Genomic DNA, 197,429 nt, shown 5'->3' on the forward strand with positions numbered 1-197,429 from the left:
GCGAGGCTCGATCGGTGACTGGTTCAGGGTGGGTCGATATCGCGGTGGTTGCCATCGCACTGCTGGCGGCGACGTCGGGATGGCGGCAGGGGGCGGTGGCGTCGGCGCTGGCGTTTCTCGGTGTTGTGCTCGGTGCCGTCGCCGGCATTCTGGTGGCACCGCACGTGCTCGAACACGTCGACGGTTCGCGGATGCGGGTGTTCGTCGGCATCGCGTTGATCGTGGTGCTGGTGATCGTCGGTGAGGTTGCCGGCATGGTCCTCGGGCGGGCGCTACGTAGCGGAATCCATTCCCGCGCAGCACGTTCGGTCGACAGCACCATCGGTGCCGGGCTACAGGCCGTCGCGGTGCTCGCTGCCGCGTGGCTGCTCGCCATCCCGCTGACGTCGTCCTCGCAGCCCGAGGTCGCCAGTGCGGTCCGTGGATCGACGGTCCTCGGCAAGGTCGACGAAGTGGCACCGGACTGGCTGCGTCAGGTACCCAAGGAATTCTCGGCGTTGCTCGACACCTCCGGACTACCGGATGTCATCGGCCCGTTCGGTCGCACCCCGGTCGCCGAGGTCGCCGCTCCCGATTCCGGTATCGCAGCGGGACCGATTCCGGTGCAACTGCAATCGAGCGTCATCAAGATCAACGGCATCGCACCGAGCTGCCAGAAGGCGCTCGAGGGTTCGGGATTCGTCGTCGGATCGGATCTGGTGATGACCAACGCACACGTCGTCGCAGGCACGTCCGAGGTGACGGTCGATTCGCCGAACGGACCGCTCGACGCCGACGTCGTACTGTTCGATCCGGAAGAAGACATTGCGGTGCTTCGTGTTTCGCAGCTGCAGGCACCGGTGCTGGCGTTTGCGCCGACGCCGGCCGAATCCGGGACCGACGCCATCGTGCTCGGCTACCCCGGCGGTGGACCGTACACGGCGAGCCCGGCGCGCATCCGCGAGATCATCAACCTCAGCGGACCGGACATCTACCGCACCGGAACCGTCCAACGTGAGGTGTACACGGTTCGCGGATCGGTGCGGCAAGGCAACTCCGGTGGACCGCTGGTCAACTCGTCCGGTGAGGTACTGGGCGTCGTGTTCGGTGCGGCCGTCGACGACCCCGACACCGGATTCGTGCTGACCGCGTCGGAGATCGCGGACGAACTCGCGCAGAGCTTCGATGCCCCGGTGCCGGTGGGCACGGGCGACTGCATCGTCTAGCTCTCGCGCACGACCCGCAGGATCTCCTCGGACACCACGTCGGGAGCTTCCTGGTGCACGTAGTGGCCCACGTCCCGCACTGTTCGACGCGTCAGCCCGGGGGCCCAGTGCCGGTCTCTGTCGAGGGTGGTGGGCAGTACGTACGGGTCGAGGTCGCCGCTGATCTGCGCGACTGGAATCGAGGTTCGTACGTCGACGGCGTCCATGAAGCGGCGGCCCTCGGCGCGGAACTGGCTGCGGAACGCCCATCGCTGATATTCGAGTGCGCAGTGTGCAGCACCGGGAATTCTGATGGCCGAGCTCATCTTGGCCGTGGTGTCCGCGTAGTCCTCGGTGGTCTTCCACTCGGGCCCGGCGCGGTTGCTCATCAACTCGGTGACCGCGGCACCGCCTCGGCGCGTCAGCAGTCTCTCGGGGCGCAGCGGAACCTGGTAGCGAACGAAGTGCGGGAGCAGCGCGGCGCGCTGTGCCGAGTCCTTCAACACGGCCCGCCGCAGAGAGATGGGGTGCGGGGCGTTGATCAGCACCATCGAACGCACCGAGCGGGGGTGGAGCGCAACGCTGGCCCAGCAGACGAGACCGCCGTCGGCGTGGCCGACGAACGTGGCGCTCGGATAGCCCAGAGCGCGAACGAGTCCGACGATGTCGCCGGCCAGAGTCCACCCGTCGTATCCGCGTGGAGGCTTGTCGGAATCACCGTAGCCGCGCAGGTCGACGGCGATGGCACGAACACCCGATCGCGCGAGCGCCTCGAGTTGGTGTCGCCACGAGTACCAGAAGTCGGCGAAGCCGTGCAGCAGAACCACCAGCGGTGCGTCCGGTGCGTGTTCGCCGACCTCCACGATGTGGAACCGAATTCCGTTGGCGTGGATGTCGCGATGGATCCACTGTCCCGGATACCGGACCGTGGACGGATCGGGCTGATTCATACTGCTCGATTCGCCGGGCTACTACTTCTTGTAGCCGGGAACTCCGGGGATGGAATCGTGCTGGTTCGGCAGCACCGTCGACGCCTGCTTGAGCGAGTCGATGGTCTTCTCGGGCTTGCGCAGCTTCTTGACCCGGCGGTAGCCGAGGAAACCGAACAGCGCCGCGGCCAACACCATGACGGCGAACACGATGAGGAATGCGGCCCAGCGGTAGAGCCACACATCGAGCAGTTCAGCGGCGAAGAAGAAGAAGAAGAACGAGCTGAACAGCAACACCGTCAACGCGATAATGAAGAAGACGCTGCCCTGCAGACCCTTCTTGACCTCGCCGGTGACCTCGGCCTTGGCGAGGGCGACTTCGGCGCGCACGAGCGTCGAGACCTGAGTGGTGGCGTCCTTGACGAGATTTCCGATGCTGGCGCTACCAGGGGTGCGGGCATCGACATCGGTCAGAGGTATCGACGAAATCGTGTTCGGGACGCCGTTGCCGTATCCCTTGTCATTGCTGACGCTCAACTCTCGACCCCTTGTAATTGCTCTGCTCGGTGTTGTGCGGAAGATCGTATCGACAGTAGTACCTCGGTAGCAGGTTAACTGTTCCGCGGAGGGCGGGCGACGCTCGCCCTTGTTTGGACGCGTACCTCGGTACCACCTGCCGCAAACTCGAGGAACTTACGCGATCGGGCAACGGACACGCCCGGGTCGTGAAATTCTCAGGTGTTCATCAGGTAATTTGCAGGGAACTTCCCCCTTCAGGAGCATTCGTGAGTTCAGCACACACCGTCGCCGCCGACGGTGCAATTCCCGCACCTCAGGTGCCGCGATCGCGCATCGTGATCGCCTCGATGGTCGGCACGTCCATCGAGTTCTTCGACTTCTACATCTATGCCACCGCCGCAGTGCTCGTCTTCCCGCGTCTGTTCTTCCCCGCGGGCAACGACACCACCGCACTGCTGGCGTCGTTCGCTACCTTCGGCCTCGCCTTCGTCGCGCGACCCATCGGGTCGATTCTGTTCGGCCACTTCGGCGACCGCATCGGACGCAAGGCGACCCTCGTCGGGTCCCTGCTCACGATGGGTGTCGCGACGTTCGCGATCGGACTGTTGCCCACGTACGCCGCGGTGGGGCTGTGGGCTCCGGCTCTGCTGGCGATCATGCGCTTCACCCAGGGCGTCGGTCTCGGCGGCGAGTGGAGCGGTGCAGCGTTGCTGGCCACCGAAACCGCCAAGCCGGGCAAGCGAGCCTGGGCGGCGATGTACCCGCAGCTGGGCGCACCCATCGGGTTCTTCTTCGCCAACGGCATCTTCCTGCTCATCGTCATCGCGACGGGCTACGACTCGGTCAACTCGGGCACCGACCACGCGTTCCTGACGTGGGGCTGGCGAATCCCGTTCCTGCTCAGCGCCGTCATGGTCATCATCGGCCTGTACGTCCGGCTCAAGCTCGAGGAAACGCCGGTGTTCAAGCTCGCCGTCGAGCGCGGTCAGAAGGTCAAGACTCCGCTCGCTCAGGTATTCAAGACCAGTTGGCGTCAGCTGATCATCGGAACGTTCGTCATGCTCGCCACCTACACGCTGTTCTACATCATGACCACGTGGGTGGTCAGCTACGGAACGGGCAAGGTGTCCGACGTCAAGGGTCCGAAGCTGGCGATCTCCTACACCGACTTCCTGGAGCTGCAGCTCATCGCCGTGCTGTTCTTCGCGGCGCTGATTCCGGTGGCCGGGCTGCTGGCCGACAAGTACGGCCGTCGTCCCACGCTGATCGTCATCACGTCGGCGATCGTGCTGTTCGGGCTCTCGTTCCACTGGTTCGCGAACCCCGAGACCGCGTCCGCCTCGCGGATGCTGGTGTTCATGTGCGTCGGCCTCGGCCTCATGGGCCTGACCTTCGGACCGATGAGTGCCGTTCTGCCGGAACTGTTTCCGACCAACGTGCGCTACACCGGATCGGGAATCTCGTACAACACCGCGTCGATCCTCGGTGCCGCAGTGGCGCCGTTCATCGCGACCTGGCTGGTGAGCAGCTACGGCGTCGGCTGGGTTGGCGTGTACCTCGCCATCGCTGCAACGTTGACGCTGATCGCTCTGCTGATCATGAAGGAAACACGAGACCAGTCGCTCGACAGCGTCTGAGCGGCGGCGCCGCACGTGAGCGTGGAGCCTGCGGTCGTTCCGCAGGCTCCACTCCGAGCTTCGTAGCAGGGGTCGAGTTTCCGCTCACCTTGGTGGTCTCGAAGTCGTTGCAGTGCAGACAATTCGGGCATACTTCGAATGACTGTGCCGGTTTGACGGTCGATTGTCAGGAAGTTGATCGCACATCCTCAGGATCGAGGGCAACAGTGATCGACTGTGACCGTCCTCGAACACGACATCGCCCGCCCACGCTGGGCAATGCCCACTCTGGCCGCCCTTCTCGCCGGAACAGCCGGGGCCTACGCCCTGGACCTGAATCGGGAGCACTGGGGTAACTCCTTCTACGCAGCAGCCGTTCAGGCCGGCTCGATCAGTTGGAAGGCCTTCCTGTTCGGCTCGTCCGACGCCGCGAACTCGATCACGGTGGACAAGCCGCCTGCGTCGCTGTGGGTCATGGAGCTCTCGGTACGAATCTTCGGCCTCAACTCGTGGTCGCTGTTGTTGCCGCAGGTGCTGATGGCCGTGCTGAGCGTGGGAATCATGTACGCGATCGTCGCCAGTCGATTCGGCTACGGGGCAGCGCTGATTGCAGGCGCGGTCTTGGCGACCACGCCGACCTTCGCGCTGATGTTCCGCTACGACAATCCCGACGCCTTGCTCACCCTCACCCTGTTGGGAGCCGCGTGGGCGATGCTTCGCGCGCTCGAGGACGGGCGAACTCGGTGGCTGGTGGTCACCGGAGCTGTTGTCGGCCTCGGGTTTCTGACGAAGCAACTGCAGGCGTTCCTCGTCGTACCAGCTCTCGCCGTGGCGTACGCGGCGTTCGGTCCACCGAGGTTCGGAACCCGAATGCTGCAGTTGCCGGCGGCCGGTGCCGCGGTGCTCGTGACGGCCGGGTGGTGGGTGGCGATCGTGCAGTTGGTTCCGGCTGCCGACCGGCCGTGGGTCGGCGGGTCGAAGACCGACAGCATCCTGGACCTGACATTCGGCTACAACGGTCTGGGTCGACTGACGGGCAACGAACACGGAAGCAGTGCGGCATCCCATGCCGGAGATGCGGTGCAGACGGGCATCACCCGGATGTTCGCTGCCGCGCAGGGTGGTCAGATCTCGTGGCTGATACCGGCTGCGCTCGTGCTCGTGGTGGCGGGAATCGTGTTGCGCGGCAAAGCGCCTCGACAGGACTTCCGACGCGCCTGGTATGTGATGTGGGGAATGTGGCTCATCGGGTGCTCGCTGGTGTTCAGCTTCATGTCGGGCACCTTTCACTCGTACTACACGATCGTGATCGCACCGGCGATCGCCGCCATCGTCGGAGCTGCCCTGCGCGAACTGTGGGTGCGACGCGAGAACGTCTGGTGCCGTTCGATTCTCGCGCTTGCTTCGGCTGTCACCACGGCCACGTCGTTCGTCTTTCTCGCTCGTACACCCGAGTTCGTGCCGTGGCTCCGATGGGTGGTGCTGGGAGTCGGGATCGTTGTGGCTCTCGCCCTCGTGGTCCGGATGTCTCGAGCGGTCTCGATTACGCTGGGAGCGGCGGCAATTGCGGTCGCTCTGGCCGGCCCCGTCGCTTACGTCGCCGATACCGTGGTCACCCCGCACAGTGGAGGAGGTCCGTCGGCCGGGCCCGCTGTTGCGTCCGAGACCGCAGCCTACGGAACCGGATCGCATGAGGAAATTGTCGGCCGCTCAGCGCAATTCGGCTCCGCAGCCGCACCGGACGCAGAGCTGACCGGCCTACTCGAATCCGACGCCCAGAACTACACCTGGGTGGCGGCGACCGTCGGATCCAACGCCGCCGCGGGCATACAGCTCGCGACCGACGACCCGGTGATGCCGGTGGGTGGATTCTCCGGAACCGACCCGTCGCCCACGCTCGACCGATTCGAGGCCGACGTGGCCGCGGGAAAGATCCATTACTTCATCGAGGGAACGGGCAAGACCAGGCCGTCGGCGGTCGGTGACTGGGTAGCTGCGACCTTCACACCCAGGACCGTCGGCGACTACACGGTGTTCGATCTGAGTGCCTGAGGCAGTGGTGCGGTTGAGTGCCCCCTGAGGCACTCAACCGCACCACTGGCCGCTAGCGGCCCTTCTTGATCGCCTCGAACACCTTCGGGTCGACGAGGGTGGACACGTCGCCGAGTTCGCGGCCCTCGGCCACGTCGCGCAGCAGTCGACGCATGATCTTGCCGGATCGCGTCTTCGGCAGCTCCGGCACGATGGAGATCTCCCGAGGCCTGGCGATCGGCGAAATCTCCTTGGAGACCTGCGCCTTGAGTTCGGCGATCAGCGCGTCGCCGGTGTTCTCCTCGCCTGCCCGCAGGATGACGAACGCGACGATGCCCTGACCGGTGGTGTCGTCGGCGGCACCGACCACCGCGGCCTCGGCGACACTGTGATGGGTGACCAGTGCCGACTCCACCTCGGACGTCGAGATGCGGTGGCCCGAGACGTTCATGACGTCGTCGACGCGGCCGAGGACCCACAGTGCGCCGTCGTCGTCGTACTTGGCACCGTCACCGGCGAAGTACCAGCCCTCCTCGGCGTACCGCGACCAGTACGTTTCCTTGTAGCGGTCCATGTCGCCCCAGATGCCGCGCAGCATCGACGGCCACGGCTCGTCGAGGACGAGGTAACCGTTGCCGCCGTTGCCCAGTGGCTTGGCGTCGTCGTCGACGATCTTGGCGGAGATGCCGGGCAACGGGGCCATCGCGGAGCCGGGCTTGGTGGCGGTGACGCCGGGCAGCGGGGAGATCATGATCGCGCCGGTCTCGGTCTGCCACCAGGTGTCGACGATCGGTGCGGTGCCGCCGCCGACGACGTCGCGGAACCAGCGCCACGCCTCGGGGTTGATCGGTTCGCCGACGGAGCCGAGCAGACGGATCGAGCTCAGATCGTGTGCCCCGGGGATTTCCTTGCCCCACTTCATGAACGTACGAACGAGGGTGGGGGAGGTGTAGTAGATCGAGACCTTGTACTTCTCGATGACGTTCCAATGCCGGTGCTCGTCGGGCGAATTGGGCGTGCCCTCGTAGACGACCTGCGTCGCGCGGTTCGAGAGCGGCCCGTAGACGATGTAGGAGTGCCCGGTGACCCAGCCGATGTCGGCGGTGCACCAGTAGACGTCGGTTCCGGCCTTGTGGTCGAAGACGTTGTGGTGGGTGTACGAGGTCTGCGTCAGGTAGCCGCCGGAGGTGTGGATGATGCCCTTGGGCTTACCCGTCGTGCCCGAGGTGTAGAGGATGAAGAGTGGGTGCTCGGCCGGGAACGGCTGCGCCTCATGCTCTTTCGACGCCTTGGCGACGGTCTCGTGCCACCACAGGTCGCGTCCCTCGGTCCAGGAGACCTCGGAGTCGGTGCGTTTGACGACCAGCACGTGTTCGATCGATGCCGCCCCGTCGACTGCTTCGTCGACGGTGTCCTTGATGGGCGCGGGCTTGCCGCGTCGCCACTGACCGTCGGTGGTGATGACGAGCTTGGCCTCGGCGTCGTCGACGCGCGAGCGGAGTGCGGTGGCGGAGAAGCCGGCGAAGACGACCGAGTGGGTCAGGCCGAGGCGTGCGCACGCGAGGATCGAGACGATGGCCTCGGGGATCATGGGCATGTAGATGGCGACTCGGTCGCCGGAGACGAGGCCGAGTTCGGTCAGGGTGTTGGCGGCCTGGCTGACGTCGGCGAGCAGATCGGAGTAGGTGATGTCGCGGCTGTCGCCGGGTTCGCCTTCCCAGTGGATGGCCACCTGGTCGCCGTGTCCGTCGATCACGTGGCGGTCGACGCAGTTGTAGGCGACGTTGAGCTCGCCGTCGGCGAACCACTTGGCGACGGGGGCGTCGGACCAGTCGAGAACTTCGGTGAACGGGGTGTGCCAGTGGAGTCGGCGAGCCTGTTCGGCCCAGAAGCCGAGTCGATCCTCCTCGGCGGCGGCGTAGAGCTCGGTTCCGGCGTTCGCCTGAGCCGAGAACTCGGCCGAGGGTGCGTAGGAGGCAACCGCGGTCTCGTCGGTTCCGGAGGTACTGGTCGTCATCTCGAATAGCTCACTTTCGTCCGGTGCATTTCGCTCATGAAACTGCACTTCCGTGCCGGTCTCGAGCCCCTTGTGAGGGTAGTCACATGTGATGGCAATCGCACCGTTGCAATCGCCTGCAACCCCCTGATCTGCGGTGATCGGTAGTTTCTGCACGGTGGGCGGTAATCGGGGTTCTCGCCGAGCCGCCTCGACGACGCGGAAGTCCGAAGTGTGAGAAATCGACTTGCCGAAACGTTTCGATCATGTTTCCGGCTTACTCACGGGTCAGCAAAATCTGGGGGAGTTCACATGTTCGTTTCAGGATGTGTCTAAAGTCCATCCCATCAGATCGTTGGAACGGCTCACATGCCGTGCCATGCGGTCGCCCACGAATCCCCGGGCGTCGCGCCCGAGGAACTGAGCACGGATGACCCCGTGTTCACATCTGGATGGAGGATTTTCCTTGCGTATCAAACGTGCCGCGGTCGTCACCACGGCTGTGCTGATGAGTGCGAGCCTGCTCGCCGCCTGTGGCGGCGGTGGCTCGAGCTCCGGTGGCAGCGCCGACGGGATCTACAGCATCTACATCGGCGAGCCGGAGAACCCGTTGGTTCCCGGAAACACCACCGAGAGCGAAGGCAGCCAGGTCCTCAAGGCGCTCTTCACTCCACTGGTCACGTTCAACGACGAAGACAACAGCGTCGAGTACAACGGCGTTGCCGAGTCCGTCGAGTCCGAGGACAACATCACCTGGACCGTCAAGCTCAAGGACGGCTGGACGTTCCACGACGGCACCCCGGTCACCTCGGAGTCCTTCACCAAGGCGTGGAGCTACAATGCGTTGAGCACCAACGCATTCGGTGCCTCGTACTTCTTCGAGAACATCGAAGGCTACGCAGACCTGCAGGGCAGCGACACCGCCGAGCCCACTGCGACCGAACTGAGCGGATTGAGCGTCGTCGACGACACGACCTTCACCGTCAAGCTCAACGGACCGTTCGCAATCTTCCCGCTGACGCTCGGCTACACCGCGTTCGATCCGCTGCCGGAGGCGTTCTACGCCGACCCGACGGCATTCGGTGCCCGCCCGATCGGTAACGGCCCGTTCAAGGCCGACTCGGACTTCGTTCCGGGACAGGGCTTCACCGTCACCAAGTACGACGACTACGCAGGCGACAACGCCGCCAAGTCCGCGGGCGTCAACTTCAAGGTCTACACCGAGCTGAACACCGGCTACAACGATATCCAGGGCGGTGGACTCGACATCATGCTCGATCTGCCCGAGGACGCCTGGGCCACTGCGCGAGATCAGTTCGGTGATCGTTACGCCGATCGCGCCCGTCCCGACATCACCTCGCTCGGCTTCCCGACGTACGACCCGCGGTTCCAGGACCCGAACGTACGCAAGGCGTTCTCGATGGCCATCGATCGCCAGGCCATCGCAACGGCGATCTTCACCGACACCCGTACCCCCGCCGATTCCTTCGCCTCTCCCGTGGTCGAGGGCTACCGCGAGGATGCGTGTGGCGCCACCTGCGAGCTCAACGCCGACGAGGCCAACCGTCTGCTCGACGAGGCCGGCTTCGATCGCAGCCAGCCGGTGGACCTGTGGTTCAACGCCGGTGCCGGACACGACTCGTGGATGACGGCGGTGGGCAACCAGATTCGCGAGAACCTGGGTGTCGACTACGCACTGCGCGGCGATCTGCAGTTCGCTCAGTACCTGCCGCTGCAGGACGCCAAGGGTATGACCGGCCCGTTCCGCTCGAGCTGGATCATGGACTACCCGTCGATCTACAACTTCCTGTCCCCGCTGTACTCGTCCGCGGCACTGCCGCCGGCCGGTAGCAACGCCACGTTCTTCAGCGACCCGGCCTTCGACGCCGCATTGGCAGAGGGCAACAACGCCGAAAACATCGAGGCCGCGACGGCGGACTACCAGAAGGCAGAGGACATCCTGTTCCAGCAGATGCCCGCTACCCCGCTGTTCTACGGCCTGAACCAGGCAGTGTGGTCCGATCGCGTCTCCGACGTGAAGATCGACAACACCGGCGACATCGTCCTCGAGGACGTCGTAGTCAGCTAACAACGGACACCGGTGGGTGGCAACGGATGTGACTCCGTTGCCACCCATCGGTTCGTTTCGGCGGTGGGCTCGACGCCCACCGAAGACCTGCGTCAGCGAGACCCGATTCGCAGGATCGCCGCATCCAAGGAGAAACCACAGTGGGTCGCTACATATCCCGCCGATTACTGCTGACGATTCCCGTCCTGATCGGCTCCTCTTTTCTCATCTTCGCCATGGTCTACGCACTGCCCGGTGATCCCATCCGCGCCCTGGCCGGAGATCGCCCGCTCGCCCCTGCCGTCGTCGCGCAGTTGCGCGACGACTTCAACCTCGACGACAACCTGGTCGTCCAGTACCTCAAGTACATCGGTGGATTCTTCCAAGGCAACTTCGGCACCGACTTCTCCGGCCGCCCCGTGCTCGACACCATCGAGCGGGCCCTGCCCGTCACCATCAAGCTGACGATCGTCGCCGTGGTCTTCGAGACCATCATGGGTATCGCAGCGGGTGTGCTCTCGGCCCTGAAGAAGGGGTCGTTCTTCGACAACCTCGTGCTCATTTCGACGACGTTGCTGGTGTCGGTTCCGGTCTTCGTCCTCGGTTTCATCGCGCAGTTCACGCTGGGTGTGAAACTGGGTGTCTTCCCGATCTCCGGTATCAACAACGGGTGGTCGAGCTACCTGCTCCCGGGCCTGGTGCTCGCGTCGCTGTCGATGGCCTACGTCGCCCGATTGACTCGTACGTCCGTGGCTGAGTCGATGGCAGCTGATTACATCCGCACCGCGAAGTCGAAGGGAATCAGCAACCGGCGCATCATCGTTCGCCATGCTCTGCGAAATTCCCTGATTCCCGTCGTCACCTTCATCGGTGCCGACGTCGGCGGTCTGCTGGGCGGTGCGATCGTAACCGAAACGGTGTTCAACCTGCCGGGTCTCGGACGCGCGATCTACGACGCACTGGCGCGTCAGGAAGGTGCCGTCGTCGTCGGCATCGTGACGCTCTTCGTGTTCTTCTACATCTTCTTCAACCTCGTGGTGGATGTTCTCTACGCGGTTCTCGATCCAAGGATTCGCTATGAATAAGGACGACACGAACGCAGCTCAGCATGCGGCGGACGAGGGTCAGCCGGGCAACGTCATCACCGGCGAGGCCGTCGATCTGGTCGGCCAGGCCAGCCTGTGGGGCAATGCGTGGAAGTTCTTGCGCAAGAGCCCCTTCTTCATCATCGGGTCGTTCCTGCTCGCCGTGCTCCTGGTGATGGCGGTGTTCCCGCAACTGTTTGCCCGCGGGATCGATCCGCGGGTGTGCTCGCTGTCGAACTCGCGCCAGACCCCGAGTGCCGAGCATTGGTTCGGCACCGACATCCAGGGGTGCGACTACTACGCCAACGTCATCTACGGTGCACGGATCTCGCTGTCGATCGGTGTGCTGTCGGTCATCGGTGTGCTCATCATCGGTGTGCTGATCGGTGCTCTCGCAGGCTATTTCGGCGGTTTCATCGACAGCATCCTGGCTCGCTTCACCGATGTGTTCTTCGGAATTCCGCTGCTGCTCGGTGCCCTCATTCTGTTGACGGTGACCGCACAGCGCACGATCTTCACCGTCTCGCTCGCGCTGATCGTGTTCGGCTGGATGACGGCGATGCGACTGGTCCGATCGAGTGTCATCGCGATCAAGAACAGCGAGTACGTCCAGGCCGCTCAGGCGCTCGGTGCGTCCACGTACCGAATTCTGGTGCGGCACATTCTGCCCAATGCTCTTGCGCCGGTGATCATCTACGCCACCATCTCGGTGGGTACGTTCATCGCGGCCGAGGCGACGCTGACGTTCCTCGGAATCGGACTGCAAGCTCCCGAGATCTCGTGGGGCCTGCAGATCAACCTCGGTCAGAACGTGTTCCTGACGGCACCGTATCTGGTGCTGTTCCCGGCCGCGTTCCTCTCCGTCACGGTGCTCGCGTTCATCATGCTCGGCGACGCGCTCCGTGACGCACTCGATCCGAAACGGAACTGACATGAGTATTCAGAAGGACACGGTTCTGACCGTCACCGATCTGACGGTCGAGTTCGAGGTCGAGAAGGTATGGCGCAAGGCCGCCGATTCCGTCTCGTTCACGGTCGCCGCCGGCGAGGTACTCGCCATCGTCGGTGAGTCCGGATCCGGTAAGTCGACCACCGCCATGGCCATTCCCGGTCTGCTGGCCGACAATTCACGGGTGTCGGGCAGCATCAAGCTGGGCGAGAAGGAACTGGTCGGACTGCCCGAGAAGCAGCTCGCACCCATCCGCGGCAAGAACGTTGCGGTGATCTTCCAGGAGCCCATGACGGCGCTCAATCCGGTGTACTCGATCGGCTGGCAGATCACCGAGGCCATCCGGGCACACACCTCGCTGTCGAAGAAGGAAGCGAAGGCGCGGGCCGTCGAGCTGCTGAAGCTCGTCGAGATGCCGGATCCGGAGACCCGGGTGAACTACTACCCGCATCAGCTCTCCGGTGGTCAGCGTCAGCGCGCCATGATCGCCCAGGCGCTGTCCTCGGATCCGGCGCTGCTGATCGCGGACGAGCCGACCACGGCTCTGGACGTGACGGTGCAGGCCGAGATCCTCGACCTGATGCGCGACCTGCGCAACCGCATCGACGCGTCGATCGTGCTGATCACCCACGACATGGGTGTGGTGGCAGACATGGCCGATCGCATCGCGGTGATGAAGGACGGCGTGATCGTCGAAACCGATGTTGCGCAGAAGATTTTCAAGGATGCATCGCATCCGTACACGCAGCAGTTGCTCGCCTCGGTTCCGCACCTGGGCAGCAGCATGGAGTCCGTGGCGGCGGGAACCATCGCTCAGCCGAGCGCCGTCGAGGACACCCGGGCACTGAGCATCGTCGACGGCGTCATCGACTACCCGGGCCGCACCGTGTTCCGGGCCGTCGACGGGGTCAGCCTCGACATCGAGATGGGTGAGGTCGTCGGTCTCGTCGGTGAGTCGGGCTCGGGCAAGTCCACGATCGGCAAGGCCGTGGTGGGGCTGAACAAGCTCACCGGCGGTTCCTTGTCGATCGCGGGGGTCGATATCACCAACCTGTCGAATCGCGATCTGCGGTCGGTGCGAAGCAAGGTCGGCATCGTGTTCCAGGATCCGGGTTCGTCGCTGAACCCGCGCTGGCCGATCGGTCAGTCCATCGCCGAGCCGATGCTGCTGCACACCGAACTCGGTGCTTCCGAGCGGAACAAGAAGGTCGAGGAACTACTCGATCAGGTGCACCTGTCGCGGACAATGCGTAACCGCTACCCCCACCAGCTGTCCGGTGGGCAGCGTCAGCGTGTCGGTATCGCTCGGGCACTGGCCCTGGAGCCGACGTTGCTGGTGGCCGACGAACCGACGTCTGCACTCGACGTGTCGGTGCAGGCCAAGGTGCTCGAGCTGTTCAAGGAACTGCAGCGTGAGTACGGTTTCGCGTGCTTGTTCATCAGTCACGACCTCGCTGTGGTGGAGGTGCTGGCCAAGCGCATCGCGGTGCTGAACAAGGGCAAGTTGGCCGAGTTCGGTACGACGGATCAGATCCTGCGCCGTCCGACCAACGAGTACACCAAGCGGTTGCTCGCAGCCGTCCCGGTGCCCGACCCGGCCGAACAGGCCAAGCGTCGTCAGGCGCGCGCCGAGCTGTTGGCGGCCGGAGCGAAGTAGGCGGTGAGGGGAGGGGGTACCGTCGTCTGTCGTGACGGACCCCCTCGCCCCGCTACTGGAACTGCCCGGAGTTCTCGACTCTGCCGAACGTGCGCGCGACGCTCTGGGCGCGGTGCATCGGCACAAGGCCAACCGTCGTGGCTGGCCGGCCACCGCCGCCGAGGCCGCGGTGCGTGCGGCCCGCTCGTCTTCGACACTCGAGGGTGGTTCGATGGACTTCCCCCGCGAGGGCGAAGACGGCGACCCCATTCTGGCTGGTGCGCTGCGAGTGGCGGCTGCCCTCGACGGTGATGCGCTGCAGAACACGGTCTCTACGTGGAAACGCGCACCGCTGCAGACCCTCGCACGACTGCACCTGTTGGCCGCAGCAGACCTCGTCGACGACGCCTCCGAACTCGGACGTCCCCGCAGCGATGCGGGTGTCGGCGATCGACTCGACCTGCTCGCTCAGTTGGTGACCGGTGGAACCTCCGCACCTGCTCCGGTGATCGCGGCGGTGGTACACGGTGAGTTGTTGACGCTCAAAGCTTTCGGATCGGCCGACGGCATCGTTGCGCGGGCTGCATCGAGACTGGTCGCAGCGTCGTCGGGATTCGACCCCCACAACCTCGGAGTGCCGGAGGTGAGCTGGATGCGTCGGGCAAATGCCTACCGAGACGGCGCGACGGGATTCGCCGAGGGCACCGCGACCGGCGTCGGGAGTTGGGTGATCCTGTGCTGCGGAGCATTCGAAGCCGGTGCGGCAGAAGCGACTTCGATTGCCGAAGCTGCGCAGTAAGCTTGTGCGCACATAAAAGGGCGGCGATGTCGACTTGCGTCGACGTCGCCGCCCGTTAGCACGGAGCGCCTGGTTACCAAGCGTGCTCAGGTGGGCTGTGATGGAAAACCACGTGGCCTCGGCGAGGGTTCGACGGTGATGAGGTCATCCCTGCAACCGGTGCAGGGTTCTTGCTGATCATCGACGAATCTCGCAGGCCCACAGCGCTTCTGCCATTAGGTGGCTGCTCCGCGTGGGTGCCTGGTGTCCGTGCTGGGAATCCCGGTCGGGAGAGCGAATCTTCTCTTCCGATTCGTTCTTGGCCTTCCGTTCTTCCGTACGTCATTTGTACCCCGTGACGCTCCTCACATCAAGGGTTTGGGCGTCATCTTTTTCTTCGGAGCAGTCCGTAGGTGATCGCGCCTGCGGCAAGAGCGCTGAAACCTGCTGCGGCACTTGCTGCTACGGTCTTGCCGGACGGGGTCTGGATCCGTGATCGCAGCGAGACCGGGTTGGAGAAGGTGAGAATCGGCCAGCCGCGGGAGGCGGCTTCCTTGCGCAGTGCGCGATCGGGGTTGACGGCCGTGGGATGCCCGACGGCGCGCAGCATCGGCACGTCGGTGATCGAGTCCGAGTACGCGTAGCTCGACGTCAAGTCGTAATCGTGTTGCGCGGCCAGGGCGTTCATGGCGTCGACCTTGCCCTCTCCGTAGCAGTAGAAGTCGACCTCGCCGATGTACTTGCCCTCCACGGTCACCATCGTGGTGGCCATGCTGTGATCGGCACCCAGTAGTTGTGCGATGGGGTGCACGATCTCGTCGCCGGAGGCCGACACGATCACGACGTCGTGTCCGCGGAGCTTGTGGTCGGCGATGAGATCGGCGGCTTCGGCGAACACGAGGGGGTCGACGATGTCGTGCAGAGTCTCGGCGACGACCGCTCGCACCTGTTCGACGTCCCAGCCTGCGGTCATGCTCGCGATATGGGCGCGCATGCGCTCCATCTGGTCGTGATCGGCTCCGGAGAGCAGGAACAAGAACTGCGCGTAGCTGCTTTTGAGAACGGCGCGCCGGTTGATGAGTCCTTGGTCGAAGAACGGCTTGCTGAATGCCAACGTGCTGGACTTGGCAATGATCGTCTTGTCGAGGTCGAAGAATGCCGCGACGCGCGCTGCGCGTCGGCCGGCCGGGACGTCGTCGTTGCTCGCGCTCTGGGTCACGTTTGTCACCATAGTGGCCGGTGGTGACCGGTGGATGTTGCGCGGTGCCACTGGTGGACTCGGTCCGATGCGGTCGAGAAAAACGGACTGTTGAACTTGCAAACAAGGACGTCCACGGGTGTAGTATTTTCTACGAGCCCGGTTCATCCCGGGCGGTGTTCAGCCCGACCCCCCGGGGCTGAACCAGACGACCCTCGCCTCCTCCCCCCCTGGCGAGGGTCGTCCTCTTTTCTGGGGTAGGTCGAAAACTGGTACAGAAGTACCGGTATTCATCCACAGGCCCGGATCTATCCACATTTCCCCAAGTCGCGCGCATCTCGAGCAGATTCTCACGCAGGCTCGCCGCATGGAAACGGACGTGCGACGGCGAATCACGCACCCGGTAGTGACGATGTCGATCGAACTTCGCGGTCTCCGCGAGGACGTCTATCGAATCGCCGCAGCCGCGGATTGTGTTGTGGAAGAGCAGAACTTACTGGTCGGTATCGGTTCCACACGTTCGATGTGGGACCGCGCCGGAATTCTTTTGGTCGATTTCGTGTCCGCCGAGGCGGCACTGGCGACCGGATTTCCGCGCCGCTCGGGCGTCATTCTGGTCACGGACGCGCCGCCGACACTCGACGATTGGCGAATCGCCACATCGCTCGGTGCCGAGCACGTGGTCTCGCTGCCGTGGGACGAGGACGCACTCGTGCGCATACTCGGCGAACCCGCGTCGGTAGCGTCTGGAGACGGTGGAGTGATCGCGGTGGTCGGCGCCCGCGGTGGCGCGGGTGCATCCACGTTCGCCGCCGCACTCGGACTCTGCAGCGGCCGCTCGGGCCGACGTGCACTCCTCGTCGAGGGTGACCGCTACGGCAGCGGCCTCGACCTGCTACTCGGCTGGGAGAATGCTCCGGGTCTGCGGTGGTCCGGTTTGGTCGTCGAAGGTGGCCGAGTCTCCGGCGACGCGCTGCACGGCGCGCTGCCGTCGCGGGACGGGTTGTCGGTGTTGGCGCTGGGCAGATCCGACGAGCGGAGTGTCGGACTCTCCGCCGTCGCAGTGGCGGCTGTACTCGATGCAGGACGCGCAGCGGGAGATCTGGTGGTGTGCGACGCTCCGCGTCATCCCAGCGACGTCTCCGACGCTCTGTACGCCGCGGCGGACCTCGTCGCGCTGGTACTTCCGGCCGAACTGCGAGCCGTGACGTCGGCCGAGGTGGTGGCAGCGCATGTGGTGGATCGAAATGCCAATGTCGGCCTGGTCGTTCGTGGGCCTGCGCCGGGTGGGCTGAGGGCCGACGATATCGCCGTCGCCCTCGAACTTCCACTGTTGACGTCGATGCGCGCCGAGCCCGCGTTGGCCGAGCGCCTGGAACGTGGAGGTCTGGTGCTGGGCCGACGTTCGCCGCTGGCCGCAGCAGCCAACGCAGTGCTCGATACGTTCGCGCACAAGCCCGGTGGTCAGCGGTGGGCGGCGTGAGCGCAGTCGTCACCGTGGATCTGCTCGACCGCGTCCGCGATCGCCTGGCGGCATCGGCCGACGCTCCTGTTCCCGCCACCGTCGCCGCGGCCATTCGAGCGGAAGCCGGGGGAGTGATCGGCGACACCGATATGCTTGCGGCCCTTCGTGTTCTGCAAACCGAACTGACCGGCGCGGGTCCGTTGGAGCCGCTGCTGTCCGAGCCCGGAGTGACCGATGTACTGGTCACCGCACCGGATCAGGTGTGGATCGATCGTGGTCGCGGACTCGAGCGCACCGGAGTTCGCTTCGTCGACGAGGCTGCCGTTCGGCGGCTGGCGCAACGGCTCGCCCTCTCTTCCGGCCGTCGACTCGACGACGCGCAGCCCTGGGTCGACGGGCGACTGCCGGGCGTCGGGCAGGGGGCGTTCGGCGTCCGCCTGCACGCTGTGCTGGCACCGGTGGCGAGCGGGGGAACGTGTGTCTCGCTTCGGGTTCTGCGACCCGCGACGCAGGGACTCGCCGCGCTCCGTGCATCGGGAGCCGTGACCGAAGACGGGTACGAGCTGCTGCGTCGAATCGTGTTCGGCCGCTTGGCGTTCTTGGTCGTCGGAGGTACCGGCGCCGGAAAAACTACACTCTTGGCCGCACTGCTGGGTGAGGTGGATCCGGCCGAACGCATCGTGTGCGTCGAGGACGCGGCAGAGTTGGCACCGGCCCATCCGCACGTGGTCCGTCTGGTGGCCCGCGCGCCCAATGTCGAAGGGGTGGGGGAGGTGTCGGTGCGCCAACTGGTGCGTCAAGCCCTGCGAATGCGACCCGACCGACTCGTCGTCGGTGAGGTGCGCGGGGCCGAGGTCATCGACCTGATGACGGCTCTCAATACCGGTCACGACGGTGGAGCCGGAACCATCCACGCGAACTCCCCGGCCGAGGTACCCGCCCGACTCGAAGCCCTTGCGGCACTGGGCGGAATGGGGCGAGATGCGCTGCACAGTCAACTCGCCGCTGCGGTCCAAGTGGTCTTGCACGTCCATCGCAGCGCAGACGGTACTCGACGTCTCCGTGAGATCGGAGTGGTCGACGTCGATCCCACCGGGCGAGTGCACATCGCAGCGGCCTGGTCGGTGGATGGCGAACCGACGCCGGGCGAAGGTCGGCTCCTCGAACTGCTCGACCGCCGCTGCGGTGACGCCGGATGACGGCCGCCCTCATGGCCCTCGCTGTGGCAGTCACTCTGTGGCCGAGCAGTTTCCGTCGGTTGCCTCGTGAAGCACGGACGGCGTCGTCCGCGCCCCGATGGATGGTGCCGGCATGCTGCGCTCTGCTTGCGGCAGGGGCGGTGTGGTGGTTCGGCGGAATCTGGGCAGTGAGCGCAGCGGCGGTGGCGGGCAGTACCGGATGGCGGCGTTACCGTCGGCGACTCGAACGCGACCGGCGCGCCGAGGAATTGAACTGGCTCGCAACCGGAGTCGAAGTGGTGATCGGAGAGCTCCGCGTCGGGTCCCATCCGGCCACGGCCAGCGCGGTTGCGGCGGACGAGTGCTGCGGGATCGCGTCGACGGCACTGCGCGGTGCGGCATCGCGCTCCCGATTGGGCGGCAGGGCTGCCGACGGCATCGCTGCGTCCGATTCGCTGTTGGACGCCGAGCTCGGCCGGCTGGCCGCCGCGTGGCGAGTGGCCGACGAGCACGGGCTCGCACTTGCCGAGCTGCTGGACGCCGTCCGCGAGGACATGCTGGGGCGCAGACGGTTTCGCGAACGAACCGACGCATCCCTCGCCGGTGCCCGTGCCACCGCGCTGGTTCTGGCCGGTCTGCCGATCCTCGGAGTCGCGCTGGGCCAGCTGATGGGCGCGGATCCACTGCAGATTCTGCTCGGCGGTGGGCTCGGCGGAATGCTGCTGCTCATCGGCACGGCGCTGGGGTGCGCGGGGCTGCTGTGGACCGATGCGATCACCGGCACGGTGACGACGTGATGTGGGCGACGGTGCTCTGTGTCGCAACGGCGTTGATCACGCTGCCCTCGGTCGCGGGCGGGTTGCACAGGCTCGCACCCGAGGGCCGGGCGGTCGCCGTCGCCGTCGATGCGCCGCCACCCGACCCGCTCGCGGTGGCCACGACATTCGATCTGCTCGCCGCATGTCTGCGGTCGGGTTTGCCGATATCGACTGCCGCTGCGGCGGCGGCACAGTCCGCTCCGACCTCGTTCGGTGTTGCGCTCCGCAATGCGGCCGATCTGCTGGAACTCGGTGCCGACGCCGCGACCGCGTGGGACGCCGTCGCGCAGGATCCGGAGACCGAGGCTCTGGCCAGGATGGCCCGCCGATCAGCCCGGGCCGGGTCGTCCATGGCGTCGGCGATGACGGAACTTGCTGCGACACAACGAACGCGGGCCGAGGATGCGTCGGCTGCCGCGGCCGAGCGTGCGGGTGTGCTGATCAGCGGGCCGTTGGGGCTGTGCTTTCTGCCCGCCTTCATCTGTCTCGGCATCATCCCCGTGGTGATCGGACTGGCGGGCAATGTAATGGGCGGTGGTCTGCTGTGACCGCCGCGCACTCGAGTGTCCGGTGCGGAGATGCCGCATCGGAGAACAGGGAGGGGAATCGAGATGATCGAGAACGCACTGCAGGAGTTGAAGACCCGAATCGTTCTGTTCGGCGTGGAGGACGAGGGCATGTCGACCGCGGAGTACGCGATCGGCACCATCGCGGCCGCGGCGTTCGGGGCGGTGCTGTACACGGTGGTGACCGGCGACAGCATTGTGTCGGCCTTGACGGGGATCATCGATCGAGCGTTGAACACTGCCGTCTGAGCCTGGGCGGTGACGACGGGGCTGTGACGGTGGAGGCGGCGTTCGCGATCGCGTCCATCGTTGCGGTGATCGTGGTGTGTATCGGGGCGATCGTGTCGGTGACGATGCACATCGGCTGCGTCGATGCGGCCAGGGAGGCAGCTCGGTTGGCGGCCAGAGGGGATGCGGACCGGGCTGTGTCTGTGGGGGAGAGGGTTGCGCCGGAGGGGGCTCTGGTCACGGTGACCGAGGATGGGGAGTTCTTCGTCGCGCGGGTGGAGGTGGCGAGCCCGCTGCCGGGATTGACGTTGTCTGCGGAGGCGGTTGCTGCTGCGGAACCGGTTGCAGCGGAATGAGAACGGGCCTGCGCGACGACGAGGGTGGCGCCACGGTGTTGGCGGCGCTGGCGATGTCGGCATTGATCGCGGTCGTCGTGCTGGTGATTCATGTCGGCTCGGCGGTGAGTGCTCGTCATCAGGCGCAGTCGGCGGCCGATCTCGCTGCGTTGGCCGGTGCCGGGGCCCTCGATCGTGGGGTGGCCGATGCGTGCGAGACGGCGCGATCAGTAGCGAGCAGGATGTCGACCGATTTGCGGGAGTGCACGATCGAGGAGTGGGACGTGATCGTGACGGTGGGGCAGCCGGTGTTCCTGGGTCGCTTCGGAATGTCCGACGCCATCGCCTCGGCGCGGGCGGGTCCGGGGTGAGGGGTGAGGGCCCGCCCGTCCGCCCGAATCCGCAAACGCGCGCGCGTTTGCCAGGTGCGCACGAAATCGCCCCGTCTGGCCGGCGATTTCGCGAGCGTTCAGCGAATGCGCGCGCGTTTGTGTCGAAACCCGGCGTCGACAGTCCGGCTGCAGCGGTCAGTGTGGCGTGACTGTGCGTGCCTCGGACTGCAGCGGGGCGAATCGAGTGAGTTGAGTGACGTGCTCCGGGGTCAGTTCCGCAATCGAATTGACCTGCAGCAGTTGCATGGTGCGCACGATTTCTTCGCGCAGTATCTCGATCATGCGGTCGACGCCCTCGCGACCCCCGGCCATCAGGCCGTACAGGTACGCCCGGCCGACGAGGGTGAACGATGCTCCCATCGCGATCGAGGCGACGATGTCGGCACCGTGCATGATGCCGGTGTCGACGGCTACTTCGAAGTCGGAGCCGACTTCGCGGACGACCTGAGGCAGCAGATGGAAGGGAACGGGAGCCCGATCGAGTTGTCGGCCTCCATGATTGGACAGGATGATCCCGTCGACTCCCAGTTCGGCGAGACGGACCGAATCGGCTACCGATTGAACACCTTTGACAACCAGCTTGCCGGGCCAGATTTCCCGGATGACGTCGAGATCCTCGAATGAGATCGACGGATCCATCGCCGAGTTGAGCAGTTCTCCGACCGTGCCGCCGGTCGAAGACAGCGATGCGAACTCGAGCTTGGCCGTCGTGAGGAAATCCCACCACCACCAGGGCCGCGGAATGGCGTTGGCGATCGTCGACGCGGTCAGTTGCGGCGGGATGGAGAACCCGTTGCGCTTGTCGCGCAGGCGAGCTCCGGCGACCGGTGTGTCGACCGTGAACAGGAGGGTGTCGAAGCCTGCCTTCGCGGCGCGTTCGACCAGCCCGAACGAGATGTCGCGGTTGCGCATGACGTAGAGCTGGAACCAGTTTCGCCCATTCGGGTTGGTGGCCTTGACGTCCTCGATCGAGGTGGTGCCCAGAGTCGACAGGCAGAACGGAATTCCCGCAGCTCCGGCTGCGGCAGAACCGGCGTATTCGCCCTCGGTCTGCATCAGTCGAGTGAATCCCGTCGGGGCGATGCCGAACGGGAGCGCGGACGGCCCGCCGAAGACCGAAGTCGAGGTGTCGACGTGGGAGACGTCCCGCAGGATCGAAGGGTGGAATTCGACGTCACGGAAGGCCTGACGAGCCCGCGAGAGCGAGATCTCGGCGTCGGCGGCACCGTCGGTGTAGTCGAATGCCGCGCGCGGGGTGCGTCGACGGGCGATGGTGCGGAGATCGTCGATGGTGAGTGCGGCATTCAGGCGTCGTCGACGCAGATTCAGATCCGGTTTCTTGAACGAGAGGACCTCGCGCAGGTCGGTAGCTTTGGGCATCTGCCGGTTGATGGGCATGTCACGTTCTCGATTCTGTGGGCTGATCCTCTTCCCACCACACCACCCGAGGTGTACGCAGCGACGAGCAGGGTCCACCGACGACACCCGAAAAGACGAAACCCGAAATGAGGACCAAAGTAACTAGTGGCAGCGGCCCGGCCGGCGTCATCGTGGACAGAAGAGACGTCCGCGTCTTCGTGCCCGCCTGACCCGACACTTTCTCGAAAGGTGTGAGAGCGCCATGAACGCTGTGCATGCGAAGTCGACGCAGGGGCCCGTGGTCACCGCATCGCGCCGACTCCACTGGTCGGAATCGCCGTCGTGATCGCCTACATCGTCGTTGTTGCGGGCATGCAGTTCGCCTCGGGGATCGATTACGGCGATTGGTTCGCCACTACCGACAATGTGTACCGAACCGCGGTCATTCCACTGTTGGTGGGATCCATTCTTCTCGTTGCGTTTCTCTACTGGGCGCGATGGGACTCGATATGGCGGGACTCGGTGCGGCTACCCATGTCGATCGTTCTCTGGGTGCCGCCGATTCTGTTCGGTCTTGCCATCGTCCCGCGGCTGATCGCTGTCGACTGGGCGGTGATCGGCGCAGACCTGATCGTGGCCGTGGCTCTGACGGCGGTGCTCGTCGGATTCGCCGAGGAGGTGCTGTTTCGGGGAATCTTCCTGCGCAGCATGCGAAGCGGCGACCGGCCGGAGGCCTGGTGTGCGGTGTGGACAGCGGTCGCGTTCGGTCTGTTCCACATTCCGAACATCTTCATGGGACAGGGACCGTCCGGCATCTTCCAGGTTGTGCTGGCGACGTTCAGTGGCTTCGTTCTCTACCTGTTCCGGCGCGGGTTCGGGCTGATCGTCGTCGCGATGTTCTTCCACGGACTGTGGGACTTCTCGGTGTTCCTCGACGGAGACTTCGGCGAAGGGGTACTACACGATCTGAGCCTGCCTGCGCTTCTGCTCGTCGTCATCGCGACAGCTGTCGCTGCTGTGGTCATCGTCAAACGTGAACGCGCGGTTGTGCGGTGAACCCTGGCTCATGGTTCGCGAGTGATGGCAGCCAGGACAGCGGTCAACACTCGAACAGCACCGTCCTTGTCCAAGGGATCGTTGCCGTTTCCGCATTTGGGCGATTGCACGCAGGACGGGCAACCGGTCTGGCATTCGCAGGAGACGATGGCGTCTTTCGTAGCCGCGAGCCAATCGGCGATGGCCACGTGACCGCGATCCGCGAAGCCTGCTCCGCCGTCGTATCCGTCGTAGACGAAGACGGTCGGTAGGCCCGTATCGGGGTGCAGTGCCGTCGACACTCCGCCGATGTCCCAGCGATCGCACGTCGCCACCAGGGGCAGCAGTCCGATGGCGGCGTGTTCTGCGGCGTGCAGCGATCCGGGGAATCGTTCGTACGGAACTCCGCTGTGCTCGAGCAACTCCGGGGTGATGGTGTACATGACGGCTCGGGTGTCGAGAGTCTGTGCGGGCATGTCGAGTTCGATGGAATCGAGAACCTCGCCCGAGAGGAGGCGTCGGAGATATCCGACTACCTGATGAGTGACGTTCACCTGCACCAGTGCGACTCGTACCTCGCCGTAGTCGACGGATTCGTGCACCGCGGTGATCGAGATGTCGGTGATCTCGCGAGCCGAGGTGTTCCACTCGGGCTGCTCCGCGTGGACCAGTGCGAGACCGGCATCGAGATCGAGTTCGTCGACCACGAACGACTCACCCTGGTGGATGTGGACGGCACCCGGGTGGGCGGTGGCGGGAGCGCGGCCGCCGTCGACGGTGCCCAGCATGCGGCCGGACTCGCCGTCGACGATGGCCACCTGCACCCCGGTGCCGCCGCGAATGTTCACCGCACCGTGCGGTGAGAGCTGCTGGCCCTCGGGCGTGATGAACCACCCGTGTGGACGCTTGCGCACGTAGCCTTTCAGCTCGAGCTCTTCGAGAACCGATTCCGCGTTCAGTTCCTCGGCTTCGACGAGGGTGATCGGCAGTTCGACTGCCGCGCACAGTAACTGCGGAGCCAGGATGTACGGGTTCGTGGGGTCGGTGACGGTGGCCTCGACGGGCTTGTCCAACAGTGCCGCCGGGTGATGCACCAGATAGGTGTCGAGCGGGTCGTCGCGCGCCACGAGCACCAGCAGGGAGCCCTCCCCGCGTCGTCCGGCCCGGCCGCCCTGCTGCCAGAACGACGCGACGGTACCGGGGAAGCCGGCGACGATCACCGCGTCCAAACCGGCGATGTCGACGCCCAATTCGAGCGCATTGGTCGTGGCGACGCCCAACAGGGTGCCGTCGGACAGATCGGATTCGAGTTTGCGCCGATCCTCGGCCAAATACCCTGCGCGATAGGCGGCGACGCGTCGTACCAATTGCGGATCGACGTCGGCGAGAATTCTCTGGGTACCCAGCGCGGTCACCTCGGCTCCGCGCCTGGACCGCACGAATGCCAGAGTGCGCGCGCCCTCCACCAGTAGATCGGCCATGATGCGCGACGCTTCCGCGCCCGCGGACTTCCTTACCGGAGCACCATTTTCGCCGGTGATCTCCTTGAGCAGCGGTGGTTCCCACAGGGCGACGGTGCGGGCTCCGTGTGGGGATCCGTCTTCGGTGACTTCCGCGCACGGCGCTCCTATGAGGCGACTTGCGGCCCGCCCCGGTTCGGAGGTCGTCGCACTGGCGAGAACGAATACCGGCGATGCTCCGTACCGTGCGCACAGGCGTCGCAACCGGCGTAGTACCAACGCGACATTGGATCCGAAAACGCCACGGTAATAGTGGCATTCGTCGACCACCACGTAGCGGAGGTTGCGGAGGAAGCGCGACCACCGCTCGTGCGAGCCGAGGATGCCGAGATGCAGCATGTCGGGATTGGTGAAGATCCATCGTGCGTTGGCACGGGCCCACTGGCGAATCTCGATCGGCGTGTCGCCGTCGTACGCGCTGGGGAATACCTCGGCGAGTTCGTCTGATACCGAACGCAACTCGTCGGTGATCGAGATCGTGGTGCGCAGCTGATCGGCACCGAGTGCCTTGGTGGGAGCCAGATACAACGCCGTGGCCCGAGCATCGGCGGAGAGCGTCGTCAGAATGGGGAGTTGGTACGCCAGCGATTTGCCCGACGCGGTGCTGGTCGAAAGCACAACATGATTGCCCTCGGCGGCGAGTGTTGCCGCACGTGCCTGATGCGTCCACGGTTGTGCGATCCCACGAGAGGTGATCACCTGCACCACTTCCGGGCCGACCCACGACGGCCAGGAGGCGAACTGCGAGGCCCGTGCCTGCAGTTCGGCGACGTGGGTCAACGGGCTCTCGCTCGCGGGCGATCCCGCCAACACTCGATCCAGCAACCGCTGCCCGTAGCTCCCGACATCCGCACCGCCGTGCGGATGGTTCTCGCTCACTGCCGGTCTCCATGCATTCGTTCGATCTACAAGTGCCGTCGGGCTCTTCGCGACCTGGGATCCTCATGCTAGCGCGGACCCTGCTGGGCTCCTTCGTGCCCTGGTGGAAGCGGCTATTCACCTGTCGGAGGTTGTCCGTTTCGACAACACGGACAAAATGTTCGAAAACGGTCGACTTTCGACTGTTGCGAACGCGGAACTCATGGTTCACTTGAGCCGGTCGCAGCTTCTGTGTTCGTTCTACGCTCGCAGGATCTATCGTTGCGGGCGCGGTACTGGAAGAGCTCGTCCGTCAGGGGGAATCCTGAGGGGGATTCAGGAAAGTGCAGCGGTCGGAACCGGCCCGATGGACCGAAAGTGCGCTCCATCGAATCCGGTGTTAGAAAGAGAAGGAAAAGCATGGCTCAGGGAACTGTGAAGTGGTTCAACGCCGAAAAGGGCTTTGGATTCATCGCACCAGAAGACGGCTCGGCTGACGTCTTCGTCCATTACTCCGAGATTCAGGGCAGCGGCTTCCGCACCCTCGAGGAGAACCAGCGCGTCGAGTTCGAGGTCGGCCAGGGCACCAAGGGTCCTCAGGCAACGGGCGTTCGCGCAGTCTGATTCTCTTCTTTTCGGAGTCGAGAACCGTCATCCCCCTTTTCCAACGGTCGTACGAGGCCGATGGAAAAGGGGGATGTTTCGTTTCCGCGAACCACCGGGGAGCGCCGAAAGCCGTGAGCGTGGGCGTCGATGTCCTAATGTCCATGCTGTGAACCAGCTGTCCTTCTTCTCCGCCGAGTCGTTGCCGCCCGCGGTGACCGATCTCAGTGGGCTGCTGGCTGCCACCGGCCATGTCGTCACCTCCGCGGGTGCGGCCCGAATTTCCGTCGTCGTCGACGCTCGATGGCGCGCGGATGCCATCGCCGAACTCATTGAGCAATGCGGTCTGACGCCGGAGCTCGGTCGATCGGAAGAGGACAGGCCACTGGTGCGTACTGCGTCGGTGCCCGAACTGTCCGCGTTGGCGTCTCTGTGGACCAAGGGCGCTGTCAAGGCCGTCCCGCCCGGTTGGGTGCCCGGTTCCCGCGAACTGCGCGCCTGGGTGCTCGCGTCGGGTCGTCCCGAGGCAGAGGGAGAGCGGTACGTGCTCGGTCTCGATCCGCATGCGCCGGAGACTCACGCAGTCCTCGCCCAGTCGCTGATGCGCGCGGGCATCGCGCCGACGCTCATCGGCACTCGTGGGTCCAATCCGGGCCTCCGAATCACCGGTCGACGCCGGCTGCTGCGGCTCACCGAGAACGTCGGCGAGGCTCCACAGAACGTGGACGCACGTACCAATTGGCCCCACGCCGAGTAGGCCGATCTGTGACTGATCTGCGAGTATTTGGCCGACGTATGTCAGTCTGTTAGTAGTGGGACAGGCAAATCTGCCTGTGAAAACGCACTAGGGAAGGTTCGGCAGCAAGGTGGCAGCACGTAACAACGGCACGGGGGACAGCTCCGCCGAGCCACGTCGTCTGGTCATCGTCGAGTCTCCGACCAAGGCAAAGAAGATCGCCCCGTACCTCGGGAGCAACTACGTCGTCGAGGCCTCCGTCGGCCACATTCGCGACCTTCCCCGCGGTGCCGCGGACGTTCCCGCCAAGTACAAGGGCGAGCCCTGGGCGCGTCTCGGCGTGGACGTCGACCACGACTTCGAGGCCCTGTACGTCGTCTCGCCCGAGAAGAAGGGCAAGGTCGCAGAGCTGAAAAGCCTGCTCAAGGACGCCGACGAGCTCTATCTCGCCACTGACCCCGACCGCGAGGGTGAGGCCATCGCCTGGCATCTCCTCGAGACCCTGAACCCCAAGATCCCTGTTCGACGCATGGTGTTCCACGAGATCACCAAGCCGGCCATCCTCGCCGCTGCGGCCGATACCCGCGACCTGGACCAAGACCTCGTCGATGCCCAGGAGACCCGTCGTATCCTCGACCGTCTCTACGGCTACGAGGTCAGCCCGGTGCTGTGGAAGAAGGTCATGCCGAAGCTCTCGGCAGGCCGAGTGCAGTCCGTCGCCACCCGCATCGTCGTCCAGCGTGAGCGCGAGCGGATGGCCTTCCGCAGTGCCGAGTACTGGGACATCTCCGCCACGCTCGACGCCGGAGCCGACGCCACGCCGCGCAGTTTCGGTGCCCGTCTGGTCAATGTCGACGGCAATCGCGTCGCCGCCGGTCGCGACTTCGGGGCCGACGGCAAGCTCAAGTCCGATGCGGTGACCGTCCTCGACGAACCGCGTGCCCGACGCCTCGCCGAGGCTCTCGAAGGCGTAGACCTGACGGTCGCGTCCGCCGAGGACAAGCCCTACACCCGCAAGCCGTACCCGCCGTTCATGACGTCGACGCTGCAGCAGGAAGCCGCCCGCAAGTTGCGCTTCAGCTCCGAGCGCACCATGCGTGTTGCGCAGCGACTGTACGAGAACGGCTACATCACCTACATGCGTACCGACTCGACGACGCTGTCCGCGTCGGCGATCTCGGCGGCGCGCACCCAGGCGACCGAGCTCTACGGACCGGAGTACGTCCACCCGATGCCGCGTCAGTACACCCGCAAGGTCAAGAACGCGCAGGAGGCCCACGAGGCCATTCGCCCGTCCGGTGACGTCTTCCAGACGCCCGGTCAGTTGCACTCGGCCCTGCAGACCGACGAGTTCCGCCTCTACGAGCTGATCTGGCAGCGCACGGTCGCGTCGCAGATGGCCGACGTTCGCGGAACCACGCTGACACTGCGCATCACCGGAACCGCCGGAACCGGCGAGGAGTGCACGTTCTCCGCATCGGGTCGCACCATCACGTTCGCCGGCTTCCTCAAGGCCTACGTGGAGAGCGTCGACGATCAGGCCGGCGGACAGTCCGACGACGCCGAATCCCGTTTGCCCGCACTGGTTCAGGGCCAGGCCGTCACTGCAACCCAGCTCGATCCCGACGGTCACACCACCAACCCGCCTGCACGATTCACCGAGGCGTCGCTCATCAAGACGCTCGAGGAATTGGGCATCGGTCGACCGTCGACGTACTCGTCGATCATCAAGACCATTCTCGACCGCGGTTACGTCTACAAGCGCGGCAGTGCGCTGGTGCCGTCGTGGGTGGCGTTCTCGGTGGTTGCGTTGCTGGAGGCGCACTTCGGGCGTCTGGTGGACTTCGACTTCACCGCAGGCATGGAAGACGACCTCGACGCCATCGCGGGAGGCCGTGAGCGACGCGGCAATTGGCTGCAGAGCTTCTACTTCGGCGGTGAGACCGGTGCCGAGGGTTCGGTGGCTCGCTCGGGTGGCCTGAAGAAGATGGTGGGCCAGAATCTCGAAGAGATCGATGCCCGCACCATCAACTCCATTCGGCTGTTCGACGACGCCGAGGGTCGCGAAATCCATGTGCGCGTAGGCCGTTACGGTCCGTATCTCGAGCGCATGGTGAAGAACGACGACGATCCCGACGGCGATCCGATCAGCCAGCGCGCCAACCTGCCCGACGATCTTCCGCCGGACGAGTTGACGATCGACTTCGCCGAAAAGCTGTTCGCCACACCGCAAGAGGGGCGCAAGCTCGGTGTGGATCCGCTGACCGGTCACGACATCGTCGCCAAGGAAGGCCGTTTCGGGCCCTACGTCACCGAGATCCTGCCCGAGCCGGAACCCGAGCCGACGCCGCCTCAGCCCGACATCGTGCCGATTCCGTCCGGCAACGACGGTGACGGTGGCGGAGGCGTCAAGACCGCGGTGAAGAAGGCGGCGGCCAAGAAAGCTCCGGCCAAGAAGGCGGCTGCCAAGAAGGCGACCGGCCCCAAGCCGCGCACCGGTTCTCTGCTCAAGTCCATGGATCTGGCGACCATCACGCTCGAGGATGCGCTCAAGCTGCTCTCGCTGCCCCGCGTCGTCGGAGTCGATCCGGAGTCCAAGGAAGAGATCCTCGCGCAGAACGGTCGCTACGGCCCGTACCTGAAGAAGGGCACCGACTCTCGCTCGCTCGCCGACGAGGATCAGATGTTCACCGTCACGCTGGAAGAGGCGCTGAAGATCTACGCCGAGCCCAAGCGTCGGGGTCGTCAGGGTGAAGCCAAGCCGCCGTTGCGTGAGATGGGCGTCGACCCGATCAGTGAGAAGCCGATGGTGATCAAGGACGGTCGCTTCGGGCCGTACGTCACCGACGGCGAGACCAACGCCAGCCTGCGCAAGGACGACGACGTCGAGTCCATCACCGACGATCGTGCGTCGGAGTTGTTGGCGGACAGGCGTGCTCGCGGACCGGTGAAGAAGAAGGCACCGGCCAAGAAGGCGGCTGCCAAGAAGGCTCCGGCCAAGAAGGCCGCAGCGAAGAAGGCTCCGGCGAAGAAGGCCGCTGCCAAGAAGACGGCCACCAAGACGACGACGAAGGCTGCTGCGAAGAAGGCACCGGCGAAGAAGACCGAGAGCGAATAGCCCGCGAGCTCGAAGTTATGGATGGGATTTCGGCCGAATGCGTCCATAACTTCGAGTTCGGCGATTCTCGGCCGCGCGAGCCGTACCTGCCCGCGCCGGGGTAGTCGGTCCCAACCGTTAGGGTTGCGTGCATGGCGGGTGTGTTCGATCGATTGGTCGGTCAGGAAGATGTCGAGGCCGATCTGACGGCCGCGGCGGTGGCTGCTCGCACCGGCGTCGACTCGTCGGCGATGACGCATTCCTGGCTGTTCACCGGCCCTCCCGGATCCGGACGTTCCATCGCCGCCCTGTGCTTCGCCGCGGCATTGCAGTGCACCACCGAGGGCGTTCCGGGGTGCGGGCACTGTCAGGCGTGCTCGACGACCATGGCCGGTACCCACGGGGATGTGCGACGCGTCGTGCCCGAGGGATTGAGCATCAGCACCAAGGAGATGCGCGACATCGTCTCCATCGCCTCGCGTCGACCCAGCACCGGGTTGTGGCAGGTGGTGGTGGTCGAGGACGCCGACCGGCTTACCGAAGGTGCCGGAAACGTGTTGCTGAAGGTCGTCGAGGAGCCCCCTGCCAAGACGGTGTTCCTGCTGTGTGCGCCGTCGGTCGACCCGCAGGACATCTCGGTGACGCTGCGTTCGCGGTGCAGGCACGTCTCGCTGGTCACGCCCACGGTGCCGGCGATCGCGCAGGTACTGCAGACCCGCGACAAGCTCGACGCCGAGACTGCGGAGTGGGCCGCGTCGATCAGCGGCGGCCACGTGGGCAGAGCGCGTCGTCTCGCCACCGACGAGGATGCGCGAGCGCGTCGCAAACGTGCACTGGCTCTGGCGTCGGCTGCGGCTCGCCCCAATCAGGCGTACCTCGCGGCCGAGGAGTTGGTGAAGGCCGCCGAGGACGAAGCCAAGGAGATGAGTGCCTCCCGCGACGAGGCCGAGACCGAGGAATTGCGGACGGCTCTGGGTGCGGGCGGTACCGGCAAGGGTGCGGCGGGTGCGCTGCGCGGCTCGGCCGGGGTGCTCAAGGATCTCGAGAAGCGGCAGAAGTCGCGTGCCACCAGGACCGGTCGTGATTCACTCGATCGCGCGCTGATGGATCTGGTGGGCCTGTATCGAGATGCGCTCGCGCGCTCGTACGGATCGACCGCGACCGCCACTCACCCCGACATGGCCGAGCAGGCCGAGCGCATGGCAAAAGCCGTCTCGCCCGAGGCGCTGCTGAAGAGCATCGAGGCGATCCTCGAATGCCGAGAGTCGTTGGCTGTCAACGCAAAACCGAAATTCGCCATCTACGCGTTGGTCGGGACGCTGGGCGACGTGCTGCGCTAGTCCTGCGCTTTCTTCCGAGCCCGCGAAGCTCGAAGATTGGCAACGTTGCCGCAGGTCTTCACGTCGTGCCAGACGCCACTGTTGTTGCGTGAGCGGTCGTAGAAGGCGGATCCGCAGGCCTCGTTCTTGCATCGCTTGAGTCGGCGCCACGTGTCCGCCTGTTGCGCGAGAAGCACTTCGGACCAGATCTGCGACGCGATGTAGGCGGCACCGGTGCCGGTGGGCGAGAGTCGGACGGTGCCGTCGATGCCCGGAACGAGCTCGACTGGAACAGCCGGCCGTGCAGCCATATCGCCTGCAACGGCTGCTTCCACATCGGACCGCAATGTCCGTAGCGCGGCTGCGTCCTCGTTCGAGAGGGCCGTCCCCCAGGTGGAGGACGCTGACTTGCCGTCTGCGATGAGGTCGGGCAGGTCGTACTCGTCGATGGCTCGCGTGTTGAGCAGATTCTGCACCACCTGCAAGCCGTCGGGTGCCGGCGCGAGGCGGAAGCGCTCCGTCGGGGACAGGGACATATGTGAACCCTATTTGACTATGTCGCACTGGTCAACTAGGAATGACAGAATCAAAAACATTTGACCTCTGTCTCGAAAGGTGACGGCCATGGTGTCGATTCAAGGAGCAACAGTGTTGGTGACCGGCGGTCAGCGCGGTCTGGGCAAAGCGACGGTCGACGCGTTGCTCGAACGTGGGGCCGCGAAGGTCTACGCGACGGCGAGGAGCCCGCGCGAGGACTCCGATCCTCGGGTGGTGCCGGTTGCCCTCGATGTCACCGACGCCGATTCCATTGCAGCGCTTGGTGATATCGCGTCCGACGTGTCGATCGTCTTCAACAACGCAGGCGCTCCCGGGACGACACCTCTGCTGACGACCTCGATCGACGACATCCGCGCGGTGTTCGAGACCAACGTGTTCGGCGCGCTGCGAATCGCTCAGGAATTCGCGCCGATCCTGAAGTCCAACGGGGGCGGCGCGCTCGTCGACATCCACTCGGTGCTGTCCTGGCTCGGCGGCGCAGGCGCGTACGGGGCGTCCAAGGCGGCGATCTGGTCGGTCACCAACTCGCTGCGGCTCGAGCTCGCACCGCAGGGAACCCTCGTCGTCGGGGTGCATCTGGGATACACCGACACCGACATGATCGCCGAGCTGAACGTGCCGAAGAACGACCCACGCGATGTGGTGCGCCAGGTCCTCGACGCCGTCGAGGCCGGCGAGACCGAAGTGCTCGCCGACGACCTGACCAGGCACGTCAAGGCGATCCTGAGCGGGCCGGCAGAGGGACTCGGGCTCGCAGGCTGATCGCCGGGGGAGGCGATTTTCGTTTCGACGTGATGCTCCGTTAGACTCACCAACGCCGAAAGGCACGCCGCCTTAGCTCAGTCGGTAGAGCATTTCACTCGTAATGAAAAGGTCAAGAGTTCGATTCTCTTAGGCGGCTCCACCAGCAGGCCCCTGGCATGCACCAGCGTGTTGGGGGCCTTTTTGGTTAGACGACCAGGTGTCCTGTGTGATCACGTTGTGTCAACGTTCGATCCGGCGCAACGTAGGCAGACGTCGCTCGGCAGTTCGAAGTTGTCGACCGATTTGGTCCACCCACACGCCTCGCAGCGCTTCTCCTTCGATGGGCGAGATGGCTTCGACGCTCGTTTGGCCCGACATCGTCTCATCGCCATCTGCGACCTGTCGTGTGAACAATTGCGGTGATGTCCCATGGGCGCTGGCATGGCAGCGATCGTGAGAGCGATCGAAAGACGCTGAGATCGGTCGCCGAGAGCCCTCGCACGTCGACTGTTCGATCGCGCCTTACGTTGCGTATGCGCGTGGCTGACGGGCGGTGTGGTGCTTTATTGGTCGCGGTCACCTTCTGCGAACTTAGCGATGCCCTTAGTGAGGTCGACGACGTTTACTCCTGATACGGCCAGAATCCATGATGTCAGCTCGGGAGTCGCAACGAGGAGCACCCCCAGCGCGATGGATAGCTGCAGGAACACAAGGGTAAGTAGGCTGAGTCGCGCAACTTCAAGAGAAACATCGCGCGTCTTGGCGATCCATGACGTGCCCTCATCCAGCGCTTGGCGTGTCTCTTCGTCACCGGATACGAACTCAGACTCAAACTCGTTCAGCGCATCGGCATCGACCTGATCAGTCGAAACTAGTTGAAGAGTGCCAGGAATTTCTTCCGCAATCGGTATCGGTGTCGTTCGCCTGAGACGACGCGATAGGGTCTGAACCCAAGCTGCGTCGGGCGGGAGAGGAATGGCGGGCAACTGGGCACCGATAGTGCGCGTGAGCTGATCGACCGCCTTCTGAATTGTGTCGAGCTGATCGACCTGCATGGAGCCAAGGGCGGCCTCGTACTGGGAGAATGCTGTCGTGATCTGTCGGTTGTGCCGCCGCAGTTGCTCGGTTACCTCGTGCATCTGCCTTGATGTGGGGATCGCTCCCTGTTGTTGCTTTTCGGCCATCACCCGCTGAACTTCCGCGATTGCCTTCAGAGTCTGTGCGTCGAGGCTGCGAATTGTTGCCAACGTGGAACCTTCCGCTTCAGCGCGAGTGTCCGTCTTCAAGACACAATACGGGCGGAGCAGCCGCTGTGAGCGAATTCCGGGATCGGAACCATGACACCGTTCAGGACGTCCAGTCGAGATGGGCTAGATCGAGCGGGTGGTGTGGATACGCTCGGCGCGGGAGGTTCGATGTGGGAAGTTTTTATCGGTGCGGCCGTCGCGCTCGTAAGCGGATTCGGCGGGGCGTGGTTACAAGCACAAAGCAGCAAACAGCTGTTGGCAACGCAGCTAGCGGATGCAGAGAATGCTCGAGAGGAGGCGTATGCGCGAGAAGACCACACGAGATTTGCAGAGCAGAAGCGGGCTGCGTACGCGTCGCTGATGTCCAACTGGTCCAATCTCGACTACAGGCGTGCCGAGGCCGATGAAGCAGTTGCCGCGGCGGCGGAATTACCAGAACCAGACCCGTTGGACGGTGGGGCACTGTCGCAGGCCCGCGACCTTCACGCCGAAGCGGCCCGATTGTCGGAGGAGGTCCATCGTATGCTGGAGGCGGTGATCGCTGCGATGGAGACGGTCCTTTTGCTGGCTCCCTCTGAAGTACGTGACGCTCTGCCTGAGTCCTCTGCCCCCGAGGCAGCGCGCAGTGCCTTTCTCAAGGCTGCCCGGCTTGATTTGGGAATACCCGACTAGCGACAGAGTTCAGTGTCGTGAGGTTGTTTGGTGGTAGCTGGCCAGCGAGTGAACCTACGACCGTGCACGACGCGGGACGATCGCTGACGCGGCTTCTGCGGCTGCGAGGGCAACGCCGGGGTAGACCGCTGTGTACGTGTTCGCTGTCGTCGCGAGATCCGCGTGACCGAGAGTTTCCTGGACTACCTTCATGTCGACGTTGGCTGCGAGCATGAGCGACGCTGCGCCGTGCGGAGGTTGGTCATGAAACGGAGTCATCGTCCTGAGCGACCGCCGCGATATGCATCCAGCGAGCTATACGACCATTCTCGATATGCAGGTTTACAAGCAGTGGCGCAGAACCGCTATGCGGCAACGGAAATTAACAATCCCCGCGCCCGACCCGGCAAGCAATCCTAGACCGCGTCGAGCACGAACGGCCGCGGGTCAGAACCACCTGGGGTTCGACGATAGCGAGACCTCGGCTTAGTCCGAGTAGGGAGCCAAGGTCGAGTCGCCAGCCACGACAAGTGCATCTACCAACCGTTGCCAGCTTGCTAACGAGGCGGCATCCAAGATTGCCGGCCGGATCTCGACTAGCCAGTTCGAGAGCGAGAAGCTCCGTCGGGTTACCTGCTCTACGTGTTCGAGCGCAAGATCGCTGACCCATGGAAGTCCGACTCGAACCTGGTCGTCTGGTGTCAACACACGGACGAAGCTGATCAGGTGATCGACACACGTTGCGTGTCCTCGAGCCGTTGGGAGCCATGCCTCCACTACTTCGACAAGCGCACGTGGGTCCCACCAGACGATGGGTGTTTCGTCCAACTCGCGGTACAGATACGAGACTTCTCCGGCCGGGTTAGGGATAAGCGACGCTCGGGCATAGTCGCCATGGTGCCGCCCACCGAACGGCTCGTGGTCTTCTGTGTAGCCCAGGACACGATAGACGACTTCGGGCCAGAGTCGGGCAAGCGTCACCGCCCGGCTTGAGGACTCCTCCGCCGCAGATGACAACGCCCGAAGGAAAGAGCCGAGTAGGTCAGAACGATCGGCGAACGCATCCAGGTGCTCGAAGAGCAGCGCTGGGTCTCCGTTCTCGACGATTGTCAGAAGGGCGCGAGCCGCATTCAAGGCATGCGTGCCTCGGTCGTCGGTATTTCGCTCGTGAGCAAGGAGTGCCCGTCGTTGTGCGTTGACGACGTCTCTGAACAGGTTGGCGGCCTCTCCGGAGACGCATGTGTCAGCCACGGCGGTGGGTGCAAGTGCCCGAAGGGCGGCATCGAGTCGGTCGAAGTAGATGGCGTCGTCCGCAAGCGCGCTCAGTGCCTCGCCGATCGGGTCGTCCAGCTGCAGGATGGATCGACGACCGGTCTCTGGATCCCAGACCCCGAAGGCGCAGTCACGCATCGACTCGCTGATCAGCTCTAGTGCCGTGACGTGATGGCACGGCTTCGTGCTCGGGCACGAAGTCTGCCACAGGTGATCGAGACCGCGCGCCAGGTGAACACGGACCTCGTTCGGCAGCGCTTGAGCCAACGCTTTCGCGGCCTGCTCCACTCGCAAATAGGTCGCCGATCCGTCGTCACCATCCACGAGAGCACGGGTGCGCTGCGCGCCCGGCGATAAGAGCAGGGGCAGAATGCGAGCGGCGGCGCGGTCAGCGCCCTGCTCGAAGTACGAGGCTTCGGATTCAAATTGACGCTCTTGTACCGCCGCTCCGGCGATCGAGATGATGGTGTCGACTGCGAACCGAAGGGACTCGTCCGGCAGCGCGACGCCGTCGATCAGATGGGCTTTGAGTGCTGCAGCGATGACCGAGGCGGGGGCGTCCCACTTCCCTCCCGCGCTGAGGCCCGGAGGGTCCGCAATGAGTTCCTTGGCAATCTGCAAATCCGCAGTCAGCGTCTCTGCGGACCGTGCTGCGGCCGTCCCATTCTTGGCGTTGATGTAGTACTCGACGAAGAGTCGCGTCGCTTCCTTACCGCGCTGGATGTCGGCGCTTCCGCTCTCGAGGGCCTTGAGAAGGGGCTCGGGCGGCGTGCTCTGGATCATAAGCTGGCCGTCTTCAGTTTGCTGCGCCGTGTAGGTGTCTCGGTCCATGCCGCTCGCCCATCCGCGCGCGCTCACCAAATATTGCTCAACCTCGGCGTCACTAGCGTCGGGAGCGGCAGCTCGTATCGCCTGCTCTTTTCGTTGAACCAGGAGTTGAGCCAGCTGACGATACTCCTCAGCGCGACCGTCGTCGGCACGGAGCACGAGCTCCATCGCCACCTCGCGCAGTGACCATTCTCGGCGCTCGGCACCCGCCACACCGTCGGACGATGCCTTCAGGCCGCTGGATTCGTTCACGACGCGACCAAACTCGAGATGCCAGATTGATGGCTCCGACAGGTAGGGATCGAGTAGCCCGTTGGTCTTACCAATGTGGCGTACGAGTAGCCCCACGACGAACCCGACCATAGCGAGGTTGTCGCAGCCGTCGAGCAACATGGCAACGATCTTGCCCGGAGCTATACCAATTTCGATCAATTGGTCGCAGACTCGTTCGAGGGCTTGGAGGGCGCTCATACAGGGGTACGGACCCACGCTCGTTCCGCGGTACCAATCGTAGACGTGCGGGTCACCAACGTAGCTGCGTGCGGTGCCCGCGATGTGCAACTCAGTCGCGTACTCGGCCGGGTCTTCGTCGGAGACGGATCCGCTGTAGTAACGATTGCTGGCCAAGCTGCGCAATCGAGCCCGAGCTGCGTGGTTCAACATCCGATTGATTACATGCACGCCGCCTTGGAAGTCCGACTGGAGCAACGGCATAAAGGACCCGTAGTACCAGGCCGCGTGTGGAGCACCGAAGCCGTGGTACTCGTGATCACGAACGCCGTCTTCGTATAAGCCGGACCCGTCTTCGTCCTCGTCCAGGTAGTAGGCGGCAGTCATCTTGGCGAGAAAGCCCTGTGCACGCGACGCAAGAGCGCGGCCTGCAAGCGCGCCCTCGACAGCCGGACCGAGATCTATCGCCGACTCGTCGGCCACTTGGCGAAGCAGTACCTCGCCGTCATCACTGAGGTCAGGGCCAAGAAGCGCCAGCAACTCGACCATCACTTTGTCGGTGACTTCGCGCGGGAGCTCCCGCCTCCGACGCGGGCGACTGCGCGGGTAGCCGATCTCGCGGAACATGTGGCTTTGCGCGGCCATGCGCTTGTCGCGCTCTACCTTGTCAGGAGTCCGCGCTGCGCGCGCAGCTTTCACGGCGGCCTTTTCGGCCCGCTGCCTCTCGTCCGCCGCTGCACAACGAGCAACCAGCTGCGCACAGAGTTCCACGCGCAGGTCACTGCCCGCCGGAGTGTCCGCAGCAATATGCGCCCTCAGCCAGTCTCGAACTAGTTCCTGTAGCTTCTCGTCGCCGAACCACGGGGTTCCATTACGGAGCAGCTGTCTCACTACCGGCTCTACGACAGAGAGCCGGACAATGCCTGATACTAGATGTCGCTGATCCGTTAGGCGACACAAGCGATGCAGACCAGCCTTGTTGTCGGTGGCCAAGTCGTCCCACGCCTCGGCCAAAATCAGTCCAGGGTCGGCAAGCGTAAGCAGTGCCTCACTCGGCACATCAGCCCACCGCTCGCCATGTCCCGCTGCGACGACCGCACCGAACGCATGCTCAAGACGGGCGAAGCGGCCACGAAATGGGTTGTCGGCCGAATCTGGCGCACCTAAGTAGAGCTGCGAAGCGAGCCGCGCAGCTCCTAGCGACCACCGAGGCATTCCGGCGGCAAGGAGTTTGACTGTCGGGTTTTCCGTCGCGAGGAGGAGACGAGCGACGGCGTACCGCCGAACCTCATCGTGGGCGAACTCGGGACCGATCCTGAATGGCTGGTTCGTTGGCGTCTGCAGGAGGCCGTCTCGCCGAAGGCCGGCGAGCGCCGCCGCGTCGAGCGTTGCGAGAACCGGCAACGGGTCCGCGCGCGTGACCGATAGTTCAGCGAGCTGAAGTATGACAAGTTCGCGAGCATCTGGCGTGCCTCGATCCGACTGCTCGTGCCGTCGAACCAGTCCCGCCCAGATCTGCTGCATCGCATCTCCGTCCGTGAGGGGCAAACCAGAGACCCCACCGCGGATCAGCAGGTCAACCACCACGAGTCGCCTAAGCAGCTCTCGTGCCTGAGCGTTGTTGGCCAGTGCAGAAAGTTCTGGGAAGGCGGCGACCAGCTGATCGATTTGGGCGTCTGACAGCGCATCGATCTCGAAGTCGACGACCGTGCCGTCACAGTGCTCCGCGACAGCATCGTGAACGAGCTTTCGAATGTCGTTGGTCGTCAGCGCCACGATGCGCACGTTGCTTTGTCGAGCGGCAGCGACCAAATGCCCGAGCTGCTCCAGTTTGCGTTCGGCTACCGCGTCGGCACCGTCGATGATCAAGAGCCTTTCCGGCGCACTCATTTCGGCCAATACCGCCTTGAGCGGCGCACCTAAGGCCTGCTCAAACTCCAGGGCGGTTGCTGGCAGGTGACGAAGGTTGAGTACGAGGGCCTGGGCTTGGTTGCCCTCTTCGTACGTAGCGGTTGCTGCCTCGATCACGAGGGCACTCTTCCCGACGCCCGACTCGCCGCGAACGATGACCGCCGAGTTTGCCAAGGCGAGCGACCGCAGCTCCCGGACAGTGGCGGTGCGATCAACATGTTCGTGGTGATCGCCATCGGAGGATGTCACTTGACCTCGAACGGCATCGACGGCCCGCTCATGGAGACCGTTCAGAAGTTGCCAGGCCTTCTGATGCCGTCGCGTCGTCGAAGCCAGGACATCGTGCGCATCGCGTCGAAGTAGGTCGAGATCGATGGCACCGGCGATGGGCGCGTACTCAGCAGCGAGGGCACCCAGTCGATCCCGCAACTGGATTGCGCCGGAGAGATCGTTTCCGGTCGCGACTTCGACCAGATCGTTGGTGATGACCGCCCAATCCGATTCGTCTGGGGATTCGAATCGAGGCATCAGGACTTGGAGGCGTGTGAGCAGGAACCAGGTGCGTTCGCTTACCGTCGCAGCCCCGGGAGCAACGCCGTCGGCAGCATCCTGCATCGCCAGGCGAACGAGCGCTCCGATGTGTTCCAGGCGTTGTCGCAGGCTCCGGTCGAACCGGTTCGGCTCCTGGATCAGCGCAAAGAACGCCTCGGGGTCCGACTGTCCGCGAGCGAGCCCGGACAGCTCTGCAAGCTGGGATGCGTGAGGTTGTGGTCCGGCAACCACCAGACCAACCAGGTGATCGACGTCGGTGCCGAGGTCCTTCCTTAAATCACTCAGGAGGGTGCCGATCAGCTTCCGAGCCTTATCGTCGCTCTTGATGAGCGAGGGCTCTCTGCGGATGGCGAGTGCGAGTACCAATGACGGGTTGGATTCGTTTGCCCGGCGGGCGCGGACAACCAAGTCATCCACAGCGTGGTCCGGCGCTTGTTGGAAGGACACGCTCGCGATGGAACGTCCTCCACCCAGTTCGGTGGCTCCCGATCTTGTGAGCATCTTGGCGAGGTAGTTCACCGCGACCTTGCGCTCAAATGTGACACCGCCCCCGCCGGTTGCGTAGGGACTCATCGCCGCACCAGCGCTCGCAACCGCCTCTTCGGAAGTTGACTCAGTCATCTCGGCTTAACGACCTCAACGTCATGACGTTGGCCAAACCAATTGCTGGCCCCGTCTTTGGCGAGCCAGGCTCGATGATCTTCGTAGTTGGGCAGCACTCGGCCAAGCAGCGTCCGGAAGGCCGTCCGTGTCCTGCAGGCACGCAGAGAGCAGGGATGTCACACACATCACTCTAGAAGCAGGTGCCGACCAGAGCGGGCCGGACCCGCCCGCGCGTTGGGCGATTGGTGGCCGGGTCGTGTTCGAAGCGGATCCAACGACCGCCAATACGTAGGCCGCAGTCATAGCTGGTGCCCCTACTTAGGCATCACTGTCGCGCTTCGCCATTGACACGGTTGGCATACCTCTGACCGATTGCGAACCACAGGACTGGGCCGACCGCCGGTAGCACGAACGCGATGACCAACCAGCCAATTTTCACCAGCACGCCGATGTGACGAGCGCGCCCGATCGATACGGCCGCGACAATGAAAAGTGGCGCTATTACGATGCAGGCAAGCTAGATGCGACGAGCGTACCGAGTACCCCTGTCGGCACAGGCAATCCTGTTGGAAGCCACCCGCGATTTACAACGGTGGACCGCCGGTCCCTGCCCTCAGTGGTCGCGCCCCGACGGCCCACCGTTGTCAGGCAAAGCCTGCCGTGACTGACTGCACCAGTACTCTGTAATGATAGTCAGTGCCGATAGTATCTCTTACGACTTACTTGCTGTTCAAAGCTACTAAGGGACCCACCTCAGCCGTTATTTCGTTGTCGAGGTCGCCTGCCTCCCCAGCCGTATGCACGTCTGTGCGACAGTGGCTCCGACGGCGAACGCTCCATTGGAGACTCACTTGGGGCGCAGCCCGCACAGCACAAGAGTGGCCCGTAAGCATCTGTCGGTGGTCAGGTGTATTAGTTACATCTACGAACAGTCGATGGTCACAGGGGCGGAGGACCAATGAGCTCACTCAGGCTAATTAGATCCGCACCCGTAGCGACGGACCGTCGCCTCGATAAGGTCAAGACGAGCCTCTGTCGCCCGCAAGAGGCGTCGTGAAGGCCTCCACGCGCGTCCGGACCACGGCCTACATCGTCATTGGCGCATACTCGGTGGTGTTCCTCGTCTATGGCATCTCGTTGCCGCACGCCGCGGGCAAAGTCCTCGGTTTTCTACCCACCGTGTTGGCGTTGCTTTTCGGGGCGTATGACACCTACGCATGGCACTGGGGCCCGCTGTTACGTTTGGCCCGCCAGCCCTACCTCGTCGGAACATGGCACGGCGAGCTGACGTCTTACCGCAGGGATGACGACGGAGTGCCAATTGACTCCACCCATGAGGTTTTCTTTGTGATCCGCCAAACGCTGACCACGATTTCGATCACCATGATCAGCGCAGAAAGCAAGTCTCGGTCGGCCGCGGCCCAGGTAGTCCAGCATCAGGCACAGGACTTCTCCGTCCAGTACCAGTATCAGAACGAGCCCCGTCTTGAGTTCAGGCAAGCGGGCAGTGCGACGCATACGGGTGGGTCCTCGATCGAGCTGGGCGGCCTGCGTCCCATGACGCTCACCGGTGAGTACTGGACCGCTCGCGAGACCCGCGGCACCTATCAAGCAAGTCGAGTCGGAAAAGATCTTGTCAACACGTTCGACGAGGGGCAGCGGATGGTGCGGGAGACATGGGAAATCTAGTGGACTGGGAAGCATGGCTGCGCAGTGCTGCAAAACGGCCAAGTGACAACGAGGAATCGAAGCGCGATCGCACCGAGCAGCAGATCCGTGCTGCTCTCGACGACTACGGGCCGCTGTCGGGCAAGTACAGAGTTTACGTCAAGGGTTCGTACGCCAACAACACGAACGTCCGGCTGAACTACGATGTCGACGTAGCGGTTGAATACACGGGCTACTTCTATTCAGACCTTTGCTTCGACCTCCAGGGTCACGACGATTCTGAGGTTGGTGTTTACGCCTCATACGACACGTACAGTCGAGAAGACTTCAAGCGAGACATTAAAGCTGCACTTTTCGAAACCTTTGGCTCAGACGCTATCGAGATCGGGAAGATTGCTTATCGCGTGCGGGAAAATAAGACAACCCTGCCGGCTGATGTAGTGCCCTCGTGGGAATATCGCCGCTACGACCGAATTGATGCTTGGGGGGACCCTGTGGTGCATGTGGGCTCACGCGTTTACCCGAGTACTGGTGGATATAAGAACAACTTTCCGAAAATTCAGGTGACCCGCGGCACCGAGAAAAATGATCGAACGCACCGGCGGTACAAGCGGATGGTTCGCTGTCTAAAGAAAATGCAGACTCGTCTAACGGACGCTGGTGTGCTTGAAAACGAACTTCCTTCCTACCTGGTTGAGTGTCTTGTTTACAACGTGCCAGACTCCTTGTTCAACAACTCGACCTACCTGGAAGATTTTCGAAAGGTCGTCGGCGCTATTTGGGGATCGACACAGCCGAACGGCGACTGGGGTGAGTGGGAAGAGGTGCATGGCCTGCACTACCTGTTCAAGGGAAGTTTCGCTGGCATGCGCGCAGACGCGCACACCCTTGCTGACAAAGCCTGGGACGAGGTCGGTATTGAATAACTCTGCGCCAAGCGAAGCTAGCGCCGCCTGAAGCAAGAGCAGTGCGGCGGCCCGCATGCCATCACTCCGGACCCGGCCCGACTAGGGTTTGAAGAGCCGTGGCTCAGCGCCGGACGTGGCGGTCACTGGTGGCGTGGGCGAGCGCCACCGACCGGGATGTGTCGTCCTCGATCTCCGCATTCATCTGGCAGAGGTTCGTATACGAGACTCAGGGCTCGATAGCCCGCTCGATATTCCTCCCGATGCCACGACGGTGACGCATGTCGGTACGAACGACAGGCAGCCGTCGTGAACCGGCCTGGACGGCTTTCGCAGTTCAGACGGTGTTTCGCAACCTCAGGTGAACCCGCGTGTACGTCTTTCGTCGTTCTCGTAATGAAAAGGTCAAGAGTTCGATTCTCTTAGGCGGCTCCACCAGCAGGCCTCTGACACGTACCAGCGTGTCGGGGGCCTTTTTGGTAGCGCGATCCAGCACTGGATCGACCTGTTTGCCGCGTCGGTCCTGCAAAATCAGTTCATGACAACCGACAGTGCCCATGGTGCATCGATGACAGCCATCGTCACCACCGGCACCGGTGGCTACGACACACTCGTCGTGTCCGAGGTACCCACGCCAGTGCCGGGTCCGGGTGAGGTGCTCGTTCGAGTTCTGGCGGCAGGGATGAACAACACCGAAATCAACACGCGCGTGGGCTGGTACTTCGACGGCGGGTGGAACGATGCGACGCCCTTTCCGCTGATTCAGGGAACGGACTGCTGCGGGGTCGTCTGCGCGAGTCCCGGGACCGAAGAATCCATCGTCGGTCGCCGGGTCCTGGTTCGATCGTGCATGCGTGTCGACGGCTTCTCGTCGGGCGAGACGCGCTGGCTGGGTTCGGATATGGACGGCGCATTCGCCCAGTTCGTCGTCGTTCCGGCGAGCGAGATCTTCGTGGTCGATTGTGACTGGACCGACGCCGAGCTGGCGACCATTCCGTGTGCCTACGGCACGGCGGAGAACATGATCGCTCGCGCGGGAGTGCGCCCAGGGTCGACGGTGCTCGTCACCGGTGCCTCGGGCGGAGTCGGTTCTGCTGCAGTGCAACTCGCCGCCAGACGCGGCGCGCGCGTGATCGGCGTCGCGAGCCGCGCCAAGCACGACCAACTCCGCGAACTCGGCGTCGACGACGTCTACGGGCGCGACGCAGATCTGGTGGGCACCCTCGGCACGCGCAGCGTCGATGTGGTGATCGACAACGTTGCCGGCGACGGTTTCGGTCCCCTGCTCGACCTTCTCGTTCGTGGGGGAACGTACGTGTCCTCGGGTGCGATCGCAGGACCCGTCGTCGCCTTGGATCTACGGACGATGTACCTGAACGATCTGACACTCCTCGGCTGCACAGCGTGGGACGAGAACGTGTTTCCGAACCTCGTGTCCTACATCGAAGCGGGTGAGATTCGTCCGCTACTGGCCGAGTCGTTTCCGCTTGAGCAGATCGCGGCGGCGCAGCAGCGCTTCCTGGAGAAGGACCACGTCGGAAAGTTCGTGCTCGTTCCTCCCGTGGTTCTCGATCAGGCGTGATCTCCAGGCACACTGGATGGAGTGTTCGCCTCCCTCGCCCCCGCTCGCCGTCGTCTTGTGTTCGCTGTACTCGCTCTCGTCCTGGTCGGAGTCGTCGCGGCCGTGGCGGCCTTCGTCGCATCGCGCTCCACGAGCGACCCCGTTGCGAGCGTCGACCAGTCCGTGCCCGGCCCGGTGCTGTTGATCCCCGGGTTCGGCGGTTCCACGGACGCGCTGGAGGTGCTCGCGGCCGAATTACGGGATGACGGCCGCGATGCGACGGTCGTGGCTCTGCCCGACGGCGGCGTCGGCGATCTGACCGTGCAGGCGCAGACCCTGCACGACGCCGTCGACGCGGCTCTGACTCGGACGGGGGCGACCTCGGTCGACGTCGTCGGGTATTCCGCCGGCGGGGTGGTGGCCCGGATCTGGGCCACCGATCTTGGCGGCGCAGAGCAGGCTCGACGCATCGTGACCCTCGGCTCCCCACACCACGGCACCCAGGTGGCTGCTCTGGCAGCCCAGTTCGTGCCCGACCAGTGCGCGGCCGCCTGCCAACAGCTCGCCCCGGACAGCTCCGTGCTCACCGCCCTGAACTCCGGCGACGAGACGCCGGAGGGTCCGCAGTGGGTGTCGATCTGGACCGAACTGGATCAGGTGGTGACCCCGCCGAACTCGGCCCAACTCGACGGGGCGATAGACATCCCCGTCCAGAGCGTGTGTGCGGACTCCACCGTCGACCACGGAAATCTGCCCCGTGACCCACTTGTCGCCGCGATGGTCTCCGCCCAGTTGGACGGCAACTCCACCACCCAGCTCGGCGCAGCTGATTGCAGCCGTCTCAGCTCGTGATGTCCTTCGTCGTGAAGTTCGCCCACGCGGCACCCAGAAGCACGACGACGTAGACGCCTTGCAACCCGACACCGCGGACCAGGTCCCGCGTCGGTACCGGGTCGCGGAAGAGGTCGACGAAAGCCAACCAGTACCGCGTCGGCAGGTACGGCGCGATGGCGTCGGCGGCGTCCAGCGTCAGCAGCAGCGAGCTGGCGATGAGGAACGCCAATGCGCCCAGCGTCGCGGCGAGCGGTGAGTCGGTCAGGGTCGAGAGGAACAACCCCATGGCAGCGACTCCGAGCATCGACAGCGTCACGTAGAGCACGGCGATGACGGTGCGCGCGGCGACCTGTTGATCGGTCAGCACCGTGCCGGACACACTGGCGACGCCGGCCAACGACGTGGTGTCGAACAGCGTCGTCCCGACGAAGTACGCAACGGCGGCCACGATGACCACCGCCAGCAGCACGAAGGCAGCCACCGAGATCAGCTTCGCCACCAGCAGCTTCGTCCGTCCCACCGGGCGGGCCAACAGGTAGCGCAGGGTGCCGGCCTGGGCCTCCCCGGCGACGGAATCGCCTGCGATGACCGATACCGCGACGGGCAGGAACAGCGGAAGCACGATGGCGAGAGCGGCGAGCGGAAAGAGCTGACCGTTGTTGATCACCGCAGACAGGAAGGCGGGGCCTTCGCCGGGCCGCGGACCGACATCGGTCAGGGCCAGCAGTCCCGCGACGATGGTCGGCAGCAGATTGAGCAGGAGAATGACGACCCACGTGCGGGGACGGCTCAGCATCGCGCGCATTTCGACGCCGATCATGCGGTCACCCCGGCCGTCATGGAGCGCGCCGGAACGCGGTCGGCACTGTCGCCGGTGACGGCCAGCACGGACTGCTCCAGACTCATCTGTTGCGTCGTCAGCTCGCTCACCGGCACCCCTCCTTCGACGAGCAGTCGATTGAGCAGGGCCGAATCGGGGTGTTCGATCACGAGCTGCTGCCCTTCACGGTGGAGCACGGTGGCGTTCCCGACTCCGGAGAGCACGGTGACGGCCTCGGCCGGGTCGGGGGTGGTCACGAGCACTCGGCCGGTGGGCTGCTGGAACGCCGAGAGCTGATCCTGCAGAACGAGGCGACCCCGATCCAGCACTCCCACTCGGTCGCACAGCTGCTCCACCTCGGCCAGCAGGTGGCTGGAAAGGAACACCGTGGTGCCCTTTGCATGCAGGCCCAGGAGCAACTCTCGAATCTCCAAGATTCCCTGTGGGTCGAGACCGTTGGTCGGCTCGTCGAGGATCAGCAGCTCGGGCGTGCGCATGAGCGCCGCGGCCAAGCCGAGGCGCTGCCGCATGCCGAGCGAGTACTGCTTGACCGGTCTGCGTCCCACCCCGGCGAGGCCCACCTGCTCGAGGGCCTCGTCGACGCGGGCGGTCCTGGTACGCCGGGAACCACCCGGCCCGGCCGCGTCGAGCAGCGTGAGGTTCCGGCGTCCGGAAAGGTTGGGGTAGGCGGCGGGGTTCTCGATCAACGCCCCCACTCGCGGCAGCACGCTCCTGCGTCGCCGGGGCATCTCCTCGTCGAGCACCTGCATCTGCCCGGAGGTGGCCAGGACCAGCCCGAGCAGCATGCGCACGGTCGTCGTCTTGCCGGAGCCGTTGGCACCGACGAAGCCGTAGATGTCGCCGGCGCGCACGTCGAGGTCGACGCCGTCGACTGCTCGCACCGATCCGTAGCTCTTGGTCAGGCCGGTCGTGCGGATCATGTGGCTGCTCCTTCGAGCTGCAGGGCGGCGGTGGCCAGGGTCTCTGCGGTGACGGTGCCGGAGAGCAGGTAGCGACGCCGATCGGCGGTGGGCTCGGTGATCAGGACGTTGAGCGGCCCGATCGACAGCGCGACGCTGCCGCCGGTGAGGACTGCGCCCGGGGCTGCCCGCAGCTGGTCGACGAGCCCGCGCGCGGCGCGGCGTGGCAGGGGAGCGGCGATCAACTCCGTCACTCCGCGGCCGTAGATTCCCACCGCACCCTGGCCGCCGCGGTCTCTCAGGTCGAGTCCGGACAGAGTCGAGGGAAGCCGGGCGGAGTCGATCCCGTCGGCGAACGAGGCGATGTCGAGCCCGTCCTGCTGCTGCACATCGGTTCCCGGCGGCGGGACGAAACGGACGGTGTCGGCGTCGGGAGTCGCGGAGGAGAAGTCGAGGAATCCGGTGCTGACGATAGGGCGAGTGGCCCCGTCGCCCAGCACGTCGACCTGGAGCGGCAACCCGCTGTCGGGGTCCACCCACACGTCGACCTCGGTGACGGTGCTCTGCGGCTCGCTGGGAATCAGCCGCAGGCCGGGGGCGTCCAGGCCGGCGATCCTGCGAGCCGGAAGCCGGGTGACCTCATCGGCGCTCGCTTCGCTGAGCAACCGCTGCCCGAGCTCCGGGGGCAACAGGTCGGCTTGGCGAGGAAGGCGCAGGCTCGGCTCGGGGACCGGTGTCACGACGGCCGTGTTCTGTTCGTAGTCCCAACTCCACAGCCGAGCCGGGCTCCGGTAGAGACCACGCTCACCGGCGAGGCGCACGGTGTCGACGCGCCAGCTGTCCGGGCCGCGATACCAGGCGCGCAGGGTCGTGGTGTCGCCCAACAGATCCGGAAGGCCGCCGAGTCCGTCGGTCACCGGCAGAGTGACACCGCCGACCGCCTGGGCGTAGCCCGAGTACGCCGTCGCGGTGGAGGACTGGACTCGGGCAAGCAGTTCGGCCGCGCCGATGTCCGACGCGCCGACGGGCAGGCGTGCGATCACCGAGGGGGTGGCGACGAGCACGGCGATGCCGAGCACCACCGCCAGCCACCGCCACTTCTCGCGCACCTCTTCGACCGTACGGATGTGCCCGTTGTGCCGCATTCGGGCAGTACAAAGCCGCGGCTAGCCGACGAGCACGAACTCCGCCGAACCGTAACTCGCACCGTTGATCTGGAGCTCGATCGAATGTGGGCCCGGGTAGTACTTGCGTGTGGTCAACGTCCGAAAGGAATGCTGCCGCGCGACGTCGATGCTCTCACCGGGAGCGATCGTTCTTGTCGTCAGCTTGAACGTCTTCCCTGTCATCCGGCCATTCGCCTTGGTGTGGTGGACGATGTAGTCGATCGCGACCTTGGCCGGTTCGGTGCCGACGTTGCGGATCGAGGCCTCGAAGTGGACGCTGTCGCCGATCCGCAGCTGCGGGACGTCGAGGGTGGGGCCGTCCACTTCCAGGTCGGCCGGAGCGAACCCGAGCAACGCGAGTGCGTCGATGTGTCCGTTCTTGATCACGGTCCGAAGCGCATGTCGCACAAGCTGGTCGGTGTTCGCATCCGGGTCGTCGAGCCACCGCGCCGCGGATCGAACGACCAAATCCGGTACGTCTCGGCTGAAGTCGTTGAGGTGGTTGGCCACCGAACGCCGAACGTAGTCACTGTCGTCCCGGTAGAGCTCGTCCAGGATCGGCACCGTGACGCCCGGGCGCGCGAGAATGTCGGGGACTCGGACCGACCACGGAAGGTACGGGCGGGTGCCTTCCGATGCCAGACGACGCACGTGCGCGTCCGATGACTGCGTCCATTCGAGCGCTGTCGCGAGAGCCCGATTCGCATCGGCTCGCAGGAACGTGCGGATGGCGAATTCCGAGCTGAGTCGAACGGTGAGTTCGGCCAGAAGCGACATCCCGTCGTCGAACGCGGCGGATGTCTGCTCGTCCACGGCCTTCATGGCCACGGCACTCGTGACCGGCCAGATCGACCATCCTTGGAAGTCCGGGTCCTCGGCAGCCCGGCGGATGGTGCGAGCGAACTCCGGGTAGTCGCCGGGCAATCCAATGAGAAGGGCATCGCGCAACAGATCGGCGCGGGCTCGAAGCGCGAGCGGACCCAATCGATCGATCGACCCTTCGAGTACGGACAGATCTGCGCTCGGTGCTGCGGTCCGGATGGTCCGCATCAGTGTGCGGGCTGCATCCGGGCCGATGAGTTCGTCGGCGAAAGGCATGAGAGCTTCTTACCCGACGCGCCGCGCACCGAGTCGGTCGATTGCCCGAATTGTGGCGCGTCGACCCTCGGCAGATGCCCGCAGCGGGGTTACGAAAGGTTCGGTTCGGCAAAAACCTTCACATGGGTCGTTTGAATCCGATATACATACTCTCGGTCGCGGGGCTCAATCCCCGCGTCGTGGTATCCCCCTCGGCGTACGGAGAAATTTCATGGACATCTCTTCCTTCATTTCCAGCCTGCTCTCGACCGGCAGCAGCACTGGCAGCACGATCTCCGACATCCCGATCCTGCAGCTTCTTTCGTCCGGTTCCGCTTCCTGAGCGACCCCCGTACCGAGCAGGCCCCGTCGACGCGTCGACGGGGCCTGCTTTCGTTGATCGGCTCGGTGCTTTCTGCTCGTGCTTCCTTCTCGAACGAGCCGTCGATGTCGATCCCGGGTCGGCCCGTAAACAACGGGAAGGATCCAGAACTCGGGTGAGACCTACGCCCGCGCCGAGACGACGATGGCCTTGGTGGTTGCGCCGCCGAGTGTGCTGAAACCTCAACCGATTCCGCCGAGCGCCGACTGACCCGACGCCGGGCAGCAGGCCGCGTGGGACGGTGAGATCACCGGGGCGACACCCTGTTGTCCCACTGCGCCAATGGCCACGGAAGGAATCGGATTGGGATAGCCTTCGCGGATCATCAGTGCGCGGACACGCTGGTCGACTCGGGTTTTCGATGGGGCGAGTATTCACTGCGATCCCGGTCGATCGTGCGACGCACTGGGCTACAACCCTGGGGGGTCGCGTCATGCCCGTCTCGTGTGTCGAGTGGAACCGCAGCGCGTGTTGTCGGTGTCGATCCGGTGAGGCCCCGCTGTGAGCGGCTGGGTGTGGGTGGTGATCCTCAACGGGATCACCGCTGCGGCGTATCTGGGGATCGTGCTGTTCATCGTCCGGGGACTGATGCGGACCGGGCAGCTGCGGAACAACCGCCTGGCGGTGGCAACGGCGGCGATCTTTCTGACCTGCTCTGCGCACCACCTGCTTCATGCGGTGCACCTGGCCGCGGCGGTCGGGGGCCACGCATCGCATCTCGACTCCGGCGCGGGAACGGTCGACGCGATGCGGGAGTCGATGGGCGGCACCGCCGACGTGGTGGTGACGGCGTCGACAGCGCTCGCCGGTGTGATCTATCTGGGGATGCGCCGCTTCTACGGAGCGTTGCTCGGCTCGCCCTCGATGTTCGACGATGCCAGCGAGGCCCGGTACCGGCAATTGGCGGCGAACCTACCGCACACCACCGTGCTCGTCGTGGACTGCGATCTGCGATTTGTGCTCGTCGAGGGTGCCGAACTGGTGGCGGAGGGATACGACCCGCGACGGATGGAGGGTCAGCTGTTGCGAGACACTGTGACACCGGAGGTCTACGCACAGCTCGAGCCGCATTACCGAGCTGCGGTGGCGGGGGACGAGACGTCGTTCGACACCGTCAGCTCCCGAACGGGAGCGATCTTCCAGGTCAAGGCCAGACCGCTGCGTGACAGTTCGGGCACGATCGTCGGAGCCATGGTCCTGTCCGAGGACGTCACGGCCGAGCGTGAGGCTCGGACCGAGCTCGAGCAGGCGCGCGCGTTTCGCGATGCGGTGTTGACCGCGTCGCCGGACATCACCACCGTCACCGATGTGGGCACCGGCCAGGTGACGTGGGCTTCTCGAAGCCTGCGGTCGCTGTTGGACGGGCCGCCCGAGGAGGGGCCACCCGACGGACCTTCACCGAACCTCCGGTTCGGTCGCTCCGACGATCTCGACGATCTCGACGACCTCGACGACCTCGAGGCCCCCGAGGATCGTCTGGACGGTGCGGTGGCAGAGGACATCGGCGTCGTCCGAGCCGCGGACCGGCAAGCGGCGTCGCTGCCCGAGGGGGAGAGCGTCACGATCCGCTACCGGGCGCGAGCAGCCGACGGCTCGCTGCGGTGGCTGTCGCGACGCACCACCCCGTTTCGTCGGGGACCGTCGGGGGAGGTTGCCGAGGTGCTCTCGGTGGTGCGGGAGGTGACCGACGTCGTCGAGGCAGAGCTGGCACTCGAGCGGGCAGCTCTGCAGGATCCGTTGACCGGGCTGCCCAACCGGATGCTGCTGCTGGACCGGATCGGCTCGGCGATCGAGCGCGGTGAGAGCACCGGCGCTGCTGCAGCCGTGTTGTTCTGCGATCTGGACGGATTCAAACGCGTCAACGACACCGGCGGTCATGCTGCAGGCGATGCGGTTCTCGTCGAGGTTGCTCGACGTCTGCGGTCGGTGCTGCGTGCCAACGACTCGATCGCCCGAGTCGGCGGCGACGAGTTCGTTCTCGTCGTCGACGCGCTGCCCGCCGAACGTGGTTCCGGCAAGCTTGCGGGTGCAGGCTTGGCGGAGCGCGTCGCCGAGCGCATCCGGGCGGTTCTCGCAGCTCCGATCGTGTACCAGGGCAGCCAGTACGTGGTGTCGGCCAGCGTGGGCATGGTGCTGGTTCGCAAGGGTGCCAGCGCGCAGGAAGTGCTGCGGGACGCGGACTCCGCCATGTACCGAGCCAAGCAGCTCGGTAAGGACCGGATCGAACTGTTCGACGACGCGCTGCGCGCGAACGCCCTCGAGCGTGCCTACATCGAGCAGACCCTGCGGGGTGCCCTCGATCCCGAACACCGCGGCGCCGCGACGCTGACCGTTGCCTATCAGCCGGTCTACGACCTCGGCAGCAGAGCGCTCACGAGCTTCGAGGCACTCGCGCGCCTGCGTGACGACGACGGCGCAGGGATCACACCGGGCCGATTCATTCCCGTGGCGGAGGACACCGGCCTCATCTCCGAGCTCGGGGAGCGGGTGCTGGACGACGCGCTGGGCACTCTGGTGCGGTGGCGTGCGGCGCACCCGCGCGGTTCGGGGGTCGGCATCCCGGTCACGATGGCCGTCAACCTCAGTGCCCGACAGGCTCAACACATGGATATGGCCGCGGTGGTGGGCGCGGCTCTTGGACGGCACGGAATGGCTCCGGAGGACCTCGTTCTCGAGCTCACCGAGTCGGTGCTGCTCGAGTCGGGGTCCTCGATGCTGCGTCAGCTCGGTGAACTGCGTGAGCTGGGTGTCGGCATCGCCATCGACGACTTCGGCACCGGATTCGCGAGCTTGCGGTACCTGGCCACGCTGCCGGTGAGCGCAGTGAAGATCGATCGATCGTTCACCGCCACGATGACCAGCGATGAGACGAGCAGCAGCATCGTTCGGGCGATCATCAATCTCGCCCGAGATCTGCATCTGGGGTGCGTGGTCGAAGGGATCGAGACCCTCGCCCAGCTCGACGCCTTACCGAGTTCTGTTCAAGGGCAGGGATATCTGTTGGGTAGACCCGCTGAGATTCCGTCGAACACCTGGGTCTCGTAGCACCGGCCGGGAAGGATCCACGACGGACGGGCGTTGGACTCCGGTAATGGACAACGCTTTCTCTGCCCCTACTCGGCTGTGGACGCCGTCGCGCGTCCTGATCACGCGGTCTGCGTCGGAGCTGCCGCACACCGCGGAGATCGTTCGCCGGTGTGAGGAGGCCGGCGTGACCGAGATCGACGTGCTGCCGGGCGACCGTCTGACGGGCCTGCGCGGGGAGACCGAGCGAGAGACCTACGCCCGTGCCAAGACGACGATGGCCGTAGTGGTTGCGCCGCCGAGTGTGCTCAAACCTCAACCGATTCCGCCGAGCGCCGACTGGCGCATCGACCTGGCGAAGGGCTGCCCGGCGCACTGTCAGTACTGCTATCTGGCGGGATCGTTGTCCGGGCCGCCGATCACCCGGGTGTTCGCCAATCTCGACGACGTTCTGGCCGGAATCGGTACGCATGCCGGCAGCGGCACCATCACCTCCGGCACCGAGGAGCGAGGCCACGAAGGGACGACCTTCGAGTTGTCCTGTTACACCGATCCTTTGGGAATCGAGCATGTGACGGGATCCCTCGCCGAGGCCGTGCGCAGAGTCGGTGCGGGCGAGTACGGCGATGGCGTGTCGTTACGCTTCACGACCAAGTTCGACGACGTCACCGAGTTGGTGACGTTGGATCATCGGCGACGCACCCGAGTTCGACTGTCGGTCAATGCCGATGACATCGCGCGCCGTTTCGAAGGGGGAACTGCGCGGATGCCTGCTCGAATCGAGGCGCTACGGCAGCTTGCGCTGGCCGGATATCGAGTGGGATTGACCATCGCGCCGATCATGCCCATTCCGGGGTGGCGCGAGCAGTACGGTCGGCTTCTCTCGACCGTCGCCGACGCGTTGCGCGGCGTTCCCGATCTGGACCTGACCACCGAGATCATCACTCATCGGTTCACGCCGTCGAGCAAGGACGTGCTGTTGAGCTGGTACCCGGGGACGAAGCTCGAGATGGACGAAAGTGCCCGCACGGCAAAGAGGAACAAGTTCGGTGGCGTGAAGTACGTCTACCCGAAGGACACCATGTCGGACATGCGGACGTGGTTCGTGGACGAGCTCGAATCCGTCCTACCCGACGCGCAGCTTCTGTACTGGACCTGACGAAGCCCGACCCCGCCGCGGGCTGGAGGTCGTTCTACGTCGCACTTCTGGCCCGGTACATCGAGCCCGCGCCGTCTCGCTCGAGATATCCGGTATCGACGAGCTCGCGTCGTAGTGTCGCGTAGTCGTCGTCGAAGAACCTGCACAATTCGTTGACCTGGTGCTCCGACGCCCATGTCGTCGAACTCAGTTGCTGTGCAATCGCATTCAGAAACTCGGCACGATCACGGCTGTATCGGGCCATCCGCGTCGGCGGGGGCGTTGTTCGCGGGAGATCGCGAAAACTCTCGAACGTGTTCTCGTCCACGACGAGGCGATCGTCCACCCGGGTCACCACCGACAGGGCGAACAGACGCGCGACTGCCTTGTGTAGGGCACGGTCAGCCAGTGACGTGTGGGACTGCAGCTCGGCCACTGTCGAGACTCCACTGCCGATCGCGAAGAGGACCGCCCGAAGATCGGGGTCCGCCAGGACATGAAGCACACCGGTCGCGTGGTCCAGCAGGGGCGCATCGTCGTGCACGCCGATGGACTCGAACCGCACCGGAACCCCGGTGGCGGAGACCATCTCGTCGGTGAAATCGACCTCGCGAGGGGGCTCCGACCGCCTCCTCAGGACGCCGATTCCTGGAAGCGTCAGGGTCTCGACGTCGTCGGCGCCGAAGCGGACGATCGCGTTCCACAGCGGGTTGTCCCCGGCCGGAAGGTATGAGTTCTCGACGGCGAGAACTCCACCCACCGCAACGTGTGGCCACAGAAGACGGAGGAACCGCGCGTCCTCCACAAGGGATTCACCGTCGATCCAGGCGAGGTCGAACGGGCCGATGTCTCGTAGATTCCGAGGGGACAAGTCGAACAGGGAGTCGGTGACCGACTCGACGAAGTCGAATTTCGGCCGATGTTCCTGAACGAAGTCGTCGACGCTGGAGTCGCTCGGATCGGTGGCGAAGGTCCGGAGTCGGGGCACCGCTGCGGTTGTGGACCGTTCGAGAGCGGACGCCAACGCGATCGCCGTACGTGCAGACCCGACGGTGATTGCACTCTTCGGTTGCATCACCATCGCCAGGCCGGACAGCACGGCTTCGATGCGTGCGGTGGAATGCTGTGAATGGCTCGTCATGGATGTACCTCTTCTCCGAGATCTCAGGACATTCGGGCAGCACACTGCTGCGGTGAGTGGATCAGAGAGCGTCGAATCGATCTCGTGCGGTGTCGATTTCGTCCATGTGCCGAGTTGCCCACGCAAGAAGTACGTCGACGGGATCCCGAAGGGTCTTGCCCAGCGGTGTGATTCGATATTCCACCGCCACCGGGCGGGTGCTCAGAACGATGCGTTCGATGATGCCGTTGCGTTCGAGCTTCCTGAGAGTTGCGGTGAGGGACTTCTGCGTCACTGCCGGAATTGCACGGCGGAGATCGTTGAATCGGCAGGGACACTCGCACAATTCGTTGAGCACCTGGAGCGACCATTTGTCCAGCACCTGATCCAACAGTTCGCGGTGAGGGGCACTGATGGTCAGCTCTGCGTTGCCGTCGGCGGTATCGGTCATGAAACCAGGTTCCCTTGAAGTGTCCTTTGTGTACCAAGTATCAAGGTTATACCTGGTTATGGTCACGACGAAAGGAACTCCATGAGCGTCACTCGATTCACTCCGTCCGGCATGATGCAACCCACCCCGTATCACCACGTAGCGGTGGGGCAGGGATCCCGGCATATCCACGTCAGCGGTCAGATCGCGCGGAACGAGGATGGGTCGACGGTCGCCGAAAACGACCTCGCCGGGCAGGTCGCGTGGGCACTGCGCAATACAGCGATCGGATTGGCCGGTGCCGGTGCGACATTCGACGACGTATTGCGTTTGACGTTCTACGTCACGCAGTGGGCCCCGGAGCGGATCGGCGAGTTCATGGACGGAGTCACCCGCGTCGCCGAGGAGATCGGACTGCCGACTCCGATGCCACCCGCATCGCTGATCGGCGTCGACTACCTCTTCGAGCCCGACGTCCTCGTCGAGGTGGAGGCAACTGCGATCCTGGACTGACTCGCCCATCGGTGAATTCCGGAGGGCGTCGAAGTCCATACTGTCGAATCCACCCGACCCCAGGAGTGACATGGCCATTCTGACCTACAACATGCACGTTTCTCTCGACGGATTCATCGAAGATCCCACCGGCAGTCTCGACTTCTCCATGCCGGACGACGAGACGCACAGCTTCTCCAACCGTCAGACGGAGGCGACCGCCGCTTTCCTGTTCGGGCGTCGACTCTACGACGCGATGGAGGACTACTGGACAGACCCGGCGCGCGCCGACGGTGACGACGTCGAGGCGGAGTTCGCTCGGCTGTACGTGGACACGCCGCGGATCGTCTTCTCCGACACTCTCGACTCGGTGGCCGACGGCTGCCGGTTGGTGCGCAGTGTCGATGCCGTCGCGGAGGTGCAGCGTCTCAAGCGAGAGACCGAGGGCACGTTGGCCGTCGGAGGGGCCGCCCTGGCCGAGTCGCTCGTCGACGAGATCGATCAGTACGAGGTCATCCTCGTCCCGACGATTCTGGGTGGCGGAAAGCCTTACTTCCCCGTCGGACACCATCTCACCCTGGTGCTCGAGGAACAACGTGTGTTCCAGGCCGCGGGTTGGGTCTACCTGCGCTACAGCGTCTCTCGCTGACTCCGACCCAGTGCGTCGAGCGCAGCGCACAATGAACACATGAGCTCCGGACATCGTCGCAGTTGGTGGACCCTTCCCTCTCATCAGTTGTGGCTCGACACCGAATCGTCGAGGCTTCTCGACTTCGGAACCTCACTCGACCACCCCGCAGGTGGCGCGGTGTGGCTGGACGATCGTGGCAACCCGGACCTCGATCACCCGGCGCATACGTACATCACCGCCCGAATGGCGCATGTGCACTTTCTCGCGTCGTTGCTGGGTCGTCCGGGGTCCCGCAGAAAGGCCGATCGGGTGTTCGACGGACTTCTGACGTCGTTGCGAGACAGCGAGAACGGCGGTTGGTTCGAGTCAAGCTCCGACGCGACCTCGCCCGATGCTGTAAAGAACGCGTACACGCATGCGTTCGTGGTGCTGGCCGCCTCGGCTGCCGCCGCCGCGGGGCACCCTGACGGTCGGGGTCTTCTCGACGAAGCCCTCGACATCGTGGCTGCACGATTCTGGGACGAGCAGTACGGAATGTGTGCGGACACCTGGACGGCGGACTGGACCGAACTCGACGACTACCGCGGAATCAACGCCAACATGCACATGGTCGAAGCGCTGTTGGCTGCCGTCGATGCGGGTGCGCCCACGATCTGGCGTGAACGTGCTGTCCGCATCTGCGACAACGTGATCGGCTGGGCGCAGGAGAACGACCACCGAATCCCGGAACACTTCACCGCCCAGTGGATCCCGCAGCTCGAGTTCAATTCGGACGACACCGCCAACCAGTTCAAGCCTTACGGGGCGACGGTCGGCCACGGATTCGAGTGGGCACGACTTCTGGTGCAGGCCAGCATGGTTGCCGCCAGCGCTCAGGGTCACGACTACGTCGAGTCGGCGAAGTCTCTGTATCACCGCGCGGCTCAGGATGGCTGGCAGCCGGGGCCGACACCGGGGTTCGTGTACACCACCGACTGGTCCGGACAGCCCGTGGTGACCGAGCGCCTGCACTGGGTGCTGTGCGAGGCGATCGGCGCGGCCGCGACCCTGGCCCGCCACACCCGAGAAGACCGCTACGAGCAGGACTACCGCACCTGGTGGGATGTCGCCGCCGAGTACTTCGTCGACCACGTCGACGGCTCCTGGCATCACGAAGTCGACAGCAACAATCGTCCGGCCGCGACGGTGTGGAGTGGCAAGCCAGATCTCTACCACGCAGTCCAGGCGACGTGGATCAGCCGATATGCGCCGAGCTCGAGCATGGTGGCGGCACTGCGGGACGACTCGCGCTGACCGGTTCCCTGCCGTCGGTCCGATTCGGCCGTGGGAAGTTCTAGATCGTCTCGGCCACCAGTAGGTTGTCGACGGTTCCGAGCGAGTCGATTTCGACGGACACCTGATCACCCGGCTTCAACAGCAGTTGCGGCTTACGGCGATATCCGACGCCACCGGGGGTGCCGGTGAGGATGACGTCACCCGGCTCGAGGGTGGTGAACGTGGAGATGGTCGCGATCAGATTCGGCACCGTGAACAGCAATTGGGACAGATCCGACTCCTGGACCTTCTCGCCGTTGACGACGGTGCGGATGCCGCAGCTCGCGAGGTCCACCTCGCCGGGACAGACGATGCGGGGGCCGAGGGGAGTGCTTGCGTCCCATGCCTTTCCCTGCATCCACTGGTGCGTCTTGTACTGGAAGTCGCGCATCGTGATGTCGTTGGCGACGGTGTAACCCAGAACGTGATCGAACGCGTTCTCCTCGGTGATGCGTCGGCCGGTGCGTCCGATGATCACCGCCATCTCGCCCTCGTAGTCCACCTCGGAGCTTTCCGGCGGGACGGCGATGTCGTCGTAGGCACCGATGAGGCTGGAGGCGTACTTGGGGAACATCACCGGGTACGTAGGGAACTCGCGTCCGGTTTCGGCGATGTGGTCGCGGTAGTTCAGGCCGACACAGATCACTCGGGCCGGGTCGGTGACTGCGGGCAGGACGCGCACGTCGGCGATCGGCAGGCGCTCCTCGGTCAGTCGATCCGCGCCGGCGAGTGCCTCGAGCGAACTGGAACGCCCGATCGCAGCAATGCCCTGCAGCGGAATCAGCGCATCGCCGTCGACCTCGCCGACTCCACGAATTCCGTTGTGTTCGTAGCTGATGTAGGCCATCTGTCAGATCTCGCTCTCACTCGTCTTGCGCCAGCTGGCCAGTTGTCCGCCCCACAGATTCACCGACGCGGGTACCGGACGCCACTGCCGCGTGACGTACGTGGCTCGGTCGTCGTGGAACTTCTCCATCTCGGCCGAGAGTTCGATGTGGTTGCCGGCGGGATCGTCGAAGAATACGAACAGGTTGTTGCCGGGGCCATGACGTCCCGGGCCCCAGACGACGTCGACGCCGATCTCGGTGAGACGATCGCACCAGGACTTGAAGTCCTCCCACTCGGCGAGGTCGTAGGAGTAGTGGTCGAGATCGCCGGGGTTGCCGTTCTCGACGACGGCCAAAGTGTGGTGATCGCGGTCGCTGCGTAGCCACGCGAACTTGCCGTCCTCGAGCTGATCGGAGATGCGGAACCCGACGGTGTCGACGAAGAACGACACCATCTGCGCCACGTTGTCGGTGCCGAGAGTGGTGTGCTGGAACTTGATCGGGCGTCGTCCCGGATCGGCGGCGTTCTCGCCCTGCCGTGCGACCGGCCCGTGGAGATGCACCGTCGTGCCGTCGGGGTCGGTCACCGAGATGCCCGACGGTGCGCCGACGGCATGGTCGATGACGGACGGATCCAGATTCGTGACGTCGTGGCCTGCGTCCTTCAGCCGCGCGGTGATCCCCGCGATACCGTCGGAGTCACGGACCTCGAAGCCGTAGTGAGACAGCCCCTTCGGTCCCTCGGTCAGGTCGAGAACATGGTGTCCGAGGCCCCAGCCGAGGCGCAGGCCTCCGCCCGCGAGTTCTTCCTGCACCGTCAGACCGACGGTGCGGCCGTAGAAGTCGGCGGTCGCGGCGACGTCGGGAACGGTGAAACCGATGTGCGAGACAGCGGTCTGCCGCAGCGTTCCCACGGCACCACCTTCCTGCAGTCTGTTTCGGGTGGGAGTGGTCATGTCAGTGATCTGCCTTTCGGGGCGTCGATGGGGTGGGGACGGGGGCGTCGGTGTAGACGGTGATCCGAACCTGGTCGCCGCGGTTCGGTGGCAAGAGTCGGCCGAGGAACACGCTGTGGTTCAACCAGTTCCACTCTGGGTCGGCCACTTCGAATCGAGGGTTGGTCGAGCAGTACCAGCGGTCGACGTCGGCACCGCCGCCGGCGAAGATGCGCTCCATGGTGGCGTCGTCCTGGGTACCCCAGCCCTCGTTGGTGACCATGATGGGCACGTTGTCGTCGGTGACGATCGTGTAGCGGGCCCACAGATGGGTGACGCCGTCGGTGCGCACCAGGTTCCAGTCCGCACCGCCGGGCAGGATCGTTCCGGATCCGGCCGGTCCGTGGAATCGGCCGCCGGTGATCGGGATGACCCGACGCATTCCGTGCGGGGTCGACCCGATGACCACCGGGGGAGCCAGCTCGACGTCGAGGGTGAAGACGTGATTCAGAGTGGGCGTGGACATCTCACTCACCCGCCGGCAGCAGTCGCCCGGCCGCAGGTGACGCTGCCGCATCGATCGGGGCCGCATCGAGGCCCTTCGGGGCTCCGCCGGGGATGACGAGGGCGATGAGCGCAGCCAGGACGGTGGCTCCGGCACAGACGTAGATGCCGATGTCCAGGCCGGTTTCGAGAGCCGTCCGGGCAAGCGGTGCAACCAGATCCGAGATCGGGCCGAGATCGGCGTTGGCCACCGCCAACGGCCCGCCCTGCTCGGCGACGCCGGAGGCCACGCCCGCCGCCTCGGGAGGGAGGGAACCGTCGGACAGACTGGAGGTGAGGGTGGCTCCGGCAACTCCGAAGGCCACGGCGCTGACGATCGCGGGGCCGAGGCTCTGGCCGGTCTCGCGAACGAGACTGGTTACTGCGCTTGCCATTCCGGCGTAGTCGATGGCGACGGCTCCGACGGCGACGGCCGTCAGTGCGGTGAACATGGTGATGAAGCCGGTGCCGAGCAGCAGGATCGGGCCGGTCATAGCGAGCAGCGAGGTGGAGTCACCGGGTAGCTGAGCCATCCATATCTGACCGATGGCCAGTGCCGCCAGTCCGGTGACCAGCAGTGTGCGCGCCGCGACGCGCATCAACAGGCGCGGAAGCAACGGAGTGAGGAGCAGCGGTACGGCTTGGATGAGGGCGAACGGCAGAGCGGCCTGCAGCGGGCTGACGTGCAGGATCGCTTCGAGTTTCACACTGAGCGCGTAGGCGGTTCCGATGAAGCCGAACATCGCGAGCAATCCGATCAGGGCGGCCGCGGCAAAGGCAGGCGTCCGGAACAGCGCAAGGTTCAACATCGGGGTGCGGGCTCGCTGCTCGCTGATCACGAACGCGACGAATGCCGCTACGGCAAGAACGAAAGTGCCCACGATGGCGGGGCTCGAGTAGCCGTCCACGGAGCCCTGGATCACCGCGTACAGCAGGGCGAGCAGTGCGACAGCGATGGTGATCTGGCCGGGCCAGTCGAGTCCGCGTCCGGCGGGATGACGCGAGTCGACGATCACCGCAGCGCTGACCGCGGCGGTGACGAGACCCAGCACGGCGGGAATGGCGAACGACCAGCCCCAGCTGAAGTGTTCGGCCGCGAAGCCGCTGATCAGCGGGGCGATCATGGCACCGAACGCCAGGCTGACGGCCCAGAGAGACAGGGCGCGGGCTCGCTCCTGACGTTCGGGGGTTGCCGAGACCAGCATCGCCAGTGACGTGGGAAAGATTGCGGCAGCACCGAGTCCGGCGATGGCCTGCCCGGCGATCAGTTGCGTCAGAGTTCCCGACGTTCCGGCGACGACGTCTCCGACGAAGACGAGCACGCCACCCCAGACGAGTAGCCTCTTGCGGCCGAACATGTCGCCCAGTACGCCGAAGTTGAGCTCGAGTATGGCGGTGGGAAGGATGAACGCGGCCGGGATCCAGGCCAGCGCCGCAGCGCTCGCTCCGAGGTCGCGTTGGATCACACCGAGAATGGGCGCTGCGAGGGAAACGCCCATCTGGGCGACGCCGATCGCGAGGCAGCAGGCGATGAGCGTGCCGCGATCCAGCTTGGGTTGGGTGGGTTTCATGAGTTCCTCGTCCGGAGGCCGTGTCCTGTAAAGCAGGACTACTGTTGTCTAATACAGGACAGTGTTCATGGCCTGGATCACAGCTGTCAAGGGCAAAGATTCATTTGATGACACTGCAGTCCTGACAATCAGAACTAGGATGGAAACATGGCATCGGAGACGAGTGGATACAGAGAACGCAACAGCACGGCCGACCGCGCACTGATAATCCTGGGAATGTTCACCGACGATCGCCTGCAGATCAGCGCGAACGACGTCGCCGAGGCCCTCGGTAGCGCCCGCTCCACGGCGTACCGATATCTGCAGACGTTGGTCGGCGCATCGTTTCTCGAGGAAGCTCCCAACGGCGGCTTTCGGTTGGGTGTCGCGGTGCTCGAACTTGCTCGATTGGCCCGGCGCGGTTACGGATTGACCACCATTGCCCAGCCGGTGATGCGTGAACTCGCCGACGAGGTGGGTGAAACCGTATTGCTGACCAGGCTCGTCGACGACACGGCTGTGTGCATCGAGCGGTGCGAGGGGGCCAAGCAGCTGGTGCGCCTGAGCTACGAGCGGGGGAGTCGGTTGCCCATCAACGCCGGCGCATCGGCATTGACGCTCCTGGCCTGGCTGCCGGAGAAAGAGATCCGCTCGATCCTGGGTCGGCACGAGCTGCAACGCTTCACCGATCGAACGTTGACCGACGTCGATCGCCTCGTCGATCGTCTCGAGCGGATCCGGACCACCGGCTACGGACTGACCGTCGCCGAGGTGGACCCGGACGCGATGGGAATCGCCGCACCGATCTTCGACGAGTCCGGTTCGGTGGCAGCCGCATTGAGCATCGTGGCGATCAGGCGTCGCGTTCCCGAGGACCGAACCGACGTGCTCGTCACCGCGGTGCGGGCGGCGGCCGATGCTCTGTCCGCACGATTGGCCGTCGTCAGCTCGTAGCGTGTCCTATTTTATGGGACAGCATTCCTATTTAACGTGATGCGCGCTACCTTGGTGGTGTGGACAAGAGATTCGACACCCTCTACGACGTAGCGATCTGCGGTGCCGGTCCGGTCGGGATGACCGCGGGCCTGCTGCTCGCTGCACGAGGGCTTCGCGTCGTCGTTCTCGAGCGGCGCTCGACGACGAGCGACGAACCCAAAGCGATCAGCATCGACGACGAGGCACTGCGCACCTACCAGCAGGCAGGCGTCATCGACAAGATCCTGCCGATCGTCGTGCCCGGCACCGGAACCCGCTACTACGGCCTCGACGACGAACCGCTGTTCCACGGCGGCGCGGAGAGTGCCTACCGACTGGGCTACCCCTTCAAGAACCCGTTCGCGCAACCGGATCTCGAGCGTGTACTGGCCGGGGCGCTGCATACGGCGCGCAATGTCACCGTACGGTTCGACACCGAGGTCACGTCGATCGTGCAGGACGCGGACGCCGTGGCCATCGAAGCGGGTGGACGCACGGTGCGGGCTCGTTATCTCCTCGGTAGCGACGGCGGACGATCGACCGTCCGAAACCTGCTCGGAATCGGCATGATCGGGCGCAGCCACCCGGAACTGTGGTTGGTGGTCGACACGCTCGGCGACCCGCACACCGAGCGCTACGGTATGCACCACGCCGATCCGAGCAGGCCGCACGTGGTGGTGCCCGGTCTCGGTGGCCGCTGTCGATACGAATTCCGCCTGTTCGAGGGCGAGGGCACGGCCACCGACGCGCCACCGTTCGAGCTCATCGACAAGCTCGTCTCGCGCTACCGGCCGATCACACCAGCCCAGGTCGAACGAGCCGTCAACTATCGCTTCCACGGCCTCGTGGCCGATCGATGGCAGCTCGGGCGCTGCTTCCTGCTCGGCGACGCCGCACACATGATGCCGCCGTTCGCCGGTCAAGGTCTGAACTCCGGCATTCGCGACGCCGCGAACCTGGCGTGGAAGTTGGCCGGCGTGCTCGAGGGTTGTCTGCACGAAAGTGTGCTGGCCACATACCAATCCGAGCGTGGCCCGCACGCCGCCGCGGTGGTACGCGCATCCGAGCGGTTGGGCCGCGTGGTGATGACGACCAATCCTCGAATCGCGGCCAGGCGCGACGAGTTGGTCCGAGCCGCATTGGCCACCGTGAACGGGCGACGCTGGTTCGAGACCATGGCCTACCGTCCGCCCTACCGATTCTCCGACGGGCTCGTACTCCCCGGCGACGACACCGGGAGCGTGATCGGGCAACCCCGGGCCTTCGACTCGGCCACCCGCACCATCCGCCCGCTCGACAAGATCCTCGGAACCGGTTGGGCGCTGGTGGGAGTCGACGTGCACGACACGGTGGAGTGGGCGCACGCGCGTGCTGTCGCCCGCGGCCTGCATGCGGTCGAGGCCGCCGTGCCCACCGATGGCACGGTACCGAGAATCGACGGCATCAACGTTCTGCTCGACGTCGACGGTCGGTTGGACGACGAGATGCGCACGTATACCGGAAGATTCGTGCTCATCCGGCCCGACCGCTTCGTCGCAGCCGCGTGGCATCCGCACGACGGTGACGGGGTTCGAGCCGCAGTCGGAGCCGCAGTGGCGTCGTGGACCGGATCTTCCCCGAGCCCTTCCGAACTGTCCTACATCGAGACGAAAGGCATCAGCTATGCGTGAAGTACCGACCCCGCTCCCGACGACACTGGTCCGACGCACCGCGCCTGCGACTCCGCGGCACAACGCGGACGTCGACTGGAACACGTCCAACAAGTTCCTGAACGGACCGTTCGCGCCCTGGCACGAGGAGACCGAGGCATTCGACCTCGAGGTGATCGGGAAACTCCCCGACGACCTCGCCGGCGCGCTGTTCCGAATTGCCGACAATCCCCGCTTCGAGCCACTCGACACCGACCGTTACCACTGGTGGGAGGGCGACGGCGGAGTCGCGGGCACCTACATCCGCGACGGTAAGGCGTCGTTCCGGATGAAGTGGGTGCACACCGACACGATGAAGATCGAGGTCGAGGCCGGGGAAGCGCTGTACAGCGGTTTCGTCAACGGTTCGGGCAAGGCCAGGCGGGATCTGCCCGTGGGCGCGCCGCCGTCCAAGAGTGTCGCCAACACCAACGTCGGCCTGTTCGCCGACCATCTGCTGGTGTACTACGAAGGCGGACTTCCGCATTCGATGCACCCCGAAACTCTCGACACGCAGGGCACGTACGACTTCGGTGGCGCACTCGACATCCTGTGCACGGCGCACTACAAGATCGAACCGTCAACGGGCAACATGCTCTTCTACTCTGCCATCGGGCCGAATCTGACCTGGTACGAGGCCGATACCAGCGGCACCGTCGTCGATACCGTCACTTTCGACATGGGTTGTCCGGCAATGGTGCACGATTACATCGTGAGCGAACACCTCGCGATCTTCCTCATCTCGCCCAACCAGTTCCGCCTCGACCGCATCATGGCGGGGCGGCCCGGTGTGCTCTGGGACGAATCGGCTACACCGAACGGCAGCAGGTTCGCCGTTCTCGACCGTCGCACCCATGAGGTGACCTGGTACGACACCGGCCTGATGCTGGCCCCGACGCACTTCTTCAACGCGCACGAAACTGCCACAGGAATCGTGGTGGATCTGCACGTCATCGCGCGTCTGGGCAATCCGGTCGACGACTCGGACGAGCCGATCGACTCGCACTCCTGGTTTCCACCTGCGATGGCCTGGCGGTTCGTGCTCGATACCGCGACCAGGACGACCACCCAGCACATGCACAGCGGAGTGGCGGGTGAATTCCCGAAGATCAACGACGCGTGGCTCGGCAAGGAGAATCGCTTCGGCTACTTCGCCACCACCCGTGATCTGTCGCCGCTGACCCTGACGGATGGGCTTGCGCGCCATGACTTCTCCACCGGCCAGACGATCGTGCTCGAAGGGCCCGACGGGTTGACCAGCCCCAGCGAACCGGTCTTCGTCCAGCGTCGAGGAGCGAGCGCCGAGAACGACGGATATCTGCTGACCCTGTGGTGGAATCCGGCGACCGGACTGTCCGAGCTACTGGTGCACGAGGCCGACGCGTTCACCCGCGAACCTCTCGCACGCGTCAAGCTTCCCGTCCGAGTTCCGTTCGCGTTCCACGGATCCTGGGCCGAGGCCGAGGTGCTCGACGCAGCGATCGCAGCCCAGCGGTAACGAAGAAAGAACATCGAGAAAGAAAGAGCAGGACTGACATGGCGAACACACTGGCGTGGACGGCGAAGATATTCGACGGCGGATGGGTGGACGGCGGTGGTGGAACCCTCGACGTGACCGCGCCGTCCGACGGGTCGGTTGTGGCCACCGTCGGTGCTGCCGACGTCGCCGACCTCGATCGTGCTGTCGCGAAAGCCGCACGTGCGCAGAAAGAATGGGCCGCCAAGCCCTACCCCGAGCGGGCGTCGGTCATGACGAAGGCTGCGGCGCTTGTGGCGGAGAACCCCGAGCGTCTGACGCGGTGGCTGGTTCCCGAATCGGGGTCCGGTCACGGCAAGGCGGGGGCCGAGGTCGGCTTGGTTCTTGCCGAACTGACCGAGGCGGCCGCTCTGGCGTCGCAGCCCTACGGGCAGGTACTGCGGAGCGCGAAGTCCCGCTTCTCGATGGGGCGTTACGTTCCGATGGGCGTCATCGGCGTGATCAGCCCGTTCAACTTCCCAGCGGTACTGTCGATGCGGTCGGTCGCGCCTGCTCTGGCCGTCGGCAATGCCGTCGTTCTCAAACCCGATCCGCGAACACCGATTTCGGGTGGGCTGATCCTCGCCGAGATCTTCGCCGAAGCGGGACTGCCGGACGGTCTGTTGCATGTACTGCCTTCGGGTGCCGATGTGGGAGCCGCTCTCGTCTCGCACCCCGACGTCCCGTGCATCTCCTTCACCGGATCCACGGCCGCCGGCCGCAGAATCGCGGAAGCCGCTGCGCCGCTGCTCAAGAAGGTCCACCTCGAACTCGGCGGAAACAACGCGTTCCTCGTGCTGCCCGATGCAGACATCGAGGCCGCTGCATCGGCGGGCGCGTGGGGATCGTTCCTGCACCAGGGACAGATCTGCATGGCGTCGGGTCGGCACCTCGTTCCCGAGCATCTCGCCGAGCAGTACACAGCGGAGCTCGCGAAGATCGCCGAACGCATCACCGTCGGCGATCCGACCGACCCGTCGAATGCGTTGGGGCCCATCATCGACGAGAACCAGTTGAAGCGAGTCGACAGCATCGTGCAGGCCACGGTGACGGCCGGTGCCGAACTGGCCGCGGGCGGAACGTTCGACGGTCTCCACTACCGGCCGACCGTGCTCGCCAACGTGCCGAAGGACTCACCCGCGTTCACCGAGGAGATCTTCGGTCCGGTCGCGCCGATCACGACGTACCGCACCGTGGACGAGGCCATCGACATCATCAATTCCTCGGAATACGGTCTGTCCGTTGCGATCGTCACCGCCAATCCGTTCGCGGCGTACGAGTTGTCGGACCGAATCCGTTCCGGCGCAGTGCACATCAACGATCAGACGATCGACGACGAGGCCGTGGCCCCGTTCGGTGGAGTCAAGGCCTCGGGATCGGGCGGGCATTTCGGCACCACCGTCAACCTCGACACCTTCTGCGACCTGCAGTGGGTCACGATGCAGTCGGACATCCAGAAGTATCCGTTCTGACCGACCTGGCCGGGCGAACCCGCACGATCGCGCTAGTCGCGGTGCGGGGTTCGCTCTCCGGTACTCGGGTCCACGTCGAACAATTCGTCGGTGTTGTCCGGGGCGTAGACGACGGTGTTCGATTCGAGGGCGCGTCGTCGGGCACCGTCGCGGATGGCAAAGAATCCGCCTGCGAACAACACGATCACGGCAATTCCGGCGATGATCGCCCATCCCTCGAAACCGCCCGCCAATGCGGCGATCAGACCGCCCGCAGCGGCGATCCCGGCGAAGATCAGGATGACGGCCAGCATGTTCTCGACTGCTCTGGCCCAGCTTGTCTTGGTAGGCCTTTTCTCGACCATAGGGGCAATTCCTTTCGATCAGCTCGGACGGCGGATACCCGAAAGCCGATCGATTAAGCCCCCGTGGTGCTACTGAGCCTTGCGGGCCCGGTACGCGGCGACGGCTGCTCGGTTGCCGCAGGTGGTGCTGCAGAATCGGCGGGACCGGTTGCGCGAGAGGTCGAGGACCAGCCCGTTGCAGTCCGGATCGGCGCAGACGTCGAAGCGCGAGAGCTCGTCCGCGCGGATGACGTCGATCATGGCCATCGCGGTCTCGACGACGATGCGGGTTGCGAGCGGACTGTCGTCGGCCACCGCGTGAACGTGCCAGTCGAGGTCTCCGTGGCGCACCAGTCGCGGCAGGGCGGAGGACTCGGCCAGCAATCGGTTGACCTCGACCACCGCGTCGTCTCGACTGCTGGTGAGCAGTGATCGCAAGGTCGGCCGCAGGGCTCTCACCGCCTCGAGCTCCTCCTCGTCGCCGTCGAAGCGGCCGGAATAGCCCTGCTCGGAGATGAACTCGGCCAACTGCTCGCGCGTGGTCAACGTGTCCGGGTCCTCGGCGGAATTGACCAATGCCACGGCGGACAACAACGACAGTTCCGCGTCATGAGCAAAAAGCATGTTGACACCTTACCAAGTCACTGCCTACTGTCACATGTCATGACGGCTTACACTCATGACGCGCAGGTGAATCGTGCGGTCGAACACAACGCTGCGGCACGGTCGCGTCGACTCTCGGGGCTCGGTTTCGCGCTGCTCTCGGCGGCGTCCTTCGGGCTTTCCGGCTCGCTCGCCACGGGATTGCTCGACGCAGGCTGGACCGCCGGGGCCGCGGTGACCGCGCGCATTCTGCTTGCCGCAGCCGTCCTGCTGATTCCGTCGATCCTCGCGTTGCGCGGGCGGTGGAGCCTGCTGGCCAAGAACTGGAAGCTGCTCCTCGCGTACGGAGCCTTCGCGGTGGCAGGGTGCCAGCTCGCCTTCTTCAACGCCGTCGGCCGGATGGAGGTGGGCGTGGCGCTGCTGATCGAGTTCACCTCGCCCGTGGCCGTCATCGGCTGGATGTGGTTCCGGCACCAGCAACGTCCGGGCCGCCTGACCGTGGTGGGCGCGCTGCTCGCCGCAATGGGTCTTGTGCTCGTGCTCGACCTGATCTCCGGTGCCGACGTCGACACCGTCGGCGTGCTGTGGGCGCTGGGCTCGATGGTCGGTGCGGCCGTCTACTGGGTGCTGTCCGCGGACGAGAGCAACGGACTCCCGCCGATCGTGCTCGCCGGGGCAGGACTGCTCACGGGTGGGCTCATCCTGCTGGTCGCCGGACTGATCGGCATCGTCCCGTTCGCTGCCCCGCTCACCGACGTCACCTTCGTCGATGCCGTTGTGCCGTGGTGGGTTCCGATCATCGGCCTCGGTGTCGTGACCGCCGCGCTGGCCTATGTTCTCGGGATCGCGGCTGGCCGACGTCTCGGGTCGCGGTTGGCGTCGTTCATGGGATTGATGGAAGTCGTTGCCGCACTGGTGTTCGCGTGGCTGCTGCTCGGGCAGGCACCGGCACCGATCCAATTGGCCGGTGGCGCACTGGTTCTGCTCGGCGTCGTCGTCGTCAAATCTGGAGAGCGTGCCACTGCGGACGAGCCGGTGGAGCCGCTGCAGAGTAGGCCTTGAGCTGACGCTCAGCCGTCGACGCGTCCGAACACCACCGCGGCCAGGATGGTGTGGGCGCTGGCGATCACCGAGTCCAGCGGTTCGCGTTCGGGGGAGAGCAGCCACTGCTGGGCGATGGTGAGGACCGCACCCACCAGGCCCATGGCCAATGTTCGACGGTTGGGCCCGGCGAGCCCGCGGCTGGAACCGACCCCCTCGGCCACCTGGAGCACCGTCTCGGAGAACGAGGTCGTGGTCTTGCGGTAGAGCGCGTCGACGGTGGACGAGACCCCGAGAATCTCGACGAAGGCGATGCGCGCAGATTTCGGATTCTCGGCGACGAAGGTGAAGAAGCCGGTGAGAGCGGCTCGGAGAACCTGTTCGGTCGAGTCGGCCTCGGCGGCGGCACCGGCCAGGATGTTCTGGCGCATGGCGTCGGTTGCGCGGGCGTAGGTCGCCATCAGCAGGTCCTCGCTGTTGGTGAAGGACTCGTAGAAGTAGCGCTTGGTCAGGCCTGCCTCGCTGCACACCTTCTCCACGGTTGCCGTCCGGTAGCCGGTGGTGCCGAAGACCTCGACGGCTGCGTCGAGCAGGCGAACTCGACGCTCCTGCTGCCGCTGCTGCGGGTCGGCACCTCGGTAGGTGCGGCCGACTTCACTGTGATGCGTGGACACACACAGATCTTGACACCGCTCGGTATCAGATGCAAAGTGTTCGCAGACAGGCATTCCGATGGAGGGGGAGCACATGGCGGCGTCGACGCTACGCAACAAGGTCGTTCTGATCACCGGAGCAGCACGGGGAATCGGTGCCGCAACGGCGCGGGCGCTGGCCGGACGCGGTGCCCGGTTGGTACTCGTCGACGTCGACGAGGCCCCGCTGCGAGAGCTGGCGACGCAGCTGAAGGCCGAGGCGTTCGTGGCAGACGTTCGGAACCTCGACGACATGCAGCGCGCCGTCGACGGCGGAATCGAGGCGTACGGCGGCATCGACTTGGTGCTCGCCAATGCCGGAATCGCCAGCTACGGATCGATCATGCAAGTCGATCCCGCCACGTTCCAACGCGTCATGGACATCAACGTGATGGGCGTGTTCAACACCGTCCGCGCCGCTCTGCCGTCGCTCATCGAACGCAACGGCTACGTCCTCGTCGTCTCCTCGCTCGCCGCGTTCACCCCCTGCCCCGGCCTGGCCGCGTACAACGCCAGTAAGGCTGCAGCAGAACACTTTGCGAATGCGCTCCGGCTCGAGGTCAACTACCGAGGTGTCGACGTCGGCTCCGCACACATGGCGTGGATCGACACACCGATGGTGCAGGACGCCAAATCCGATCTCACCGCCTTCCAGGATCTGCTCGCGGTGCTCCCCGGCCCGCTGGGCAAGACGATGACCGTCGATCAGTGCGTCGACGCATTCGTCGACGGCCTGGCCAAGCGCAAGCGGCGCGTCTACGTGCCGCGGTGGGTGGGCGCGGCGTCGTGGTTCAAAGCCGTCATCACCTCGCGGGTCGGTGATCGCAGCATGCTCGAGCACGTGCCGACGATCCTGCCGAAGATGGACGAAGAAGTAGCCCGCCTCGGCAGGTCCGAGAGCGCTCGCAACAAGACCAGCTGACATCGGACATCGAAGGAATCTTTGACATGACTGCCGTATTGCCCTCTCCCGAGGTCGACGTCCTCATCATCGGTGCCGGCCTGTCCGGGATCGGGGCCGCGCGCCACCTCGGGCACGATCTGCCCGGCAAGACCTACGCCATTCTCGAGAGCCGCGGCGCGATCGGTGGAACGTGGGATCTGTTCCGCTATCCCGGGATTCGCTCCGACTCCGACATGTACACCCTCGGATACAGCTTCAAGCCGTGGATGGGTGAGAAATCCATCGCCGACGGCACCGACATCCGCAACTACATCGTCGAGACCGCGAGAGAAGCGGGCGTCGACAAGCACATTCGGTTCCATCACAAGGTGATTGCCCTCGAATGGTCGAGCGAGCAGCAGTTCTGGACGGTGACGGCGCACCGTAGCGATACAGACGAGACGGTCACGATCACCGCGTCGTTCGTGTTCTCCTGCAGCGGTTACTACAACTACGACAAGGGGTTCACCCCCGAGTTCGCCGGTCAGGAGAACTTCGGCGGCCAGGTGATTCATCCACAGCACTGGCCCGAGGATCTGGATTACTCCGGCAAGAAGATCGTCGTGATCGGCAGCGGCGCAACAGCGATCACTTTGGCCCCCAACCTGGCTCGCGACGCCGAGCACGTCACGCTGCTGCAGCGCTCACCCAGCTACATCCTCTCGCTTCCGTCGCAGGACCCGATTGCGCAGACCCTGCGCAAGCGACTGCCGAAGAAGTTGGCGTACAGCGTGACTCGGCTCAAGAACGTGTCCATGGCGATGCTCATCTACACCCTGAGCCAGAAGTACCCGGAGTTCATGAAGAAGCGGATCCGCACGATGCAGGAGGGGTGGCTGCCGAAGGGATACGACCTCGACACCCACTTCACCCCGTCCTACAACCCGTGGGATCAGCGTCTGTGCCTGGTGCCCGACAACGATCTGTTCCGTTCGATCCGCAAGGACGAGGTCTCGATCGTCACCGATCACATCGAACGCTTCACCGAAACCGGCCTGCAGCTGAAGTCCGGCCAGCACCTCGACGCCGATATCGTGGTCACCGCAACGGGACTCAACCTCTCCGCGCTCGGCGGTGCGCAGTTCCGCATCGACGGCAACGACGTCGACCTGCCCAGCACCATGGCATACAAGGGCATGATGCTCACCGGGATCCCCAACTTCGCCTTCGTCGTCGGCTACACCAATGCGTCGTGGACACTCAAGGCCGACATGGTCTCGAACTACGTGATGCGTCTGCTCGCGCACATGGACGAGAAGGGGTACAGCACGGTCGAACTCGAGCGCGATCCGTCCGTCGACGAAGAACCGTTCCTGGACTTCGCAGCGGGTTACGTGCTTCGAGCCGTCGACAACTTCCCGAGGCAGGGGAGCGAGACCCCATGGAAGCTGCGCATGAACTACTTCCGCGACCTGCCGGTTCTGCGGTACGGCAAGGTCGTGGACAAGGCCATGAAGTTCGGCCGTCCCCGGTCGAAGGTATCCGTCGGATCCTGACGGGAATTGTTTCGGTTCGGGTGCGTTGGTTCTCGATATGAAAATTGGAATCATCGGTAGCGGATTCATCGGCGGCACCCTCGTTCGTCGGTGGGCAGCACTCGGTCACGAGGTTCGATTCTCGAATTCGCGCGACCCGGAGACCTTGGCGGATCTGGCCGAGGAAACCGGAGCGACGGCGGTGTGGGCCGCCGACGCCGCGCAGGACGCCGACCTGGTGCTTCTGAGCATTCCGCAGAAGAACGTTCCCGACTTGGCCCCGGGAATTGTCAGCGCCCGCAAACCGGGAGCCCCGATCATCGAGACCAACAATTACTACCCGCAGCAGCGCGACGGGTCGATCGAGGACATCGAGGGTGGGACGCCCGAAAGTGTGTGGGTGTCTCAGCAACTCGGCGAGCCGGTGATCAAGGCGTTCAACGGAATTTGGTACAAGCACCTGCTCGAGAAGGGCGTGCCGGCCGGGACCAGCGGTCGAATCGCACTGCCGGTCGCCGGGGACGACGACGATTCCAAGAAGATCGTGTTCTCGGTGATCGACGAGCTCGGATTCGACCCCGTCGACGGCGGAACCCTCGCCCAGTCGTGGCGTCAGCAGCCGGGAACGCCTTCGTACGGCAAGGACTTCGGAGTCGACGCCCTCGTCGAGGCGCTGGGTCAGGCGACCGAAGAACGCAGTGCGGAGTGGAAGGCCTGAGGCCCTGGCTACTTGACGCGACCCTCGCGGAGTGTGCGCTCCGCGAGGTCGCGCAGAGGTCCGGTCAGGCTCGAATCGCCCACTCGGCACGAGTGCTCACCCACCGACACACTCCACACGAAGGTGTCACGGGCGTTGGACTCGGCCGGATCGGTGGACTGCTGATCGGCGATGTACGGCTGCGCGGCCTCGACCAACGACTGCCATTCCGGCTCGTCGGTCTCGACGACGCCGCGCTTGGACATCCCGGCGACACCGCCGGTTCGCAGTACCTCGATGCGCAGGCTCATCTGCCCTCGATCACACCCGATCGTCGTTCGGCTTCGGTAGGGACTCGAGCCCTGTTGTCTTCACCCCCACGGTAGACCAACCCGTGGCCACGGCCCTCGCAACGTCGGAACCGGCTCCGAATCGCTCGTTCGCCGCCGCGATCGTGGCGGCGGAGAAGCCTGCGAAATCGACCGTCGGTGACAGTCCGCCGACCGTCATCGTGTCGAACCAGACCTGACCGACGCGGTCCCAGGCCGGACCACCGAGCGTGGTGGCGGCAACGGCGAAGGCGCGGTTCGGGATACCGGAATTGATGTGCACGCCGCCGTCGTCCTCGGTGGTGACGACAAAATCGTCCATACTCGCCGGCTGCGGATCCTTGCCGAGGACGTCGTCGTCGTACGCGGTGCCGGGCTCGAGCAGCGAGCGCAGCGCCTTTCCTTGAACGGCGGGCAGGAACAGACCCTCACCGATCAGCCACGACGCATCCTCGGCGTTCTGCTTCGCGGTGTACTGCTCGACGAGTGCGCCGAACACGTCGGAGATGGACTCGTTCAGCGCGCCGGCCTGGTCCTTGTACTCGAGCGGGGTGGTGTACTGCGTGAAGCCGTGCGCGAGTTCGTGGGCGATGACGCCGAGCGAGACGGTGAACCGAGCGAACACCTCGCCGTCACCGTCGCCGAACACCATCCGAGAGCCGTCCCAGAACGCGTTGTCGTAGTCCTGGCCGTAGTGCACCGTCGCGTCGAGGGGCAGCCCGCTACCGTCGAGACTCGAGTACCCGTAGACCTCGTCGAAGAATGCGTACGTGGCACCGAGGCCGTCGTACGCCTCGTCGGTCGCAGCGTCTCCGGTTGCTTCCTCGCCCTCGGCGCGCACCTGTCGGCCGGGGAGATCGCGAGTGGACTCGGCATCGGAAATCGTGCGCTCGAGCGTGCCGCCGGTGCGCGGAGCGATGGCGGTGCGAGCCTGCGCCACCTCGCGTCCGGCACGCATCTCACGATCGGCGAGCAGCGTGGCGCGAGCACCCGCACCCTGCAACCGCTCGAGCAGAAACGGTGGAACTACAGAATGAAACGTCATACGCGGTGACCCCCTAGGTCCGTGGCATGTCCGGTGGTAGTTCCCAGTGTGCACGACACCACCGACACATCTCGGTGAGCTCGGACGACACAGGTCAGCCGCGCATCGCCGACAGGTCGATTCCCTCCACCTCGCTGGGCGGTCGGATCGCCGTCAACGTCGCCCAGTTGCGGGCCAACAGCGATGCGTCGGAATCGTCGTCCTCGGCTCGGATCTCGTCGAAGCGAACGGTGACGAAATCCTCTCCGCGATCGCCTATTTCGGCCTGTACCGCGCCGTAGCGGGCCAGCGATGCCGGCACGATACCCGCCAACTCCGCGAGTGGAACGTCCGGAATGTTGACGTTGACGACCGCGTCGGACGGGCCGTGGGACATCATCCATGTCACCGCGATACGGGCCACGTGCTCGGCCGTCGCCCAATGGGCAGGCTCCGTGGCGATCGACGACAGTGCCATCGCCGGAACCCGATGCGTCAGCGCCGTCAATGCGGCACCGACGGTGCCCGAATGCAGCACGGCGGCACCGGTGTTCGGTCCGTGATTGATACCGGAGAGCACCAGATCCGGAGAGTCGCCGAACGCCCCGCGGGTGGCCACGAACGCGATGAGAGCGGGTGACGCCTGCACCGCGTAGGCCGGTACATCGGGAAGGCCGGCGATGGCGACGGATTCGATACCGAGATGATCGTCGACGCCCATGCCGGTCAACGACGCGCTGGCCCCGCTGCGCTCCTCGTGCGGCGCGGCCACGACGACGTCGAGACCGGCCTCCACGGCCACCCGCGCGAGCAGGGCGATGCCCTCGCTGTGCACGCCGTCGTCGTTGGTGATCAGGGCTCTCATTTCTTGCCTGCCTTCTTGTACGGACGAACCTCCACCGACTCGGTGAGGCCGAGAACGAGGTCGCGTCGCCCGCTACCCAGGCCGCGCCGCGTGACGTTGGCAGTGCCCGCTCCGCCGCCGAGTCGCAACGCCTCCGGGACCGACAGGCCCTGAGCCAGCCCTGCGGCGATGCCTGCACTCATCGAATCGCCTGCTCCGTGGTGATCGACCATGCGCAGTCCCGGCGTGACTATTTCGAGCACGTCGCCGTCCACCAGTGCCAGGGCCGGATCTCCTGCCCGCGAGATCACGACGACCTCCGCGCCGTCGTCGTGCATCTGCCGCATCGAGTCGATGAGGTGCGCCGGGTCCTCGGACTCGGCCCGGCCGTCGGCGATGAGGTCCTCGTGGCTGACCTTGAGCACCGTGAGGCCGCCGGCGAGCGCAGCGATCATGGTCGGTCCGGACAGGTCGGCCACCACCGTCTTGCCCAGGGCGGTCAGGTCCGCGCACAGCCTCTCGTACACCTCGGGCGGAACGATGTCGTCTTCGTGCGGTCCGCCGAGGATCGAGACGTCGCTGCGGGCACCGGCGGCGAGGGCCGCGCTGAACAGGTCGTCGAGGGCGTGCCTGGCCAGCGGTGGTGGGTCGACCGTGGCCAGGATTTCACGCTCACCGCTGCGGCGATCGTGAACGTACGAGCCGCTCTCCTGGCCGATGTCGACGGAGACGACGGAGATGCCCTCCCGCTCGACGATGTCGCGCAGAATGCCCCCGATCTCGCCGCCGAACACTCCCGTCAGCGTGACGTCGAGGCCGAGCACCGTGGCCATCCGAGCGATCCAGTGGCCCTGGCCGCCGGCGTGCACGTGCAGTTCGGTGTTGCCGTTGGGAGCTTTGTCGAGGGTCACCGTCAACAGCGGGGAGGGGGCGAAGACGAGAGCACTGAGGTCACGAGAGGAGGAGGGCACCGACTGTGCATGCCCGAAATGTCAGGTCCGAAACGACGAGCACGTCAGAAACGACGACGCAGGCGCATTCCGATCGGGCGGCCGTCGGGATCGACGAACAGGCGGTACGCGAAGGCAGCGAGTCGTTGCTGCCACACGGGTGGCACGGAGATCTCGTGTCGGCGAAGCCTGCCGGCAGGGCGCGGGCCCGAGGACGGGTTGCGGTGCCAGTTGTCGAGCGCGGTCGCACTGGCCGAGACCACATCGAAGAACCCTTGGGGATCCACCAGATCGGCGTCGTCACCGTCGGCGCGGCCGAGGTGCTCGCGAATCAGTTCCAGACGTAGGTTGCGGGCGTGAATTCGAGCACCGTCGCCCAGGCCTGCCGGGTCCAGAGGTTCGCGAGTGTCCCGTTCTTCGTCGATGATGGCGGCCGTCAACTCCGAATCATGGGTCCAGGAGCGGCGATTGAAGTTGTCCGAACCCACCGCTGCCCAGATGTCGTCGATGACGCAGACCTTCGAGTGCACGTACACCGGTATGCCGCGGTCGTTTTCGATATCCAGGACCAGTACTCGATCACCGCCGGCAGCGCGGATGACGCCCAGTGCGGCCGAGTGTCCCAGCAGCGCAGACGGAATGGTGAGATTGCTGTCGTCGTCGAGGTGTTTGGGAACCACCACCACCAACCGCAGGTTCGGCTTGCGACGCAGTGCCGCGGCGAACACCCGCGCGACGTCGACCGACCACAGGTACTGATCCTCGATGTAGATCAACTCGGTTGCTCGGTGCAGAGCCTTGGCGTACGCACGTGCCGCGCTGCGCTCGCCCTTGGTGGCGAACGGGTAGGCGGGACGCCGACGCGGGTAGGTGCGCAGCAGCTGAACCGAGCACGTACCCCGCGGATCCGGAGGCGCAGCCGCAGTCGGTAGCTCCGACGGTTCGCGAGTCACACCGCGCAGCATGTCGGGTACGGCGTGCCAGGGGAGGCGGGACAGGGCTGCGGGATCCTCCCAGCGCTCGCGAAAGACATCCTCGACGTCCCGCACTGCGGGGCCCTCGAGCTGGACCTGCACGTCGTGCCAGGCCGGGATCTCGCCGTACTCGGGAGGGAAGGGACGCGAGACCGGATCGCCGAAATGATCGGCGTCGTCGCGTCGGGCACGGGCCAGATCGATGCCACCGACGAATGCGACGTCGGCCACCTCGGGCCGTCGATAGCGGATGACGACGAACTTCTGGTGATGGCTTCCGAGGGTCAGCACGCGCTGATCGAGAATGACTTCGCCGCCGGCCTCCTCGAGCCGCAGAGCGAGCTTGCGATTCTTCGGACCGGTGAAGCCGAGTGTCTCCATGTGCGAGCGCCACACCATGCCCTTCACGAGGCCACCGCGGTGCGCGACGGCCGTGAGCGCGTCCTCGACGGTCACGCCGTCGTCGGTGAGCAGCTGTTCCGGGTCGCCGCGCCAGTCGGTGAAGAGCACCAGATCATCGCGTTCGGTCCGCGCTAGTGCCTGCGCCAGCGCCGCGAAGTACGTCTTGCCGTGCACCAGATTCTCGACGCGGTTGCCCTCGGTCCAGGCTGCGATTCGGGTGTCGTCGTTGCCGCGCTCGACCGCAGTGAGGAACCACGGGTGCGCCGGATCGAAGTGCCGAGTCGGGGCTGTCAGAGCTGCGGTGGACCGGCCGAGATTCTCGGCAACCCCATCGACGACGCGCCGGATGCGCTGCACTATCACGTTGGCATCATTTCATCCGGTTTGAAGCGGCGGGAGGGCGGGCACCCGAGCGATATGACTCAGGTACCCAACGTCACGCTCAGAAACGGCAAGCAGATCCCGCAGCTCGGCTTCGGCGTGTTCCAGATCGATCCCGAGAAGACGGCCCAGGCCGTCGAAACGGCCCTCGAAATCGGCTACCGCCACATCGACACCGCCGAGATGTACGGAAATGAGAAGCAGGTCGGCGAAGGTATCCGCAACTCCGGCCTCGACCGTGAATCGGTCTTCGTCACCAGCAAGCTCAACAACGGCTTCCACAAGCCCGACGATGCGCGGAAGGCGTTCGACGCGACGCTCAGCGATCTCGGAACCGACTACGTGGACCTCTTTCTCATCCACTGGCCGCTCCCGACCCGCTACGACGGCGACTTCGTCTCCACGTGGAAAACGTTGGAGGAGTTCGCAGCCGACGGCCGTGCCCGCAACATCGGTGTCTCCAACTTCCAGCCGGCCCACCTCGACCGGCTGGCAGAAGAGACCGAAACGGTCCCTGCCGTGAACCAGATCGAGGTGCACCCGTACTTCGTGAACAGCGACGTGTGGGCGTACGGCCGTGAGCACGCGATTCCCACCGAGGCGTGGTCTCCGATCGCTCAGGGCAACGTTCTCGACGACCCCGAACTGCAGCGAATCGCCGACGCGACAGGCAAATCCGTCGCGCAGGTTGTGCTCCGCTGGCACATTCAGCGCGGCAACATCATCTTCCCGAAGTCGGTGACGCCGGAGCGGGTGAAGGCCAACTTCGAGATCTTCGACTTCGAGCTCAGCTCTGCCGATGTCGACGCCATCACCGCCCTGGACAAGGGCGAGCAGGGCCGCAACGGCCCGAACCCGGACACCTTCGACATGATTCCGGACTAGTACGTCGAACTGTGGGCTCGAACGTTTCGCACGTTCGAGCCCACAGTTGTTTTACGGGTTCTGTTTCACGGGCTTGCTGTCACGGGATCGTGAGCGCGGATCCCGTTGCGGCGGCGACCTCTTCGGAAGTGACACCGGGTGCGAGGTCGGCGAGTGCGAGGGTTCCGTCGCCGACGACGTCGATGACGGCGAGGTTCGTGATGATGCGATTCACGACGCCTTGGCCGGTCAACGGCAAGGTGCAAGCGTCGAGGATCTTCGGGTTCCCGTCGCGGTCGGTGTGTTCCATGACGACGATGACGCGCCGGGCACCGTGCACGAGGTCCATTGCGCCGCCCATGCCCTTGACCATCTTGCCGGGCACCATCCAGTTTGCGAGGTCACCGGTTCTGGAGACCTGCATGCCGCCGAGCACCGCGGTGTCGATGTGGCCGCCGCGAATCATCCCGAAGCTCAACGACGAATCGAAGTACGCTGCACCGGGATTGACGGTGACGGTCTCCTTGCCGGCATTGATGAGGTTGGCGTCGACCTTGTCCTCCGTGGGGTACGGCCCCGTGCCGAGGATGCCGTTCTCCGAGTGCAGCGTGACCTTGACGTCGTCGGTCAGATATCCCGGGATCAGTGTCGGCAGGCCGATGCCGAGGTTGACGTACTCCCCGTCGACCATCTCTGCTGCGGCGCGTTCGGCCATCTGATCGCGCGTCCATCCTGTGCTCATGCTCGAACTCCTGAACTGACGGTGCGCTTTTCGATGCGCCTGTCCTGTGGCCCGGTGTGCACGACGCGTTGGACGAACACGCCGGGAAGATGTACGTGGGCCGGGTCGATCTCGCCCGGCTCCACGAGGTTCTCGACCTGCGCGATGGTGATCTTGCCTGCCATCGCGGCGAGGGGGTTGAAGTTCATCGCGGTCTTGTCGAACACGAGATTGCCTGCCGTGTCACCTGTTTCGGCGTGCACCAGCGCGAAGTCGGCATTGATCGATTCTTCGAGGACGTACCGCTTGTCGCCGAACACTCGCGTCTCCTTGGGCGGCGATGCGATGGACACGGAACCGTCGGCGTCGTAGCGCCACGGCATTCCGCCGTCGGCGATGGGGCTGCCGACCCCGGCGGGGGTGAAGAATGCGGGGACGCCGTTGCCGCCAGCGCGGAGTCGTTCGGCGAGTGTGCCTTGGGGGGTGAGTTCGACTTCGAGTTCGCCGGCGAGATACTGCCGGGCGAATTCCTTGTTCTCGCCGACGTACGAGGCGGTGACGCGGCGGATGCGTCCGGCGGCCAACAGGATTCCGAGTCCGTAGCCGTCGACGCCACAGTTGTTGGAGAACACTTCGAGCTCGTCGGCATCGGTGTTCGCGATGGCTTCGATGAGGGCGTCGGGGATGCCGCACAATCCGAAGCCACCGACCGCGAGGGTCGCTCCTCGGCCGATGTCCGCGACCGCCTCGGCGGCGGACGCATAGGTCTTTCCAGTCACTTGCAGCTCCTGATGTGTTCGTTGAGCAAACGTTGCACTCAGTGAACCTGAGCTGTGTATCTGGATGAAGTGAATGGTGGATTTTGCTCGTTCGGTGAACGGATGGAGATATGGCGTCCGCTGAGTGGACGTACGATGGCCGGGTGACGTCACCGGATGCCAACGCAAGTGTGATCGGCAAGATCTGCTCGTTGCTGCGCGCAGCGGGAACCGAGGAGCCGTCGGGCGCCTCGACCACCGCGCTCGCTCGGGCGACCGGAATCGCGCGGCCGACCGCACATCGCCTACTGGCGTCTCTGGCCGACCAAGGATTCGTCGACCGCGACGCCGCCACCGGCCACTGGTCACTGGGCCCGGAGATCTATCTGCTCGGATCGATGGCGGCATTGCGGTACGACATCACCGACCAGGCTCGAAAGATAGTGCAGGCGTTGGCCACCGAGAGTGGAGAGAGTGCGTTTCTGTCGGCGCGGCGTGGGGCGGAGACCGTGTGTCTGCTTCGGGTGGAAGGGAGCTTTCCCCTGCGCTCACACGTGTTGTACGAGGGCATTCGGCTGCCGCTCGGGGTGGCGTCCGCAGGCCTGGCCATTCTTGCGCACCTTCCCGACCGGGAAGTCGACGAGTATCTCGGTGGAGTGGACCTGGTGCCCGAGTGGGGAGAAGACCACTCCGACAGCGAGATTCGACGCCGCATCGCACACACCCGCACCACCGGATTCGCCGTCAACCCGGCGTTGCTGGTGGAAGGCAGCTGGGGCCTCGGCGCCGCCGTGTTCGACCGTGCCGGAGGTCCGGCATGGGCATTGAGCCTGACGGGTGTCGAGACACGATTCCGTGATGATCGGCGCCGGGAGTTGGGCAAGCTGCTGCTCGACGCGGCACACCGACTCACCGTGCAACTGGGGGAGCGGCCCGCTTAGCTGTCGAGTTCCTCCAGAATGTCCGCGGCGTCTAGGCTGCCTGCGGCGGCCAACCTCTTCAACTCGGCGCGGTCGCCACGTTCACCGGCGAGCTCGACGAGGATGTCGACGGCATCGCTGCTGCCTGCCTCGGCGAGGGAGCGGAGTTCGTCGAGGTCGTTTCGAGAGCCCGCGAATTCGACCAACTCGTCGATGGCATCCTGATCACCGCGGGCCGCACGCTCGCGCAACTCCACCAGTTCTGACGACGTCGAATCGGGCTCGCTCATGGAGTGGAGTGTAGAACGAATCGGCGGAAAGCGGCAGGTCAGCCGCCCCAATTTCGGCTCCTGCGTTCTTGTCGGTGGCCCGGGTTAGTCTTCTTTCGGTTCGAACGCACGTTCTGAATTGTTGCTCACCGGGGGGTGAAAAAATGGGTGCACTACCGACTGTGTCGCTGGAGGCGTTGACCGCTGCCGCGCGTGAGGAGAATCGGCACGCGGCGCGCAAGATCAGCGCCTGCTACACCGTGCACTGCGACTGGATCACCCGCGACACCGAGCACAAGCACTACAGCCGATACGGACGCACCGAAATGGCTGTCGCGTTGGGCTGCTCGGCGACGGTCGCCGAATCGTATGTGTCCGTCGGAGTCGCCCTGCACACCCGGCTCCCACTGCTACGGGCAGCGTTCGAGACAGGGGAGATCGACCTCCCCCGCGTGCGGACCGTATGCCGGATCCTCGACAACCTCTCCGACGCCATCGTCAGGTCGGTCGAGAAAGAGGTGGTCGAGGCGGCGCGGAGGTCGTCCCCGGGCCCGCTCGAGCAGGCGATCTGGGACATCCTGCTGCGGATTGCTCCGGAGGAAGCAGCGGCGCTGCGGGAGTTCGCGAAGAAGTTCCGCACCGTCACCTACAGTCCCGCCGGCGAACTCGCCCGCATCCGAGCCGAGTTGACCGCACCCGAAGCGGCCGCCGCATGGCAACTCCTCGAGGAAATGGCCGACACCCTCTGCTCGAAGGATCCGCGCGGGAAGAAAGAACGCCTGTGTGATGCGTTCATGGCCCGCATGCACGGCGAACCCCGACTGGCATGCCTGTGCCACCGCGAGGATTGCCCGAAGAACGACGCCGTGTTGCCGGATCGGCGGGTGTCGTTGACGATGATCACCGTCGATATCGCCACCCTCATCGGACTGCTCGCCAACCCCGCCTACCTGGCCGGGCATGGTTCCATCGACCCCGATCTCGCGCAGGAGCTGGCACGCAACAGCCATTGGCAGATCCTGCTCACCGAGGCGGTGACTCTTGCGGAGAAACTCGGACTGGCAGTCCAGAACCCGGAGACCGGGGAATGGGAACGAACACCGACAGACCAGCAGCAGGAGTCGGACTCAGCGTCGGATCCGGTGAACGACACGGACACGAACGCTGCTTCGGCAACAAACGCTCCCGAGACTCGCAGCTGCACCGGTAGCGACTCGGTACGGGCGACTGAATCCGAATCATGCACGACCACTGGCACATCCACTGACACTGATGCCGACACTGATGCCGACACTGATGCCGACACCGATGCCGACACCGATGCCGACACCGATGCCGACACCGATGCCGAATCATCCACGGCACCCGCACCCGCACCCGACCCCGCGCCCTCGCCGACCAGCGCGACGGCAACGGCCACTGCGCCAGTACCGGCGACAGCGGCGGACTCTGTCTCCGGCAAGGAAAAAGATCCCGGCCGTGGCTCCGATGCAGCACCATCGCATGCAGCATCGGCCCGAGGTCCGTTCGACACATCGAGTTCGACACCCGACCCGACCGGCGAATCACCTCGAACACCCGATCCAGCACAAGCACCTGCGCCGCTGCCGGGGACGACAACCTCACCGGCTCCGCTGGCGGGTCAGACCGCGGACACCGCTGCCCATCCAGCGGCAGATCCAGCTCCCCCCGACCCTGGCGGAGACGAAGACGGACCACGACGGACCCAATCGCTGACCTCCGCCGCAGCCCTGTTCTGCACCCACACCCCCGTCGGCCGGGGCACACGGCACAGCTCTGCCCTCGATCTCCCGACACTGAACCGCGCCGCCCTGAACCAGTCGGGCCTCGGTCGTTCGGGCAACCGCACCGGCTGTACAGCCAGTGGCATCTACCTCGGCAACGCATCGCTCGCCGCTGCACTCGAAGCTGCTATCGCCGCCGATCCCACCCTCGGAAAATCAGTACCTCGCGACCCGCTCACCGACCGCGCCCTGATCTACCGACCCGACACCCTCACCACCGCAGCCGTCCGACTCCGCGACAAACACTGCCGCTTCCCCGGCTGCCACCGACCCGCCGCACGCTGCCAACTCGACCACATCACCCCCTTCGACCACACCAACCCCCTCGGCGGAGGCTGGACCACCGTCAACAACCTCCAATGCCTCTGCGAATACCACCACAGTGTCAAAACCGCCGGCTACTGGACCACCACCATGCTCCCCGGCGGAGCCATCCTCTGGAGATCCACATTCAAGACCACACGAATCACCCTGCCCACCAACGGCACAGCTGTCCCCATCCTCGGCAACGACCTCACACCACACATCCCCACCCGACCGACACGATCCGGCATCATCGCCTACCCCGACCCACCCGACAACCGACAGCCCGAGACAAACGACACGGCAGCACCGCCGTTCTAGGCGATGCTGCCGAGGGTCTCTGTGCCCGCTCCGTCAGCTCAGGTGCTGAATGTGGTCGCGGGTGAATTCGATGCGCTCGTCGACGCGTCCGTCTCCGACCTTGTTCACCCAATCCGGGTCGGACAGCAGTGCTCGTCCGACGGCCACCAGATCGAACTCGTTGTCCTCGAACTGGCCGACCAGTGCATCGAGTCCGGTGACACCGGATGCGGCGTCCTCCGACCATGCCGAAGTGAACACGGAGTCGAGGCCAACCGATCCGACAGTGATCGTCGGGACGCCGGTGAGCTTGCGGGTCCACCCGGCCAAGCCCAGCTTTCCGTCGTTGCCGTCCAGCTCAGGGAACGCCGGATCCCAGTGGCGGCGGGTCGAGGCGTGCAGAATGTCCACTCCGGCGTCGACGAGAGGAGTCAGGACACGTCCGAGTTCCTCCGGATTCTGGGCGATCCGGGCGTCGAAGTGATTGCTCTTCCACTGCGAGAAGCGGTACACGATGGCGAAGTCCTCACCTACCGCGGCGCGGATCGCCGCAACGACCTGCGCGGGGAAGCGAGTCCGAGCTTCGAGAGAACCACCGAACTCGTCGTCGCGCACATTGGTTGTGGCCCAGAGGAATTCGTCGAGCAGATACCAGTGCGCGCCGTGCAGTTCGAGGCCGTCGAAGCCGGTGTTCTTCGCGTTGACCGCGGCCTGCACCCACTGCGAGGTGAGTTCGTCGAGGTCGGCGTCGGTGAATGCCCGACCCACCGAAGAACCGTCGAGTGCAATGCCCGACGGACTCACCGTGGTGACGTCCGGGAAGAGGCGAGGCTCGGTGCCGCGCTCGACGCCGAGGTGCCACAGCTGCGGGATGATCGCGCTGCCCTCGGCGTGGACGGCGTCGACGACACCCTTCCAGCCCTCGAGGCTGGCGTCACCGTAGATCCGCGGGACGCGGGTGTGCGGGCCGGCTGCGGGGTCTGGAATGTAGGTGCCTTCGGTGATGATGAGGCCGGTGCCGCCGGCCGCGCGCTTGCGGTAGTACTCGGCGACATCCGGGCCGGGTACTCCGTCGGGAGAAAAGGCGCGCGTCATCGGGGCCATGGCGAAGCGATTGCGCAGCTTCAGCGACTTGACCTCGAACGGCTCGAAGAGCCCGGCGGTGGACAGATGCTGTGTTGTGGATGCAGTTTCGGTCACGCCTGCGCACAACCGGCATGCAACCCGAGCTATTCCCGGCGCAGGGCTGTTAGCGTCGGAGCCTTATGAGCCCCTCGCCGCTGATTTCTGCCGCCGAACTGCACGACCTCTTCGAGATGGGGCGGGCTCCGGTCGTCCTCGATATTCGATTCATGCTGCAGACCGGAAGCGACAGAGCCGGTTACGAGGCCGGCCACATCCCGAACGCGCAGTTCGTGGACCTCGACGCGGAGCTTGCCGCGGTCCCGGGTCCAGGCGGCCGCCACCCGTTGCCCGACACCGAGACGTTCGTCGCAGCGATGCGTGGCGCCGGGGTGAGTGACGACTCCTCGGTCGTGGTCTACGACGGAGGGCCGGCGACCGCGGCCGCGCGCGGCTGGTGGTTGTTGCGCTACTACGGCCATGCCGACGTGCGAGTCCTCGACGGCGGTCTCGCCCAGTGGGTCGCGGCCGGATTCCCGATCGGTACCGAACCGTCGATCGTGGCGGCCGGATCGTTCACTGCGAGGCCGTCCCTTGCGTCCGTTCTCGACGTCGACGACGTACTCGACTTCGCCCGGGACAACGTACTGCTCGACGCCCGGGCACCCGAGCGGTTCCGCGGGGAAGTGGAACCGGTGGATCCCGTGGCCGGTCACATCCCCGGCGCGGTCAATCGGCCGACGACCGAGAACGTCGATGCGGACGGCAAGTTTCTGGACCCCGGGGTACTCGATGGCACATTCGGTGGACTTGTGCCCGAGGGAAAGAAAGTCGCCGTCTACTGCGGTTCCGGGGTGACCGCGGCACATCAGATTCTCGCGCTCGAATTGGCGGGCATCGATGCTGCGTTGTATCCGGGCTCGTGGTCGGGATGGATCACCGATCCGACGCGTCCCCGGGCCTAGAGTGCGCCTCTGAGCAGTATGTTCATGCAACCAGGGTTGAACTTGAATCCAACTTCAACTATACCTGGGGCATGAAGGTTGAAGGCAGAGTTGCCATCGTCACCGGAGGTGGTGGCGGAATCGGCGGAGCCATCGCCGCTCGACTCTCCGAGCACGGCGCACGCGTCGTCGTCTCCGATCTCGACGAAACCACGGCCCGATCCGTGGCCGACGCCATCGAACGCGATCGGCCGGGAACGGCCGTCGCCGCTGCGGCGGACGCGTCGAACACCGAGGACATCCAACGGCTGATCGCGGTGGCCGAGGAATCGTTCGGCCCCGTCGATCTCTACTTCGCCAACGCAGGCATCAGCGGCGCACCCGGGCTCGACGCCGCCGAGCAGGACTGGGACCTGTCGTTCGACGTCAACGTACGCGCGCACATTCGGGCCGCGCAGCTGTTGGTGCCGGGTTGGCTCGAGCGCGGCGAGGGATACTTCGTCAGCACCGCCTCGGCGGCCGGCCTGCTCACCCAGATCGGCTCGGCGACATATGCGACGACCAAGCACGCGGCGGTCGGTTTCGCCGAGTGGATGAACGTCACCTATGGCAACCGCGGAATTCGCGTCAGCTGCCTGTGCCCGATGGGTGTCAACACCAAACTGCTCTACGAGGGACGCGAATCCGGAGATGCGTTGGGAGCGGCGGCAACTGCCGCGGTTCTCAGTGCCGGTGCCGTGCTCGAACCGCTCGATGTCGCCGATGTGGTGCTCGACGCGATGGACCGCGAGCAGTTCCTCATCCTGCCGCACGAGAACGTACTGGACATGTACCGCAACAAGGGTGCCGATTACGACCGGTGGTTGCGCGGCATGCGTCGCTACCAGGACAGCTTGCTCGACAACAACCGATAGGGGCCCACCGTGGCATTTTTCGAGACCTCCGACCGTGCGAAGAAATACGAGTCGGATCTGTTGGAGTTCATGGACTCTCACATCTACCCGGCCGAGGCAGTGTACGAGCAGCAGATGCTCGAGTCGGGTGACCCGCACTTCCAGCCGCCGATCATCGAGGACTTGAAGAAGGAAGCGCGCTCGCGTGGACTGTGGAATCTGTTCCACCCGCATCCCGAGTGGGGCCCCGGCCTGACCAACCTCGAATACGCACCGCTGGCCGAGATCATGGGACGAAGCCTGCTCGCTCCCGAGGCATGCAACTGCAACGCACCGGACACCGGCAACATGGAGGTGTTCACGCTCTTCGGTACCGACGAGCACAAAGAGAAGTACCTGAAGCCGTTGCTGGACGGCACCATTCGCTCTGCCTTTGCGATGACCGAACCCGATGTGGCCAGCTCGGACGCCACCAACATCGCGATGAAGATGGACCGCGACGGTGACGACTTCATCCTCAACGGGCGCAAGTGGTGGACGTCCAATGCGATGCACAAGAACTGCAAGGTGCTCATCGTGATGGGCAAGACCGATCCCGAGGCGGCCACGCACCGTCAGCAGTCGATGCTGGTGGTGCCCATCGACGCACCCGGTGTCACCGTTCTGCGCAACCTGCCGGTGTTCGGCTACATCGACCGCGAAGGTCACGCCGAGGTGCTCTTCGAGGATGTGCGGGTTCCGGCCAAGGACGTGTTGAAGGGGCCGGGGGAGGGCTTCGCCATCAGCCAGGCTCGCCTGGGTCCCGGCCGTATCCACCACGCGATGCGCACCATCGGCGTGGCAGAACGTGCGCTCGAATTGCTCTGTCGCCGTGCGGTATCGCGCGTGACGTTCGGCAAGCCGGTGGCGATGCGCTCGAACATTCAGGACTGGATCGCCGAGGCGCGCATCGAGATCGAGAAGACCAGGTTGCTCACGTTCAAAGCCGCGTACCTGATGGACACCGTCGGGAACAAGGAAGCGCGCACGGAGATCGCAGCGATCAAGGTTGCGGCCCCCGAGATGGCTCTGAAGATCATCGACCGGGCCATCCAGGTCCACGGCGGAGGCGGAGTGTCCAACGACTTCCCGCTGGCCATGATGTACGCACACATACGCACGCTGCGGCTCGCAGACGGTCCCGACGAGGTGCACAAGATGTCGATCGCGAAAATGGAGCTGAAGAAGTATCTCTGAACGGAGGCTATCGGCCCGGCTGCCAGGCCGGGTCGCGGCCGATGAAGGCCATCAGCTGGTCCTGCGGGGACGCGTCGTCGGCAACGGGGACGGCGGGGCCGTACTGCCCGCTGTCCCGAAGCACCTGCTCCATCGGTCGCATGGCCTCGAGCGCTGCGGCGCAGCGTTCCTGGCCCAGATCAGGCTCTCGGCCGAGGGCTTTCGCCAGGTCCCAGGAGTGCATCCAGACGTCGGCGGTGTAGAACATGTCGATCGCCTCGTCCACCGGCATGTCTCCGGTGTGCGGGTTGCTCAGCACCCGGTCGGCGGGGTCGTCGAGAATCGCTTGGATGTCGGCGACGTGCTGCGTCCAGGCTGCGGCCGGGTCGGCTTCGACGTCGAGCGCGGGTAGCGCGATTCCGGCACCCCCAGCGAGGAAGCCGCGAGACCACTCGATCAAATGCTGCACGACATCGCGTGCAGCCCAACCCGATACCGGGCTCGGCCCGGGCCAGTCCTCCGGTGACGCGGACAGAACGAGTGCACTGAACCTTGCCGCGTCCTGTGCGTGCTGCTGGGCCGGACCGGTGTGCTGCTGGAGGAGTTCGTCGAGCTTGTCGTAGCCCTCCTTCACGCCGACGTCCATGCCGCTCGACAGCATGCCGTCGCGACTCGCGAAGTCCGACATCACGCTCAGAACCCTCAGCCGTGTACCGCCATCGCCTCGGCTCTCGAAGGTGAGCGTTTCGAGCGCGACCGAGTCGGGTGCACCCTCCCAGGTGAAGGTCCACACGATTCGCTCGTTGGCACGCACCTCGTGGAAGCTGCCGAAGAACGCGGCGATCTCCTCACCGTCCCGGTCGTTGGCGAAAGCCCAGGCTCCTCCGGTATGCCCCTCCCACTTCAGTATTCGGGTCGTCAACGATCGCGGCCCCACCCATCGGCGATACAGCTCGGGGTCGATGTGAGCGCGAAAGACCTGCTCCGGCGTCGCATCGAACTCTCGGATGATCTCGATCGTGGGGACTTTCTCGTCCGCGACGATCTCGGTTTCGTGTGCAGTCATGACACTTCTTTCGTCTCGGTGGTCTTGTCGTCTGCGATGGTGTTCAGCAGGGCGTCGAGGCGTCGATAACGTTGTTCTGCTTCCTGGCGATAACGCTCGATCCATTTCGTCATCAGGCCGAACACCTCGGCGTCGAGATGCACCGGACGACGTTGGGCATCCTTGCTGCGCGTGACCAACCCGGCTTCCTCGAGCACCTTCACGTGTTTGGAGACAGCTTGCAGGCTCATCTCGTACGGCTCGGCCAGTTCGCTGACGTTCGCGTCACCGCCGGCGAGCCGGGCGACGATGTCACGTCGAGTGGGATCGGCCAGGGCCGCGAACGTCCTGTTGAGCTGCTCTGTTCGATCGTCCATGGGGTTCCTCGCTGTGCGTTGATGCCGAGAGTAAGCCGCTCGCCCGGCGTAGTCAACCATTTGGTTGATCAAGCTGATCGCCTACCCTCGACCCATGAGCGACGGTGACGACATGGTGCGGGACGTGCTCTCCCGGGTACCGGGGCATCCGCTGCGGGTGGCGATCGACGGTGTGACGGCATCTGGGAAAACCACCTGCGCACAATGGCTGGTGGATGCCGTTGCAGCGCAGGGGCGTCCGTCCGTACATGTGACCATGGACGGCTTCCATCACCGGCGTGCCCACCGGTATCGACAGGGGCGGGCGTCGGCTCTCGGCTATTACCGGGACGCGTACGACTTCGACGCGTTTGTCTCACACGTGCTGATCCCGTTGGGGCCGAACGGAAGCGGTGCCATTCGGCGTCGGATCATCGATCTGGCGACGGACGAGCCGGTGGATGATCCGCTCGAACCGGTGCCGGCCGACGCGATCGTCGTGGTGGACGGAACGTTCTTGCATCGGCCGCCGCTGCCCGACTACTGGGACTACACAGTCTTCGTCGATACCCCCATGGACGTCGCACGAGCCCGCGGCATCGCCAGGGATGCGGAGGCGCTCGGTGGCCCGGAGGCGGCAGGTCGGGCCTTCGACCAGCGCTATCACGCGGCATGCCGGATCTATCTGGACGAGGTGGATCCGCGCGCTCGGGCAACGCGAGTGTTGCCGGTCGACTGGATTGCTATCGGATGACCATCGTCCGTGCAGTCGGATGTACGGGCAGCATCACCGACGACGTCCCGCACACGGCGATGCGGTCGAGTGCCATCCAGCGCACTCGACCGCACCACTGCCGCAGCGTGTTTCAGAAATGAATCACCCCGCGCATGTTCTTGCCGTCACGCAGGTCCTGGTAGCCCTCGTTGACCTGTTCGAGGGAGTAGGTCGAGGTGATCAGCTCGTCGAGCTTGAGTTGCCCGGCGTCGTACAGGCGTAGCAAGCGCACGATGTCGTACTGCGGGTTCGCGGACCCGAAGAGCGTGCCCTTGATCGTCTTCTGATTCAACGTCAGATCCGTGCCGGACACGTGCACCGTCAGCTTCTCGGGATCGGCGAGGCCGGTGATGACGACGGTGCCGCCCTTACCGATTGCCGCGGTCGCGGCCTGCACGACCTCCTCGTCGACGGTTCCGACCAGAATCAGAGCCTGGTCCGCTCCCTGGCCCCACGTGAGTTCGGTCAACTTCTCCTGGGCCGACACGGCATCCGCGAACGCGTGAGTCGCACCGAACTTCAGTGCCTGGTTGCGCTTGAACTCGAGCGGATCCACGACGAGCACATGCTTCGCGCCCGAATGCACGGCTCCCTGAACGGCATTGATGCCGAGGCCGCCGATGCCGTAGATGATCACCGAGTCGCCTGCGCGTACACCGCCCGCGTACACGGCGGTGCCCCAGCCGGACGGGACGCCGCAGCCCACGAGAACTGCTGTCTCCAAGGGCAACCAGTCGTCGATCTTGACGACGGAGTGCTGCGAGATGGTGGCGCGCTCGGAGAAGGTACCGAGCATGCACATCGCTCCGAATTCGGTGCCCTTGCTGTCACGGCGACGGAACGTGCCGTCGGGCATGCAGCCCTCGAGGATCGTTGCGCCCATGTCGCACAGGTTCTGTCGGCCCGTGGAGCAATAGCGGCAGGTGCCGCAGTTCGGGATGAAGGAACAGACGACATGATCGCCTGGCTTGACCTTGGTGACGCCGGGACCGACTTCCTCGATGATGCCGGAACCCTCGTGGCCGCCGACGATGGGGAAGCGTGGTGGCAGGTCGCCGTCGAGCAGATGTAGATCCGAATGACACAGTCCTGCTGCGACATACTTGATCAGGACTTCACCGGGGCCGGGGCCGTCCATCTCGAGTTCGATGATCTCGAACGGCTTGTGCGGCTCGAACAGTACTGCTGCTTTGGTCTTCACAGAGATTCTCCTGAGTTCGATTCAGCGGTAGATGGATTTGACGTGTTGGAAATTTCCGATGGCGTCGGGCCCCAGCTCGCGCCCGATTCCGCTGTCCTTGACCCCGCCGAACGGGGACGAGGGATCCACCATGTAGTGGTTGATGCCGATGGTTCCGGTGTGAATTCGCTTGGCCACGTCGAAACCTCGCTCGTCGTCGGCGGTCCAGACGGATCCACCGAGCCCGAAATCCGAGTCGTTGGCAATGCTGATCGCCTCGGCTTCGTCGCCGTACGGGATGATCGACAGGACGGGCCCGAAGATCTCTTCCTGCGCGATGGTGTGGTTGTTGTCGACGTCGGCGAAGATCGTCGGTTGAACGAACCAGCCGCGATCGAGGTCTGCGGGCCTACCGCCGCCGGTGACGAGCCGAGCGCCGTCGCCGCTTCCTTTCGCGATGTAACCCTCGACGCGATCGCGCTGCCGCTCGCTGGCCATCGGCCCGATCTGGGTGGCCGGGTCGAGCGCGTCGCCGACGGCCAATGAGTTCGCGAACGCTTCCATCATGCCGACCACCTCGTCGTAGCGGGAGCGCGGCGCGAGGACTCGGGTGCCGAGGAAGCACGTCTGACCGTTGTTGAGAAACGTTGCACCGAAGAGGTTCTCGCCGATCTCGGCGAGATCGAGATTCGCGTCGTCGAGGATGATCGACGCCGACTTGCCGCCCAGTTCGAGAGTCACCGGGCGCAACAGGCGGCCACATGTTTCGGCGATGGACCGCCCGGCTGCGGTGGAGCCGGTGAACGCGACCTTGTCGATGCCTCGATGCGAGACCAGATGGGCACCGATCTCACGGCCACCGGGAACGATGTTGATGACGCCGGGCGGCAACCCAGCGGCAATGATGGCCTCCGCCAACACAACCGAGTCGAGCACCGTCTCGGGAGACGGCTTGAGCACGACGGTGCAGCCGGCTGCGAGGGCCGGTGCGTACTTGAACGCGGCCAGAGTCTGCGGGAAATTCCACGGTGCGATGGCGCCGACGACGCCGATCGGCTCGCGTCGAACCGTTGTCGTCCCGCCCATCAGGTGGGGGTGAGATTCCTCGAACTGCGCGGTTCGCGCGAGACCCGAGAAGTACCGCATCACGGCGACCGGGAAGCCGCCTTCGAGTTGCTCCGCAATGGAGATCGGCATGCCGTTCTGTGCCGCCACGAGTCGGGCGAGCTGGTCGCCTCGCTTCTCGTACTCGTCGGCGAGTCGATCGATCGCGTCGGCGCGCTTCGAGGGCTCCCACCGACTCCAACCGCTGGGGTCCTCGAATGCGCGGCGGGCAGCGGCCACCGCCGCATCGACGTCGGCTTCCTGTGCCTCGGGTACCGATCCGATGCGTTCTTCGCTACTTGCCGAACGGACTTCGATGCGGGCGGACGAGCTGGGTTCCACCCACTCGCCGCCGATGAAGAGCGACGGTGCGTCGAGCTGCTCTCGTGTTGTCGTGTGTGCATCCATGCATACGAGTGTGACCCCGATCACGGATGTCGAGTGTTCAGAAAGTGGACAACCTCAGCCGAGGATGCCGAACTCGCGCATCCGCTTGTACAGGGTGGTCCGACTGATTCCCAGGCTCTCCGCCGTCGTGCGTTTGTTGCCGCCCTGCCGCGCCAACTCGTGCACGATGGCGTCGCGCATCGCGGTGTCGAGCGTGCTCATCCGAGTCGTCGACGCGTTCTTGCGCGGTCTGACCAGTTCCCGTTCGGTGATGTCTCCGACGGATCTACGCGATGCGGCCTCGGTGACCTCGGCTCGGAGTTCGCCGATGTTGCCCGGCCAGTCGTAGTCGATCAGCGCCGACAACGCTGCGGGCGTGAAGTGCGCGCGGGATTCGAGCTCGGCCATGATGGCGCGGACCAGGTCCGGGATTTCGTGTCGGCGAGAGCGCAAGGGGGCCAGCTCGATGGTGTCGGCGCAAAGCGAAAGGAGTTGGCGGTGTTCGAGTTCGGCCGAGTCGGTGGCCGAGCTCGACAACGCGTACCACCCGCGGGCGGACGACAGAGTCGAATGCAACCGGCTCGCCACCGGACCCGGGAGAAAGTGCACGTTCTTGATCACCACATCGTGTGCAGCCTCGACCTGATGCTCGACGGCTGTCAACCACTCGGCCGGGGTCGTTGTCACCAGATCTGCGGCGTCGAACCAGTGCGGTGACGTCGTTGCTGTCAGTCGGGCGAGGGTGGTCGACTTTCCGGTTCCGGGTTCGCCGATGACACACAACGGCTTTCGGATTCTCGGAGCGGGAACAGGGGTGCGCACGGTGTCGTGAGGATCGATCTCGATGACGATTCCAGCGGCCGATACCGGACGCTCCCAGCGCACGGTTGCGTGCAGTCCGGAATTGAGGATCACATCGTGTACGACGCCACTGCGCCGGATCGAATCGTCGGTGAGCGCGCGCAGTGCGGAATGATCGACTGAATCGATCATTGCTGCAGCGCTGGTGTTTTCGAGCAGAATCTCGTCGGCGATCGCAATGATCGGCGCACCGCGACGCTGCGAGGACGCGTACTGAAATGCCTGGAACAGTCGATGTTCACCGGAGCGGGTCTCTTCGAGGAGCCTGCCCTGAATGTCCTGTGCGGCATGGACGAGCATCGGTTCGAGTAGCGGGTTGTCACCGGAGGCCAGGAAGGTGATGTCGAGAACGCCCTCGATGCGGCGTGTGACAGGGTGTATCAGGGGGTGGCCGTAGCAACTGAAGGTCTTCATCGACTCGATGTAGTGCTCTTCGGCACGCACGGCACAGGGTGCGCGCATCTCGAAGGTCGTCGAGATCGAATTGGTACCCGATGCCTGTTCGGTGAACGACCGGCCGACGACCGCGCCGACCGAGGACACGGCATCTCGTAGCGAATGGGTTCCGAAACGGAGATCGACCAGCCGGGCATCGCGATCCGCGAGCAGAACGCAGTACCCGGAGCCGTCGAGCACACTCTCCATCCGATCGAGGATGGGGTTTGCCGCGGCGAGGAGGCGGCTGCGACGATCGACGTCACGAAGACTCGCCTGCTCCAGGGTGTCCGCCGGTGCGAGACCGCTCTGCGCCGACCGTTGCCAGGACTTGGCGATGGAATCTCGGAGCTTGTCTGCACCGCTGAGCATCGCGCGTACCTCCGTTGGCCGGCGCTTGGTCGTGCTGTGACGGTAGCGCCGACTGCCCGGTTCGACGCGCGTTTCGACAGAACCTGTCCGATCGGGCAGTGATGCATTGACAGTGCACTGTCATGAGCGCAAAATGACAGCACACTGTCAAATTCTGGAGGCTCGACATGACAACGATCGCTCTGTACGCCACCGACACCATGGCGGACTGGGAATACGGATACCTCACCGCAGGTCTGGCCATGGCCCGCGAGCAGGACCAGGACGCCAACCGGCTGATCGTCGCATCGGAGACGGGGGAGGCCGTCACGACGATGGGCGGATTGCGCATCACGCCCGACGTTGCGCTCGCCGGGCTTCCCACTCTCGATGCGTTGATTCTGCCCGGCGCGCCCAGCTGGGACTCCGGTCACGATGCGGTGCTGAGGCTCGCAGTCGAACTCGTTGCGGCGGGCACTCCGGTCGCGGCGATCTGCGGGGCAACATTGGGTGTGGCCCGGGCCGGGCTGCTCGACGACCGGCCGCATACCTCGAATGCCGCCGAGTTCCTCACGCAGGCAACCGAATATCGTGGAGCGGAGCACTACCGCGACGAGAAGGCAGTGTCCGACGGCACCGTGATCACCGCAGGCGGCGTGAGCCCGTTGGAGTTCGCGAAGCTCGTGTTCGAGCGGTTGAACGTGTTTCCCCAACCCGTGGTCGATGCCTGGTACGGCCTTTACACGACAGGGGAACGCAAGTACTACGACCAGCTGGCGGGCGCATGAGCCAGCGCACTCCGGAGGGTGATGCGCTCACAGCCCTGGTGTTGCCCGTCTTCGAGCTCAACGGTGAATTTCTCGCCGCCGCACACGACATCACCGAGCCGACAGGTCTGACTCCGGCGTGGTGGCAGGTCCTGGGAGCCACCCTGGACGAGCCGCTCTCGGTTGCCGACATCGCGCGACGCGTCGGGCTGGGGTTGGCACGCCAGAGTGTGCAGCGGACGGCAAATCTGTTGGTGGACAAAGGTTGGGCCGTGTACGTCGACAACCCGAACCACAAGCGGGCAAAGCTGCTGGAGCCGACCCCCAAGGGGCGCGACACCGTTGCCGAGCTGCGGGATGCGCAACATGCGTGGTCCGATGCAGTGGGATCCGCTGTGGGAGAAAGCGAACTGCAGGCGTTCGCGGCAACCCTGGAGAAGATCCTCGCGGCATCACGGGACTATCGCGGGGGCAGTGCATAATTCGGGCATGGTTGCGCTCGGGGTACTTCTGACCGGATTGCTGGCCGGATTGTCGATGCAGTCCGGCGGGATCGACATCTTCGGCGACACCAGGTTCGGCGGGCTGCTGTTCTCCAGTGGCGGCGTGGGAGTTGCGGTCGCGCTGATTCTTGCGTCGGGTACGGCGATGGTCGTTCGTCGGCGCAGCGTGCTGGCCGGACTGTCCATCGCCGCTGCTGTTGTCATCGGGGGCTCGGTACTGCTGTTCTCGTGCGACTCCGCCGAGGTGGTGGCAGGCGGAGTCCTGTTGGGATGCAGTGCAGTACAGGCGAATCGGAGACGAGTTCATCGGGCGCTACTGATCGGGTCCTTCCTTCTCGGCCTGCTGTCCGCCGGCGCGGTCGAGGCATTGCACTACCCCGCTGTTCCCCGGCGCTACGCCGACTACCTCACCGAATCCGATATGGGCACACCGGTGGTCGTTCCGGTGCTGTGCGTGCTCGTGGTGGTGGCAGTGGCGTGGGCAGCGCGCAACGAAAACCAGGGCGAAAGCCCGGCGACCGAGCGCGATATCCGCACAGTCGCGGCGGTACTGCTGGTGACGATCGGTGGGCTGCTGCTGAATGTGGCGTTCGTGTTCAGCATGTTCCAGAGCGAGTACGGGTTCGGCGGCCGCTGGTACTACGGCCTTTTTGTCGTACTCGTATTGTTCGCAGCCGCTGCTCTGCTACCGGGGCGTAGCGGCGTCATGGTCCTCGCCGGAACGGCCGTGTTGCTCACCTCGACCACGACCTCGGGTGTGGGTATCAGTGTCTCGGACGGAGTGTGGACACTCGGACTCGTAGCCGTCATTGCAGTCTCGGTGGCGGCCGGTACTGCGCTCGGATTGCGTTGGGGGCGTATGCTGATCGGCGTTGCAGTTCTGGCAGTGGTCTGCGTGACGGCACTGTTCGATAGCCCGCCGCTGGACAACGTGCACTACGTCGCGAGCCTGATCGTCTTTCCGGCCGCCGCGGCCTACCTGTACGTCGCGTGCACGCCTGCCGCCCCGACGCCGTCGACCCTCGGCCTTGCCATACCGGTGGCGATCACGGTGCCGATGGTCGTCACGTACGGATGGACGGCGTACACGCCGTTGACCTCCGCACTGACGGACACGTCCTGGCCCGAAAAGTGGCTCTCCACGGGTGGTGCATCGGCAACGGTCGTGCTCGCAGGCGTCGGGATGTGGGCTCTGAACCGCTACCGGGCTCGGCGGTAGACGACGTGGAGGACCTGGTCCGATCCCGCTACCTCGGTCCGCTCCATCGTCGTGGGATCCCAGCCGTCGTAGATCGGTTCCCCAGCTCCGAGAATCACCGGCGAGACCGCAAGATGTAGGTGATCGACGAGCCCCGCCTTCAGGTACTGCCGCACCGTCGATGCCCCGCCGCCGAGGCGCACGTCCTTGCCCGACGCCGCCTCGTGGGCACGATCGAGCACCGTTTCGATGGGATCGTCGGTGAAGTGGAACGTGGTGCCGACCATCTCCAGTGGCGGCCGTGGGTGATGGGTCAGGACGAACACCGGGTGGTGGTACGGCGGCTCCTCACCCCACCAGCCGCGCCAGCTGTAGTCCGGCCACTCGCCGCGGACCGGACCGAACATGTTGCGGCCCATGATGGTTGCGCCGATGTTCTCGGTGCCGAGATCGAGCATCCGCTGATCGGTGTCAGGGTCTTCTGTGTCGGAGCGGTCGGCGAACACCCACTGGTGCAGCGCCATGCCGTCGACGCCCATGGGGTTGTCCTGGCTCTGATCAGGACCGGCGGCGAAGCCGTCGAGCGAGACCGACAGATTGTGTACCCGAAGTGTCATACCCGAGTAGACCACCAGCGGAGGGCAAAGTCATCGGAGTACCGTTTTCTTCATGGCTTACAGATACCTCGGAAACAGCGGACTGAAGATTTCGGAGATCACCTACGGCAACTGGTTGACCCACGGATCGCAGGTGGAGAACGACATCGCCACCCAGTGCGTACGCGCGGCCCTCGATGCCGGCATCACCACCTTCGACACCGCCGACGTCTACGCCAACGGAGCCGCCGAGACGGTGCTCGGGGACGCGTTGAAAGGGGAGCGTCGAGAATCACTGGAGATCTTCACCAAGGTCTACTTCCCCGTCGGGCCCAAGGGCCCCAACGACACCGGACTCTCGCGCAAGCACATCCTCGAAGGCATCGACGCGTCGCTGCGTCGACTCGGCACCGACTACGTGGACCTCTACCAGGCGCATCGCTACGACGTCGAGACCCCGCTCGAGGAGACCATCGCCGCGTTCGGTGATGTCGTCCGCCAGGGCAAGGCGCTCTACATCGGCGTCTCCGAATGGACCGCCGATCAACTGCGCGCCGGGCAGGAACTCGCCCGTCAGAACGGCTTCTCGATCATCTCGAATCAGCCGCAGTACTCGGCGCTGTGGCGCGTCATCGAGGATCAGGTGATCCCGACTTCGAAGGAACTGGGCATCTCGCAGATCGTCTGGTCGCCCATCGCCCAGGGTGTGCTCACCGGAAAGTATCTCCCCGGTCAACCACTGCCCGACGGCTCGCGCGCCAAGGACGACAAGGGCGGCGACAAGATGATCGCGCGGTACCTCGACGACCAGACGCTCACCCGGGTGCAGCAGTTGAAGCCCATCGCGGACGATCTGGGAATCACCATGGCGCAGTTGGCCGTTGCGTGGGTACTGGCCAACGACAACATCGCGGCAGCGCTGGTCGGAGCCTCGCGCCCCGAGCAGATCGCCGAGAACATCAAGGCCTCCGAGGTGACCCTCGACGCCGACGTGCTCGCGAAGATCGACGACGCCCTCGGTGATTCCGTCGAGCGGGACGCGAGCAAGACGGGCTCGCCGGAAGCACGTCTGGTCTGACCGCCTGCCCGAGTCGGTCCGATCCGAACAGGGTAATAAGGAGGTATGGACATGATCACCGTCGATACACCTCAGGGCCAGGTTCGCGGTCGGACCGGCGCAGGCGTCACCTCGTTCCTCGGAGTTCCGTACGCCGAGGCCCCGTTCGGACCCCGCCGCTTCCAGGCTCCGTCGCCGCCGCCCACGTGGGACGGAGTGCGCGACGCCCTCGAACTCGGGGCCACCGTCCCCAAAGTGGGATACCGGCCACCGACGAGTGAGATCCTCAGCGAACCGGTGGTACCCGGTGACGACTGCCTGAACGTCAACGTCTTCACCCCCGACGTCGGCGGATCGGCACCGGTGTTCGTCTGGATTCACGGCGGAGCATTCGTCAACGGCAGCAACGCCATTCCCACGTACGACGGTTCCGCATTCGCGCGCGACGGTGTCGTGGCCGTGGTGATCAACTACCGACTCGGAGTCGACGGTTTCGCGTCGATCGACGGTGCCCCGGCCAACCGCGGGATGCTGGACCAGGTCGCGGCCCTCGAATGGGTACGTGACCACATCGCTTCCTACGGCGGCGACCCCGCGCGGGTGACCATCGCAGGGGAGTCGGCCGGCGCGATGAGCGTCGGCACCCTGATGTCGATGCCCCGTGCCGAGGGACTCTTCCAGCGGGCAATTCTGCAGAGCGGAGCCGGTCACCACGTCATCACCGCCGAGACCGCGGCGAAGGTCTCCGCGGCGTTGGCCTCCGGGCTCGGAGTCGAGGCCTCGATCGACGGCCTCGATTCGGTACCGGTGGATGCGTTGGTGGACGCCCAACGCGAACTGTCCGATCGGATCACCGCCGAGGCCCCGACCGGAGCGTGGGGTGAGCTGGCCCTGAACGTGATGGCCTTCGAGCCGTACATCGACGGCGATGTGGTTCCTGCACTGCCTTTTTCGAGGATCAGCGATGGTGCGAGCGCACAGGTGGACGTGTTGATCGGAACCACCAGCGAAGAACACGCGTTCTTCATCGTGCCGGCCGGAATCGTCCCGCACCTCACCGAGGACTACGTGAAGATGGTCCTCGCCGGATACCGGGCCGACCCGTCCGCGCTGGACCGGTACCGCGAACAGCTGCCCGACGCCTCGGCGGGCGAGCTGATGATCGCCGTCATGACCGACTGGTTCTTCCGTATTCCGGCCACGCGTCTGGTCGAGGCTCGCTCCGGCGACGCCTTCGTCTACGAATTCACCTGGCGTTCATCGCTGTTCGACGGCGCTCTCGGAGCCTGCCATGCGCTGGAGATCCCGTTCGTGTTCGACATGCTGCACAAGCCCGAGACCGCACGAATCACCGGCCCGAACCCGCCGCAGCAGGTTGCCGATCAGATGCACCGTGCCTGGGTCGACTTCGTGCGCGACGGCTCTCCCGGCTGGGACCGGTACGGCACCGACCGCGCGGTGATGATGTTCGGCAACGAGCCCGGCGTCGCCCTCGATCCAAGGTCGGCAACCCGCGCGGTGTGGGACGGGGTGCGCTGAGCACCTGAGCACCTGAGCGGCTGCGCCGCACGTGCGCGCGGAGCCTGCGGTCGTTCCGCAGGCTCCGCGCCGAACCTCGTACTCTGCTACGAGTTTCCGCGCACATGGGTCAGCTCAGGTGATGCACTTCCTGTAGCCCGTAGACGGGGGTGTCGATGCCCTCGTAGCGTGCCTTGATCTGCAAGGCCAGGTAGAGCGAATAGTGCCGTGACTGGTGCAGATTGCCGCCGTGGAACCAGAAATTCTCCTGCTGCGTCGGCTTCCACATGTTGCGCTGCTCGCCCTCCCATGGACCGGGATCCTTGGTGGTGTTCGAGCCGAGGCCCCAGCACTTGCCGACCTTGTCCGCGGTCTGCTGATCGATCAGGTCGGCGACCCAGCCGTTCATCGACCCGTAGCCGGTGGCGTAGACGATCAGATCGGCCGGTAGCTCGGTACCGTCGTCGAGTACGACGCCGGTCTTGCTGATCCGATCCACCTGCCCCGCAACGAGTTTGATCTTGCCGTCCGCCACCAGCTCGGACGCGCCGACATCGATGTAGTAGCCAGAGCCGCGACGCAGGTACTTCATGAACAGTCCCGAACCGTCGTCACCGAAGTCGAGTTGGAAGCCGGCCTTCTCCAGCCGATCGTAGAAGTCCTTGTCCTGCTCCGCGATCTGCTGGTACACCGGAATCTGGAACTCGTGCATGATCCGGTAGGGCAGGGACGCGAACGTGAGATCGGCTTTGCCCGTGGTCATTCCGGACTCGACGGCTCGCTCGGAGTACAGATCACCGAGCGCGATCTCGCAGAGCGAATCGGACTTGACGATGTGCGTCGACGAACGCTGCAGCATCGTCACATCGACGCCCGTCTCGTACAGTGCCTTGCAGATGTCGTGTGCAGAATTGTTCGAGCCCACCACCACGACGCGCTTGCCGACATAGGCGTCGGGACCGGGGTGTTCGCTGGAATGGTGCTGCTCGCCCTCGAACTCGTCCATGCCGGGGAAATTCGGCACGTTCTTCTTACCGGACATTCCGGTGGCCATCACCAGCTGCTTGGGCCGCAGGATCACTTCTTCGCCGTCACGATCGACGACGACCGTCCACTCCTTCGCCACCTCGTCGTAGGTGGCGGACTTCGCCGTGGTCTTGCTCCAGTACGGAACTTCCATGACCTTGGTGTACATCTCGAGCCAGTCACCGATCTTGTCCTTCGGCGCGAACACCGGCCAGTTCGGCGGGAACGGCAGGTACGGGAGATGGTCGTACCAGACCGGATCGTGCAGGCACAGCGACTTGTAGCGCCCACGCCACTGGTCGCCGGGGCGCTCTGCACGGTCGACGACGATCGCAGGCACGCCGAGCTGCCGGAACCGCGCACCGAGAGCGATGCCGCCCTGGCCGCCACCGACGACGAGGGCGTACGGCTGCACGCTGTAGCCGAGTTCCTTCTCCTCGATCTCCTTCTTCTCCGCCCAGTTCTGGGTATCGGCATTCGAGCCGTGCACCGCGCCCTTGATGCGCGACTTGCCCTGACGCTCCTCGTGCCCCTTGAGCTCCTGCATCGTGGTCAGCAGAGTCCAGGCCACGTCGTCGCCGGTGTCTGCGTCGACGGTCAGGCGCAGGTGGCCTTTGCCGCGGCTGGTTGCGGTCTCGAACTCGATCCACGCCGAGACGACGCCGTCCGCCTCGTCGGGTACCTCCGTGGAGTGAAAGCCCGTCGGATCGGTGTCGTCGAGCCGCTCGGAGAGCATGTCGGACACGCCGTCCCGGCCCTCCACCGTCTTGAGATTCCAGGTGAAGGTGACGAGGTCACGCCAGAAGCTGCTGACGGCGAACATGCCGGCAACACGAGGAACATCGCGGGCGACCAGTGCCTCCTCGAACTTCGACAGCCAGGCGTCGACCCGTTCCTGCGGGGTGTGTGTGCGGGTGATGTCGACCGGTTCGATGGTCTGCGTCATGAAAACTCCTCGTGGCGAAAGTGTGCTCGTTGTGTGACCCAGCACACTCCCGCCGCGTGGCGAAGTCGAGAGTTGCAGTGGGTTGCAGCGCGCCGAGGTATCGACCGTGTCGAGAAGAAGCCCGTGTCTACGTATGGGTGGGCCTGAGAACCAGGGCTCCCAGAAACTGACACACCTGCAGTGCCAGCGCGAGATCGAGCTTGTCCCCGCTGGTCGTGTGTAGTTCGAGCGCTTTGGTCACCCGATACTTCACCGTGTTGCGGTGGACATTGAGTTCCTGGGCCGCGTGCAGATGACTCTCGTCGTGCGCGAAATATGCATGCAGGGTGTTTCTCAGCACGGCCGCGTTGGGCGTGTCGTCCGCGAGCGTGCCCAGCGTCTCCCAGACCCAGTACCGGGCCGAATCGAGATCCTGGGCGAGCAGCGACACGATGGCCACATTCTTGTCGCCGTAGCCGAGAACCTCACGCACCGGTGTCCCGGGTATCGACGCGATGGAGTACGCGGCACGTGCCTGCTCGTGGGTCCGGCGGAACCCGTCGACGCCCTTGCCCGGTAACCCGACGGCCATGCGGGTGGAGGGGTCGAGGCGAAGGGCCGCAGCCAGTTCGGCCGTATCGACCGTCGGCGTGCGGGTACCCAGGGGGATCCAGGCCCACGCGGTTCGGCGATCGATCGCGGTGACGATCGGCGGACCTGCGGAGCGCATCGCCGCGGCGGCGCGGCGGGAAATGACGTCGATCGATCCGAGGGTCGTCGTCGAGTCCGATCCATCGCTCCATACGACGACACCGAGATGATTCTGGTTCAGCAGGTAACCGGTGTGGGCCTCGAACGTCGTTGTGGTTCCGCTCCGGTCGGCCAGCAGTGTGTGAATGGTCGACGAATGAACGGTTCCCTTGGCCCCGATCCACCGAATGCGTTCGGTCTCGTATGCGTCGAAGACGAACAGCGTTATCCAGTCGATGTAGTTGTAGACGACGTCCGAAATATGTTTCAGGACAGCAAAATCGAGCTCCGAATCGTTCGAGTTCTTCTTCACTTCCTCGAAGCAGATACTCATCATTTCGTTCTGGCCCAGGTGATAGGCCCGCACCAGTGAATTCGACGGAACATCTCGCTGAGCAAGGCGCAGTGCGTACTCGACGGCTGCGGTGGTCGGCTGCAGGCGGTCGACCGGAATGTCGTTGGCCAGTACATGCACGATCGTCGAGATGTTGCCGTGGACAGAGGCCTCGAGAAGCTGCACGAGGACGGGGTCGTCGTCCAGATGATCGATATCGTGCGCCATGAGCGAGGTCATCGCCCGGACCATGTCGAGTTCTCGCGCCGACAGCGACCGCGCGACCTGTGCGACGGCGGCGAGAACGTCCTCGTGGGCCGTCGCAGGCACATGAGCAAGCCGGCTGCGGGCAACCGCCCGACGGTCCTCGGGTTCGAGGTTCGTCACCCCACGTCCTTCTTCTGCCGCCGTAGGTATCGCAACGCGGACTCCGCTGCGTTGTATCCACACATTCCGTGTGCGCCGGCACCCGGGGGAGTCGACGCGGAACACAGATACACACCGGGAACTCCGATACTGTACGGATCCAACGCAATTCGAGGTCGAAGTACCACCTGAAGTTCGGTGTTCGCGCCCCCGATGATGTCGCCGCCGAGGTAGTTCGGATTCGAGGCCTCCAGTTCGGCGGGGGAGGTGACGACGGTGGCGACGACGATATCTCGGAATCCAGGTGCGAATCGTTCGATCTGGGCGATGATCGCCTCGGTCGCGTTGCCGGTGAATCCGTTGGGCACATGGGCGTACGCGTACAGCGGATTGATCGACCCGGCAGATCGCGTCGGGTCGGCCACGTACTGCTGGCCCACCAACACGAACGGCCGATCCGGCATGACGCCCAGATTGATCGCCTTCTCGCTCGCCGCGATCTGCTCGAAGGAACCTCCCAGATGAACGGTGCCGGCGCGCCCGCACGCGGCGTTCGTCCACGGTACGTGTCCGTCGATCGCGAAATCGATCTTGAATGCGGCCGGAGCGCGACGAAACTTGCGGTAGGAGCGCGCGATACGAGAGGGCACCGCATCGCCGTAGATGTCGAGTGCGCCGCGCGGTGACGTATCGAGCAGGACCACGTCGGATCGGGGAATGTCCGAGGCCGTCCGTACTCGAACGCCGGTGTCGATCTTGCCACCGTGATCGGCCAGCATCGACGCCAACGCCTGCGTTATCGCCCCGGAACCGCCCTCGGCCACCGGCCAGCCGTAGCGATGACCCGAGGCAGCGAGCATCAACCCGACGGCCGACGTCGCCGGTCGGTCCAATCGGTAGTAGGCGTGAGCCGCCAGCCCGCCGAACATCGCTCTCGCCTTGTCCGTTCGCCACCACTTCGCCGACACGGTGGCCGGTAGCAGTGCGCGTGGACCGAAGGCCGCAAGGGCCAGCGGGTGCCGCGGCACGTTCGCGATCGGGCGCATCAAGTCGGCAGCGAGGACGTCGAAATTGCGGGCCAGGTCACCGAACATCCGGTTCCAACGCACCCCGTCGACACCAAGACCGTCGGCCGTTGCCTCTATCGACCGGTGGATCGATCCTGCATCACCGTTGTCGAGCGGGTGTGCGCAGTCGATGTCCGCCAGTTGCCACCGCAGGCCGTAGCGCTCGAGGTCGAGCGTGCGCAGATACGGCGAACCCGCACCCATCGGATGGAACGCCGAACACAGATCGTGGGTCACACCCGGCACTGTCATCTCGGCGCTGCGCGTTCCCCCGCCGATGGTGTCCGCGGCCTCGAGAACATGAACATCGACCCCGGCGCGAGCGAGGCGTACCGCGGCAGCGAGCCCGTTCGGCCCGCTGCCGACGACCACGGCTGTGGTCATACCTGCTCGCCGCGTTGCGGAGCGGGCGCGACGACGGAGTCGCCTGCGGCGCGTGCGGTGTTCTCGCGCATCTTCGGTTCCTTCACGGTGCCGGGATCGGTGGCGGCGCGGTTCGCGTCGATGTCCAGTGTCCACGTCACAGTCACCGGAATCGGGCCGTTCGGCAACCACGGCTGCTGCTCGATGGCATCGGAGACCTTGTACGTACCGCGTTCGATGACTCCCAGTGCCGCATCGATGACCTGATATTGCTGGTAGTTCTTGTGAATGGGCTGCGACTCGATCCAGACCACGAGAAATTCTCCCGGCGCGAAATTGCATCGGCGTTGAATCGCCGCGATCAGCTTGGCGTCGTGCAGATGGCCGTCACCGAAGTTGAACGCCACGATCGAATTGCACGAGAACTCGGCGTCACGCAACGTGTAGGTGTCGATGTCCTCGCCGAGGTGATTCATCATCAGAGAGAACAGTGCGCGACCCTGGCTGTGCATCGAACGCCAGCCGAGCAGCTGGTGCATCACCACGTCGGCGACATCGGCCGGATAGGTCGCCAGCAGCTGAGTGCGAGTGTTCTGGCTCGGCCGCTTGATGAACTCGTCGATCTTGTCCTCGCAACCGGGAGCGAACGCCCACGTCGCCGACGCCCAGTTGCCGGCGTACTGACGCATCGACGGCAGGAACGAGACCAAATCGGGTCGGAGGTTGCCGACGATCGGGAAGAACACGAGCGCAACGACGATGACGGCCAGCAGCACCGGAGAGGAGAAGTTCCATACGGCGAAACCGTCGGCGTTCGGGAACCCGAGGAAGAGGAACACCGCCGCGAACGCGAAGAACAGATTCCATTCCAGTGGGACGGCGAGCGGGAACGTCGAGGTGATGAACAGGTGGAATGCGACCATCAATGCGGCGGCAGCGAGAGCGACGACGGCATCGGTGGTGAAGAGCAGGACCAGCGGCGTCGCGACCTCGACCAACGTTCCGAGGACGTGACCGATGCCGCCGGCCATCGTGGACGGGCGAAGGTCGTCCGGGAAGTTGCGGTAATGCGCGCGCTTGAGACGGGTCGAGGTGATCCACGGGGTGTTCGAGAGCATCGGCGGAATGACCATCGAGAAATGGTGGCCGAGCTTGGAGATTCCGGCACCGACCCACACCGAGACCATCAGCAGTTTGAGGGCGATGATCATGTCGACGAACGGCAGTAGCCCGAAGAACAGCACGGCTGGGAAATACTGCTCACCGCGGGCGGCGATGAAGATGACCTTGTCGCGCAACCCGATCACGACGAGAAGGGCGGCGAGGGTGATCATCAGTGCGGGCCGCACCAGGCCGTTGTTGTCCGCGATCGCAGCGTCGATCGAGCTGCTGTGCACGCCGGGAAGGATCAGTGCCGCAACGATGTTGCCCACGATCGCGGCGTAGACGATGACATCGAAGACCGTGCGGCTGTCACCGGAGGTGAAGGGCACCTTTCCCGGCCACGGTGGAAGACGAATCGTGTTGGGGCGCAACCAGAAGAGCGCGCCGCCCATCATCGGCTTGAAGTGACCGGCAAGCGGGCCCCACGATCCGCCCAGGCCGAGCGTTTCGAGGAGCAACGTCCACAGCAGGATCTTTTGGTACACGATCGGTTCGTTCCACCACGCCGAGAAGTCGAGAGGATTGTGCCCGGAGGTCAACGTGGCTATCGACACGCCGATGGCGAGGTAGAGGACTGCGAGTTTGAGAATGTAGATGGTGTGCACCATCTTCGGGGTTCCGAAGCCGTGGTCGGCCCAGTGGGTCGACATCGCCCGCAGTCGGTCGCGGAACGGTAGATCGAGGAAGGTGGCCGGGTCGACCGGCGGGAAGTTTCCTTCTTTGAATCCCATGTCGTTACTCCTGTGTGGGTGGTGTGGGTACGGGTGATCGCCTCACCGGGATCAGCCCTGGTGAGTGAGATGTTCGGAGCTGGAAAAGTCAGCCGACGGGTGCAGCGGTGGAGCGGAGTTCGGTGCGCAGACGGGGCTTGTCGATCTTGCCGACGGGGTTCTTCGGGAGCGCGTCGACGAGGTGAATCGCAACGGGCAGTTTGACTTTCGCGACTAGATCACGGAGGTGGTCCAGAAGTTCGGCGGATCCGACGGTTGCGGCCGGGTAGGTCACCACGTACGCGACGGGGACTTCGCCGTACACCTCGTCCGGTGCGCCCACGACGGCAACTTCGAGCACATCGGAATGGGTGGCGAGGGCATTCTCGATTTCCTTCGGATAGATGTTCTCCCCACCGCGAATGATCATGTCCTTGATGCGATCGACGAGGGTGAGGTAGCCATCGACGTCGAGATGCCCGACGTCGCCGGTGTGCAGCCATCCGTCGACGACGGTCCGTTCGGTCTCCTCCGGGCGACCGAAGTAGCCGCGCATGACATTCGGGCCCGAGATCAGCACCTCACCGACGGTTCCGACGGGCAGGTGGTGGCCGTCCTCGTCGACGATGGCGATGCTCTGGCCCGGCAGTGCCGGACCGACGGTTCCCAACTTGCGGACTCCGGTGGGAGGATTGCACGCCGATGCGCAGGTCCCCTCGGTGAGGCCGTATCCCTCGACGAGGGCGAAACCGAATCTCGACTCGGCGCGGTCGAGAAGTTCCTTGGAGATCGGTGCGGCCCCGCACACGCCGAATCGGACGGACGAGAAGTCCGACTCGAGGTCCGGTGGCTGCGCGGCCAGCAACGCGTAGATCGTGGGGACGGCCGAGAAGTAGGTCGGGCGAAGCTCTTTCACGTCCTCGAAGAACCTTGTTGGACTGAACCGTCCGGTGATGCTGACCTGGCCTCCGGCGATCAATGGAGCGAGAACGCTGACGCAGATGGCATTGACGTGGAAGAGCGGCAGAACGAGCAGGCAGTGATCGTCGGCGGTCAGATCGAGATGTGTTGCCATCGCCGACGCCATGTACTGCAGATTGGCGTGGGTCAGCTCGACGCCTTTCGGACGCCCCGTGGATCCGGAGGTGTAGATCAGCAGCGCAAGGTCGTCGGACTCGGGTTCGACCGAGCCGAGGTCTTCGAAAGATGTTGTGGTGGAGCGGATTTCGTCGCACGAGATGTCGTCGACGGTGAGGCAGACGATGCCGTCGACGCGCGGACGGCCGCTGTCGGTGATCGCGATGACCGCACGCGAGTCCGTGATCTGATGATGGGCCTCGGACGGCGTCAAGGTCGGGTTCACCGGAGTTGCGACCGCACCGATACGCCACGCGGCCATGATTGCAATGATCAGTTCGACTCGGTTGGGAAGTATCACGGCAATCACGTCGCCCGTGCGGACCCCGTGTGCAGCCAACTGTGACGCGAAAACATCTACGCGCCCAGCGAATTGGGCGTATGTCAATTCGGAGTGATCGTCGCGAACGCACGGTCGATCTGCTCTTTCGGCCGAAGAACGCCACGGGAAGTACCCGATGACCGTCATGTGTGGATCCCCTCGCTAGTGCTGTGATCCACGACACTAGTGACGGAAGGTGGGTGTCGATAGAGCTCGCGAGGCCAGAGATCGGCTCATCTGTTGTTCTCGGAGCATAAACACGACCGACGTCGATCGCCGGTCGTGTCTCGGCTGTTCGTCTCAGGCCGGCGAGAGCTTCTTCAACCCCAACGACTGGAATCCGACGACGTAGATCAACGTCCACAGCACCAGCCAGTCGATGAATCCCAGTGCGTTCCCGGAGATCCCGGCGGCGACGGTGGGCTCGTGCAGGATGTGCTCTGCGACGACGTAGTAGTAGGCCAGGAACGTGCCGATGGCCAAGGCGAAGGTCAGCACCGCGCGCCCCGCCGCGGGGAAGCGATTGCCGAAGCCGTTGGCCCAGAAAATCATCCAGAAGGCCCAGCAGACTCCGATCTGTGCGGGGAACTGGTTGATCACGGTGCCCAGCTCGGCGGTGGCGTCGGAGCCGACCAAAAGTTTCGCCAGCGGGACCATCAGGAAGTAGATCGCCGTACCGAGTGCGGCATTGCCGACCGTCGCCGCCAGCGCGGTCCGGCCTCCGCCGCCGGCCAGTTTCCAGGGCCAGTTGTCGAGGGTCTGGCCGGTGAGGATCACCGAGACGACGATGGAGTAGAACCAGCCGAGCGCGGTGTCGACGGACATCAGCGGATCGGTGGCCGAGAGCGAGACCGAGGGCAGCCCGAACACGGCATACAGCGCCAGAGTCGGCACGGCGACGAAGGCGATCTCGCACAGCCCGATCAGCGGTTGCTTCATGCGCAGTACGGTCCACGGCCAGTGCTGCCAGTTCAGGACCACCATCACCCAGGTTCCGAAACCGAACAGCACGAACAGCGCGCCGGCGAAATAGCCGAGCCCGCCCTCCCTCGAGCCGGCGAAATCGGGATACAACGCCCCGAGGCCGCTGCCGAGGATCCAGGTGACGGCCACGGCGAACACTGCCGTCGAGGCCAGGATGGTGAGCCCGCGCATCGGTTGCTTCAGTGAGTCGAATCCGGCGAATTCGCAATCGAATCCGATGAACACGATGAACAGAATTGCCCAGAACAGCGCGGCGTTGAAGGGGAGGGGATAGAAGTTCCACGGACTGGTGGTCGGGTCGGCCAGCAGATACCACGTCGCAAGCGACACGGCCGCCACGACGGCGAGGTTGGCGACTCCGAACAAGATCCAGTTGCCCTGTGACCGAGCGATTTTCGGCTTGCTCAGTGGGCGGTCTGCGGTTGCGGTCATGGACTGCTCGTTTCGGTGTGAGCGACAGTGGACGCCGTCACTATGAGCTGAATCACACCGGACCGTCAGGGTTGCGGGAGGTTGCAACGCGGCGGGCGCACTGCAACTCACTGCAACCCTGGCGGTTGTGCTCCGGGTCACATAGACCTGTGTGCATATCCAATCCAGTCAGGAGTGAAAATCGATGCGCGCAGCTGTGTACTACGGACCCAACAAGGTGGAGATCACCGACGTTCCCGAGCCCAGCCCCGGTGAAGGGCAGGTCAAGGTCAAGGTCGGGTTCAACGGAATCTGCGGAACCGACCTGCACGAGTACTACGCAGGCCCCATCTTCATCCCCACCTCTCCGCATCCGCTCACCGGTCAGGAGATGCCACTGGTGCTCGGCCACGAGTTCTCGGGCACGGTCACCGAACTCGGCAAGGGTGTCACCGGTATCGCGGTGGGCGACCGCGTCGCCATCGAGCCGCTCTACCGCTGCGGGCACTGCGGGCCGTGTCGGGCGGGCAACTACAACATCTGCGCGCAGATCGGTTTCCACGGCCTGATGTCCGACGGCGGAATGGCCGAATACACCGTTGTGCCCACCGACATGATTCACGCCTTGCCCGACAACGTCTCGCTCGAACTCGGAGCCCTCGTCGAACCGATGTCGGTCGCCTATCACGCTGCGACACTGGGAGATCCGAAGCCCGAGGACACCGCGATGGTGTTCGGAGCCGGGCCCATCGGCATCGGCCTGTGGTTCGCGCTGCGGGGCAAGGGACTCGACAACGTCTACGTCGTCGAACCGTCGCCGACCCGTCGCGCATCGATCGAAGCGCTCGGCGCGAAGACTCTCGATCCGACGGCCCTCGACATCCCCGCGTACATCGCCGACCTCACCGACGGCAAGGGTGCCGACGCCATCTACGACGCGGCCGGCGTGCAACCTGCCGTCGAGGCCGCGCTCGGCTGCATCGGTGCGCGTAAGCCGCTCGTCAGCGTCGCGATCTACGAAAAGCCCCTGACCACACCGCTGCAGAAGTTGGTGATGAACGAATCCCGCATCCAGGGCTCGCTCTGCTACACCTCCGCCGACTACGAGGCCGTCATCGATCTGATGAGCCAGGGCCACTACGACACGACGGGCTGGGTCGACAAGATCACGCTCGACGGCGTCATCGACGACGGTTTCGAAGCGCTGCACGCCGGTACCAAGATGAAGGTCCTGGTAGACCCATCCACCGGAGCGGCATCATGAGCGCGGTGTTGGTGACCGGAGCGGGCCAGGGCATCGGCCGGGCCATCGCGTTGCGGTTGGCGAACGACGGTCACGACATCGCCCTGGCGGACCTGAACGAGGACAAGATTGCCGGCGTGGCCGACGAGGTGCGTCGAACAGGCTCGAAGGCAACGACATTCGTGGCCGACGTCAGTGATCGTGACCAGGTCTTCGCGGCCGTCGAACACACCCACGAGGCGCTGGGCGGCTTCGGCGTCATCGTCAACAATGCCGGCATCGCCCAGGTGGCACCGCTCGACGACGTCCGACCCGAGGACGTCGCGAAGATCTGGGCCGTCAACGTCGACGGCGTGCTGTGGGGAATCCAGGCTGCCGCAGCCAAATTCAAGGCTCTCGGCCGGAAGGGAAAGATCATCAACGCGTCGTCGATCGCCGGCCACGACGGGTTCGCGATGCTCGGGGTCTACAGCGCAACAAAATTCGCGGTCCGGGCCCTGACTCAGGCGGCGGCCAAGGAGTATGCCGCGGACGGCATCACCGTCAACGCGTACTGCCCCGGGGTTGTCGGCACCGACATGTGGGTCACCATCGACAAGCGGTTCGCCGAGTTGACCGGCGCAGCGGAAGGCGAGACGTACGACAAGTTCGTCGGCGGTATTGCGCTCGGTCGCGCGCAGACCCCGGAGGACGTCGCGGCATTCGTCTCGTATCTGGCCGGACCCGACTCGGACTACATGACGGGCCAGGCACCGTTGATCGACGGTGGTCTGGTCTACCGGTAGCCCCCGTCGATGTTGCTTTGTGAGCTGGAGCACAATTGTCTGTGATGATGCAGTCGACAGGTCCCGAACCTGCGCTGGCGGCCGGTGAAGACCCGCGCCGCTACGCGCAGATTCTCACTGCCGTGTACGACGCGACCATGACCGGTGGCAAGTCGCCCGCGCGTCCCCGCGAGGTCATCGGGGACTCGTGGCGTCGGCTGCAGACCCTCGGCATCGACCCGGAACTGGGCAACCCCGCCGAGACGCAGATGGATGTCTCCGATCTCGAACTGAGCCGTCGGGAGTCGGGATTGTTCGACATCCTCGACGATCTGGCCCGCGGCCTGGAATCGGTGGTACAGGACGGCGACAACATCCTCGTCGTCGCCGACCGACACGGCCGAGTGCTGTGGCGCAGCGGGTCGACGGCGGTACTCGACCGCGCCGACGACCTCGGATTCGTCGAGGGCGCCAACTGGGCCGAGGATTCGGTGGGCACCAATGCCATCGGAACGGCCCTGGTCTCACGCCGCGCGGTGCAGATCTTCTCGGCCGAACACTATGTGCGCAGCCATCATTCGTGGACGTGTGCCGGCGCGCCCATCCGTGATCCGCGAACCGGACAGGTACTGGGAGCCATCGACGTCAGCGGACCGGCCAAGACGGTGCATCCCACCACCATCGCACTGGTCGACGCCGTCGCACGGTTGGCCGAATCGCAACTGCGCGAGATTCATCGGAGCACACTCGATCGCCTGCGTTCGGTGGCCGCACCGATGCTCGCGCGCCTGCAGTCCCCGGCCCTGGCCGTCGACGCGAACGGGTGGGTCGCGGCCGTCGAATCGGTGGCGCTGCGCAATCGCATCCTGCTGCCCGAGGATCTCGCGACGGGACGCTTCTGGCTGCCGACCCTCGGTGTGTGCGACTTCGAACCCCTGCCCGGTGGCTGGCTCGTCCGACCCGCAGGCCCAGCGGACTCGTCGGTCGCGGACTCGGGCAACACGACGAGAATTCGCATCGACCTGCGCAATTCGCAGAAGCCTCGCATCGAAGTGCGCAGTGAGGTGGGGGAGTGGACACACGAGCCGACGCCCCGGCACGCCGAGATCCTGTACTTGCTCGCCACCCACCGCCAAGGACGGACCGCCGCGCAGATGGCGACCGATCTCTTCGGCGACGACGGCCGCGCGATCACCGTGCGGGCCGAGATGTCGCGGCTGCGCAAGCACCTTGCAGGCATCATCTCCACCCAGCCGTATCGGTTGGACGAAGCGGCGACCGTGGAGGTGATCACGCCGTCGGACATGAGTCGGTTGCTACCGCATTCGTCGGCCCCTGCGATCCGGGCGGCACGGGGCTGAGCCGTAGCGCAGAATCGGGGAATGAAGCGCCTCGCCCGAATTCTCGACGCCTCGGATCCGGGGCAGGTACGGCTGCGCAGCGCGTCGGCGACGACGCTGACGGTGCTGTTGGCGATGGTGACGCTGGTGCTCACCACGCGCGCCATCGGTCAACCCGTGACGGTGGCGATGCTCGGAACCGTCGTGGCGATGCAGGCGTCGGCAGCAGTGAAGGACAAGGACCAGCGCAGTCGGCTGATCACCACCGCGCTGATGGCGCTGCCCGCATCGGCGGCGGTGGCGTTGGCGGCGTTGCTCTCCGAGCTCGGCAAGGTGGCCGACGTCGGATTCATCGTGGTGCTGTTCGCGGCGGTGTGGGTGCGCCGGTTCGGCCCTCGCGGTACGGCGCTGGGGATGGTGTCGTTCATTTCGTACTTCTTCGCGCTGTTCCTGCGAGCGACCCCGGGGCAGCTACCGATGTTGATCGCAGCCATCCTCGGCGGCTTGGTGATCGCCCTGTTCGTGCGAGCCGTCGTCTTCCCGGACCGGCCGGTCGTGGAGGTGCGCCGACTGCTGTTCGCGATGCGCGCGGTATCGGCCTCGGTGCTCGAGGCTGCGTCGGCAGGGGAGAGCCGCGACCTGAACCTGGTGCGCCGCAGGCTCGATCGGCTCGGCAACACCGCGTTGATGATCGACGACTGGCTGGACCGACACGATGCCGGGCAGCTGCTCAGCGTCACCAGTGCCGATCTGTCACTGCGAGTGTTCGACGCCCAGATCGCGACCGAGCAACTCGTCAGCTCACTGTGGGCTCTCGATCCCGCCAAGCCGTGGCCGACGGCCCTGGGACAGGCGACCACCGCGCTCGGATCGTGTCTGCAGAACACACCGTCCTCGGAACAGTTGCGGGCGGCTCGCCGATTGGCGGCGGCAGCAGCCGAGCGAGCCGACCCGTCCACCCCCGCCGGCATCGCGACGGTTTCTGCGCAGCGAGCCGTGCAGGCGCACATCGCGATTCATCACATCACCACCAATGCGGTTGCCGTCGATGCGGGTCCTCGAGTCGTCACCGAACCTGCGACGAAGGACGAGCCCAGCGGACTGAACCCCAGCACCAAGGCCGCGATCCAGGTGGCCGTCGCCACCAGTGCCGCAACGGTGCTGGGTGAACTCGTCTCTCCCGACCGCTGGTACTGGGCGGTGCTGACGGCCTTCCTGGTGTTCACGGGGGCGTCGACGCGGGGTGAAATCCTCACGCGGGCAGGTCAACGCGTTCTCGGAACGATTGCAGGAGTGCTCGCCGGGGTGGTGATCGCCGCTCTGGTGGGCGACGATCAACCCCTGCAGCTGGTGTTGATCGTCGTCTGCGTGTTCTTCGCGTTCTACCTGGTGACGGTCGCCTATGCGCTGCTGTCGTTCTTCGTGACCATCCTGCTCGCAATGCTCTACGGACTGCTGGGCACGTTCAGCATCGAGGTGCTCGAGCTTCGGATCATCGAGACCGCCGTCGGTGGTGCCGTCGGAATGGCGTCGGCCTACTTCATCTTCTCGACGAGTACCCGAAAGACACTGGTGGGCAACGTCGACACGTACCTCGAACAGCTGGATGCGTTGATCGAATCGAGCGTGGAATCGGTTCTCGCGCCGGGTGGTGCAACCGACCTGGTGGCGTCGACGCGGACGCTCGACAATGCGCTGAAAGATGTTCTGACGTCCGGAAAGCCACTCGTGCTCGGGCCGACCACCCGCAGTAGACGTGGTGCCAAGCGACTGTTGCGGGTGCTGGCCGTCAGCAGTCGATCGGCGCATGCACTGGCCCGTGCCGGGGTGCTCGCCTCCCGCGCCGATACGCAGACGGCTCCGTTGGACGAGACGGCCCAGGCTCTGCGCGACGCTGCGGCTCTGGTGCGCGACACCGTGCGCCAGGTGGAGGCAGTTGTCGCCGGGGAGCACGTCGACCCGCCCGAGAAGATCACCGAGACAACGGTATTGGATGTGCTGCTCACCTCCACCAACGCGCCCGGTCCGCTGCGGGGTGCGGTGCGGGCACTGAACACGATGAACCGAACACTGGCCGATGTGTTGACTCGGGCTTGACCTTCACACCGTGACAAGGTCTTGGCTGACCGTCATGAACTCGATGAATCTCGTAGGTGGGGCACTTCAGCACAGCAATCCGTCGGTCCGGCTGCGGGCCGCGCTCGACATCGGGACTTCGCCCGACCCACGGCATCTCGACGCACTCCTGCAGCGGTGCGCCCTCGAACCGGATTTTCAGGTGCGCGAGATGTTGACGTGGGCGTTGATCCGACTGCCCGCGTCACTGACGGTTCCGCGTCTGATCGATCAGGTGCGATCCGGCGGGGCACAGGCTCGCAGCCAGGCGTTGCACACGTTGTCCAAGATCCAGGACCCGTCGGCGTGGTCGGCGATCACCTCTTCCGTGCTTGCTGATCCGGACGACGAGGTGGCCCGCAGTGCATGGCGGGCGGCGGTGGTCCTGGTGCCGCCGGGAAGTGAACCAGCATTGGCGAGGATGCTGGCCATTCGACTCGGCCGAGGTGGGCACGACGTTCAGCGAAGCCTCAGCCGTGCGCTCGTTGCGCTCGGATCGGTGATCGAACCGATGCTGCGGGAGGCCGCGTCGAGCAAGGATGTTGCCGTTCGTGTTCACGCGCGAGCGACCGAGGCGCTGCTGCTGGACCCGGATGCCGGGTTCGCAGTCTTCGAGGCCAAACGTGTCGATGCCCTTGGCGTAGTCGACTCGGCGGGGTGAGATAGAACGATGCTGATCGGTGAGGTGGCGCGGCGGTCGGGCGTCAGTGCCCGCATGCTCCGGCACTACGACCGGCTCGGTCTGGTGCAGCCGACGTCTCGCAGCGGCACCGGCTACCGCGAGTACTCCCCGGAGGATGTGCGACGCCTCTTCCACGTCGAGTCTCTGCGTTCGCTCGGGTTGTCGCTGCACGACGTCGGTCGCGCGCTCGACGACCCGAGTTTCGCGGCCTCGGGACTCGTCGACGAGCTCGCTGCCCAGGCCGAGGAACGCATCGCTCGGGATACCGAGTTGCTCACGCGGTTGCGGCGAATCGGCGACCCGCGGCCGCAGGACTGGGAGGACGTACTCGGCACCGTGGCGATGCTGAATGACCTCGGGTCGGTCAGTGCTGGGAAGCGGCAGACGGCGGCGCTGGCATCCGTCGGAGATCGACCCGTTCCCGCGGACGCTCTGGCCGAGGCGGTGCTGCGTGAGCCCGCACCGAATGTGGCCGGTGCGCTGCGGTGGGCTCTCGCTCAGTCGGGTGGTGACGCGATAGGGCCGCTGCGGGAAGGGCTGAACTCACCGGACCCCGAAGTTCGACGCCGCGCCGTGGACACCGTCGTCGAGATCTCTCACCCCGATTCCACCGTCGTGCTGCGGGAAGCGCTCTCTCACGACGACGATCAGGTCAGGCGGGTCGCTGCGCTGGAATTGGCGACTCGGGGCATCGCCGACGCCATCCCGACGCTGATCGAGATGGTCCACGACGGAACGAACGATGTGGACGCCGCCGATGCCCTTGGCGCGCTGGGATCCGCTGACTCGATCGTGGCGGCATTGATGGACGGCACCGACGACTCTGTGGTGCGACAGCGAGTGACGCAGGCGTTGGCGAGCATTCCTGGTCCGGCAGCAGTGCACGCGCTGCAGCAGTTGAGCCAGGATTCGGAACGATCGATTGCACTGACTGCCGAATACATCCTCGGCCGGAGGGAATGAGCCCTTTGGGTACCGTCGGAGTCATGAAGGCATTCGGACTCCTCGCGGCATTGATGATCACGTCGACCCTGACTGCCTGCTCCACCGCAACCACCCCGGCCGCGCCCACCGAACCGGTCGCCGAGAACCAGGTCACCGTCGCGGATCGGATGTACTCGCCGACAACGCTGACGATCTCCGTGGGAGACACCGTCACCTGGGTGTTCGCCGACCGCGGCATGGCCCACAACGTCGTCGCCGACGACAACTCGTTTCGCAGTCAACTGATGGAGACCGGGCAGTTCACGCATACCTTCGGCACCGCGGGCACCTTCACCTACCACTGCACCCCGCATCCGGACATGACGGCATCTATCGTCGTCGAGCCCTGAAACTCCTAGGCTCAGGGGCATGACGGCACCGACCCGAGGACGCAGCATCGCCGCGCCCCTCGGCGTCGCCGCTGCCGCTGTCGGTGGGGCAGTACTGCTGCACGTCCGCGACCCGCGAACCTCGACGTATCTACCTTGCCCGCTCCACGCGCTGACCGGACTGTGGTGCCCCGGATGCGGCACGACCCGGGCTCTCGGCGACCTCACCCGCGGAGACATCGCCGCGGCCGCGTCGAGCAATGTCGTTGCGGTCGTCCTTGCCGTCGGCGCTGTGGCGGTGTGGGCACTGTGGCTGCGGGCTCGCTGGGCCGGACGCCCGCTGGTGCTCCCGCGACTCGACCGCTCGACGGTGGTTGTCCTGCTCGTTGTTCTGACCTTCTTCACCGTGGTGCGCAACACCCCGTGGGGCACCGCGATCGCCCCGACCTGAAACCGTAGGAGTTGGACATGCTGCTGGAAATCTTCTCGATCATCGTGCTGCTGGGCGTGCTCATCGCGCTCATCCCCACGGCCCGCCGCGTCTTCAAGAAGGGTGACGACGAATGAGCGACACACTGAAGGATCGCGTCCGCGCGAAACTCCTCGCACAACTCGCCGACGACGGAGGCACGGCCGCCGAACAAGCGGAGGGCGACGACCCGCGCCTGAACGCACTGCGCGACGACCTCGAAGCACTGGAGTCGGCGCAGGAAGGCGATCCGGTGATCGACGACATCGCCGCGAGGCACTGGGTGCCCTGACCGCCCTGCCCCTGGGGAGTCAATGTGACGTTCGGTGGCCTTTTCGGTAGTCAATGTCACGTTGAGTGGACTTTTGTGGGTCCGAAATTGGTGCACAGTTGAGGTGCATCTAGTATCTATGTTGTGTCCGAGACGAGATCAGCCGCCGATACGGCGTATGCGACTGTCAAAGAGCTCATCGTCTCGGGAGAACTTCCCGGCGGTGAGCTGGTCAGCGAGGGTGAGATCGCGACCCGGCTCGAGATCAGTCGCACGCCCGTACGCGAGGCGTTTCTGCGTCTGCAGGTAGAGGGGTGGATGCGCCTCTATCCCAAGCGCGGGGCACTGGTGGTGCCGATCGCGGTGGGTGAGGCGGAGAGTGTCGTCGATGCGCGTCGCCTCGTCGAGGCAGGAAGTGTTCGCGCATTCGTCGGCGACGTCACTGCCCGGGGATCTGTGGTGAACGCGCTGCGCGAGAACCTGCAGTTGCAGGAGAAGCTGGCGGTCGACGGCACCGCCGCACAGTTCAGCGCCGCCGACGCCGACTTTCACCGCATCGTCGTTCGAGCAGGCGGCAACCCCTTGCTCGACGCGTTCTACGACGGACTTCGCGAGCGTCAGCGCCGGATGACCGCAGCTTCGTTGACGCGTGATCCGGGCCAGATCTCCCGCATCGTCGACGACCATCGCCGACTCACCGACCTGATCGAGGCCGGCGACGCAGACGGATTCGAGCGGACCGTCGAACAACACATGCTCGGGGTGCACGGCCTACGACCGGACAGAGGGGGAGCACGATGAGTGAAACACTCACGAACGATCGCGACATCGAGCTGACTGCACGACGCTGGCTGCTGGTGGCGTCGGGCATGTTCGCCGTCGCCTGGGGCGGCAACGAGTTCACGCCGTTGTTGGTGATGTACCGGCTCGATCACGGCTTCTCGGCCGTGGTGGTCGATACGTTCCTGTTCGCCTACGTCCTGGGCATCATTCCGGCGATGCTGATCTGCGGGCCGCTCTCGGATCGACTCGGCCGACGCCCGATCATGTTGCCCGCCCCCGCAATTGCTGCAGCCGGGTCCATTCTGATCGCACTCGGACCCGACAACGCCTACATGCTCTTCGGTGGCCGTGTGCTCAGCGGCATCGCGCTCGGAATCGGTATGGCCGTGGGCGGTAGCTGGGTCAAGGAACTCTCCAGCCGTGATGCCACTGCCAAACCGGGTGCCGGAGCGCGTCGTGCCGCGATGTCGCTGACGGCGGGCTTCGCCCTCGGCGCCGGAGTTGCCGGCGTGCTTGCGCAGTGGGCACCGTGGCCGACGCACCTCGCCTACAGCGTGCACGTGCTGATCTGCATCGCCGCCGGTGTCGGCATGCTCTCCGTGCCCGAAACACGGACGGCCACAGCCGCATCCAAGAACAAGCGTCTGCTCGACGACCTGAGGATTCCGTCCGCATCGCATCGACGGTTCCTCTTCGTCGTGCTGCCGTTGGCCCCGTGGGTCTTCGGTGCCGCCAGCGTCGCCTATGCGGTGTTGCCGTCGCTGATGGCCGACGCGTTGGCCGACGAGCCCGGCGGCGGCTATCCCGTTGCCCTGTCCGCCGCAATGGCGGTGATCGCCCTCGGCTCCGGATTCGCGATCCAGGCCGTCGGGCGTCGAATCGACACACCCGCCAACGCGCGCGGCGCCCTGGTTGCGCTGACTCTGCTGGTGGTCGGCATGGCTGTCGCGGCGTGGGCGGCGTCGGTGTTGACCATCGCCGCAGCGTTGATCGCCGCGGCAGTGCTGGGGTGTGGCTACGGCATGGCGTTGGTCTCGGGACTGCAAGAGGTGCAACGCATTGCGGGCCCCGACGACCTCGCCGGCCTCACCGCGGTGTTCTATTCGCTGACGTACCTCGGCTTCGCGGTGCCTGCCGTGCTGTCGGCGCTGACCGAGACCTGGCCCGGCGTGGTCACGTATCCGATCATCTTCGGGTTCGGCGCGGTGATGGCCGGCATCTGCGGACTGGTGGTTCGGGCGAAAACGTCGGCTCACTTGCCGAGCGCGTAGGGGCGGTTCGGCTCTAGGATCAGCGGCATCATGCTGCAGTCCTCGCGCACTGCCCCGCCGCATCGGGTGCCTCCGACGGTGGCGTTCGCGGGTGCCGCCGTATGGAACCGGCGCGAGGCATACTGGTTCCTGATCGCAGTGATCGTGCCGGCGGCCTGCTGGTCGAGGTATCCCGCGCTGGTGCCGTACGTGTTCGCGATCGTTCTGCTCGGAGCCCTGGGGTTTCGCTGCAGACGGATTGCCCAATGGGTGTCGATGCTGCGTTGGGGCGTGATCGCCGACGTCGAGACCGTGGACACGGCGCTGCGCGGCGACCGCAACCTTCGCCTCGCGCACGCCACCGGCTGGAACGTCCAACGGCGTTGGTACACAGGAGTTGTCACCGAATCTGCGGTGCGGTATCGGGCCGGGGAGGCGCGCGGTCACCTGTTCGTTCGGGGACTGCCGTTCACCACCGGGGTGGTGCTCGCGCACTCGAAGCAGCCGTCGTCTGCCATGGCCATCAGCGACTTTCCCTGCGATCTGCGACTGGACGGCAAAGGACGCTGGGCGGCATCGTTCCCGCGGGGGTTCTGGGTTCAAGCATTGGCAACGACGGCGATGTACGGCTACGCGATTGCTGGGTTGACGGTGTCCCTCGGGTATCGCTGACGCAGCCGACGCGGTGGGTACCGTGGAGCGGGCACATCCCTCCTACGACGGGAGCGAGCGTGAAATACAACTACTCCGGACCCTGGCCCATCTTCGCCGTGCTGGGTGTCGTCGTGTTCTGGGTGCTGTTTCAGGTCGTGGCACTCGATGCGAGTGTCGGCCGCGCAATCGCGTCGCCGATCAATCTTTTCGCGTTGATGTAGGCGGGCTTCTTGACCATCGGCTCCCCGGACTTGGATCTATGCCTCCGATTGCAGGCCGATATCCGAAACTGGGGAGCCGATCTGCCGCCGAGACCTACGGCAACGACGGCAACTGCTTGTCGATCAACCATGCGTCCCACAGAGTTCGGGGGCAACCGAAGCGGGAGGCGAGGTCGGTGAAGTCCGCGGTCGCCACCGTCGAGTAGCGGTATTTGGAGGTCCATTCCTGGATCAGGCCGAAGAAGCGCTCGTCGCCGATGGTGCGTCGTAGTGCGTGCAGTGCCAGTGCACCGCGTTTGTAGACGCGGTCGTCGAAGATGCGTGCAGGCCCGGGATCGGTGAGCTGCATGTCCATGGCCAATCCGCGCTGAATGGTGTGCGCGCGCTTGGCCTTGTCGTGAGCCGTTGCGCCGCCGGAGTTCTCGGCCCAGATCCATTCGGAATAGCAGGCGAATCCCTCGTGCAGCCAGATGTCGGCCCACTTGCCGAGGGTCAGGGAATTGCCGAACCACTGGTGCGCCAACTCGTGCGCCACCAGACGCTCGTAGTACCGGGAACCGGAACAGTGATTGGCACCGAAGATCGACAGCCCCTGCGCCTCGATCGGAATCTCCAGATCGTCGTCGGTCACCACCACGGTGTACGACGCGAAAGGGTAAGGGCCGTAGAGCCGTACGAAAGTGTCCATCATCTGCGGCTGTCGACCGAAGTCGTGATCGAACTGCGTTCGCAGGCGCGGCGGAGTGATGGCCTTCATCGGCACCGGCCCCGGGCTGACGATGCGATGCTCGTACGGACCGATCTGGATGGTCGCGAGGTAGCTGGCCATCGGCTCGGGCTGCTCGTACACCCACGTGGTGCGGCTGGCGCGAGTCTGCTTGCGCACCAACGTTCCGTTGGCCACCGCGTAGTACGGGGAATCGGTGGTGATGGTGATGCCGTAGCTGGCCTTGGACACCGGATGGTCGTCGCACGGGAACCACGACGCAGCGCCGTTGGGTTGGCTGGCGACGAGCGAGCCTTCGGTGAGCTCCTCCCAGCCGACCTCACCCCACAAACCGTTGATGGGCTTGGGAGTTCCGCCGTACGCGACCGTCACCACCAGTGCCGCGCCCGACGCGATGGGCTTGGCCGGGGTGATCTTCAGCTTGCCGCGCTGGTGGCTGAACTTCACCGAGCGTGAGCCGTTGACCGACACCTTCGACACGTTCATCGCCGGACCTAGATCGAGCGCGAACTTCGACACCGTTGCGGTCGTGACCGCGGTGACCTTCGCCTTACCCACCAGCCGGTTGCTCTCGACCTTGTACTCGAGGTCGAGTTCGTAGCGCGAGACGCGATAGCCGCGGTTACCGTTCTGCGGGAGATACGTATCGATCGGATTGTCACTGGAGTCGACGTCGAACACCGGTGCCACGAGCCTGTCCGGCACGGTAGATCACCCCTCGTTTCGGTCGTCGCGAATACGCGGAAAGGGATCACCCTTGGCCCACGGCGCGATCGGATTGCCCTGCCAACGAGTATGCGCGGGAACCGTATCGCCGCGCATCACCAGAGAGGCAGGCCCCACCGTCGCACCATCACCTATACCCGATGCAGGCAGCGCGACACAGTGTGGTCCCAGTGTTGCGCCTCTGCCGAGATCGACCGTGTCCATGGACATGATCCGATCATGGAACAGGTGCGTCTGCACAACGCACCCTCGGTTGACCGTCGCACCGTCGGCCAACGTCACCAGATCGGCCTCGGGAAGCCAGTACGTCTCACACCAGACGCCACGGCCGATGTCCGCACCGAGCCACCTCAACCACATGTTCAGCACCGCGGTGCCCTCGGCGGCGCGCGCGAACCAGGGCGCGGCAACGGTCTCGACGAACGTGTCTGCCACCTCGTTGCGCCACACGAACGAACTCCACAGCGGATGATCGGTCTTGCCGATCCGGCCCACCCACAACCACTTCGCCAACGCCGACACCGCCGCGGCCACGAAACCGGCGACGAGCAGGACGACGCCACTGAGCAGTGCCGCCAACCAGTACCCGACGGCGTCGGCGAGCGCGGTGAGCGCGAACAGCACTCCGAGCCCGATGCCGAAGGTCACGACGACGGGGAGCAGTCGACAGGTCTCGACGAACGCCCGGGCGACCTTCAGCTTCCGCGGCGGATCGAACGTGCGCGACGAGTCCGCGCTACCGGCGGCCCGGCGCAGCCGCACCGGCGGACTACCGAGCCACGACGAGCCGGACTTCGCCTTGTCCGGCGTGGCGGACAGAACGGCGACGAGCCCGTTCTTCGGCACGGTTCGTCCCGGCCCGGTCATGCCGGAGTTGCCGAGGAACGCCCGCTTGCCCACCTTGGCGTCGCCCAGATGCATCCAGCCGCCGCCGAGTTCGTAGCTGGCGACCATGGTGTCGTCGGCGAGGAACGCGCCGTCGGCGACGGTGGTGAACTTGGGGATCATCAGCACCGTCGACGCCTCGACGTCCTTGCCGATCTTCGCGCCGAGGAGTCGGAGCCAATGCGGCGTCAGCAGAGATGCGTAGAGCGGGAACAGGAAGGTGCGCGCGGAGTCCATCAGGCGTTCGGTGGCCCACACCTGCCAGCCGATGCGGCTGCGCACCGGGTGGTAGCCGCCGACGAGTCCGATGCTGAGCAACCGCACCGCAACGACGGTGATCACCGCGAACACCGCCAACGACACCAACGTCGCGACGGGCAACATCACCAGACCACGTTCGAAGGCGTCGAGCACGGAGTCCGCGGTGTGAATCCACCAGCCCATCAGCACCAGGCTGACACCGATCGAGAACAGTGCCATGCCGGACAGGAACAGCGATGCGACGCCGTACGCGAACACCCACTTCGTCGCGCGTGGCGGCGTTTCCGCGGGCCACGGATGATCGGCCTTGCCTACCTTCTGAGCAGGCGAACCGGACCACATCTGCCCGGCCTTGACCCGTCCGACGACGGCGGATCCCGCGGTGACGACGGCGTTCTTGCCGACCTTGGTGCCGGGCAAGAGTGTCGAGCGGGCACCGACGGTGGCACCGGCACCGATCTCGACGCCGCCGATGTAGACGAGATCTCCGTCGATCCAATGCCCGGACAGATCCACCTCGGGCTCGATGGAGCAGCCGTCGCCCAGCTCGAGCATGCCGGTGACCGGCGGCATCGTGTGCAGGTCGACGCCCTTGCCGATCTTGGCTCCCAGAGCGCGCGCGTAGTAGACCATCCACGGGGCGCCCGAGAGGTTGGACGCACCGCTGGCATCGGTCAATCGTGTTGCTGCCCACAGTCTTATGTGCATGCTCCCGCCGCGTCGATACGCGCCGGGTTTCAGCCCGGCCAACAGGATGCGAGATCCGATCACCGAGATCGCCATGCGGCCGACCGGAGTGATGAACAGAATGAATGCCACGAGCACCCACCACCACGACAGCGTCGGAGCCCACGGCACGTCGCCGAACCAGGACATGACGTTGAACAGCAGCCCGAGCCAGGTGACCCACTGCAATCCGGTGAGGGTGGTCAACGGAACCGTTGCCGCGATCTGCGCCCATTGCGCGGTGCGTGACGTCGGGGCGACCTCACGAGGAATGGCCTCGACGACAGGCTTCAGATCGTCGAGATACTGCGCCAGCGAACCCAGCCGCGGATGGTCGTAGAGCTGCGCGACGGTGATCTCGGGGAACCGCTCGCGCAACGCGGTCACCAACTGAGCGGCCGAGAGCGAACCGCCGCCGTTGGCGAAGAAATCGGCGTTCTCGTCGGAAACCTGGGCGCCGAGGATGTTGGTCCACAGCTCCGCCACCCACCCCGCCGTCCCGCCGAGCGAGGATGCCCCCGCCATGCCGGGCAGGGGCCACGGCAGGGCATTGCGGTCGACCTTTCCCGAGGTGCGCGTGGGCATCTCGTCCACCAGCGCGAGCCGGGGGACCAGCGCTGCAGGCAACTGCTCGGCCAGCAATTCGCGAGCGGCTTCGAGGTCGAAATCGGGGTTGGTGCTGGCGAGATATCCGACGAGCACCGAGTTGCCGGCCGCCGTCTTGCGGATGGCGGCCGCCGCACCGCCGACGCCCGGAAGTGCTTGCAGCGCATTGTCTATCTCACCGAGCTCGATGCGTCGACCGCCGAGCTTGACCTGATCGTCGGCGCGACCCTGGAACAGCAGACCTTCGAGCTCGAGCTTGACCAGATCGCCGCTGCGATACGCCCGGTCCCACCCGAGGGACGGCATGGGGGCGTACTTCTCGGCGTCCTTGGCCGGGTCGAGATACCGAGCGAGTCCGACACCGCCGATGACCAACTCACCGATTTCGCCGACCTGCACCGGGGTGCCGGAGCCGTCGACCACAGCCAGGTCCCACCCGTCGAGGGGCAATCCGATGCGGACGGGCCCCTTCCCGTCCATGATCGCCGCGCACGCGACGACCGTCGCCTCGGTGGGGCCGTACGTGTTCCAGACCTCACGGCCTTCGACGGCGAGCCGCTCGGCCAGCTCCGGCGGGCAGGCCTCGCCACCGAAGATGAGCAGCCGCACCGCTTCCAGCGCCACCGCGGGCCACAGCGACGCCAGCGTCGGCACCGTCGAGACGACACTGATGTCGCGGGAGACGAGCCACGGACCCAGATCGAAACCGGACCGAACCAACGACCTGGGCGCGGGAACCAGACACGCACCGTGCCGCCACGCGAGCCACATCTCCTCGCACGACGCGTCGAACGCCACCGACAGTCCGGCCAGCACTCGATCGCCCGGACCGAGCGGGTCCTTCTGCAGAAACATGCGGGCCTCGGCGTCGACGAACGCCGCCGCATTGCGATGACTGACCGCAACGCCCTTGGGAGTGCCGGTCGAACCCGAGGTGAAGATGACCCACGCGTCGTCCTCCGGGGTGGGCAGTCCGGCATTGCGTTCGGGGAGGTCGTGCTGAGGAACGTCCTGTTTGGGGGCAGTACCTGCGGCGATGCCGCCCGCAGTGACGATGGCCGTCACCTGTGCTTCGCCGAAGACCAACTCGGCGCGCTCCTCGGGATCGTCCGCATCCACCGGCACGTACGCGGCACCGACCGCAAGGATCGACAAGATCGCGACATAGAGGGAGAAGGAACCCGACGGCATGCGGATGCCGACGCGATCGCCGCGCCTGACGCCGGCATCGGCGAGCCACTTCGCGCCCTCGGCGATGTCGTCCAACAACTCCGAATAGCTGACCGACACGGCACCGTCGTCGATGGCGGGGGCGTCGGGAAAACGATCGGCGGTGTCACGGAGAACGTCGATGAGCGTCCGGGCGGGAGGGGCGAGAGACGAGCGAAGAAACTCCGCCGGTGCAGGCGCGACATCCGCGCTCGAACCCGGCAGATCGTTCTCTTGATGCACAGACAACCGGGCGCCCTTCTCGTTTCTTCTCGACATGACTCTGTGGTGCTGGCGAGCAGCAGCGCCGTTGGTTATCTCACGTTCTGTTTGCCAGCAGGTGAACGAGCGCGCCTTCCCACCGCGGGAATCCTACTGCTGCCCACGGGCGAGTTCCGGCTTGACAAAACCGCAGCGAGTTTGCGAATGTCTTCCCACGGTCACGAGTACCAGCATCAAGCCCCGGCTCGCTGGTCGGCAACCCTCCTCCGCGGTGGGGTGCTCCGGGTGACGACCAGGCTGACGCCGGAAAACCGGCGCGGCAAGCGCGGACTCGTTCACGAACTCCTTTCGGTTGCGGGTCCCTCGAACGTGAGGGCTTGATCTGTCATGACATCTGTACTTTCCCGCCCCTGTGCTCCTTTTGCCCCTGTTTCGGGCACGGATCTACAGGTACCGCTGGTGCAGGGCGGCACCTGCACGTATGCCAATTTCGATTACGCGGCCAGCGCACCGGCTCTGGCGGCGGTGACCGATCGGATCGCGGAACTGCTGCCGTTCTACTCGAGTGTCCATCGCGGTGCCGGCTACGCCTCCCGGGTCTCGACGGCTGCATACGAGAAGGCTCGGGTGACCGTCGCCGATTTTGTTGGTGCGCACAAGGATTCGGTGGTGGTGTTCACGCGGAACACCACCGACTCGCTGAACCTGCTGGCCGCATGCGTGCCGGGCGACACCGTAGTACTCGATATCGAGCACCACGCGAACCTGCTTCCGTGGCGTGACCGAAGAGTGGTGGTTGCTGCGTCGACCCTGGCCGAGACCATCGAGCGTCTCGACGCCGAACTCGCGGCGAAACCTGCTGCGCTGCTGGCGATCACGGGCGCATCGAACGTCACCGGTGAAGTTCTGCCGATTGCGGAACTCGCGGCACTGGCGCACCGGCACGGCGCGCGGATCGCGGTGGACGGTGCTCAGCTGGTTCCGCATCGTCGGGTCGACATCGGCGCACTCGGCGTGGACTACCTCGCGTTCTCGGGACACAAGCTCTACGCCCCGTTCGGCGCGGGAGTGCTTGTGGGCGCACGTGATTGGTTGGATCTCGGTGAGCCACACCTGGCCGGCGGTGGCGCGGTACGCAGCGTGGGCCTCGACCACACCGAGTGGGCTCCGGCACCGCAGCGGCACGAGGCGGGCACACCCAACGTGCTCGGCGTTGCCGCCTTGGCTGCGGCCTGCGAGGCCATTGCCGGATTCGACGATGCCGAGTTGCAGGCGCAAGAGAGGGATCTGTCGTCCCGCTTGCGCGACGGGCTGGCCGCACTGGACGGTGTCGAGCAACTCGAGGTGTGGGCCGATGCACCCGACAGTGTCGGCATCGTCACCTTCACCGTCGCCGGACGCGACCCCGGTGAGGTCGCTGCATACCTCTCCGCCGAACACGGCATCGGTGTGCGCGACGGAAAGTTCTGCGCACACCCACTGCTGAGCAGGCTGGGGCACGCGGCCGGAGCGGTTCGGGCCAGCATCGGACTCGGCAGCTCGTCCGCCGATGTGGACCGACTCGTCGACGCACTCGCCGCCCTGGTCGAGTCGGGACCGAACTGGCACTACGCGGAGGACGCCGGCTGGTGGAACCCCGTACCCGACCCGCGACCCTTCCCCGAGCTGGCCGACGGAGCCGCCGGGGTTGGATCCCCGTGCACCCCTGCAGACAGTTAGCATGGCGTCATGACCGTGAGTGTCGTGTGGACGGGCAACCGCCACTGGTGCAACAGATACGTGGACCTGTGCCGCACTGCGTCCGGTTCGTGTTCGAGTTCGGCTCCGCTCCGACCGAATACCACCGACTGAAGAATCAGGACCACCACTCATGTCGCACAACTTCACCCGCCTCGCCGTCGAGTTCACTGCAGGTTGGACCGAACTGACCGCCGCTCCCGAGACGGACGTAGTCCGAATCCAGGCCTCGGACTTGCGAGAATCCCAGCAACACCGGGCCCGGGTACGGGTCGAGGCAGTCGACCGCGGTGAATCCGCCGACAGCACGGCAGTGTTTCTCGACCTCGAGATCCACATCGCGGTCGATGCCCGGACGGCCCGTCGGGAATTCGCCGCACTGGACGCACCGACCAGCCCGTCCTCGATCCGCTACGTCGGAACACCGGCGGGATTGGCCAGTCTGATCTCCGACGTCACCGCGGCCGATGTGGCCGACGGTGTGACGTTGACAGTGCTCGGCGATGTGGCTCGCCAGTCGGTTCTGATCAACAACGCAGTATTGCCGCTGCTGGAATCCCGCGGCACCCGACTTGACATCGACGTCGTCGACGCGGTCCTCGGCGCTCCGATTGCCCCGACGCTCGCATCCTGATCAGACGGTCAGGTGACGTCGATCGCCAGACCTGCCGTGATGCGCACCAACTCGGTGAACGTGGACCGGAAGATCGTGTTGGTGTGACCGGCGGCCGCCCACACCTCGGCGTACCCGGCCAGATCCTGGTCGACGAACGTGTCCAGGTTGGTGGGGTGGCCGACCGGGGCGATCCCCCCGATCGGCTGCCCGGTGGCATGCTTGGCCGTGTCGAGAGGTGCGCGCGTCAACGTGCCGCCGAGACGCTCACCGGTGTGTTCGAGATGAACGTTGTGGGCACCGGAAACCAGTAGCAACACCGGCTCGTCGCCCAGCAGAAACACCATCGACTTCACGATCGCGCCCACCTCGACGCCCAGTGCCGCAGCAGCATCGGCGGCCGTGTGGGTGCCCTCCGGACTGTTCACCACCACCCCGTGATGACCACGTGAAATCAGAGTGTCGGCCACATGGGCTGCATTCGGATGAAGTAGCCGGGACATGAACCAACCCTATTGCCCCAGCCTTCTTTACGCAGATGTGTCGAGATCACCGAACAGTCTCAATCGCGCCATGCCGCCGTCGGGGAAGATGTCCATGCGCACCTCAGAGACCGGAGTGTCGTGGTCGAGCACGAAACGATGCCGGGTGTCCGGCTGCAGCGTCGTGCGCGGCAACAGTTCGATCCATTCGCCGTCGCCGAGGCGGCCCCGCAGCGATGCCGCACCCGGCGCGTTTCCGAGGAAGCAGGTGGTGTCGAGTTCGGCGAGAGAGATGTGCCCGGTACCGGCGAGCTGCACCTGAACCCAGTCGTTCGCGTCGTTGCGTCGACGCGAGGTCTCCCAGCCCTCACCCATCGACCGCGGGGGACCGGGGAAGAGCAGGTTGTTGGGTGAGCTGTAGAACATGTTGGAGCACGCCGAGACGTACGCGCCGTTCTCGAGGGCAGCCAGGTCGACCGGCCCGGCAGCGAGGAACTTGGGGTCGGGCTTGCCGCGGCCCAGCACCCGCAACCGCGCCACTCCGCCGTCGGGATAGATCGACAGTTTCACGTGCGTCCACCGCGCATCGGAGGCAACGGCGAACCTGTTCTCGCTGTCGCCGTTGACCGGGCTGCGCGGGACGATGGTGGTCCATTCGGTCTGGGCGTGCAGCTCCTCCGGTGACGGAAATCCGTCGACCTCGGCGGCCTCGATCGAAATCTCCGGCGGATAGTTTCCGGTGAACCATGCGGTGTCGACGACGACCGCCGAGACGACCCCGGGCGCTCCGAGACGCACGATCGCCTCGTCGTAGCCGGCCTCGCGTCGGCGTCGCGTCTCCCACCCGTCGTAGATCTGACCCTTGTGCCCGAACGTCGCCGTCGAATAGTCGGCTTTGCCCGGCCTGACCAGATTTTCCTTCTCCGCGAACGTCTCGTCGTTCGCCCACACGACTGCGCCTCCGAGTGTGCGGACGGCGAGATCGGGCAGTGGCAACGGGAAGGTGGAGGTCATGGGATCACACTTTACTGGTCTCGCGTGAGCTCACCGGGTTGTGTGCAGACCGACGCCGCAGGGACGCCGCAACCATCAGCAGCGCGCCGATCACGACGTAGAGCGTCAGGCCCAGTGCAGGCTGCCCCAGTCCCGTGCCCGAGAAGTACACGATGCTGCGCACGCCCTCGGTGCCGATGCCCGGGGTGATCCACCGACCGATCGACGCGTAGAGCGACGGTAGGACATCGGCCCCGAAAGCGCCTCCTGCGCTCGGGTTTCCGAGGATCACGAAGAGGACGATCGCGGCGGGAACCGCGGCGACGCCGATCAGTGCGCGCAGGCCCATGGTGAACAATCCGGTGGCGAAGACCACCGCGGTACCCAGCAGGGTGAGCGGAAACCAGTGGCCGGCAAAGGTTTCCAGGACATGAGTGGTGAGGAAGGCTCCGAGCGCACCCGATGCGGCCGAGTACACCGCGAGAATGCCGACGTGGACGCCGGTTTCGCGGCGCGAGGTCGGTGCGCCGATGAGCAAACCGAAGGCGGCGGCCAGCAGGTATCCGCCGACGACCCAGCCGACCGAGAGGTAGAAGCCGGACAGCCCTCGGTTGTCGTGCACGCCGACCGGAATCTCGTCTCGGACCACGAACTGGCGACCCTGCGCGGCGTCGACCTCGGTGAAGATCGATTCCAGCGCGGTGGCCACGGAACTGCCCGCCGCGCTCGCGGTGATGAGGGTGTCCGTTCCGTCGGCACCGACGACGTAGGCCCCGAGAATGTCTCGATCGCGGAGCAGTGAACGGACCTCCGCGGTATCGGCCGCGGTGCGCGCCTCGAGCGGAGTGCCGTCGATGGCGTCGAGGCGGTCGGCGGTCTGTCGGTCCAGTCCTTCGGGTAGGCCGGCCTCGGTGACCACCGCGATCGGGATCGCGTGCGGAGTCGGCTGATGGAACGCCGAGACGTAGCTGAGGATGAAGCCGAGCTGAAGGACCAGCACCGCGGCGGCGAGCAGTGACATCTTGCGCATGGGTGACTCCTGAATCTTGTCGATACCCGAGGTATTCAATACTCTAGGTATCGTGAATGCCGACGAGCAAGAAAAGTGGGGGTCGACACAGGACCGGCGACGACCCCAACGCACCGACGTACGGGACCGGCTGCTCGCCGCGGCAGCCGACGAATTCACCGAACGTGGCTATGCCGCAGCCAAACTCACCGACATCGCAGACCGGGCCGGCTTCACCAAGGGAGCCGTCTACTCCAACTTCGAGTCCAAGCAAGCGCTCTTCGCCGAACTGCTCGCCCGGCGCTCCCTCGACCTCGCCGCCCGCGTGCTGGCCCATATTTCCGATCTGGACCCCGGCGCGGCAGCCGGAGCCGGCGGTGGAGAGATCGCGTCCTGGGTGGTCGCCGAACCTCGATGGCCGCTGTTGACCGTCGAGTTCGGCATCCTCGCCGGACGCGACCCGGCCGTCGCCGAGCGCTACCGCACCGACCGTCGAGCATTGCGGCTCGAGCTCGAACGCCTCATCGCCGAGCGAGCAGACGACTGGGGCGTCGGCGAGAACTTCGATGCCCGACGCCTCGCGACGTCACTGGCGGCATTGATCTCCGGATTGGCCGTCGAACATTCGGTGGACCCGGAGGAAATCGACGAGGGAGTCATCGCCGACGCGGTGTCGGAATTGTTCGCGGGAGCGATAGCTAGGGCACATCTCGATTGAGGGACACCGCACCGGGTAACCGGGGCAGATGAATGCTCAGAATCCGGATCCCGACGTCACCGCAGGACTCGAAGCGGGAGGCAGCGTCACGCCTGGAGACACCCCGCCCGCCGAAACGGGAATCGGCGGCCCCAACCACGAACCGCCGCAGCGCAGCCGCGTGATGCCGATCGTCATCATCTGCGTGGTGGTGTTGCTGGCGATCCTGATCGCGGGTGGCCTGATCGGTCGCGTCGTCGGTCTGTTCGGCTGACCCCGATTCGGTTGCCGACGGTCAGTACTGCGGCCAGCCGCCCTCTGGCCCCAGCATGCGATCCAGTCGGATGTGGTTGATCTTCGACATCTCGTCGCGCATGATCTTGCGCTCGGTCTGGTCGTCGTTGTCGAGACGATGTCCCAGATCCACCAGGATGTCGCGCGGCTCGAAGCCCTCGGGCTCGAACAACCGACTCGACACGTACGGGTAGCCGAACCGATCGTCGTACGCCCTGGCCGCAGTTCCCAATGCCCCGCGGGTGTCGGAATCCATGGCCGCGCACACCTTGCTCGGCTCCGGCAGTGTCGCGGCGAGCGAATCCACATCGCCGTCCGAGAGTTCGGCGAGTTCGGCGTCGCCTGCCGTGAACAGGTCTGTTCGAGAGCGATACCTGCGGCTGTCCGCCACCCTGGACGCCCACGCCACCGAGCAACAGCACGCGTACAGCGCATGCACCGCCTTGCGGCGCGGCAGATCGTTGAACGTCTCCAGGCCGAGTCCCTGATGCATCAGCATGAGTCGATGATGGGCTCGAATCGGCGTATGTACCAGAGCTGAGCAGGGACTTAGCGCAGACGTTACGCGCCGTAACATGCGGTGCGGGAATGTGCGACGCTGCCGCTAGGCTCGCAGGCATGACGGAACGAACCTGGAAAGCCTTCTCCGTGGAGATCGCGGACCACATCGCGCAAGTGACACTTCTCGGGCCAGGCAAGGCAACGCAATGGGCCCCGACTTCTGGAGCGAGAGCACCGAGCTGTTCGCGCAGCTCGACGCCGATCCCGAGGTTCGGGCAGTGGTGCTCGCCGGCTCCGGCAAGAACTTCACCTACGGACTGGATCTGGCCGCGATGGCCGGAACATTCGGTCCTCTCATGGCAGACCAGGCGCTTGCCGGTCCTCGGACGTCCTTCCACGACACCATCAAGACGATGCAAAAGGCGATCAACGCCGTCGCGGACTGCCGCAAGCCCGTCGTCGCAGCGATCCAAGGCTGGTGCATCGGCGGTGGCGTCGACCTCATCACCGCCGCCGACGTGCGATACGCCAGCGCCGATGCGAAGTTCAGCGTGCGCGAGGTGCGGGTCGCGATCGTCGCCGACATGGGTTCTCTGGCCCGTCTCCCCGCGATCATCGGTGACGGCCACCTGCGTGAGCTCGCGTTGACCGGCAAGGACATCGACGCCGCGCGCGCCGAGAAGATCGGTCTGGTCAACGACGTGTTCGAGGACCACGACGCCGCCCTCGCCGCCGCTCGCGAATGCGCCGCCGCCATCGCTGCCAACCCGCCTCTGGTGGTGCAGGGCATCAAGACGGTCCTGGATCATTCTCGCTCCTCGAGCGTCGACGATTCGCTTCGCTACGTCGCGGCCTGGAACGCCGCCTTCCTCGCCTCGCACGACCTCACCGAGGCGATCACCTCGGTGTTCGAGAAGCGACCGGCGCAGTTCACCGGTAACTGACGTGGTCGAGTTCGCCGAGGAACTGGGCACACAGCTGGTTCGGCTGCAACGCCTGCGTGAGCGCAACATCGCTGCGATCTCGTCCTCGGGAGGTGTGGACGGCGCAGCGTACGTATGCTTGTTCAGGCTCCTGCGCGACGGACCGATGCGGTCCAGTGAACTCGCCGCGATGGTGAATTCCGATCCGTCGACGGTGAGCAGGCAGGTGGCTCAGCTGGTCGAACGGGGGCACGTCGAGCGGCTGCCCGACGAACGTGACGGTCGAGCATTCGTGCTCGCAGTGACGGAGTCGGGTCGGGAAGCGGCGGCGGCGATCCAGCATCGACGAACCGACAATCTCGGACGGGTCATCGAGGGGTGGACACGGGAGGACAGAGAATCGCTGGTCGCGTTGCTCGATCGCTTCTTGACCGATTACGAAACGATCAGGCCGGACCTGCCCGAGCGGCGCGCCGGTAACGTCTGATGCGCAAATGAACGATCGCGCTACCTGACACGCTCGTCGACCGGCCGCCGCACAGGTCCGCATGCTCGCCCGAACAGTCAGAACGGACGGAGGGGAACGCGGTGCCATTCGATCGCGATCGACCGCCGCACAGACGGGTGAACGGGCCTCGACCAGGCTCGGTGCGGCTCGAACGATTCGTCGCCTTGGGAATCGCCGCCCTGGTTCCGTCGTTCGGTCTGATCGGGGTCATTGCGATGTTCTCCGCCGACGGACCCGAAGGCAATGCGGCCAAAATCGCCTGCACACTGGTGCTGATCTCGACCGTTCCGGTGGGGGCGTGGTGGTTTCTTCGCTCGGCGGACGTGTCGCACATGCCCGGATGGTTCGTGGTGTACGCCGACGTGGGCGTCGCGGCGATGCTGCTCACCTTCGCAGGCCGAGACCTCGCACTGAATGTGGCGGCACTGTTCGCGGTGATCGGCATCTACATCGTCTACTTCTCCCGGCGCCGAGTACTCGAATTCCACATGCTGTTCGTCAACGCAGTGGTCGTGGCGCTGGCAGCACTGGCATTCGCCGAGGACACACACGACCTGGCTTCGACCGTCGCCAGAACTCTTGCCACGCTGTTGGTGGTCAACTCGGTGCTCGCGTTCCGGGCAGTGATCCAGCGTCAGCTCGATCTCGCCAACACGGACTCGCTGACCGGACTGCTCAACAGACGCGGCCTGGAATTGCGGCTGCAACGCATGATGAACTCGCTGGACGAGGAACGCTCGGTCGCGCTCATGGTGGTCGATCTCGATCAGTTCAAACGAGTCAACGACACCTACGGCCATGCAGCGGGTGACCGAGTTCTGCGCCGTACGGCCCGCAGGCTCAACGCGGTCACGGGCGGACGGCCGTGTGTGGCACGTACCGGCGGTGAGGAGTTCACGATCGCGCTACCGGTCGACGATGCCGCCGCGCACAGGATCGCCCACGAGATTCTCGAGTCCATTCACGACCCAGCCGACGACGTACCGGTGACGGTCAGTGTCGGTGTGGCCCTGCTGGACGGCGGCCGATGGTTCGCCGCCGCCGAGTCCGGTGACGGTGCCGACCTGGTCCACAACGTGCTGCTCGACGCCGACACGGCCATGTACGAGTCCAAGCACGCGGGCGGAAACAGAGCAACGGTGTACGCCGGCGAATGACTCGCGGGCGTACACCGTTCGACGTTCGGGGAAGAACGTGTGCCGTGCGTCAGCGCAAAGCGCTCTTGGGGTCGTTCCACAACTGATCGGTGAAGTCCTCCAACGCCACGAGCACGATGGTGTCCTCGGTGCGGCGCAGGATCGACTTGCTGGCGCGCACCTGCACGATATCGCCGGTCTTGTCGGTCATCCGCCACAGAGAATCCGCGCGGGTGGCCACCGTCGTGAGGAACATGTCCGCGACGTTGACGCCCTCCGGTGCCCGGTCGGGGAAGATGTCGTGCAGGTGGAAGTCCTCCCGCTCGCTGCGGTCGAGACCGAACAGATCGTCGAAGGCCTCGTTCGCGAACACGATGGCACCGGTGGGATCGACCGCGAGGATCGGCACCGGGATCCGGTCGAGGACGACCGTCACCGGCAGATCGGGAAACTGCGTCGGATCCGAGATCGGTCGCGAATCGAGATTGCGCCGATCACCGTTGGAAGTGCTGTCGGTCATACGTCTCCCCAAACTATGTTTCGTCGGCGCACGGCCGAGACGAGGTGTGGTGCCGAAACGATCAGTGACCCGGATTGTCCGTCAAGCGCTTGAACGACGCAGCGATTTCGGCCTCGGCCTCGGCGCGGCCAACCCAGTCTGCCCCGGTGACGTGCTTGTTGGGTTCGAGATCCTTGTAATGGACGAAGAAATGCTTGATCGCGTCGAGCTCGAACGTCGAGACGTCGCTCAGATCCTGGATGTGATCCCAACGGGTGTCGCCTGCCGGGACGCACAGAACCTTGTCGTCGCCGCCTGCCTCGTCGACCATCTTGAACATCGCCACGGGGCGGGCCTCGACGATGACACCGGGGAAGACCGACTCCGGCAGCAGCACCAGTGCGTCGAGGGGATCGCCGTCCTCGCCGAGCGTGTTCTCGATGAAGCCGTAATCGGCTGGATACGCCATCGCGGTGTAGAGGTAGCGGTCGAGGCGAACACGTCCGGTGACGTGGTCTACCTCGTACTTGTTGCGCTGCCCCTTGGGGATCTCGATGGTGACGTCGAACGGCACGTGCAGTCCTCACTGTCTTCGTCGAGCCGAAACGGCCCGAGTCGTTGCGAATGTGTCGATGGTGGCGGCGCAAGGCTACCGGACCCGAGGATACTGTTGACTGAACGATCGTGGGTACGACCACGGCAGATACGGAGGAACAGTGGCGGGGCTGACACGGCGGTTTCTCGGCCCCACAGCGGGTCGACGGCGCAGGAAGAAGCGCATGATCCTGACGCTGTGTGCCGTGTTCGTGGTGATCCTCGCCGTGACGACCGCAGCGCTGGTGCTGCCGTCGGTGTCCGACGGTGCCGAGACCGCGATCGAGCCGCCACCCGACACGGTGCTGCCCGACCCGGCGATCACCCCGTTCCCGGAATCGGCACCGATGCCGAACGCGGCAGGTCTGGCAGCTGCACTCGCCCAGGTGGTCGACGATCCCGCCCTCGGCACGTTCACCGGAACCGTCGCCGACGCGCAGACCGGCCAGGTGCTCTGGTCCCAGAACCCCGACACTCCGATGACGCCTGCCTCGACCACGAAGGTGCTCACCGCGGCGGCTGCGATGCTCGCGCTCCCGGCGGATCACCGCGTCACCACCCGCGTGGTCCAGGGAAGCGGCGAGGGCAACATCGTGCTGATCGCGGGCGGCGACCCGACACTCACCGCGCTGCCGGTCGGAACCGACGGGTTCTATCCCGGCGCGGCGCGCATCGACGACCTGGTCGAGCAGATTCGGCGCAGCGGAACGGTGGTGCGCAGCATCGCCGTCGACACCTCGATCTATTCCGGTGACACGATGGCGCAGGGCTGGTTTCCCGCCGACATCGCAGCTGGTTCGATCACGCCGATCGAACCGATCATGCTCGACGGCGGAAGATCGGACCCACTCGTCGACGAATCGCCGCGCAGCACCACCCCGGCACTGGACGCGGGCCGGGCGCTGGCCGCGGGGCTGGGCGTCGACCCGGCCGTGGTGACCACCGGCAAGGCGACCGACGGGGCCGATCAGATTGCATCCGTCGAATCCGCTCCGCTGCGAAACCGCTTGCAGCAAATGATCTATCGGTCCGACAACGTCCTCGCCGAGGCCGTCGGACGCGAACTCTCGCTGGAGATGAACACGGCCGCAAGCTTTTCCGGTGCAGTGGCAGCGATCGGACAGACCCTCTATTCCGCAGGCTTCGACATGGCCGGACTCCTGCTCGAGGACGCCAGCGGGCTGTCGGTCGACGGCAAGATTCCGGCCAGGCTGCTCGATCAGGTGTTGACCTCGGCCGCCGGAACCGAGCAGCCGGCGCTGCGTCCGATGCTCGACTACCTTCCCGTCGCCGGTGCCACCGGAACCCTGACGGATCGGTACGCCTCGGGGAATCGGACCGGAGCGGGCTGGGTTCGCGCCAAGACCGGGACCCTTTCTGCCGCAAGCGCTTTGGCGGGATATGTCGTCGACGTCGACGGCCGGATCCTGACCTTCGCTCTGATGTCCAACGACCGGCCACCCGACGTCAGTCGCCCCGCCCTCGATGCCGTCGCATCGACCCTGAGATTGTGTGGTTGCCAGTGAACACGGACGCAGCAGCGAAGACCGACGACAGCGAAGCCACCTCCGGTTTCGCCGGTGCCGTCGACTGGTCCGTGGCAGCCAAGGCCGGAGCCAAGCTGGCCCGCCCGGGTCCGGCCACCTCGCGCTACACCGCCGCTGCAGCCGTGGAAGAGCTTGCCGCCGCATCCATTCGGGCCGAGGGGCCGGTGCGCGAGACCACCGGCCTGGCCGACGGACTCCCCGTGCCCGACGCCCAGGTGGTCGACCGTGCCGGCTGGATCGCCGCGGCCGCGGCGTCGATGAAGCACCTGACCGGAGACGACGACGGTACGCCGCCGTCCGGGCTGCTCGGCGGAAAGCCGGCCGGACTGCAGGCCGGAGCGATGCTGGCCTTCCTGTCCAGCGCCATTCTCGGACAGTACGACCCGTTCACCGGCGAGAACGGAACCCTGCTCCTCGTCGCGCCCAACGTGATTGCCGTCGAGCGTGCACTTCGTGTGTCGCCCAGCGACTTCCGCCTGTGGGTGTGCCTGCACGAGGTGACCCATCGAGTGCAGTTCTCCTCCGCTCCGTGGCTCGGCGGCTACATGCGCGAGAACGTGGGGGTCCTCTCCGACGGCACCGACGAGCCGCTCTCCGATGTCGCCAACCGGCTCACCGGCGCGCTGAAGGCCCGAAAGAATCCGAGCGGGTCGTCCAAGTCCGAGGACGCAGGCATCGTCGGACTGCTGCGCGCCACCCAGCCGCAGCCTCAACGCGACGCCATCGACCGACTCCTGGTGCTCGGCACACTGCTCGAGGGCCACGCCGACCACGTGATGGACGCCGTCGGACCGGCCGTCGTGCCGACCGTGACGCAGATTCGCGGTGCGTTCGATCAGCGCAGGCAACGCAAGGTGAATCCACTTCAACGCGTCATCCGGGCACTGCTCGGCATGGACGCGAAGATGGCGCAGTACGTGCGCGGCAAGGCATTCGTCGATCACGTCGTCGCCACGGTGGGGATGGAACGCTTCAACACCGTGTGGACCGGGCCCGACACCCTGCCGTTGCTGTCGGAGATCGAGGACCCCGACGCCTGGATCGCCCGAGTTCTGGGCTAGTGCTCCTGCCTGAGGGAGTGGAGCCTGCGGAACGACCACGAATGCCTGAAGGGCCTGCTCTGCTGGAGATCAGGCACGCGGTTCGGGGTTGGTTGTCGGTGCATCCTGGGCCGGTGGTCGTCGCATTGTCCGGTGGAGCGGATTCGTTGGCCCTGACCGCAGCGACCGTGGCCGAGGCTCCGAACGTGCGGGCGTTGATCGTCGATCACGGTCTGCAGGCCGGCTCTGCCGAGGTGGCCTCGATCGCGGCGGCGCGTGCCCTCGAGTTCGGCGTCGATGACGCACGTGTTCTGACGGTGCAGGTGACCGGTTCGGGAGGGATGGAAGCGGCCGCCCGCAGAGCCAGGTACGACGCGTTGAACCGGGCCCGCGGCGACGCGTCGGTGCTGGTGGCGCACACCCTCGACGACCAGGCCGAGACGGTGCTGCTCGGGTTGGGGCGCGGATCGGGACCGCGGTCGATCGCGGGCATGGCGGCATTCGATGCGCCCTGGGGTCGGCCGCTGCTCGGGGTTCGACGCAGCGTGACCCGAGCTGCCTGCGTCGAGTTGGGGGTCGAGCCGTTCGAGGATCCGCACAACACCGACACCGATTTCACTCGGGTGCGGTTGCGTCACGAGGTGCTGCCCTTGCTCGAGGACGTGCTCGGCGGTGGTGTCGCCGCGGCGCTCGCGCGGACGGCCGAGCAGTTGCGCGAGGACGGCCGGGTGCTCGACGCGATGGCCGAATCGGTCGTGGACACCGATTCACCGGACCTCGCGGTCGCGGCGCTCGACCCGCTCGATCCCGCAGTTCGCCGGCGAGTGCTGCGCCGATGGTTGCTCGGCAGGGGTGTGACGTCCCTGACCGACCGGCAGATCCGGGCCGTCGATGCCCTCGTCGGACGGTGGACCGGCCAGGGCGGGGTTGCGCTGCCAGGCGGAACGCCCGACGCCAGGTTGGTGTGCTCGCGTCGACATGGCAGGCTGAGCGTCGGCCTGGAGAACGAATGAAGGGAAACCCCGTGTACGAGGGCGACATCGAATCGGTTCTCATTTCCGAGGAACAGATCAAAGCACGCACTGCGGAACTCGCAGAAGAGATCGCCCAGCGGTATCCCGAAGGCTCGCCGGAAGGTGACCTGCTCCTGGTCGGCGTCCTCAAGGGCGCGATCATGTTCATGACCGACTTCGCGCGCGCATTGCCCATCCCGGCGCAGCTCGAGTTCATGGCGGTCAGCTCCTACGGTTCGTCCACCTCGTCGTCGGGCGTCGTCCGGATTCTCAAGGACCTCGACCGCGACATCACCGGACGCCACGTGCTGATCGTCGAGGACATCATCGACTCCGGACTGACCCTGAGCTGGCTCAAGCGCAACCTCGCGACGCGCTCGCCTGCCTCGTTGTCGGTGGTGACGTTGTTGCGCAAGCCCGACGCCATCAAGGTCGACGTGGAGGTCGCGAACGTGGGCTTCGACATCCCCAACGAATTCGTCGTCGGCTACGGCCTCGACTACAACGAGCGCTACCGGGATCTGCCGTACATCGGCTTGCTCGATCCCAAGGTCTACAGCTGAGTCCGTTCCTTCGGTCCGCCCCGTTCGCGTGAATGGACCATTGCCGCGCCGAGACGTATGCAATGGTCCATCGATGCGGATAGGGTGCCCAAGAGGTGGGGAACTGCCGGGGGAGTGCAGTCGTTGGAGGGGTAGAAGCGTCGACGCAAACAGGTGCGTGGACGCACAGCGCCAGGTATGAGCGAGTCAGATGTCCGAGTCTCGCGCTAGCCTGGAGTATCCGGCGGGCAGGGAGCAGCCAGCGCGCGGGAGCGGACTGAAAGGACACGGCCGACTCGGCTGAAGCTGTATGAATCGGAAGACAGTAATACGAAATCTTGCCATCGTTTTCGGCATTCTGTTGGTGATCTATGCCTTCAGTTACTTCGGTAACGACACGCGGGACTGGAAGACGGTCGACACCTCGGTGGCGATCGCCCAGCTCGACGACCGCAACGTCGAGTCCGCGCAGATCGACGACCGCGAACAACAGATTCGGCTGACGCTCAAAGAGGCCAACGAGGCCTCGGGCAACGAAACTCAGATCATTGCGAAGTACCCGGACTCGGCGTCCGAGCAGATCTTCGACAAGGTGGACTCGCAGGGTCTGACGAGCTACAACACCACCGTCACCCAGGAGAGCTGGTTCAGCTCGTTCCTGCTGCTGATCCTGCCGATGGTGCTGATCCTCGGCGTGATCATCTTCGTGATGAGCCGCATGCAGGGTGGCGGACGCGGTGGCGTCATGGGCTTCGGTAAGTCCAAGGCCAAGCAGCTGACGAAGGACATGCCCAAGACCACCTTCGCCGATGTCGCAGGCGCAGACGAGGCAGTCGAAGAGCTCTACGAGATCAAGGACTTCCTGCAGAACCCGGCGCGCTACCAGGCGCTCGGTGCCAAGATTCCGCGCGGCGTGCTGCTGTACGGCCCTCCCGGAACCGGCAAGACGCTGCTCGCGCGCGCCGTCGCAGGCGAGGCAGGCGTGCCGTTCTTCACCATCTCCGGCTCGGACTTCGTCGAGATGTTCGTCGGTGTCGGCGCGTCCCGAGTGCGCGACCTGTTCGAGCAGGCCAAGCAGAACAGCCCCTGCATCATCTTCGTCGACGAGATCGACGCCGTCGGTCGCCAGCGCGGCGCAGGCATGGGCGGCGGTCACGACGAGCGCGAACAGACGCTCAACCAGCTCCTCGTCGAGATGGACGGCTTCGGGGAACGCACCGGCGTGATCCTCATCGCCGCGACCAATCGCCCCGACATCCTCGACCCCGCGCTGTTGCGTCCCGGCCGCTTCGATCGGCAGATCCCGGTCGGTGCCCCCGACCTGGCAGGCCGTCGGGCGATCCTCAAGGTGCACTCGGCAGGCAAGCCCGTCGCCCAGGACGCCGACCTCGAAGGTCTCGCCAAGCGAACCGTCGGAATGTCCGGTGCCGACCTGGCCAACGTCATCAACGAGGCCGCACTGCTCACCGCTCGCGAGAACGGCACCGTCATCACCGAGGCGTCCCTCGAGGAGTCGGTGGACCGTGTCGTCGGTGGCCCGCGCCGCAAGAGCCGCATCATCAGTGAGCACGAGCGCAAGATCACCGCGTACCACGAGGGTGGCCACACTCTCGCGGCATGGGCGATGCCCGACATCGAGCCCGTCTACAAGGTCACCATCCTCGCTCGCGGTCGCACCGGCGGCCACGCGATGACCGTGCCCGAGGACGACAAGGGCCTGATGACGCGGTCGGAGATGATCGCTCGCCTCGTGATGGCCATGGGTGGACGCGCGGCCGAGGAACTCGTCTTCCACGAGCCGACCACCGGTGCGTCCTCCGACATCGACCAGGCCACCAAGATCGCTCGCGCGATGGTCACCGAGTACGGCATGAGCAGCAAGCTCGGCGCGGTTCGGTACGGGCAGGAACAGGGCGACCCGTTCCTCGGCCGTTCGATGGGCCAGCAGTCCGACTTCTCGCACGAGGTCGCCCGTGAGATCGACGAGGAGGTGCGCAAGCTCATCGAGGCTGCGCACACCGAGGCGTGGGCCATCCTCAACGAGTACCGCGACCTGCTCGACACCCTTGCCTCCGAGCTGCTCGAACGCGAGACGCTCACCCGCAAGGACCTCGAGAAGATCTTCCACAGCGTCACCAAGCGGCCGCGCATCACCCTGTTCAACGACTTCGGTGATCGCAAGCCCTCGGACAAGCCGCCGGTCAAGACGCCCCGCGAACTCGCCGCCGAGCGCGGCGAGCCGTGGCCTCCGGTGCCGCCGGCCCCGAAGCAGCTTCCGCCGCAACAGTTTCCGCAGCCCAGCTACGCCGGTTCGCCGCAGCTGAGCAAGGGTGGCTACCCGAACGGGAGCAACGGATACAACGGTGCCCCCACCAACGGCGCGCCCACCAACGGCGCGCCCACCAATGGCGCTCCGTCGAACGGTGGCCCGGTCAACGGATCGCCGGGCACCGGGGACGTCAATGCGCCGAACAACGGTGACGGTCGACGCAGCGCCCCCACCACCGGCGGTTTCAACGGCGGTGGCTACAACGGCGGGCCGAACGGAGGTTACGGCGGCCCGGCCATCGGAGGTGCTCCCAACGGGGGCGGGTACTCCGAGGGCTACCGCAGGCAGGAACCTCGCCCGAGCGGCCCCGGCCAGGGCTCGCGTCCCGATTACGGTGCCCCGGCAGGATGGTCGGCTCCGGGATGGCCTCCGCGTGACCAGTCCTCGGTTCCCCGTTACCAGGGACCGACCACGCCGCCGGCTGCGAATCAACCGAATCGCGAGCAGCCGGAATCGGATCGACCGGATCAGAGCCGGTACGAGCCTCCGCAGGGACAGCCGCCGACGTACCGACAGCACCCCACCTATCAGCAGCCGCAGGCATATCAGCCGCCGACCTCTGCGCCGTCGAACCAACCGCCGTCGAACCAACCGCCGGAATATCAGTCGCCGCAGTATCAGCCGGATCCGTTCCGGCCGGACGCTCGGGACCAGGGTCGTACCTCTCGGCACGAGCCGCCGTACGGCCAGAACCGGGACGATGCTGCACCGGCCGAGGCGCCGCCTCCCACCTGGGAGGTTCCGACTCCATCGCAGAGCTACCCGCTGCCCGGAGACGATCGTCCCTCGAACAGCGCGCCCGAGGACTCGCGTCGAGACGAGCGAGCCGAGGACGACGGTGACGAAGGTCCACGCACGCAACGCTGGGAAGGACCGGGCGGCTCGTACCGCTAGGTCGGTCATTAGGCTGACTGGGTCGACCGTTTCGGTCGGCCCAGTCCGTCGTTCGAACCGTGCTGTAGGTCGGCGCAGCTGCTCTGCGAAGAACAGGTGCAGTTCGGCCCAGCTGTCACATTCGCGGAGCCCAACCGGAGGTACGTTCTCGTGTCAGTCAACCGGACCGACGAGTCGTCGAACGACTCGGCAGAAGTCCCAGCAGCGCAGCAACGGGCAGTGGAACAGACAGTGGCCTACGCCACCGGTGCGGTCTTCGACCAGCCTCGCGCCGAGGCCGCCGTACGTGAGCTGTTGATCGCCGTCGGCGAGGATCCCGACCGTCCAGGTCTGCTCGACACCCCGGCCCGCGTCGCGCGCTCCTACCGCGAAATCTTCGCCGGGCTCTACACCGACCCGGACACGGCGCTGAACACGACGTTCGACGAGGGACACCAGGAACTGGTCCTCGTCCGCGACATCCCCATGTTCTCCACGTGCGAGCATCACCTGGTCTCGTTTCACGGCGTCGCACACGTCGGCTACATCCCGGGCAAGAGCGGCAAGGTCACCGGCCTTTCGAAGCTCGCGCGCGTGGTGGACATGTACGCCAAGCGTCCGCAGGTGCAGGAGCGTCTGACCAGCCAGATCGCCGACGCGTTGATGCGCAAGCTCGACCCGCGCGGTGCAATCGTCGTGATCGAGGCCGAGCACCTGTGCATGGCCATGCGCGGGATTCGCAAGCCCGGTGCCAGCACCACCACTTCGGCGGTGCGGGGTCTGCTGCAGTCCAGCGCGGCATCGCGTTCGGAAGCTCTGGACCTGATTCTGCGGAAATGACGCGGCCGGTCGATTCCCGATGAGCCCGGCGCGGAGTATCCCCCCGGCACCCGTCGTCATGGGTGTCCTGAACGTCACTGCCGATTCGTTCTCCGACGGCGGTCGATACCTCGATGTCGAGGCCGCCGTCGAACACGGCCTGGCGATGCATCGTCGCGGAGTCGACATCGTCGATGTCGGTGGTGAGTCGACGCGTCCCGGCGCAGACCGGATCGATCCGACCCTCGAAGCGCAGCGCGTCGTGCCGGTCATCGCCGCGCTGGCCGCAGCAGGGGTGGCCACCAGCGTCGACACGATGCGCGCCTCGGTCGCCGAGGCCGCGATCGACGCCGGGGTCTCGATCGTCAACGACGTCTCGGGCGGTCGGGCGGATCCGAACATGGCCGGGGTGGTTGCGGCCGGCGGATTGCCGTGGATCCTGATGCATTGGCGAGCCGCCGGATCCGAATACCGGCACGCAGGTCCGGCCGATCGATACGACGACGTGGTCGCCGACGTTCGCAGCGAGCTGCTCGAACAGGTCGATCACGCAGTGGCGGCGGGAGTGGACCCGGCGATGCTCGTGCTCGACCCCGGCCTCGGATTCGCCAAGAACGCCGATCACAACTGGCAACTGCTGCGTGGCCTTCCCGACCTGGTGTCGGCCGGATTCCCCGTTCTCGTCGGTGCTTCCCGTAAGCGCTTCCTCGGGTCGCTGTTGGCGGACGCCGACGGTTCTCCGCGGCCACCGGACGGACGTGAGGTCGCCACGGCGGTGGTGTCGGCCCTCGCCGTCGCCGGGGGAGCGTGGGGTGTGCGTGTGCACGACGCCCGCGCATCACTCGACGCGGTTGCCGTCGTACGGGCATGGCAGGGTGATCGAGCATGAGCGAGATCAGCAGCCACGTCGGCGCAGGGACGCGTCGCGGCGACCGCCTCGAGCTGCGTGGCCTGACGGTGCGCGGCAATCACGGGGTTTTCGACTTCGAGAAGCGAGACGGGCAGGACTTCGTCGTCGACATCACCGTGTGGATGGACCTGCGTCCCGCGGCCGAGACCGACGACCTGACCCGAACGCTGCACTACGGAGAACTGGCCGAGCACGCTGCCGCCGTCGTCGCGGGACCGTCCAGGGATCTGATCGAGACGGTCTCGGCCGAGATCGCCGAGGTCGTGTTGGCGTACGACTCGCGCGTCGAGGCGGTGGAAGTGGTGCTGCACAAGCCGTCGGCCCCCATTCCGCTGACGTTCGGGGACGTTGCCGTGGTGGCGTACCGGGAGCGGCCGTGACCCGTGCGGTGCTGTCCATCGGCAGCAACATCGGTGATTCGCTCGCCCACTTACGCTCTGTCACAGCCGAATTGGGTTCGCGGCTGGTTGTCTGCTCGCCGGTGTACCGCTCCGCACCCTGGGGTGGCGTCGAGCAGCAGGACTTCCTCAATGCCGTGGTGGTGGCCGAGGACGACGGTTTCGACGCCTGGGATTGGTTGAGCTTCGGTCAGCGCCTCGAAGAGGCGGCCGATCGCGTCCGAGTGCAGCGGTGGGGGCCGCGGAGCCTCGACGTCGACGTGATCGTGTGCGAAGACGTGATCAGCGACGACCCTCGTTTGATCCTTCCGCACCCGCGCGCACACGAACGAGCGTTCGTCCTGCTGCCCTGGCTGGACGTCGAACCGGACGCCACCCTGCGCGTCGGCGGCGACGACGTGCCGGTGTCCGAGTTGCTCGCGCGATCGAGTGCGGAGGAGCGGGCCGGAGTCGTACGTCTCGACGGCAGCGGTGATCGCCTGTGGTGACCAATCCCACCAAGGTCTGGGATGTCCTGGGTCTTTTCCTGGTCGCCTCGATCGGCACGTGGCTGCTGGTTCGGGTCTTCTACGGCTCCTTGCCGCCGATTCCGGTGTACGCCGGCGCATCGTTGTATCTGGTCGCGGTGGTGCAGGTGGTCACTGCGGTGATCGTTCGCAACCGCATCGCCGAGCATCGGGTGGGCGGCGGTCTGCACGATCTGCATCCGTTGACGGTGTTCAGGGCGCTGGTGCTGGCGAAGGCATCGATGCTGGTGGGAACAGCTGTCGTCGGGGTGTGCGTCGGATTTCTGGTGTACGTGATGCCGCGTGCGGCGACGGTGCGGGCAGCGTCGTCGGATCGGGTCGGAGCCGTCGTTGCGCTCGTGGCCGGACTGGCCGTCGTCGCCGCCGCGGTGTGGCTCGAGCAGTGCTGCCGGACCCCGAAAGACAATGACGACGAGCGTTCTCGGTAACGCCCGAAACATTTGATTGTTACCTCGGTTGTGTAAGTGATCGGTCGAGGATGACTATTTGCGAACGATTTGCCGGTTACCCTTGTGAACATGACAGATCAGACTCGCGCAAAGAAGGGGCGCCGTAAGAGGCGTAGTGCGAGCCAGCTGTTCCTCGCGGCGCTCGTCGTGTTCGGCATCATCGCCAGTGTGTTGTTGCTCTTCACCGAGAGCGTGCAGTGGATGAGGGTCGGTGTTCTCTCGGCGCTGTGGGCTGCGGTGATCGGTGCATTCGCGATGACCAAGTACCGGCGTGAGGCGGCCGCCGATCAGACCAAGGCCAAGGACCTGCAGACGGTCTACGAGCTGCAGTTGGCTCGGGAGATCTCGGCGCGACGTGAGTACGAGATGAGCGTCGAAGCTCGGGTTCGCGGCGAATCGCAGCTCGAGATCGACGAGGTCGCAGCGCTACGCAACGAACTCGCCGCCCTCCGCCAGAACCTGCAGGTGCTCTTCGACGGCAATCTGCCCACCGAACGCGTCGCACTGCGGGCCGAGGCGATGAGGATGCAAGAGCTCGGCGGACGCGGATACGACAGCTACCAACCTGCGCCGTCGGGCCTGTACGTCCCCGGTCGCGGGAACGGCAACGGTTCGATGGCACCGGGAACCGGCCTCAACGGCGTCGGCACTCCGTACGACGAGCCGGTCACGGCGGAGACGTCGGTGGTGTACCCCGAGGATCCGGACGAGATGCCGCAGGCCACGGCTTCGGCAGCGCCGCCGGCGGCTGCCGAGTCGGCTCAGGATCCGTACGACGAGGATTCGTTCGAGCAGACGAGTTACGACACCGACGCCTCCGACTCAGCCGAGGAATCGTTCGAGCGGCCTGCAGCGCAGGCACGTCCCTACGGCGCTCCGAGACCGGCGGGACGCGTCACGCCGCCCAGCTCGCCTTTCACCGCATACGACTTCGAGCAGACGCGTCGACCTGCTGCAGAACCGGAACCTGCGGCGGAGTTCGAGCCGCAGGCCACCACCGAGACCTACGAGACCGGGCAGGCGGAGGCCGATTCGGTCGGTTCGTATCCCACGGAGTCGTTTTCGGCCGAGTCGTTTTCGGCGGAGTCTGCCTCGGAGCCGGCCGAGCAGTACGCAACCGAGCCCGAACACGGATCGGACGCGGTCCCGAACGGCGACGCCCTCTCGGAGTCTCGCGCCTCGTTGCGTGAGTCGGCCGACGCGTTCTTCGCGGCCGATCACGACTACGAGACATCGGCCGAGGACACGTCCGTCTCGCCCCGGCGGGGTCGCAGGCGCGCGGAGTCGAGTGACGAGGATGCCACGGGAGCGCACTCCAACGGCCGATCCGTCGCAGAGATCATGGCCGGTCTGCAGGGTGGTGACTCGTCCGACGTGACCACAACGGATCCGGGGACGCGTCGCCGCCGCCGTCGCGCAGACTGAGAACCAGATCACACTGCTCTTCCATGGCCCGCGAGGGCTCACTGTCGCTATTGTTCCCTGCAGGACGTCTGGTACCCGCCACGCGGGACTGGAACGAACGAGAGGAAATTTTCGGTGACCTTTTCTGGCACCGGTGGTCTGTCTCCGGCTCGCTTGACGGTTGGTGTCGTCTCGGCGGGACGGGTCGGTACCGCATTCGGTGAGGCGCTCGAACGCGTCGGGCATGTTGTCGTCGGTGCCGCCGCGGTGTCCGATGCGTCTCTCGCGCGGGTGCGTGAGCGGCTTCCCGAGTCCCAAGTTCTGCCCGTGGACGAGGTTGCTCGTCGCGCGGAACTGCTCGTTCTGGCCGTACCGGACAGCGAGTTGGCGTCGATCGTCGCGGGCCTGGCGTCCACAGGGGCGGTTGCACCGGGAAAGTTGGTGGTGCACACCTCCGGAGCGAACGGGATCTCGGTGCTCGAGCCTCTGGCTGCTCTCGGTGCCGTGCCCTTGGCCATCCACCCGGCCATGACGTTCAGCGGCGGAGCCGAGGACACCGACCGGATGACGGCCGCGTGCTTCGGCATCACTGCAGGCGACGAGATCGGCTACGCAGTGGCGCAGGCTCTCGTGCTCGAGATCGGCGGCGAGCCGGTGCACGTCCCCGAGAACAACCGGGCGCTCTACCACGCCGCGCTCGCGCACGGCAGCAATCACCTCGTTACACTGGTGGTCGACGCCGTCGAAGCGCTCCGAGTTGCGTTGACCGGACCGGGTTTTCCCGGTTCGGATTCCGAACGCGGTGTGCCCGAGCGTGTTCTGGCCCCGCTGCTCGAAGCTGCGCTGGACAATGCGCTGCGCAACGGCCAGTCGGCCCTCACCGGGCCGGTGGCCCGCGGCGACACCGCTGCAGTCGGCAAGCATCTCGACGTGCTCGAGTCCGTGGATTCGCGGATCGCAGCCGGATACCGCGCGCTGTCGTTGCGATCGGCACAGCGCATCGGTGCCAAGGCAGACCTGATCGAACTTCTGGAAGGGAATCGATGACCCTCGCGGGCAGCTACACCAAGGGGCAGTTGACGGTTCACCACGATCCTGCGGTGATCACGTCGGTGTCGAAAGCACTGCGGGGCGTCGGGAAGCAGGTCGCTCTCGTCCCGACCATGGGTGCCCTGCACGCCGGGCACCTGCAGCTGGTGCGGCAGGCCAAGCTCACCGGGGCAGTGGTGATCGTGTCGATCTTCGTCAACCCCCTGCAGTTCGGTGTGGGCGAGGACCTCGATGCCTACCCGCGGACTCTCGACGCCGATGTGGCACTGCTGCGTGAGGAGGGCGTCGAACTGGTCTTCGCGCCGTCGGTGTCGGACATGTATCCGTCGGGTCCGCGCACCACCGTCAATCCCGGTCCGCTCGGCGCAGAACTCGAAGGTGCAAGCAGGCCTACACATTTCGCAGGAATGCTCACCGTCGTGGCCAAACTGCTGCAGATCGCTGCACCGCATCGTGCCTATTTCGGCGAGAAGGACTACCAGCAACTGACGTTGATCCGGCAGATGGTGCGCGATCTGAACTTCGACGTCGCCGTCATCGGGGTTCCGACGGTTCGCGAGCAGGACGGACTCGCCTTGTCCTCGCGTAACCGGTATCTCGATGCCGAGCAGCGCGATGCTGCGATGGCGCTGTCGGCCGCACTGGTCGCCGGGGCACACGCCGCGGCAGGCGGCAGCGAGGCCATCATCGCCACTGCGCGTGCCGTGCTGGACGAGGCACCGCTGGTGCAGGTCGACTACCTGGAGGTACGCGACCCGCATCTCGGACCCGCTCCCGAACGTGGCGACGGCAGACTGCTCGTGGCAGCCAAGGTGGGCACCACGAGATTGATCGACAACGTCGGTGTCGCCGTCGGCACCGGTTTCCTCGAGGCAGGAGTGGAGCCTGCGGAACGACCAGAAGAAATTGGCCCGGACGATCCCACAAGTGGAGAGTGACACGATGTTTCGTACCATGATGAAGTCCAAGATCCATCGCGCCACCGTGACGCACGCAGACCTGCACTACGTGGGCTCGGTGACTGTCGATCAGGATCTGATGGAGGCGGCCGATCTGCTCGAAGGCGAGCAGGTCACCATCGTCGACATCGACAACGGCGCTCGACTCGAAACGTACGTGATCACCGGTGAGCGCGGCAGCGGTGTCATCGGAATCAACGGAGCTGCAGCGCATCTGGTGAACCCGGGCGACCTGGTCATCCTGATCGCCTACGGGGTGATGAACGAGCAGGAGGTTGCCGACTACGCGCCGCGGGTGGTGTTCGTCGACGAGAAGAACCGTCCGGTCGAGTTGGGCAGCGACCCGGCTCATGCGCCTGCGGGCTCGGGTCTGATCACGCCGCGCGATCTGCGGGCCGATTCCGTGCTGGTCTGATTCGATGCTCCTCGCGATCGATGTGCGCAACACCAGCACCGTGGTCGGTCTGTTCACCGGCACCGGTGATCACTCGAAACTGCTGCGCGATTGGCGAATTCGGACGGACCCGCATGTGACGGCCGACGAGTTGGCTCTGATGTTGCGCGGTCTGCTGGGTGAGGACGCCGAACGGATCACCGGAGTCACTGCGCTGTCGACCGTGCCGTCCGTGCTGCGGGAGATGCGGACGATGCTCGCGCGCTACTGGGATCACGTGGTGCACGTGATGGTCGAACCCGGTGTGCGCACCGGAGTGCCGCTGCTGGTCGACAATCCCAAAGAGGTCGGAGCCGACCGTATCGTCAATACCCTTGCCGCACACGACCTGTACGGCTCGGCGTGCATCGTGGTCGACTTCGGAACCACCACCTGCGTCGACGTCGTCTCGGCCAAGGGCGAATTCCTCGGCGGCGCCATCGCCCCAGGACTAGAGATGTCGGCGTCGGCCATGTCGACCCGCACTGCCACGCTGCGCGAGGTGGAGATGATCCGGCCTCGTTCGGTGTTGGGCAAGAACACTGTCGAATGCATCCAGTCGGGCACCATCTTCGGTTTCGCCGGTCTGGTGGACGGCCTGGTCGGGCGAATTCGACGGGAGGTTCCCGAGGTGACCGGAACGGATGTCGCCATCATCGGGACCGGCGACATCGCCGCGCTGATCCTGCCGGAATCGACGACCATCGAGCACCACGAACCGGATCTGACGCTCGAGGGTCTGCGTCTGGTCTACGAACGCAACATGGCAAAGCGGCGTCCGCGCTGAGTGTTTCGGCGGCGGCCACGCTGAATGTTTCGGTCCAGCGCTGGCGGATCGGGCGTTCGTGTGTCAGAATCGTCGGCGTGATGACGTGCATGGCCACCCAGGAGTGTTGTCGAGGCTGAACCTTGCCTCGTTCGTAACACACCCCTGGAGTAGAGCTTCATGCTTTCCACACCTGTATTTTCTGCACCCTCCCGCACCCGATTGCCGTCGCGTTCGGTCTCGACGCTGCCGACTCGGTTGCGTCCACCGGACCTGCTGCGCATCACCGACCAGGGCGCATCCGACGTCCTCGAGGGCCGCTTCGATCACCTGCTTCCCGACGGTGGCCGCTGGCCGACGGACGAGCGTTGGGCCGTCCGTCTGCATTCCGACGATGACCTCGACGTCTGGTTGATCAGCTGGGTTCCCGATCGGTCCACCGAACTTCACGATCACGCGGGGTCGCTCGGTGCGCTGACCGTGCTCAGTGGCTCGCTCCTCGAATATCGTTGGGCTGGAACGGGACTGAGGCAGCGTCACCTCGACGCCGGTGATCAGGCGTCGTTCCCGCTCGGGTGGGTGCACGACGTGATGCATGATCCGGCGTCGGACACGACGGGTCCCACTCTCAGCGTGCACGCCTACTCGCCGCCGCTGACGGCGATGTCCTACTACGAAGTGACCGAACGGTCCACGCTGCGTCGTACCCGTAGCGAGCTCACCGACGAACCCGAGAAGGCCACACTGTGACCATCCAGACCATGACCATTGTCGACATGCTCGAATCCGCGCGCGAGACCATCGATCGCATGACCGTGTTCGAACTGCGAGACGCCGTCGAGCGAGGTGCCGTCGTCATCGACATCCGCCCCCAGGCGCAGCGAGCAGTGGAGGGAACGCTGCCCGGCGCACTCGCCATCGAACGCAACGTCCTCGAATGGCGTCTGGACCCCACGAGCGATGCGCGTCTGGCGATCGCCGTCGACCACGACGTGGAGTGGATCGTCATCTGCTCCGAGGGCTACACCTCCTCGCTCGCCGCCGCGTCGCTGCAACAGCTCGGTTTGCACAAGTCCACCGACCTGGTCGGCGGCTACCAGGCGCTGAAGTCGGCTGGACTGCTCGGGGTACTCACGCAGGCCAAGCACTGCGTCCGTGAGGCCGAGGCCGTCGCTGCGCACTGATCGTCCTCACTCGCTCGGACTGTAAAGTGTGTGCGCGTGACTGACACAGCTTCTCCCCAGCAGGCCGACGACACCCCGGAGCAACTACGGATTCGTCGTGCCAAGCGCGCCGCGCTGCTCGAGCGCGGGGTCGAGGCATATCCGGTGTCCGTCCCGCGGACCCATTCGCTGCTCGAGATCCGCACCGAGTTCCCCGAACTCGAACCCGATACGACCACCGGCCTGATCGTCGGAGTCGTCGGCCGCATCATCTTCGTCCGCAACACCGGCAAGCTGTGCTTCGCCACCTTGCAAGAGGGTGACGGCACCCAGCTGCAGGCGATGATCAGCCTGGCGGGTGTCGGCGAGGACGCTCTCGCGGAATGGAAGTCCGACGTCGATCTCGGCGACTTCGTGTTCGTGCACGGCGAGGTCATCAGCTCCCGACGCGGCGAGCTGTCCGTCATGGCCGACGCCTGGCAGATCGCGTCGAAGTCGCTGCGGCCCCTGCCCGTCGCGCACAAGGAACTGAACGAAGAGACGCGCATCCGGCAGCGCTACCTGGATCTGATCACCAACCCGACCTCGCGTGAGACCGCCCGCAAGCGCATCGCCGTCGTCCGGGAACTGCGTAACGCACTCGAGCGTCGAGGATTCCTCGAAGTCGAGACTCCGATGCTGCAGACGCTGCACGGCGGTGCTGCGGCGCGGCCGTTCGTCACCCACTCCAATGCCATGGATACCGATCTGTTCCTGCGTATCGCACCGGAGCTGTTCCTCAAGCGCTGCGTCGTCGGCGGCATCGAGAAGGTCTTCGAGATCAACCGCAACTTCCGCAACGAAGGTGCCGACTCCTCGCATTCGCCGGAGTTCGCGATGCTCGAGACGTACGAGGCCTACGGCACATACGACGACTCGGCGAAGATGACGCGCGAACTCGTCCAGGAAGTGGCCATGGCTGCGCTCGGATCCACCGTGGTGACGCTGCCCGACGGCACCACCTACGACCTCGGCGGCGAATGGACGACGCTGGAGATGTACCCGTCGTTGTCGGAGTCGCTCGGATTCGACGTCACCCCCGAGACCACCGTCGACGAACTGCTCGCCATCGCCGACAAGGTCGGTGTCGAGGTGCCGCGTAAGGACGGGGTCCCGATCTACGGCCACGGCAAGCTCGTCGAGGAACTGTGGGAACACCAGGTGGGCGACGCGTTGACCGAACCGACGTTCGTTCGCGATTTCCCCGTCGAGACGTCCCCGCTGACCCGGCAGCACCGCAGCAAGCCCGGCGTCACCGAGAAGTGGGACCTGTACGTACGCGGCTTCGAGTTGGCGACCGGATACTCCGAGTTGATCGACCCGATCATTCAACGCGAGCGTTTCGAGGACCAGGCTCGTCAGGCTGCGGCGGGCGACGACGAGGCGATGGTTCTGGACGAGGACTTCCTCGCCGCGATGGAGCAGGGCATGCCGCCGACCACCGGAACCGGCATGGGCATCGACCGTCTGTTGATGGCGCTCACCGGCCTGGGCATCCGCGAAACGATCCTGTTTCCGATCGTCAAGCCCTCGCAGGCCTGATCGGTAGGTAAAGCGCTGTTCGCCAGCAGCGGACATCGAATGGGAAACGTTTTGCATAGTGCCTGCGTTATGAACTGTAAGCAGGCACAGCAGTCCGGATCCGCGGGCGGTTGCGCAGCATTTCAGGGGTGGAGGGTCGGCGTTCGTCACGTCGGCCAACTACAGTGAGAATCAGTCTTACCTTCAAATGCACAAGCGACCTCAGCGTATGGACACTGCGGCGCTAGAAGAACTGGTGGGCGAGCTACCACCCACCAAGAAGTGAGGGAGAGCGATGTTCGAGAGGTTCACCGATCGCGCGAGGCGTGTTGTCGTCCTGGCTCAAGAAGAAGCCCGGATGCTCAACCACAACTACATCGGCACGGAGCACATTCTGCTCGGCCTCATTCACGAGGGCGAAGGCGTCGCGGCCAAGTCTCTCGAGTCGCTGGGCATCTCCCTCGAAGGAGTACGCAGCCAGGTCGAGGAGATCATCGGCCAGGGCCAGCAGGCTCCGTCCGGTCACATCCCGTTCACCCCGCGCGCCAAGAAAGTACTCGAGCTCAGTCTGCGTGAAGCACTGCAGCTCGGCCACAACTACATCGGCACCGAGCACATCTTGCTCGGCCTGATCCGCGAAGGCGAAGGCGTCGCAGCTCAGGTTCTGGTCAAGCTCGGAGCCGACCTCAACCGGGTACGCCAGCAGGTCATCCAGCTGCTGTCCGGTTACCAGGGCAAGGAGCCGTCCGAGAGCGGCAGCGGTCGCGGCGAGGCGGGTACACCGTCCACGTCACTGGTCCTCGATCAGTTCGGTCGCAACCTCACCCAGGCCGCGCTCGAAGGCAAGCTCGACCCGGTCATCGGTCGTGCGAAGGAAATCGAGCGCGTCATGCAGGTGCTCTCGCGTCGTACCAAGAACAACCCTGTTCTCATCGGTGAGCCCGGTGTCGGTAAGACGGCCGTCGTCGAGGGACTGGCTCAGGCCATCGTCAACGGCGAGGTTCCCGAGACGCTCAAGGACAAGCAGCTCTACACCCTCGACCTCGGCTCGCTCGTGGCCGGCAGCCGTTACCGCGGTGACTTCGAGGAGCGCCTGAAGAAGGTGCTCAAGGAGATCAACACCCGCGGCGACATCATCCTGTTCATCGACGAGCTGCACACGCTCGTCGGCGCAGGTGCTGCCGAAGGTGCCATCGACGCAGCGTCGATCCTCAAGCCGAAGTTGGCTCGTGGCGAACTGCAGACCATCGGTGCCACCACCCTCGACGAGTACCGCAAGTACATCGAGAAGGACGCCGCACTCGAGCGTCGTTTCCAGCCCGTCCAGGTCGGCGAGCCGACGGTCGAGCACACCATCGAGATCCTCAAGGGTCTGCGCGATCGCTACGAGGCTCACCACCGCGTTTCGATCACCGACGGTGCACTCGTCGCGGCCGCCACATTGGCCGACCGGTACATCAACGATCGGTTCTTGCCCGACAAGGCAATCGACCTCATCGACGAGGCGGGCGCGCGGATGCGCATCCGCCGGATGACCGCGCCGCCAGACCTGCGCGAGTTCGACGACAAGATCGCCGACGCGCGCCGGGAGAAGGAATCGGCCATCGACGCACAGGACTTCGAGAAGGCTGCGAACCTGCGCGACAAGGAGAAGACCCTCGTCGGTCAGCGCGCCGAGCGCGAGAAGCAGTGGCGCTCCGGTGACCTCGATGTCATCGCCGAGGTCGACGACGAGCAGATCGCCGAGGTCCTCGGAAACTGGACCGGCATCCCCGTCTTCAAGCTCACCGAGGAGGAGACCACTCGTCTGCTCCGCATGGAGGACGAGCTGCACAAGCGAATCATCGGCCAGGTCGAGGCAGTCAAGGCCGTCTCGAAGGCGATCCGTCGTACCCGTGCAGGTCTGAAGGACCCGAAGCGTCCGTCGGGCTCGTTCATCTTCGCCGGCCCGTCCGGTGTCGGTAAGACCGAGCTGTCGAAGGCTCTCGCGAACTTCCTGTTCGGCGAGGACGATGCGCTGATCCAGATCGACATGGGCGAGTTCCACGACCGCTTCACCGCCTCGCGTCTGTTCGGTGCTCCTCCCGGATACGTCGGCTACGAAGAGGGTGGCCAGCTCACCGAGAAGGTCCGCCGCAAGCCGTTCTCCGTCGTGCTGTTCGACGAGATCGAGAAGGCCCACTCGGAGATCTACAACACGCTGCTCCAGGTCCTGGAAGACGGTCGTCTCACCGACGGACAGGGACGCACGGTCGACTTCAAGAACACCGTGCTGATCTTCACCTCGAACCTCGGTACCGCAGACATCTCCAAGGCTGTCGGTCTCGGCTTCTCCTCGGGTGAAGGCACCGGCTCGAACTACGAGCGGATGAAGCTCAAGGTCAACGACGAGCTGAAGAAGCATTTCCGCCCCGAGTTCCTGAACCGTATCGACGACATCGTCGTGTTCCACCAGCTCACGCGAGACGAGATCATCCAGATGGTCGATCTCATGCTCAACCGAGTCGAAGGTGCGCTCAAGAACAAGGACATGGCGATCGAGGTCACCGAGAAGGCCAAGTCGTTGCTGGCCAAGCGCGGATTCGACCCCGTACTGGGTGCGCGGCCACTGCGTCGCACCATCCAGCGCGAGATCGAGGACGCGTTGTCGGAGAAGATCCTCTTCGGCGAGATCGAAGCCGGCCAGATCATCCTGGTCGACGTCGAGAACTGGGACGGCGAAGGCGCTGGCGAGGACGCGAAGTTCACGTTCCGCGGCGAGAAGAAGGCCATCATCGTCCCCGACGAGGTCCCGGTCGACCTGGCCAAGGCCAGCGGAGACAGCGACAGCGAGTAAGTTTCACAGCTCCACCCAACGGGCGATCCTCTTCGGAGGGTCGCCCGTTGTCGTATGTCCGCCCGCCCCTCCCGTTCGCGTCAATGGACCCTTGCACCGCCCAGACGTATGCAAGGGTCCATTCACGCAGGTAGCCGTCGGGCGTGAATGGACCCTTGCAACGGTCAGACGTGTGTAGTGGTCCATTGACGCAGGGCCCGAGCACCGAGGGCAACGGCGATGAGGGCAAGTTCAGCGAGCAGAATCCAGAACAGCAGCGCGATGTCAGGAGCCCAGCGGGCCAGGGTCGAGATCGGCGCACCGGCGAGTGCGGGTAGCGAGAAGTACAGCAGTCCGCCCGCGCCGAGGGCAGCCAGGGCGCGCGCGGATGCCCATCGACCCGGGGCAGTTCCGAATCCCCGCAGGGTTCGCGCCGCACAGATCGCCAGCAACACCACAAGTGCGCTCGACGCGATCAGCGCGATCTCGTACATGCCGAGGCCGGTGGTGCGGGGTTCGTCGATGCCGAGTCGGGCGAGCACGAGGGAGCGGGCTGCGGAGGCGAGCTTGTCGGCCTCGAGTTCGCCGTATTTGTTGGTCGCGAAGACCACGGCCAGGTGTCGTTCCGGAACGAGTGCAACGTGAGTGAAGTAGCCCGGGACCGCCCCGGAATGCCAGCGCATCTCGGTACCGTCGGGCAGCGTTTCGACGTACCAGCCGTAGCCGTAGGCCGCGGCCGAACCCGTCGGCACCGTATCGGGACTGTTCGACGCCGGAGCGGTCAGTTGCCTGGATGCATAGCGCGAGAGTTCTTCGACGGAGCCGCTCAGGTAGCCGTAACCCATTCCTGCGGAGTCGATTCCGGTATCGATGCTGCGGGGAAAGGTGAAGAACGGCACGTGGCCGGGCGCGACGTTGCCTGCGGTGTGCACTCCGGTCTCGCGGGCCACGACGTCGGCGAAGGGCTCGGCGGTGACCTTCTCGACGATCGCCTGCAGCAGTAGATAATTCAGGCTGGAGTAGCGGAAGGTGCCGCGGTCGGTGACGGCGACGTCCAGGGTGGGGACGACGTCGAGCGCTGGCGCCGTACGCCCCCATACGTCCAATTCGGTGACGTCGTGGGGGAGACCGCTGGTGTGGTGGATCAGGTTCTCGATCGTGACATCGTCGGGAACGATCGAATCACTCTCCGGCAGAATCGAATTGACGGTCTGATTCAGGGCGAGGGCTCGATGTTCGACGAGTGAGTACACCGCCGCCGCCGTCACCGATTTCGATACCGAACCCCACACGAACGGAGTTCCCTCGTCGATCGGCGCACCGCCTCCGTCCAGGCCGTACTCGACGTTCTCCAACACCTCGTGCTCGGACACGACACGGAACGCGACCCCCGGCAGTCCCAGTCCTTCGGCGACAACTTCGATGTCCGACGCCATGCCGGGGTCCGGTGAGGTGGGGGAACCTGCGGTCAGCACTGCTACGACGGTGAGCAGAGCGTGGGCGATGCGCATGGATGGAGTGAACCAACCTCATCGGGGGCGACGCCTCGGTGAACACCCTGATTTCACACCTGAGATCAGCTGCTGCCTATCGGGTCGTTCCTGCAGGCTCCACTCCTGCCTATCGGGTCGTTCCTGCAGGCTCCACTCCTGCGTCAACCAGCCCCGCGATCCAGGGCAGGACATCTTGATATGCCGCCAGAGCCCCGGGTAGGTGGTTCGCGCCCTCGACCGGGATGGCCGGGAGGTCGTATTCGCGGTAGGTGATGTCTGCGCCCAGGTCTTGCCAGCGCTCGAGCAGGGTGCGGCTCTGCTCGATGGGTACGGTGTCGTCCTCGACTGCGTGCGACAGGTACACCGGCATGGCGGGGGCGATGCGCCCCACGGTGTTCGTCTCGGTGATGCCGGACAGAATCGGGTTGCTCAATTGCTCGGTGAGTGGTCGGCCGTCGCGGGTCAGTTCGGCCGTTCGCACTGTCGCGGTGGCCGCGGAGTCGGTGGTGCACCAGTTCTGAGCGGCGTCGAGCGCGGCGACGCCGTCGGAGTCGAAGAGGTCGCGGATACTCGCTGCTCGTTCCGGGTAGGCGTTGATCATCCCGTCGACGGCGAAGAGCACGGCGCTGCCGAGACCGGTGTTGTCGAGTGTGTCGATGTTGAGCGTCGGATCTGCCGGTGGCGCACCGACATACGCTCCTCGAATGTTCAGCTCCGGGGCGTAGGTTGCGGCGAGTTCGGCGGCGGATGCGGACGCGAACCCGCCTTCGGAGTAGCCGAACAGCACCACCGGCGTGGTGGGTTGGACGTCTGCGGTTCTGGCGGCGTCGAGCAGGGCTCGGCCCGAGGCGATCCGGTTCAGGTACGTGTGCCCGCCGGGGGTGCCCAGTCCCTGGTAATCGGTTGCGACGACGCGATACCCGGCCAGCAGCAGCGGCAGGATGGCCGGGGACGAGCCGACCGTGCCGAGAACGGCCGATCCGGCGCATCGGTCCGCCATGCCGGAAGTGCCGGGCGCGTAGGCGATCACCGGCCGGGGGCCTGGTCCGGTCCACGGAGCCGTGGGGGTCATGGTGTAGCCGGATACGACCATGGGTCGATCGTGCGTGTCGGTGGACCGGTAGAGAATCCGTTCGATGTCGAATCCGAGTCCGAACCCCTTGGGCGAGTTGACGGGCAGACTTCGGACCACCTCGCCGAGCGGCGCAGTGCCGAGCGTCGCCACCGGCTCGTCGTAGAAGTCCGTCAGGGGACCGGCCCCGGCGATCGGCGTCGAACATCCCACGATCGACAGGATCGCGATTGCCGCGATCGTTGCTGCGCGCGCGACGCTTCTCGTTTGTTGCACCCTTCGTGTCGACATCGTCGCACTCGGTAGCCCGCTCACGCTGCTGACGTTAGCCTGAGAATTGGGCCTGCACAGGGTCGACTACGAAAGGATTCGGTTCGATGCCAACTCGTACTTCACGCACAGCTTGGAATGGAACTCTGGAACAAGGTTCCGGCCAGGTAGAGCTGTCCAGTTCAGGCGCAGCGACTTTCGATGTGTCGTTTCCCAAGCGCGCCGCCGAGAAAGCCGACGGCACCACCAGTCCCGAGGAATTGATCGCCGCGGCTCATTCGAGTTGTTACGCGATGCAGCTGTCGGCGTTGATCGCCGAGGCAGGCGGTACCCCGCAGAGCCTCGAAGTCACCGCCGATGTTTCGCTCGGTCCCGATGAGCCCGGCTTCAAGCTCACCGGCATCAAACTCACCGTGCGAGGCGAGGTCGAGGGCCTCGACGCAGACGGCTTCGCGAAAGCTGCTCAGGCAGCAAAAGAGACATGTCCCGTCAGCAAGGCACTCACCGGAGTCGACATCACGTTGGACGCGGCCCTCGAAGGTTGAACGGACAAATCGCCCGATGTGAGACTGGCGAACAATCGCCAGGTTTGAAATAGTTCGTTACTTGACCCATCTGCAGGGTGATTCGGTAACGAATCGAGGTCAAACGTCGGGTTCGATCGGCTGATGCGTACGTTCGGGGTATGCACCGACCGGCCTAGGAAGGATCAGCCCCACTATGTTGTGGACGCGCTTCCTGGGCCTCGGTGCACTCGCTGTCGCGGCGTACGCGATCGCCCCGCCGGGGATACCCCAAGGTGCGATATACGCAATCGTGCTTCTGGCCACAGTTGCTGCGTTCGGGTATCGCTACTTTCGGGAACCCGGGCCGGACAAGCGGACATGGAAGTACATGGCCGTCGGCGTCGGCTCCTGGGGCATCGGCGACGCGCTGATCGCGACGGTGCAGGCCGGCGGTGGACAAGTGTCGACGTTCTCCTCGTCCGACATCTTCTATCTGCTCGGCTATCTGGTGATCGCCGTGGGTTTCGCCCGAGCCGCGGACGAGAACGGGCTCGTGTTCGGGGTCGAAGAGCTACTCGAATGCCTGGTGGTTGCCGTCGGTTTCGGCCTCGCCACATGGGTGTTCGTGATCTCCGACGATGCGGCGTGGTCGTTCTCGTCGGCCATCGAACTGTGGCCGGCGACGGTCTATCTCACCATCGATGCATTTCTGCTGACGCTCGTCGGCAGTCTGTACCTGCTGACCCGGTCGACCACGGTGCCGTTCCTGGCGGCCGCGGCCGGCGTCGTGTTCCTCGTCTCGGCCGACTTCGCGTCCTATGCCGCGGTCAACGCCTCCGAGCTGTACCGTTCGACTCTCCTGAACACGCTGTGGCTGGCAGCCTATGTGTGTTTCGGAGTGATCGCGCTTCACGTTCCCGAGCAGGCCGTGTCGCGGATCGACCGGTCCAGCCCTTTCAGATTCGGGCGCGCGAGATTCCTCGGACTCACGCTCGCGGTCGCCGTGACACCCCTCGCGATGGCCGTTCAGCTGGCCCGCGGAATACCCGTGCAACAGTGGGGTTGGGTGATCGTGGTGTCCTCGGCACTGGTCATCGCCCTCGTCGGATGCCGCATGGCGTGCTTCCTGAACACGCTGCGGCTGCAGACCGCGGTACTAGAGGACGTGGCTCGGACGGACGCTGTCACCGGACTGGCCAGCCGCCGACTGCTCCGAGAGCGGCTGGACACGATGCTCGCCACCCGCGGTGATTCGGACGTCTTCACGCTCGTGGTGGATATCGATCGCTTCGCCCAGATCAACGAGACCTTCGGGTACAGCGTCGGAGACAGTGTGCTGCGCGAGATCGGTCATCGCCTCGTCGCATCGGTGCGATCCGACGACCTCGTCGGTCGGCTCGGTGGGGACCAGTTCGTCGTTGCCATGCGCAGGCGGCCGGCTCGGATCGACGTATCGGACACCGCCGAGCGGCTCCAGTTCGCAGTCAGCAGAACGATGTTCGTGCACGACATCAACGTGGCGCTCGACGCGGCCGTCGGAATCGCGTCGACCGAGGTTCCGACGGCGAGTCAGGTGGACGGTGAGGCGATGCTTCAGCGTGCCCACGTGGCGTTGACGGCCGCGAAGGCCGGCCACACCCGCGTCGGTCGTCACGAACCCGACATGGATCGCGACCGCCACGATCAGATGCGGTTGCTGGGGGAACTCGACACGGCGATTCGTGACCACCAGCTTCGAGTGTTCTTCCAGCCGTGCCTGGACCTGGAATCCGGCAGTGTCGATCGCGTCGAGGCGTTGCTGCGGTGGCAGCATCCGCGTGAAGGTCTGATCGGACCGTCGATGTTCCTGCCCGACGCAGAGCGCACCGGCATGTTGCCCGCCATCACCGCGCTCGTGCTGGACGAGGCGTTGGCGCAGTGCAGTGCGCTGCGTCGCCGCGGCGTGAATCTGTCTGTCTCGGTCAATCTTTCGGTCCGAAATCTGCTCGACGAGACGCTCACCGAACAGGTCGTGGCCGCGCTGGCGAAGTATTCGGTTCCTGCACATGCTCTGGAATTCGAGGTCACCGAGACGACGGCGATGACCGATCCGGTGCGTTCGGTGAACGCGTTGACGTCGCTGCGTGGCCTCGGCGTCACCATCGCGATCGACGACTACGGCACCGGCTACAGCTCGTTGGCCTACCTGCAGACACTGCCGGTGCAGACGCTCAAGATCGACCGCTCGTTCGTGTCGAAGATGAACACCGACGAAACCGATGCGTCGATCGTGCGCTCGACCATCGACCTGGCTCGAAGCCTCGGGGTGCGGGTGATGGCAGAGGGGGTCGAGGACGCGGGCACGTTGGATGCGCTCCGCGAGTTGGGCTGCGACGGTGCCCAGGGTTACTTCCTCGGGAGGCCGATGTCCGCCGAGTTCCTGGTCGACGCTGTGGCGAAACTGGATTCGGAGATGCCGACGAAACTCGAATGGGAGCTCGCCCGCGAACGCATCTGAGCGGACGCGTGCGCTCTCACGACGTGGCAGGCACGTCCAGTACGACCTCGAATTCGAGCAGTGATGCTCCGGACGAGACCGGCTTGGCGGCGCTGGGTCCGGCGTGAGCCTCCCGCGACGGTCCTGCCGACCACGCCTGGAACGACTCCTCGTCCTCCCACTGGGTGACGACGAAGTAGCGCGATTCGCCCTTGACCGGCCGCAGCAGTTGGAATCCGAGGAAGCCCGGGGAGCCGTCGACCGACCCGGCGCGCGCGGCGAAGCGCTTCTCGAGTTCGGGGCCTGCGCCCTCGGGTACGTCGATCGCATTGATCTTCACAATGGCCATGCCCGCGAGATTACTCCGCCGTTATGCTCGGCGGTGATGCTCTACGACGAGGGTGGATCCGGCCGTTCGATTCTGCTGCTGCACGGGCTGATGGGCAGCGCCGCCACCTGGCGGCGGCAGGTTCCGTGGCTGCGAGAATTCGGTCACGTGCACACCTACGATGCGCCGGGGCACCGTCGCCCCCCTCCTGCCGAGCTCACGACCGAGTTCTTCGTGGCCGACCTGCTCGAGCATCTCGACCGGTTGGGTCCCAGTGTGCTGATCGGTCATTCGATGGGCGCACTGCACGGTTGGTGTGCGGCCGCCGAGCGACCCGACCTGGTCACCGCCATGGTGGTCGAGGACATAGCCCCGGACTTCAGGGGCCGCACCGCAGATGACTGGGCCGCGATGATCCGTGCGTGGCCGCAACCCTTTCCCGACGCCGATGCGGTGCGGGGGTTCTTCGGAGATGTTGCGGGACAATACTTTCTGGATTCCTTCGTGCGAAGCGACGACGGCTGGCGGCTGCACGGTGAGGTGGACTTCTTCGAAGCGATCTCGCAGGAGTGGGGCACCCGGCACTTCTGGGACGAGTGGGATGCCGTCGACGCTCCGGTGTTGCTGATCGAGGGTGAACACACGATCACCCCGGCCGGTCAGATGCAGCGGATGCACTCGCGCAAGCCCGGATCGGTGTACGTGCGGGTCGAGAAGGCAGCGCATCTGATTCACGACGAGGCACCCGAGCGGTATCGCACGGCGGTCGAGGAGTTCCTGCGCGCACTAGGATGATCCGAATGCCGCTCGCGAAGCTCAACGGAATCGACCTCAACTACGACGTCACCGGCGACGGTCCGCTCGTGGTGTTGGTGATGGGCACCGGTAGCCCTGGACGAGTCTGGCGAACCCATCAGGTTCCGGTGCTGGTGAAGCAGGGGTACCGGGTCGTCACCTTCGACAATCGAGGTATCGCACCGTCTTCCGAGTGCGCGAGCGGGATGACGCTGGACGACCTGGTTGCCGACACCGCTGCCCTCATCGAACACCTCGGCGGCGGTGCAGCACGCGTCGTCGGCACCTCGATGGGTGCCCGCGTCACCCAGGAATTGGCTTTGGCCAGGCCGGATCTGGTCTCGCATGCAGTGATGATGGCCACCTTCGGCAAGACCACCACCTTTCGTGCGCAGATGTCGAAGGGGGAGAAGGACCTTCACGACTCCGGGATCGAACTACCCGCGTCGTACCGGGCTGCGATGACTGCGATGCAGAACTTCTCGCCGAAGACGCTGGCCGACGATACTGCGATCGGTGACTGGCTGGCGATCCTCGAATACTCCGGCGGCAAGAAGACGGCGGGTATGCGGGCGCAGATCGGACTCGAAATGCGCATCGGGACAGACCGATTGGCTGCGTACCGCGCAATCAGGGCGAAGTCTCTGGTGATCGGATTTGCCGATGACCGCATGATCCCGGTGCAGCAGTGCCGCGACGTCGCCGACGCGATACCGGGTGCGCAGTACGTCGAGATCGCCGACACCGGCCATTTCGGCTACCTCGAACGCCCCGACGCGGTCAACGCCGCACTCGTGGAATTTCTCTCTCGGTAGCGACATTCTGCGCGGCGGCGGGCTACGAGGTGAGTGCGCCGAGGCGCTCCCGTGTCTGCTCGAGTTCGGCTCGTCGTCGCTCGAGGCGGGCCGAGATCGCGTCCACCTCGGCGCGAAGTCGAGGACACATGTCCAGGGTGACGCCGTGGTCGCCCGTTCGTGCGCAGTCGAGGTACCGACCGATGGTGGCCGTCGTGAGCCCCGCGGCGATCATCGACTTGATCTGCAGCACGCGCGGTACGTCCGCCTCGGCGTACACCCGGTAGCCGTTGGCGTCGCGGTGCGGAACGAGTACCCCGTGACTGTCGTAGTGGCGTAGGGCGCGCGCCGACACCCCGGTTCGCGCAGCGAGCTCGCTGATCAACATCGGTTGCCTCCCGGACTTGACCTTCTCGCCGGCGTCAACCCTTATCGTCCGGCACTATGGCACTCACAACCAGCAGACGGGCCGTGATCTTCCACGGCTACCGGGCGACGCCCGATGATCATTGGTTCGGTTGGCTCGCCGAACAATTGGACAGCACTGGAATCTCGACGCACATCCCTCCGCTACCGGATCCTGCGGCGCCGGATCGCGATCGCTGGCAGGCAGAGGTAGCAGCGGTACTCGGAACGCCCGGGCCCGACACGATCGTGGTTGCGCACAGCTTGGGTTGTCTTGCCGTCCTACGGCACCTCGCCACCCTCGTGGAGCCGTGGCGGATGGGGGCGCTCGTACTGGTGTCGGGGTTCGTCGACCCTCTACCTGCGCTACCCGTTCTCGACGGCTTCGTTGCCGACGGCGTGATTCTGTCCGGGATACCGGACCACATCGGGTCGATCTCGATCCTGCGCTCGGACGACGACCCGATCGTTCCCCCCGCACACACCGATCGTCTGGCTCGTCTGCTCGACGCGCCGGTGCAGATCGTCCCCGGCGCGGGCCACTTCCTCGCCGCCGACGGAGTCACCTCCCTGCCTGCCGTCCTGGACGCCGTCACCTGACGTGGCTGCGCTGTCAGCCGTCCGAACCCTCACCTGCGAGTGCGAACAGTCCCGACTCCGTCTGTTCGATCAATCCGTCGGTCAGCAGTGAATCGAGAGCTCGGTCGCGTTGTGTCGGGTCGGTGGGCCAGACGATGTCGAGTTCGGCGCGCTCGACCGGGCCGGTGCTCTCGCGCAGTACCGACATGAGCTTGCCTCGAACCTGACGATCCGTGCCCGCGAACTTCTGGACCTTCTTCGCAGGGCCGGTGTGCGCGGGTCTGCCCGCCTCGATCCAGGCGCACTCCGGGAGCGGGCACAGCAGGCATGCCGGATTCTTGGCCGTACAGATCAGTGCGCCCAGTTCCATCAACGCCGCGGAGTAGCGGGCGGCACGCGGGACGCTCTCCGGGAGCAACTGTTCGACGTCGGCGAGATCCCTTGTCGTGGAGGGATTTCCAGGCTCGGCGTTACCGTGCAACGCACGCGCGACAACGCGTCGAACATTGGTGTCGACCACCGGAACTCGCTGACCGTAAGCGAAACACGCCACCGCGCGCGCGGTGTATGCACCGATACCCGGCAGACCCAACAGAGTCTCGACGTCGGCGGGCACCTCGTCGCCGTACTCGTCGGCGAGAACGCGGGAGCACTCGTGCAACCGCAGTGCTCGACGCGGATAGCCCAACTTGCCCCACGCGCGAAGCACCTCGGCCTGCGAGGACGAGGCCATCGCCGACGGCACCGGCCAGCGCTGCACCCACTGCTCCCAGATGGGCGCGACCCGCACCACCGGCGTCTGCTGCAGCATGATCTCGCTCATCAGGATCTGCCACGCGCTGACGCCGGGCTTCCGCCACGGCAGATCGCGTCCGTCGGTGTCGAACCACCCGACCAGAGCGTCGGCATCGATCGGCAAGTGGTCGCCCTTCTTGTCAGGTCTGTGATCGGTCTCAACAGTAGCCAACCCGACTCGCCGGTAGCTCGATCCACGTGGACCCAACTCGCCGTGCGCCCGCTGCGCGTGCACAATGAAACCCATGCCTGCTTCGAATCCGATCGCTGCCTGGAAGTCCCTCAAGGAAGGCAACCAACGGTTTGTCTCCGGGGAGGTCCTGCACCCGTCGCAGGGCATCGAGGATCGCGCCCGCCTCGAAAGTGCTCAGCACCCCAGCGCCATCCTGTTCGGTTGCGCCGACTCTCGTGTTGCTGCCGAGATCATCTTCGACCAGGGCCTGGGCGACATGTTCGTCGTGCGCACCGCCGGTCACGTGGTCGATTCCGCTGTCCTGGGCTCCATCGAGTACGGCGTCGCCGTGCTCGCGGCCCCGCTGATCGTGGTGCTCGGCCACGATCACTGCGGTGCAGTCAAGGCGACGGTCGACGCACTCGAGAGTGGTGACGTACCCGGTGGCTACATCCGCGACGTCGTCGAACGCGTCACTCCGTCGGTGCTCTCGGCCCGCCGCGACGGCTACCAGGCCGTCGACGAGTTCGAGGCCCGCCACGTCGAGGAAACCGGCAATCTGCTGATGCAGCGTTCGCGGATCGTCGCCGAGAAGGTCGAAGCCGGGGAACTCGCGATCGTCGGCCTCACCTACCAGCTGTCGAAGGGGCATGCGCAGCTGCGTGAGGTCATCGGCGACATCGGCGAAATGCCTGCCTGAGTCGACTCGGATCCCATCTCGGTGAGTTCGCCGGCGCGACACGCCGTGTGGGCTCAGGGATAGCGTGGCTTCGGCCGCATACGGTTGATTCGTGTTGGAACCGACCGGGCCTTTGCCTCCCGAAATCTATTGGCGACGCCGTGCGCTCGCCATCGGTGCGGCCGTTGTCGTCCTCGGATTGATCGTGTGGTTCATCGCCTCGCTCAGTGGCGGTTCCGACGACACCGAGGCCGCTCCCGCAGGTGTCGTTGCGGCTCCGGCAACGTCCTCGTCCCTGCCCTCACCCAGCTCTTCTGCCACCGACGGTGATTCGGGCAGTTCCGGTGGTTCGGGCGGTGGCTCGGGTGGTTCCGGCGGCTCGGGTGGCGGAACGGACTCCGCTGCCGGTGGTGGCGCAGCGGCCACGACCAGCGGTGCGCCGGCTCCCGTGATCTCCAATCAGTGCCCGGATCAATCGCTCGCGATCAAGGTGACGCCGGAGCAGGCCACCTACCGCCTGGGCGAAGAGCCCGTGTTCACCGTGGTCATCACCAACATCGGCTCCACCGAATGCCAGCGTGACGTCGGTGCCGGGTTGCAGCAGGCGCTCGTCTACACCCTCGACAATCAGCGCATCTGGTCCAACATCGACTGCTTCCCCAACGCCGCATCGGATCTGCGTACCTTCAAGCCCGGCGAACAGGCCGGCTTCACCGTCAAGTGGTCCGGCACCAATTCGGTTCCCGGATGCGGCGAAGAGCGCATCCCGGTCGGTGTCGGTGCTTACCAGGCGATCGCCCAGCTCGGTGAACTCAAGAGCGCGCCGGAGCCGTTCAACATCACCGGCTGAGTACGGTCGAATGTCATGACCACTTCGACAGCTCTCGCTCGCTCCGCCTACAAGACGCTCGAACCCTTTCACGTCACCGCGTACTTCAACCCCGAACTGGGTGCGGCATACGAGGACACCGGCCTCGACGGTCACGCCTGGTACGTCGGAGCTCGGGCGGCCCCGATGGGACCGTGCGCGCCGAGTGTCGTCGCCGCTGCGTTCTACAACTTCAATCCGGTACTGATCGAGCGTGCGTGGCCTGCCGCCGTGGCCGTCGGCCTGGAGACGGTGTCCGATCGTCGATGGGCCCTGCTCGACTCCGTTCTCGGAACGGCTCTCGGCTCCTTGGCGGCCGACCCTGCTCTGGCCACGTTGGCGGGCCGGCTAGGCGACATCGGCGATACCGCGTCGTTCGCGGGCCGACCGCTCGCGGCCGCATGGCACTCCGCCGCTCTACCCGAGACGCCGCATCTCGCCCTCTGGCACTCGATCACCGTCCTTCGCGAATGGCGCGGCGACGGACACCTCGCCGCTTTGATCGACGCAGAACTCGACCCGACGGAAGCCGCCGTCTTCCACGAGGCCGACCGCACGACCCCGCAGCCCGGCCGTCGGGCACTCGGCAAGCGCATCACGCAGCTGACCAGGCAGTGGTCCGAGAGCGAATGGGGTTCTGCTGCAGAGCGACTCGCTGCCCGCGGACTGATCACCATCTCTGCCGAGGGTGAGATGTTGACCGATGACGGAGCCGCGCTCGATCAGCACATCGAGGATCGCACCGACATCATGGCCTCGGCCGTGTGGAAGAACGTCGCGGACGCCGAGCAGTTGATCACCAGCGCCCGGCCGTACGTCAAGGCCGTGATCGACGCAGGCTTCCTGCCGGGTACGAAGAAGGCTTCGGCACCGCCGTCCTAGGTGTCAGTCCCGTCGGAGCACGAGAGTCTCGAGGGGGATTCGTTCTCGAGGCTCGTTCTCCTTCTCGGCGGTACCGGCATCGAGGGCATCGAGCGAACCGGCGGCTCCGACGGCGGTGATGGTGCGCGGCACGAGGTGGGCCGAGAGTCCCAGCAATTCAGCGGCCCGTGCGGCGTCGAAGCCGGCCATCTGCCTCGCTACCAGACCGAGGTGGTGCGCTTGGATCACCAAACATGCGACGGCCTGGCCGGTGTCGTAGTCGGCGGTCTTGTAGGGCTTTCCATCCGGAGCGGTGTCGACCCGGACTGCGAGCACGAGCATCGACGCGCGTGGTGCCCAGAGGCGATTGCCGGCACCGAGCACCGACGCCAACAGATCGAAAGTCTCGGTTCCGCGGACGCCGACGACGAAGCGTCGGGGTTGACTGTTCGATCCCGACGGTGCCCACCGGGCCGCCTCGAGCATGGAGGAGACCGATTCTGCGTCGATGACGTGGTCGGGATCGAACGATCGAGGGCTCGACCGATCCGCCAGAATTCGGGCTATGGGTGCCTCTGTCCGGGCGGACTCCTTGTAGGACTTTCCGAGCGTTTTCACCGACGTACCTTTCGCGTTGTCGTCATCGGCGGTGTTCCGCCCTGGTCAGCGTTAGACCGTTGCCAATACTTGCAGTCAGTGCAACACTGCATTGAGTGCAAGTTTAGCCCATTTCGGGTCCGCGAGCGCGCAGAGGAGAAGGCTCATGCCGAAGGTAGCCAGGCTCGGTCACGTCGGCCTGTTCGTGAACGATCCGGAGATCATGCTCGAGTTCTACTCGCGGTTTCTCGGCATGACGGTCATCGACAGAGACGATCGACGTGTCTTTCTCGCCTCGTGTCCCGACGACGATCATCATGACCTGTTGCTCGCCGAAGATCGGGAACGGTGCAACGAACCGCAACGGTTGTCGTTCGTCCTCGACACTCTGTCCGATCTCCGAGAGTTCTATGCGCAGATACTCGAGCGCGGTTACCAGATCGATCGGGTCAGCAACCACGGCAACGCGATCGGATGCTACTTCCGTGATCCCGAGTTCAATCGGGTCGAGGTGTACTGGCACACCGACATCGACTGTCCGCAGCCGTGCAACGACACCATCGACCTGACGCTGTCCGAGGATCGGATACTCGATGTGCTCGACGAGATGGAGGCATCGGCGGGCCTGCTGTTGCCCCGAACGATGGCGTCCTGCTGATCGATCGTTTCGCCGCCGCTGCGGGCCGAAGTTACTGCTCGTCCGTCAGCAACAGGGCGAATTGGTGGATGACGCCTGCCATCGCGTCTCGTCGCGACAGGGTGTCGTTCTGCCCGTCCGACAGCCAGTCGTCGACGCCGAACCGGATTGCACCGCCGACGATCGTCACCAGCAGTCGCGCTTCTTCTCTCGGAGTTACCCCCCGTCCCAAGCGTCGCCGTCCTGGACGTGCTGCGAACTCCTCCTCGACGACGATGATCAGCTCGTTCTCGAAACGGTCGATGGCCGAGCGATGCACGTGGAGAAGCTCGGGGGTGGACTGGATGAGAGCTTTACGCCTGCGCTGGAGTTCGGAAGAACCGTCGAGTGCGGGTGCGCAGGCGTCGAACACGTCTATCGTGCCCTGCAGTACGGTCGGTGCCTCGGCCAGTTGCCGTCGGATCTCGTCGAGATCTCCCAGTGCGATGGTGGGGCCCGAAATCGCCTCGTCGCGCTGAGGGAAGTAGTTGAACATCGTCCGCAAGGACACATTGGCCGCGTCGGCAATCGCCTGTGCCGTCGTGCCCGCATATCCGTGTTCGGTGGCGATGCGGATGGCGGCTTCCTCGATCGCTTCCCGAGTTCGTTCCTTCTTGAGGGAGCGAAGGCCCTGGCTGGGAGCGTCGAGTTGCATGAAATGCAGTGTTGCACTCAATGCAATGAAGGGCAAGGGACGTACCCGCGGAATTTGAAGCCAGTCCTGCCGCCCAGGTCGCGAAAGTCCGTCGAGGTAGTCTCGAGCCCAGTTGTGTGCTCGTTGTCGGCCGGGAGGACACGGTTGAGTAAGTCGAATTCGGTCCGTTCGATCGATGTGGTGTCCGTGGTCGATCAAGTCACCGCGGAGATCAGGCGATCGATCTACTCGGGAGACCTGCACCCGGGCCAGGAGTTCTCGCTGCGTCAGATCGCCGAGCAGCTCGGGGTGAGTCTCATTCCGGTCCGTGAGTCCCTTCGGCGGCTCGAATTCCAGGGACTGATCGTCACCCGTCGGGCCAAGAGCGCCTTCGTCGCGCCGCTCGACCCTCAGGAATTTCGCGACATCTACCGGTTGCGGCTGCGCATCGAGCCGGAGCTCGTCGAGCGCGCGTGCGTGTTGCTGACGCCCGCCGACTTCGAGCGTTTGGATGTCATGCAGCGTGCGCACGCTGCTGCGCGTGACAGCGATGAGCGGTGGGAAGCGCACGTGGCCCTGCACAGCGAGATCATTCGGCCGGCGGCATCGACCTGGGACATGCGTGTTCTCGAAACCCTGTGGCACGCGTCGGAGCGGTACGTTCGGTATGCCTTCGGCCGGCTGGAAGCGGAATCGCGCGAACCGGAACGTCGAGACCACGCGCACGGTGAGCTTCTGGCGGTGTTGCGTACCGGTGATCCCGAGGGTTCGTACTCGGCAATCGAAGCGCATTTGAGGAACACCGAGGAGATCGTCCTCCGCGCCCTCGCGGATGCACCCATGACGGCCGCGCCCCGCATTCACTGATCTCGTTCTGCCGATCGTTCGGTGCGTTTCTTGCCCGGTTTGCTGTTATCAAATGTTCCGAGATCTTATTGCAGTGCGTGCAATTTTGCTGTTACTGTCCTCACAGACCGGGCCAGGTGTTAGCCCGCTCACATCTTGTGATCCGTTCTCAGCGTGATCTCCCCGACCCGATTGGATGACCATGAAGTCGTCGACGACATCGTCCAGGATCCACCGAACGCCCGTCTGGCTGGCCATGACCAGCTGCGTGATCGTGGGTGTTGTGGCTTGCAGTAGCGGCACCTCTGCCGAATCGTCCGGAGGTGAGACCGCTGCGGCGGGCGATGACGCTGCCGTGAGCACTGAGGTCGTGTGGACCGCCGCCCCAGCGGGTTACCTGGAGGCCGGTGGTGTCGAGCTGCCCAGCTCGTACCCGGAGCCGACCGGAAGTCCGGGAGAGAACTGCAAGATCGGTTACATCACGCCGACCAACGCCATTCCCGGCATCCAGAAGGAGATCGACGGGGCTACCGGCGTCGCAACGGAATTCGGCTGCAGCATGGTCGTCAAGGACGGTCAGCTCAGTCCGCAAACCCAGGTCACCGCCGTTCAGTCCCTACTGGCCGAAGGTGTCCGCGCGATCATCGTCAACCCGGTCGATCCGGCCGCGCTCGCCGCACCGATCGAGCAGGCAAACGGGGCGAACGTGCCGGTGATCACCGTCGACGCGCCTCCGGGGCCCGGTGACGAGAACCTCGCAGGTGTCACGAGCACGGTTCTTCAGTCTCGCGACATGGCCGCGTTCGAGATGGCCGCCGCGGTCGCCGATGCCCAACCCGACGGCAAGGTCGGGATGATATATCCGGCATTCCAATCGAAGAACCTTCAGTACCAGGTGGAACGGTTCCAGTACTGGGGCGAGGAACTCGGCCTCGAATTCGTCGCTCAGGAGGAAGTCGCCGCTCATTCTCCGGAGTCGGTCTCGACGGCGACAAGCGCTCTGCTGCAACAGAATCCGCAGATCACAGCGGTCATGGCCTACAACGACTCTGCGGCGTCGGCAGCAGCTGCAGTCGTACGCACATTGGGGCGTACGGACATGGTGGTCACCGGAGTCAACGGCGACTCGGGAACGACAGGCCTTATCGCGGACGGCAGGATTCTGGCTACTTGGGCCTTCGACAACACATCCATGGGCGAGCAGGAAGGTCGAGCGGCAATCAATGCAGCCAACGGGGTCGAGATTCCGGAAAAGGTGCTTTCTCCCGGTGCGGTCATCGACAAGAACAACGTCTCCAGCTACGAGCCCCAAGCCTGACCGGGTTCATGCAAAAACCGTTTCCTCTCGCACGAACGATCACTGACACGAAGGTGAAGTCGCCAGCATGACCTCGACCCCGGAACAAGTAACAAGACCCGAAAAATTGCGAGCAGAAGCTTCCGGCGTATCGCTGGTCGATCGGCCGCCTGCGCTCGTGAGGCTGTGGAAGTCGAGCCGTCATCTACTCCCCGTAGTCTCGCTTCTCGCCTTGATCTTCATCGTTTTCTCGTTCACGAACGAGTACTTTCTGACCGCGGCGAACATGAAGATCCTCATGACGAGCAGTACCGCGCTCTGGGTGATCGCGCTCGGGATGACCTTCGCGATGATCAGCGGCGCTGTCGACCTGTCCATCGGTGCACTGATAGCCCTTCTCGCGATCATGTTCGCAACGCTGATCAACATGGGGTTGCCCAGTGTGCTTGCGTTCGTCGTGACAGTCATCGCAGGTGCACTCATCGGTGGCTTGGTCAACGGAGTCCTCATCGGACGACTACAACTTTCGTTCCTCCTGGTGACCATGGCGACACTGACGGCGTTCACCGGATTCGTCAATATCTGGTCGGACACCAGGTCGATCCCGGTAACCTCGACGGTCACCGACGTCATCGCCTTCGGCGACATCATGGGAATCAATGCGTCGATCTTCATCATGATCGTCACGTTCGCCGTTGCTCTGTTCGTACAGTCGCGCACCTTCTTCGGACGCGACGTGTACGCCGTGGGTGGCAACCCTGTTGCAGCCCGGTTGGCCGGAATCAACGCCACACGCACCACCATCGCGGTCTTCGCGATAGTCGGCATGACAGCCGCGATCGCTGCCGTGGTCGGGATCGGTCGGTCCGCCGCGGCCAGTCCGACGGTGGACAACCTCTTGCCGTTGCAGGCCATCGCCTGCGTTCTGCTCGGGGGTACTGCGATGACCGGCGGATCGGGCGGGGTCGGCGGAACGGTGCTCGGCGTCCTTTTCCTGGCGACGTTGGGGAACGGGCTGAGCCTGTCCGGCATATCGAGCTACTGGCAAGGTGTCGTCACCGGCGTCATCCTGGTGGGAGCCGTTCTTCTCAACAGACTGTCCGGCGGCGCGATGACCCGACGGCCGATACGCCGATATCACGGAAGTCTCGCGAGAGGACCCGCGAAATGACCGAACACAGTTTGCTGTCGCTGAAGAACCTCGCCAAGCGCTTCGGCGGAGTCCACGCCCTGCGTGACGCCAGCATGAGCATTTCGGCCGCAGGAATGGTGCACGGTCTCATCGGGGCGAACGGCTCAGGGAAGTCGACCCTGCTGGGGATACTTTCCGGTCAGACTTCCCCCGACGAGGGCGAGATCTCCATCGACGGCCGTGCCGTCACGCTGTCGTCGCCGACCAAAGCGTTGAGCCTCGGCATCGCCATGGTGTCGCAAGAAACCGCGTACGCACCAGATCTCACCGTGGCCGAGAACGTCCTGATGGGCCGTCGGCTGGAGCGGTCGATGTTCGGAATCGACTGGCGCGCAAGCAACGAGAAGGCAGCCCGAATTCTGAAGGATCTCGAGCTGGAACTCGACATCGACAGGTTGGTTCGGGATCTGCGTCCCGATCAGCGTCAGATGGTCGAAATCGCCAGGGCGATATCGATGAACGCACGCATTCTGGTTCTCGACGAGCCGACGAGCTCTCTGGACGGTCACGAAGCCCAGGCACTGTTCGAAGTCGTTCGGAGCCTGAAAAGTCAAGGGGTATCGGTGGTTCTGGTGTCACACCGACTCGATGAGCTCTTCGACATGTGTGACAGTCTCACGGTACTGCGAGACGGGGTGACCGTCGCAGAAGGGCCACTCGACGACTTCACGCCGGACGCGGTGATCGACGCGATGATCGGTCGACATCGAGCGCAGGCCGTGACTCGCATCGGTGGTACTCCCAGGGCAGACCAGCCGCCGGCCCTGGTGGTCGAGCAGCTGAGTTCGCCGCGCGCCCTGCACGAGGTGTCGTTGTCCGTGCGGCCGGGGGAGATCGTCGGGCTTGCGGGTCAGGTCGGCTCAGGGCGGAGCGAGCTTCTCGAATGCATCTTCGGTACCCGGTTCGTGTCGTCCGGCGATCTCGCAGTCGGCGGTACGCCACACGTGCCGTCGAACTCGGCTGCGGCGATCAGGGCAGGGCTGGCCTTCGTCCCGCCCGACCGCAAGGGCCAAGGATTGGTGTTGTCGGGTTCCATCCGATCGAACCTGATGTCGGTGGCCATGGCCGACCGAGCCCGCCTCGGGATGCCGAGCATCAAGACCGAGGACGGAATCATTGCCGACCTCGTCGAGCGCATGAGCATCCGGATGCACGGAGTCGAGGATCCGGTCAGCACGCTCAGCGGCGGAAATCAGCAGAAGATCGCCATCGGCAAGTGGCTGACTCGGTCGCCTCGCGTGATCATGCTGGACGAACCGACACGAGGCGTCGATGTCGCCGCGAAGGCCGAGGTTCACGGTTTGCTTCGTGACATCGCCGCCGAGGGTGCAGCGCTGTTGGTCAGCTCCAGTGAACTGCCCGAGCTTCTCGGACTGTGTGATCGGATCCTGGTGATGGCTCAGGGCCGGATCGTCGCGTCGGCAGCGACGGCCGACGCACCGGACGAGGCCACGCTGATCCGATACATGACCATGGTTCGAGCGTGAGACCGCGAGCTCCTGGCACGAAGACGGTTCGGCAGGGCGTCTAGTCGTAGGGTCCCGAGATCGAGGCCTCGGCAAGTCTGGAGAGGCCCTCGCGGATGTGGCGAGCCCACAGGCCACCGATACCGTCGACGGACTGCAGGTCGGCTGCGGTGGCCGCGAGCAGCCCCTGCAGGGTGCCGAACGCGCCGACCAGTCGGTGAATCTGGCTGAACTGCAACCTCGGAACTCGGGTGAGTACTCGGTACCCGCGAGGGCTCATCGGGGTGTCGAGGGCCTCGATGGTCGCGGGATAGCCGAACGCGCGGGCCAGCGTCGTCAAGTCCAGTAGATCGACATCGGTCAGCTTGTCCAGTGCGGCGAGCGCCTTCTCGACCCCGGTGGTGCTCGACGGTTCGTTGCCGGCGAGGTAGTCGCGCACGATCAGTTGGCGATCGACGTCGTTGTCGCCCAACAACTCTTCGAGCTGAAGAGCGAGCTGGCGGCCGTCGGTGCCGAGTTCGAGGACGTTCTGCTCGATCTCCACCGACACCCGCCGCACCATCTCGAGCCGCTGCGCGACGGTCAGGGCGTCGCGCAGGGTCACGAAGTCCTCGATCTCGACCACCGAGAGCTGCCTCGTGTTGTCGTCGAGACGGGCCTTGTAGCGCTCGAGGGTCGCGACGGCCTGATTGGCGCGCGAGAGGATGGTGGCCGAGCCCTCGACGACGTGTCTGATGCCGCCGATGTACACGCTGACGATGCTCATCGATTGGCTCACGGAGACAACGGGATAACCGGTCTGCATTGCTGTTCGTTCGGCGGCGCGGTGCCGGGTACCGGACTCGACGGTGGGAATCTTGTGGTCGGGGACCAGCTGGACGTTCGATCGGACGATGCGCTTGCCGTCGGTCGAAAGCACCACTGCGCCATCCATTTTCGACAGTTCGCGAAGCCTGGTGGGCGCGAATTCGACATCGAGCTCGAAACCGCCGTCGCAGATCGCTTCGACTTCCTCGTCGTAGCCGAGGACGATCAACCCGCCGGTGCGGCCGCGCAGAATTCGTTCGAGGCCGTCCCGCAGGGCGGTTCCCGGTGCGAGCCGGGCAATGGTCTCGCGCAACGCTGGGGACGGTGTGGTGCCCTCCATGGCCAACCCCCTCGTGTCGTTCAAGCGCGGCCGAGTGTCTGCTCGTGCGGTGGGTATGTCCCGTGCGGATAAAGAGTACTGCGCTGCCGCATGCGGGCGGCCCGACAAAGAATACTTCCCGGTGTCATACGGGTCGCATACGCGTGTAGGTCAATGCCTCGCCGACGTTGGTGACGGTCTTGACCTTGATGCCGTCCGGAATGGGTCCGGCGTCCTCCGGGACGATGGCGTAGTTGAACCCCAATCGGGCGGCCTCGGCGAGACGGCGACCCAGCCCGGCCACTCGGCGTACTTCGCCGGCCAGACCCACTTCGCCCAGAATGACCATGCCCGGGGGGAGTGGTTGATCGCGGACCGCCGATGCCACCGCCGCAGCGAGCGCGAGATCGGCGGACGGTTCGCTGGTGCGCATCCCGCCGACCGTCGCGGCGTAGACCTCCGCCTTGGACACCTTGACTCCGCAGCGGCGTTCCAGCACGGCCAGGATCATCGCCACGCGGGCGTGATCGAGACCGCTGACCGCGCGCCGGGGCGACGGCATCGCGGTGTCGACGATCAGTGCCTGCAGCTCGGCCAACAGGGGTCGTTTGCCGTCCATCGTGACGGTGACGGCTGTTCCCGGCACGGCGTCGCCCCGATGGTGCAGGAACAACCCGGACGGATCGCTGATGCCGACGATCCCGGTTTCGCGTAGCTCGAAGCAGCCGACCTCGTCGGATGCGCCGAACCGGTTCTTGACGCCGCGGATCATCCGCAGAGTCGAGTGCTTGTCGCCCTCGAAGTTGAGCACCACGTCGACGAGATGCTCGAGCGACCGCGGACCGGCCACCGCGCCTTCCTTGGTGACGTGCCCGACGAGCAGTACCGCAACCCCGGTGGTCTTGGCCAGCGTGGTCAACGCGCTCGTGATGGCGCGAACCTGGGTGACGCCGCCGATGACGCCGTCGACGTCCGCGGCGAGCATCGTCTGCACGGAATCGACGATCAGCAGGCTCGGCTTGACCTGCTCCACGTGGCCGAAGACGGTGGCGAGGTCTGACTCCGCGGCGAGGAAGACACGCTCGTGTACCGCGCCGGTGCGATCGGCGCGCAACCGCACCTGACCCGCCGATTCCTCACCCGTGACGTAGAGCGCACGGCGATCGGGTGCCGAGCGGGCCCACCGATGCACCACCTCGAGCAGCAGCGTCGACTTGCCGACTCCGGGCTCGCCGGCCAGGAGCACGACCGAACCGGGGACGAGGCCACCACCGAGAACGCGATCGAACTCGTCGATCCCGGTGGTGTTGGCCTGCGAAGTGGCACTGCTGATGGTCGTCAGAGCTGCGGCCGGCGTGGTGGGAATCATGGCCCCGCCGCCCGAACGCAGAGCCGATGCGCCTGCGCGGGTCGCAAGGGGAGCGGCAGTGGCCTGGACCTCGTCCATCGAGCCCCAGTCACCGCATTCGGGACAGCGACCGACCCATTTCGAGACCGAGTGACGGCACGCGGAGCAGCGGTAGCTCGACTTCAGTTTGACCACGCCGGCAGCCTAACGATGGGCACCGACAGGATCGGGGCGGCGGTTATTCGCCTTCGCTGTGCTCGGTCACCGCGGACGGGTCGCGCTCGAGCTCGATACCGGCATCGACCGGAACGTTGACGACGACCTCGCCCGCGTTCGCGAACTCGAAGGTGACCGGCAGCGTCAGGCCCGGTCGAACGTTCTCGGAGATGTCGGCCATCTCGACCTTGATCAGCTGGATCGGCAGCAGCGGATCGTCGAGCTGAACGTCCGCGGGCGAACCTGCGCCGAGCGCGGTCAGCGGAGCGATCTCGTTGCTGCCCGCTTCCGCTTCGTCGACGATGGTGACCCGAGCCTCGGGGGAGGAGATGCCGGTCAGCTCGTCGGCCACGCTCGTGTTGGAGTTGATGGCCGTGAAGCCCAGCTCGACGGTGCCGCCGGAGGTGATGCTGTATTCCTCGGAAGTGGGGTACACCACGTGCACGTTGCGCAGCTGGATGTCCCCGACGTCGGCGGAGTTGCCGTTGACGGCAGCGACCTGAGTGGCCGTCTGGGAGATCTGACCTGCGCCGCACGCGGTGAGGGCGAACGCGCCACCGGCGAGAAGAGCGAGGGCGGCGGCCGTCCTGCGATGGCGGCCAAGCGGTGTCGCAGCGTCGATTGCAGTCACTTCGGTCGTCCTCCATGTGGTGCCGGGCCGGCTCGGTCCATCTCGTCCACTAGGCAGAGTAGTAGTTCTCGTCCACCGGCCGCTCGTGGGGTCTGCCGGCGGCCCGATGACGCCAGGTGAGGGTGCCTGTCAGGAGCGGCGGCCGCGGAACGGCGCACGTGAAAATGTGGCCCCGGATACACGTCGATCCGTCTGTGTCAACCCCTGATTCGGCACCACTATGCCCCTGACCTGCACCGTTGATATGAGCCGTGGTATTCTGGGTAAATCGAAAGGGGCACTTGTCACATGATTTTCAAGGTCGGAGACACCGTCGTTTACCCCCATCACGGAGCGGCGCTGATCGAAGCGATAGAGACACGCACCATCAAGGGTGAACCGAGAGAGTACTTGGTTCTCAAGGTCGCGCAAGGCGACCTCACCGTTCGAGTTCCCGCGGACAATGCAGAGTACGTAGGCGTTCGCGACGTCGTCGGGCAAGAAGGTCTCGACAAAGTCTTTCAGGTGCTTCGCGCGCCGCACACCGAAGAGCCCACCAACTGGTCGCGTCGGTACAAGGCCAACCTGGAGAAGCTTGCTTCCGGTGACGTGAACAAGGTTGCCGAGGTCGTCCGCGATCTCTGGCGACGTGAGCAGGACCGCGGACTGTCGGCAGGCGAGAAGCGCATGCTCGCCAAGGCACGGCAGATTCTGGTCGGCGAGTTGGCACTGGCCGAAGGAACCGACCAGGCCAAGGCCGACACCATGCTCGACGAAGTTCTCGCTACCGCTTCCTAGAGTGGACGGTACCGCCGGCGACGTGGTCGCCCTGGTACCCGCTGCAGGCAAAGGCCTTCGGCTCGGACACGACGAGCCGAAGGCATTCGTCTGTCTGGGTACCGACTCTCTTCTGAAACGGTCCGTCGACGGTCTCCGGGCCTCGGGTGCCGTCGATCGCATCGTCGTCATAGTGCCGGCCGAGTTGCTCGACGCGGCCCGCCGTCATGTCGACAACGACGTCACGGTCGTGGCCGGAGGGCTCGAGCGCACCGATTCGGTGCGTGCCGGTCTCGCTGAGGTCGGCGACGCAACCGTCGTACTCGTCCACGACGCCGCCCGCGCACTCACCCCACCGACGCTGATCGCCCGCGTTGTGGCCGAGGTACGAGCCGGACGCTCGGCCGTCATCCCGGTTCTCCCGGTCGTCGACACCATCAAGGAAGTCGACATCATGGGTGCGGTTGTCGGTACCCCCGACCGCGCGAGTCTGCGCTCGGTACAGACCCCGCAGGGCTTCGACGCCGACGTCCTGCGACGCGCCTACGACGCGACCTCCGATATCTCCACCGACGACGCGGGCCTCGTCGAGCGCATCGGCGAGACGGTGCACTCCATCGTCGGCGATGCACTCGCGTTCAAGATCACCACGCCACACGACCTGCTACTGGCCGAGGCCCTGACGAGAGGCGAGTCATGAGAGTCGGCATCGGTACCGACGTGCATCCCATCGCCCCCGGTCGGCCCTGTTGGCTGGCCGGATTGCTCTTCGACGACGCGGACGGGCTCGAGGGACACTCCGACGGTGACGTCGCCTCCCACGCTCTGTGCGACGCGTTGCTGTCCGCGGCAGGTCTCGGCGATCTCGGATCGGTGTTCGGGACGGGGCGACCGGAATGGGACGGGGTCAGCGGAGCCGCCATGTTGACCGAGGTCAAGCGGCTGCTCGACGCGGATGGATTCTCGATCGGTAACGCCGCGGTGCAGATCATCGGCAACAGGCCCAAGATCGGACCGCGCCGCGTCGAGGCCCAGGAAGTTCTCTCGCGGGTGCTCGGTGCGCCGGTATCGGTGTCTGCGACCACCACGGACGGCCTCGGGCTGACCGGTCGTGGTGAAGGAATCGCGGCCATCGCGACCGCACTTGTCATGGCGAGGTAAAACCACCGGTAGCATTGCTGGTCGTGACCCTTCACCTACACGACACCGAGACGAGGGCCCTGCGGGAATTCACCCCCTTGGTCCCTGGCCATGTATCGGTGTACCTGTGTGGGGCGACGGTGCAGGGCGAACCACACATCGGCCACGTGCGCAGCGGCGTCGCGTTCGACGTACTGCGCCGCTGGTTGCTGGCGCACGATTACGACGTCGCCTTCGTCCGCAACGTCACCGACATCGACGACAAGATCCTCAACAAGGCGCGCGAGGCGGGCCGTCCGTGGTGGGAGTGGGCTGCTACCTACGAGCGATCCTTCACCTGGGCGTACGACCGACTCGGGGTACTTCCGCCATCGGCCGAGCCACGCGCCACCGGGCACATCACGCAGATGGTCCGGATGATCGAGCGCCTGATCGAACGCGGCCACGCCTACGCCGACGAGTGCGGCGACGTCTACTTCGACGTGCAGAGCTTCCCGAGCTACGGCGCGCTGTCCGGTCACAAGCTCGACGACGTGCACCAGGGCGAGAGCGTCGCCGAGGGCAAGCGCGATCCCCGCGATTTCACGCTGTGGAAGGGTGCCAAGCCCGGCGAGCCGTCGTGGCCGACGCCGTGGGGCCCCGGTCGGCCCGGTTGGCACCTCGAATGCTCGGCGATGGCAGAGAACTACCTCGGTTCGGATTTCGACATCCATTGCGGTGGGCTCGATCTGGTGTTTCCGCATCACGAGAACGAGCGAGCCCAGTCGATGGCGGCCGGTGACGGCTTCTCGCGGTACTGGCTGCACAACGGCTGGGTGACGATGGGCGGCGAGAAGATGTCGAAGTCGCTCGGCAACGTCCTGTCGGTACCGAATGTGCTCAAAAAGGTTCGGCCGCAGGAGCTTCGGTTCTACCTCGGTGGCGCGCACTATCGCTCGATGCTGGAATACTCCGACACCGCGCTCGAGACCGCAGCCGTGACGTACCGGGGCATCGAAGGGTTCGTCCGACGAGCCGTCGAACGTGCCGGCGACGTACCGATGGGCAAGTGGACCACAGGATTCGCCGCGGCTCTCGACGACGACCTCGGAGTTCCCAAGGCGTTGGCCGAGATTCACGCCACCGTCACCCTCGGCAACACCGCGCTCGAGTCCGGTGACCTACCGGCTGCGGTGGAGTACGCGGGCAGCGTGCGGGCGATGCTGGACATCCTCGGTGTCGACCCGCTCGATCCGCACTGGATCAGCGACAGTGGTTCCGACGCAGCAGCTCTCGGCGCTCTCGGCGTTCTGGTCGAGGCCGAGCTGGAGCGTCGAGCAACGGCGAAGGCGACCAAGGACTGGGCCGCCGCAGACGACATACGGACACGACTGGCCAAGGCCGGAGTCGACGTGACAGATACACCCAACGGGCCGGAATGGTCGCTGGGTACGAGCAAGACCGACGAAGCAGGTTTGTGATGGCAGGCAATTCGAGTAGGCGCGGCGCGATCCGCAAGGACGGCACCAAGAAGGGGCAGGTCGCCGGTTCCGGAGGCAAACGTCGTAAGGGCCTCGAGGGCCGCGGCGCGACGCCTCCCGCCTCCGAGCGCACCAAGCACCCCGCCGCGCGTCGGGCCAAGCTCGCCGAGAAGTCCGCGCAGAATCGCGGTGCCACCACCGGCGGCCGCGCGGGCGGACGACCGGCAGGCCGCAAGGCCGAAGACGGTCCCGAAGTGGTGCTCGGTCGCAACCCGGTCGTCGAGTGCCTGCGTGCAGGCGTGCCCGCCACCGCACTGTGGGTCGCCGTCGGTACCGACAGCGACGATCGGCTCAAGGAAGCCGTGCAGCGCGCAGGCGATGCGCGGATCTCCATCCTCGAAGTTCCCCGTTCGGATCTGGACAAGCTCAGCGCCAACGGACTGCACCAGGGCCTGGCCTTGCAGGTCCCGCCGTACCGCTACGCGCACCCCGACGACCTGATCTCGAACGCGCGCACGCACCAGGAACCCGCACTGCTCGTCGCGCTCGACAACATCACCGACCCACGCAACCTCGGTGCCGTCGTGCGATCGGTCGCTGCCTTCGGCGGCCATGGCGTCGTGATCCCGCAGCGGCGCAGCGCCAGCGTGTCCGCGGTGGCGTGGCGTACCAGCGCCGGTGCCGCCGCTCGCCTGCCCATCGCCCGAGCAGTCAATCTCACTCGTACGCTCAAGGATTGGCAGTCCAAGGGAGTCACCGTCGTCGGCCTCGATGCCGGTGGCGACACCGAACTCGACACCTTCGACGGTAAGGGTCCGGTCGTCATCGTCGTCGGATCCGAGGGCAAGGGCCTCTCGCGTCTGGTCAGCGAGACCTGCGATCACATCCTGTCGATCCCGATGGCCGGGCCGGTCGAGTCGCTCAATGCCTCCGTGGCTGCGGGCGTCGTGTTGGCCGACATCGCGCGGCAACGCCGCGGGTAGACCCTAGGTTCTGATACGGGCGGCGGTGTCGTGCATCGCCGGGACGACGGTATCGATCATGTCGGTCGGGGTGTAGTTCCTCGCGTGCAGTGACGTGTTCAGTGCTGCCACGACGGTGCCGTTGCTGTTTCGCAAAGGCACTGCCGCAGCACGCATTCCGACGTCGAGTTCATCGACGACCTCGGACCAGCCTGCGCTGCGCACCCGAGTGATCTCGGCGCGCAGTGCGTCTCGATCTACCAGTGTGCGCGGGGTCAGGGCTTCGATGGGGGCGTCGGCGAAATAGCGTTCGAGTTCGCTCTCGGGGAGGGCTGCGAGCAGCACTCGACCCGATGATGTTGCGTGCGCGGGGAATCGAGTGCCCAGCGTGATGACGACCCGCAACATCCGCGACGACGGAACGCGCGCGACATAGACGATGTCGAACCCGTCGAGGATGGCCACCGAGGTCGTTTCGCCCAATTGTCGTGCCAGCGCTTCGATGTGGGGTTCGGCCAGGCGCGGCAGGTCCATTCCGGACAGGAACGAGAAGCCCAGATTCATCACTCGTGGGGTGAGGGTGAACTGACGGCCGTCCTGACGGACGAATCCCAGCTCTGCCAGGGTCAGCAACAGTCGGCGGGCCGTGGCTCTGGTGACTCCGACGGCCTCGGCGACCTCGGTGAGCGTGCGGGCCGGATGCGCGTCGTCGAAGCACTGGAGCACGTTCAGGCCGCGTTCGAGTGACTGCACGAACCAGGTGGGGCGTTGGTCGTCGGGTGCGATCTCGGCCGTCATGGTTCGAGTCTGCCTCATCGTTCTGTTCGCGCTGCATCACACCGTCCACTGCTTGTGGTCTTGACCACAACGGCCGCATCTGGCTACAGTTGTGCGAATAACAAACAACTGTGCGCTATACGCACAAAATCGAAGGGCCGACAAGTGAACGTTGACGTCGCAGTCGCGGACGGATCCAGAGCACGGAAGGCTGCCATCGGCAGCTTCGTCGGTGCCGTGGTCGAGTGGTACGACTTCCTGCTGTACGGCATCATCGCCGCGCTGGTGTTCAACTCCCAATTCTTTCCCAGCGTCTCGCCCGCAGTCGGCGTGATGGCGGCGTTCGCCACCTTCGGCGTCGGCTTCCTCTTCCGTCCTCTGGGCGGCATCTTCTTCGGGCACTACGGCGACCGTCTCGGACGCAAGCGCATGCTGATCTGGACGATGCTGTTGATGGGCGTCGCAACCGCGTTGATCGGCCTGGTTCCCAACTTCGAGTCGATCGGCTGGTTCGCGCCGCTGCTCCTGGTGCTGCTGCGTGCGATCCAGGGCTTCGCCGTCGGCGGCGAATGGGGCGGAGCATCTCTGATGGCCGTCGAGAGCGCGCCGGCGAAGAAGAAGGCGTTCTACAGCAGTGGCGTCCAGGTCGGCTACTCCGTCGGACTCATCCTCGCCACCGGCGCGGTCACCATCATGAGCAACCTGCTCAGCGACGACGCATTCACCAGCTGGGGCTGGCGCGTCCCGTTCCTGGCCAGCGCGGTGCTCGTGCTGTTCGGCCTGTGGATCCGATCCGGTGTCGAGGAATCACCCGTGTTCGAGCAGGCAGTCGAGGAGAGCGGCGAGAAGAAGAAGCTGCCGGTCATCCAGGCGATCACCGAGCACCCCGGCTCGTTCCTCAAGATCATCGCGCTGCGCATGGCAGAGCTGTTCACCATGTACATCGTCACCACGTTCGCCCTGAGCTACACCGTCAACGAACTGGGCTACGAGCGTCAGTTCATGCTCAACGTCGCGCTGCTGGTCGGTGCCATCGGCATCCTGAGCATCCCGACCTACGCCGCGATCGCCGACCGCTTCGGCCGCAAGCCGATCTTCGTCACCGGTGCCGTCGTCGGCGCACTGGCAGCCGTACCGTTCTTCCTCTCCCTGCAGGCAGCGTCGGTGGTCGCCATCGTGATCCTCGCCGTCATCCTGGTCAACGTCTCGCACGACATGGTGGTCTCGGTGCAGCAGCCCCTGTTCACCGAGATGTTCGGCCCCGAACTGCGCTACAGCGGAGCCGGTGTGGGATATCAGGTCGCCAGCGCGATCGCCGGCGGCTTCACCCCGTTCATCGCAGCAGCGCTGGTCAGCTGGAACGACGGCTCCTGGCATTACGTCGCGGCGTACCTGGCCCTGGGGTGCATCATCTCGGCCGTGGTCGCGGCACTGATGAAGAACATGGGCTCCTCCGATGTCACCTCCATCTCCGATCAGGCCGCCCCTGCAGCAGAAGCCGTTGTTGCAGAGCGTGTCTCGAAGTCGGTATGACCTCACTGACCCTGGTCGGTTCGCACGCGTCCACCGCGATGTCACCCGCGCTGTGGACGCGTGCGTTCGAGATAGCCGACGTGCCTTCCCGCTACGACGCCTGGGAGGTCGCCGACGTCGCCGACCTCCCCGATGTCGAGAATGCCCTGCGGGGCGGCCGTACCGATGCTGCGAACGTGACGATGCCCTGGAAGCACTGGGCTGCAACGGTTGCCGACGAGGTCGACCCGGATGTATCGATCTCGGGGGTGGCCAACCTGCTGTTCCTGCGTGCGGGAGCCCTGTTCGCCATGAACACCGACATCGCGGCGGTTCGAGCGGCCACCTCGGGACGCACCTTCGGCTCGGCACTTCTGCTCGGAGCCGGTGGAGCCGCGCATGCCGCCGCCTTCGCGTTGCAGGGCCGCATCGACAGACTGGTGGTCTCGGACGTCGACAGGCGCTCGGCGGCAGGACTCGTCGCCGAGCTCGACGGGTACGACGGATCGGCCTCGGTTGTCGACTGGTCGGATCGGGCAGTGAATCTGGACTCCTACGACCTGGTGATCAACGCGACGCCGATCGGCCGCGACGGCTCGGAGGATCAGCTGGCCTGGGGAGCAGGAGAACTGGCGGCGGGGGCCACGGTGTACGACTTCGTCTATGCCGACACACTCAATGCCGTCGAGTCCTATGCAGCGGACCGCGGAATCGAACTCATCGACGGATGGACGCACCTGTTCCATCAGGCCGACGCCATGGTCCGCCCGCTCGGACTACCCGAACGCATGTCCGATGCACTGCGGCGCAGCATTCGGGAGATCTGCCCGGCTGCGGCCGGAATCAACCGATAGCGCGAAACCGTATCGGTGTTCCGGGGGTGAGCTGCGCAGCGGCGGACACGTCCACTGCAGTGACGACGGCGATCACCGGATAGCCGCCCGTGACGGGGTGGTCGGCGAGAAACAGCACCGGCTGCCCCGACGGCGGAACCTGCAGAGCGCCGAGAACCATTCCTTCGCTGGCCAATTCGCTGTCGACGGCTCGGTCCAGGGGTTCGGCACCGTCCAGCCTGATGCCGACGCGATCCGAATCCTGCGTAACGGTCCACGACTGTTCGAGCAGAAGCGATCGGGCGCGCTCGGTGAACCAGTTCTCGCGCGGCCCGAACGTGACATGCAGTGTGGCTCGGATCGATGGCGGCGGTACGAACTCCGCTGCGGGCCAACGGCCGCTGTCGTCGCCGACGGCCAATACGGTGCCGGAGGAGAGTGCTGCGGGCCCGAGGCCGGACATCGTGTCCGTCGACCGACTGCCGAGGACGGTGGGAACGTCGATCCCGCCTCGCACGGCGACGTAGCTACGCAGACCCCATGTCGGCGTGGACAATTCCAGTTCCTGTCCGGCTCGGACCACGAGCGTCGAATGCAACCCCTGCACGGCACCGTCCACGCGGCAGATCACGTGTGCCCCGGTGACCGCCACGACGGCGTCGAACTCGGCGCGTAGTTTCAGGCCACCGAAGGTCACCTCCAGGGTCGCGGCGTCGGAGTTGTTGCCCACCAATCGGTTCGCGGCATCGTGTGAATGCCGGTCCGCGGCACCCGAGCAGCCGACTCCGATCGACGCATACCCCGGGCGACCGCGATCCTGCACGGTGCACAGTGGTCCCGTCTGCAGAACGGTCACGGCTCTCATGCCTGCTCGAATCGGACGACAGTGCCGGGTCGCAGCAGCGCGGGGGGATCGCGGTCGAGGTTCCACAGGGGCGCGTCGGTGCGTCCTATCAGCTGCCAGCCGCCAGGGGAGGAGCGCGGATAGATGCCCGAGAACTCACCTGCCAGCCCCACCGAACCGGCCGGAACGCTGGTGCGCGGTGACGTGCGCCGCGGAACGTGCAGCCGCGTGTCGGTGCCGACGAGATAGCCGAAGCCGGGCGCGAAGCCGCCGAACGCAACGGTCCACGCTCGGCCGGTATGTGCGGCAACGACTTCGGTGGTCGTCAGGCCGGTCAGGCGCGCAACCTCGTCGAGGTCTTCGCCGTCGTAGACCACCGAGATGGTCACGGTGTCGGACCGGTCGTCGACCGCGGTGACTGCGGGTTCGGTGGCCGAGATCCAATCCAGCACCGGCTGCTTCGGCCCGTCGAACATCACCAGTACGGTGCGAGCGGCGGGAACCAGATCGACGACGCCTACCGGTGTGTTCAGCGAAAGCGCACGGTAATACGCCATCGTCTCGTCCAGCCCGTCGAACTCGACGAGTACTGCGTTCTCGCCCGCAGGCACAATGCGCATCAGACGAAGGCTGTCACGGCGATGCCGTTGCTGCGCAGCAGTTCCGATACGGCCGTTGCCATCGCGACCGCCCCGGGGGAGTCGCCGTGCAGGCAGATCGACTCGGCCGCGACATCGATGCGCGAGCCGTCGACAGCCAGGGTCGTGCCGTCGGTGATCATGGTCAACACACGCCGGGCGACGGCGTCGGGATCGGACAGCACGGCACCGGGTTCCGAGCGGGACACCAGCGTTCCCTGCGGGGTGTACGCGCGGTCGGCGAAAGCCTCTGCGACGGTGCGTAGTCCGGCTCGTTCGGCTTCCTCGAGGAACACCGAACCGGGCAGGCCGAGCACCGGCAGTGTGGGGTCGTAGGCGAGAACGGCGTCGACCACGGCCTTGGCCTGGCCGCGGTGGTGCACGATCGCGTTGTACAGCGCGCCGTGCGGTTTGACGTAGGCGACGGCCGAACCGGAGGCTCGAGCGAGGCCGTCGAGTGCGCCGATCTGATAGATCACGTCGGCGGTGAGGTCGGCGGGGGAGACGTCGAGAAAGCGTCGGCCGAACCCGGCGAGGTCGTGATAGCCCACCTGCGCTCCGATTCGCACGGCTCGGTCCGCAGCCGCGCGGCACGTCCGCAACAGGGTGGTGGGATCTCCGGCGTGAAAACCGCACGCGACGTTGGCGCTCGAGACCACGGTCAGCATGGCGTGGTCGTCGCCGAGAGTCCATGCGCCGTAGCTTTCGCCGAGATCGGCATTGAGATCGATGGACACCCTCGACATCCTAGGCGGCGACGAGCCGTCCGGAGTTCGCCTTGCGGGTTGCCCCGATGCCGCGGCAGACGAGATAGATGACGAAGGAGATGGTGGTGACGAACGTCGAGACCGGCAGACCGGGGGCGAGGGAGAGCAGGATGCCTCCGACGGCGGCGATCTCGGCGAACAGGATGGACAGCAGTGTCGCCTTGAGCGGGCTGGCCGTCACCCGCGCGGCGGCCGCGGCCGGGGTGATGAGCAGCGAGAGCACCAGCAGGGCTCCGACGATCTGAACGCCGAGCGCACACGCGACGCCGACGAGCACGGCGAAGACCACCGAGAGTGCGCGGACGGGGACGCCGCGGGCCAGCGCGACCTCGGGGTCGGTGCTGGCGAACAGCAGCGGCCGATAGACCACGGTGAGGACGATCAACACCAGAACCGCGCACACCAGCAGCAACTGGATGCCGCTCTGCCCGACGCCGACGATCTGGCCGATGAGCAGTGAGAAGCTGGTTCCGGTTCGGCCGGGGTAGAGCCAGATGAACAACACCGACAGGCCGAGGCCGAAGGACATGATGACGCCGATGACCGAGTCGCGGTCGCGGGCCTTGCTTCCGAGCAGGGCGAACATCACCGCCGCGACCACGGACCCCACGATGGCTCCGAGGCCGACGGTGATGCCGACGAGCAGCGCGGCGGACGCACCGGTGAGCGAGAGTTCACTCGATCCGTGCACCGCGAACGCCCACTGGCGGCTGACGATCAGCGGACCGAGTGCACCGGCGAGCAATCCGAGGATCGCGGCGGCGAGCAGCGCCTGCTGGACGAAGTCGTAGGTCAGCAGATTGGCTGTGGTGTCGAAGTCGAGCATCTTCGAGAATGCGTCGAGAACTTTCTCGTTCATGCCTTGTCTTCTCTGTCGTGCGGCACGGGTGGGTGGTGTGCGCCTGCCGAGCCGAGCGCATCGATCGAGTCGCCGGTTCCGACCACGACGAGCCGGCCGCGAACCTTCAGGACCTCGACCTCGGTGCCGTACAGCTCGGAGAGCACCTCGGTGGTCATGACCTCCTCGGGAGTCCCGATGCGGAACCGGCCGTCGACGATGTAGACGATGCGGTCGACGAGCGGCAGGATCGGGTTGATCTCGTGCGTCACGAACAGCACTGCCGTGTCGTGCTCACGCCGTCGGCGATCGATGAGGCTCGAGACGAGTGATTGGTTGGCGAGGTCGAGGCTGAGCAGAGGCTCGTCGCACAGCAACACCGACGGATCGCCGACGAGTGCCTGGGCGATGCGCAGTCGCTGCTGCTCACCGCCGGACATCGAGCCGACGGGTGCGCCCGCGAAGGAGTTGGCGTCGACCTGATCGATCGCGCGCTGCACCGTCTCCTTGCGCTGTCGCATGCCGCGGAGGCCCATGCCCCATTTGTGGCCGTCCCAGCCGAGGCCGACGAGATCGCGTCCGCGCAGGGGGAGATCGTCGTCGATGTTGCGTTGCTGGGGCACGTAGCCGACGCCCGACTGGCCGCGGCGGACGGGATGGCCGTCGATCGCGGCTGTGCCGGACGTGAGGTGATTCTGGCCGAGCAGCACCTTGAGCAGAGACGTCTTGCCCGACCCGTTGGGGCCGAGAACGGCGACGAACTCGCCCTTCTCGACCGCCAGATCCAGGTTCTGCCACAGCGTGCGCTCGCCGAACGCCAGTCCGGCATCGCGCAGTTCTACAGCAGGCATGTACTACAGCTTTCCATCAGCAGGTCCGAGATCAGGAGTCGGATCGGCTCAAGGGGCGGTTGCGAGGGCGGCCTGCAGATCCGTCGCTGCCTTGGTCTGCCACTCGATGTACGTCATCCCGGCGGGCAGAGTTTCGGTGACCTCGACGACGGGGATGCCCGCGGCCTCGCTGGTGGAGCGAATGTCCTGCGTCACGGCGTCTTCGGTCTGGATGTTGTAGACCAGCGCGCGGACGGACTTCGAGGTGAACAGATCACGTGTTGCAGCGATCGATGCCGGAGACGGGTCGTTGCCCTCCTCGATGGAGTTCTTGAAATCCTCGGGGGTGCGATCGTCGAGCTCGGACTCCTCGATGAGGTAGTGCGCGATCGGCTCGGTCTGCGCAACCGGTGCGTTCGGGTGGTCGGCGGCGATCTTCGCCGTCACGTCGGTGATGCCGTGCACCTGCTCGTGGAAGGTCTCGGCGTTGGCGGTGTACTGCGCAGCGTTGTCGGGATCGAGCTGGCCGAGCTTGTCGGCGATCTCCTCGGCGGTGTGCGCTGCCACCTCGGCGTCGTACCAGACGTGTTCGTTGACCTCGCCGTGCGAATGGCCGTCACCGTCCGTTGCCTCTGCTTCCGGCGTCGCTTCGCCGGAGGCGGGCTCGGAGTCGTGATCGTGGCTCTCGTCCAGCAGCGTGAAGGCATCGACCGACGGCACGTCCTTGCCCTCGGAACCGAGGATGTCCTCGATGAACTGGTCGTAGCCGCCGCCGTTGTAGACCACGAGCGACGCCTCGGCGACGGCGGCTGCGTCGGCGGGGCTCGCCTCGTAGGAGTGCGGGTCCGCGGAGGGATCGGAGATGAGCGAGGTCACTGTCGCCAGATCGCCTGCCACCGCTTCGGCGACGCTTCCCCAGACGTTGGTGGACGCGACGATCGTGATCGGTCCGTCGACAGGGGTGGCCGGGGCGGACTCGATGCTCGCGGAGTCGGTGGAGCTGCATGCGCTGAGCGTGAGGGCTGCGGCGCAGGTCAGGCCGAGTGCGGCCGTGAGTTTGGTCCGGGACGCGCGACGGATGGACGACATCGATGTACTCCTGAAGGGCAAGGCTTGACGCTAATGGAAACCGTTACCGTTGTACTCTAGCGTTCGACGGGCCTTTGTTCGAATCGGACGAAGACGACCTCGAGTTTCTTCGCGGTGCGTAGTGGGACTAACGTCCCGGTTATGGTCAGGTCAAGCGAACCGCGACGTCAGGCGACGTTGGCGTCGATCGCTGCCGAACTGAAGGTTTCGCGCACCACCGTCTCGAACGCCTACAACCGACCCGATCAGCTCTCCCCTGAACTCCGCGAACGCGTCCTTCAGGCCGCCAAGCGTCGGGGATATGCAGGCCCCGACCCGGTCGCTCGATCGCTGCGCACCCGTAAGGCCGGTGCCATCGGGCTGCTTCTCACCGAAGCTCTGAGCTACTCCTTCCGCGACCCGGCCGCGATGAGCTTCCTCGCCGGACTCGCCGAATCCTGCGAAGCCGCCGGACAGGGCCTACTGCTCATCCCCGCCGGAGCCGAACGCGACGACGTGCAAGCCGCAGCCGTCGTCCAACAAGCAGGAGTCGACGGCTTCGTCGTCTACTCCGTCGCCGACGACGACCCGTACCTCGCGGCCGTTCGCGAACGCCACCTACCGATCGTCGTCTGCGACCAACCCCGCAATATCCCCGAAGCGGCCCTCGTCGCCATCGACGACCGTGGCGCGATGAAAATGCTTGCCGCACATCTGATCTCGCAGGGACACGAGCACCTCGCGGTGCTGTGCATGAGGCTCGGACGCGACCGCCGCGATGGCGTCGTACCCCCGGGACGGTTGGCGGACAGCCACTTCCACGTCCAACGCGAACGCATCGCCGGCGTCCAAGCAGCCATGATCGACGCCGGACTCGACCCCGACATCCTCACCGTCGTCGAACGCTTCGACCACACCGTCCGCTCCGGACACTCCGCGGCAGCCCAAGCACTCCAGGCGAACCGCGAAACCACCGCCCTGCTCTGCACCACCGACGTCATCGCTCTCGGCGCACTCAACTTCGCGAGGGTCTCCGGAATCGATGTGCCGGGCCAACTCTCGGTCACCGGATTCGACGGCATCTCCGACGCCATCCGCGAGAACCTCACCACCGTGCGCCAGGACGCCGAAGAAAAAGGCCGTCGAGCAGGCAAACTGGTGCTCTCGTCCTCGCACTCGGGCATCGTCGCCGCCGAAACCCTGCCGACCGAACTCTTCCGCGGCCGAACCGCAGGACCGCCGCCGAAACAGCCGCCCGCTATCGCCTGAGCTGAGCTGAGCTGAGCCGCCCGCCCCGTTCGCGTCAATGGACCACTGCACGGCTCAGACGTATGCAATGTGCCATTCACGCAGCAGACCCCAGTGGGTGAATGAACCATTGCAGGGCTCAGACGTATGCAGTGGTCCATTGACGCGGAGCCGGAGCCGGAGCCGGGGCGGGGTCAGGCAGGCTGAGCGCTGAGCAATCTCGCGCAACGCAGCAGGCCCAGGTGACTGTAGGCCTGCGGATGGTTGCCGAGCGATCGTTCGGCGATGGGGTCGTATTCCTCACTGAGTAGTCCGGTGGGGCCTGCGGCGCTGACGAGTTGAGCGAACAGTGCTTCGGCTTCGGCGCGTTGTCCCACGAGGAGGTATGCCTCCACGAGCCAGGCCGCGCAGAGATGGAAGCCGCCCTCGCCGCCGGGGAGTCCGTCGTCGTGGCGGTAGCGGTAGACGGTGGAGCCGCTGCGTAGTTCGGCTTCGGTGGCGGTGACGGTGGCCGCGAAGCGTGGGTCTGCCGGGTCGATCAGGCCGGACAGTCCGATGAACAACGTCGCGGCGTCGAGGTCGGTGCCGTCGTAGGCGGCGGTGAAGGACTGCACCTCCTCGTTCCAGCCGTTGGCGAGCACTTCCTCGCGGATGGTCTCGCGCAGAGCCGCCCAGGCGGGTTCTGTTGTGCGACCGAAGGTTTCGGCCAGACGGATGGCCCGATCGACGGTGATCCAGCCCATCACCTTGGAGTAGACATGATGACGGGGGTTGTCGCGGATTTCCCAGATGCCGTGGTCGGGCTCGAACCAGCGACGTTCGACGGCTTCGACCATGGCGCGGACGAGTTCCCAGTCGTCGTCGGAGAGACCGTTCTCGGACCCCTTCGCCTTGCGTGCGTGGGCGAGAGCGGACACCAGTTCGACGATGGGGCCGAAGACGTCGAGCTGAACCTGTTGATTGGCAGCATTTCCCACGCGCACCGGACGCGAGCCGGCGTAGCCGGGCAGCTCGTCGATGACGGCCTCGGGCGGAAGTCCGAGACCCCAGATGGTGTAGAGCGGGTGCAGACGCTCGGGGCCGGAGACCGATTCGAGTACCCCGTGAATCCAGGAGAGGTAGTTCTCGGCCTCGGCCGTCGATCCGACGTCGACCAGCGCGGCTGCGGTGAGTGCGGCGTCGCGCAGCCAGCAGTAGCGGTAGTCCCAGTTACGGACTCCGCCGATGTCCTCGGGCAGTGACGTGGTGGCCGCGGCCATGATCGAGCCGGACTCGGCGTGCACGAGTCCACGGAGAGTCAGTGCGGATCGCTTCATCAGATCGCGCTTGAGTGGAGGCAGGTCCAGGCCGTCGGCCCAGTCCTTCCAGTACGCCTCCGATGCGCGGCGACGCTCCACCTCGTCCCATGGGTGCTGACTCAGATCGTTTGTGCCGAGCCGCAATTCGAGAACGATCGGTCCGTCGGACGGATCGACCTCCGCGTGTGCCGTCTGCTGGGATCCGTCGGAGACGATGTTCCAGGTGACGCCGGGGCTGCGCAGCACCATCGGATCTGCCGTACCGACGATGCGCAGGCCGTCGACATCGGGTTCGATCGAGGCCCACGCCTTTCCGAATTCCGGACGCGGTGCGAAGGTCACCACAGCGGTTGCCTTGCCGGTGATGACTCGCGTCAGCGCGGTCTGGCCCTGGCCGATGTCGTGCGGCAGGTAATCGGTGACCTGCAAGCTGGCCCATTTGGTCTGCACCGTCATCGTGCCGTCCACGTACTGCTGACTCAGTGGAAGTGATGCGCGGGTGGGTCCGACGCTGAAGTGGCCGGCCTGATCGCCGCCGAGCAGGTGCGCGAACACGGCTGCGGAATCGGGCTCGGGGTGACACAGCCAGGTGACGTCGGCGTCGGGGGTCAGCAGCGCAACGGCATTGGGGCTGGCGAGCATCGTCAGTCGTTCGATGCGCGGGGCGTCGGCTCCCGAAAGCCACTGCCGGCGCTCTTCGAGGAGGAATGCCAGGGCGAGCGCGACGTGCTCGGTGCTGTCGATGCGGAACTCCGCGAGGGTGTCTCCCGGTCCGATCTTGACGCCGATGTCCGGCCCGTGCAGGTGTCCGAAGGCCTTCTCGTCGGTGACGTCGTCGCCGAAAAAGACTGCGGCAGTAGCGGCTTCCTGGTGCCGAAGAATGTCGAGGGCGACGCCCTTGTCGGTGACGATGACTGCCAGTTCGATGACGGACTTGCCCTCGGTGACCTGAACGCCGTCCCGTGCGGCCGCGCCGGATCGCACTGCTGCGAGCGCTTCGTCACCGGCGGTGGTCTCGGCGTTGCGGACGTGCAGCGCGACGCTGGCCGGCTTGGTCTCGATGCTGACGCCGGGATGGGCGTCGGCGATGGCCTGGAGTTCTCCGGTGATGACGGTGAGGAGCTTCTTGGCGTTCTCGTCGATGGCGTTGATGAATCCGGCGTCGAACTCACTGCCGTGGCTGCCCACCAGCTGTACCTCGGACGGCAGCCGGGAGAGGATCGCGAGATCGCGGAGGGCACGTCCGGAGATGACGGCGGCGTTGGTGCCGGCCAGGGAAGCGAGCCCGCGCATGGCGCTGACCGACTCGGGGTGAGGGAAGGCCTTCTGTGGGTCGGAGACGATCGGTGCCATGGTGCCGTCGTAATCGGACGCGACGAGCAGACGCGGAGTCCGAGCTACTCCGACGAGTGCGCGGCGAAGTTCGAGCGGCAATTCGAGAGCAGTCACCCGTCGAATCTAGGCGATGAACCCCGCCTCGGCGTACCTGGCTTTGTGCGCTCGACGCATCACTGCTGGTCGGGGACCAGACCGGGCGACGGAGTCACACCGGAGGCCGCCGACATCGAGGCCGCGGACTTGGTGACGATGGCCAACATGGCTCGCTGCGCGCCGTCTGCGTCGCCGGATTGGATCGACGACGCGACCACGCCGTGCAGTCGGATCGCCTCCGGGTCGGCCTGCCGCGACATCAGTGCGTGGCGGGTGCGGCCGGCGAGCACCTCCACCACGATGTCGGACATCGACCGCAACATCGGGTTGCCCGAGGCCGCCAGCAACGTGCGATGGAAGTTGCTGTCGTGTTCGAGGTAGGCGTCGGAGTCCGCGGCCCGGGACGTCGACGACATTCCGATGACGGCGGCCGTCAGTGCGCCGCATTGCTCGGGCGTTGCTCGATGTGCGGCGAGCTTGGCTGCCAAAGGCTCGATGCCCGAACGTAACTCGCTGAGCAACAGTAACTGCTCGGCGCGGGCGGGCCCGGCCAGTTGCCAGCGGATGACCACCGGGTCCAGGGAGTTCCAGTTCTGCGAGCCCTGCACGGTGATCCCCACGCGTCGACGCACGGTGAGCAACCCAAGCGATTCCAGGACGCGGACCACTTCCCGGACGACGGTCCGTGACACGGTGAACCGCACGGCGACGTCGTCGGCCGAGATTCGGGTCCCGCTCGGGATCGCGCCGCTCACGATGTCGCGACCGAGCTCGTCGAGCACCGAATCGTGAAGCTGGCGGAAGTCGCTGGTCTCGCTCATGTCCGGTCGATCGTCCCACGGGTCGCCCGGTTTCTCGCGTCTGTCCGATCCGCGCGGGCGTGATGGAGCAGTATCGAGGGATGGCAGCACAGACGACAGGCAGAGCACATCATCCGGTTCTCGTGGTGATGGGAGTGTCCGGATCGGGTAAATCGACGGTGGCGGGCATCCTCGCCGGAGCATTGAAATGGGACCTGCAAGAGGGCGATGACCTGCATCCGGACGCCAACGTGGCGAAGATGGCGTCGGGTCAGCCGTTGACCGACGAGGACCGGTGGCCGTGGCTCGACATCATCGCCGAGTGGATCACCGATCACACCACCACGGGCCGATCGGGAATCGTGACGTGTTCGGCACTCAAGCGGACGTATCGGGACGTGCTCGCTGCTGGGTCGAGGGAGGGCTCGGAGGTGATCTTCGTGCATCTGGCCGGAACCAAGGATCGGATCAGCGGTCGGCTCAACGCTCGGATGGACCACTTCATGCCGTCCTCGCTGCTCGATACGCAGATCTCGACCCTGGAACCGCTGGGTGAGGACGAGAACTCCATCGTCGTCGACATCGGTCCACCCCCGACCAAGATCGCCGAGCAGATTCTGCTCGAACTCGAGAAGCGGGCGGGAATGTCGGAAAGTCACTGAGAAGACCGACTGGGGCACAGGTCGCCCTGCAGCGACTGCCATCGGCCGCCTTGTCAGGTTCACCCCGCCCGGACGCGTGAATGGACCATTGCACACGTCTCGACGGTGCAATGGCCCATTCACCCCGGCCGATCCGGGCAGACCGCACCGCGTCAATGGCACTGTGCACACGTCTCGGCGGTGCAATGGTCCATTGACGCGGCGCTGGGGTTACGCCGCGACAGCCTCACGGCGGACAGGGCGCACTGCGCGATCGGTGAGGAACGCGAACGCCAATCCCAGCGCGAGCCACAGGGTCGCTTGGGTGGCCAGGGACGACAGTCGGAATTCCCAGAGCAGGGTTGCCGGGAAGTCCGCGCCGACCTCGTCGACAGTGGGCAACAGTGCATAACCGATGCCGACGATCACCAGGAACGCCGCCGTCGGCGCGCCGACACGGACTGCCACCGAAGTCTGCGACGCCACTGCCTTCGCCACGTAGATCCCGACCGCGACGGCCAGCAGCCCCAGAATCACCGTCGCCAACCACAGCCAGGTGCGCTGGGTGATGGTCTCGGGATCTCCGACGGCCGGCGGGTTCGCCGGGTACTTGAAGAACGGGACTGCT

The 197,429-nt window shown here is 65.3% G+C and carries 185 protein-coding genes, 1 tRNA gene, 2 pseudogenes and 1 riboswitch (1 of these 189 cut by a window edge); of the genes and pseudogenes, 115 read left to right on the forward strand and 73 right to left on the reverse strand.

The features are described 5' to 3' along the window. A protein-coding gene (locus CH295_RS12470) for an NUDIX hydrolase (RefSeq protein WP_094741003.1) crosses the window boundary here: on the forward strand, positions 1–18 show its 3' end. Its footprint begins 669 nt before the window's first position; 18 of the gene's 687 nt are visible here — the last part of the coding sequence; its start codon lies beyond the left edge, outside the window; the stop codon is at positions 16–18. Continuing rightward, positions 15–1,205, forward strand: coding sequence for an acid resistance serine protease MarP (marP, locus tag CH295_RS12475; RefSeq protein WP_094740862.1), 1,191 nt, complete (start codon positions 15–17; stop codon positions 1,203–1,205). The genes CH295_RS12470 and marP overlap by 4 nt, the downstream gene beginning before the upstream one ends. Here marP and CH295_RS12480 read toward each other — a convergent pair. Together CH295_RS12480 and CH295_RS12485 are read right to left on the reverse strand one after the other, a co-directional pair. Continuing rightward, positions 1,202–2,134 carry an alpha/beta fold hydrolase gene (locus tag CH295_RS12480; protein WP_094740863.1) on the reverse strand — a complete coding sequence of 311 codons (933 nt, stop codon included), beginning with the start codon at positions 2,132–2,134 and terminating at the stop codon, positions 1,202–1,204. The genes marP and CH295_RS12480 overlap by 4 nt on opposite strands. Before the next feature lie 21 nt (positions 2,135–2,155). Further along, complete coding sequence (locus CH295_RS12485; protein WP_032395253.1) at positions 2,156–2,650, reverse strand: phage holin family protein; 495 nt, start codon at positions 2,648–2,650, stop codon at positions 2,156–2,158. A gap of 248 nt (positions 2,651–2,898) precedes the next feature. On the opposite strand from CH295_RS12485, the gene CH295_RS12490 reads away from it, so the two are divergent. Continuing rightward, positions 2,899–4,269 (forward strand): MFS transporter, encoded by a 1,371-nt coding sequence (locus CH295_RS12490; RefSeq protein ID WP_170945879.1) that lies wholly within the window; start codon positions 2,899–2,901, stop codon positions 4,267–4,269. Positions 4,270–4,485: 216 nt separating this feature from the next. Continuing rightward, on the forward strand, positions 4,486–6,300 hold the full coding sequence (locus tag CH295_RS12495) for a glycosyltransferase family 39 protein (RefSeq protein WP_252342018.1): 1,815 nt from the start codon (positions 4,486–4,488) through the stop codon (positions 6,298–6,300). Positions 6,301–6,352: 52 nt separating this feature from the next. Here the strand turns inward: CH295_RS12495 and acs are convergent, their stop codons facing one another. After that, entirely contained in the window at positions 6,353–8,296 is a 1,944-nt protein-coding gene (acs, locus tag CH295_RS12500; RefSeq protein WP_094741006.1) for an acetate--CoA ligase, read from the reverse strand. A 445-nt stretch (positions 8,297–8,741) separates the two neighbouring features. Between acs and CH295_RS12505 the strand changes: the two genes are divergently transcribed. The 5 genes from CH295_RS12505 to CH295_RS12525 all read left to right on the forward strand — a co-directional run bounded on the left by CH295_RS12505 (position 8,742) and on the right by CH295_RS12525 (position 14,812). Beyond that, a complete protein-coding gene (locus CH295_RS12505) occupies positions 8,742–10,364 on the forward strand; it encodes a peptide ABC transporter substrate-binding protein (protein WP_094741007.1) in 1,623 nt (540 codons plus the stop codon). A gap of 140 nt (positions 10,365–10,504) precedes the next feature. Next, positions 10,505–11,428: an ABC transporter permease gene (locus CH295_RS12510; RefSeq protein WP_094740864.1), complete on the forward strand. Its 924-nt coding sequence runs from the start codon at positions 10,505–10,507 to the stop codon at positions 11,426–11,428. Next, complete coding sequence (locus CH295_RS12515; RefSeq protein WP_094632320.1) at positions 11,421–12,359, forward strand: ABC transporter permease; 939 nt, start codon at positions 11,421–11,423, stop codon at positions 12,357–12,359. Before CH295_RS12510 ends, CH295_RS12515 begins: the two co-directional genes overlap by 8 nt. 1 nt (position 12,360) lies before the next feature. Continuing rightward, complete coding sequence (locus CH295_RS12520) at positions 12,361–14,034, forward strand: ABC transporter ATP-binding protein (RefSeq protein WP_094740865.1); 1,674 nt, start codon at positions 12,361–12,363, stop codon at positions 14,032–14,034. Positions 14,035–14,065: 31 nt separating this feature from the next. Continuing rightward, positions 14,066–14,812: an oxidoreductase gene (locus CH295_RS12525; protein ID WP_094740866.1), complete on the forward strand. Its 747-nt coding sequence runs from the start codon at positions 14,066–14,068 to the stop codon at positions 14,810–14,812. A gap of 364 nt (positions 14,813–15,176) precedes the next feature. On the opposite strand, the gene CH295_RS12530 is transcribed toward CH295_RS12525, so the two are convergent. Next, positions 15,177–16,022 (reverse strand): HAD-IB family hydrolase, encoded by an 846-nt coding sequence (locus CH295_RS12530; protein ID WP_252342019.1) that lies wholly within the window; start codon positions 16,020–16,022, stop codon positions 15,177–15,179. A gap of 334 nt (positions 16,023–16,356) precedes the next feature. On the opposite strand from CH295_RS12530, the gene ssd reads away from it, so the two are divergent. The 7 genes from ssd to CH295_RS12565 all read left to right on the forward strand — a co-directional run bounded on the left by ssd (position 16,357) and on the right by CH295_RS12565 (position 20,950). Continuing rightward, the gene (gene ssd, locus CH295_RS12535; RefSeq protein WP_094740867.1) at positions 16,357–17,472 is read left to right on the forward strand and encodes a septum site-determining protein Ssd; all 1,116 of its coding nucleotides are present in this window, start codon (positions 16,357–16,359) and stop codon (positions 17,470–17,472) included. Beyond that, complete coding sequence (locus CH295_RS12540; protein ID WP_094741008.1) at positions 17,469–18,653, forward strand: TadA family conjugal transfer-associated ATPase; 1,185 nt, start codon at positions 17,469–17,471, stop codon at positions 18,651–18,653. Before ssd ends, CH295_RS12540 begins: the two co-directional genes overlap by 4 nt. Then, positions 18,650–19,429, forward strand: coding sequence for a type II secretion system F family protein (locus CH295_RS12545; protein WP_094740868.1), 780 nt, complete (start codon positions 18,650–18,652; stop codon positions 19,427–19,429). Before CH295_RS12540 ends, CH295_RS12545 begins: the two co-directional genes overlap by 4 nt. After that, a complete protein-coding gene (locus CH295_RS12550) occupies positions 19,426–19,998 on the forward strand; it encodes a type II secretion system F family protein (RefSeq protein WP_252342021.1) in 573 nt (190 codons plus the stop codon). Before CH295_RS12545 ends, CH295_RS12550 begins: the two co-directional genes overlap by 4 nt. A gap of 63 nt (positions 19,999–20,061) precedes the next feature. Then, on the forward strand, positions 20,062–20,265 hold the full coding sequence (locus tag CH295_RS12555) for a DUF4244 domain-containing protein (RefSeq protein ID WP_037187877.1): 204 nt from the start codon (positions 20,062–20,064) through the stop codon (positions 20,263–20,265). A 23-nt stretch (positions 20,266–20,288) separates the two neighbouring features. Then, on the forward strand, positions 20,289–20,600 hold the full coding sequence (locus tag CH295_RS12560) for a TadE family type IV pilus minor pilin (protein WP_094632332.1): 312 nt from the start codon (positions 20,289–20,291) through the stop codon (positions 20,598–20,600). Continuing rightward, on the forward strand, positions 20,597–20,950 hold the full coding sequence (locus CH295_RS12565) for an Rv3654c family TadE-like protein (protein WP_094632334.1): 354 nt from the start codon (positions 20,597–20,599) through the stop codon (positions 20,948–20,950). The genes CH295_RS12560 and CH295_RS12565 overlap by 4 nt, the downstream gene beginning before the upstream one ends. A gap of 156 nt (positions 20,951–21,106) precedes the next feature. Here the strand turns inward: CH295_RS12565 and CH295_RS12570 are convergent, their stop codons facing one another. Then, positions 21,107–22,369 carry an alpha-hydroxy acid oxidase gene (locus tag CH295_RS12570; protein WP_094740870.1) on the reverse strand — a complete coding sequence of 421 codons (1,263 nt, stop codon included), beginning with the start codon at positions 22,367–22,369 and terminating at the stop codon, positions 21,107–21,109. 303 nt (positions 22,370–22,672) lie between these two features. Between CH295_RS12570 and CH295_RS12575 the strand changes: the two genes are divergently transcribed. After that, entirely contained in the window at positions 22,673–23,386 is a 714-nt protein-coding gene (locus CH295_RS12575; protein ID WP_094740871.1) for a CPBP family intramembrane glutamic endopeptidase, read from the forward strand. Between the two features lie 8 nt (positions 23,387–23,394). On the opposite strand, the gene CH295_RS12580 is transcribed toward CH295_RS12575, so the two are convergent. Further along, the gene (locus tag CH295_RS12580; RefSeq protein WP_094740872.1) at positions 23,395–25,764 is read right to left on the reverse strand and encodes a DEAD/DEAH box helicase; all 2,370 of its coding nucleotides are present in this window, start codon (positions 25,762–25,764) and stop codon (positions 23,395–23,397) included. Positions 25,765–26,163: 399 nt separating this feature from the next. On the opposite strand from CH295_RS12580, the gene CH295_RS12585 reads away from it, so the two are divergent. The 5 genes and pseudogenes from CH295_RS12585 (at position 26,164) to CH295_RS12600 (ending at position 31,519) form a co-directional block, all read left to right on the forward strand. Then, positions 26,164–26,367 (forward strand): cold-shock protein, encoded by a 204-nt coding sequence (locus CH295_RS12585; protein WP_005248460.1) that lies wholly within the window; start codon positions 26,164–26,166, stop codon positions 26,365–26,367. Positions 26,368–26,515: 148 nt separating this feature from the next. Beyond that, a complete protein-coding gene (locus CH295_RS12590) occupies positions 26,516–27,103 on the forward strand; it encodes a hypothetical protein (RefSeq protein ID WP_094740873.1) in 588 nt (195 codons plus the stop codon). A gap of 109 nt (positions 27,104–27,212) precedes the next feature. Next, complete coding sequence (gene topA, locus CH295_RS12595; RefSeq protein ID WP_094740874.1) at positions 27,213–30,200, forward strand: type I DNA topoisomerase; 2,988 nt, start codon at positions 27,213–27,215, stop codon at positions 30,198–30,200. A gap of 147 nt (positions 30,201–30,347) precedes the next feature. Beyond that, positions 30,348–30,386: pseudogene (locus tag CH295_RS28605) on the forward strand (hypothetical protein). After that, the gene (locus CH295_RS12600; protein WP_502694498.1) at positions 30,383–31,519 is read left to right on the forward strand and encodes a DNA polymerase III subunit delta'; all 1,137 of its coding nucleotides are present in this window, start codon (positions 30,383–30,385) and stop codon (positions 31,517–31,519) included. Before CH295_RS28605 ends, CH295_RS12600 begins: the two are co-directional and overlap by 4 nt. Here CH295_RS12600 and CH295_RS12605 read toward each other — a convergent pair. Next, positions 31,516–32,034, reverse strand: coding sequence for a CGNR zinc finger domain-containing protein (locus tag CH295_RS12605; protein WP_094740876.1), 519 nt, complete (start codon positions 32,032–32,034; stop codon positions 31,516–31,518). The two genes, CH295_RS12600 and CH295_RS12605, sit on opposite strands and share 4 nt — an antisense overlap. 88 nt (positions 32,035–32,122) lie before the next feature. Between CH295_RS12605 and CH295_RS12610 the strand changes: the two genes are divergently transcribed. Together CH295_RS12610 and CH295_RS12615 are read left to right on the forward strand one after the other, a co-directional pair. Next, positions 32,123–32,818: an SDR family oxidoreductase gene (locus tag CH295_RS12610; RefSeq protein ID WP_094740877.1), complete on the forward strand. Its 696-nt coding sequence runs from the start codon at positions 32,123–32,125 to the stop codon at positions 32,816–32,818. Positions 32,819–32,884: 66 nt separating this feature from the next. Further along, positions 32,885–32,960: transfer RNA gene (locus CH295_RS12615), tRNA-Thr, on the forward strand. Between the two features lie 403 nt (positions 32,961–33,363). Here the strand turns inward: CH295_RS12615 and CH295_RS12620 are convergent. Beyond that, positions 33,364–34,047: a hypothetical protein gene (locus CH295_RS12620; protein ID WP_141217013.1), complete on the reverse strand. Its 684-nt coding sequence runs from the start codon at positions 34,045–34,047 to the stop codon at positions 33,364–33,366. A 141-nt stretch (positions 34,048–34,188) separates the two neighbouring features. Between CH295_RS12620 and CH295_RS12625 the strand changes: the two genes are divergently transcribed. Beyond that, entirely contained in the window at positions 34,189–34,719 is a 531-nt protein-coding gene (locus tag CH295_RS12625; RefSeq protein ID WP_094740879.1) for a hypothetical protein, read from the forward strand. A gap of 54 nt (positions 34,720–34,773) precedes the next feature. On the opposite strand, the gene CH295_RS12630 is transcribed toward CH295_RS12625, so the two are convergent. The 3 genes from CH295_RS12630 to CH295_RS28515 form a co-directional block, all read right to left on the reverse strand. After that, positions 34,774–34,977: a tyrosine-type recombinase/integrase gene (locus CH295_RS12630; protein ID WP_094740880.1), complete on the reverse strand. Its 204-nt coding sequence runs from the start codon at positions 34,975–34,977 to the stop codon at positions 34,774–34,776. 207 nt (positions 34,978–35,184) lie between these two features. Further along, complete coding sequence (locus CH295_RS12635) at positions 35,185–40,332, reverse strand: hypothetical protein (RefSeq protein ID WP_141217014.1); 5,148 nt, start codon at positions 40,330–40,332, stop codon at positions 35,185–35,187. Positions 40,333–40,639: 307 nt separating this feature from the next. After that, positions 40,640–40,822 (reverse strand): PLDc N-terminal domain-containing protein, encoded by a 183-nt coding sequence (locus CH295_RS28515; protein WP_094740882.1) that lies wholly within the window; start codon positions 40,820–40,822, stop codon positions 40,640–40,642. A gap of 545 nt (positions 40,823–41,367) precedes the next feature. Here CH295_RS28515 and CH295_RS12645 point away from each other — a divergent pair. From CH295_RS12645 to CH295_RS12660, 4 genes are all read left to right on the forward strand, one after another. Continuing rightward, positions 41,368–42,003, forward strand: coding sequence for a Cap15 family cyclic dinucleotide receptor domain-containing protein (locus CH295_RS12645; RefSeq protein WP_094740883.1), 636 nt, complete (start codon positions 41,368–41,370; stop codon positions 42,001–42,003). Beyond that, entirely contained in the window at positions 41,991–42,908 is a 918-nt protein-coding gene (locus tag CH295_RS12650) for a nucleotidyltransferase-like protein (RefSeq protein ID WP_094740884.1), read from the forward strand. The genes CH295_RS12645 and CH295_RS12650 overlap by 13 nt, the downstream gene beginning before the upstream one ends. Before the next feature lie 517 nt (positions 42,909–43,425). Then, on the forward strand, positions 43,426–44,469 hold the full coding sequence (locus CH295_RS12655; protein ID WP_094740885.1) for a zinc-binding dehydrogenase: 1,044 nt from the start codon (positions 43,426–43,428) through the stop codon (positions 44,467–44,469). A 21-nt stretch (positions 44,470–44,490) separates the two neighbouring features. Further along, positions 44,491–45,300: a lipase family alpha/beta hydrolase gene (locus tag CH295_RS12660; protein ID WP_094740886.1), complete on the forward strand. Its 810-nt coding sequence runs from the start codon at positions 44,491–44,493 to the stop codon at positions 45,298–45,300. Here the strand turns inward: CH295_RS12660 and CH295_RS12665 are convergent. From CH295_RS12665 to CH295_RS12680, 4 genes are read right to left on the reverse strand one after another with little or no spacing between them, the layout of a single operon-like run. Further along, positions 45,290–46,102 (reverse strand): ABC transporter permease, encoded by an 813-nt coding sequence (locus tag CH295_RS12665; RefSeq protein WP_094740887.1) that lies wholly within the window; start codon positions 46,100–46,102, stop codon positions 45,290–45,292. The two genes, CH295_RS12660 and CH295_RS12665, sit on opposite strands and share 11 nt — an antisense overlap. Further along, the gene (locus CH295_RS12670) at positions 46,099–47,043 is read right to left on the reverse strand and encodes an ABC transporter ATP-binding protein (RefSeq protein WP_094740888.1); all 945 of its coding nucleotides are present in this window, start codon (positions 47,041–47,043) and stop codon (positions 46,099–46,101) included. The genes CH295_RS12665 and CH295_RS12670 overlap by 4 nt, the downstream gene beginning before the upstream one ends. After that, entirely contained in the window at positions 47,040–48,167 is a 1,128-nt protein-coding gene (locus CH295_RS12675; protein WP_094740889.1) for a LolA family protein, read from the reverse strand. Before CH295_RS12675 ends, CH295_RS12670 begins: the two co-directional genes overlap by 4 nt. A 21-nt stretch (positions 48,168–48,188) precedes the next feature. Continuing rightward, a complete protein-coding gene (locus tag CH295_RS12680; RefSeq protein ID WP_094740890.1) occupies positions 48,189–49,286 on the reverse strand; it encodes a DNA alkylation repair protein in 1,098 nt (365 codons plus the stop codon). 862 nt (positions 49,287–50,148) lie between these two features. Here CH295_RS12680 and CH295_RS12685 point away from each other — a divergent pair. Together CH295_RS12685 and CH295_RS12690 are read left to right on the forward strand one after the other, a co-directional pair. Next, positions 50,149–52,692 carry a putative bifunctional diguanylate cyclase/phosphodiesterase gene (locus CH295_RS12685; RefSeq protein WP_094740891.1) on the forward strand — a complete coding sequence of 848 codons (2,544 nt, stop codon included), beginning with the start codon at positions 50,149–50,151 and terminating at the stop codon, positions 52,690–52,692. 46 nt (positions 52,693–52,738) lie between these two features. Next, positions 52,739–53,830: a spore photoproduct lyase family protein gene (locus tag CH295_RS12690; protein ID WP_094740892.1), complete on the forward strand. Its 1,092-nt coding sequence runs from the start codon at positions 52,739–52,741 to the stop codon at positions 53,828–53,830. 34 nt (positions 53,831–53,864) lie between these two features. Here the strand turns inward: CH295_RS12690 and CH295_RS12695 are convergent, their stop codons facing one another. Beyond that, positions 53,865–54,950, reverse strand: coding sequence for a DUF2087 domain-containing protein (locus CH295_RS12695; RefSeq protein ID WP_094740893.1), 1,086 nt, complete (start codon positions 54,948–54,950; stop codon positions 53,865–53,867). Positions 54,951–55,011: 61 nt separating this feature from the next. Continuing rightward, a complete protein-coding gene (locus tag CH295_RS12700) occupies positions 55,012–55,380 on the reverse strand; it encodes a winged helix-turn-helix transcriptional regulator (protein WP_094740894.1) in 369 nt (122 codons plus the stop codon). Positions 55,381–55,461: 81 nt separating this feature from the next. Between CH295_RS12700 and CH295_RS12705 the strand changes: the two genes are divergently transcribed. The 3 genes from CH295_RS12705 (at position 55,462) to CH295_RS12715 (ending at position 57,775) form a co-directional block, all read left to right on the forward strand. Next, the gene (locus CH295_RS12705) at positions 55,462–55,872 is read left to right on the forward strand and encodes a RidA family protein (protein ID WP_094740895.1); all 411 of its coding nucleotides are present in this window, start codon (positions 55,462–55,464) and stop codon (positions 55,870–55,872) included. A 70-nt stretch (positions 55,873–55,942) separates the two neighbouring features. Further along, on the forward strand, positions 55,943–56,500 hold the full coding sequence (locus tag CH295_RS12710) for a dihydrofolate reductase family protein (protein WP_094740896.1): 558 nt from the start codon (positions 55,943–55,945) through the stop codon (positions 56,498–56,500). A 39-nt stretch (positions 56,501–56,539) separates the two neighbouring features. Next, positions 56,540–57,775 carry an AGE family epimerase/isomerase gene (locus tag CH295_RS12715; protein WP_094740897.1) on the forward strand — a complete coding sequence of 412 codons (1,236 nt, stop codon included), beginning with the start codon at positions 56,540–56,542 and terminating at the stop codon, positions 57,773–57,775. Between the two features lie 40 nt (positions 57,776–57,815). On the opposite strand, the gene CH295_RS12720 is transcribed toward CH295_RS12715, so the two are convergent. From CH295_RS12720 to CH295_RS12735, 4 genes are read right to left on the reverse strand one after another with little or no spacing between them, the layout of a single operon-like run. Next, positions 57,816–58,643: a fumarylacetoacetate hydrolase family protein gene (locus CH295_RS12720; protein WP_094740898.1), complete on the reverse strand. Its 828-nt coding sequence runs from the start codon at positions 58,641–58,643 to the stop codon at positions 57,816–57,818. A 3-nt stretch (positions 58,644–58,646) separates the two neighbouring features. Continuing rightward, positions 58,647–59,579 carry a VOC family protein gene (locus tag CH295_RS12725; protein WP_094740899.1) on the reverse strand — a complete coding sequence of 311 codons (933 nt, stop codon included), beginning with the start codon at positions 59,577–59,579 and terminating at the stop codon, positions 58,647–58,649. 1 nt (position 59,580) lies between these two features. Continuing rightward, the gene (locus CH295_RS12730; protein WP_052047352.1) at positions 59,581–60,084 is read right to left on the reverse strand and encodes a DUF3237 domain-containing protein; all 504 of its coding nucleotides are present in this window, start codon (positions 60,082–60,084) and stop codon (positions 59,581–59,583) included. 1 nt (position 60,085) lies between these two features. Further along, positions 60,086–61,672 (reverse strand): MFS transporter, encoded by a 1,587-nt coding sequence (locus CH295_RS12735; protein ID WP_094740901.1) that lies wholly within the window; start codon positions 61,670–61,672, stop codon positions 60,086–60,088. 147 nt (positions 61,673–61,819) lie between these two features. Between CH295_RS12735 and CH295_RS12740 the strand changes: the two genes are divergently transcribed. Genes CH295_RS12740 through CH295_RS12755 form a run of 4 tightly spaced genes read left to right on the forward strand, consistent with a single transcriptional unit; the run spans position 61,820 to position 67,302 of the window. Then, positions 61,820–62,605 (forward strand): IclR family transcriptional regulator, encoded by a 786-nt coding sequence (locus tag CH295_RS12740; protein WP_094740902.1) that lies wholly within the window; start codon positions 61,820–61,822, stop codon positions 62,603–62,605. A gap of 59 nt (positions 62,606–62,664) precedes the next feature. Further along, positions 62,665–64,296: an FAD-dependent monooxygenase gene (locus tag CH295_RS12745; protein WP_252342022.1), complete on the forward strand. Its 1,632-nt coding sequence runs from the start codon at positions 62,665–62,667 to the stop codon at positions 64,294–64,296. Next, the gene (locus CH295_RS12750) at positions 64,289–65,812 is read left to right on the forward strand and encodes a carotenoid oxygenase family protein (protein WP_094632384.1); all 1,524 of its coding nucleotides are present in this window, start codon (positions 64,289–64,291) and stop codon (positions 65,810–65,812) included. Before CH295_RS12745 ends, CH295_RS12750 begins: the two co-directional genes overlap by 8 nt. Positions 65,813–65,850: 38 nt before the next feature. Then, a complete protein-coding gene (locus tag CH295_RS12755; RefSeq protein ID WP_094740903.1) occupies positions 65,851–67,302 on the forward strand; it encodes an aldehyde dehydrogenase family protein in 1,452 nt (483 codons plus the stop codon). A gap of 32 nt (positions 67,303–67,334) precedes the next feature. Here the strand turns inward: CH295_RS12755 and CH295_RS12760 are convergent, their stop codons facing one another. Together CH295_RS12760 and CH295_RS12765 are read right to left on the reverse strand one after the other, a co-directional pair. Next, positions 67,335–67,646, reverse strand: coding sequence for a hypothetical protein (locus CH295_RS12760; protein ID WP_052047353.1), 312 nt, complete (start codon positions 67,644–67,646; stop codon positions 67,335–67,337). A 69-nt stretch (positions 67,647–67,715) separates the two neighbouring features. Beyond that, positions 67,716–68,249: a CGNR zinc finger domain-containing protein gene (locus CH295_RS12765; protein ID WP_037188016.1), complete on the reverse strand. Its 534-nt coding sequence runs from the start codon at positions 68,247–68,249 to the stop codon at positions 67,716–67,718. A 39-nt stretch (positions 68,250–68,288) separates the two neighbouring features. Between CH295_RS12765 and CH295_RS12770 the strand changes: the two genes are divergently transcribed. After that, the gene (locus tag CH295_RS12770; RefSeq protein WP_037188019.1) at positions 68,289–69,290 is read left to right on the forward strand and encodes an EamA family transporter; all 1,002 of its coding nucleotides are present in this window, start codon (positions 68,289–68,291) and stop codon (positions 69,288–69,290) included. 8 nt (positions 69,291–69,298) lie between these two features. On the opposite strand, the gene CH295_RS12775 is transcribed toward CH295_RS12770, so the two are convergent. Continuing rightward, the gene (locus CH295_RS12775) at positions 69,299–69,943 is read right to left on the reverse strand and encodes a TetR/AcrR family transcriptional regulator (RefSeq protein WP_094632392.1); all 645 of its coding nucleotides are present in this window, start codon (positions 69,941–69,943) and stop codon (positions 69,299–69,301) included. A gap of 73 nt (positions 69,944–70,016) precedes the next feature. Between CH295_RS12775 and CH295_RS12780 the strand changes: the two genes are divergently transcribed. From CH295_RS12780 to CH295_RS12790, 3 genes are read left to right on the forward strand one after another with little or no spacing between them, the layout of a single operon-like run. After that, positions 70,017–70,883 (forward strand): SDR family oxidoreductase, encoded by an 867-nt coding sequence (locus tag CH295_RS12780; RefSeq protein ID WP_094632394.1) that lies wholly within the window; start codon positions 70,017–70,019, stop codon positions 70,881–70,883. Between the two features lie 26 nt (positions 70,884–70,909). Next, complete coding sequence (locus CH295_RS12785; RefSeq protein WP_094740904.1) at positions 70,910–72,400, forward strand: flavin-containing monooxygenase; 1,491 nt, start codon at positions 70,910–70,912, stop codon at positions 72,398–72,400. A 37-nt stretch (positions 72,401–72,437) separates the two neighbouring features. Continuing rightward, on the forward strand, positions 72,438–73,097 hold the full coding sequence (locus tag CH295_RS12790; RefSeq protein ID WP_094740905.1) for an NADPH-dependent F420 reductase: 660 nt from the start codon (positions 72,438–72,440) through the stop codon (positions 73,095–73,097). Positions 73,098–73,105: 8 nt separating this feature from the next. Here the strand turns inward: CH295_RS12790 and CH295_RS12795 are convergent, their stop codons facing one another. The 5 genes from CH295_RS12795 to CH295_RS12815 form a co-directional block, all read right to left on the reverse strand. Then, positions 73,106–73,387 (reverse strand): protealysin inhibitor emfourin, encoded by a 282-nt coding sequence (locus CH295_RS12795; RefSeq protein ID WP_052047354.1) that lies wholly within the window; start codon positions 73,385–73,387, stop codon positions 73,106–73,108. A 10-nt stretch (positions 73,388–73,397) separates the two neighbouring features. Further along, positions 73,398–74,450 carry a M4 family metallopeptidase gene (locus tag CH295_RS12800; RefSeq protein ID WP_094740906.1) on the reverse strand — a complete coding sequence of 351 codons (1,053 nt, stop codon included), beginning with the start codon at positions 74,448–74,450 and terminating at the stop codon, positions 73,398–73,400. A gap of 94 nt (positions 74,451–74,544) precedes the next feature. After that, the gene (surE, locus tag CH295_RS12805; protein WP_094740907.1) at positions 74,545–75,294 is read right to left on the reverse strand and encodes a 5'/3'-nucleotidase SurE; all 750 of its coding nucleotides are present in this window, start codon (positions 75,292–75,294) and stop codon (positions 74,545–74,547) included. Beyond that, complete coding sequence (locus CH295_RS12810; protein ID WP_094740908.1) at positions 75,291–76,244, reverse strand: 1-phosphofructokinase family hexose kinase; 954 nt, start codon at positions 76,242–76,244, stop codon at positions 75,291–75,293. Before CH295_RS12810 ends, surE begins: the two co-directional genes overlap by 4 nt. A 44-nt stretch (positions 76,245–76,288) precedes the next feature. Further along, the gene (locus CH295_RS12815) at positions 76,289–77,962 is read right to left on the reverse strand and encodes a phospholipase D family protein (RefSeq protein ID WP_094740909.1); all 1,674 of its coding nucleotides are present in this window, start codon (positions 77,960–77,962) and stop codon (positions 76,289–76,291) included. Between the two features lie 54 nt (positions 77,963–78,016). Here CH295_RS12815 and CH295_RS12820 point away from each other — a divergent pair, with 54 nt between their 5' ends. After that, on the forward strand, positions 78,017–78,865 hold the full coding sequence (locus tag CH295_RS12820) for an aldo/keto reductase (RefSeq protein WP_094740910.1): 849 nt from the start codon (positions 78,017–78,019) through the stop codon (positions 78,863–78,865). 79 nt (positions 78,866–78,944) lie between these two features. Here CH295_RS12820 and CH295_RS12825 read toward each other — a convergent pair whose 3' ends face one another. Further along, a complete protein-coding gene (locus CH295_RS12825; protein ID WP_094740911.1) occupies positions 78,945–79,586 on the reverse strand; it encodes a 3-oxoacid CoA-transferase subunit B in 642 nt (213 codons plus the stop codon). Continuing rightward, positions 79,583–80,344 carry a CoA transferase subunit A gene (locus CH295_RS12830; protein ID WP_037188043.1) on the reverse strand — a complete coding sequence of 254 codons (762 nt, stop codon included), beginning with the start codon at positions 80,342–80,344 and terminating at the stop codon, positions 79,583–79,585. Before CH295_RS12830 ends, CH295_RS12825 begins: the two co-directional genes overlap by 4 nt. A 110-nt stretch (positions 80,345–80,454) precedes the next feature. Here CH295_RS12830 and CH295_RS12835 point away from each other — a divergent pair, with 110 nt between their 5' ends. Then, positions 80,455–81,264, forward strand: a complete 810-nt coding sequence (locus CH295_RS12835; protein WP_094740912.1) for an IclR family transcriptional regulator — start codon at positions 80,455–80,457, stop codon at positions 81,262–81,264. Here the strand turns inward: CH295_RS12835 and CH295_RS12840 are convergent. After that, positions 81,261–81,533, reverse strand: a complete 273-nt coding sequence (locus tag CH295_RS12840; RefSeq protein ID WP_094740913.1) for a hypothetical protein — start codon at positions 81,531–81,533, stop codon at positions 81,261–81,263. The two genes, CH295_RS12835 and CH295_RS12840, sit on opposite strands and share 4 nt — an antisense overlap. A 143-nt stretch (positions 81,534–81,676) precedes the next feature. Between CH295_RS12840 and CH295_RS12845 the strand changes: the two genes are divergently transcribed. Then, entirely contained in the window at positions 81,677–83,941 is a 2,265-nt protein-coding gene (locus tag CH295_RS12845) for an HNH endonuclease signature motif containing protein (RefSeq protein ID WP_094740914.1), read from the forward strand. 33 nt (positions 83,942–83,974) lie between these two features. Here the strand turns inward: CH295_RS12845 and CH295_RS12850 are convergent, their stop codons facing one another. After that, positions 83,975–85,120 (reverse strand): NADH:flavin oxidoreductase, encoded by a 1,146-nt coding sequence (locus CH295_RS12850; RefSeq protein WP_170945880.1) that lies wholly within the window; start codon positions 85,118–85,120, stop codon positions 83,975–83,977. A gap of 65 nt (positions 85,121–85,185) precedes the next feature. Between CH295_RS12850 and CH295_RS12855 the strand changes: the two genes are divergently transcribed. The 3 genes from CH295_RS12855 to CH295_RS12865 all read left to right on the forward strand — a co-directional run bounded on the left by CH295_RS12855 (position 85,186) and on the right by CH295_RS12865 (position 88,115). Then, positions 85,186–86,007 carry a sulfurtransferase gene (locus CH295_RS12855; RefSeq protein WP_094740915.1) on the forward strand — a complete coding sequence of 274 codons (822 nt, stop codon included), beginning with the start codon at positions 85,186–85,188 and terminating at the stop codon, positions 86,005–86,007. Positions 86,008–86,078: 71 nt separating this feature from the next. After that, positions 86,079–86,900 (forward strand): SDR family oxidoreductase, encoded by an 822-nt coding sequence (locus CH295_RS12860; RefSeq protein ID WP_037194941.1) that lies wholly within the window; start codon positions 86,079–86,081, stop codon positions 86,898–86,900. A 69-nt stretch (positions 86,901–86,969) separates the two neighbouring features. Then, the gene (locus CH295_RS12865; protein WP_371828273.1) at positions 86,970–88,115 is read left to right on the forward strand and encodes an acyl-CoA dehydrogenase family protein; all 1,146 of its coding nucleotides are present in this window, start codon (positions 86,970–86,972) and stop codon (positions 88,113–88,115) included. 7 nt (positions 88,116–88,122) lie between these two features. Here CH295_RS12865 and CH295_RS28520 read toward each other — a convergent pair whose 3' ends face one another. Both CH295_RS28520 and CH295_RS12875 read right to left on the reverse strand, forming a co-directional pair. Then, positions 88,123–89,160 (reverse strand): SRPBCC domain-containing protein, encoded by a 1,038-nt coding sequence (locus CH295_RS28520; RefSeq protein WP_094632420.1) that lies wholly within the window; start codon positions 89,158–89,160, stop codon positions 88,123–88,125. Continuing rightward, positions 89,157–89,516, reverse strand: a complete 360-nt coding sequence (locus CH295_RS12875; RefSeq protein ID WP_094740916.1) for an ArsR/SmtB family transcription factor — start codon at positions 89,514–89,516, stop codon at positions 89,157–89,159. Before CH295_RS12875 ends, CH295_RS28520 begins: the two co-directional genes overlap by 4 nt. A gap of 94 nt (positions 89,517–89,610) precedes the next feature. On the opposite strand from CH295_RS12875, the gene CH295_RS12880 reads away from it, so the two are divergent. Continuing rightward, positions 89,611–90,249: a nucleoside/nucleotide kinase family protein gene (locus CH295_RS12880; protein ID WP_094740917.1), complete on the forward strand. Its 639-nt coding sequence runs from the start codon at positions 89,611–89,613 to the stop codon at positions 90,247–90,249. A gap of 112 nt (positions 90,250–90,361) precedes the next feature. Here the strand turns inward: CH295_RS12880 and CH295_RS12885 are convergent, their stop codons facing one another. The 3 genes from CH295_RS12885 to CH295_RS12895 are packed head-to-tail and all read right to left on the reverse strand — an operon-like array spanning position 90,362 to position 94,609. Next, positions 90,362–91,471, reverse strand: a complete 1,110-nt coding sequence (locus tag CH295_RS12885; RefSeq protein WP_094740918.1) for an NDMA-dependent alcohol dehydrogenase — start codon at positions 91,469–91,471, stop codon at positions 90,362–90,364. A 21-nt stretch (positions 91,472–91,492) separates the two neighbouring features. Further along, positions 91,493–92,962 carry an aldehyde dehydrogenase gene (locus tag CH295_RS12890; protein WP_037194946.1) on the reverse strand — a complete coding sequence of 490 codons (1,470 nt, stop codon included), beginning with the start codon at positions 92,960–92,962 and terminating at the stop codon, positions 91,493–91,495. Between the two features lie 54 nt (positions 92,963–93,016). Next, positions 93,017–94,609, reverse strand: a complete 1,593-nt coding sequence (locus CH295_RS12895; protein ID WP_094740919.1) for a sigma-54-dependent Fis family transcriptional regulator — start codon at positions 94,607–94,609, stop codon at positions 93,017–93,019. A gap of 167 nt (positions 94,610–94,776) precedes the next feature. Between CH295_RS12895 and CH295_RS12900 the strand changes: the two genes are divergently transcribed. Genes CH295_RS12900 through CH295_RS12910 form a run of 3 tightly spaced genes read left to right on the forward strand, consistent with a single transcriptional unit; the run spans position 94,777 to position 97,077 of the window. Next, positions 94,777–95,376, forward strand: coding sequence for a DJ-1/PfpI family protein (locus CH295_RS12900; RefSeq protein ID WP_094740920.1), 600 nt, complete (start codon positions 94,777–94,779; stop codon positions 95,374–95,376). After that, positions 95,373–95,837, forward strand: a complete 465-nt coding sequence (locus CH295_RS12905) for a MarR family winged helix-turn-helix transcriptional regulator (RefSeq protein ID WP_094632432.1) — start codon at positions 95,373–95,375, stop codon at positions 95,835–95,837. Before CH295_RS12900 ends, CH295_RS12905 begins: the two co-directional genes overlap by 4 nt. 7 nt (positions 95,838–95,844) lie before the next feature. Next, the gene (locus CH295_RS12910) at positions 95,845–97,077 is read left to right on the forward strand and encodes a hypothetical protein (RefSeq protein ID WP_094740921.1); all 1,233 of its coding nucleotides are present in this window, start codon (positions 95,845–95,847) and stop codon (positions 97,075–97,077) included. On the opposite strand, the gene CH295_RS12915 is transcribed toward CH295_RS12910, so the two are convergent. Beyond that, entirely contained in the window at positions 97,059–97,673 is a 615-nt protein-coding gene (locus CH295_RS12915) for a dihydrofolate reductase family protein (RefSeq protein WP_094632732.1), read from the reverse strand. The genes CH295_RS12910 and CH295_RS12915 overlap by 19 nt on opposite strands. Before the next feature lie 52 nt (positions 97,674–97,725). Between CH295_RS12915 and CH295_RS12920 the strand changes: the two genes are divergently transcribed. Both CH295_RS12920 and CH295_RS12925 read left to right on the forward strand, forming a co-directional pair. Continuing rightward, positions 97,726–98,730 (forward strand): aldo/keto reductase family protein, encoded by a 1,005-nt coding sequence (locus CH295_RS12920; RefSeq protein WP_037194955.1) that lies wholly within the window; start codon positions 97,726–97,728, stop codon positions 98,728–98,730. A 45-nt stretch (positions 98,731–98,775) separates the two neighbouring features. After that, entirely contained in the window at positions 98,776–100,248 is a 1,473-nt protein-coding gene (locus tag CH295_RS12925) for a carboxylesterase/lipase family protein (protein WP_094740922.1), read from the forward strand. A 109-nt stretch (positions 100,249–100,357) separates the two neighbouring features. Here the strand turns inward: CH295_RS12925 and CH295_RS12930 are convergent, their stop codons facing one another. The 6 genes from CH295_RS12930 to CH295_RS12955 form a co-directional block, all read right to left on the reverse strand. Next, positions 100,358–102,199 (reverse strand): flavin-containing monooxygenase, encoded by a 1,842-nt coding sequence (locus CH295_RS12930; protein ID WP_094740923.1) that lies wholly within the window; start codon positions 102,197–102,199, stop codon positions 100,358–100,360. Positions 102,200–102,326: 127 nt separating this feature from the next. After that, positions 102,327–103,649, reverse strand: coding sequence for a PucR family transcriptional regulator (locus CH295_RS12935; RefSeq protein ID WP_094740924.1), 1,323 nt, complete (start codon positions 103,647–103,649; stop codon positions 102,327–102,329). Further along, complete coding sequence (locus CH295_RS12940; RefSeq protein ID WP_094740925.1) at positions 103,646–105,079, reverse strand: phytoene desaturase family protein; 1,434 nt, start codon at positions 105,077–105,079, stop codon at positions 103,646–103,648. Before CH295_RS12940 ends, CH295_RS12935 begins: the two co-directional genes overlap by 4 nt. After that, the gene (locus CH295_RS12945; protein ID WP_094740926.1) at positions 105,076–106,953 is read right to left on the reverse strand and encodes a DUF3556 domain-containing protein; all 1,878 of its coding nucleotides are present in this window, start codon (positions 106,951–106,953) and stop codon (positions 105,076–105,078) included. Before CH295_RS12945 ends, CH295_RS12940 begins: the two co-directional genes overlap by 4 nt. 88 nt (positions 106,954–107,041) lie before the next feature. Then, positions 107,042–108,538 carry a class I adenylate-forming enzyme family protein gene (locus CH295_RS12950; protein ID WP_094740927.1) on the reverse strand — a complete coding sequence of 499 codons (1,497 nt, stop codon included), beginning with the start codon at positions 108,536–108,538 and terminating at the stop codon, positions 107,042–107,044. Between the two features lie 153 nt (positions 108,539–108,691). Continuing rightward, complete coding sequence (locus CH295_RS12955; RefSeq protein WP_094740928.1) at positions 108,692–109,807, reverse strand: hypothetical protein; 1,116 nt, start codon at positions 109,805–109,807, stop codon at positions 108,692–108,694. A gap of 184 nt (positions 109,808–109,991) precedes the next feature. On the opposite strand from CH295_RS12955, the gene CH295_RS12960 reads away from it, so the two are divergent. The 13 genes from CH295_RS12960 (at position 109,992) to CH295_RS27775 (ending at position 120,891) form a co-directional block, all read left to right on the forward strand. Continuing rightward, positions 109,992–111,050, forward strand: a complete 1,059-nt coding sequence (locus CH295_RS12960) for a 2,3-butanediol dehydrogenase (protein WP_094740929.1) — start codon at positions 109,992–109,994, stop codon at positions 111,048–111,050. Further along, on the forward strand, positions 111,047–111,814 hold the full coding sequence (locus CH295_RS12965; RefSeq protein WP_094740930.1) for an acetoin reductase: 768 nt from the start codon (positions 111,047–111,049) through the stop codon (positions 111,812–111,814). The genes CH295_RS12960 and CH295_RS12965 overlap by 4 nt, the downstream gene beginning before the upstream one ends. Before the next feature lie 44 nt (positions 111,815–111,858). After that, positions 111,859–113,154, forward strand: coding sequence for a GAF domain-containing protein (locus CH295_RS12970; protein WP_094740931.1), 1,296 nt, complete (start codon positions 111,859–111,861; stop codon positions 113,152–113,154). A gap of 21 nt (positions 113,155–113,175) precedes the next feature. Beyond that, complete coding sequence (locus CH295_RS12975; RefSeq protein WP_094740932.1) at positions 113,176–115,230, forward strand: FUSC family protein; 2,055 nt, start codon at positions 113,176–113,178, stop codon at positions 115,228–115,230. A gap of 34 nt (positions 115,231–115,264) precedes the next feature. Beyond that, positions 115,265–115,909 (forward strand): HEAT repeat domain-containing protein, encoded by a 645-nt coding sequence (locus CH295_RS12980; protein WP_094740933.1) that lies wholly within the window; start codon positions 115,265–115,267, stop codon positions 115,907–115,909. 9 nt (positions 115,910–115,918) lie between these two features. Next, complete coding sequence (locus tag CH295_RS12985; protein ID WP_094740934.1) at positions 115,919–116,893, forward strand: HEAT repeat domain-containing protein; 975 nt, start codon at positions 115,919–115,921, stop codon at positions 116,891–116,893. A gap of 23 nt (positions 116,894–116,916) precedes the next feature. After that, positions 116,917–117,264: a cupredoxin domain-containing protein gene (locus CH295_RS12990; RefSeq protein ID WP_252342024.1), complete on the forward strand. Its 348-nt coding sequence runs from the start codon at positions 116,917–116,919 to the stop codon at positions 117,262–117,264. Between the two features lie 19 nt (positions 117,265–117,283). Next, positions 117,284–117,694: a DUF2752 domain-containing protein gene (locus CH295_RS12995; RefSeq protein ID WP_094740935.1), complete on the forward strand. Its 411-nt coding sequence runs from the start codon at positions 117,284–117,286 to the stop codon at positions 117,692–117,694. Positions 117,695–117,806: 112 nt separating this feature from the next. Continuing rightward, complete coding sequence (locus CH295_RS13000; protein ID WP_068053595.1) at positions 117,807–118,004, forward strand: hypothetical protein; 198 nt, start codon at positions 117,807–117,809, stop codon at positions 118,002–118,004. A gap of 123 nt (positions 118,005–118,127) precedes the next feature. Continuing rightward, the gene (locus CH295_RS13005) at positions 118,128–118,784 is read left to right on the forward strand and encodes a GntR family transcriptional regulator (RefSeq protein ID WP_037194985.1); all 657 of its coding nucleotides are present in this window, start codon (positions 118,128–118,130) and stop codon (positions 118,782–118,784) included. Further along, a complete protein-coding gene (locus CH295_RS13010) occupies positions 118,781–120,037 on the forward strand; it encodes an MFS transporter (RefSeq protein WP_094740936.1) in 1,257 nt (418 codons plus the stop codon). The genes CH295_RS13005 and CH295_RS13010 overlap by 4 nt, the downstream gene beginning before the upstream one ends. 30 nt (positions 120,038–120,067) lie before the next feature. Beyond that, positions 120,068–120,688 (forward strand): hypothetical protein, encoded by a 621-nt coding sequence (locus tag CH295_RS13015; protein WP_094740937.1) that lies wholly within the window; start codon positions 120,068–120,070, stop codon positions 120,686–120,688. Between the two features lie 59 nt (positions 120,689–120,747). After that, positions 120,748–120,891 carry a hypothetical protein gene (locus CH295_RS27775; protein ID WP_170945881.1) on the forward strand — a complete coding sequence of 48 codons (144 nt, stop codon included), beginning with the start codon at positions 120,748–120,750 and terminating at the stop codon, positions 120,889–120,891. Positions 120,892–120,985: 94 nt separating this feature from the next. Here CH295_RS27775 and CH295_RS13020 read toward each other — a convergent pair whose 3' ends face one another. Both CH295_RS13020 and CH295_RS13025 read right to left on the reverse strand, forming a co-directional pair. Beyond that, the gene (locus tag CH295_RS13020) at positions 120,986–122,323 is read right to left on the reverse strand and encodes a M1 family metallopeptidase (protein ID WP_094740938.1); all 1,338 of its coding nucleotides are present in this window, start codon (positions 122,321–122,323) and stop codon (positions 120,986–120,988) included. Positions 122,324–122,329: 6 nt separating this feature from the next. Continuing rightward, a complete protein-coding gene (locus CH295_RS13025; protein ID WP_252342025.1) occupies positions 122,330–126,310 on the reverse strand; it encodes a Pls/PosA family non-ribosomal peptide synthetase in 3,981 nt (1,326 codons plus the stop codon). 159 nt (positions 126,311–126,469) lie between these two features. After that, a riboswitch (SAM riboswitch) is annotated at positions 126,470–126,585 on the forward strand. A 55-nt stretch (positions 126,586–126,640) separates the two neighbouring features. On the opposite strand from CH295_RS13025, the gene CH295_RS13030 reads away from it, so the two are divergent. Both CH295_RS13030 and CH295_RS13035 read left to right on the forward strand, forming a co-directional pair. Next, complete coding sequence (locus tag CH295_RS13030) at positions 126,641–127,972, forward strand: aminotransferase class V-fold PLP-dependent enzyme (protein ID WP_094740939.1); 1,332 nt, start codon at positions 126,641–126,643, stop codon at positions 127,970–127,972. A 151-nt stretch (positions 127,973–128,123) separates the two neighbouring features. Next, the gene (locus tag CH295_RS13035; RefSeq protein ID WP_094740940.1) at positions 128,124–128,624 is read left to right on the forward strand and encodes a hypothetical protein; all 501 of its coding nucleotides are present in this window, start codon (positions 128,124–128,126) and stop codon (positions 128,622–128,624) included. 8 nt (positions 128,625–128,632) lie between these two features. On the opposite strand, the gene CH295_RS13040 is transcribed toward CH295_RS13035, so the two are convergent. From CH295_RS13040 to CH295_RS13050, 3 genes are read right to left on the reverse strand one after another with little or no spacing between them, the layout of a single operon-like run. Then, complete coding sequence (locus CH295_RS13040; RefSeq protein ID WP_037194994.1) at positions 128,633–129,106, reverse strand: YbaK/EbsC family protein; 474 nt, start codon at positions 129,104–129,106, stop codon at positions 128,633–128,635. 27 nt (positions 129,107–129,133) lie between these two features. After that, positions 129,134–130,099, reverse strand: a complete 966-nt coding sequence (gene alc / locus CH295_RS13045) for an allantoicase (protein WP_094632473.1) — start codon at positions 130,097–130,099, stop codon at positions 129,134–129,136. 4 nt (positions 130,100–130,103) lie between these two features. Next, the gene (locus CH295_RS13050; RefSeq protein ID WP_094632475.1) at positions 130,104–131,108 is read right to left on the reverse strand and encodes an ABC transporter permease; all 1,005 of its coding nucleotides are present in this window, start codon (positions 131,106–131,108) and stop codon (positions 130,104–130,106) included. A gap of 52 nt (positions 131,109–131,160) precedes the next feature. Here CH295_RS13050 and CH295_RS13055 point away from each other — a divergent pair, with 52 nt between their 5' ends. Further along, positions 131,161–131,805: a TetR/AcrR family transcriptional regulator gene (locus CH295_RS13055; protein WP_230596467.1), complete on the forward strand. Its 645-nt coding sequence runs from the start codon at positions 131,161–131,163 to the stop codon at positions 131,803–131,805. Positions 131,806–131,833: 28 nt separating this feature from the next. Continuing rightward, positions 131,834–132,058, forward strand: coding sequence for a DUF6480 family protein (locus tag CH295_RS13060; RefSeq protein ID WP_037194997.1), 225 nt, complete (start codon positions 131,834–131,836; stop codon positions 132,056–132,058). A gap of 21 nt (positions 132,059–132,079) precedes the next feature. Here CH295_RS13060 and CH295_RS13065 read toward each other — a convergent pair whose 3' ends face one another. Next, positions 132,080–132,577 (reverse strand): 2-oxo-4-hydroxy-4-carboxy-5-ureidoimidazoline decarboxylase, encoded by a 498-nt coding sequence (locus CH295_RS13065; RefSeq protein WP_094740941.1) that lies wholly within the window; start codon positions 132,575–132,577, stop codon positions 132,080–132,082. A 119-nt stretch (positions 132,578–132,696) separates the two neighbouring features. On the opposite strand from CH295_RS13065, the pseudogene CH295_RS13070 reads away from it, so the two are divergent. The 3 genes and pseudogenes from CH295_RS13070 to CH295_RS13080 all read left to right on the forward strand — a co-directional run bounded on the left by CH295_RS13070 (position 132,697) and on the right by CH295_RS13080 (position 135,167). Beyond that, positions 132,697–133,523 (forward strand): annotated as a pseudogene (locus tag CH295_RS13070) (crotonase/enoyl-CoA hydratase family protein). A gap of 1 nt (position 133,524) precedes the next feature. After that, entirely contained in the window at positions 133,525–133,989 is a 465-nt protein-coding gene (locus tag CH295_RS13075) for a MarR family winged helix-turn-helix transcriptional regulator (RefSeq protein ID WP_037195003.1), read from the forward strand. A 161-nt stretch (positions 133,990–134,150) separates the two neighbouring features. Next, positions 134,151–135,167, forward strand: coding sequence for a GGDEF domain-containing protein (locus CH295_RS13080; protein WP_230596469.1), 1,017 nt, complete (start codon positions 134,151–134,153; stop codon positions 135,165–135,167). Between the two features lie 49 nt (positions 135,168–135,216). Here the strand turns inward: CH295_RS13080 and CH295_RS13085 are convergent, their stop codons facing one another. Both CH295_RS13085 and CH295_RS13090 read right to left on the reverse strand, forming a co-directional pair. Further along, positions 135,217–135,666, reverse strand: a complete 450-nt coding sequence (locus CH295_RS13085) for a PAS domain-containing protein (RefSeq protein WP_037195005.1) — start codon at positions 135,664–135,666, stop codon at positions 135,217–135,219. Positions 135,667–135,727: 61 nt separating this feature from the next. Continuing rightward, positions 135,728–136,219 carry an inorganic diphosphatase gene (locus tag CH295_RS13090; protein WP_037195007.1) on the reverse strand — a complete coding sequence of 164 codons (492 nt, stop codon included), beginning with the start codon at positions 136,217–136,219 and terminating at the stop codon, positions 135,728–135,730. A gap of 205 nt (positions 136,220–136,424) precedes the next feature. Between CH295_RS13090 and dacB the strand changes: the two genes are divergently transcribed. The 19 genes from dacB (at position 136,425) to CH295_RS13185 (ending at position 156,857) form a co-directional block, all read left to right on the forward strand. Further along, positions 136,425–137,765: a D-alanyl-D-alanine carboxypeptidase/D-alanyl-D-alanine endopeptidase gene (gene dacB / locus CH295_RS13095; RefSeq protein ID WP_094740942.1), complete on the forward strand. Its 1,341-nt coding sequence runs from the start codon at positions 136,425–136,427 to the stop codon at positions 137,763–137,765. Further along, positions 137,750–138,847: an Rv3626c family coenzyme F420 biosynthesis-associated protein gene (locus CH295_RS13100; RefSeq protein WP_094740943.1), complete on the forward strand. Its 1,098-nt coding sequence runs from the start codon at positions 137,750–137,752 to the stop codon at positions 138,845–138,847. Before dacB ends, CH295_RS13100 begins: the two co-directional genes overlap by 16 nt. A gap of 41 nt (positions 138,848–138,888) precedes the next feature. Beyond that, entirely contained in the window at positions 138,889–139,839 is a 951-nt protein-coding gene (gene tilS, locus CH295_RS13105) for a tRNA lysidine(34) synthetase TilS (RefSeq protein WP_037195011.1), read from the forward strand. A gap of 11 nt (positions 139,840–139,850) precedes the next feature. Then, positions 139,851–140,402 carry a hypoxanthine phosphoribosyltransferase gene (gene hpt / locus CH295_RS13110; protein WP_032395535.1) on the forward strand — a complete coding sequence of 184 codons (552 nt, stop codon included), beginning with the start codon at positions 139,851–139,853 and terminating at the stop codon, positions 140,400–140,402. 289 nt (positions 140,403–140,691) lie between these two features. Further along, positions 140,692–143,604, forward strand: a complete 2,913-nt coding sequence (gene ftsH / locus CH295_RS13115) for an ATP-dependent zinc metalloprotease FtsH (protein ID WP_094740944.1) — start codon at positions 140,692–140,694, stop codon at positions 143,602–143,604. A 219-nt stretch (positions 143,605–143,823) separates the two neighbouring features. Then, complete coding sequence (gene folE, locus CH295_RS13120) at positions 143,824–144,423, forward strand: GTP cyclohydrolase I FolE (RefSeq protein ID WP_037195562.1); 600 nt, start codon at positions 143,824–143,826, stop codon at positions 144,421–144,423. A gap of 19 nt (positions 144,424–144,442) precedes the next feature. Beyond that, positions 144,443–145,291, forward strand: a complete 849-nt coding sequence (gene folP / locus CH295_RS13125; RefSeq protein WP_170945882.1) for a dihydropteroate synthase — start codon at positions 144,443–144,445, stop codon at positions 145,289–145,291. After that, complete coding sequence (gene folB / locus CH295_RS13130) at positions 145,288–145,692, forward strand: dihydroneopterin aldolase (RefSeq protein ID WP_094740946.1); 405 nt, start codon at positions 145,288–145,290, stop codon at positions 145,690–145,692. Before folP ends, folB begins: the two co-directional genes overlap by 4 nt. Beyond that, on the forward strand, positions 145,689–146,198 hold the full coding sequence (gene folK / locus CH295_RS13135; protein WP_094740947.1) for a 2-amino-4-hydroxy-6-hydroxymethyldihydropteridine diphosphokinase: 510 nt from the start codon (positions 145,689–145,691) through the stop codon (positions 146,196–146,198). The genes folB and folK overlap by 4 nt, the downstream gene beginning before the upstream one ends. Then, on the forward strand, positions 146,195–146,665 hold the full coding sequence (locus CH295_RS13140; RefSeq protein ID WP_037195566.1) for a DUF3180 domain-containing protein: 471 nt from the start codon (positions 146,195–146,197) through the stop codon (positions 146,663–146,665). The genes folK and CH295_RS13140 overlap by 4 nt, the downstream gene beginning before the upstream one ends. Before the next feature lie 90 nt (positions 146,666–146,755). Continuing rightward, entirely contained in the window at positions 146,756–148,111 is a 1,356-nt protein-coding gene (locus CH295_RS13145; RefSeq protein ID WP_212556169.1) for a DUF6779 domain-containing protein, read from the forward strand. A 114-nt stretch (positions 148,112–148,225) separates the two neighbouring features. Further along, complete coding sequence (locus CH295_RS13150; protein ID WP_094740948.1) at positions 148,226–149,137, forward strand: Rossmann-like and DUF2520 domain-containing protein; 912 nt, start codon at positions 148,226–148,228, stop codon at positions 149,135–149,137. Beyond that, positions 149,134–150,078, forward strand: coding sequence for a pantoate--beta-alanine ligase (gene panC / locus CH295_RS13155; protein WP_094740949.1), 945 nt, complete (start codon positions 149,134–149,136; stop codon positions 150,076–150,078). The genes CH295_RS13150 and panC overlap by 4 nt, the downstream gene beginning before the upstream one ends. 4 nt (positions 150,079–150,082) lie before the next feature. Then, complete coding sequence (panD, locus tag CH295_RS13160) at positions 150,083–150,514, forward strand: aspartate 1-decarboxylase (protein ID WP_032380718.1); 432 nt, start codon at positions 150,083–150,085, stop codon at positions 150,512–150,514. A 4-nt stretch (positions 150,515–150,518) separates the two neighbouring features. Further along, positions 150,519–151,319 (forward strand): type III pantothenate kinase, encoded by an 801-nt coding sequence (locus CH295_RS13165; protein WP_037195023.1) that lies wholly within the window; start codon positions 150,519–150,521, stop codon positions 151,317–151,319. Between the two features lie 159 nt (positions 151,320–151,478). After that, positions 151,479–152,048, forward strand: coding sequence for a cysteine dioxygenase (locus CH295_RS13170; protein WP_094740950.1), 570 nt, complete (start codon positions 151,479–151,481; stop codon positions 152,046–152,048). Positions 152,049–152,059: 11 nt separating this feature from the next. After that, positions 152,060–152,482: a rhodanese-like domain-containing protein gene (locus CH295_RS13175; protein ID WP_037195570.1), complete on the forward strand. Its 423-nt coding sequence runs from the start codon at positions 152,060–152,062 to the stop codon at positions 152,480–152,482. Between the two features lie 36 nt (positions 152,483–152,518). Then, a complete protein-coding gene (lysS, locus tag CH295_RS13180) occupies positions 152,519–154,042 on the forward strand; it encodes a lysine--tRNA ligase (RefSeq protein ID WP_094740951.1) in 1,524 nt (507 codons plus the stop codon). A 274-nt stretch (positions 154,043–154,316) separates the two neighbouring features. Beyond that, complete coding sequence (locus CH295_RS13185) at positions 154,317–156,857, forward strand: ATP-dependent Clp protease ATP-binding subunit (RefSeq protein ID WP_057476701.1); 2,541 nt, start codon at positions 154,317–154,319, stop codon at positions 156,855–156,857. Between the two features lie 164 nt (positions 156,858–157,021). Here CH295_RS13185 and CH295_RS13190 read toward each other — a convergent pair whose 3' ends face one another. Then, complete coding sequence (locus CH295_RS13190; RefSeq protein ID WP_094740952.1) at positions 157,022–158,347, reverse strand: serine hydrolase domain-containing protein; 1,326 nt, start codon at positions 158,345–158,347, stop codon at positions 157,022–157,024. A gap of 109 nt (positions 158,348–158,456) precedes the next feature. Continuing rightward, positions 158,457–159,677 (reverse strand): lipase family protein, encoded by a 1,221-nt coding sequence (locus tag CH295_RS13195; protein WP_252342026.1) that lies wholly within the window; start codon positions 159,675–159,677, stop codon positions 158,457–158,459. Between the two features lie 101 nt (positions 159,678–159,778). Here CH295_RS13195 and CH295_RS13200 point away from each other — a divergent pair, with 101 nt between their 5' ends. Both CH295_RS13200 and CH295_RS13205 read left to right on the forward strand, forming a co-directional pair. Continuing rightward, positions 159,779–160,216, forward strand: coding sequence for an OsmC family protein (locus CH295_RS13200; protein WP_037195028.1), 438 nt, complete (start codon positions 159,779–159,781; stop codon positions 160,214–160,216). 175 nt (positions 160,217–160,391) lie between these two features. Further along, positions 160,392–162,674 (forward strand): putative bifunctional diguanylate cyclase/phosphodiesterase, encoded by a 2,283-nt coding sequence (locus CH295_RS13205; protein WP_094740954.1) that lies wholly within the window; start codon positions 160,392–160,394, stop codon positions 162,672–162,674. 16 nt (positions 162,675–162,690) lie between these two features. On the opposite strand, the gene CH295_RS13210 is transcribed toward CH295_RS13205, so the two are convergent. Next, complete coding sequence (locus tag CH295_RS13210) at positions 162,691–163,002, reverse strand: antibiotic biosynthesis monooxygenase family protein (RefSeq protein WP_037195030.1); 312 nt, start codon at positions 163,000–163,002, stop codon at positions 162,691–162,693. Positions 163,003–163,038: 36 nt separating this feature from the next. Here CH295_RS13210 and CH295_RS13215 point away from each other — a divergent pair, with 36 nt between their 5' ends. Together CH295_RS13215 and CH295_RS13220 are read left to right on the forward strand one after the other, a co-directional pair. Beyond that, entirely contained in the window at positions 163,039–163,776 is a 738-nt protein-coding gene (locus tag CH295_RS13215) for an alpha/beta fold hydrolase (RefSeq protein ID WP_094741013.1), read from the forward strand. Positions 163,777–163,781: 5 nt separating this feature from the next. Beyond that, on the forward strand, positions 163,782–164,591 hold the full coding sequence (locus tag CH295_RS13220) for an alpha/beta fold hydrolase (protein ID WP_094632738.1): 810 nt from the start codon (positions 163,782–163,784) through the stop codon (positions 164,589–164,591). A 22-nt stretch (positions 164,592–164,613) separates the two neighbouring features. Here CH295_RS13220 and CH295_RS13225 read toward each other — a convergent pair whose 3' ends face one another. Beyond that, positions 164,614–164,958, reverse strand: coding sequence for a MerR family transcriptional regulator (locus CH295_RS13225; protein WP_094740955.1), 345 nt, complete (start codon positions 164,956–164,958; stop codon positions 164,614–164,616). A gap of 56 nt (positions 164,959–165,014) precedes the next feature. Between CH295_RS13225 and CH295_RS13230 the strand changes: the two genes are divergently transcribed. Beyond that, complete coding sequence (locus tag CH295_RS13230; protein ID WP_094740956.1) at positions 165,015–165,575, forward strand: RBBP9/YdeN family alpha/beta hydrolase; 561 nt, start codon at positions 165,015–165,017, stop codon at positions 165,573–165,575. A gap of 13 nt (positions 165,576–165,588) precedes the next feature. Here the strand turns inward: CH295_RS13230 and CH295_RS13235 are convergent, their stop codons facing one another. Next, positions 165,589–166,473 carry an HhH-GPD family protein gene (locus CH295_RS13235; protein WP_094741014.1) on the reverse strand — a complete coding sequence of 295 codons (885 nt, stop codon included), beginning with the start codon at positions 166,471–166,473 and terminating at the stop codon, positions 165,589–165,591. Positions 166,474–166,594: 121 nt separating this feature from the next. Between CH295_RS13235 and CH295_RS13240 the strand changes: the two genes are divergently transcribed. The 3 genes from CH295_RS13240 (at position 166,595) to CH295_RS13250 (ending at position 168,950) form a co-directional block, all read left to right on the forward strand. After that, positions 166,595–167,221, forward strand: coding sequence for a carbonic anhydrase (locus CH295_RS13240; protein WP_037195038.1), 627 nt, complete (start codon positions 166,595–166,597; stop codon positions 167,219–167,221). 91 nt (positions 167,222–167,312) lie between these two features. After that, complete coding sequence (locus CH295_RS13245) at positions 167,313–168,050, forward strand: hypothetical protein (RefSeq protein ID WP_094632518.1); 738 nt, start codon at positions 167,313–167,315, stop codon at positions 168,048–168,050. A gap of 15 nt (positions 168,051–168,065) precedes the next feature. Then, positions 168,066–168,950: an SCO6745 family protein gene (locus tag CH295_RS13250; protein ID WP_094740957.1), complete on the forward strand. Its 885-nt coding sequence runs from the start codon at positions 168,066–168,068 to the stop codon at positions 168,948–168,950. A 3-nt stretch (positions 168,951–168,953) separates the two neighbouring features. Here CH295_RS13250 and CH295_RS13255 read toward each other — a convergent pair whose 3' ends face one another. Continuing rightward, the gene (locus tag CH295_RS13255) at positions 168,954–169,547 is read right to left on the reverse strand and encodes a nitroreductase family protein (protein ID WP_094740958.1); all 594 of its coding nucleotides are present in this window, start codon (positions 169,545–169,547) and stop codon (positions 168,954–168,956) included. Between the two features lie 145 nt (positions 169,548–169,692). Between CH295_RS13255 and CH295_RS13260 the strand changes: the two genes are divergently transcribed. Beyond that, the gene (locus CH295_RS13260) at positions 169,693–170,184 is read left to right on the forward strand and encodes a VOC family protein (RefSeq protein WP_094740959.1); all 492 of its coding nucleotides are present in this window, start codon (positions 169,693–169,695) and stop codon (positions 170,182–170,184) included. Positions 170,185–170,215: 31 nt separating this feature from the next. Here the strand turns inward: CH295_RS13260 and CH295_RS13265 are convergent, their stop codons facing one another. Next, on the reverse strand, positions 170,216–170,857 hold the full coding sequence (locus CH295_RS13265; RefSeq protein ID WP_052048048.1) for a TetR/AcrR family transcriptional regulator: 642 nt from the start codon (positions 170,855–170,857) through the stop codon (positions 170,216–170,218). 144 nt (positions 170,858–171,001) lie between these two features. Here CH295_RS13265 and CH295_RS13270 point away from each other — a divergent pair, with 144 nt between their 5' ends. The 4 genes from CH295_RS13270 to CH295_RS13285 all read left to right on the forward strand — a co-directional run bounded on the left by CH295_RS13270 (position 171,002) and on the right by CH295_RS13285 (position 175,658). Next, positions 171,002–171,703 (forward strand): GntR family transcriptional regulator, encoded by a 702-nt coding sequence (locus CH295_RS13270; RefSeq protein ID WP_252342027.1) that lies wholly within the window; start codon positions 171,002–171,004, stop codon positions 171,701–171,703. A 334-nt stretch (positions 171,704–172,037) separates the two neighbouring features. Beyond that, positions 172,038–173,000: a sugar ABC transporter substrate-binding protein gene (locus CH295_RS13275; RefSeq protein WP_170945883.1), complete on the forward strand. Its 963-nt coding sequence runs from the start codon at positions 172,038–172,040 to the stop codon at positions 172,998–173,000. A gap of 157 nt (positions 173,001–173,157) precedes the next feature. Then, positions 173,158–174,150: an ABC transporter permease gene (locus tag CH295_RS13280; RefSeq protein ID WP_052048049.1), complete on the forward strand. Its 993-nt coding sequence runs from the start codon at positions 173,158–173,160 to the stop codon at positions 174,148–174,150. Beyond that, positions 174,147–175,658: a sugar ABC transporter ATP-binding protein gene (locus CH295_RS13285; RefSeq protein ID WP_094740962.1), complete on the forward strand. Its 1,512-nt coding sequence runs from the start codon at positions 174,147–174,149 to the stop codon at positions 175,656–175,658. Before CH295_RS13280 ends, CH295_RS13285 begins: the two co-directional genes overlap by 4 nt. Before the next feature lie 40 nt (positions 175,659–175,698). Here CH295_RS13285 and disA read toward each other — a convergent pair whose 3' ends face one another. The 3 genes from disA to CH295_RS13300 form a co-directional block, all read right to left on the reverse strand. Continuing rightward, positions 175,699–176,784: a DNA integrity scanning diadenylate cyclase DisA gene (gene disA, locus CH295_RS13290; protein ID WP_037195049.1), complete on the reverse strand. Its 1,086-nt coding sequence runs from the start codon at positions 176,782–176,784 to the stop codon at positions 175,699–175,701. 124 nt (positions 176,785–176,908) lie between these two features. Further along, positions 176,909–178,306, reverse strand: coding sequence for a DNA repair protein RadA (radA, locus tag CH295_RS13295; protein WP_037195051.1), 1,398 nt, complete (start codon positions 178,304–178,306; stop codon positions 176,909–176,911). A 43-nt stretch (positions 178,307–178,349) separates the two neighbouring features. Beyond that, on the reverse strand, positions 178,350–178,958 hold the full coding sequence (locus CH295_RS13300) for a copper chaperone PCu(A)C domain-containing protein (protein WP_037195054.1): 609 nt from the start codon (positions 178,956–178,958) through the stop codon (positions 178,350–178,352). 288 nt (positions 178,959–179,246) lie between these two features. Between CH295_RS13300 and CH295_RS13305 the strand changes: the two genes are divergently transcribed. Genes CH295_RS13305 through rlmB form a run of 5 tightly spaced genes read left to right on the forward strand, consistent with a single transcriptional unit; the run spans position 179,247 to position 183,297 of the window. Continuing rightward, positions 179,247–179,735, forward strand: a complete 489-nt coding sequence (locus CH295_RS13305; protein WP_027494344.1) for a CarD family transcriptional regulator — start codon at positions 179,247–179,249, stop codon at positions 179,733–179,735. 1 nt (position 179,736) lies between these two features. Continuing rightward, positions 179,737–180,414 (forward strand): 2-C-methyl-D-erythritol 4-phosphate cytidylyltransferase, encoded by a 678-nt coding sequence (gene ispD / locus CH295_RS13310; protein ID WP_094632522.1) that lies wholly within the window; start codon positions 179,737–179,739, stop codon positions 180,412–180,414. Beyond that, entirely contained in the window at positions 180,411–180,875 is a 465-nt protein-coding gene (gene ispF / locus CH295_RS13315; protein WP_094740963.1) for a 2-C-methyl-D-erythritol 2,4-cyclodiphosphate synthase, read from the forward strand. The genes ispD and ispF overlap by 4 nt, the downstream gene beginning before the upstream one ends. Before the next feature lie 23 nt (positions 180,876–180,898). After that, positions 180,899–182,314, forward strand: a complete 1,416-nt coding sequence (cysS, locus tag CH295_RS13320) for a cysteine--tRNA ligase (protein WP_094740964.1) — start codon at positions 180,899–180,901, stop codon at positions 182,312–182,314. Further along, entirely contained in the window at positions 182,314–183,297 is a 984-nt protein-coding gene (rlmB, locus tag CH295_RS13325) for a 23S rRNA (guanosine(2251)-2'-O)-methyltransferase RlmB (protein ID WP_037195058.1), read from the forward strand. The genes cysS and rlmB overlap by 1 nt, the downstream gene beginning before the upstream one ends. A gap of 3 nt (positions 183,298–183,300) precedes the next feature. Here the strand turns inward: rlmB and CH295_RS13330 are convergent, their stop codons facing one another. Beyond that, positions 183,301–184,074 carry an IclR family transcriptional regulator domain-containing protein gene (locus CH295_RS13330; protein ID WP_094740965.1) on the reverse strand — a complete coding sequence of 258 codons (774 nt, stop codon included), beginning with the start codon at positions 184,072–184,074 and terminating at the stop codon, positions 183,301–183,303. A gap of 144 nt (positions 184,075–184,218) precedes the next feature. On the opposite strand from CH295_RS13330, the gene shiA reads away from it, so the two are divergent. Then, complete coding sequence (gene shiA / locus CH295_RS13335; RefSeq protein WP_037195059.1) at positions 184,219–185,586, forward strand: shikimate transporter; 1,368 nt, start codon at positions 184,219–184,221, stop codon at positions 185,584–185,586. Next, positions 185,583–186,419: a shikimate dehydrogenase family protein gene (locus CH295_RS13340; protein WP_094740966.1), complete on the forward strand. Its 837-nt coding sequence runs from the start codon at positions 185,583–185,585 to the stop codon at positions 186,417–186,419. Before shiA ends, CH295_RS13340 begins: the two co-directional genes overlap by 4 nt. On the opposite strand, the gene CH295_RS13345 is transcribed toward CH295_RS13340, so the two are convergent. The 6 genes from CH295_RS13345 to CH295_RS13370 are packed head-to-tail and all read right to left on the reverse strand — an operon-like array spanning position 186,409 to position 191,404. Continuing rightward, complete coding sequence (locus CH295_RS13345; protein WP_094740967.1) at positions 186,409–187,263, reverse strand: 5-oxoprolinase subunit C family protein; 855 nt, start codon at positions 187,261–187,263, stop codon at positions 186,409–186,411. The two genes, CH295_RS13340 and CH295_RS13345, sit on opposite strands and share 11 nt — an antisense overlap. Beyond that, positions 187,260–187,862 (reverse strand): 5-oxoprolinase subunit PxpB, encoded by a 603-nt coding sequence (gene pxpB, locus CH295_RS13350; RefSeq protein ID WP_094740968.1) that lies wholly within the window; start codon positions 187,860–187,862, stop codon positions 187,260–187,262. Before pxpB ends, CH295_RS13345 begins: the two co-directional genes overlap by 4 nt. Then, entirely contained in the window at positions 187,862–188,617 is a 756-nt protein-coding gene (locus CH295_RS13355) for a LamB/YcsF family protein (protein ID WP_502694494.1), read from the reverse strand. The genes pxpB and CH295_RS13355 overlap by 1 nt, the downstream gene beginning before the upstream one ends. A 10-nt stretch (positions 188,618–188,627) precedes the next feature. Next, on the reverse strand, positions 188,628–189,506 hold the full coding sequence (locus CH295_RS13360) for a metal ABC transporter permease (protein ID WP_037195063.1): 879 nt from the start codon (positions 189,504–189,506) through the stop codon (positions 188,628–188,630). After that, positions 189,503–190,336, reverse strand: a complete 834-nt coding sequence (locus CH295_RS13365) for a metal ABC transporter ATP-binding protein (RefSeq protein WP_037195064.1) — start codon at positions 190,334–190,336, stop codon at positions 189,503–189,505. Before CH295_RS13365 ends, CH295_RS13360 begins: the two co-directional genes overlap by 4 nt. 48 nt (positions 190,337–190,384) lie before the next feature. Next, positions 190,385–191,404, reverse strand: coding sequence for a metal ABC transporter solute-binding protein, Zn/Mn family (locus CH295_RS13370; RefSeq protein WP_094740970.1), 1,020 nt, complete (start codon positions 191,402–191,404; stop codon positions 190,385–190,387). A gap of 141 nt (positions 191,405–191,545) precedes the next feature. Here CH295_RS13370 and CH295_RS13375 point away from each other — a divergent pair, with 141 nt between their 5' ends. After that, a complete protein-coding gene (locus CH295_RS13375; protein ID WP_037195065.1) occupies positions 191,546–192,652 on the forward strand; it encodes a LacI family DNA-binding transcriptional regulator in 1,107 nt (368 codons plus the stop codon). 173 nt (positions 192,653–192,825) lie between these two features. On the opposite strand, the gene otsB is transcribed toward CH295_RS13375, so the two are convergent. After that, complete coding sequence (otsB, locus tag CH295_RS13380) at positions 192,826–195,378, reverse strand: trehalose-phosphatase (protein ID WP_094740971.1); 2,553 nt, start codon at positions 195,376–195,378, stop codon at positions 192,826–192,828. A gap of 59 nt (positions 195,379–195,437) precedes the next feature. Beyond that, on the reverse strand, positions 195,438–196,181 hold the full coding sequence (locus tag CH295_RS13385; protein WP_037190693.1) for a FadR/GntR family transcriptional regulator: 744 nt from the start codon (positions 196,179–196,181) through the stop codon (positions 195,438–195,440). An 80-nt stretch (positions 196,182–196,261) separates the two neighbouring features. On the opposite strand from CH295_RS13385, the gene CH295_RS13390 reads away from it, so the two are divergent. After that, the gene (locus tag CH295_RS13390; RefSeq protein WP_037190692.1) at positions 196,262–196,822 is read left to right on the forward strand and encodes a gluconokinase; all 561 of its coding nucleotides are present in this window, start codon (positions 196,262–196,264) and stop codon (positions 196,820–196,822) included. A 210-nt stretch (positions 196,823–197,032) separates the two neighbouring features. Here CH295_RS13390 and CH295_RS13395 read toward each other — a convergent pair. Beyond that, positions 197,033–197,429, reverse strand: a 397-nt coding sequence (locus tag CH295_RS13395; protein WP_141217016.1) for a CbtA family protein, incomplete at its 5' end; no start/stop codon positions are given.

This window comes from Rhodococcus sp. 14-2483-1-2 (genome assembly GCF_002259405.1).
Lineage (GTDB): Bacteria > Actinomycetota > Actinomycetes > Mycobacteriales > Mycobacteriaceae > Rhodococcoides.

What these genes read in the sequence shown, in the direction of transcription:
- CH295_RS12930 (WP_094740923.1), bottom strand. Translation starts at nt 102,199, where the DNA reads ATGACGCAGACCATCGAACCGGTCGACATCACCCGCACACACACCCCG.
- CH295_RS12965 (WP_094740930.1), top strand. Translation starts at nt 111,047, where the DNA reads ATGAGCGCGGTGTTGGTGACCGGAGCGGGCCAGGGCATCGGCCGGGCC.
- CH295_RS12610 (WP_094740877.1), top strand. Translation starts at nt 32,123, where the DNA reads ATGGTGTCGATTCAAGGAGCAACAGTGTTGGTGACCGGCGGTCAGCGC.
- CH295_RS12910 (WP_094740921.1), top strand. Translation starts at nt 95,845, where the DNA reads ATGGTTGCGCTCGGGGTACTTCTGACCGGATTGCTGGCCGGATTGTCG.
- CH295_RS12720 (WP_094740898.1), bottom strand. Translation starts at nt 58,643, where the DNA reads ATGGCCTACATCAGCTACGAACACAACGGAATTCGTGGAGTCGGCGAG.
- CH295_RS12845 (WP_094740914.1), top strand. Translation starts at nt 81,677, where the DNA reads ATGGGTGCACTACCGACTGTGTCGCTGGAGGCGTTGACCGCTGCCGCG.
- CH295_RS12785 (WP_094740904.1), top strand. Translation starts at nt 70,910, where the DNA reads ATGACTGCCGTATTGCCCTCTCCCGAGGTCGACGTCCTCATCATCGGT.
- CH295_RS12530 (WP_252342019.1), bottom strand. Translation starts at nt 16,022, where the DNA reads ATGGTGACAAACGTGACCCAGAGCGCGAGCAACGACGACGTCCCGGCC.
- CH295_RS12840 (WP_094740913.1), bottom strand. Translation starts at nt 81,533, where the DNA reads ATGAGCGAGCCCGATTCGACGTCGTCAGAACTGGTGGAGTTGCGCGAG.
- CH295_RS13085 (WP_037195005.1), bottom strand. Translation starts at nt 135,666, where the DNA reads ATGACCGACAGCACTTCCAACGGTGATCGGCGCAATCTCGATTCGCGA.
- CH295_RS13145 (WP_212556169.1), top strand. Translation starts at nt 146,756, where the DNA reads ATGACAGATCAGACTCGCGCAAAGAAGGGGCGCCGTAAGAGGCGTAGT.
- ftsH (WP_094740944.1), top strand. Translation starts at nt 140,692, where the DNA reads ATGAATCGGAAGACAGTAATACGAAATCTTGCCATCGTTTTCGGCATT.
- CH295_RS13200 (WP_037195028.1), top strand. Translation starts at nt 159,779, where the DNA reads ATGCCAACTCGTACTTCACGCACAGCTTGGAATGGAACTCTGGAACAA.
- CH295_RS13340 (WP_094740966.1), top strand. Translation starts at nt 185,583, where the DNA reads ATGACCTCACTGACCCTGGTCGGTTCGCACGCGTCCACCGCGATGTCA.
- CH295_RS12955 (WP_094740928.1), bottom strand. Translation starts at nt 109,807, where the DNA reads ATGACCGCAACCGCAGACCGCCCACTGAGCAAGCCGAAAATCGCTCGG.
- CH295_RS12565 (WP_094632334.1), top strand. Translation starts at nt 20,597, where the DNA reads ATGAGAACGGGCCTGCGCGACGACGAGGGTGGCGCCACGGTGTTGGCG.
- CH295_RS13365 (WP_037195064.1), bottom strand. Translation starts at nt 190,336, where the DNA reads ATGCCTGCTGTAGAACTGCGCGATGCCGGACTGGCGTTCGGCGAGCGC.
- CH295_RS13050 (WP_094632475.1), bottom strand. Translation starts at nt 131,108, where the DNA reads ATGCGCAAGATGTCACTGCTCGCCGCCGCGGTGCTGGTCCTTCAGCTC.
- CH295_RS12880 (WP_094740917.1), top strand. Translation starts at nt 89,611, where the DNA reads ATGAGCGACGGTGACGACATGGTGCGGGACGTGCTCTCCCGGGTACCG.
- folB (WP_094740946.1), top strand. Translation starts at nt 145,288, where the DNA reads ATGAGCGAGATCAGCAGCCACGTCGGCGCAGGGACGCGTCGCGGCGAC.
- CH295_RS12760 (WP_052047353.1), bottom strand. Translation starts at nt 67,646, where the DNA reads ATGGTCGAGAAAAGGCCTACCAAGACAAGCTGGGCCAGAGCAGTCGAG.
- CH295_RS12675 (WP_094740889.1), bottom strand. Translation starts at nt 48,167, where the DNA reads ATGCGGCACAACGGGCACATCCGTACGGTCGAAGAGGTGCGCGAGAAG.
- CH295_RS12995 (WP_094740935.1), top strand. Translation starts at nt 117,284, where the DNA reads ATGACGGCACCGACCCGAGGACGCAGCATCGCCGCGCCCCTCGGCGTC.
- CH295_RS13185 (WP_057476701.1), top strand. Translation starts at nt 154,317, where the DNA reads ATGTTCGAGAGGTTCACCGATCGCGCGAGGCGTGTTGTCGTCCTGGCT.
- CH295_RS13225 (WP_094740955.1), bottom strand. Translation starts at nt 164,958, where the DNA reads ATGTTGATCAGCGAGCTCGCTGCGCGAACCGGGGTGTCGGCGCGCGCC.
- CH295_RS13035 (WP_094740940.1), top strand. Translation starts at nt 128,124, where the DNA reads ATGTCGCACAACTTCACCCGCCTCGCCGTCGAGTTCACTGCAGGTTGG.
- CH295_RS13010 (WP_094740936.1), top strand. Translation starts at nt 118,781, where the DNA reads ATGAGTGAAACACTCACGAACGATCGCGACATCGAGCTGACTGCACGA.
- CH295_RS12690 (WP_094740892.1), top strand. Translation starts at nt 52,739, where the DNA reads ATGGACAACGCTTTCTCTGCCCCTACTCGGCTGTGGACGCCGTCGCGC.
- CH295_RS13390 (WP_037190692.1), top strand. Translation starts at nt 196,262, where the DNA reads ATGGCAGCACAGACGACAGGCAGAGCACATCATCCGGTTCTCGTGGTG.
- CH295_RS12665 (WP_094740887.1), bottom strand. Translation starts at nt 46,102, where the DNA reads ATGATCGGCGTCGAAATGCGCGCGATGCTGAGCCGTCCCCGCACGTGG.
- CH295_RS12725 (WP_094740899.1), bottom strand. Translation starts at nt 59,579, where the DNA reads ATGACCACTCCCACCCGAAACAGACTGCAGGAAGGTGGTGCCGTGGGA.
- CH295_RS12875 (WP_094740916.1), bottom strand. Translation starts at nt 89,516, where the DNA reads ATGGACGATCGAACAGAGCAGCTCAACAGGACGTTCGCGGCCCTGGCC.
- CH295_RS28520 (WP_094632420.1), bottom strand. Translation starts at nt 89,160, where the DNA reads ATGACTGCACACGAAACCGAGATCGTCGCGGACGAGAAAGTCCCCACG.
- CH295_RS12860 (WP_037194941.1), top strand. Translation starts at nt 86,079, where the DNA reads ATGAAGGTTGAAGGCAGAGTTGCCATCGTCACCGGAGGTGGTGGCGGA.
- CH295_RS13040 (WP_037194994.1), bottom strand. Translation starts at nt 129,106, where the DNA reads ATGTCCCGGCTACTTCATCCGAATGCAGCCCATGTGGCCGACACTCTG.
- CH295_RS13205 (WP_094740954.1), top strand. Translation starts at nt 160,392, where the DNA reads ATGTTGTGGACGCGCTTCCTGGGCCTCGGTGCACTCGCTGTCGCGGCG.
- CH295_RS12655 (WP_094740885.1), top strand. Translation starts at nt 43,426, where the DNA reads ATGACAACCGACAGTGCCCATGGTGCATCGATGACAGCCATCGTCACC.
- CH295_RS13065 (WP_094740941.1), bottom strand. Translation starts at nt 132,577, where the DNA reads ATGCTGATGCATCAGGGACTCGGCCTGGAGACGTTCAACGATCTGCCG.
- CH295_RS12570 (WP_094740870.1), bottom strand. Translation starts at nt 22,369, where the DNA reads ATGCCCATCAACCGGCAGATGCCCAAAGCTACCGACCTGCGCGAGGTC.
- CH295_RS12715 (WP_094740897.1), top strand. Translation starts at nt 56,540, where the DNA reads ATGAGCTCCGGACATCGTCGCAGTTGGTGGACCCTTCCCTCTCATCAG.
- CH295_RS12695 (WP_094740893.1), bottom strand. Translation starts at nt 54,950, where the DNA reads ATGACGAGCCATTCACAGCATTCCACCGCACGCATCGAAGCCGTGCTG.
- CH295_RS13000 (WP_068053595.1), top strand. Translation starts at nt 117,807, where the DNA reads ATGAGCGACACACTGAAGGATCGCGTCCGCGCGAAACTCCTCGCACAA.
- CH295_RS12985 (WP_094740934.1), top strand. Translation starts at nt 115,919, where the DNA reads ATGCTGATCGGTGAGGTGGCGCGGCGGTCGGGCGTCAGTGCCCGCATG.
- CH295_RS12835 (WP_094740912.1), top strand. Translation starts at nt 80,455, where the DNA reads ATGGCGTCCGCTGAGTGGACGTACGATGGCCGGGTGACGTCACCGGAT.
- CH295_RS12515 (WP_094632320.1), top strand. Translation starts at nt 11,421, where the DNA reads ATGAATAAGGACGACACGAACGCAGCTCAGCATGCGGCGGACGAGGGT.
- ispF (WP_094740963.1), top strand. Translation starts at nt 180,411, where the DNA reads ATGAGAGTCGGCATCGGTACCGACGTGCATCCCATCGCCCCCGGTCGG.
- CH295_RS12680 (WP_094740890.1), bottom strand. Translation starts at nt 49,286, where the DNA reads ATGCCTTTCGCCGACGAACTCATCGGCCCGGATGCAGCCCGCACACTG.
- CH295_RS12705 (WP_094740895.1), top strand. Translation starts at nt 55,462, where the DNA reads ATGAGCGTCACTCGATTCACTCCGTCCGGCATGATGCAACCCACCCCG.
- CH295_RS12855 (WP_094740915.1), top strand. Translation starts at nt 85,186, where the DNA reads ATGAGCCCCTCGCCGCTGATTTCTGCCGCCGAACTGCACGACCTCTTC.
- CH295_RS12795 (WP_052047354.1), bottom strand. Translation starts at nt 73,387, where the DNA reads ATGAGCCTGCGCATCGAGGTACTGCGAACCGGCGGTGTCGCCGGGATG.
- CH295_RS12750 (WP_094632384.1), top strand. Translation starts at nt 64,289, where the DNA reads ATGCGTGAAGTACCGACCCCGCTCCCGACGACACTGGTCCGACGCACC.
- CH295_RS13060 (WP_037194997.1), top strand. Translation starts at nt 131,834, where the DNA reads ATGAATGCTCAGAATCCGGATCCCGACGTCACCGCAGGACTCGAAGCG.
- CH295_RS13230 (WP_094740956.1), top strand. Translation starts at nt 165,015, where the DNA reads ATGGCACTCACAACCAGCAGACGGGCCGTGATCTTCCACGGCTACCGG.
- surE (WP_094740907.1), bottom strand. Translation starts at nt 75,294, where the DNA reads ATGAGAGCCCTGATCACCAACGACGACGGCGTGCACAGCGAGGGCATC.
- panC (WP_094740949.1), top strand. Translation starts at nt 149,134, where the DNA reads ATGACCCTCGCGGGCAGCTACACCAAGGGGCAGTTGACGGTTCACCAC.
- CH295_RS12970 (WP_094740931.1), top strand. Translation starts at nt 111,859, where the DNA reads ATGATGCAGTCGACAGGTCCCGAACCTGCGCTGGCGGCCGGTGAAGAC.
- rlmB (WP_037195058.1), top strand. Translation starts at nt 182,314, where the DNA reads ATGGCAGGCAATTCGAGTAGGCGCGGCGCGATCCGCAAGGACGGCACC.
- panD (WP_032380718.1), top strand. Translation starts at nt 150,083, where the DNA reads ATGTTTCGTACCATGATGAAGTCCAAGATCCATCGCGCCACCGTGACG.
- CH295_RS13330 (WP_094740965.1), bottom strand. Translation starts at nt 184,074, where the DNA reads ATGACGGCCGAGATCGCACCCGACGACCAACGCCCCACCTGGTTCGTG.
- CH295_RS13260 (WP_094740959.1), top strand. Translation starts at nt 169,693, where the DNA reads ATGCCGAAGGTAGCCAGGCTCGGTCACGTCGGCCTGTTCGTGAACGAT.
- CH295_RS12960 (WP_094740929.1), top strand. Translation starts at nt 109,992, where the DNA reads ATGCGCGCAGCTGTGTACTACGGACCCAACAAGGTGGAGATCACCGAC.
- disA (WP_037195049.1), bottom strand. Translation starts at nt 176,784, where the DNA reads ATGGAGGGCACCACACCGTCCCCAGCGTTGCGCGAGACCATTGCCCGG.
- CH295_RS13220 (WP_094632738.1), top strand. Translation starts at nt 163,782, where the DNA reads ATGCCGCTCGCGAAGCTCAACGGAATCGACCTCAACTACGACGTCACC.
- CH295_RS12765 (WP_037188016.1), bottom strand. Translation starts at nt 68,249, where the DNA reads ATGCTTTTTGCTCATGACGCGGAACTGTCGTTGTTGTCCGCCGTGGCA.
- CH295_RS13190 (WP_094740952.1), bottom strand. Translation starts at nt 158,347, where the DNA reads ATGCGCATCGCCCACGCTCTGCTCACCGTCGTAGCAGTGCTGACCGCA.
- CH295_RS12630 (WP_094740880.1), bottom strand. Translation starts at nt 34,977, where the DNA reads ATGACTCCGTTTCATGACCAACCTCCGCACGGCGCAGCGTCGCTCATG.
- CH295_RS12605 (WP_094740876.1), bottom strand. Translation starts at nt 32,034, where the DNA reads ATGTCCCTGTCCCCGACGGAGCGCTTCCGCCTCGCGCCGGCACCCGAC.
- CH295_RS12755 (WP_094740903.1), top strand. Translation starts at nt 65,851, where the DNA reads ATGGCGAACACACTGGCGTGGACGGCGAAGATATTCGACGGCGGATGG.
- CH295_RS13165 (WP_037195023.1), top strand. Translation starts at nt 150,519, where the DNA reads ATGCTCCTCGCGATCGATGTGCGCAACACCAGCACCGTGGTCGGTCTG.
- CH295_RS12865 (WP_371828273.1), top strand. Translation starts at nt 86,970, where the DNA reads ATGGACTCTCACATCTACCCGGCCGAGGCAGTGTACGAGCAGCAGATG.
- acs (WP_094741006.1), bottom strand. Translation starts at nt 8,296, where the DNA reads ATGACGACCAGTACCTCCGGAACCGACGAGACCGCGGTTGCCTCCTAC.
- CH295_RS12905 (WP_094632432.1), top strand. Translation starts at nt 95,373, where the DNA reads ATGAGCCAGCGCACTCCGGAGGGTGATGCGCTCACAGCCCTGGTGTTG.
- CH295_RS13015 (WP_094740937.1), top strand. Translation starts at nt 120,068, where the DNA reads ATGCTGCAGTCCTCGCGCACTGCCCCGCCGCATCGGGTGCCTCCGACG.
- dacB (WP_094740942.1), top strand. Translation starts at nt 136,425, where the DNA reads ATGATCCTGACGCTGTGTGCCGTGTTCGTGGTGATCCTCGCCGTGACG.
- pxpB (WP_094740968.1), bottom strand. Translation starts at nt 187,862, where the DNA reads ATGCGCATTGTGCCTGCGGGCGAGAACGCAGTACTCGTCGAGTTCGAC.
- CH295_RS12670 (WP_094740888.1), bottom strand. Translation starts at nt 47,043, where the DNA reads ATGATCCGCACGACCGGCCTGACCAAGAGCTACGGATCGGTGCGAGCA.
- CH295_RS13285 (WP_094740962.1), top strand. Translation starts at nt 174,147, where the DNA reads ATGACCGAACACAGTTTGCTGTCGCTGAAGAACCTCGCCAAGCGCTTC.
- CH295_RS13385 (WP_037190693.1), bottom strand. Translation starts at nt 196,181, where the DNA reads ATGAGCGAGACCAGCGACTTCCGCCAGCTTCACGATTCGGTGCTCGAC.
- CH295_RS12800 (WP_094740906.1), bottom strand. Translation starts at nt 74,450, where the DNA reads ATGACGTTTCATTCTGTAGTTCCACCGTTTCTGCTCGAGCGGTTGCAG.
- CH295_RS12650 (WP_094740884.1), top strand. Translation starts at nt 41,991, where the DNA reads ATGGGAAATCTAGTGGACTGGGAAGCATGGCTGCGCAGTGCTGCAAAA.
- CH295_RS13240 (WP_037195038.1), top strand. Translation starts at nt 166,595, where the DNA reads ATGCCTGCTTCGAATCCGATCGCTGCCTGGAAGTCCCTCAAGGAAGGC.
- CH295_RS13030 (WP_094740939.1), top strand. Translation starts at nt 126,641, where the DNA reads ATGACATCTGTACTTTCCCGCCCCTGTGCTCCTTTTGCCCCTGTTTCG.
- CH295_RS12940 (WP_094740925.1), bottom strand. Translation starts at nt 105,079, where the DNA reads ATGACCACAGCCGTGGTCGTCGGCAGCGGGCCGAACGGGCTCGCTGCC.
- CH295_RS12820 (WP_094740910.1), top strand. Translation starts at nt 78,017, where the DNA reads ATGACTCAGGTACCCAACGTCACGCTCAGAAACGGCAAGCAGATCCCG.
- CH295_RS13210 (WP_037195030.1), bottom strand. Translation starts at nt 163,002, where the DNA reads ATGGCCATTGTGAAGATCAATGCGATCGACGTACCCGAGGGCGCAGGC.
- CH295_RS12730 (WP_052047352.1), bottom strand. Translation starts at nt 60,084, where the DNA reads ATGTCCACGCCCACTCTGAATCACGTCTTCACCCTCGACGTCGAGCTG.
- CH295_RS12890 (WP_037194946.1), bottom strand. Translation starts at nt 92,962, where the DNA reads ATGGATGCACACACGACAACACGAGAGCAGCTCGACGCACCGTCGCTC.
- CH295_RS12980 (WP_094740933.1), top strand. Translation starts at nt 115,265, where the DNA reads ATGAACTCGATGAATCTCGTAGGTGGGGCACTTCAGCACAGCAATCCG.
- CH295_RS13375 (WP_037195065.1), top strand. Translation starts at nt 191,546, where the DNA reads ATGGTCAGGTCAAGCGAACCGCGACGTCAGGCGACGTTGGCGTCGATC.
- CH295_RS13250 (WP_094740957.1), top strand. Translation starts at nt 168,066, where the DNA reads ATGACCACTTCGACAGCTCTCGCTCGCTCCGCCTACAAGACGCTCGAA.
- CH295_RS13370 (WP_094740970.1), bottom strand. Translation starts at nt 191,404, where the DNA reads ATGTCGTCCATCCGTCGCGCGTCCCGGACCAAACTCACGGCCGCACTC.
- CH295_RS12735 (WP_094740901.1), bottom strand. Translation starts at nt 61,672, where the DNA reads ATGAAACCCACCCAACCCAAGCTGGATCGCGGCACGCTCATCGCCTGC.
- CH295_RS12545 (WP_094740868.1), top strand. Translation starts at nt 18,650, where the DNA reads ATGACGGCCGCCCTCATGGCCCTCGCTGTGGCAGTCACTCTGTGGCCG.
- alc (WP_094632473.1), bottom strand. Translation starts at nt 130,099, where the DNA reads ATGACCTCCACCTTCCCGTTGCCACTGCCCGATCTCGCCGTCCGCACA.
- CH295_RS13345 (WP_094740967.1), bottom strand. Translation starts at nt 187,263, where the DNA reads ATGAGAGCCGTGACCGTTCTGCAGACGGGACCACTGTGCACCGTGCAG.
- CH295_RS13025 (WP_252342025.1), bottom strand. Translation starts at nt 126,310, where the DNA reads ATGTCGAGAAGAAACGAGAAGGGCGCCCGGTTGTCTGTGCATCAAGAG.
- CH295_RS12915 (WP_094632732.1), bottom strand. Translation starts at nt 97,673, where the DNA reads ATGACACTTCGGGTACACAATCTGTCGGTCTCGCTCGACGGCTTCGCC.
- CH295_RS12520 (WP_094740865.1), top strand. Translation starts at nt 12,361, where the DNA reads ATGAGTATTCAGAAGGACACGGTTCTGACCGTCACCGATCTGACGGTC.
- folP (WP_170945882.1), top strand. Translation starts at nt 144,443, where the DNA reads ATGAGCCCGGCGCGGAGTATCCCCCCGGCACCCGTCGTCATGGGTGTC.
- CH295_RS13265 (WP_052048048.1), bottom strand. Translation starts at nt 170,857, where the DNA reads ATGCAACTCGACGCTCCCAGCCAGGGCCTTCGCTCCCTCAAGAAGGAA.
- tilS (WP_037195011.1), top strand. Translation starts at nt 138,889, where the DNA reads ATGCCTGAAGGGCCTGCTCTGCTGGAGATCAGGCACGCGGTTCGGGGT.
- CH295_RS12990 (WP_252342024.1), top strand. Translation starts at nt 116,917, where the DNA reads ATGAAGGCATTCGGACTCCTCGCGGCATTGATGATCACGTCGACCCTG.
- CH295_RS12790 (WP_094740905.1), top strand. Translation starts at nt 72,438, where the DNA reads ATGAAAATTGGAATCATCGGTAGCGGATTCATCGGCGGCACCCTCGTT.
- CH295_RS12895 (WP_094740919.1), bottom strand. Translation starts at nt 94,609, where the DNA reads ATGCTCAGCGGTGCAGACAAGCTCCGAGATTCCATCGCCAAGTCCTGG.
- CH295_RS13175 (WP_037195570.1), top strand. Translation starts at nt 152,060, where the DNA reads ATGACCATTGTCGACATGCTCGAATCCGCGCGCGAGACCATCGATCGC.
- CH295_RS12740 (WP_094740902.1), top strand. Translation starts at nt 61,820, where the DNA reads ATGGCATCGGAGACGAGTGGATACAGAGAACGCAACAGCACGGCCGAC.
- CH295_RS12480 (WP_094740863.1), bottom strand. Translation starts at nt 2,134, where the DNA reads ATGAATCAGCCCGATCCGTCCACGGTCCGGTATCCGGGACAGTGGATC.
- CH295_RS12975 (WP_094740932.1), top strand. Translation starts at nt 113,176, where the DNA reads ATGAAGCGCCTCGCCCGAATTCTCGACGCCTCGGATCCGGGGCAGGTA.
- CH295_RS13305 (WP_027494344.1), top strand. Translation starts at nt 179,247, where the DNA reads ATGATTTTCAAGGTCGGAGACACCGTCGTTTACCCCCATCACGGAGCG.
- CH295_RS12700 (WP_094740894.1), bottom strand. Translation starts at nt 55,380, where the DNA reads ATGACCGATACCGCCGACGGCAACGCAGAGCTGACCATCAGTGCCCCT.
- CH295_RS12555 (WP_037187877.1), top strand. Translation starts at nt 20,062, where the DNA reads ATGATCGAGAACGCACTGCAGGAGTTGAAGACCCGAATCGTTCTGTTC.
- ssd (WP_094740867.1), top strand. Translation starts at nt 16,357, where the DNA reads ATGGAAACGGACGTGCGACGGCGAATCACGCACCCGGTAGTGACGATG.
- CH295_RS12925 (WP_094740922.1), top strand. Translation starts at nt 98,776, where the DNA reads ATGGACATGATCACCGTCGATACACCTCAGGGCCAGGTTCGCGGTCGG.
- CH295_RS12770 (WP_037188019.1), top strand. Translation starts at nt 68,289, where the DNA reads ATGACGGCTTACACTCATGACGCGCAGGTGAATCGTGCGGTCGAACAC.
- CH295_RS12900 (WP_094740920.1), top strand. Translation starts at nt 94,777, where the DNA reads ATGACAACGATCGCTCTGTACGCCACCGACACCATGGCGGACTGGGAA.
- CH295_RS13360 (WP_037195063.1), bottom strand. Translation starts at nt 189,506, where the DNA reads ATGAACGAGAAAGTTCTCGACGCATTCTCGAAGATGCTCGACTTCGAC.
- CH295_RS12950 (WP_094740927.1), bottom strand. Translation starts at nt 108,538, where the DNA reads ATGACGGTCATCGGGTACTTCCCGTGGCGTTCTTCGGCCGAAAGAGCA.
- CH295_RS13170 (WP_094740950.1), top strand. Translation starts at nt 151,479, where the DNA reads ATGCTTTCCACACCTGTATTTTCTGCACCCTCCCGCACCCGATTGCCG.
- CH295_RS12825 (WP_094740911.1), bottom strand. Translation starts at nt 79,586, where the DNA reads ATGAGCACAGGATGGACGCGCGATCAGATGGCCGAACGCGCCGCAGCA.
- CH295_RS12635 (WP_141217014.1), bottom strand. Translation starts at nt 40,332, where the DNA reads ATGACTGAGTCAACTTCCGAAGAGGCGGTTGCGAGCGCTGGTGCGGCG.
- CH295_RS13215 (WP_094741013.1), top strand. Translation starts at nt 163,039, where the DNA reads ATGCTCTACGACGAGGGTGGATCCGGCCGTTCGATTCTGCTGCTGCAC.
- CH295_RS12710 (WP_094740896.1), top strand. Translation starts at nt 55,943, where the DNA reads ATGGCCATTCTGACCTACAACATGCACGTTTCTCTCGACGGATTCATC.
- CH295_RS12945 (WP_094740926.1), bottom strand. Translation starts at nt 106,953, where the DNA reads ATGGGATTCAAAGAAGGAAACTTCCCGCCGGTCGACCCGGCCACCTTC.
- CH295_RS12920 (WP_037194955.1), top strand. Translation starts at nt 97,726, where the DNA reads ATGGCTTACAGATACCTCGGAAACAGCGGACTGAAGATTTCGGAGATC.
- CH295_RS12780 (WP_094632394.1), top strand. Translation starts at nt 70,017, where the DNA reads ATGGCGGCGTCGACGCTACGCAACAAGGTCGTTCTGATCACCGGAGCA.
- CH295_RS12585 (WP_005248460.1), top strand. Translation starts at nt 26,164, where the DNA reads ATGGCTCAGGGAACTGTGAAGTGGTTCAACGCCGAAAAGGGCTTTGGA.